Origin of the sequence: Bradyrhizobium jicamae (assembly GCF_018130695.1) — a bacterium.
In the GTDB taxonomy this organism is placed as follows: Bacteria; Pseudomonadota; Alphaproteobacteria; order Rhizobiales; family Xanthobacteraceae; genus Bradyrhizobium; species Bradyrhizobium jicamae_B.
Genome location: NZ_JAFCJX010000001.1, coordinates 1 through 230,686, shown reverse-complemented (window position 1 = coordinate 230,686; position 230,686 = coordinate 1). Strand labels below are relative to the sequence as shown.

Here is a 230,686-nt window from a genome sequence, read left to right as displayed (position 1 = left end):
GCGATTCGTGAAGCAGCGGAGCCAATTTTTGCCCGCGCGACCCTGTGGGTCCTGGTCGCTTTTCTCGTATCATTGGTTGCGCTGATGTTCCTGACGCGGCTCGACCGCGTCGTTGCCAGCGTCGGCGGCAAGATCGTTCCGCTCGATCAGATCAACGTGCTCCAGTCGCTCGATCCGGCCATCATCAAGACGATCGATGTGCGCGAAGGTGAGCAGGTTCAGGCCGGCCAGCTGCTTGCAACGCTCGATTCGACCTTCGCTTCGGCTGATGTCACTCAATATAAGCAGCAAGTCGCGAGCCTCGAGGCGCAGGTCATCCGCGACAAGGCCGAGCTCAGCAATTCGCCGCTGGTTTTTCCCGAGCGTCCCGATGCGGAATTCCGCAACTACGCGGCGCTGCAGAAGGCCCTTTACCAGCAGCGCAAGGCGCAATACGCCGCCCAGGTCGCGAGCTTCGATTCCAAGATCAGCCAGACCGAGGCGACGATCCAGAAATTGCAGAAAGATGACGAGCGCTATGCGCAGCGCGATGACGTTCTGCAGAAGATCGAATCGATGCGCTCGACGCTGGCCGACAGCGGCAGTGGGTCCAAGCTCAACCTCTACATTTCGCAGGATGCGCGTCTCGAACTGTTGCGGACGATGGACAACACGCACAACAGTCTCGTCGAGGCGCAGCACCAGCTCGATTCCCTCAAGGCCGATCGCAAGGCGTTCACCGAACAGTGGAATGCGCAGCTCAGCCAGGATCTGGTGACCACCCAGAATTCGCTCGATACGGCCAAGGCTTCGTTCGACAAGGCGCTGAAGCACCAGGATCTCGTGCGCCTGACGGCCGACGAGCCATCGGTGGTCTTGACGCTCGCGAAACTGTCGGTGGGTTCGGTGCTCAAGCAAGGCGACCCCTTCATCACCCTGATGCCGCTGAAGACCCGCCTCGATGCAGAAATCAAGATCGCGTCGCGCGACGTCGGCTTCGTCAGGCCCGGCGATCGCTGCACGCTGAAGGTCGACGCCTTCAATTTCGCCGAGCACGGCACTGCGGAAGGCAAGATCCGCTGGATCAGCGAAGGCGCCTTTACGGTCGACGACAACGGCCAGCCCGTGGACGCCTACTACAAGGGGCGCTGTTCGGTGGAGCAAATGGCTTTTCGGGATGTGCCGGCGAATTTCCGCCTGATCCCGGGCATGACGCTGACCGGTGACGTCCATGTCGGCACGCGCTCGGTCGCGATGTATGTCATCGGTGACATGTTGAAGGGCCTCGGCCAGGCCATGCGCGAAGCTCAATGAGCGCGGGCATGAGCATGCGCAAGCCCCGACTGCTGAGACGGATGAAGCCATGGACCGCGCTTGGCCCTGAGGCGATCGCCCAGCGTGCCGCCGCTGCCCATGAACGCGGCGCCTATATGGAGGCGTTCGAGGCATGGCGCCATGCGGCCGATGGCGGCTCCGCGGAGGCGGCCTTCCAGATCGGTCAGCTCTACGTGCGCTCGCAAGGGGTTGTGCGTTCGATTCCGGATGCCTTCGCCTGGTACGAGAGGGCGGCCGAAGCAGGTCACGTAGACGCGCAGCTTCAATTGGGCATGATTCTGCTCGACGGAGTGACAGCGGGGGTGAGCGGCAACGAGGTATGGCGCCAGGCTGTCGAGGCTAAGGCAAGTGAGCAGGGCTCGATTGCGAGTGTGGTGTTTCCGCGGGGGGTGTCAGTCGAGAAGGCACCGGAGCGCGGCTTTGCGTGGGTCGCGAAGGCGGCTTCCACTGGCAAGCCGGACGCGCAAGTGGTGCTCGCGGATATGCTGCGGTACGGGCGCGGCTGCGCGCAGGATTTTGCAGCGGCGCGGGAATGGTACGAGAAGGCGGCCGCGCAGAATTTCGCTGGTGGTGAGTTCGGCCTCGGCGATATCTACTTCCAGGGCCTTGGCGTGCCCAAGGATGCCGAGGCCGCCGCGGGCTGGTACCGCAAGGCGGTTGAGAAGGACCATGTCCGCGCCAAGGTGGCGCTCGCCTTCCTTCATCTGAGCGGTTCGGGTGTCGCTCAAGACGCGGCCGAAGCGGCGCGGCTGTTCGCGGAGGCCGCCCGGCACGAGGACGTGATCGCGCTCTACAATATCGGCTTGCTGCAGCTCCGTGGCGAGGGCCTGCCCAAATCCGCAGACAAGGCCGAGACCGCGCTGCGCAAGGCGGCGCGGCGGGGCCATTTGCCTTCGATCCTGACGCTCGGCGAGTTCTACTCCAAGGGCGTCGCCGTCGAGCCTGATCTGCGCGAGGCCGCGTATTGGTATCTCCAGGCCGCCGAGCGCGGCGATGTTCCGGCGCAGTTCTTCACCGGGCGTTTCTTTGCGACCGGCCAGGGCGTGGCGCCGAGCGTGCGCCAGGCTGCGAACTGGTTCCTGCGCGCCGCCGAGAGCGGGCATCCGACCGCGGCCTACAATGTTGCGATCTTCTATCTGAATGGCACCGGCGTCGCCCAGGACATCGCGGCCGCGCTCAAATGGTTCGAGTTCGCCGCCAACGCCGGCATCCCGGCCGCACAAGTCCAGCTCGGTCAGCTCTATTCGGCGGGCCACGGCGTGGACCGCGATCACGCCGTGGCCGAGCAATGGCTGGACAAGGCTGCAAGCGGCGGCGATCCCGAGGCCGGGGTCGCCTACGCGATGTTTCTGCTGCAAGCCGACAAGAGCGCAGCGAAAGTCTCGCGCGCAATGGAACTGCTGACCCAGGCGGCCGAAGCCGGACACGCGGCCGCGAGCCTCCAGCTCGGCCATCTCTACGCCGGGCGCTTCGGCGGAACGCCGGCCTGGCCGCTCGCCGCAAGATGGTATGCGACCGCCGCTAACGCGGGCCTGCCCGACGCCATGCTGGCTCTCGGCCAGCTCCATCTCGATCCGGCCACCGGGATCGCCGACGCCAAGGCGGCGGCCGGCTGGTTCGAGAAGGCCGCGCAGATTGGACTGCCGCCCGCCCAGTTTCAGCTCGGCGTCATGTACTGCACTGGCGCCGGCGTCGAGATGAACCTGGAGAAGGGCGTGTTCTGGTACGAAGCCGCAGCAGGGCAGGGCCATCTGCTGGGCCAGTTCAACCTCGCCGTCATGCTGTCAAAGGGACAGGGCTGCAAGCAGGACGCGCAGAAGGCGTTCCAATGGTTCGAGCAGGCGGCCGAGCAAGGGATGGCGGCGGCGCAGCTGACCGTCGGCGACGCGCTTCATGCGGGCAACGGCGTGACGCAGGATATCGAGGCGGCGCGTGCGTGGTATGAGAAGGCTGCGGCGCAGGGCAATGAAGTGGCGCGGCAACGATTGAGTTCGACTGCAGCTCCGAAAAGTAGTGTTGCGAATAGCTGACGCGGCAACGTGATTTTGCAGCTTACAAGGCGCTGGATGAATCTTGGGCGAGCCGATGCAAGTTCGAGCAGTTCAAATCCGTTTTCTGAGCAGAATTAACTTTGGCTTTCATATCTGTGACAGCGACGTTGCGCTAAAGTACAGTGTGAGAAATAACACCCATAATCGATCAATCACCGTGTGAAGATGGCTGACTTCCTGTCAAAGCTCGCCCGCGACGCCGGGCAAAAAGAGCCAATCGCCAAGCGCGCCAGCGTCAGTAAAGTTCAAGTCAAAGGCAATGCGAAGCTGGCCAAGCCGAACGGCGAGATCCCGAACATGACGGAGCCGTCTGAGCAACCGGTGGCGCCCGAGAAGCCGGTCGAGGACTTGTTGGCGATCAAGCGCTACCTTGAGGCGCTGGGGCTTTTCGACGAGGCATTTTATTCAGCGACATATCCTGACGTCGTGGCAGTCGGTGTGAATCCGTTCGAGCATTTCTTTCTCTATGGCTTCAAGGAGGGAAGAAAGCCGAATTCCATCTTTGACCCGATGTGGTACGTCACGACGTATCCGGATGTTCAGGAAGCCGACATTCAGCCGCTCCTGCATTATGCGAGATACGGTGAGTCCGAAGGCCGTCGCCCGAGTCCGTATTTCCAGCCGGCATGGTATCGAGAGAAATACGCGATTCCGAGCAGCGACAGTCCGCTCGGTCATTACCTGAAAAACCGGGTCGGTCCCTTCAGCCCGATTCCCGAATTCGACGCGCAATACTATCTGCAGACCTACCAGGACGTCGCTGCAGCGAGCGTTGATCCGTTCGAGCACTTCATCTTTCACGGCTACAAGGAAGGCCGCAATCCGTCCGGGGAATTCGATACCAAGTTCTACATCCAGCGCTATTTCAAGGGAAAGACCGACCAGAATCCGCTGCTGCACTACATGGAGCATCGGCACGAGGACGGGATTTATCCGTCGCCGCCGGAGAACGAGGCGACGATTCCGGCCGAGATCAAGCGCTTCACCAAGCCGAGCGCATTGTTCGAGGAGCTACGGCCGTTGCCGGCGAGCGCCAAGTCGCGCGCGAAAGTGCTGGCCTACTACCTGACCCAGTTTCACGCCTTTCCCGAGAACGACAAATGGTGGGGCACCGGCTTCACCGAATGGACCAACATCGCGCGCGGTGTTCCGCGCTTCAAGGATCACTACCAGCCGCGCATTCCGCGCGACCTCGGCTTCTATTCGCTGGCCGATGTCGGGACGATGCGCAAGCAGGCCAAGCTCGCGAAGGCCGCCGGCGTCTACGGCTTCGTGTTCTATTATTACTGGTTCAACGGCAAGCGCCTGCTGGAGAAGCCGCTCGAGCAGTTCCTGAAGACGCGCGACATCGACATGCCGTTCTGCCTGATGTGGGCGAACGAGAACTGGACGCGACGCTGGGACGGCATGGAAGGCGAGGTCCTGATCTCGCAGGACTACCTGTCCGAAGACGATGAGCGGATGCTCGGCGAGTACAACCGTCACTTCAAGGACCGGCGCTACATTCGCATCCAGGGCCGGCCGCTGCTGATGATCTATCGGCCGCGCCTGATTCCCGACACCGCCAACGTCATCGCGCGCTGGCGTGCGATCTTCAAGACGAAGTTCAACGAGGATCCGATCATCATCATGAGCCAGAGCTTTGATGATTTCGATCCCGGCCCCAACGGCATGGACGGCGCGATCGAATTCCCGCCGCACAAGCTCACCAAATTCGTGCCGCGGGTGAACTCCGAGGCCAAGATCCTTGACGACACCTTTGCGGGCCAGATCTACAGCTACGATGCCGTTGCCAAATATTCGCTGGAAGAGCCGCGCCCGAATTTCCCGCTGATCAAGACCGTGGTGCCGAGCTGGGACAATGACGCCCGCCGGCAGGGGTCTGGTCTGGTCATCCAGGGCTCGACGCCGCAGAAGTACGAGACCTGGCTGTCGCAACTGGTCGAGCAGGCGCAGAAGCACACTTTCTTCGGCGAGCCCTTCGTCTGCGTCAACGCGTGGAACGAGTGGTGCGAAGGCGCCTATCTCGAGCCCGACCTGCATTTCGGCTCGGCCTATCTCAACGCCACCGCGCGCGCCGCGACCGGCCTGTCGCGCGATTTGTCGTCGCCGAAGATTCTCCTGGTCGGCCATGATGCATTCCCGAGCGGCGCGCAACATCTGCTGCTCAACATCGGCAAGACCCTGCGCAGCGCCTTCAACATCGAGGTCGAGTATCTCCTGCTCGCAGGCGGTGCGATGGAGGGCGACTACCGCGCGGTCGCGCCGCTCACCGTGCTGAAGCAGGCCTCCGAGCTGCCGCCGGCATTGCAGCATTTCCGCGAAAAGGGTTTCACCTCGGCGATCGTCAACACCACGGCGAGCGGCCGTGCGGCGAAATTCCTGTCCGAGATGGGTTTCCGCACCATCTCGCTGGTGCACGAGCTGCCGCGGATCCTGCGCGAGAAGAACCTCGAGGATATCGCACAGATGGCGATCGGCAGCGCCCAGCGCGTCGTGTTCGCCTCCGAATTCGTGCGCGACAAGCTGGTCGAGGCGCTCGAGCTCGACGCCGCCGACGAGCGCTTCCTGATCCGCGCCCAGGGCAGCTACAAGCAGATCGAGCCTGCGCCGGCGGAAGCCGCGGCTCTGCGCAAGGAATTCGATATCGGGCCCTCGGACAAGATGGTGCTCGGTGTCGGCTATGCCGATCTGCGCAAGGGGTTTGACCTGTTCCTGCAGGTCTGGAAGCTGGTCCGCCAGAACCATCCGAGCGTCCATTTCTTCTGGGCTGGCGGCATCGATCCGGGCCTCAAGGAATGGCTCGGGCCGGAGATCGAGCGCGCCGAGGCGACCGGGCGCTTCCATCTCGCGGGCTTCCGCTCCGACATGCAGGCGCTGTATTCAGCCTGTGACGTCTACGCGCTGACCTCGCGCGAGGACCCGTTCCCGACGGTGGCGCTGGAAGCGCTCAGCGTCGGCGTGCCCGTGGTCGCCTTCGAGGATTCCGGCGGTATCCCCGGCTTCCTGGCCAGGGAGAATGTCGGCTTGGTCGTCCCTTATTGCGACGTGCCGGCGATGGCGCACGCGGTCGGCAATTTCTTGCGCCGACCGCCGTCCGAGACTGAGCAGGCGCGGATGACCGAGATCATCGAGACCAATTTCGCGTTCGCCGACTATGTGCGCGACCTGCTGCGGCTCGCCGTGCCGGCGCTGCCGACCATCTCGGTCGCGGTGCCGAACTACAATTACGCGCACTGCCTGCCGGAGCGGCTCTACACCATCTTCGACCAGAACCACCCGGTCGAGGAGGTCATCGTGCTCGACGACTGCTCTTCCGATGACTCGATCAACGTCATCATGAAGCTCGCCGACGAGCGCCAGCGCGATCTCTCGCTCGTCATCAACGAGCAGAATTCCGGCTCGGTGTTCGCGCAGTGGACCAAGGCGGCCGAGATGGCCAAAGGCGAGTTCCTGTGGATCGCCGAGGCCGACGATCTCTCCGAGCCGAGCTTCCTCACCAGCCTGCTCACGCTGATGAAGGGCGATCCCGACATCGCCTTCGGCTTCACCGACTCCAAGTCGATCGACGCCGACGGCGCCCATGTCTATGCGAGCTACAAGCCTTATTTCGCCTCGATCGAGCCCGGCGCGCTGTCGCGCACCGAGGTGTTCGCGGGCAGCGAGTTCGTGACGCGCTTCCTCAGCGTCAAGAACACCATCCTCAACGTGTCCTCCGTGCTGTGGCGCCGCGAGGCGTTGCTGCGCGCGCTTGAAGCCTGCCGCGCCGATCTTAGGGATTTGCGCATGGCCGGCGACTGGCGCATCTATCTGGAGGCGCTCGCCGCCCCAGGCGCCAAGATCGCCTATGTCGCCGACCCCCTCAACGTGCACCGCCGCCACGCCGCCAGCGTGACGCACTCGCTGAAGGCCCAAAAGCACATCGCGGAGATCGACAGCATGCACCGCGTCGCCCGCCAGCGCTTCGGCCTCGGCAGCAAGGACACCGCCTCACAGGCGGCGTATATCGAGGAAGTCACGGCGCAGCTGCTCGGCGCGCCGCTGGAAGTTGACAAGGCGAAGCGGGGGACCGCGAAGACGGCCGTTAAGGCTGGGACGAAAGCTTGAGGGCTGAGGAATAACTGGTAGGGATCGGGGTTGTAAATGTTTGTACCTTCTGCTGTTTCGCTTCTGAACGCACTTAATGTCGACCGTTCGACCTTCGAGAAGGGTGGGACCGTAGAAGTTCCGGTTGGCCTGCTGAAGCTTTTGCTGCAAATCGGCTTGGCTGCTGCCGACTTTGACGAGGATAGCTACCTGAGAGAAAATCCTGATGTGGCGAAAGCCTTGGGCAATGGTGAAATAGAGAGTGCGCACGTGCACTACATTGGCTTTGGCTACTTTGAGGGACGGCAAGGTGGAGGTCCCGAAGTTGATGAAAAATGGTACCTGAACAAGTATCCAGATATTGCCGCCGCTTTGCGCGAGGGCAAGATCAAGTCGGGCAAGCAGCACTTTCATCTGATTGGTGCAGCGGAGGGCCGCAGTCCAAATATTGATCAAGAAGAGAATGCTGCTCAATGGAAGAAGGCGCTGCGTTCTTAAGATGGCGGGAGCCTTTGATCGCGGTATCTGAGTATTTCTCTCCGTATGCCTATTTGTCACGATAAGCCTCCCAAAGAAGGCGCACTAACGAAACGAGGAAAAGTCAAACCACCCGATGTTCAAGGCGCTCCGGTCGAGATAACTCGTCCCAACGCGCATCTTTGCTGGCGGGCGGGGAGACTTGGAGGCATAGATTTTGCGCAAGGCGACGGCTTCTTCTTCGATGGATGATATGGATATCCCGCGTCCAGACGAATGTTGCGCAAGGTCAATTAGGAACATGCGATGACCCTACTAAGCTGGGATAACGACAAGAAGGAAATTCTGGATCGGCTCAGGTCGCGCTGTGCCGTGAAGATCTGCGCTAAGACGCTGAATGAGGTCCAGTTCACAGAAGGCTGGATCGAGCACCATCTAAAAATATTTGGCCCTGAAGGCGTGATGATTGCCGATAATGGATCAACCGATGAGCAGGTTCTGAAAATCTATGACCGGTGGAAGAATGATGTACTGATTTTTCAGTTTGGGGGGCCCCATAATCAGCTACATTGTCATCCTCGATTCAAAGAGCTTTTCGACGCCATCGCGGAGACCAGCGTCAGATTCGCGTTCATCGACATTGATGAGCGCCTCGTTCGAATCTCATCCGATTCTTGGTCTGCTGATCCAACCGTTGCGGAAACGATCGCTCAAGCGCCAGCTGAATGCATTGTCCCAACCGCCTGGTTGGTAAACAAGATGCGATCAATGAACAGCTTCTATATTCGAGACCAGAAGGGGGCACTGGGCGTCGTCGAAAATTTGCGCATGGGCAAGCCGTTTTTTCCTGGTCAACTGGTCGGACGGCATTGTGAGATACACAACTTTCAGTACCATAATAGATTGGAGTTCGACGCCTCTGCGGGGCAGGATCTTTTTCTGTTGCATTTTACTCAGTTCCCCGAGCGGCGGATCATGACTAATCGAAACAAATTGATCAGTCGGGGGATTGTATCCCAAGATATGTCGAACGAAGAAATATTGGCGATGAGTTTGGAAAAGTTCTCAGATCAAACTTTTCTTCCGCTCATCGACGAGATTCGATGGATGAAAGCATTGATCGACGATGGGTCGGCTTCTGTCGATGAGTCGGACATGATCCGACTTATGGACGATGGAACATTGTTCTTCTCGGATGCCAAGGCTAGGTCGGTCTTCCAAGACCGACGCAATGATTTCCCAGCCTTTTTTCAGCGAGCGATGACAGGCACCTGAGGGCTCACGGTCCAATAGAAACTCTTACGCTCATGACTCGTTTGTTCGTTTGCTTGCAATAACTACCCTCGAGAAGGCTGTCGCCTCCAACGAAGAATAGTTCTGCGCTTTTCCCAACTTCGTCGAAATTGATGTCAGCAGAACTCAAGTCGACGAGAGAGGGAAAGTTGATTCGCAACTCGCCAGCGTTGCATTGTTTGGACCACGATGGTGTTGCGGGTAGCAACAGCTTTGGTTTGCTCCAGTCGGTCAAATTATTGCTTGTCATGTAATAGACGCCAGGAGGAGATGCTCCTTCCGGCGCTAGAGTAACTGCAAGAAATCTCCCCCCATGTCGTACTATTGATCCCATAACGCCAGAGAGCCTCTGGATCGGCAGGCACTCGAATCGCCCAGTCAAGTGTGCGTTGAAGCCTTTTCCATCCCAGCCTCGCCACTTTGATGCTGCCCCGATGTCATCCGTTCGCATTAGGCAGGTACCCAGATGATTGCCACCTAAGCCAATCATCTCAGCGGCAAGATAGAAATATCCGTCACGATGAACTATGTTTGAACTATTCGAATATCCATATCTGGCGCCCTGAGTTGCAGCTAGGGGCAGTTCTCCGGCGGCTAACACGTGCTGCTCAATCAAATGAAATGACTGACCATCGTCGTCGGACTCTGCGAGAGTTAAAGCATTAGTCCAACACTTTAGATACTCGCGAAACTTGCATTTGCCTTCATGGGTTTGTCCCCAATATTCATTGTGGACGACGGCCATAATTCGGTGGCGCTGATTGTCTCTCCATAATGCCGTAATCCATCCGCGATCATTAAAATTGCGTTCGTCATCGCTTCTTGCGCCTACGAACGCCGAGCGGCAGTGTCTCTGGAAAACGCCATCCTTGATGTAAAATGGTAGGTTGTTGAAGTGAGGCGCGAAGCCGATCTCCTGTCCATCTCCTCTGCGAAACACTCGCAGAGGTCCATCGGGAATGTCATCTGTGTTGCACCCTGACGTCGCCTCGAAACGAATTTGTGGAGTGCCGACGACATCAATGGATATGTCGTCCTCCGCGAAAGCGCGCCCGTTGTTGGCGATCAGGGCCAATACAAATAATGTACCGGCTCGCGCAATTACGAACTTGAGCAGCCCTTCCCAGGCCGAATGTCGGATGGGTTTCATAGTGTCGTCCGTTGTGTTGCGATCCTCATAGAGGGAATCGCCCCGTATTACGGCAAAAGTTGGCATCATTAGGCCGCCGGTCCGTTCGGTGCAGATTGCAAGAATGGGTTACGGTCTTTGGATCAGCGAGATGCGATCGAGATTTTCAACGTTGCCCCAACTGATCGGAATGGACTCTACGATCTCCATACCCGCTTCATCACAAAATGATTTGAACAATTCTTCAGTCATGTGATTGCGAGCATGCGTATTCTTGGCATAGTTCGTGCCAGGTGCACTGAGGTTGGAATGATGGTAGAGGGCCATTCCGCCTGACCGCAGGATCCGATGCGTGTCCTTGATGTACGATTGAACGACGTCGGGAGCAAAATGTACCATCGCGTCGTAGCAGAAAATGGCTGATATGCTGACTGCAGCAATGGGTTCGAAATTGTATCCGTTGTTCAGGATAAAGTGCAGTTCTGGGAAGTGGCCGAGTCGATTTCTGCAGGCGTCGATGTTTTCTTGATGGATATCCATCAGTGTAAGCGTGCCACATTGGTTCGCAATTTGCTCGGAATGCCGTCCGTGGCCAGCGGCTAATTCAATGACATTGTCCAGCGGGAGTTCTTTAAACAGCCGTAGGAAGATTGTGCCGTTTCCCCAGAAGAGGTGTGTCCATCTCTCGGCATCAGCGTAGTATGGAGATTCCTTCCAAGCAGACGCGACGTGCTTAACCGATTTCTCGATAGTCATGAAATTTTCACTCCCTCAGACATATTTTTATCAATTGTAACAATTTATGGTTGAAGCCGCTAGTGGCGAGCCTCTTCCACTGAAAGCATCTGAGTCAGTGCTTGTGCCTGCACGCACAGTTCCTCGAGAAACGAGGAACAATGGTGGAGCAACGTGGCCTCTCCGACGTCCTCAATCCGTCAAAATGAATTTGTGCAATGCGACTGAAGAATTGCCTCTGCAGTCTCTTTTTTCGGAAGCGGAAGGAAGAACGATAGGTCGCCGGCTGTTGCAATTTCCCGACCTATTTCTCGGACGCAGTGATAGTCGGGGCGTGAACTGAAGTCGTGGATGCCAATAATCGCGGTTGGATTGCAATGCAGGACAATCTGGGCGAAGCAAGCGACCCTGAAACGGCCGTCAACGAGATATAAATCAGCCTCGGCGCTATGGGGCACGTCCCAGATCGTCGAATGATAGTTCGACCAGCGAGATCTTGTGGAGCTATCCGTGGGAAATCCCCAGTCGCCGATTGGACCAATGTCGATAAACATCAGTTCGGGCTTTGCCTGGCTGGATGTGCACGCCGAGGCAACCTTATCGAGCCACTCCTGAGAAGAGTCGATCGAGCGTATCGAGTTCTTTACATACTTTGACGCAGCGACAGTGCTTCCGCCTGTTCCAAATTCGACGTAATCGCTGCTGTTTTTTACGAATGATAAGAAAAGGTCCGTTTCCTCTCCTGACATCCTTGGTAGCATTGTCGCCTCCCGTATTAGATTGCGTCAGGAAAGAGCACGCTCATTGGCGTCCGATACTCTCGTATTTGAACCCCAGCGCCCGCACATCCTCCGGCCGATAGATATTCCGCAAGTCCACGATCACCGACCCGGCCATCGTCGCCTTGATCCGTTCCAGATCCAGTGCACGGAATTGCCGCCATTCCGTGACGATCACCAGTGCGTCCGCGCCGCGGGCGCAGGTGTAGGGGTCGTCGCAATATTCGATGCCGGAAATCTCCTTCTTCGCCTGTTCCATGCCGACGGGGTCGTGGGCCTTCACCTTGGCGCCGAAGTCGAGCAGGCCGGAGATCAGCGGGATCGAGGGGGCCTCGCGCATGTCGTCGGTGTCGGGCTTGAAGGTGAGGCCGAGCACGGCGATGGTCTTGCCCCTGATGTCGCCGCCGAGCGCATTGGCGACCTTGCGCGACATCGCGCGCTTGCGGTTGTCGTTGGCGGTCAGCGTCGCCTCGACGATGCGCAGCTGCACGCCGTAATCAAGCGCGGTTTTTGACAGCGCGCGGGTGTCCTTCGGGAAGCAGGAGCCGCCATAGCCGGCGCCGGCGTGCAGGAATTTTGTGCCGATGCGGTTGTCGAGGCCGATGCCGCGCGCGATCTCCTGCACATTGGCGCCGACCTGCTCGGCGAGATCGGCCATCTCGTTGATGAAGGTGATCTTGGTCGCCAGGAACGCGTTGGCGGCGTATTTGATCAGCTCAGCAGTGCGCCGGCTGGTGTAGAGGATCGGCGCCTGGTTGAGATAGAGCGGGCGATAGATGTCGCCCATCACCTTTTTGGCGCGCTCGTCGTCGGTACCGACGACGATGCGGTCCGGATGCTGGAAGTCGCGGATCGCCGCGCCCTCGCGCAGGAATTCCGGATTGGACGCAACGGCGACGTCGGCCGCCGGATTGGTCTCGCGCACGATGCGCTCGACCTCGTCGCCGGTGCCGACCGGCACCGTCGATTTTGTCACGATGACGGTGAAGCCGTTCAGATGCGAGGCGATCTCTTTGGCCGCGGCATGCACGTAGCTCAGATCCGCGTGGCCGTCGCCGCGGCGGGAGGGCGTGCCGACCGCGATGAACACGGCGTCGGCGTCGGCGACGTCAGACAGGTCGGTCGCGAATTTCAGCCGGCCCGCGTTCATGCCGGTCTTCACGAGCTGATCGAGGTCCGGCTCGTAGATCGGTATCTTGCACTGCTTGAGCGCTGTGATCTTGTCCGCATCCTTGTCGATGCAGGTCACGTCATGGCCGAAATCGGCAAAACAGGCTCCGGACACCAGGCCGACATAGCCGGCCCCAATCATCGCAATGCGCATACTGCCTCAGATCCCGTTTGTTGATCGGTTCATAGCCATGTCATGGAGGCTTCAGGTGGCCCAAGCCCGCCGCCCGCCTGCGCCATTTCTACTTTGCATGGGGTTGTTTTCGCATTTTTTTGAGTCGTCGCCGCAGCAACGCCTGAAAGCCGTCGCGACGCGGCCTTTCATTTGCTCAGCCCGACGCGGCTCGCCGTGTAGCCGCGCTCCAGGATCGCGTTCCACCAGGGCTGCTGGTCGACATACCAGCGCACAGTCTTTTCGATGCCGGTCTCAAAATTCTCCTCGGCGCGCCAGCCGAGGTCGTTTTCGAGTTTTGTCGCGTCGATGGCGTAGCGGCGGTCGTGGCCGGGGCGGTCGGTGACGAAGGAGATCAACTTGCGGCGTGGGCCGGCGGCGCTCGGCGCGATCCCGTCCAGGAGGTCGCAGATGCTCTCCACCACGTGAAGATTGGTGCGCTCGTTGCGGCCGCCGACATTGTAGGTCTCGCCGATCTGCCCGCGTTCCAGCACCAGGGTCAGCGCCTTGGCGTGGTCCTCGACATAGAGCCAGTCGCGGATGTTCTGGCCGTCGCCATAGACGGGCAGCGGCTCGCCGGCGAGCCCCTTGATGATCATGTGCGGGATCAGCTTTTCCGGGAAGTGATAGGGGCCGTAATTGTTGGAGCAGTTGGTCACCAGCGTCGGCAACTCATAGGTCTCGCGCCAGGCGCGGACCAGATGGTCCGATGACGCCTTGCTGGCCGAATAGGGCGAGTTCGGCGCATAGGCCGTGGTCTCCGTGAACAGCCCCGCCTCGCCGAGTGAGCCGAACACCTCGTCGGTCGAGATGTGCAGGAAGCGGAACTGGTTGCGCTTCTCGGGTGAGAGCGTGCGCCAGTGGCGGAGTGCCTCCTGCAGGATGGTGAAGGTGCCGACGATGTTGGTCTGGATGAACTCGCCGGGGCCGTCGATCGAACGGTCGACATGGCTCTCGGCGGCGAGATTCATCACGGCGTCGGGCTGATATTTCTCGAACAGCCGGTGCAGGGTCTGCGCTTCGCAGATGCACTGCTTCTCGAAGGTGTAGTTGAGGTTCTCGGTCGCGCCGGGCAGCGAGGCGAGGTTGGCCGCGTAGGTCAGCTTGTCGATATTGACGACGCGGGCATGGGTGTCGCGCAGCAGATGGCGCACCACGGCGGAGCCGATGAAGCCGGCGCCGCCGGTCACGAAGATGGTCGAGCCCTTGAAGCGCATGATCTGTTGTCTCCGCAAGCCGCGCGATTATTTCTTGAACGAACGATAGACCGACATCAGATATTCGCCATAGCTGCTCTTGGCGGTCTTCTCCGCCACCCTGGCGAAGGCGTCCAGCGAAATATAGCCCTGGCGCAGCGCGATTTCCTCGGGGCAGGCGATGCGCAGCCCCTGGCGCTGCTCCAGGATCTGCACGAAATGGCTGGCCTCGACCAGCGAGGAATGCGTGCCGGTGTCGAGCCATGCAAAGCCGCGGCCGAGCACCTCGACATAGAGATCGCCGCGCTCCATGTAGGCCTTGTTGACGTCGGTGATCTCGATCTCGCCGCGCGCCGACGGCTTGATGCCGGCCGCGATCTCGACCACGTCGTTGTCGTAGAAATAGAGGCCGGTGACCGCGACGTTGGATTTCGGCTGCTTCGGCTTCTCCTCGATCGAGATCGCGCGGCCAGTGCCGTCGAGTTCCACCACACCATATTGCTCCGGCGTGTTCACGACGTAGCCGAACACGGTGGCGCCTTTCCTGCGCACCGAGGCGGCGGACAGCATGCTCGGCAGGCCATGGCCGTAGAAAATGTTATCACCTAACACAAGCGCGACCGAGTCCTGCCCGATGAAGTCGCGCCCGACGATGAAGGCGTCGGCAAGGCCGCGCGGGGTTTCCTGCGTCGCGTAGGAGAAGCGCAGGCCGATCTCGGCCCCGTCGCCCAGCAGGCGCTGGAACAGCGGCTTGTCCTGCGGCGTCGAAATGACCAGAATATCGCGGATTCCGCCCAGCATCAGCGTCGACAGCGGATAGTAGATCATCGGCTTGTCGAAGACGGGCAGGAGCTGCTTGGAAACAACCGTCGTCACCGGGTAAAGGCGCGAGCCTGTCCCGCCAGCAAGAATAATGCCCTTCATGGCCCCTCACGATTTACTATCAAAAAACATAACATATGGTGTGCGCTGCACAAGTTTGTTATGGATGCAGAGTTAACATTGCAGCCCGGCAAAAATTCCGAGCATCGTCAAATGAACGTCATCAAGACCGAGCTTCCTGAAGTCCTCATCATCGAACCGAAAATGTTCGGTGACCAGCGTGGTTTCTTCCTCGAAACCTACCAGTTCCCCCGCTACGCCGAGCACGGCATCGCGCGTCCCTTCGTGCAGGATAACATGTCCCGCTCGAGTTTTGGCGTGCTGCGGGGCCTGCATCTGCAAAATCCGGTCACACAGGGCAAACTCGTCACCGCATTGCGGGGACGTGTGCTCGATGTTGCGGTCGATGTCCGCGTCGGCAGCCCGAATTTCGGCAAGCATGTCGCGGTCGAGCTGACCGAGGAGAACCGCCGGCAGCTGTGGGTGCCGCGCGGCTTCGCCCACGGCTTCGTGGTGCTCTCGGAGAGCGCCGACTTCTTCTACAAATGCGATGATTTCTACAGCCCTAAGGACGAACTCTCGATCCGCTGGGACGATCCCGCGATCGGGATCAAGTGGGGTGTCGACAAGCCGCAATTGTCCGCCAAGGATGCGGACGCGCCACTCCTGGCTGACGCCAAGAACCTTCCGATCTATGGGCAAATCTGATGCGGATATTGTTGACGGGAACCGACGGGCAGGTTGGCGGCGCGCTCCGGCCGTTGTTGGCGGGCCACGGCACGATCATCGCGCCGTCAGTCGCTGAATTCGATCTTTCCAAGCCCGACGCGCTCGCCGGCCGGCTCGATGACTTCAAGCCGGATCTCATCATCAACCCGGCCGCCTACACCGCCGTCGACCGCGCCGAGGACGAGCGTGAGCTCGCCTTTCTCATCAATGCCAAGGCGCCGGAGGCCATCGCGCAATGGGCCGCCAGCCGCCGCGTGCCGCTGGTCCATTTCTCGACCGATTACGTTTTCAACGGCTCGGGCGACAAGCCCTGGCGCGAGGACAGTCCGACAGGGCCGCTCTCGGTCTATGGTGCGAGCAAGCTTGCCGGAGATGTCGCGATTGCGGCAGCGAAAGGGCCACATCTCATTGCGCGCACGTCATGGGTCTACGCCGCCACGGGCGCCAACTTCCTGCGCACCATCGCGCGTCTGGCCGGTGAGCGCAAAGAGCTGCGCATCGTTGCCGACCAGATCGGCGCCCCGACGACGGCGCGAGCAATCGCGGCCGCGATCACCGGCATCGTCGTGCCGAACCTCGCGAACCTGAACGATCTCTTTGCGCGCAAGGGCGGGGTGGTCAATCTGGTCTGCGCCGGTGAGACGAGCTGGCACGGCTTTGCCAGTGCGATCGTCGACGGGTTGAGATCACGCGGTCTTGCGTTGGCCGTCGAAACGGTCGTTCCGATCGCGACGGCCGATTTTCCGACCAAGGCGGTTCGTCCAGGCAATTCGCGACTCGACCTTTCGCGCTTGAAGGCAGACTTTGGCATCGCGACACCCGCCTGGCAGGACGCGCTGGCCCGCGAGCTTGATGCGGTCAAGCCGCTGCTGGCCTGATTTGTTGTCAGGCGCGTCTTGACGCGACTACTCAAGCGCCAGCAGCCACTCGGTGAGAGGCCCGAGCTTGTGCTCAGGACTGGTTGCATATTTCGGGATGCCGGGAGCGGGGGCGCGGGATTCGCGCGGGGTCTCCCGATAGGTTTGAGCGTAGGCCCGATTGAACGTCGAGATGCTGCCGAAGCCCACACCGTAAGCGACGGGGGCGATCCGGTGATTCCGGACACTGGGATCCTTGATCTCTCTGCGGGCGACTTCCAGCCGCCGCGCCCGGATGTAGGCGGCAACACCTCCCAAGGGAGCAAACAGCCTGTAGAGAGAGCTTCGCGATAGACCGAAGACGCTCGCCAATTTGGCCGCCGTCAGGTCGTTCGTACGTAGATTCGTGTCGATGTAGGAGCGAATTGTCTCCAGCGACTGAAGCCCTCCGTCGGTTTCGGAACCTGCGAACCATTCTGCGCTGACGATCATGTCGCCGACCAGTTGCGCAAGTCCGTTGGCGACGGCGTCAAGAGCGGCTGCGCCATTTCGCTGCACTTCCTGGATGAGTGTTTGAAGTGCCCCAGCCACGATATTGGCTGCCGGCGTTCCGGCGAAACTACGCCCATGCACGGCAGGCCCCGAGCTCAAAACACGCGCCAGCTTCGAGCGCGGCAACCACAACGTGATTTCGGATATGCCCGGAGTTCCGTAGATGAGCTGTGCAACCTTATCGAGTTCGATGATGGATATGGTTCTAGCGGCAATCACATTGTTCAAGTTTTGATTTTCGATTTTGGTTGTTCCGGCGAGCATCAAACGAACGGCAATGCCGTCAATGACGCGGCCATCTATGAGCTGCGGCTCAACTGCAAGATGTGTCGCGCCATGATGCGCCAAGCTCAGCGCAGCGTGCTGCCCCAGCCAAAAATGAACCTCATCGTTGCCTCGTAGCCTTGCAGGCCCGACAAAACGAAAAATGGGAGCCAGCATCCACTGCCAAGCAGCAGGATCCGAGCCAGAGTTGATGTGGTGGTATTTTAACACCGAAAATGATGCCAGATTTATTCAAATTGTTTCAAATATATCGCAAATTGTCCCAATGGCAATTGACAGGATTGCTGTGGTTCCGTGAAAGAAGCTATGGAACTAAACATTGATAACACTTTGTTAACATATTGTGTGAGGGGTTCATGGCCAACACAACTGAAACGTTCAATTACGCCTACTCGCTCAGCCTCGATACCAATGGGAACTACACTCTGGTCGACGCGAACCCGGCTTCGTCGGGCGTCAATCCCGTTGCGAACGGAGTGGAGCTTAAGGATTCCGACGGAGGCACGCTCAGTTCCGGTGACAAGCTCAAGGTCTCTAGCATCGATTCGGGAAATCTGGGAAGCACTGGCAAGTACGAGTTTGTCGGCACTGCTGACGTCGGTAGTGGCCAAAACAAAATCAGCGGCCTCATTATTGAGGACAAGAATGGAAACTATTTTTTCCTGACTGATAAGTCCTACGGCGGGAACACCAATGGTACCAACGGCCAGTTGAATCACGTCGACACGACCAGCACCACCTCGCTTTGCTTCCTGCCGGGAACGATGATCCGGACTCCGGACGGCGAGGTCGCCGTCCAGACGCTGAAGCCCGGTCATCAGGTCTTGACTCACGACGGACGCGTCGCTGTCGTCGACTGGCTGGGTATCCAGACGATCTCGCTCGTGTTTGCGGACAAGCTGCGGGTGTTGCCCATCTGCGTCAAGGCGGGCGCGATTGCTGAAAACGTCCCGTCACGAGATCTCTTCGTCTCGCCGGATCACGCCCTTCTCGTCGGCGGCGTGCTGATCCAGGCCGGCGCGCTCGTCAACGGCACCTCCATCGTCCGTCACACCGATATGCCTTCCACCTTCACTTACTATCACGTCGAAGTGGAAGATCATTCGCTGGTGCTGGCTGACAACATGCCGGCGGAGACGTTCGTCGACAACGTCGATCGTCTGCACTTCGACAATTGGGCCGAGCATCAGGCGCTCTATCCCGAAGGAAAGAACGTTTCCGAGCTGCCTTATCCGCGGGCAAAATCCCATCGGCAGGTGCCGGTGAGCATCAGGGTCATGCTCGCTGAGCGCGCGCATGCGATTGGAGCTGCCGTGGCGTCCGCCTCGGTTGCTTGATCGCTACCTCGTTGAAGAATTAAGCGGCGCCCACCAAATGGGCGCCGCTTTTTTTGGGGTGCTTTGCTGCTGATTTTTATCGATGAGGTGAGCTAGGTCGCGCTGAGTGGAGGCAGGCCGCGGGTCACCAGGTATAGACCGTCCAACGATGGCGTCGATGAAGCCAATAGCTGTGAGGCCGATCCGGGAGCGGCCCATGATATCCAGCGTACAATCCGGGGCAGCCGTAGTAGGCATAATAAGGATCAGGCCCGGGACAAGAAATCCCGTTGATACGGTAGGGCGTGCCGTGGCTGGGCGAAGCGGCGAACAGCAGAAGTCCCAGCGTCGTCCAAATTGCCGACAGCTTCAACATAGCTCGAACCTCCATTGTGGCCTCGCCGGTATTCTGAAGCATTCAATTATCGCGATCAACAAATAGGTAGAAGCGGTCGGTGACTTCTGCGTGCCTATCGGGTCGCGACCGCTGATTTTCCGACCACGGCGGGATCTGCCCGGGCAACTTGCGTCTAGACTGTCGCGTTTTAGAACTGACTTCGGCATCACGACTCCCGCCTGGCGAGATGTTGCTCGTCCATGAACTCGACGAGTTCGTCGCAAGTCTCCCAGTCGCGGCAGGCCGCTGAGCCTCTGCCACCAGAAGAAGCGCGGCCGAGGAAGGTCGCCCCTTCAGAAGCCCGGCGGCAAGTGCCTCGCCCGCGGGCGTTGATTGAATCTGGCGGAGCGGTCTCCGGGCGGCCACGCCAGTGCGCCATACGGCAAGCCGTCGCGCGACAATTGCGGATTGTAGCTGGGGTCGTTGACCAGAGCGTCTCTCCAGCGCGCACGGAAGCGGTCGAGCTCTCGCTCGAAATTGCCTCTTCGGTCAGCACGGGCATCGTCTCCGCGGCTCACCCTCTCTCCATGGATGAGCCGCGCGTGCGGCGTAAACACGATGCGTTTGCCGGCTTCGCGCAACTTCAGGCAATAATCAACGTCATTGAACGCGACCGCGAAGCTCGTTTCGTCCATCCCGCCCACGCTCAGATAGTCCGCTCGTCGCGTCAAAAGGCACGCGGCCGTCACAGCGTTACATTCGTGAGCGACATGAAGCAGATCGAGATAACCGGAATCTTCGGCCAATCGATCCCTGAAAGCGTGCATTGCCATGAAATTCATGCCCAACACCACGCCACCATGCTGCACCACGCCGCTCGGCCAGGTCAGGAGTGCGCCGACTGCGCCGACGTCGGGCTCGGCCAGCCTGGTCAGCATCTCCTCGAGCCAGCGATCATCCGTCGCTTCGATGTCGTTGTTCAGAAGGCAAAGGATATCCGTCTCCAGCATTGCCGCGGCGCGATTGTTGAGCCGCGCAAAGTTGAAGGGGCCTTCGACCCGCAGCGTCGCGATGCCTTGCTCGGCAATGTCGGAGAGATAGCTCAGCGTGTCGGGATCAGAGCTGTCGTTATCGACGACGAGGATCTGCGCGTCGCTGCGCTCGACGGCAGGCGCGATGCTATCGAGGCAGGTCCGCAGCAAGGGCAGGCGATCGCGGGTCGGAATGACGATGGTGATCTGCGCGCGACGCGGTATTCGTTGAACATGAACCGCCGGAAACATGTCGCCGGCTCCCGGCACGACGTCGGATGCGACATACCGCGCATGAAGGTGCGACCGCGTGGCGGCGGCGAGCTCGGTCGTGGCAACCTCCAGGTCAAGTCCATGCAGCGTCGCGAGAGCCCCGGGGAGGTGAAGCACATTCGCGCCGTGGGGGCCAGTCTCGTCGAAAACGGCGTTGAAGAGACGGTAGAGATTCTCCGGACGTCTTCTCAGTGCAGCCTCTGCCGTGCGCCGGCGCAGGGCGAACAGGTGCGCGCAATAGCCTTGCTCGAGCATTCGTTCATAGTCGAACGCGGGGAATGCCAGCGGCCAAAGCTCACCGTCGGCTGTCAGGAGATCGAGATCGCCATAAAGCGCAATTGCGTCCGAATGCTCCTCGAACGCTGCACCGATCCGCGCCAGCGCGTCGGGTGACAGCGCGGTGCCGGCCATCGCAACCAGGACGCTGTCGGCGTCAGTCGCCTCCCTCAGGAATTCCTCGACCGCATCCCCATCGATCGTAAACGGATCGCATTCAATGACGGCGGCCGACCACTCTTGATGGCTCTGCGCTTCAAGCGATGCCAGGGTACGGCCGGCGCCTTCGTGGCCAATCACGATGACGGCCAACCGATGTTGACCCGGCGGTACCTCGGGCAACGGAAAACGCTCTCGCCAGGCTGCATAGTCGGCGAACGGAAGCGACGATGGGATGAGCCGATCATAGAGCTCACCGCGCAATCGTTCAGACTCAGCCTCGCCGAAGCTCGCGATCGTCGCTGCCAGTCCGTCAGGGAAGGCAACGAAGTCCGTGGCAGCCGGGAGAGATTCACCGGTATCCCGGCGTAGCGTCACGCGATGGGGGCGGCCGTCCGCAAAGCGCTCAGGGAGGTGGAAGTCGAACGCACGAACGCTGCGTTCAGCTTGCTCGCCATCGGCCTCGATCCGGGTCCAGACGCCCGCACGAAACTGGATGACGGTATCTCCATCGACGGAGGCTTCGAGGCCGACCTCGGCCGTCGTGTCGAGCCAGCCACTGAAGCGAAGGCCGCCAAGCCAGCGCAGATGCGCGGTCGGGCGATTGTCGGCGAGCAGTCTGTCTGTCGCCGACAGATCGATTGGACGGCCGACCGGCGTCCCCAAATTGGCGAGGCGAGCTTCTAACAGATGCGCAGCTGACAGCGCCGCCGCAGGGAGATCGAGGACAAAGCCATAACAACCGTCACCTCGGCCATCCTCTGCAAGCCTGGGCACGAACGCGTCCGCGTGGCGAGTTGCGACGACCAGCCCGTCCAGCAATATCTCCACCGTGAAACGCCGTTCAGGCTCCGCAGGATCGCGTGCGAAGCCGGTAATCGTGCCGTCGGCCGCGAGAGCAAGATCGCTACTGGCGGGGGCATCGTCGGCTTGTGAACGTGGCTTGAATCTGAGCCGTTTATTGCGCGCCACGGTCATGCCCCGATCCATTGTGCAATAGCGGCAGAGAATGCGTCAGCGTCCGCTTCGCTCGCTATGGCGAGGTCGCCGTCGCGCGGTGGGACGAGCCCGTTGGTCCAGTCGCGATAGGCAACCGGTCGCGCCATCTGTCGCACCGACTCCACGACCGGGTGGCCAAACAGCGGCTTTTCAAAATCCGTAACGATCCAGCCTGGATTGTGAAGCGTCAACGCCTCGATCGTCTCGTCGGTCGTCACGGCTCCTGTCACAAATACACCAGGAAACGACATCAGCTTGCCATCGTCCACAGTCTCGCCAGCCACCACGATGGGGACTTCAAGACCGGCATTGTTGAACTTGAGAGCAAGCGCGCGAATGGCTTGCCAGCTCGCCACGGAGGCCGCAGCCGGTACGATGGCCAACGACCGAGGTGCGTCGGCAGCGGGAGGTGGCAGATCGATCGGGGCGATCGTCCAGGGGCGAAGTTCGATCTGCAGCTCCGGCCTTCGAGCCAGCGCAAAGCTGCGGGCGGCTTCGCTCGGCGCGAGCAGGCGGTCCACGATATCCGCGTGCTCCAGGGAGCTTTCGGTGGAGATCCAGCAGTCGACCTTGATGTCCAGATTCCGGGCAAGGTCGATCAGGGTCGGCGACAGCTCGACATCGATCTGCTCCAGATGGGTGATGTTCAGCCGGGCGAGCTCAAGCGCGGCCTTGATGTTACTCTCCGCCGTATCAAAGCTCAGCAGGATCGACTGCGGCGCTTCACCATCGGCGGCGACGAGCCGAAGATGGTTACCTTCCGGCAGCAGAAATATGGCACGCCGTCCGACTTGCTCGAGCTGGGCAGCTCGCGCCTTTGCCAAGGCGAGCGAAACTCCACGGCCAGCCGTAATCAAGACCTGCGGTTTCTCGGCGCGCGGCAACGCTTGCTCGATTGCCGCGCGCGCCGGACGCAGCGGATCGCGCGCCTCAAAGGCGCGGCACTCGTTCCGATAGGCTGGAAAGCGATGTTCGAGCACACCGAGATTGCGGAGCACAAGCGACCGCTTCTCCGTCCGGAACGAGCGCGAGCCATGGTGGCCGACATAGACCGAGGAAGCGCAGACATTGCGGAAGCCATGTGCGCGCGCGCGCAGACACAGATCCACGTCCTCGAGATAGCCGCGCGCGAAGCTTTCCGAGAGGCCGCCGAGACGGTCGAGACATTCGCGCTTGATGAAGAGGCAGAAGCCAATTCCGCTCGGCATCTCGATGATCACGCCGTCGTTGGTTCGGGCCGCCGCGCGGTCGAGGGCGATGATCTCGTCGTAGGCCGGAAGCGGATTGACGCTGTTCGGCGACGGGAAGGAGAAGAACTCGCCATTGTTCGACAACGGGGTCACGGTCCCGATGTCGGGGGCGGAATGCGCAATAGCGGCGAGGCGCTCAACGAAGCCGGGAGGCACCACCGTATCCGCATTGAGCAGGACAACATCGCCTTCGTCGACATGTTCGAGCGCCCGGTTGACGGCGCCCACGAAGCCCAGATTGACGGGATTGACCAGAAGTTCGATCTGTCCGTCCAAGGCGAGCTCGCGGACGTAATGCCGCAACTCCGGCTCCGGGCTCGCGTCGTCAATGACCAGGACGTTGAAGGGCTGCGACTGAACCCCGCCTGGCATGGTTGAGGCCGATGCCTTGATGAGGCTTTCGAGGCACGCGCGGGTCGCATCATGGTCGCCGTAAACGGGTACAATCACCGTCGGCAGCTGCGCCGCGACCGAAGACTCTGACGACCGCGGTCTTCGGTCCAGGGGCGAGATCGTGTTCGGCTTCATTCGAACTGCGAGGACGGTCTCGCCGTCGCGCTCCAGCGTCAATTGTTGTGGGGCGGAGGACAGGGGGCGGCGGATGCGAAAGGTGGTAGCCTGAACGTCGTCACCCGCCAAAGGATGAAGGGCGTTCGGCCCCAGGAAGCTGGTCAGGGTGCCGTCATCGCTCGCGAGACGCGCCTCGATGCGCGCACCTCCGGCCCACGCCACCCAACCGCTGACATATCCGTCGAACACCGCGAAGGCCGCCCAGGCTTGCTCTCCCGTCTCCCGAAGGGCGGCAATGGCCGTTCGCAATGTGGCCGGATGACGATCGTGGGCAAGCAACGCTTTGGCTGCAGCGCGCCGATCGTCGGGCTCGCCCCAGGCCACTATTCGTCGCAACGCACCGATATCGTGTGGGGCAATGCCGATCGCCCGGGTGAGATCCGCCAGGGCGGCGTCCCGACGGCCAAGGCGCCACGCCGCTTCGGCCCGCAGCACGAAACAGTGAGCTTGCGCCGGCGGTTCGATGCGGCAGCGGCGATCGGCATAGGCGTGCGCAGCGACAAAATCGTCCGCCACAAGAGACCTTGCAGCGAGACGCTCCAGTGCCAGATGATGCGGCTGCCTGACCAGCATCGCCGTGTCGAACATGCGAACCCCAATTCCTGACGCGTCGCACGATCAGGCTAGAGCATGATCCGGAAAAGTGTGAAGCGGCTTTCCCTCGCGACAAACGCCGAAGGCGTTTGCGCGGAGATCATGCTCAAACAAAGAGCTAAAGCGCAATGATGATTCAACCCAATCTCATCGCGGTTGAGGTGACGCCGGACACTGAGCCGATTTTTTAGCTGCTGGCAACGCCCATTGGCGTCGCCTGTCAGGTGGCGTCCTGCCGCGCGCGGCTGCGGAAAACCCTGACCCGGCCCGACGTCGCCGGCTGTTTGACCGCCTTGACCGGCTCCAGCGTGCGGGCCGGTTCCTCGATCGTTTTGCTCTCGGTATCGATGCGCAGCCCGACAAGCGGCTCGCGCCCGCTCGGACCGGACAGCACGACACGGCGACCGACCGCCCGCAGCGTCGGGGCATTCAGGAAAACAGCTTCGGCAACGAACTCGAGGTCGTCACGTCCGGTCATTTCCAGGACCACGTTGGTAATTGGCAGCGCCCGACCGCGCGTACCTGCGAACGTCCCCAAGGGGACCATCTTCCCGCTGCCAGCCTGGGCGTTGGCGAACTGGACGCCATAGCGAATATCGAGACCGGCCGGCCGATCCGGCCATTCCAGGGCGATGCCTTCGATCCGCGAAGGGGTCGCTGGCCCGGCGATCCAGTCGTTGGGGCCGACAAACACGTCGCCGATCCCCGCGACATGGCCCAGGACCCTGAACCCGAAGCTGGATGCGGAAGCAGCCTGGCCCTGGGGCGACGAAGCAAATTGCGGCGACGAAGCAAACTGGGGCGACGAAGAAAATTGCGGCGATGGGGCATAGGCCGCCGCGGATCTTCCGAGCGACGGAGGGGTGCCGTGCTGGATCGGCTCGATCCGAACGTTAGCTGCCCGGGATCCGCCCGGGCGCATCGGGAGCACCTGCACCTGAAGCGTCGCCGGGGCCTCCACACGAACCACCAGGCGGGAATTCGGCTGCCAAAGCACCGCCTCGTCGGCATCCGGATGCAGCACCAGCTCGATCCGCCGCTCATCGCCGGGTTCCGGGTTGACGACGACCCGCGGCGGCGCGGAGATGTCCTCGGCGCTGACGTAATTGACAAAAAACAGGCCTCGGTCCAGTTGCACTGTCTTCTGCTGGTCCGGTCCCGTACGGCTATTCATCCGTGTCCCCAACGATCGATTGGCTCCCAGCCGGTGGCTGGGTCTGGTCGCAAAATGTTAATCGGCTTTACCATCAACCGACTTAGCACAGGCTGTAACTTTTGCCGTGAGAAATGTTTGTTATAGTGAAGGTCGGGCAGAGAAAAAATCCGGAAGAGGCGATTTGAGCACAGGTGCGGAACAGCGACGAACTGCACCATCTCACGATATGATTGCGCAATGAAACTGTTGTTTGTTCATAATAATTTTCCGGCCCAATACCGCAATCTGGCGAGCGCACTGGCCCGCGAGCCCGGTGTCGAGATGGTTGCGATCGGCGCCGGCTCGGCCCAGCCGATGCCGTCGGTCAGACTGCTGAAATATGCGCTTGCGAATGCCGATGTTTCGGGCACCCATCCGTTCGCACGACGCTTCGATCTGGAATGCCGGCGGGCAGAGCAGGTGCTCTACAGCCTCTCCAGCCTGGCCGCATCCGGCTTCAAGCCGGACGTCATTCTCGCCCATCCCGGTTGGGGCGAGACGCTGCCGCTGCGCATGATGTTTCCGCGTGCCAAGCTGATCGTCTATTGCGAGTTCTTTTACGGCGCGGAGGGGCGCGATCTCGGCTTCGATCCCGAGTTCCCGGAGCCTGGTCTCGATGGCCACATCGGTCTTCAGCTCAAGAACGCGACGACGCTGCTGGCGCTGGCCGATTGCGATCTCGGCATTTCGCCGACCCGCTGGCAGCACTCGACCTTTCCGACGCATTATCAGAGCAAGATCGAAATCGTCCATGAGGGCGTCGACACCGATCTGGTGCGGCCCGATCCGCAGGCGCGTCTGCAATTGCCCAATGGCCGTCTGCTCACCCGTGCCGATGAAGTCATCACCTTCGTCGCGCGCAATCTGGAGCCGTTGCGCGGCTACCACGTCTTCATGCGGGCGCTTCCGGAAATCCTGGCCCGGAGGCCGAACGCGCAGGTCGTCATCATCGGCAATGACGGGCTGTCGTACGGTCTTGCGCCGCCGCCGAACACCAGCTGGAAGTCGGTTTTCCTCAAGGAAGTCGCGAGCCGGCTTGATCTGAGGCGCGTCCACTTTCTGGGCCGGGTGCCGCATCGAACATTCCTGGATGCTCTCCAGGTCTCGTCCGCACATGTCTACCTGACCTATCCGTTCGTGCTGTCGTGGTCGATGCTGGAGGCCATGAGCGCCGGTTGTCTGGTGATCGGCTCCGAAACGACGCCGGTCCAGGAAGTGATCCGCCCCGACCACAACGGGCTCCTCGTACCGTTCTTCGCGATCGATGAACTGGTGGAACGGGTCGTCGAGGTGCTGCAAGGCCCCGCCAGATTCCAGGGCATACGGGAGGCCGCGCGCCAGCACGTGGTCGAGCATTACGACGCAGCGCGGGTCTGTGTGCCGCGCATGCGCAGCCTGCTGGGAGACGAACCCCCCGACCCATCGCCGGCGCGGGGATACTGGCCGGGGTTTTCGCCACCGGTCTCCAACGAACGTCGCAGTCCATCGGCCCCGAGGAAGGCGAATACGCAAGCCGCCGCGCGCAAGGCGCCAAAGGCCAAGAGCATAAAGGCCGAGAGCAAACGCGTCGCCGCGCGCGCTGGAAAATAGCCTTCCCGCAACGGTGTGGCCCTTTGACAATAGATTTGGGCCATTGGGCGTGTTAATAACGTGAATTGTCTGGTTTGCCGCCTGTGGCGAGGGGATTTATGCCTGTTTCAAGCCCGCGATTGATTGCGCTGCTCCTGCTTGGCAGCGTCTTTGCCATCCCCGGATACGCTCGCGCGGCTGATGCCTCGTTGCCTCGTCGGGAAGCCCGAGTCGCGGAGACGGTCGAGGCGGTCGCGCCTCGCTACACCCCGCGCCGGCACTGGGGATGCTCCGACAAATACTCTTGCGCTCCCCTGTACGGCGCCTACGGGCCTTACGGCGGCGTCGGCTATTGGGGCGCGTATACGGGATGGTATCGCTGACGCGATACGCACGCCGCGCGTGGATTGACGGCTTGCTCGCTTGACGAGGACAGCGTCCATGCTGAAGGCGTTGCTGTCCCGCCTGGATCGGCGGGCACGCTTACCCAAGGGTGTCAGGCTGTACGCCGTCGGCGACATCCACGGATGCTCCGATCTGCTGACCACCGCGTTTGGATTGATCGACGAGGATCTGGCGCGGACGAAGCCTGGGCGCGTTATCCAGGTGTTCCTGGGGGACTATGTCGACCGTGGTCCGAATACGCGGCGAACGCTGGATCTGCTGATCGGCCGGGGACAGGTTCATGAAACCGTCTTCATCAAGGGCAATCACGAGGCGCTGCTGATGGATCTTCTGGCGGACCCGTCGCGGTTGCCGGAGTGGCTGCAGCTTGGTGGTGCGGCGACCCTGATGTCCTACGGCGTTGAAACTTCTCCTCACCAGGCCGCGACCGATCCGGTCTCGGTCAGGCAGGCCTTTCTTGCCGCCTTGCCGCAGTCGCACATCGCGTTTCTGCGGGCACTCGTTCCGTCCTACAGCTGCGGCGATTTTTTCTTCGCGCATGCCGGCGCCAAGCCCGGCATCCCGCTGGATCAGCAAAGTGAAGAAGACCTGATGTGGATCCGGGAGCCGTTTCTCAGCAGCGACGAGGATTTTGGCAAAGTCGTCGTCCATGGCCACACACCGGTGCGAGAGCCGGAAATCAGGAACCATCGTGTGAACATCGATACCGGCGCCTATGCGACGGGGTGCCTCACGGTTCTGGCAATCGAGGATTATCGTCTCGACTTCCATTTCACGGGAGTGAGATAGCGTTGCCGAATGTCGCCGGAAGATCGGCCAATGTTGTCGTGCGCGACCTGCGCATGATCATGCTGCGCGCGGTGTCCTGCATCGCCCTGGTCGTGCTGTCGGTGGCTGCGATCATCCATATTTGGCTGGCTCTCGCCGCACAGTCTGTTTTGCCGTTGCCCAGCTATGGATCCGCGCTGTTTGCCATGTCAGCTGTGCTTGATCCCTCAATCGAGGTTGATCGCACCGTCTCGGCCGCGTCCGCGGCTCTGGCCGCGACCGATCGGACGTCCGCGCCGCCCGGCGCCGAGAATGCACAAAACCTTCTGCGCATCGCGTACGCCCAGCGGTTGATTGCCCGCTCGCTCGAACGGCGTCCGCTGCAACCCCGACTGTGGCTGAGCCGTGCCTCGCTGCTTGGTCGCGCCGATCCCGACGACCCCAAGCAAGCCGACAACCTCAAGATGGTCTACTACACATCGCCGGCCGCCAGTGATCTGACGATCGAGCGGCTGCGTGCAGGATTAAATCTTCGCAGCGTCTCCGATCCTGAACTAAATCAGCTGTTGAAGACGGATGTCGCAGCGCAATTGTTGCAACATTCCCAAAATCGTGCCGTGCTCGTCGATCTCTACCGCGCGGCTTCACCGAATGGACAGGCTTTCCTCGCCCGCGCGGTCGCCGAGCTGGATCCGGCCTTCGCGTCTCAGTTGAGATGATGAACTCACCCGAGCCGCATCTGCGGCATGATCCGGAAAAGTGTGAAGCGGTTTTCCGAGAAAGATCAAATCAAGCGCGATGACGATTTAATCCAATCTCATCGCGCTTCAGTGCGCCTCGCGGGACTTCAGTTGCGGCATCGACCGCTGCAAGGCCTCATTCTGGGACGCGAGGAGGACTGCCATCCGGCGCAGCTTGTCGTTCTCGTCGATCAGCAAGGCGATCGATTTGGCGATTCTTTCGTTGGCCTGTCGCACGTGATCTTCACGCCGAGCGGACAGATCGACCGGGAAAGAGCTCTTGCTTTTCATGACCTGCTCCGCAGCAACAACTTTCACAATCTAGGCCGATTCCGCAAAGTTGGTTGCCCAACTCAAGATCATCACTTGCACAAATTCGCGATAGATCGATGAATTTTGATGCATCTATCCGAAGCGGATTAGCGTAGCAATACTGCGGAAGCGCCGGAAGATTAACATTTGTGAACTGTGGCCGTTCGGTCCGAAGTTGCCGGCTTTTCCGTGCGATCCGGTTCTCAACGAGCGCACGCGCTGGGCCGCCACACTCACCATGCAAATCGGTTTGGTTGCCGATTCCGTCATTCCCCGACATCTGAAACGGGGAGATCACCGATTATCGCATGCGGTTTGTCTCACATTGCGATTGTGCGTAGAATGAGAGGATGGGGGAACGCATTGAAAGGGTGGAAGGCGGGCAACTTCAAAAATCCGTCAAGGAGATCGCCGAGGCGCACCCGGAGGTCGAATTTGCGCTGGTCCTGGCGCGGACGATCGACTCGATAACCTCGGATCCGGAGCAGCTTCGCGGCGCCGTCTACGAACTGGCCCGCCAGAAGCTGGCGCAGCTCGCGCATGAAGACCCGGTCGAGAAGGCGCGCCTGATGAAGGCGCTCGAAGTCGCGATCGCAGGCGTCGAATCCCATTCGAAGAGCGAGATCGTCCACAGGTTTTCAGTGCCTTCGACCTCAGGCTTGCTGTCGCCGCCACCACAGCACGACACGCAGGCGTCCTCCCGGATCGCATACCAGCCGCCCGGCGACCTGTTCGATCCGCCGGCGGCAGGGCGCAATATTGACTTGCCCCTGTTGCGGTGGACTCGGCCAAGTTGGTTCTCGACCGGGCTGCGCTATTGCGCGGTGCTGGTGTTCTTTGCGGTGATCATCGGCATCATCGTCGTGCAGCGGCATGGCATCGCGCTCTCGACCATGCGCGCCACATTTTCCCATCTGTTCTCGTCACCAGCATCTCAGGCACCGAAGCCGGTGGCCGTCGCTCAACCCATACCGCCGCCGCCCACGATCGCTGTCCAGCCGAAGAGAGCATTGCCGACGGCTTACGGCGTCTATGCCGAGAGCGGAGGCAAATTGCAGGAGCTCGACGCGCTGCAGGGACGCGCGCCAGATCCGCGCGTTGCGATTTCGGCCGCGATCACCAAGCCAAGCCAAACGGTGCTGTCCGACGGCCATCCGAAGTTTATCGTGTTTCGGAGAGAAACCGGAGGCGCTGCCGACACGGCCGAGGTGCGTGTCATCGCACGCGTGAAGCAGGCAACGACGTTCGATCCAAGCGGCAAGCCGGTTACGGCGCCGAGCGAGGATGTGTGGGTGATCCGCAATATCTCGATTCCCTATCGGACCGCTCCGCTCAAGGAGGATCCTCAGATGTATGAAATCGAGGCGCGCGATCCGGACCAGGCCTTGCCCGCTGGACGGTACGCCCTGGTGCTGAAGGGGCTGGCCTATGATTTCGCGATCGATGGCCCGGTTACCGACAAGCGGCATTGCCTGGAGCGGCTGACGGCCGCGAACGGCGTGTTCTACTCCGAGTGCCAGGGACGTTAGGAACGGAAAGCGCGGAGCCGATCGCGAGCGTCTGGTTCGATGTCCGGTGCATATCCGTTCGGGATCCAAGACACGCGTTGCCGATCCGGTTGCGGTCGTGAAGGGGGCGGCAAACGACCAGAGCGCTTCAGCGGCTTGATATCCGTATAATTACGGTGCGACGAATTGCGGATCAATTTCGCCGTACCCCGGTAACAATAACGCCCAATTCACGCCGCGCCGCATTGCCCGTTCATCCCGATCGCGCTATGTGAAATCATTCTGATTTTAACAAAGTCTTTAACATTGGGGGTTTCATGCCAGTTACAGACGCCAAATTGACGGCCATCTCCCCGGACACGGGAACGGCCGGTGATTTCGAAACCAGTGCGAACGCGCTGACCTTCTCCGGCACCTACACGGCGACCGGAAACGGCAACCAGCACATCTACGTCTACATCAACGGCAGCAACGTCGGCGAAGCGGTCCTCGACAACGCGCACAAGACCTGGACATTCGACTATAGCGGCACTTCGTTGCCGGCCGGCGCCTACACGATCACGCTCGCCAGCAGCCCAAACAATGCGAACACGGTCTATTCCCACGGTACCCAGGGCATCGAAATCGATGCGGTCTGCTTCATGGCCGGGACGATGATCCGCACGCCCGATGGCGAGCGGCTCGTCGAGGATCTCAAGCGAGGCGATCTGGTTGTGACGGTCGATGGTTCGCACCGGCCGATTTCATGGGTCGGAAAGCAAACCGTTGCCATGCGTTTCGCCGACAAGCAGCGCGTCGGACCGATCCGCATCCTCGCCGGCGCGCTCGGCGACAACGTGCCGAGCCGGGATTTGGTGGTCTCGCCGTGCCATGCCCTGTATGTCGACGGGATCCTGATCCAGGCCGGCGCCCTGGTGAACGGCACATCGATCGTTCGCGAGTCCGGCGTCCCCGACGTTTTCACCTACTACCACGTCGAGCTCGAGAGCCACGATCTGATTCTCTCGGAAAACACGCCGAGCGAAACCTTCGTCGACAACATCGATCGGATGGCGTTCGACAACTGGGCGGAGCATGAGATGCTCTATCCCGATGGTCAGCAGATCGTCGAGCTCGCGTATCCGCGCGCGAAATCGCTTCGCCAGGTCCCTCGCCGGATTCGCGCGCTGCTCGAAGCCAGAGCTGCGCAGATCATCCAGCCGGCGAGTCAGGTCGCATAGCTCATTGCCAGCTTCACTCGTCTAAGGCCCCGGCGAGCTCGCCGGGGCTTTTTGTTTGGGCCGAACCTCGGCCTCGCAAGACCGCGGTTGCGCGAACGGTGTGTTCTACTCCGCGTGTCAGGGACGTTAAGAAGGGAAAGCGTGGAGGCGTCGGCCGCGCCTGAGGTCCTAAAGCGCGATGAGATTAGGTCGAATCGTCATCGCGCTTTAGGTCTTTGTTTGAGCATGATCTTTTCGGAAAACCGCTTCACACTTTTCCGGATCATGCTCTAGGTATATCCGTTCGGATTGCTGCTCTGCCAGCGCCAGTGGTCGGCGCACATCGTCTCGAGCGACCGGGTTGCCTTCCAGCCGAGCAGTTTCGATGCGTAGTCGGTCGCGGCATAGTAGGCGTCGATGTCACCCGGCCGACGCGGCCTGATATCGTAGGGAACCGGTCGCCCGCTCGCAGCCTCGAAGGCACGGACGACGTCGAGCACGCTGTTGCCCGCACCGGTGCCGAGATTGACCGCGAAGCATTGCGGCGTATCGAGCAGCTTGAGCGCGGACACATGGCCCGCCGCCAGATCCATCACGTGGATATAGTCGCGCACGCCGGTGCCGTCGGGCGTGTCGTAATCGTTACCCCAGACGTTGAGGCGGCCGCGCCGTCCGATTGCGACCTGGGCGACGAATGGGACGAGATTGTTGGGAACACCCTTGGGATCTTCGCCGATCAACCCGCTTTCATGCGCGCCGACGGGGTTGAAATACCGCAGGATTGCGATCGCCCAGCTGTTGTCGCTGACGTGCAGGTCGCGCAGCATCTCCTCGATCATCAGCTTGGTGCGGCCGTAAGGATTGACCGCCCTGAGCGGGTGCTCCTCGGTATAGGGCAGGAACTGCGGCGTGCCATACACGGTCGCCGACGAACTGAACACGATCTTGCGCACGCCGGTGGCGCGCATCGCGCGCAGCAGTCGATGCGATCCGATCACATTCTGGTCGTAATAGTCGAGCGGATCGGCGACGGAGTCCTGGACGGATTTCAGGCCGGCGAAGTGCATCACGGCGGTGCAGCCATATTGCGCCAAGGTTTTTTCCAGCGCGTCCTGGTCGCGGATGTCACCTTCGACGACGGATAATTTCTTTCCGGAGATCGTCTGAATCCGTTCCAGCGCGTGCGGGCTGCTGTTGGAAAAGTTATCGAAGACGACGACGTCCTCGCCGGCCGACAATAGCGCGACGCAAGCGTGCGAGCCGATATAGCCGGCGCCTCCGGTGACCAAAATCATGCGATGTCTCTGCTTTTTTTACTGCGAGAATGTTCGTACGACTATTGTACCCGCGGCGATCAGGATTTCTCAATGCCGACGACGCCGTATCGTTAAACGGCGGACGCCTGGCATGTTCTGAAATGATCGGCCTGTTCTTGTAGAATTAAACGGCACGATACAACGTGCGATGGCTAGCCATTCAGCATCTCGGCAGCTTGCGACGCTGAATCGGCGGTTCGCCAGGTCCGCATGCAGGCACGATGACAACCAGGTGACGCGTCGTCGCGGGAAACGTTCAACCCGCCGACTGCTCCGCACGGGCCCTCAGGCGCTCTATCTTGCCGCGCAAATACAGCAGGACAAGACGGCCAGTCGCGATCCCGCACGTGCCGCCTGCTGCCTTGACGATCGCGTCGATCAGGCGGCCGTGCCGGTCCGGCGTCAGCAGTTGCATGGCCTCCAGCATGAACGCGCTGCCGACGACAAACAGTACGATCAGCAATGTGCGTCTCGGATAACCCAGCACGAAGGCCAGCCCCATCGTAGCAAAGGCTACGAAGCGTTCGAGCTGGGCGCCGGCCAGTGACGGGCGGTCCTGGATCGGGGACAGCGTGACACACGCGATCAGCAAAAGCGCGAGCCAGCCTGCAATCACACCGAGTGTCCGAATTCTCGAATCAATCAACAAAAGGTCTTCCCGGGTCATTGTGCGATGCACGCGCTCCCTCGGGCTTAGCGCAATCCGCGCGCCAGCGACAATGGAAATGGCAGTCAAAGGTTAACTTAGCAGATCGTTTCGACTGGCGCGCCGGCTCCAGCCAATGGGTTCCATCGTACCTCCCCGGGGCGGCGGGGGTGCCTCAAGGGGATCCCGGTACTTGAACCAACCTCGTCGGGAACGAACCTGCAGACGCTTGCGCGCGTCTCAGGGATGGTGCACCTGACCAAAAAGTAACATTGCCCCTGGGGCTCCGTTCATGGCCCGTTCACGCCGGAAAGCCTCATCTTGATGCCGGATATCTTGCTGCCCACCCTCGGAGGCCAAAGTGCGTCTGCTCGTCGTTGAGGATGATCCGGACCTGAACCGTCAGCTCACCACCGCGCTGACGGACGCCGGCTATGTGGTCGATCGTGCGTTCGACGGCGAGGAGGGGCACTTCCTTGGCGATAGCGAGCCCTACGACGCCGTGGTCCTCGACATCGGCCTGCCGAAGATGGACGGCATCTCGGTGCTGGAGGCGTGGCGGCGCAACAAGCGCGTGATGCCGGTCCTGATCCTGACCGCGCGCGACCGCTGGAGCGACAAGGTGCAGGGTTTTGACGCCGGCGCCGACGACTATGTCGCCAAGCCGTTTCATCTCGAGGAGGTGCTGGCGCGGATCCGCGCGCTGCTGCGCCGTTCGACCGGTCATGCCCAATCCGAGCTGAGCTGCGGCCCTGTCACCCTCGACACCCGCACCGGCCGCGTCAGCGTGTCAGGCAACCCGATCAAGATGACCTCGCACGAGTACCGGCTGCTCGCCTATCTCATGCACCATACCGGCCGCGTGGTGTCGCGCACCGAGCTCGTCGAGCATCTCTACGACCAGGACTTCGACCGCGACTCCAACACCATCGAGGTGTTCGTCGGCCGCATCCGCAAGAAGCTGGACGTCGACATCATCCAGACCGTGCGCGGCCTCGGCTATCTCCTGACCCCGCCGCCAACGCCGGGAAGCTGAGGCGGGCGCGGTTGCGCGCGCGAGCGACTTCCTCTTTGATCTATTCATGATCGTATCAGACAATCCACATCCGCCCCGCCACGCGCGCGGGGTGGCTATTTTCGCGGCTAGGCGCTGATGCGCGGAACCTCGCTCGCCACCCGCCTGTTCGTGTCGGCGACCGCATGGGTCGTGGTGATCCTCCTGATCACCGGCGTCATCCTGTCGTCGGTCTATCGCGACGCGACCGAGCGCGCCTTCGATCGCCGGCTCAATCTCTATCTGCGCACGCTGATTGCCGAAGTGGCCACGCCCGACGAGCCGCCGGACCGTCAGTTCCAGTCGCTCGGCGAGCCCTTGTTCGAGCTGCCGCTGTCCGGCTGGTACTGGCAGATCACGCGCACCGACACTGAGAAGGGCGAGACCCGCGCCTCGCGCTCGCTCTGGGACAAGAAGCTGCCCAAGCTCGAGGAGCAGGGCGCCGAGCTGACTGCCGCCGGAGTGCGCCTCGGTTATGTCGACGGGCCGGAGGGTCAGAGCCTGCGCATGGTGGAGCGGCCGGTCGATCTCGGCGCCGACGGCAAATATTTGGTCAGCGTCGCCGGCGACGCCACCGAGATCTTCGACGAGACGCGCAGCTTCGACTACTACCTCGGCGGCACCTTCTCGGCGCTCGGCATCGTGCTGCTGCTGACCACGATCTTCCAGGTCCGCTTCGGTCTCGCACCATTGAAGCGCATTTCCGATGCGATCGCCGATATCCGCTCCGGCAGGGCCGAGCGGCTGGAAGGACAGTTTCCGGTCGAGATCGCGCCGCTCGCGCGCGAGACCAATGCGCTGATCGATGCCAACCGTGAGATCGTCGAGCGCTCGCGCACCCATGTCGGCAATCTCGCCCACGCGATCAAGACGCCGCTCTCGGTGATCGTCAACGAGGCGAGCGCGCACGCCGCCGATCCCTTTGCCAGCAAGGTGCTGGAGCAAGCCGATGTGATGCGCAACCAGGTTGCCCATCATCTGGAGCGCGCGCGGATCGCCGCCCGCGCCACCATCGTCAGCACCATCACCGACGTCGCGCCCGTCATCGACGGCTTGCGGCGGACCATGGAGAAGATCCATCGCGACCGCGCGATCGCCATCACGGCGAAGACCGATCCGGCGGCCAAGTTTCGCGGCGAGCGCCAGGACATCGAGGAGATGGTCGGCAATCTCGTCGACAACGCCTGCAAATGGGCGGCCTCGCAGGTCTTCATCGAGGCGATCGTCGAGCAGCCGACCGAAGCGGGCGCGGGGCCGCGGCTGCGCATCGTGGTCGATGACGACGGTCGCGGCCTGTCGGCCGCCGAGCGCGCCCAGGTCTCGCGCCGTGGCCAGCGGCTCGACGAGTCGAAGCCGGGTTCGGGCCTCGGCCTGTCGATCGTGACCGATCTGGCCGGTCTCTATGGCGGCAATCTCTCGCTGCGTAACGCGCCGATCGGCGGCCTGCGCGCCGAGCTGGTGCTGCCGGGCGTGTAGGATGCGGGCAGCTTGCTGCGGATCTCCGTAGCGGTACCGTCATTATTCCTAAACGACTTCTTAACGCGCACGCTCCTATGATTTGCGGTGGGCGCGCCACAGCCGTCCGCGCGACACAAAGCATCACAACCGGGCGAATGAGCCAGACACCGACCGAGCGGCTGAGGGATTATCTCGCGCAGCTTCCGCCGCAATCGCAGGCGCTGCTGATGCGGGAGTTCGAGCGCGCCGTCGAGCGTGGCCAGGACGTCGCGGTCGCCAATCTCGTGCTCGACCAGCTGCGCAAGATCGTCCGCAGCGCCGTCGAAGAGGATGAGGATCTGCGCCCGCGCACCGACGATCCGGCGCGGCTGTTGTTCCGTCCGCTCGAGCCGTTCCTTGCCGAAAGCAATTTCCCGACCCGGCCGGGCCAGCTTCGCCGCACCTCGCTGCTGCCGATCTGGCAATGGTTGTCGCGCGACGGCGCGCCCGAGGCGGCCCGCGAATTCGAGGCGGGGCTGGCGAATGCGCGGGATGGCGGCTCGGTGGAGCCGATCGTGCGCAAGTTCCAGCTCGCGGCCGCGGAGGCCATCGTCAAGGTGGCCGGGCCGGCGGGCGACGATCGCCAGCGGGGGCTCTCCCGTGTCGGTCCGCCCAATGTGGTCGAGGACTTGCTGCCGATCGGGTCGGTGCTGCGGGCACGTGAGGCGCTGGATGCGCTGGGAAGCCGGCTTCCGGCCCATATCCGCAGCTTCGGTGACGCCCAGATCGAGTCGGTCAAGGAAGCCCTCAAGGTCCCGTCGCTGCAGACGCCGCAAATGCTGCCGTTCGCGCTGTCGCTGATCGCGCAGCGGCTGGCTGCGCCGTGGCAGATCATCCGCATCGCCGTGAAGATGGCGGCCTCCGATGACGAGCTGCGCGTTGCGGCTACTCCGTTCGGCGTCGCCGTCACCATCGCGCTGCATGATCTGACCTTCGTCGCCGCCTGCCTGCGCACCGATATCCGCCGCGGCCATTTCGAGTATGTCGGCGAACAGCTCAAGACCCTGCATGACGGTGTGCGTGGCCTGCGCACCGAGCTCGATCTGCGCAACGACTCCACCTGGGGCCGGCAACTCTCGTCGATCCGCGCCGACACCTCCAACACGCTGCAATCCGAGATCGACAGCGTGCCGGGCCGGGTGCGTCGCATCCTGCGTCAGCGCGCCGACAAGGACATTTCGGCGAGCTCGATGGTCGACATGTCGGAGGTCGAGGACACCGTCGCCTTGATCGATTTCGTCGCGGTCTGCCGCACCTATGCCAGCGAGCTCGCCATCAACGAAGTGACGTTGCGGACCTATTCCGACCTGCAGCATTACGTCGAGCACTCGACCGAGGCCCTGGTGCAGGCGCTGCGCGGCGGCGACCTGAAGGCGCGGGCCTACCGGCAGCAGCAGGCCAAGGCCGCGATCCGGTTCTGCGAGGTCCTGTTCGGCTCCGACTACGCCTCGCTGATGAGCCGGGCGGCCGAGAATGCCGTGATAGGCGAGCGCAAGGCATCCCGCGCCGGCTGATTATTCCCGTAAATCCGCGGCCGAAGGTCCTGCTGCGATCCGGATAATGTCAATTGCCGGGCTCGCCGCCGGTGGTGTAAAGCGACGCATCGGTGCCATCCAGGACGGCGCCGTTCCACCCGGGAACCGCTTGATGACGCTGTGGTTTGTCTTCGCCTTGATGACGGTCGCGGCGGTCTTTGCGGTGCTTTGGCCGCTCAGCCGCAGCCGGCCTTCGGGGACGGGCGGCAGCGAGACCGTCGTCTACAAGGACCAGCTTGCCGAGATCGACCGCGATCTCGCCTCCGGCATTATCGCAGCCGCCGAGGCCGATGCGGCAAGGGTCGAGATCAGCCGCCGCCTGCTGGCCGCAGCCGACGAGGGACAGCGCGAGGCCGCGCCCCAGGCCAATCTGAAACTGCGCCGCGTGGCGGCGATACTGGCCCTGATTGGCCTGCCGCTGGTGGCGGCGACGCTCTATCTCAGGCTCGGCGCGCCCCAGCTTGGAGACTTCCCGCTGGCCGGCCGCAGCCTGGTCGCCGATGCCAGTCAGCCGCTGGTCAACCTGGTCGCGCAGGTCGAGGCGCATCTGGAGAAGAACCCGACCGACGGTCGTGGCTGGACCGTCCTGGCGCCGGTGCTGTCGCGGCTCGGCCGCTACGACGACGCAGTCCGCGCCTATCGCAACGCCATCAACTATGCCGGCGACAGCGCCGAGCGCCGCGCCGATCTCGGCGAAGCCCTGATGGGGACCGCCGGCGGCGTCGTGACGGCGGACGCCAAGGCCGAATTCGAGCGCGCAATTGCGCTGAATGCCGACGACCCCAAGGGCAACTATTTCCTGGGATTGGCGGCCGAGCAGGACGGCCGCAAGACCGATGCCGCCGCGATCTGGCAGGCGATGCTGGCAAAGGCACCGGCGGATGCGCCGTGGCGGCCGCTGGTGCAGGCAGCACTGGTGCGGGTCGGCGGCGTTGCCGCGCCGGCGCTACCCGACAGCGCGATGGCCGCGGCCAAGGACATGAACGACACCGACCGCTCGGCGATGATCCGCGGGATGGTCGATCGGCTGGCGACGCGGCTTAAGCAGAATGGCGACGACGTCGAGGGGTGGTTGCGGCTGGTGCGCGCCTATCTGGTGATGGGTGAGCGCGACAAGGCGATGAGCGCGCTGAGCGACGCGCGGCAAGCTGTCGCCAATGACGCGGAACGCTTGCGCCAGCTCAATGAAGGGCTGAAGAATCTCGGGCTGGATGGATAGCGCATGATCCGGAAAAGTGTGAAGCGGTTTTCCCTCGCGACAAACGCGGAACGCGTTTGCGCGGAGATCATGCGCAAACAAAATGCATGGCGCTGAAGGGATTGTCATGCGTAAGGGTAGACGATGACACGTAAGCAACGGCGGCTCACATTGATCTGCGGCGCGCTTGCCGTGCTCGCGATTGCGGCCGGGCTGGTGCTGAACGCGCTGCGCGATTCCATCGTGTTCTTCTCCACGCCCTCGATGGTGGCCGAGAAGCATATCGGTCCCGGCAAGCGCTTTCGTCTCGGCGGCCTGGTACAGCCGGGCTCGCTCAAGCGTGGCGAAAATCTCGCCGTGAGCTTCAGCGTCGCCGATGGCAGCGCGACGTTGCCGGTGGCCTATACCGGCATCCTGCCGGACCTGTTCCGCGAAGGGCAGGGCGTCGTCGCCGAAGGCGCGCTCGATGCATCCGGCACGTTCCGCGCCGACAACGTTCTTGCAAAACATGACGAGACCTACATGCCGAAGGAGGTCGCCGACGCCTTGAAGAAGCAGGGGCACTGGAAGGATGATTACGGCGCCAAGCCGAGCGCATCGGCTGCACCTCAGCCGGCGCAGGGGACGATGCGATGATCGCGGAAGCCGGACATTACGCGTTGGTGCTGGCGCTTGGGTTGGCGCTGATCCAGTCGACCGTGCCGCTGCTCGGCGCCCGCTGGCGCGATGCCGCGCTGATGAACGTGGCGCGCTCGACGGCGTTGGCGCAGCTGCTGTTCGTGGCGATGTCGTTCATCGCACTGGTGACGCTGCATGTGACCTCGGACTTCTCGGTGGTCAATGTCTACGAGAACTCCCATTCGCTGAAGCCGCTGATCTACAAGATCACCGGCGTATGGGGGAATCATGAAGGCTCGATGCTGCTGTGGGTCTCGATCCTTGCGCTGTTCGGCGGTCTCGTTGCGGCCTTCGGCAACAATCTGCCGCTGTCGCTGCGGGCGCATGTGCTGGCGGTGCAGGCCTGGGTCGCCGGCGCCTTCTATCTCTTCATCCTGATGACCTCGAACCCGTTCCTGCGGATCGCCAATCCGCCGATCGAGGGGCGCGACCTCAACCCGATCCTGCAGGACATCGGCCTCGCCGTGCATCCGCCGATGCTCTATCTCGGCTATGTCGGCTTCTCGATCTCGTTCTCCTTCGCGGTGGCCGCACTGCTCGAGGGACGGATCGATGCCGCCTGGGCGCGCTGGGTGCGGCCGTGGACGCTGATGGCGTGGATCTTCCTGACGCTCGGCATCGCGATGGGCTCCTACTGGGCCTATTACGAGCTCGGTTGGGGCGGCTGGTGGTTCTGGGACCCGGTCGAGAACGCGTCGCTGATGCCGTGGCTCGCCGGCACGGCGCTGCTGCACTCCGCGCTGGTGATGGAGAAGCGCAACGCGCTGAAGGTCTGGACCATCCTGCTGTCGATCCTGACCTTCTCGCTGTCGCTGCTCGGCACTTTCCTGGTGCGCTCGGGCGTGCTGACCTCGGTGCACGCGTTTGCGACCGATCCGGCGCGCGGCGTGTTCATCCTGTTGATCCTCTGCGTCTTCATCGGCGGCAGCCTGTCGCTGTTCGCCTGGCGGGCCTCGGCGCTGAAGCAGGGCGGGCTGTTCGCGCCGATCTCGCGTGAGGGCGCGCTCGTGCTCAACAATCTGTTCCTGACGGTGGCCTGCGCGACGGTGCTGACCGGCACGCTCTATCCGATGGCCTATGAGGTGCTGAGCAGCGACAAGATCTCGGTCGGCGCGCCGTTCTTCCAACTGACCTTTGGCCCGGTGTTCGTCGCGCTGCTGCTCGCGGTGCCGTTCGGGCCGCTGCTGGCCTGGAAGCGCGGCGACCTGCTCGGCGCGACCCAGCGCCTGCTCGCGGCCGGTATCGCGGCGCTGATTGCGATCGCGCTGGTCTGGGCCTGGACTTATGGCGGTGCGACGCTGGCGCCGCTGGCGATTGGGCTTGCTGTGTTCGTTGTGATGGGCGCGCTCTGCGATGTCGCCGAACGCATCGGCCTGTTCCGCATGCCGCTGTCGATCTCGCTGCGCCGGGCGCGCGGGCTGCCGCGCGCGGCCTGGGGCACCATGTTCGCGCATGCCGGCCTCGGCATCGCGCTGATCGGCATCGTCTGCGAGACCACCGGGAACACCGAATATATCGGCGCGATGCGGCCGGGCGATGTCGTGCCGATCGCAGGCTATCAGCTCAAGCTCGACGGCCTGACGCCGCGGCCGGGACCGAACTTCAGCGAGACCATCGCGCAGTTCATCGTCAAACGTGACGGCGCGACCGTGAGCACCATGACGCCGTCCAAGCGCAGCTTTGCGACGCGGGGCATGTCGACGACCGAAGCCGCGCTGCTGACCCGCGGCGCGAGCCAGCTTTACATCTCGCTCGGTGACGCCACGGCGGATGGCGCCATCGCGGTGCGGATCTATCACAAGCCGCTGGTGCTGCTGATCTGGTGGGGGCCGGTGCTGATGGCCTTTGGCGGCCTGCTGTCGCTGTCCGACCGGCGCCTGCGGGTCGGCGCGCCCAAGCCCGCCAAGGCGCCGCGCGCGCTGCAGCCGGCCGAGTGACGCCGATGAGGTTCCTTCGTGCTGCCATCGTAGTGCTCGGCCTGCTGGCGATGGCGATGCCGGCCCATGCCGTGCAGCCCGATGAGATCATGGCCGACCCCGCCAAGGAGGCGAGGGCGCGCGAGCTCTCCAAGGAGCTGCGCTGCATGGTCTGCCAGAACCAGTCGATCGACGATTCCGAGGCGCCGCTGGCGCGCGACCTGCGCCTGCTGGTCCGCGAACGGATTGCCGCCGGCGACAGCAACGGCCAGGTGATCGACTTCCTGGTCGCGCGTTACGGCGAGTTCGTGCTGCTGAAGCCGCGCTTCACGCCGCACACATTGCTCCTCTGGCTGGTCGCGCCGCTGGCGCTGATCCTGGGCGGCATCGCGCTCTGGCGCCGGAGCCGCCGGCGCGTGGTCGCGGGCAAGCAGGACGTGCCGCCGCCGTTGACGCCGGAGGAGGAAGCCAAGCTGAAGCGCTTGATGGCGGCGGAGCCTTCTCCGGAGAAATACTGACTGCGTCAGTCGCAACGAGCGTGAATTGCTCGGGTTGCATTTGTGGAACCCACAAGCAGCGACGTCATCGCATGAGACTTTCGCGATGCCAGCGAATTCTCCGATCGTTTTAAGATGAAGGTAATTTGCTTCACGCATCTGTCGATCGACGACAGGAGCTGAAGCGTGACTGGCATTTTCGACGTTCAAGGATTTGGTGCACTCTCCGAGTGGAATGGTCAGTTCTCCAGCAGCTCCGCGAACCAGGCATTTCAAACCATCGCCTCGCTCGGATCGAATTCGATCGAGCTCAGCGCGCGGATCTGGACGCAAACCGGAACCGGCAACACGGTGTTCGCCGATGCCGGCAAGACCGAGAGTGACGCGAGCCTGTTGAAAGGCTTTCTGGCCGCGGAAGCCGCGGGCCTCTCCGTCGTCTTCCGGCCGATGCTCTCGTCGCTCGATGGAACCCGAGTCTCCAGCCTTGCGCCGTCGGACGTCGCGAGCTTCTTTGCGTCCTACAAGGCCGAGATCGTTCATCTCGCCACCATCGCGCAGGAGGGCGGCGTCGCGACGTTTGCGATCGGCAACGAGATGAGCAGCCTGTCCGGCGTGCAATATCGCGCCTACTGGACCGACATCATCTCGGCGGTGCGCGAGGTCTATCACGGCGAACTGACCTATTCGGCCGCGACCGACGAGGCCGCCAAGGTCGGATTCTGGGATGAACTCGACGTCATCGGCGTCAACACCTATCCGCCGCTGACCTCGAGCACGACGCCGACCGTGGATGATCTGATTCACGCCTGGAACGAAGTTCCGATGAATCCGTACTACGCGGCCGCCTTCAACTACAAATCGCCGGTCGACTTCCTGCATTCACTGTCGGAGCAGTATGGCAAACAGGTTCTGATGACCGAGGTCGGCTATCGCAGCGTCGACGGCACCGCGATCTCACCGGCCTCATGGAACACCAGCGGCACGCCGAACACGACGGCGCAGGCCGATGCGTACAACGCCTTCTTCCAGGTCTGGACCGCGCAGGGCGGCAACTGGCTGAAGGGCGTCGAGCTCTGGCAGTGGGATCTGAGCAACCAATATTCCAGCACGGGCTATTCCGTGATGGGCAAGCCGGCCGCAACGATCGTCTCCCAGTATTTTCACGGAGGCGGAGCGACGCCGAACCTGAACGTCATCGGATCGGCCGTCGGTGACGTCATCGATCTCGGTCGCGGCAACGACACCATCACCACCGGGCTCGGCAATGACGTGATCCACGGCGGTGCTGGGAACGACGTCATCGTCGCAGGTCCCGCGACCATCAGCCCGTTGACGTCGACGACCGTGACGCTCACCGGCTACGGCTCCGTGGTCAACGGCGTCGGCGCGCAGGTGCGGGTGCTGGTGAACGGTCAGGTGGTCTCCGGAACGTTCGAGTTCAAGCCGGCGACCGATCCGTCCGGCTACCAGACATTCACGGTCACCTTCGCCAATCCGGTCACGATCAACAGCCTCGACATCGAGCTGGTGAACTCCGCCTCGGGCCGCGCGCTGCATCTCAAGGATATCTCGGTCAACGGCGTCGCAGTGATGCCGACGGACACGACCAACGCCAGCTCGCCCAATTCGTTCGACCTCTATGTCCGCACCATCCATCTCGACGCGACCAGCCATCAGGATTGGTTCTACGGTTCGGGAACTGATAACGATCTGATCTATGGCGGTGCCGGCAACGACACGATCGACGGCGGCGCCGGAACCGATACCGCGGTCTATTCGGGCAAGGCCTCCGACTACGACATCAGCCTGTCGGGCAATGTCGTCACCATCACCGACAAGGTGACCGGCCGCGACGGCACCGATCACCTGACCAATGTCGAATTCCTGAAGTTTTCCGACAAGACTGTTAGCACCAGCCTGCTGACCAGCAATGCCACCGCGAGCGATGCGGCATCCCTGCAATTGTCGGGACTGCAGGCCGACCAGACCATTCGGCACGCCGACGGCTCACGCGACGTGTATATCTCCGGCATCACCGGCAAGGCCTACGCGTCGCAGCACAGCGTCGTCGACGCCTTCGGCCACAGCATGCTGATCGAGCAATTCCGCGCCGATGGCTCGCTGCTCCTGAAGCAGGGGGTCGATACCGCGGGGGTGCGCACGGTCGACCAGTTCGACGGCGCCGGCCATCTCTCGCAGGAAACCATCACGCAGACGGACGGCTCTTATGCGCAAGCAAACTACGCGTCGGATGGTCTGACGTTGACGCTGGAGACGTTCCGTCATGCCGACGGCTCGCGGGACATCTTCACCTTTGGTATATCAGGCAAGGACTACACCTCGCAGCACGTCCTGAACGATGCCTCAGGTCACAGCGTGCTGATCGAGCAGTTCCGCGCGGATGACTCGCTGTTCGTCCGGCAGACCGTCGACGCCGCCGGGACCAAGACCCTCGATCAGTTCGATGCGGCCGGACATCTGGCGCAGGAGACGGTGACGAAGAGTGATGGCAGCTACGTGCAGTCGAGCTACGATGCCGACGGCGACCTGACGACGCAAACTGTGCGTCACGTTGACGGCAGCCGGACCGTCGATACGTTTGGCATCACCGGGCAGAGCTATTCCGCGCGACACGATGTGCTGGATTCGTCGGGGCACCGGTTGGCGACGACCTTCGACAACAACGACGGCTCACACACGATGTCGGCCGGCGCATCGGGCGTCACGCTGACCTCGACCGCGGGCAACGACTTCATGACCAGCGCCGGCGGCGACACCTTCGTCTTCAAGCAGGCCTCCGGCCAGGATGTGATCAACAATTTCCACGTTGGCGAGGGCGCGGGCCACGACACGTTGCAGATCGATTCATCGATCGTCGCCGACATCGCGCAGCTCAACATTCATGTCGTTGGCCACGACACGATCATCGATCTCGGTCATGGTGCCTCGATCACGCTCACCGGCGTCGTCACGCCGCTGACGCCGCACGATCTGCTGATTGTGTAGACTGTCACGCAACGCGCGAATTGTTCCGGCTGGCTAGCGCTGCATCTCGCGCAGTTGCGCTGCCGCGAGCGGATCAGTAACATCTTGAAATGATCTGGAAAGGTGGTTCCGGTGACGGAACTGGTGATGTGCTGATCTTGCGAGGTTTCATTGGACGGTTCGGCTGCCGCGCGACAGGACGGTGAGCATGTGGGGACGCCGTGGTGGGCGCGCGTTCTTCGCTGTCCGGGCTGCGGATCGTCGCTGCGTGGCTTGAGCGCACAGCCGGCCTGTTCCAGCACCGATTGCGAGTACCACACCGCTGGATTTCCCTGCGTCGATGACCAGCTCGTGCTGATCGATTTTGCGTCGAGCATCTTCGATCGAACAATGTATCAAGCCGACAACGGCTCGGTGATGCCGCGCGACGTATCGCGCCGCTCGCTCGGCTCTCGCCTGCATGCGCTTGGTTTCGGCCGGAACCCGGTTGCCGGGGCGAACTGTCAGCGCTTCATCGATCTGCTCAAGCAGGAGTCGCGAAAGCCCGTGGTGCTCGTGATCGGTGGTGCTACCGTCGGTTCCGGCGCGGAAGCGCTCTATGCGGATGACGGCATCGAATTGATCGGAACCGATGTCTACGCGTCTGCGCACACCACGCTGGTCGCGGACGCCCACAGTTTGCCGTTCGAGGATGGTGTGTTCGACGGCGTCTGGGTTCAGGCCGTGCTCGAACACGTGCTGGAGCCTGCGACCGTGGTGAGCGAAATCCATCGCGTCCTGCGCCGCAACGGGGTGGTCTATGCGGAAACGCCGTTCATGCAGCAGGTGCACGAGCGTGCCTACGACTTCTCGCGCTTCACGCAGAGCGGTCATCGCTGGCTGTTCCGGCGCTTCTCCGAGATCGGCGCCGGACCGGTTGGCGGCCCCGGCGTTGCCTTGCTGTGGTCGATCCGCTACTTCGCTCGCGCGCTGGGCGCAGGCGACAAGCTGTCACGGCTGATCTCGCTGCCGTTCTTCTGGCTCCGCTTCTTCGATTCACTCGCGCGCGGGCGCGCGGTGTCCGATGCCGCCAGCGGCCACTACTTCCTCGGGCGCCGCGCCGAGCAGGCGATCCCGCCGCAGGCGATGCCGAAATATTATGAGCGGCAGGGCGCGAAGCCGGTGCGGCAATGGTCAGGTAAGGCCCTTGATCTTCTTGCACGGCGTCGCTGACGTCGACGAGATCTGGACAATGCCGATGAAGGTCTTTGCGAGCGCAAGGTCCTTGCGCGTCAGGAATCGCAGCGTGGCCCGCGGATAGGCGTCGCAGAACTGCGATAGCGTCCCCGCCGTGGCGGCAATGCTATCCTGCTTGGGCACGACGGCGATGCCGCCATCCTTGAGGATGTAGGCATCCTTGACATTCGACATGACGCTCGCCGCCGCGCAGATCTTGAACAGGTCGTTATAGGCCTGTGGCGGCAAGGTCAGGTCGCCACCGAGACTGCCGAGCAGATATTCCCGGCTCCGGCGGCAATTGTCGGCGTCCGCGTGCGCCGCCTGGGTCGCAAGCAGGAGCAGCAGCGCGGCGATGACGCCCCTCATGCGGCGGTCGCGCTGACCCGTCCGGCACGGCCGCCGGCATAGGGCAGTCCATAAGTCGCGGCGGCGCAACGCTCCCACGAGAGTTCTTGCGCGTGGGCGAAGGCGCCGGCGGCGAGCGCCTTGCGGCGATCGTAATCCGCTGTCAGCAGCGTGATGGCGCGCGCGATGCTGTCGATGTCGGGCGGAACGAGCAGGCCTGCTTCCTGATCGGGGACGGCGTCGGGCACGCCGCCCACGGCTGTGGCGATGCTGGGCAGTCGGCCGGCGCCGGCCTCGAGATAGACCAGGCCAAAGCCTTCGACGCGGCCGGATGAATCCGGCAAGCCGGTCAGGCAGAACAGATCGGCCGCGCCATAGATGTCGCGGATCTCCTCGTTCGAGCGCGAGCCGAGCAGGCGCACGTCGCAATCGACGCCGCCGGCGAGCTGGCGCAGCTGCTTGACGTACTCGGCTTCGCCGTCGGGCCCGATTACAAGCCACGTCACCCGCTTGCGCAGATGATCGGGCAGGCGGGCCAGCGCCTGCAGCGTGAGATGATGGCCCTTGCGTCGGGTGATCCGCGCGACGGTGACGATCACGATCTGATCGCGGGCCAGATGATGCTCGGCGCGGACCTCGGCGCGCGTCCGCCGCTCGCCGAACCAGAAGTCGGAGACGCCGAGCAGGATGGCCTCGGTATGTGCGGCCGGCTGTGCGAAGCGCTCGCGAAACAAATTCTCGGTGAAGTGACTATTGGCGACGACCTCGGTGCGCGGACCGAACACACCCGCGCCGCGCACGGCGAGGCGCTTGAGCCGGGTCTGCGCCTCGTTGATCTCGGTGCCGTGCACCGTCATCACCACGCGCGCCGGCGTGTCCCATCGGCAAAGCGCGGCCGGGATGAAAAAGGGCCAGTCGGCGGCATGGACCACGTGATAATGATTTCGACGCACCTCGCGGCGGGCAATCATGATCTTCTGCGGCAGATGCCGCATCGAATGCAAGCCGCCGGGAAAGCGGACGACGTTGAAGGGCAGGCGGGCATCGTCTTCCGAGCGCGACCGCCCGTAGTCGGGCGCGACCATCGTCACCTCGGCGCCGAGCCGCGACGCCGCGGCGGCGATCTCGCAGGCGTAAGTGCCGATCCCGCCCATCACGGGCGTGAACTCGCTGGTCAGGATCAGGATGTTCATCGCGGGAAGGCTAGAGAGCGGCTGACGCGACGGCAGGGTGTCGGGCATCCTGGATCTCCTGATGGAAGCGGAACACGCGGGCGAGTTGGGTCGCAGGCGTGAAGGGCTCGATCACCTCGGCAACATCCAATGGATCCATCCGCCGCGTTGCGATCGCCTCGCGGACCTCGAGGAAACGCTGCACCAAAGCCTCGGCCATCTCCTCCCGCGTGCCTTCGCGCGGTACCAGGAATCCGCTGACACCGGGATCGATCACGGCCTCGAGTTGGGGCAGATGCGTGGCGACAACGGGACGTCCGACGCCGAGCGTCTCCAGCACGCAGCGTGGCATGCCCTCGAACTCGGAGGTGAGGATACCGGCATGGGCGCTGGCCAAGGTCGCTGCCATTCCCGCGGCATCCTTGAAGCCGTGCCTGACGGTGATGTCCTCGATCGCGGCAAACTCCTTGAAGCGATGCGGATCGCTGGTGCCGATATAGTCGAACTGGATCGGGCTGCCCGCGCGCTCGCGGAGGCGCGCGATCGTGGTGAACATCAGCGCGGGATCCTTGAATTCATCGAGCCGGCCAGCGAACACGATCCGGAACGGAGACACGCCCTTCGGGAAAGATTGCGGGCGGAAGATGTCGGTGTTGACCCATGTCCACAGCGTATCGATCTTGTCGCTGTTGCGCGGATAGGTCTTCTGCAGCCGCTCCGTGATGTGCGGATTGACGCAGAGGAATTTCTCGCTCATCGCCACCGCAAAGCGCTCGCCGGTGTTGTGGACAAAGGAGTATTTGCGCAGCAGCGAATCCATCTTCAGCTTCGGCGCACCTTCGCCATGCAGCATCTGGACGAAGGGCAGCCGCAGCACGGTCGGGAGCCAGGAGAATTCCACACGCCGCAGGTCGATGCTGCATCCGCGCCCGCGCGTCAGCTTCGCAATCGTCCCGAAATGACGAAGCAGCGCCATGAAGAACTGGCCGGTCAGGGACGAGCGGATCGTCCGCGCGGCTTCGCGCGCCTGCTCATCGGTGTATTGCAGGATCGGCAGGAAATCGAACGTGCGTCCCCTGAAGGTCAGCTTGTGGATCTCGCCGAGCGCCAGGTCGCCGGCGGCATCGATGCCGATGAACAGGATGTCGGTGTCGTGCGGATGGAAGGTGATGAAATCGCGCAGATAGGTTTCGAGCCCGCCGACCTTCTGGCTGCGCGGGTCGAATGGATGCATCAAGCAGATCTGGTAGCGGCGCGGTCGCGGTGTCGCGTTTCGCGCACGCAGGGCCAGTGTCAAAGTCGAGGTCATGCTGCCTTCCTTACGCGAGCGTTGACAATTTGCGGGAGTGTGCGGGCGAGCAGGCCGGGCACGACGGCCATGCAACTGATGTAGCGCGGCCCAAGACGGCGCGGATTGCTGAGCATCCGCCAGGCCCATTCCAGTCCCACCTTTTGCGTGATCGTCGGCGCGCGGGTTTGCGTCCCCGCGATGAAGTCGAGCGCGGCGCCGATGCACAGCATGCCGGTGCCGTCGAGCTCATCGACGCAACGCTCCGCGAAGACTTCCTGCCGCGGCGCGCCGAGCGCGACGAAGCAGAGATTGGCGCCGGACGCGCGAATGCGTTCGATCGCGAGATCGGCTTCCTCGGAGTAGGGATCGAACTTCGGACCCGGCGCGAAATAACCGGCAATCTTCAATCCGTGGAACCGCTCCGCCAGACGTCGCGCCGTCGTCGCGAGCGTCGCGTCATTGGAACCGAGCAGGAAGATCGACAACCCATTCTTTCCTGCTTCCTCGCACAGTGGTTCAACGAGATCGGCACCCGTCGTGCGCTCAATAGGCGCGCCGACCAGATGACTTAGAATGACGATGGGAAACCCGTCGGCGGTCACAAATCGCGCGCGTCGATAGGCGGAACGGAAGTCTTGGCGATGCTGCAACTGGACAACGTGATCGAGATTCAGTGTGCAGACACTGAAGCTGTCGCCTTGTCGCGCGGCTGACACAATTGAACTGACGGCAGAAGAGAGTGAAGGAACATTGATGGTGATGCCATCAACGTTGAGTTCCGGCGTAGTGTTAGTCTGGACTTCAGGCATGTCGATCTCCGGATGACGGGATCGCCGAGATGTGCATTCACGGAAAACATCGACATGCTCATTGCTTGTACTTGGGAACGTGCGTCGTCAAAAAGTTTGTGTCTCGGCGCAGCGTCATGAAATCGATCTATTGCGTCGCAACGATGGCGATGTCGATGCGTCGATCGCATCAACACGCACGAATGCATTCACTCAATGGAGAGCTGCCATGCAGATGATATCGCGACGCAACGCGCTTGCTGTTCTCGCGAGCACGCCGTTCGCTTTGCAGGCAAGAGAGTCACAATCAGCGCCATCGCAGAGTCTCGCTGCCGTCGCCGCGCAACACGGACTCATATTTGGCGCCGCCGCAGGCCCCGTGATCGACAAGGATCTTGCGTATCGGGAACTCTACACATCGCAGACACGAATCATCACGACCGACGTTGCGATGAAAATGGGCACGATCGCGCCACAACCCGGAGCGAAGCGATATGAGAGTGCGGATCGATTGCTGCAATTCTGTGCAAGCAATCGCATCGCGATGCGCGGTCATTGCCTGATCTGGAACGAGTGGGTTCCGCAGTGGGTGAAGAGCATGAGCACCGACGAACGCAAGGCGTTCTTTGACTCCTATATCGAGGAAGTCGTCGCACGTTATGCCGGAAAGTTGCAGTCGTGGGACATCGTCAATGAGCCGTTCTGGCCCGGGCACAAGGCGCCGGGCGGATATCGACTCGGACCGTGGTACGACACGTTCGGAACCGGCTACATCCGCCGCGCCTTCGAGCGCGCCGCGATCGTCGACAAGAAAACCAAGTTTGTCCTGAATGAGGCGCAGACCGAACGTGACGACGATGTCGGTCTCGCGGTGCGCGCAGGTTTGCTGCGCCTGGTCGATGAGCTGAAGCAGGCCGGTGTTCCCTTGAGCGCAGTCGGACTGCAGAGTCACTTGCAGCCGCGCTATCCCCATGATCCCGGCCGCTTCTCCGAGTTCCTGCATCAGCTTGCTGCGTTTGGCGTGGATATCTATCTCACCGAGTTCGACGTGCGCGACGATACGTTCCCGGACGATATCGCGCAGCGTGACGCCATGATCGCGGAGACGGCCGAGAAATATCTGGTGACGGCGCTGAAGGTGCCGGCGGTCAAGGTGGTGATCGCCTGGGAGCTGTCCGACAACTATTCCTTCTATACAGACGCCGCGAAGAAGAAGGATCCGCTGGCACAACGCCTGCCGCGTCCGCTGCCCTATGACTCCAACATGCAGAAGAAGCCGCTGTGGTTTGCCATGGCGCGCGCGTTCGAGACGGCGCGGAAGTCGGCGTAGCCGGTCTCGGCGATCACGCTCCGGAATGTTGCGGTCGGGCGCGCAGCAGCCGAAGCAGCAGAGGGGCATACAGCAGTGCCAGCGCCACCACATAAACGGTGGCGCCGGCGACGATGTGCCCGGCAAGCATCACGCCGTTGGTTGCTTCAGGGAAGTACTGCAGCAGCGCGGCCATCGCGAGCGTCGCGCAGGCGATCCGGACCAGGTGCACGACCGGCAGGGTCAGCCCGAACAGCGAAAAGCCGATCGAGAAACACACGATGGCTGCGGTGAGGGCCGACGCCACGGTGGCGCCGGCAGCGCCGGCGAGTCCCCAATAGTGCACGCCGATCGCGCTGAGGATGACGGTCGTGACGGCGTCGATGGCCGAGATCGCCATCATCCAGCGTGTGCGGCTGTGCAGCAGGAACACCTGATCACCGAAATGGGCGCGCAGATTCCGGATCGCGCCGGCCAGCGTCGATAGCGGCAGGATGGCGAGCGTCGCCTGCTGGAACGGCTGGGCGATCAGGAGATGCACGATCTCGGTGCGCAGCATGAAAATGCCGGTCAGGCTCGGCGCGAGGATGGCAACCAGCAGCGCAGTGTTGTCGGCGAGCTGGCGCATTGCGGCCTGGCTTCCCGCGACCTCCATCCGCTTGACGGCAAGCGGGAAGGCCGCGGCCGTCACCAGCATGGCAGCCACGGCCGCCGCGCGCTGACCGAGACCGTAGCCGACGGCGAACAGACCGGCTGCTGCGACGCCCGAGAGCTCGTTGACGACGAAACGGGAGGCGTTGAGGCCGACCCAGCCGAGCGCGCCGCCGATGATCAGGGGAACGCCATAGTGCAGGGCATGCCGCACGATCTTGCGGTCGATCGGCCAGATGGCGCTGCTGCGCGGGATGCTCGGCAGAACGACCAGGGCCGCGGTGAGCTGTGCGACGGCATAACCGGTGAGCGGCCATTCGGCGGCGCGGCCGAACAGCTTGATCAGGAGCAGTCCGAGCAGGAAGCCGACGGCTGGCCCCAGCACCTGCTGGATCGAATAGACCCCGATCTGGTGCTGCGCCCGCGCGCGCTCGCTGATGTACAGATTGAACGAACGCGTGACGACATAGCCGATCGCGGCGAGGATCACCGCCGTGCTGACCCCCGGCGCGATGACGAAATGCAGCAGGAAGGCGATCGCGACGGCCTGCAGGATGACCGAGAGCAGCAGCACGGCATTCTCGGTGCGATAGAATCGTGGGGCCTGGTCGTCGTCCTGGTAACGGCCGGAGAAACGCAGCGCATATTGCGACCACCAGGCCAGCAGGCCGATCTGCAGCAATTCATGCGTGGCGGTCACCAGCGTGATGATGCCGAGCGTGTGATCGTCGACGACATGCGTCCAGACGATCATCGCCAGCAGCTGGAACAGCGGGCCGACGAACTGGGCGGGCAGATAGAGCAGGGTGTGGCGGAGCAGCATCGGTCAGGCTCCCAACCATCGTGCCAGCCGAGCGGGCGCGCATCGGCGGAGGCACCACAAGGCGCCGATGCTCAGCGTCGCCGTGACGCTGCAGGTGACGACAAAGCTCGCGACGGGGCCGTACTGGCGCAAGGCAGCGTGATCGCGCAGGGCCATGACGATGAAGATGTGCCAGAGATAGATGAAGTAGCTCCCTGAGCCGATGGCGGCCATCGCCGGCAGCCGTGCTTGTGACGACCATAGCAGCAGGCACAACAAGCCGGCGTAGAGGAAGTAGGCAACGGAATCGTAGGCGGCGGCGTCACCGATGCCGAGGACACGGACCGTGGCGTACAGAAGAAAGGCGACGGCGGTCGCGCCGACGAGCAACGTGACGGTCCTGCGGTCGATCGAAGGACGATACATGGCGGTGAGAGCACCGAGTGCGACAAAGCTGAACCAGAAGGGGATGTCGCGCATCCGCGTTTCCTCGATCAGGGGGTCGGAGAAGCCGAGACGCGCCATTGCCGGGTCGAGATAGGCGCCGGTGGCCAGGCCAAACCCGATCGCGAGGATGAGGAGCAAGGTGAGGCGTTGATCCTGCCCTTCGGCATCGGGGCGTTGGCCGGAGAAGATCAGCCACAACACGATCGTGCAGCCGAGGTAGACGAAGACATAGTAATAGACGAACACGTAGGCGAGGCCGAACCGCGCGAGCGTGGCGATCAAGCGGTGGTCCATCGCAGGGTTATGGGCGGCCATGTAGACGTAGGCGGCGGCGAAAGCGATGGTGTAGGGGATCAGCGCCGCCGTGAGTCGCTTTGCGAGGGGGACGCGGCCGGCTTTTGCGGTCAGATATCCCGATGCGAACAGGAAGATCGGAACGCAGGGCCGCAAGGCGGCGTCGATCGACTTGCTCCAGGCCGCGTCGAGCGGTTGCGGAAGCGCGTGGATTCCGATCACCATCAGGATGGCGATCCCGCGCATCGTATCGAAGACCGTATCGCGCGAAGCCACCGGTGTCGCGACGTCCCGCGCCGGAACCGATACGCTGCGTGTTTCCGCCAAAATAGTCATCGCAGCGCCTCCTGGCGCGCCAGCGGCGATGCGACGGCGGGCCGCGCGAAGCGTCGATCATAGGCCTCGGTTAGCGCACGACGCAGCGGCGTCTCGAACCAGCGCAGTGAAGCGACGCTCGCGGCTGCCAGCACGACGACGGCGAGCGGAGCCAGGATCAGCTTGCCGGCGCTGGCATCAAGGTGAAGCAGGCGCGCACCAAAGCTGATGACGACGGTCGCGACGGGGATGTGCAGCATGTAGCAGGAATAGGTCAACGGTGACCAGCGATCGAGGTGCAACGTGGACACCAACGTCGCGCGGCCGCTGCAATCCGCCTGGATGGCGAGGAGCGCAACAGCGTAGACCGCGGCAAGTGCGCCCATCGGCGACAGCAGCCAGCCGAACGCCATGAAGGCGATCAAGGCAACGACGAGCGCGCCAGGGATGGCCGGCGCCTGCGCGAGGCGGTCGCGATAGAGGTGGCAGGCGACGCCGAGCGCGAAGGCGGGTACGGCGCGGAAGGCGCCGCCCTGGTTTATCCAGTCGGCCCAGGGAGTTGTTCCTGCCAAGGCGGCCCAAACGCTGTTGGCCGTCGCGGCTGCGATCACCAATGTCAGGATCCAATGCCGTCGAGAAACGGCGACGACGGCCATGATCGGAAACAACAGATAGCAGAACATCTCCGCCGACAGCGACCAACTCGGGAAGTTGAAGGTGAGGCGGGCACCATCGAAGGCGTGGAGCAGCAGAAGCTGCGCCGGGAGATCGGAGAACGGATAGCGCGCCGGATTGTCACCGCTGGCGACGCCGAGATGTGCGACCAGCGCAATCATCACATAGAAGGTGAGCGTCGCAAGGTGCAGCGGATAAATCCGCGCCAGCCGTCGCCACAGGAAGCGGCCGACCGCGGCCGGGCTCTCGACGCGCCCAAGATACTGGCTGGCGATGACGTAGCCGGAGACCACGAAGAACAGGTCGACGAACAGGTTGAAGTGCCAGACGTGACTGACCAGGAAACAGCCGACCACAAGCTCCTTGAAGTAGTCAGCATAGTGCAGCACCACGACCGCCGACGCGGCGATGATCCGCAAGGCATCGAGATGCTTCATTTCATTGTTGGCCGTCGGCACGAAAGCGGTTCCTTCTGAGCTGAAGCGTCAGGCCGCAAGCCGGGCGATCAGGCCGATCACCGCGTCGCGGTCGCCGCGGGCGAGCGCATTCCAGCGCTGCAGGTTCGCCGCGGCGAGTGCCGCATACCGTGCACGCCAATCGCCGGTTGCAAGCATTGCCGCGACCTGCGTCGCGCCGACCGCGGGGTCGGCCGTGTCGATGAAGATGCCGGACTGGCCGAGCACCTCATGGAAGATGGGCGCGTCGGGCGCGACCACGGGCAGGCCCGCGTACTGCGCTTCGAGCAGGGGCAGGCCGAGGCCTTCGTCATGAGACGTGCAGACGAACAGGTCGGCGCGATTGAGCAGCTCCTTGACGCGCTCGGTCGGCTGGTAGCCGTGCAGCGTCACGCCGGCGGCGCTGCTGAGCCGATCCCAATCATCGCCCCAACCGCGACGCCCCACGATGTCGAGCGTCGCATCGGGATAGAGATGCGCGCGCAGTGCGCTGAGCAAGCTGAGGGCGGCCAGGAAATTCTTGCGCGGTTCGACGGTGCCGAGCCCGACCAGGCGCAGCGGGTTCGGCTCGCCACTGCGCGCCAGCCGCGCATTGGCGGAGAGGCCAAACACATTGCGGACCGGCGGCCGGTAGAGCGTGATCTCCGCGTCGGGGCGGCAATGGGCGGAGAGTTTTCGCCTGGTGTCGTTCGAATTGGCGAGGAAGCGCGGGTAATGACGGAGCGCGAGCTTGAACGGCCCGGCCATGTAGAGCCGTGCGCGGCGATTGAGCTCGGCGGGGCGCGTCACCAGAAAATCGTCGTGGATGTAGGGCAGCACGCGGGACGCGAACGGCCGCAGCAAAGGGCTCGGCGGAAAGCCCGGGCACAGCAGGATCGAGGAGGAGGTGGCAAGCCGCATCGGCAGCCCCAGCGTCTGGGTCGTGACCATCTGACGCGTGCCGGTTGCGGTCACCGGCACGATGTCGAGCGGCGCCAGCGCATCTGCCGAGAACAGCTCGAGCGTGATCCGTTCGAGGCCGGTGACGTGGCGCCCAAGATGGGTGTTGTCGACATAGATGGTCATATCAAAGTCCTTGTCCGGCGACCTGTGCCGGAAGAGATGGACGACGATCGCGCGAGATCGCTCTTGCACCGGCGGTGGACGGTGTTCGCGGCAGCAGCAGCGAGATCAGGATGATGAATTGTGCAAGCTGGATGTTCTTCGAGGAGAAGCTCACGGAGCTTGCAGCGATGGCGAGCATCAGCAGCAGGACGGCCCAGACCGCGCGATCGGAGCGGCGCACGATCTCGATGAAGAAGCAGGCAAGGCCGGCGGTCAGCAAGGCGGTGTGGATCAATCCGAACTGCACGATGCTGGAGATCCAGAAGTTCTCGATGCCGTAGTTCAGCCCGAGCTGGGTCTGCAGGGCGTTGACCCGTACCGGGTTCGGCCCGAGCAGGAGCTCGCGCATGTCGAAATGCGAGAGCAAGTCGATGGTCGCGAATCGTGCCAGCGCGCTGCCCTTGTCGGAAGAGAAGCGCAGCAGCATCTTGTCGAAGATGCCGAGATAGAGTGCGGCGAAGATCACTGCGGCCGCCGCGAACAGGACGCAGATCGCGCCGGCAGCGGCCAGCAGCGGAATCCGCTTGCCTCGCAACAGCTGCCAGATCTCGAAAGCCGCGGCGAGCGCGATCACGGCGAGCACGGTGACGAGCGCGGTGCGACCGCCGAACGCCATCAGCGAGGCCAGGCTGAAGCCGATCAATGGCAGGCGCACGAGAATCGGTGGGCACAGCGCCGGCCGCAGGATCAGCGCCATCACATAGGCGCCGATCACGCCCGACGCGGTGAGGGGATGGCCGAGCAGCGCCGAGGATCGCCATTCGCCGACGACGATGATGTCGCCGAGCGTCAGCGGAATCAGGCGATGCCCGGAGAAATACTCGTAATAGCCGAGCACGATGTTGACGAAGATCGCGGCATGGATCGCCCAGACCAATGGCCGGCGTCGCGTCGGCGACATCTGCCAGATTGCAAGGCAGAGCAGGACCGGAAGCAGGAAGGTGTCGATGATGACCGTGAAGGGCCGCTCCAGCACGAACATCTGGACCAGCAGCAGCAACCAGCAGATCAGATAGGGCACCAGCAGCGAGGCCTGCGAGAACATCCTGTCGATCTCGCCGACCGGGCCGCGGCTGCGGAGCAGCAGCAGGCCGAAGGCCAGCAGCGTGAAATAGGTGGTGGGGTGCAGCTTCTCGAGGAAATTGCCGCCGGCGGTCAGATAGTGGATTTTCCAGTTGGTCAGCATGCCCGCCGACAGCGTGAACGTCGCGATGACGGCGAGCAGCAGGAATCCGGCCGCAGCCCATTCGATCACCCAGTCGGCCTTCGCCGTGCGCATTTGTTCTGCGCGCGGTGCAGTTCGATAGACGGGTGCAAGCGGTGCGCCCGTGATCGCGCGGTGCACGGTCACTGCGCGGCTCCCTGTCGGAGCGGCGCGGTGCCGTAAGGCTTCAGATAGGCCGAGCTGCGATAGTAATCGTAGAATTGCAGCCTGGAGAGGTCGACGCGCGTCAGCACGGTGCCGAGGATGCGATCGCGCACGGGCGCGAGCAGATCGATGGCGTGGGTCAGGACCTCGCGCGGGGTCTGATCCCAGGCACAGGCGAGCACGATGCGGTCGGCGAGCTCCGCCAGCGCCCGGCCGTCGACCAGCGGCACCAGCGGCGGGGAATCGACGATGATCAGCTCAAAGCGATGGCGGAAGTGATCGAGGATATCGACGATCTGATCCGAGAACATCAGCTCCGTGATCAGTTCTGCGTGCTTGATCTGCGTCGACGGCAGAATGGACAGCCCGGTGCCCTCATCGGTCAGGATCGCCTGCTCGGGCGTGCAGCGGCCCATCGCGATGTCCATCAGCCCGGCTGCCGCATGTGGCGCCAATGACCGCGTCAGCTGCGGATTGCGCAGATCGCCGTCGATCAGGAGCGTGCGGATGCCGAGGGTGGCCAGCGACTGCGCGAGGTTGATGGCGAATGTGGTCTTGCCCTCGCTGTCGAGCGCTGATGAGACCAGCACGACCTTGATCGGCTGCACGCGGATGGCGCGCTGAAGCGCCAGGCGCACCGCGCGGATCGCCTCGGCAAAGAAGGTGCCGGGTGCCTCGATCGCGTAGCGGGTCAAGGGCGGCTGCAACGCCGGCGGCAGCAGGCCCGCGGTGCGCGGATCGTAACGGTCGAGCTGGTCGCGGCCCCGCCGCGCCATCGCGGCGAGCTCGCCCGAGCTAATCAGGGGAACGGCGGCAAGCGAAGGCACGCCGGAAATCGCCTCGGCCTGCTCCAGCGTCTTGATCCGTCCGTCGAGATAATCGACCAGGAACGCCAGCACGCTGCCCATGCCGAGGCCGAGCATGACGGCAAGGCCGAGGATCAGCGGCTTCTTGGGCCAGGACGGACTGATCGGAATGCCGGCCTTGGTGACGACACGGGAGTCCGGCATCTCCAGACTTTCTTGCGCTGTCGTCTCCTTCGACCGCGCGAGGTAGGATTCATAAAGGGTGCGGTTGGCCTCGGCCTCGCGCTGCAGCTCGTGCAGGCGGACCTGGGCCTGGCCGGAGGTGCTGGAGACGCCCTGCAGCTCGTCGAGGCTCTTGCTGAGCGAGGCCTCGCGGGAGCGCGCGACGTCGTAGTCGTGCTGCGTGCTGTCGACGATGCGCCGGATTTCCTCGTTGATCAGCCGCTGGGTATCTTTCAATTGCGCGCGGACATTGGCGACGAGGGGATGCCGCGCGCCGTATTTGCTCGACAGGTCCGCCTCGTTCTTGGCGATGTCGGCATATTGCGTGCGCAGCTTGGTGATCATGTCGGAGGAGATCGCCGCGTTGATCCCGCCGGGATCGCCGCCGGATTTTGCAATTTGCTGCACCTGGTCGTATTTCGCGCGGGCTTCGGCGGTCGCGGCGCGGGCTGCGATCAGCTTGCCGTTGAGGTCGGTGATCTGCTGGTCGTTGACCGTGACGCCCTGCGAGACCGTCAGATTGTTGGCGGCGCGAAAGTCCTCGACCGCCTTTTCCGAGGTCACCACGCGCGCCTTGAGGTCGCCGATCTGGCCGTTGAGCCAGTTGGCGGCAATCCGCGTCGCATCGAATTTGGCGCGAACCTGCTCCTCGAAATAGGCGTCGGCGATGGCATTGGCGATGTTCGCCGCCTTCGTGGGTGAGCGTGAGCTGACATTGATATCCACCAGGAACGTGGTTCCCTGGCGGGTCACCTTGAGCCGCTTCAACAGAATATCCATCGACCGGGCGCGCGCGGCGTCTTCGGGGCTGGCGCCGTCTTCCGGTCCGCTGGACGCGAACAGCCGCTTGATCGGGTCGAGAATGCTGGGTGTCGGCGTGAATTCCTCGTCGTCGGTCAGCTTGAGCCGCTTGATCACGCGATCGAGCAGCGCGATCGACTGGATCAGCAGCGTCTGGCTCTCGATGGTGGCATCGTCCGTGCCGAAATTCGACAGCACCGCCTGGTTGCTGGTGTCAACCACGCTGGCGCGGCGCGGGTCGACCAGCACCGTCGATGTTGCCGTATATAATGTCGTGGCGAACAGCACATAGGTCAGCGCCAGCGCGCCGAGCACGGCGGCGGGCAGCAGCACCAGCCGGTAGCGGCGGCGCAGGATGCGGGCCATCTCGCGCAAATCGACGGTCGGCTGCTGCCAGCTCGCGGCCGTCGGACGGACGGGCTCTTCAGGCCCCTGGAGGGTAATCTGCTCAGAACTGCGCTGTAACATTCATTCCCACCAGATGCTTGTCGTAGCTGAAGGTCGCCACGTCGCTGCTGCGCGCGGTGAAGCGATAGTAGGCGGAGACCGCGGCAAAACGGTTGATCAGGTATTTGACGCGCGCATCCGAGGTGATGACGCGATCGTTTCGAAGCTGACCGAAGAAGCGGTCCTTTTCGTAGCCGCCGGAGACCGACAGGATGACGTTGCGGCGCAGCTCATAGTCGAAGCCGAGCTGCAGCGCGTTCGCCAGCACGCCGGTGGCGCTGGTCTCGGACGTCTGTGTCACCAGCTGCTCGGCGTTGAAATGGATGTCGAGCAGGCGGGTCGGCCGCCAGGTGAGGCGGGCGCGGTAGGATGGACCCTCGACCGTGCCGATCGTGGGATCGACAAACGTCTGCTGCACATAGCCAAAGCCGAATTCGCCGCTGATGAGGTTGCTGAGCCCGATGGTCATGCCGGTGAGCGCGCGGTAGCCTTGCGAATCCAGCGTCGCGCCGGGAAGGCCGCGGATGTTGCGCTCATTGCCCTCGGCGCCGGCAAACCAGCCGAGCGTCGAGGAGATTGCATAGTCGATCCGGCTATGCAGCGAGTAGATCTGGCCGTCGCGGGCGTCCTGATTGATGACGGTGCCGTCCTGGGCGCGGGTCGAGCCGTAATCATAGGAATCGGTGCGCATCCCGATCGATGTCGTGAGGCGGTTGAACTCCTTGCGCAGCGTGACGTCGCCGGAGAGCAGATTATAAGGTGTCGGTGCGATCGCGTTCGACGGCGAGCTCAGCGTGCCGACTCCTTCATTGAGATGGGCGATCTGAAAGCTGGTCAGCACTTGCATGTCGTGTGCCAGATCGATCCATCCAGAGCCCTTGAGGCTCGCATTGGTCTGGTTGAGGCTGGAGTGCTGGCTGTAGAGTGTCTGTTGCGTGTCGAGCTTCAGGTCCATGCCATGGCGTTCCCACAGCGTGTGGGCGCGAAGCGTCGGCTCGATGACGGCGGCGACGTCGGACTGTTTTGATGTGTTCGACGAGAACACGTTGCTGTCATAGAAGCCGCCGGAGATCAGCGCCGGATTGAACATCCAGGAGCCGTAGCGGATTCCGACCGGTTCATAGCCGGGTTGCTGGCGGTTCTTGACGGGCGTGTCCTCGGGCGGAACTTCCTCCTGCGTGTCGGGATCGTCGAGCTTGGGAAGCGATGACGGCTCGAAGATGCGTTGCGTGTTCCACGGTGCCGACACTTCATCACTCCACGGAATCGCTTGCGCGTTCGCCGACGAGCCGAGCCCAAGGACGATCGCGGCTGCCGCCGGCGCCGGTGCGAGCATCGCTCGCAGGCGCGCCAGGGAGTTGATCGGTCGCGGACTCAAAGTGTCGCGTCCGGTCGTCGGCATGCTTGCGAGTACGAACGAACGTCCCATCACTCAACCCTTGCCAAGATTTTTTCGAAGCGATTGATGAAACTGCATGCGTGAGCGCACAGAAAATCATCGCCGTCTGCTCGCGAGGTTGGCAAACCGCGCGGCAGCTCCGAAGATCATTCGCGGAGCATTGCTTCGATCAGGCAGACTGTTCCCCGACGCTTAACGCGCGCGCCGCGAAAAAGTTTCTGCACCGCAAAATAATGCTCATCGCAAAGAGACGACATGATGGCAGTGCAAGTCACGGCGACGGTGTGCCGTGACTTAAGCGTTGCCATCGAGCAGCAATACGCTGCTCGCACGCGCCGCGTCAGAAGTAGCGTTCCGGAATCCGGATGTTGTCGCCGGGATAGACCAGGACCGGTGCGTCGAGTGCGTAGATTTCCTCGACACCGGAACCTGAGCGGCGCAGGAACACCTTGTTCTCATTGGCGCGATAGGTGAAGCCGCCGGCGCTCGCGACGGCATCCATGACGGTGAGGCCAAGGCGGTACGGATATTCGCCGCTCTTCTTCACCTCACCCAAGATGTAGTAGTTACGGTACTGCGCGATCTCGACATTCACGCGCGGATCGCGGACGATTCCCTTGGCCAGCGCCGAGGTGATCGCGCGCTCGAGCTGCTTTGTGGTCAGACCGGCGGCGCGCACGTGCCCGGCGAGCGGAACGGAGACTTGCCCCGCGCTGTCGATCTCGTATTCGCCGGTGATGTCAGGCTCTCCGTAAACTTTGAGACGGATTCGATCGTTCGATCCCAGGATGTATTTGTCGCTTGCCTGCGCTTGCGGCGAGGCTTGCGCGTGCGCAGGCCGCGACGGTCCTGCGATCAGCACGAAAGCCAGAACGAGAGTGAAGGCGCATAGCGCCGAACGAACGGTGCGCACAATGTGCTGCATGGCTGCATCCCCAAGAAGCTCTGCGAGTAACAGCCTTCGATGATAGCGAAGCAATCAAGGCGAAAGAATGTGATCGCAGGTTCCGTCTGCTGCAGTTCCGTTAACATAGGATATTCAGAGGACGAGAATGCTCGTGCCTTCGATTGCGATGCAGGTGAGCGTTCCGGTTCGCCATGCAGCGGTGTCGATGTTGATGCGGTTGTGACGGATGTCGGGATGCGGCACCGGTGTGTGACCATGCACGATGCATTTGCCGTGATCCTGTGCAGAGTCGAGGAACTCGTTGCGGATCCAGATCAGGTCGGCGGGATCCTGTTGTTCGAGCGGGACGTTGGGACGAATCCCGGCATGCACGAACAGAAAATCGCCACAGGTGTAACTATAGCGCAGGCATTGCAGGAACAGCTCGTGCGTGCGTGGGAAAAGATTGAGAAAAATTTGTTGTACGTCGATGTCGGTGTCGTGGAGGGAAGGGCGAACGCCGTACGACTCCAATGTCTGCAAGCCGCCGAGCCGTTCCCAATGTTCGAGCACCGAGGCGTCGACAAGGAAGTGTTCCAGGAAGGCTTCGTGATTGCCGCGCAGGCACACTGCATGGTTTTGCACCAGGCGAACGGTGAGGAGATCGATCACCGCGCTTGAGTCGGGACCGCGGTCGATGTAGTCGCCGAGATAGACCTCTGCGACATAATGAGTGGGCCGCCGCGCAATGTCCTCGTCGATTCGCGCGATCGTTTCCGCAAGCAGATCCGCCCGGCCGTGGATGTCGCCGATCGCGTAGATGCGCGTGTGCGGCGGGGTTGCGGCGCGCGATGTGTGTGGGCGTCTGGCGAATAGCCGCGTCATCGACGCCTCAGACCATGGAACTGTCGATCGGTCAATCGCGGTCGATGTCGCGCAAGCGACACGTGCCCTCGCGCATTCTAGAAGAACGCCACCTTGATCAGCAGGATGATCACGATCCAGGCAATCGCGTTCGCCAACAGAATGCGGTTCCGCAACTTGCGATCGAGCGGTTCGCAATGCTCGTGCGCCGGGCAGTGCTGGGCAATCATCGGCGCCTCCCTGATATTTTCCGATTCGATCGGCTTCTTGGTCTTGGCCGTTTCAACGCGCGCAATCATCGATTTGTGACGCTTCAACAGAAATTGCTTTCGTAGAAAAGTTAACGACGGCGATTTAGAGTTCCGTGAATCGGATTGATCAAAACATCAGCGCGACGCTAACGCGTCTTTCGCAGGTCATATTCAACATCAGAATTGAAATCGCGAAATGGTTCCGCTGATTGTAAATATGCATGGCTGCATCCAGCCAAGCGCAGCGCAATCGTTGTGCAGTTCGCTTAAGCGTCTCACGGCCAAGCGATTTCTTTGCAGCGCACAAGTCGTGATGTGATGCGCTGCAAAAGTGTTCGCGAGAATTCCGATCTCTTGCCCCATTTCGTTCAAAGAGTTCGGAAAGTTTCCACGCTCTGTATCGCGTTGTGTTTGCATTCGGCGTTCGAGCGAGATGCTCGCACGCTTTCGAATCGAATGCGACCGTGACATCCATCAGGTTCCAGCAGGGAGCGCAGAGAGACATGACTGCCATCGCCACCGCCCGGCTAGACCAGGATAATGTCAGATCGCTCCGCAGGGAGCGGCACTACATTTCGATGAGACCCGTGGAGTGCGGCGCCGCCGGCGTGTACGGCACGCCGCGAAGTCGTCATGTGCGGAGAGTCCGGCGGGTCGAGCCCGCAGCATCGATCACCAAGCGGCTGTTCGATATCGTTGCCGGCACGGCAGCGTTGCTGTTCCTGCTGCCGCTGCTCCTCACCGTCGCCATCCTGATCAAGACGACGTCGCGCGGGCCGGTGCTGTTTCATCAATATCGATACGGCTATCGCAACCGTCGGTTCAAGATCTACAAGTTCCGGTCGATGCGGACCGATGCTGGCGATGCGAAGGGCGTGACGCAGACCGTCAAGGGTGACACGCGGGTCACCTGGATCGGAAAGATCATCCGCAAGACCAGCATCGACGAGCTCCCGCAACTGATCAACGTGATCAAGGGCGACATGTCCCTGGTCGGGCCGCGCCCGCATGTTCCGGGAATGCTCGCGGCCGAGCTGCCCTATGAGGATCTCGTGCCCTATTACTTTCAGCGCCACACGGCGCGGCCGGGCATCACGGGCCTGGCGCAGGTCAACGGCTGCAGGGGCAGCACGGTCGAGGCCGGCCGCGCGATCTCGCGGATCGACTACGACCTCGTCTATATCGAGCAGTGGACGCTGTGGATGGACATCGTGATCATCGCGCGCACCGTCCGCCGCGAATTCCTGTCCGGCAGCGGCTTCTGATCCCCGACATCAGGCGATTCGCAAAACGAGGGTGGCAACGCCGTTGCGATCGCCGCCCTTTAAACTCTTGCCGACTTCAGATGACACGCAAACGGGGATGACGCGATGGGCGCGACGCAACAGGCCAAGGATCTTCTGAAGGAAGTCTTTCCGTCGATCTGGCTGCACTGGCATTTCATGCATCGCCCGAAGTCGGCGGAGCGCGAGCTGTCCTATCTCGGCAGGATCGTGCCGGCGGATGCGGTGACCGTCGATGTCGGTGCCAATTGCGGCCTCTACACGCGCCAGCTGGCGCGGCTGTCGCGGCAGGTTCATGCCTTTGAGCCGTCGCAGGAGATGGCGCGATTGCTGCGGCGGACGTCGGCGGCGAATGTCAGCATCCACGAGGTCGCCCTGTCGGATCATGATGGCGATGCGGATCTGTTCATTCCGCAGGATGACAGGGGATCGGTGTTCGGCCTGGCATCGCTCGAGCCGCGCCTGGGTTCGGGCGCAAGCGCCGTTGCGACCACGCATGTGCCGATCGCCCGGCTGGACGCGGTGATCGATCAGGACGTGGCCTTTGTAAAGGTCGACGTCGAAGGGCACGAGCTGAATGTGCTGCATGGTGGCGTGGAGTTGCTCGAACGCTGCCAGCCGGTGTTCCTGGTCGAGGCCGAGGACCGCCATCGGGAGGAGGCGACCGGCCGCGTCTTCGACTTCTTCCGCGACAGGGCGTATCGCGGCTTCTTCCTCAGGGGTGACGAGGTGGTCCCGGTGGAGCAGTTCGACGTCGCGCGCCTGCAGGACCCCGAGGCGCTGGAATCCGACGGCGGTCGCAAGAGCGGCCGGTTCTACGTGAACAATTTCTTCTTCTTCCCCAAGCATCTCGACGGGGAATCGCTGCTCGCCAACTAGGCTGACCGCGACCTGAACTTGATGAAGAGGGCGCCCGATCCGGTGCGCGGGAGTCCTTTTGGGCGCCGCCCATAGGGGCCTACTTTCGGCTGATTGGAGCCGTTTTCGTTCCATCTAACAGATTGATTCGCCTGCGCTATTCTGCCGCATCTGTTTATAGCTCTATTACAAAAGTTTAATTCCCCCGCCAGCGCGCTGTAAGGCGCAAATCCCCATCTTCCCCTCATCAGGTGCCGCCCCCGCACCGACGATTCTGGCCCTTGGAGAAAACAAGAAATGACCGACCGTCCGACCGACCTGTCTTCCTTCCCGTCCTATCAGCCGCCGAAGCGCTCGCTGTTCTCGGCCCGCAAATTCGCGCTGATGGCCTCTGTCGTCGCCGGCCTCGGCGCCGCCGTCTTCGGCCTCAGCCCGCAGCACAATCCCGCCGACCTCCTGACCAGCCCCGCTTATGCGCAGGTCAACACCGAGGTTCGCAAGGTTGCGCAGCCGGTCGGCTTTGCCGACATCGTCGAGCGGGTGAAGCCCTCGGTGATCTCCGTGAAGGTCAACATCAACGAGAAGGTCGCCAAGGACGATAGTGGCAACAGCGAGGACTCGCCGTTCCAGCCGGGTTCGCCAATGGAGCGCTTCTTCCGCCGCTTCGGCGGTCCGGATGGGCTGCCTCCCGGCCTGCGCGGCAATCCGCGCGGCGGCGGCCGCGCCATCACCGGCCAGGGTTCCGGCTTCTTCATCTCGGCTGACGGCTATGCTGTGACCAACAACCACGTGGTCGACGGCGCCGACAAGGTCGAGGTGACGACCGACGACGGCAAGACCTTCTCGGCCAAGGTGATCGGCACCGATCCGCGTACTGATCTCGCCTTGATCAAGGTCGAGGGCGGTTCGAACTTCTCCTATGCCAAGCTCTCCGACACCAAGCCGCGGATCGGCGACTGGGTGCTGGCGGTCGGCAATCCCTTTGGCCTCGGCGGCACTGTGACCGCCGGTATCGTCTCGGCGTCCGGCCGCGACATCGGCAACGGCCCGTATGACGACTTCATCCAGATCGACGCGCCCGTGAACAAGGGCAACTCGGGTGGTCCGGCATTCGACGTGTCGGGCGAGGTGATGGGCGTCAACACCGCGATCTACTCGCCGTCCGGCGGCAGCGTCGGCATCGCGTTCTCGATCCCCGCCGCGACCGTGAAGAGCGTCGTTGCCCAGCTCAAGGATAAGGGCGCGGTCAGCCGTGGCTGGATCGGCGTCCAGATCCAGCCGGTGACCTCTGACATCGCTGACAGCCTCGGCATGAAGAAGGCTGAAGGCGCGCTGGTTGCGGAACCGCAGGCCAATGGCCCCGCGGCCAAGGCCGGCATCGAGTCCGGCGACGTCATCACCGCCGTCAACGGCGAACCGGTGAAGGACGCACGCGAGCTCGCCCGCACCATCGGCGGCCTGGCGCCCGGCAATGCGGTGAAGCTGAACGTGCTGCACAAGGGCCAGGACAAGACGGTCAACATCACGCTCGGCCAGCTGCCGAACACGATGGAAGCCAAGGCTGATACCGACAACAGCGACAAGGGCAGTGCGAACCGCGGCACCGACGTGCCGAAGCTCGGCCTCACCGTTGCGCCCGCCAACAGCGTGGCCGGCGCCGGCAAGGACGGCGTGGTCGTGACCGAAGTCGATCCGAAGAGCGCCGCCGCCGAGCGGGGCTTCAAGGAAGGCGACGTGATCCTCGAGGTTGCCGGCAAGAGCGTCGGCACCGCCGGCGAGGTGCGCGAGGCGATCAACGCGGCGCGCAACGACAACAAGAACAGCGTGCTGATGCGCGTGAAGAGCGGCGGTTCGTCGCGCTTCGTGGCAGTGCCGCTGGCCAAGGGCTAAATATGAGTTGGGAAGTGTCGCCGGCATCAGTCGCCCCCGCCGACGGCGCTTTCCGGGGGGCGGGCGCTTCGCTCGCTCCCTTTGGTACCTTTCGATGGAATACGCCCCCCTCCGTCGGAAGGCCTAGGGGCGGTGAGGTCCCCCAGCCTCACCGCCCGCTTTTTTCACTCCCTCCGCATGATCCGGAAAAGTGGAAGCCGGTTTTCCGAAGAGATCATGCGGCAGCAAAAAGTATGCCTGAAAGCGCGGTCGTCTTGCATGTGCAGGGCGGCCGCGCCATGGTGAGAGAAGGCCTTTTCCCGTGACCGCAACCGCTCCGCAAATGCGCATTTTGATCATCGAAGATGACCGCGAATCCGCCGACTACCTCGTCAAGGCGTTCCGTGAAGTCGGCTATATCGCCGATCTCGCCAGCGACGGCGAAGAGGGTCTGTCGATGGCCGACAGCGGCGATTACGACGTGCTGGTGGTCGACCGCATGCTGCCGAAGCGCGATGGCCTGTCGCTGATCGGCAGCCTGCGCGACAAGGGCAACCGTACGCCGGTGCTGATCCTGTCCGCGCTCGGCCAGGTCGATGACCGCATCAAGGGCCTGCGTGCCGGCGGCGACGACTATTTGCCGAAGCCGTATTCCTTCGCCGAGTTGCTCGCCCGCGTCGAGGTGCTGTCGCGCCGCAATGTCGGCCCGGCCGAGGAGACCACCTACAAGGTCGGCGATCTCGAGCTCGACCGCCTGTCGCACCGCGTCGCCCGCGGCAAGGACGAGCTGATCTTGCAGCCCCGCGAATTCCGCTTGCTCGAATATCTGATGAAGCACGCCGGCCAGGTGGTGACACGCACCATGCTGCTCGAGAACGTCTGGGACTATCACTTCGATCCGCAGACCAACGTCATCGACGTGCACATCTCGCGGCTGCGCTCCAAGATCGACAAGGGCTTTGAGCGGCCCTTGCTGCACACCATCCGTGGCGCGGGGTACATGATCAGGGATGGGATCCGCTAGGTGTGTTAGCTAGCTAAGCCCGGGCATGCGGGCCAATTCAGCCTGCTGACATAGACTTTGTTCGTCGGCCTTGTTTGGTTGTACGCTGCCGCGCACGTTTTCTGCCGCTCGCAATCTTCACGATCATCTTCCGGGTCTTTGTCGGCGCCTTTCTCGCAAATTTGGTCGGCTTGGGAATTACCAGGTCGTCCAATGATATCCCCAACACTCTTGCGATTGCGGCGAGGGTCTGCACATCGCCCGTCTTTGCTCCGTTCTCGATCTCGGAAATAAAGCCCTGAGCGACACCAACAGATTTCGACAATGCCTCCTGGGTTATGCCGCGATGCTTGCGCCAGAATGCGAGCGGGGTCTTGGCATCAAGTAGCAGGTTTGCCTCTTCGCTGGTCAACAGCGTCTCGGTACCCCTCTCGATTTCCGCGATGATTTGGTTGGCGCGCGCTGCATCCGCGGCATCTTCATCGTGTCGAGCAGCCGTCAGAGAGTCATACTCGGAGCGGGACAAAATCACGATATCTTCGCCCTGTGGCGTTTTTGTCATGACGGGCATAGCCACTCCTATTCGTAAATCCCACCGCGAGGACCGACATCCAATACGGTAATAGTCGTCTCGGTCTCGGTGAAGAGCACCCGAAAGCTCGCAATGCGGAGACGTTTTGCGCTGCTGCCTGAGAGCTGAATCACATTGTTGGCCAGTGTTTCGGGCGTCGCGGCGTACTGGTCGATCTTCGCGCGGATTTGCTTCGCACGGTTCTTATGTGCCTGAAGGCTCCGAAGAGCCGCCTTGGTATAGAGGACCGTCTTCACGAGCTTCAATATATCTCATTGAGATAATATCTTCAATCTCATATAGAGATATATTTGCTGGCGGTTAGGGCTTTTCACGCTCGACTGGTCATCCGCTTCATGAACGCTTTGTCACTTCTGGCGTTTCGGCGCCCTATGGTAAGAAGGCTCAATATGACTGGTGGGATAATTCGTGACGGCATTCGGTAAACTGATCCGCACCACGGCGTTTCGCCTGACGCTGGTCTATCTGTTGCTGTTCGCGCTGTTTGCCGCCTCGCTGCTGGTCTATTTCGCCTGGAATACGCGGCGCCTGATCACCGAGCAGATCACCTCGACGGTGAATGTCGAGGTCGGCGAGATCACCGCCATCTATGATCGCCGTGGCCTGCACGGCCTTTACAACACCATGGGAAACCGGGCGCTGCGGCCGGGCGCGAACCTGTATCTCCTCACCACACCGACCGGGCAGGCGATCGCCGGCAATGTCGATTCGCTGTCGCCGGGTGTGATGGCGAGATCCGGCTGGTCCGAGATCGCCTATCGCAGGCTCGATGACCAGGGCAACGTGGACCATCGCGCGCTGGTGCGCGTCACCCAGATGACGAACGGCTTCCGCCTGCTGGTCGGGCGGGACCTCGAGGAGCGACGACGGCTGTTCGGCATCGTCGCCAAGGCGGCGCAATGGTCGATCCTGGTGGTCGTCGTGCTCGGTATCGGCGGCGGCATCTTCGTCGCACGGCGGGTGCTGCGCCGGATCGATGCCATGACCGGCACCACCCAGCGCATCATGGCGGGCGATCTCTCCGGCCGCCTGCCGGTCGGCCGCAGCGGCGACGAACTCGATCGCCTGGCCGAAAACCTCAACGCCATGCTGGAGCGGATCGAGGCGCTGATGACGGGGCTGAAGGAAGTCTCCGACAACATCGCGCATGATCTGAAGACGCCGCTGACGCGGCTGCGCAACCGCGCCGAGGAGGCGCTGGCGCGTTCGGGCAGCGAGGCCGATTACCGCGCGGCGCTGGAGCGCACCATCGAGGAATCCGACGGCTTGATCCGCACCTTCAACGCGCTCTTGATGATCGCCCGCGCGGAGTCAGGGCAGGCGCGGGGCAATATGGACAATTTCGATGCGGCCGATGTCGCCAACGGCATCCATGAGCTTTACGAGCCGCTTGCCGAGGACGACGGCATGACGCTGCGTGTGAAGACGTCGCCGACGCCGGTGCATGGCAACCGCGAACTGATCAGCCAGGCGCTCGCCAACCTCGTCGAGAACGCGATCAAATACGGCAAGCCTGATTCCGCCGTGCAGCCGCTCAACGCCGGCGCAAGGGAAATCCTGATCGAGGCGCGCCGCGAGGGCGACCAGATCCTGCTCAGCGTCACCGACCATGGCCCCGGCATTCCCGTGAGCGACCGCAAGCACGCGGTGGAGCGCTTCGTGCGGCTGGAAGCGAGCCGGACCTTACCCGGTTCCGGCCTTGGCCTGAGCCTCGCCTCGGCGGTCGCGACGCTCCACAACGGTGAGCTGCGGCTCGGCGATGCGCATCCGGGGCTGGTTGCGACGCTGGTGCTGCCGGCGCGGGCCGGCGGCAGTGACAGGCTTGCGGCTCAAACGCAGGATGTGCCACAGAAGGCGGCATGAATGCCGCCGCGCCGGGAAACGCGGATCGACATCGTCTGGCCGCGCGATTCGTGGACGGACCGCATGTCGCCGCTTCCAATTCCGCCGAACAACGCCTGACCGACTGGCTTGCCGAGCTCGAGCCGGCGCAATCGGCTGCGCTCACTGAGTTGCTCGCGCTGCCGCGGGCGCGGGACATCCTGCTTGGGATATTCGCGTTCTCGCCCTATCTGCTGGAGCTCGCCCGCGCCGATGCGACCCGGCTGATCCGGATACTGTCGTGCGACCCGGAGTCGCACCTCCCGGCGTTGATCGAGGACACCTCGCGCGCGGTATTCGCTGCCGGCAGCGAGGCCGACGTGATGCATCTGCTCCGTCGCCTGAAGGCGGAGGCGGCGCTGTTGATCGCGCTCTGCGACATCGGCGGCGTCTGGCCGGTGATGCAGGTGACGGCGGCGCTGACTGATCTGGCGGTCTCCTCGGTGCAGGCGGCGCTACGCTTCCAGCTGCGGCAGGAGATGGCGCGCGGGCGCATGATCGCACCCGCTCCCGAGCATCCCGAGCAGGGCTCCGGCCTGATCGTGCTGGCGATGGGCAAGATGGGGGCGGGCGAGCTGAACTATTCCAGCGACATCGACCTGATCGTGTTCTTCGATCGCGACGCCAACTCGCTTGCCGAGGATATCGAGCCGCAGCCGTTCTTCGTCCGCGTCACCCAGGCGATGGCGCGGATGCTGCAGCAGCGCTCGGGCGAGGGCTACGTGTTCCGCGTCGATCTGCGGCTGCGGCCTGATCCGGCCTCGACCCAGGTCGCGATCTCGACCGATGCGGCCTTGCACTACTACGAGCGCGAAGGCCGCACCTGGGAACGCGCGGCGATGATTAAGGCGCGGCCCTGCGCCGGCGACGTGCGCGCGGGCGAAGCGCTGGTCGCCGAGCTCGCGCCGTTTGTCTGGCGCAAGCATCTGGATTTCGCCGCGCTCGCCGACGTTCACGACATGAAGCGGCAGATGCAGACCTATCGCGGCCAGACCGAGACCTCGGTCGAAGGCCACAACGTCAAGGTCGGCCGCGGCGGCATCCGCGAGATCGAGTTCTTCGCCCAGACCCAGCAGCTGATTGCCGGCGGCCGCCATCCGGAGTTGCGCGTGCGCCCGACGCTGGATGCGCTCAATGTGCTTGCCAGCAGCAACTGGATCACCCACCAGGCGCGCGACGAGCTGACGACGGCCTATGAATTCCTGCGCCGCGTCGAGCACCGCCTGCAGATGATCGCCGACGAGCAGACGCATTCGCTGCCCGAGGAGACTGAGGCGGTCGAGCGTTTTGCGCACTTCTTCGGCTATGACAGCCGCGAGGCGTTCGCCAGGGATCTGCTCGGTCATCTCAACGTCGTGCAAGGGCATTACGGCAAGTTGTTCGAAGGCGACGATCCGACCGGTACGGCGAAGCTGCCGAAAGTCGATTATGGCGCCGGCGCCGAAGACCAGCGCCTGCTCGAACATCTTGCCAGTCTCGGCTTCAAGAAGCCGATCGCAGTGGCCGGCACCGTGCAGCAATGGATCGAGGGCGACTACCGCGCGCTGCGTATCGAGGCGACGCGCGCTGCGTTCCTGGAATTCATCCCCGACCTGATCGACGGATTGGCGCGCGCCGAAGAGCCTGACGATGCGGTCGTGGCGTTCGACCGTTTCCTCGGCGCGGTCCAACGGGGCGGGCGGCTGATCTCGCTGCTCAGCCAGAACCGCGACCTGGTCGCGCTGGTGGCGCTGATCCTTGGCGCGGCGCCGCGGCTCGGCGACATGCTGGCGCGGCAGCCGCAGATCATGGACGGCCTGATCGATCCGCGCTTCTTCGGCGCGATGCCGGACAAGAAGGAATTATCGGAGCGGCTCGCGGCCACGCTGCAGGATGCCGTCTCGTATGAAGACTTCCTGGATCGCCTGCGCCAGTTCGGCCAGGAGAGCCTGTTCCTGATCGGCACGCGCATCCTCTCCGGCACGGTCTCGGCGCAGCAGGCGAGCGTCGCCTTTGCCGACGTCGCCGAAGGTATCGTGCACACCGTGCACGGCCTCGTCACCGACCAGTTCGCCGCGCAGTATGGGCGCATCAAGGGGCAACAGACCGCGATCCTCGCCATGGGCCGGCTCGGCAGCCGCGAGATGACGGCGTCCTCCGACCTCGACCTGATCCTGCTCTACGATCACGACCAAGAGCAGCCGGATTCCGACGGTGAGCGCTCGCTGCACGGCGCGCAATATTTCGCCCGCTTCACCCAGCGCCTGATCAGCGCCTTCACCACGCGGACCAATTACGGCGTGCTGTACGAGGTCGACATGCGGCTGCGCCCGTCAGGCCGCGCCGGTCCGGTCGCCTCGCGCGTCGATTCCTTCGCCGACTACCAGGAGCGCGACGCCTGGACCTGGGAGCACATGGCACTGACCCGCGCCCGCGTCATCTCGGCTTCGCCCGAGTTCACCGCCCGGATCGAGGCGATCGTCCGCAGCGTGCTGACCCGTCCGCGCGATGCCGCCAGCACCGCGACCGACGTCGCCGACATGCGCCGCGCCATTGCGCAGGAAAAGGGCGAGGACGACGTCTGGGACCTCAAGCTCGCCGCCGGTGGCCTCATCGACATCGACTTCGTCGCACAATATCTGCAGCTCGCGCACGCTGCCGAGAAGCCTGACATCCTCAGCGTCTCGACGCTGCAGGTGCTCGACAACGCGGCGAAGCTCGGCGTGCTCGGACAATCCGAGGCCGAGATCCTGCGCTCGGCGGCGCGGCTCTATCACGACCTGACGCAAATCCTGCGGCTCTGCGTCAGCGGCAAGTTCAATCCGGAGACCGCCGGCGAGGATCTGCGCCGGGTGATGGCACGGGCCGGAGACACGCCGGATTTCTCCGCGCTCGAGGCCCGCTTGCGCGAGACGCAGGGCGAGGTGCGGCGGGTGTTCAACGCGATTGTGGGCGACGGTTAATTGCGGTGCCGCGGTGCCGTAGGGTCGGCAAAGCGAAGCGTGCCCACCATCACGAGCACACCGAGAATGGTGGGCACGGCGCAAGAGCGCCTTTGCCCACCCTACAGACTTCCCGAGACGCTCACGCGTTCTTCAGCTTCTCCAGCGCATCGCGCACGAAGGGATCGAGGCCGGTGCCGCCGGCGTCGAGATGGGCGAAGATCGACTTGCGCATCCGCGGATCCCAGAACTTCCAGATGTGCTCGGAAATCCCCTTCACGGCCCGGTCATGGCCCTGGCTCTGGAAGAACTTTCCGATCTGGTTCGCCATGTAGACCAGTTTGTCAGGCGACGACATAGACGGCCTCCTTCGCGGTCACGGTGGCCGTGATGCGTTCCGCATGCGTGAAAACTTCAAATCCGTCGGCGCGGGCGATCGCGGCGAGCGTGATGCCGGCGGCGTCCGCCATCCGCACCGCAAGCGCAGTTGGCGCCGAGACCGCGACCATCAGCGGTGCGCCGATCGCAGCGGTCTTTTGCACCATCTCGACCGAGACGCGGCTGGTCAGCAGCACCATGCCTTCGCTGGTCGCGATGTCGTCGCGGGCGAGCGCGCCGGCGAGTTTGTCGAGCGCATTGTGGCGGCCGACATCTTCGCGCAGTGCGACGATGCCGCGGCCTGGCATCCAGAACGCAGCGGCGTGCACCGCGCGGGTCTGGTGATTGATCTCCTGCCGCGGCGCGACGGACGCAATGGCCGTCATGATCTCGCGCGGCGAGAAGCAGCGCCCCCTCGGCACCACCGCGGCCGGCTTGACCGCCTCGGCAATCGACTCGATCCCGCAGATGCCGCAGCCGGTCGGGCCGGCAATATGCCGCCGCCGCTCGCTGATCTGCTCGGCCTTGTCAGCCTTCAGCCACATCCGAAGCTCGATGCCGTCGTCGAGCTCGACGATGTCAAGCGTCTCAATCTCGTCGGCCGACTGCACGATGCCTTCGCTCAGGCTGAAGCCGATCGCGAAGTCGCTGAGGTCCTCAGGCGTGCCCATCATCACGGCGTAGGTGCCGCCATTATAGGTCAACGCCAGCGCCGTCTCCTCGGGGATCAGGCGCGCGCCGTCCGTGAGGCTGCCGTCGCGCCAGACTTTCCGATCGGCCTTGAAGACGGGATCGCGCATGTTCACTCCGCGGCCTCCACGATCGGCGCGATGCGGCGGGAGTGGCGAGCCTGCTCGTCATAGGCCTTCTGCCAGTCGCTCGGGCCGTTCGACGGCGAGATCTGCACGGCCGTGACCTTGTACTCCGGACAATTGGTCGCCCAGTCCGAGAAGTCGGTCGTGATCACGTTGGCCTGCGTGTCCGGGTGGTGGAAGGTGGTGTAGACCACGCCCGGTGCCACGCGGTCGGTGATCTCCGCGCGCAGCGTGGTCTCGCCGGCGCGGCTCTGCAACCGCACCCAATCGCCGTCGCGCACACCGCGCTGCTCAGCGTCATGCGGATGGATTTCGAGGCGATCCTCGCTGTGCCAGACCACGTTCTCGGTGCGTCGTGTCTGCGCGCCGACATTGTATTGGCTGAGGATGCGGCCGGTCGTGAGCAGCAGCGGATAGCGCGGGCCGGTGCGTTCGTCGGTGGCGACATATTCGGTGATGATGAACTTGCCCTTGCCGCGGACGAAGCCGCCGATATGCATCACCGGCGTGCCCTCGGGTGCCTTCTCGTTGCAGGGCCACTGCACCGAGCCGAGCTCGTCGAGCCTGGCATAGGAGACCCCGGCGAAGGTCGGCGTCAGTGCCGCGATCTCGTCCATGATCTCGGAGGGGTGATTGTACTTCATCTCAAAACCCATCGCCCTGGCGAGGCCGATGGTGACCTCCCAGTCGGCGAGGCCATTCTTCGGCGTCATCACCTTGCGGACGCGCTGAATACGGCGTTCGGCGTTGGTGAAGGTGCCGTCCTTCTCCAGGAAGCTCGAGCCCGGCAGGAACACGTGCGCGTAGTTCGCGGTCTCGTTCAGGAAGAGATCGTGAACGATCACGCATTCCATCGCCGACAGCGCCGCGACCACATGCTTGGTGTTGGGATCGGACTGCAGGATGTCTTCGCCCTGCACGTAGAGGCCCATGAAGGTGCCTTCGATCGCGGCGTCGAACATGTTGGGGATGCGCAAGCCCGGCTCGGGGTTGAGCTTGACGTTCCACATCGCCTCGAACTGGTCGCGCACCGCATCGCCGGAGATGTGGCGATAGCCCGGCAGCTCGTGCGGGAACGAGCCCATGTCGCACGAACCCTGCACGTTGTTCTGGCCGCGCAGCGGGTTCACGCCGACGCCGGGCCGGCCGATATTGCCCGTTGCCATCGCCAGGTTGGCGATCGCGATGACCGTGGTCGAGCCCTGGCTGTGCTCGGTGACGCCGAGCCCGTAATAGATCGCGCCATTGCCGCCGGTGGCGTAGGTCCATGCCGCCTCGCGCAGATCCTTCGGATCGACGCCGGTCATGATCGCGGTGGCTTCCGGGCTGTTCCTGGGATCGGCGACGAACGCCGCCCATTCCTCGAACTCGCTCCAGTCGCAGCGCTCGCGCACGAAGCTCTCGTTGACGAGGCCCTCGGTGACGATGACATGGGCAAGCGCGGTCAGCACGGCGACGTTGGTGCCGGGCATCAGCGGCAGATGCAGCGCCTTCATATGCGGCCCTTCCACCATCTCGGTGCGGCGCGGATCGACCACGATCAGCTTTGCGCCTTGCCGCAGCCGCTTCTTCAGGCGGGAAGCGAACACCGGGTGAGCTGACGCCGGATTGGCGCCGATGATCAGCACGACATCGGTCTCTTCGACCGAATCGAAGTCCTGGGTACCCGCGGAGGTGCCGAAAGTCTGCGACAGGCCGTAGCCGGTCGGCGAATGGCAGACGCGGGCGCAGGTGTCGACATTGTTGTTGCCGAAGCCGCCGCGGATCAGCTTCTGCACCAGATAGGTTTCTTCGTTGGTGCAGCGGGAGGAGGTGATGCCGCCGACCGCGTCGCGGCCATACCTCTGCTGGATACCCTTGAATTTCGCCGCGGCGAAATTGAACGCCTCGTCCCAGGACACTTCCTGCCAGGGATCCTCGATCCGCTCACGGATCATCGGCTTCAGGATACGCTCCTTGTGGGTGGTGTAGCCCCAGGCGAAACGGCCCTTGACGCAGGAATGGCCGCGATTGGCCTTGCCGTCTTTCCACGGCACCATGCGCACCACTTCCTCGCCGCGCATCTCGGCCTTGAAGGTGCAGCCGACACCGCAATAGGCGCAGGTGGTGATCACCGAATGCTCGGGCTGACCAATCTCGATCACGGACTTTTCCGTCAGCGTTGCGGTCGGGCAGGCCTGCACGCAGGCGCCGCAGGAGACGCATTCGGAGCCGAGGAAGCTTTCGCTCATGCCGGGTGAGACGCGGCTGTCGAAGCCGCGGCCGGAGATCGTCAGCGCGAAGGTGCCTTGCACCTCCTCGCAGGCACGGACGCAGCGCGAGCAGACGATGCACTTCGAGGGATCATAGGTGAAGTACGGATTTGATTCGTCCTTCGGCATCCATGAATCGTTGTCGCAGCCATGCGACTTGGCGAAGACGTGGTTCTCGCCTTCATAGCCGTAACGGACATCGCGCAGGCCGACCGCGCCCGCCATGTCCTGCAGCTCGCAGTCGCCATTGGCCGCGCATGTCAGGCAGTCCAGCGGATGGTCGGAGATGTACAGCTCCATCACGCCCTTGCGCAGCTTCTTCAGCCGCTCGTTCTGGGTGTGCACGACGAGGCCGTTCATCACGGGCGTGGTGCAGGAGGCCGGCGTGCCGGCGCGGCCTTCGATCTCGACCAGGCAGAGCCGGCAGGAGCCGAAGGCGTCGACCATGTCGGTCGCACAGAGTTTCGGGATCTGCGTGCCGGCCTCCATCGCCGCGCGCATGATCGAGGTGCCCTCGGGCACCGTGACGCTCTGCCCGTCGATGGTCAGCGTGACCATGCTCTCGGATTTGGATTTGGGGGTGCCGAAATCGATTTCCTGGATCAGCGACATCGTGATCTCCTTTATTCCGCGGCCTGAAGCGTGGCCGGTGCGGGACCTAGATCTCTGCCGAAATCTTCCCGGAAATGTTTCAATGCGCTCATCACGGGGTAGGGCGTGAAGCCGCCCAGCGCGCAGAGCGAGCCGAACTTCATGGTGTTGCAGAGGTCCTCGACCACGGCGAGATTCTCGCTGACGCGCTCGCCGCGGATGATCTTGTCGATGGTCTCGACGCCGCGGGTCGATCCGATCCGGCACGGCGTGCACTTGCCGCAGGATTCGACCGCGCAGAACTCCATCGCGAAGCGCGCCTGCTTGCGCATATCGACGCTGTCGTCGAACACGACGATGCCGCCATGGCCGATCAGGCCGTCGCGCGCCGCGAACGCCTCATAGTCAAACGGCGTGTCGAACAGCGCGCGAGGGAAATAGGCGCCGAGCGGACCGCCGACCTGCACGGCGCGCACCGGGCGGCCCGACAACGTGCCGCCGCCGATGTCGTCGATGAGCTCACCGAGCGTGACGCCGAACGCGATCTCGAACAGGCCGCCATATTTGATGTTGCCGGCGAGCTGGATGGGCATCGTGCCGCGCGAGCGGCCCATGCCGAAATCCGCATAGGCCTTGGCGCCGTTGTCGAGGATGAAGGGGATCGCCGCAAACGACAGCACGTTGTTGATCACGGTCGGCTTACCGAACAGGCCCTTGTGCGCCGGCAGCGGCGGCTTTGCCCGGACGATGCCGCGGCGGCCTTCAAGGCTTTCCAGCAGCGAGGTCTCTTCGCCGCAGACATAGGCGCCGGCGCCGACCCGCACTTCGAGATCGAAGGAATGCGTGGAGCCGCCGATGCGGTGGCCGAGGAAGCCCGCGCGATTGGCCGCCGCGATCGCAGCGTTCATCGCCTCGACGGCGTGCGGATATTCGGACCGGATGTAGATATAGCCCTTGGTCGCACCGACGGTGATACCTGCGATGGTCATGCCCTCGATCACGACGAAGGGATCACCTTCCATGATCATGCGGTCGGCGAAGGTGCCGCTGTCGCCTTCGTCGGCGTTGCAGACGATGTACTTCCGGTCGGCCTGTGCCTGCGCCACCGTCTTCCACTTGATGCCGGTCGGGAAGCCCGCGCCGCCGCGGCCGCGCAGGCCCGACGTGGTGACGTCGGTCAGGATCTGGTCGGACGTGAGCGTCAGCGCGCGCTCCAGGCCCTTGTAGCCGCCATGGGCGCGATAGTCCTCGACCGAGCGCGGGTCGACCACGCCGCAGCGGGCGAAGGTGAGGCGGGTCTGCCGCTTCAGCCAGGGAATCTCGTCCGCGACGCCAAGCCGCAGGGCATGCGGACCGTCACTGACCATCGCATCAAGCAAAGATGGGACGTCAGCGGCGCTCACCGGGCCGAACGCAACGCGCCCCCTGGCGGTCGCCACCTCGACCATCGGCTCCAGCCAGCAAAGGCCGCGCGAGCCATTTCTGACGATCTCGATCGACAGTCCACGCTGTCCTGCGGTCTGCTCGACTGCGGCAACGACCTCATCGGCGCCGACGGCGATCGCGGCAGCGTCGCGGGGAACGTAAATCTTCATCATCGCTGCGCCTCCGCAACCAGCGCATCGAGGCGCTTTTCATCGAGCCGTCCGACGATACGGCCGTCGAGCATCGCCGACGGCGCGGTGGCGCAGAGGCCGAGGCAGTAGATCGGCTCCAGCGTGACGCGATCGTCCGCAGTGGTGTTTCCAAGGGAAATGCCGAGCCTGGCTTCGGCGCGCGCGGCGAGCGCATCGCCGCCGGCGGCCTGGCAGGCTTCGGCGCGGCACAGCTTCAGCACGTGGCGGCCCGCCGGTTCTTTCCGGAAATCGTGATAGAAGGTGAACACGCCATGCACCTCGGCGCGGGACAGATTGAGCGCGGATGCGACCATCGGGATGGCGGGCTCGGGCACATAGCCGAAAGCTTCCTGCAGCGCGTGCAGGATCACCAGCGTGGCGCCTTCGAGCTTGGCATGTTCGGCGATGATCTCGGCGCCGCGCGTCTCGTTCCAGGGTTCGTAAACCGATGTCATCCGCGTTCTCAAATCAGGGGTTTTCGAGTCTCTTCCACATGCGTTGGAATCCTTCCAAACATCAATAAAGCTGTCTCATGCGGCGATTGCGAAATGCGATCAATTTGGCGGTGAAATCGATCGATTTGCGTTTAGAATGGTGGCCGGGAATCATGGCTTCCGGCGCAAATCGAGGCGTTGGGGAACGGGCCGCAGCCGTGGTATTCGTGACGGTGTTAAGACATTGTTTGGGACGGGGACTAGCTCTTGATCGACAAGCTTGAACTTCTGCTGGCGCTGGCCAAGGAGCGGCATTTCGGACGCGCGGCCGAGGCCTGCGGCGTGACCCAGCCGACCATGTCGACCAGCCTCAAGCAGCTCGAGGAAATCCTCGGCGTCATGCTGGTGCAGCGCGGCTCCCGCTTCCAGGGCTTCACGCCGGAGGGCGAGCGCACGCTGGACTGGGCGCGCCGCATCGTCGGCGACGCGCGGGCGATGAAGCAGGAGATCAATAGCCTCAAGGACAAGCTGTCCGGCGAGATCCGGATCGCCGCGATCCCGACCGTGCTCGGCATGGTCGCCGCACTGACCACGCCATTCCGCGCGCGCTATCCGGATGTGCGCTTCCGCATCCAGTCCTGCACCTCGGCCGACGTGCTGGGCCTGCTCGAAAATCTCGAGGTCGATGCCGGGCTGACCTATATCGAGAACGAGCCGATCGGCAAGGTGCGCACCATCCCGCTCTACAATGAGAGCTATCGTTTGCTGACGTCGCCGGACGGCATGTTCGGTGACCGCAAGCAGGTGACGTGGAAGGAAGTCGGCCAGGTGCCGCTCTGCCTGCTGACACCTGATATGCAGAACCGCCGCATCATCGACCGCGCGCTGACTTCGGTCGGCGCGGAGGCGACGCCGACGCTGACCTCGAATTCGCTGCTCGTGCTGTACACCCATGTGAAGACCGGCCGCTGGGCGAGCGTGATGCCGGCGAAGCTGGCGGAGACGCTCGGGCTCGCCGACGCCGTCCGCAGCATTCCGATCGTGGACCCCGTGGTGAACTACAGCATCGGCATGGTGATCCCGCAGCGCGACCCGATGACGCCGCTGATCGCGGCCCTGGTGCAGGTCGCGCGCGAGGTCGCGCCGACGCTGGAAACTCAGTAGCTTGCCCTCATCAACTTGAGCCGCGGATAGAGCTTGTCGATGGCCGCCATGTCAGTGCGCATCTGCGCGATGATCCAGTCCCTGATGTCGGCGACCACCGGCCGCACCGAGCGGTCGGGCGGATAGACCAGCTCACACAGCCGCCGCGTCGTGGTCAGCTTTTCCGAGGCCGGCACCAGTGCGCCCGTCAGCAGCCAGTGCGCTGCGACCGTCAGCCAGCCGAGCGCGATGCCCTGGCCGAGCAGGGCGGCCTGCACGACCACCGCATAATCGGAGAAGCTCAGCGACTTCGCCGCGCCCAATCGCTTGGTGAGAAATGTGCGATACTCCGCCGCCCAATCACCCGGCGTCTCCGCCAGGCGGATGATGGTGTTGGGCTCGCTTGCACCATCCGCGCCATCGGCATCGCGATAGGCGGGCGTGCAGATCGGCACCATCACCTCCTTCATGACCAGTGCGCCATTCTGTTCGGGATCGAAGCGATCGCGAAAGCGCATGCCGAGATCGACATTGTCGACGGGGCCGCGCAACGGGCCCGAGATCAGCTGGAAGCGCAGATCGACGGTCGGAAACTGGCGCTGCAGCTTGTCGATCCGCGGCATCAGCCAATGCGTGGTGAAGGCCGACGACACCGACAGCGTCACCGTCTCGGTGCCCTTGCGCCGGCGGTCGATCTCGATCAGCCCACTCTCGATGCTGCGAAAGCCGTCGGAGACGCGGCGATAGAGGATCTCGCCTTCCTCGGTCAGCACCGCGCCGCCGGCCGTGCGGTCGAACAGGCGGACGCCGAGATAATCCTCGAATTGCCCGAGCATGCGGCTCACCGCAGGCTGCGTGACATTCAGCTCCGCGGCCGCGGCCGTGAAGCTGCCGTTGCGCGCGGCGGCGTCGAAGACGAACAAAGCGTGGCTCGAGGGCAGCATCCGGCGGAGCTCAGACATAACTTCAGCTTATGCCTCCGGTGAGAATTTGGCAATTGCCGGTGTTCGGCAAGTCTGTTTGCATTGACGGAATGGCCTGCACACAAGGGCAGGTTGTTTAATCCGGCGCAGCGGGGGCTACCATCAGGCTAGTCCGATCTACCCGGATCATAAGACGAGATCATGCCGGTTCACAGGTCAACCCGCGTCAGGCGGGTGGCCCCGATCCTGCGCATCGCAGCGCGGATCGGCAACATGACGGGGTCGGTGATTGGACAAGGGCGGAGAGAGCGTCGACATCAGGTCCGCGAGCAAGCATTACGATGCTGTCCGCGCCCTCGATAATGTCACGCTGAATGTCGCGCCGCGCGAGTTCGTCTCGCTGCTCGGCCCGTCCGGTTCCGGCAAGACCACGCTGCTCGGCATCCTCGGCGGCTTCATCCAGCCATCCTCCGGCTCGGTCCATTTCGGCGACCGCGACGTCACCCTCCTGCCGCCGCACAAGCGCGACATCGGCGTCGTGTTCCAGAACTACGCGTTGTTCCCGCATATGAGCGTCGGCGAGAACGTCGCCTTTCCCCTGCGCGCGCGGCGGCTGCCGAAGGCGGACTGGCCGAAGAAGGTGAACGCAGCGCTCGCCATGGTCGGGCTTGCCGGCTACGAGTCGCGCGGCATCTCGCAGCTCTCGGGTGGCCAGCGTCAGCGCGTCGCGCTGGCGCGCGCCATGATCTTCGAGCCGCGGCTGATCCTGATGGACGAGCCGCTGTCGGCGCTCGACAAGCAATTGCGCGAGGCGATGCAGATCGAGCTCCGTGAGTTGCACCGGCGGATCGGCGCCACCATCATCTACGTCACGCATGACCAGCGCGAAGCACTGACCATGAGCGATCGTGTTGCGATCCTCAAGGACGGCAAGCTCGTGCAGATCGACGCGCCGCAGCGGCTGCACGATCACCCCGCCGACGCCTTCGTGGCGAGTTTCATCGGCGAGGCGAGCCTGTTGCCGGTCCATCCCGTCGACAGCTGCAGCGTTGCACTTGGTTCGTCGATCCTGCGCAGCACGCGCCGCATCCCGGACGGCGACGGTTTGATGCTCGCCGTGCACAGCGAGAAGCTCCTGATCGATGACGGCAAGGGCGATGCGGCGCGCAACCGCTTGACCGGCAAAGTCACCGACATCGTCTACCAGGGCGAGAGCCTGCGCGTGTTCCTGCAATTGCCCGACGGCACCGCCTTGAGCCTGCGCCAGCCGAGCCATTACGAGGCTGCGCGCCGCATTCCGCCCGTCGGCGGCGACCTCACCGTCACGCTGCATCCTGAAGACACCATCGTCGTGCCGAAGGCGCGTCAATGACCAGCAAGCAAAGCCAAGAAAAGAGATGACCATGTCCTACGATAGCTTCAAGGTTCTCACATTCGACGTCGTCGGCACCCTGATTGATTTCGAGGCCGGCGTGCTCGAAGGCGTGCGCCGGATCGGCGGCCCGCGGACGGCAGCGCTGAGCGACGATCAGATCTTCGCCTCCTACAAGCGCGGCCGCGATGCCCATCCTGAGCGCTCCAGCGAGGTGATGTTCAATGTCTACCGCTATCTCGCGCGCGAGCTCGATTTGCCGTCGGATGACGGCGCCTGCGACGCGTTCCAGCTTGCGGTGCTGCGCTGGCAGCCGTTCGCTGATTCCGTCGAGGCCTTGAAACGTCTGCGTACCAAATTCCGCCTGGTCGCCATGACCAATGCCGACCGCGTCGCGCTGTCGGCCTATGCGCATGCGCTGGGCAATCCCTTCCACGACACCATCTGCGCCGACGATACTGGCTGCGCAAAACCCAATCCGGAGTTCTTCGCCTTCAACAAGGGACGGCAATCGGCGTTCGGCTACAAGCAGTCCGACATCCTGCATGTCGCGCAGAGCCAGCACCACGACATCGGCATCGCGCGCAAGCTCGGCTACAAGGTGTGCTGGATCGAGCGGCGCCAGGGCATGAAGGGATTTGGCGGCACGCCTGAAGTGCCGGAGCTGACCAAGCCCGATTTCCATTTCGCCACGATGAAGGCATTTGCCGACGCGGCGGTCGGAAGCTAGCAGGCGCGGCGATGGCACAGGCCTTCACCCCGATGACACCGGTGCCTTCGTTATGGGCTGCGACGGCTGATCCGTTGCCGGCCTTTCCGAAGCTGTCCGGTGCGCGGCAGGCCGACGTCGTCATCATCGGCGCCGGCTACACCGGTCTGTCAGCCGCGTATCACTTGGCCAAAAGCGGGCTCGCACCTGTTGTGCTCGAGGCCAACCAGCCCGGCTGGGGCGCGAGCGGCCGCAACGGCGGCGTCATCACCGCAAAGTTCCGGCTGTCGTTCCGCGAGATCGATGCCGTGCATGGTCGGGCGATGGCGCGGCGGATGTACGAGATCGCGCATGAATCGGTCGACATGGTCGAGGAGCTGGTGTCCGAATTCGACATTACCAGCGCGCGGCTGACGCGGACCGGCCAGGTCAAGGCGGCGCATAATGATACGACGCTGAAGGCCGCGATCGACGAAGCCGCCTGGATGTCGCGCGAGATGCGCGACACCGAGGTCAGGATTCTCGATCCGCACCAGGTGCGCGATGAGACGGGCTCGTCGATCTTCGTTGGCGGCGTGCTTAATCCCGGCTCCGGCGGCATCCATCCGCTGAACTATCTGCGTGGACTCGCCAAGGGCGTCGCGGCGCGCGGCGTGCCGATCTTTCAGGAGAGCCCGGTTGTTTCGTTGCGTCGTGACGGCGACGGTGTCCTCGCCGAGACGCCAGGCGGCAGCGTGCGGGCGCGCCAGGCGATCATCGCCACCAACTCCTATTCCGACCTGACGTCGGCCACCGCGCGCGTGCAGCGAACGCTGGTGCCGTTCCGCAGCGCATTGATCGCAACCGAAAAGCTGTCGCCCAATCTCGCCGGCAGCTTGATGCCGACCGGTCGGAGCTACACCGAGACCAAGCGCATGATGCGCTGGTTCCGTAAGGTCGACGACCGCGTCGTCTTCGGCGGCCGCGGCGCGTTCGGCAAACAGGATTCGGAGAGCGCGTTCGAAGCGCTGCGCAAGGCGATGGTCGGCATCTTTCCGGAGCTTGCGGATGTTCCGCTGGAGTTCAAATGGTCCGGCCTCGTCGCGATGACGCTCGACTCCGTGCCGCATGTCGGCCGGCTCGATGACCGCACGCTCTACTCGGTCGGCTACAACGGCGCGGGCGTTGCGATGTCGAGCCTGATGGGGCGCTATCTCGCAGACCTCGTGCGCGGCGAGTCCGTCAATCTCGGCCTGCTCGCGGCGCGCCGTCTCAAGACCATTCCATTCTATGCGTTCCGCGAACCGGCCGTCCGCGCGGTGGCCGGCTGGTATCAGTTTCTGGATGCGGTCGAGCGCTAGCTCGGCCGTCAACACGAGAGGGGATTGGACATGACGATTGCTTCTTCATATCTCAGCCGCCGCGCGCTGCTTGCCGCGGCCACGATCCTGACCAGCATGCCGGCCTATGCGGCGGAGCAGATCACCTTCGTGTCGCAGGGCGGCGCCTATCAGAAAGCGCAGACCGTTGCGATCCTCGATCCGTCCGCGAAAAAACTCGGCATTACCATCAACCAGGACAGCATCCCCGACGCATGGCCGGCAGTGAAGTCGCAGGTCGCGAGCGGCAAGCCGACCTGGGATGTGGTCGACGTCCCGACCGGCTATTGCCTGCGCGGTGGCGAGCAGGGCCTGTTCGAGAAGCTGGATTTCTCCAAGCTGCCGAATGGGGCCGCGATGCCGGAGGCCTATCGCTCGGCCTACTCGGTCGCGTATGAGTTCTATTCCAGCGTCCTCGCCTACAGCCAGAAGAAGTTCCCATCCGGAGCGCCGGCGAGCTGGGCCGACTTCTGGGACGTCAAGAAATTCCCCGGCCGCCGCGCGCTGCGCAACCACCCGATCGCAACGCTCGAAGCCGCGCTGATGGCCGACGGCGTTGCGCCGGACAAGCTCTATCCGCTCGACGTCGATCGTGCCTTCAAGAAGCTCGAGGAGATCAAGCCCAACATCACGGTGTGGTGGACCTCGGGCGCGCAGTCGGCGCAACTGCTCAATGACGGCGAGGTCGACATGGTGATGGCCTGGAACGGCCGTGTCAGCGCGCTGATCAACGAGGGCGCAAAGGTGTCCTTCACCTTCAACCAGGGCATTCTGCAGAGCACCTCGCTGTGCATCCTCAAGGACGCGCCAAATCTTTCGACAGCCGTGAAGTTCCTCAATGAGGCCGTCGATCCCGTGCATCAGGCCAATCTGCCGCTGCATATCGACTACGGCCCGGCCAACCCGAAGGCGTTCGACACCGGCGTGATCAAGCCGGAGCGCGCAGCGCAATTGCCGAGCGCGCCCGATAACGCCGCCAAGCAGGCGCTGATGTCCTATGCGTGGTGGTCGTCGCCGGCGGGCGAGGCGGCCGAGAAGCGCTGGGTCTCGTTCATGCAGAAGTGACGTGAGGGATCACCCGCCGTGACCGGTTCAGCCCCAGACATCTCGCTCAGGCATCAGCGCCGCGAACAGCTGACGATGCTGGCGCTGGCGCTGCCGGCGCTGCTGGTGATCCTGCTGCTGATCGTGCTGCCGGTCGGCTGGCTGGCCTGGCAGTCGATCTGGCACAACGGCTTCACCTTTGAGAACTACCGCCGCATCTTCAGCGAGGATATCTATTGGCGCAGCTTTGCGCTGACCTTCGAGATCAGCCTTGCGGTGACGCTGCTCGCGCTGCTGCTCGGCTATCCCATCGCCTATGCCGCCAGCATCGCGCCGCGCGGCTGGAACATCGTGATCCTGGCGCTGGTGGTGCTGCCGTTCTGGACCAGCGTGCTGGTGCGCGCCTATGCCTGGCTGGCGCTGCTGCAGCGGACCGGCGTGATCAACCAGTTGCTGCGGCAGCTCGGCCTGATCGACGAGCCGCTGGCGCTGGTGCACAACACCTTCGGCACGGTGGTGGCGACGCTGCACATCCTGCTGCCCTTCATGGTGCTGCCGCTCTATGCCACCATGCAGAAGATTCCGCGTGATCTCTTGCAGGCCGGCGCCAGCCTCGGGGCAGGGCCGGTGCTGACCTTCTGGCGGGTGTTCCTGCCGCTGTCGCTGCCGGGCGTGCTGGCTGGCTGCACGCTGGTGTTCGTGCTGGCGCTCGGCTTCTACATCACGCCGGAGCTGCTCGGCGGCGGCCGCACCGTGATGGTCTCGATGCTGGTGAGCCGCAATGTCGAGCTCTACGACCAGTGGGGCGCGGCGAGCGCGGTCGGCGTCGTGCTGCTCGCGGCGGTGGCGGCGATCTTCTTCGCCGTCAGCCGGTTCATTCCGCTCGATCGCGTGCTGGGGCAAAAATGACGACGTCCCGCCCAACCCGCATCGCCTTCGTCGTGTTCTGCACGCTGGTGCTGCTCTATCTGATCCTGCCGATCCTGATCATCGCGCCGATGTCGTTCTCCTCCGCGCGCTTCCTGACCTTCCCGCCGCCGTCGCTGTCGCTGCGCTGGTACCAGGAGTATGTCGGCAACGCCGCCTGGATGCAGGCGACGCGGGTCACGCTGACGGTCGCCTTCCTCACCGTCGCGATCGCAACCCCACTCGGCGTCGCCGCAGCCTATGCCATCAGTCAGTCGAGCTGGCGGATCATGCGCGTCATCCACATGACGCTGCTGCTGCCGCTGGTGGTGCCGATCATCATCACCGCGGTCGGCATCTTCTTCGTCTACGCCAAGGTCGGCCTTGTCGCGTCGATGACCGGGCTCGTGCTTGCCAATGTCATGCTCGGTCTGCCCTATGTCATCATCTCCGTCGTCGCCGGGCTGCAGAGCTTCGACCCGGCGCAGGAGATGGTGGCACGCAGCCTCGGCATGAATCGGCTGCGCAGCTTCTTTGCGGTGACGCTGCCGCAGATCAAGGCGAGCGTGGTCGCCGGCGGCATCTTCGCCTTCATCTCGGCGATGGACGAGACCATCGTCGCGCTGTTCATCTCCGGCGGCCAGTATCAGCCGCTGACCAAGCGCATGTTCACCGCGCTGCGCGACGAGATCGATCCGACCATCGCGGCGATCTCGACCTTGATGACGGCGGCGTCCTTCCTGCTGGTGCTGATCGCGACCACGCGGCGCAAAACGTAGGCTGGGCAAAGGCGCGTTTGCGCCGTGCCCACCTTTTGCGGCGCGCTCGTGAGGGTGGGCACGCTTCGCTTTGCCCACCCTACAATTCCTTTCCGGATCATGCTCTACGCGGCCAGTTTCTCCTGCTGCTTGCGCGGGTCGCGGGGCAGGGTGACGCGGACGACGGTGCCGACGCCAAGCTTCGAACGCAGCTTCATCGAGCCGCCGTGGAGGTTGGTGAGCGAGCGGGCGATCGCAAGGCCAAGGCCCGAGCCCTGATAGGTCTTCGTGAGCTGGCTCTCGACCTGCTCGAACGGCTTGCCCAAACGCCGCAGCGATTCCGAGGCGATGCCAATGCCACTGTCGGCGATCAGCAGCACGATGGAGTCGTTGACCAGCTGGCCGCGCACCAGCACGCGGCCATTGTCGGGCGTGAACTTCACCGCATTCGACAGCAAATTGACGATGATCTGCTTCACCGCGCGGCGGTCGGCGACCACCGAGATCGTGCTCTCGATTTCCGACTCCACCGACAGCCCCTTGTCCTCGGCGCGGCCGGAGACGACGCGCAGGGATTCGGCGAGGATGCTGGAGAGGTCGAGTGGCTCCATGTCGAACTTCATGCGGCCGGCCTCGATCTTCGACATGTCGAGGATGTCGTTGATCACCTCGAGCAGGTATTTCCCCGAGGTCAGGATGTCGTGGCAGTACTCGGCGTATTTGTCCGAGCCGAGCGTGCCGAACAGGCCGCTGCCCATGATCTCGGAGAAGCCGATGATGGCGTTGAGCGGGGTGCGCAGCTCGTGGCTCATATTGGCGAGGAACTTCGACTTCGCGGCGTTGGCCTCCTCGGCGCGGGTCTTCTCCTTGGAGTATTTGTCCGCGAGGTCGGCGAGCTCGTCGGCCTGCCGCTCCAGCTCGCCCTGCGAGCGCTTCAAATCGATCACCGAGGCGCGCAGCCGCAGATCGTTGTCGACCAGCTTCTGCTCGTGCTCCTTGATGCGGGTGATGTCGGTGCCGACCGAGACGTAGCCGCCGTCCTTGGTGCGGCGCTCGCTGATGTGCAGCCAGCTGCCGTCGTCGAGCTGGGCCTCGAAGGTGCGCGCCCCCGGCGCCGGCACGTTGCTCTCCTGCAGGCGGGTGCGCACCTCCGGCATGCTGCCGACCTCGATCACGGTCTCGTAGGAGGTGCCGGGCGTGACGGCGGAGTCGGGCAGCTTGTGCAGGCGCTGGAAGTGCGAGTTGCACAGCACCAGGCGGTCCTCGGCATCCCACAGCACGAAGGCTTCCGGGATGGTCTCGATCGCATCGCGCAGACGGAGGTCGGCTTCGACGGTCTTCTCGGCGAGGCTCTTCTGCTCGGTGATGTCGACGGCGATGCCGATCAGATGCAGGCCGTTGTCGGCGGCGGCGTGGCTGAGCTCGCAGCGCACGCGCAGCCAGATCCAGTGGCCGTCGACGTGCTGCATCCGGAAACTCTGGTCGATGTGGTCGATCTTGCCGGAGATCAGCTGATCGGCGATGTCGAACAGGTTGATGTCGTCGGACTTCACCAGCGCGTTGACCTCGCCGAAGGTGAGCAGGTCGTTGCGGGTGTCGAGGCCGAGCAGGGTGAACATCGACTGCGACCAGAAAATTCTTCCGCGCGACAGATCCCAGTCCCACAGGCCGCAGCGGCCGCGGTTCAGCGCGGTGTCGATGCGGCCGCGCACGGCGTCGTTGATCAGGTCGCCTTCGCGGGCGCGGGTCGATTGCCAGTGGAAGGCAAAGCCGAGGATCAGCACCACGAAGCCCGTGGTCGCCGACAGCGTCACCGACAATGCGGCATCCGAGCCCCAGATCGGCTCGTTGTTCTCCTGGATCACGACGACCTGGCCGGGCAGTGACTTGACCAGCCGCGAGATCGCCAGCGCGCTGGAGCCGTTCGGCAGGATCATGTCGCTCACCACGCCCTGTTGGCCGGGCGCGGCGAGCAGCTGCGCGGTGGAGATCACGTCGAGCACGCGGTCATTGTCGCCGAGCCCGTCGATCGGCACGCGCGCCAGCACGCGGTGATCGGCGCCGGAGATGATGACGTGGCGGCCGAGCGCGATGCCCCAGGACGGAATCAGGTCGGGCAGGATCTCCTGCATTCGCTCGATGTTGCCGAGCCGCTCGCGCCGCGCCGAGGTCAGACGGTCGAGCCGCTCGGCGAGGATGTCGGACAGCGCGGCGAGGTCGCGCTTCGTCGCGTTGCGCTTCTGCCGGTTCTGGTCGATCACCTGCACGAAGGCGCCGAGGCAGATCGTGATGAGGAAGGCGATGATCAAGGTCGGCACCGCGCGCCGCAGGGCAGGCTCGGCCGTGAGAAGCCTGGTGTAGGCCGGTTTCGCGATCGACTGCGCCAATCCCTTGATCGAATCGGATTGGACACACGCGTTCGCGGCATGCGCGCGCGCCATGCTTTAGACCCCCGCCTTAAGCTTGCTTTTTACACGGTTCGGATGCGCCCCACGCAGCATTCGAATCATGATGATTTGAATCCAGATTTTCCGGACTGTCGAGAGTCAACGATTCGTTAACGCGAAATAATTCTTGTCCCGGAGAGAATCGGTCCGTTCAGAATGAGTCCGAAACAGGAACGACTCCGTAGAACTACGCGCGCGGCGGCTCGGCGTGACTGATCACGCGCTTGATGGTGGGGAACGCGCGCCGCAATTCGCGCTCGATCTCGTCCACGCTCTCGTGCACCTTGATCACGCTCATCGACGGCGCGGCGCGGCAGTGGAAGTTGACGATCTCGCCGGCATCGGTGTCGCGGACCCGCACATTGTGGACGTCGTGGATCGCCCCGCCATCGGCAAAGCGCGTCAGTGCGGCCCGGATGGCCTCGACGCGGTCGGGTGGGGCGTCGTTGCCCCATGGCGTTTCGGGCTCGAGCGGCTCGATATGGGTGTCGACCTCGACGTCCTCGCCAAAACTCTCGCGGATCGCGTGCTCGAGATCGTGGGCGATGGCGTGCGCCGCGGTCAGTTCCATCCCGCCGTCGACCTCGAGGTCGATGCCGACGATCAGCTTGTGGCCGAGATCGTGCACCGTGACGTGGTGGATGGCGAGCCCGGAATTGCGCGCGATCACCATGATGCGCTCGCGCACGCTCTCATTGTCGCGCGCGACGGGGACGGCGGTGAAGGTGAGGTCGGCATCGCCGAGCGCCTTCGTCACCGCCTCCTGTGCCCTGCGCTTGATCTCCTCGACGCGGTCGATCGGATAGGTGCGCGGCACCTTGGCGATCGCGTCGATGAAATGGGTGGGGCCGACCATGCGCACGCGCAGGCGGTCGACGCCGACCACACCCGGCACCGCCGAGATCGCAGATGTCGCCTTGTCCAGCGCGCCTTCCGGCGCGCGGTCGAGCAGGGTCTCGACCGTCTCGCGTGCCATCCGCAGGCCCAGCAGGGCGATCATGATGGCGACCACGATCGCCGCGGCGGCGTCGCCCCACCAGAAACCGAGCCCGGCCAGGATGAGGCCGACGATGACGGCACACGAGCCCATCACATCGGATGCAAAATGCAGCGCGTCGGCCGCGAGCGCCTGGCTCTTGGTTGCGCGCGCCGCACGATGCAGCGCGCGGGCGCGCCACAAATTGACGGCGATGTCGATCGCCAGCACGGCGAACGGACCCGCCGAGACCGTTGGCGGCGCGGCGCCCTCGCGCAGATGGCCATAGGCCTGCACCAGAATGCCGCCGGCCAGCACGTAGAGCAGGGCGATGATGCCGAGCGCGGAGACGCTCTCGAACTTGCCGTGGCCGTAATGATGCTCGGCATCCGCCGGCTGGTCGGAGACGCGCACCACCGCCCAGGTGATGATGGTCGCGACCAGGTCGATCGCGCTGTGCAGCGCTTCCGAGATCAGCGCCAGCGAGCCGATTGCGATGCCGACCACGAGCTTTGCCGCGGCCATGCCGCCGCTGGCGAAGATCGAGATCGCGGCAACCGATGTCTTGGTGGCGGGGGAAGGGGTATGGGAGGCAGTCATGGGCGGCGGTTTAGCAGGGCGTCCGTGAACATCAAGCGTCGATCATGAGCCGCAATCGCAACTCACTTGCAAGTGCAGCTGTCCTGCGAATTGTTCCGAATTCAGCAGATGCGGTCGGCAAGCTCATTGGTCCGTTCAGATAAAGGGGTCCATTCAGATGCAGCTTCGGTCCGTTCAGATATAGCTTCGCGATCTCGCGGCGCCTTTCGCCCGAGCCTTGCATGGTCGTCGGCCCTCGGAAGGAAGAGGGCGCAGGGAATGCCGGGTGCACGCTGCACCCGCGGTCTCGCGTGCAATGAGTAGAAAGTGGCGCACACGAGCATACAGGTTCAGCGGAGGCAATCCGACATTCCCTGCGCGATGGGCTTACGGCTTATACGTGCTCACCCCGGCGAGACCATGCTTGGTTGTCACCGTCATCCGCAAGGGGCGTTGGCCTCTCGCGAACTTGCCACCAGCATCGGGGCGGCAGATCCACACGATTTCACCGTCCGCCTCGGCGCATTCGTCTCGCGCACCTTGGCGGCCACCGCATCTCACACCGCGTTCGTGACGATCGCGAAACGCCCCTCAACGGATGAGACGGGGAGGATCATACATCAATCCGAACTTCTGTCAAGGCGAATTATTTTTGTCGCGAGGACTTGACGGGTTTTGGGCTGGCGGACTGATTTGCCCGTCGTGTCGAATGGGCAACAGTTGATCCCTGAAACTGCGGTCCGAGGCCATCGGCACCATGCGAGAGTGGGAAGGCGTCGAGGCCATGTGTCTCAACACTGCAACGATCCGCGTGGATCGATGGTGCGGTTCGACGCGACGTAGTCGATCTCTCCGCGCGTGGTACCGATATCCATCAGTTCCCTGTCGCTCAGCTCAGACAAACGGTCGCGGAGCCTTTGGCGTTGGCGCCACTCCTGTAACGTATCCCGGCATGTCCTGAGCAGGCCGCAGACGCGCGGCGACGGCGCAAGGGAGAGCCCAAATCTGATCGCCCCGTGGATCGCGTTCATCGTGGCGCTCCTCTGAAATGTTGGTTTCAACAGGGGGAGGGTGTCAGGACCCGAGAGGGTCCGCTTGATCGTTCGCTTACTTTTCCCTTACCGGCGGCTTATGCTTCGGCTACTTCTCTGGCTACCGGGGACGCGAATGTCGCCGGCGAAGCGGAGGCGGCACTGGAGGGATTAGCAACTTGCTCTATCTCTTCGAGAATTTCGCATTCGATACTGGCCGGCGCGAGTTACGTCGCGGGGCGGCCGTCATTCCGATGGCGCCGCAGGTCTTCGACCTGCTCGAATACCTGATCCGTAACCGGGATCGCGTGGTCAGCAAGGACGACCTCATTGCCGCCGTCTGGAACGGTCGCATCGTGTCCGACGCCGCGCTCACGACACGTCTGAACGCAGCTCGCGGTACGGTCAGCGATTCCGGGGAGGAGCAGCGGCTTATCAAGACGCTTCCACGCAAAGGTTTTCGTTTCGTCGGCGTCGTCCGGGAGGAGAGCCCTGCAGATGATCTGGTGAGCGATGCCAACGCGCGACAGCCGGTCTCCTCGCTAGCGCTTCCCGACAAACCGTCGGTGGCCGTTCTCCCCTTCAGCAACCTGAGCTCCGATCCGGAGCAGGATTACTTTGCGGACGGGATGGCCGAGGACATCATAACGGCGCTGTCCCGCTTCAAGGAGCTGTTCGTCATAGCCCGCCACTCGAGCTTCACCTACAAGGGGCAGGCGGTCGACGTAAAGCAGGTCGGGCGCGAACTTGGCGTGCGTTATGTCCTGGAGGGTAGCGTTCGCAAGATTTCAGATCGCGTGCGGATTACCGGACAGCTCGCTGATACGTCGTCGGGCGTGCATCTCTGGTCGGGCCGGTTCGACGGTGGGCTCGGGGACATCTTCGAATTGCAGGACCGGGTGACCGAGAGCGTCGTGGGTGCGATCGCGCCGGCGGTGGAGAGTGCCGAGATCGAGCGTGCCAAGCGCAATCCTACCGACAGCCTCGACGCCTACACCGTCTATCTGCGAGGCATGTCCAGTTTTTATCAGTTCATCTATCAGGTCATCGGCCAACAACCGTATCAAGAAGCCCTGCGCTTGTTCATCCATGCGACCGAGTTGGACCCGGACTTTGCGGCTGCCTATGGCCGCGCTGCATCCTGTTACGCGTATGGCAAGGGGGTCGGCTGGATTCCGGAAGTGGCGGATGAAGTTGCCGAGGTAACGCGGCTGACGAAGCGTGCAATCGAGTTGGGCAAGGATGACGCGATCGCGCTCGCTGCCAGCGGGTGGGCGTTGGCGGCCATCGTTCACGATCTCGACCAAGGCATCGCCTTGATCGATCGGGCGCTTGCGCTCAATCCGAATTTTGCCGAGGCGTGGCACGCCGGCGGCTGGATAAAGGATTGGCTCGGCGAGCCGTCATCGGCGATCGATTACTTTGCGCATGCCATCCGCCTGAATCCTCTCGATCCACGCTTGATGGGCATGCGCAACGGAATCGCCTATGCGCACTTCCTCCTGGGTCGCTACGATGAGGCCGCGTCGTGGGCCGCTATGGCGCTACGGGACAGCCCCGACTTTCCAGCCGCGCTACGCGTGGCTGCCGCGAGCAACGCCATGTTGGGGTGCCTGGATAGGGCTAATGCAGCGGTCGCTCGGCTGCTGCATTTGCGTCCCGGTCTGCGTCTTTCCAACATACGAGACATGGTGCCTCAGCGGCATCTCGAAGATCTTGAGCGCTACAAGGATGCATTGAGACGAGCCGGGCTGCCTGAATGACAGTCGGGCAATGGCAAGATGCTTTGATGCATCGACGGATCGACCGATCAGGGGAGGCCGTTTTTGACCGACCATCGCGTTGAAAGGCGGCTTGCGGCCATCCTTGCGGCCGATGTAGTCGGATATAGTCGCTTGACCGGCCTCGATGAGGAGGGGACCCACATCCGCCTCAAGGAGCGCCTGCGTGGGCTCGCTGACCCCAGGATCAGCGAGCATCGCGGCAAGGTCGTCAAATACACCGACGATGGCATGCTGGTCGAGTTCGCCAGCGTCGTGGACGCTGTGCGCTGCGCCATCGCAATCCAGCGCGGCATGGCAGAGCAGAACGCCATGGTGCAGCAGGCCGAGCGGATCGAATTTCGTATTGGTATCCATCTCGGAGACATCATCGTCGATGAAAACGATATCTTCGGAGACGGCGTCAATATTGCGGTGCGTCTTGAGGGAATAGCGGAGCCTGGCAGCGTCTGCATTTCAGACGACGCGCAACGTCAGATTCGCGGCAAGGTCGATATCGCCTTTGAGGATATCGGGCTGCAGAGCCTGAAGAATATTGCTGAACCAATGCGCGCGTGGCGTTTCAAGATAGATTCGGGTGTTCCCGCGGTAAGATCGGCGAAGCCACCGCTCGCGACGGCCCAGGCGCTGCCACTGCCCGACAAGCCATCCATTGCCGTGTTGCCGTTCGAGAACATGAGCGGCGACCCCGAGCAGGAGTATTTTGCCGACGGCATGGCTGAAGAAATCATCACCGCGCTATCTCGCTTCAAATCGCTGTTCGTGATCGGCCGCAACTCGAGCTTCACCTACAAGGGGCGCGCGGTCACCGTAAAGCAGGTCGGCAGAGAACTCGGCGTCCGCTATGTCCTCGAGGGAAGCGTGCGAAAAGCCGGAAGCCGAGTCCGCATTACCGGGCAGCTCGTCGAAGCGGCGACGGATCGATATTTGTGGGCCGACCATTTCGATGGTGCGCTTGAGGACGTATTCGGCCTGCAAGACCAGGTCACCGCCAAGGTCGTGGGGCTGATTGCTCCGAAACTCGAACAGGCCGAGATCGAACGATCGAGACAAAAGCCGACTGAAAAGCTGGATAGCTACGACTTCTACCTGCGCGGCATCGCGCTGGGGATAAGCCGGCGGAGGCAAGCTGAGGCGAGAGCCCTGTTCAAGGAGGCGCTTGCGCGGGACGCGGACTACGCCGCGGCATATGCCATGGCTGCATGGACATTCCTCGTGCAGCAGGTGACCGGCGGCCTGCCTCTGACCGACGACATGCGGGCAGATGCGGTTCAGTTCGCCCGGTCAGGCGCAAGAACGGCAAATTCCGACGCGTTCACATTGGCCAGATGCGGCCATGTGCTGACATACTTCGGGCACGAATACGATCGCGGATTGGCGATGGTCGAGCAGGCCGTTGCCCTCAACCCAAATCTCGCCATCGCCTGGTATTCCCGGGGCTGGGTGGCGCTGATGTGTGGTGAACCGGAGCGCGCAATCGAGAGCCTTGAGCGAATGATCAGGCTGAGCCCCTTTGACCCGCTGCGAGCGACCGCCTGGCTGGGAATCTCGTTTTCACACTTTTATCAGGAGCGTTTCGAGGAGGGATGCGCCTCGGCGGCGAAGGCATTCCAGTTCACCGCCGATACCAATATGCTCGAAGCCTATATCGCGAACGCCATCCGCGCCGGACATGTTGCCGAAGCCCACGAAGCGGCGGCGCGATTGTTGAAACTTCAGCCGGACTATCATGCGTCTCGTGGCCGACAGGCCGTTCCCTTCCGTTCAGCCGAGATGCGTGAGCGGATCGTCGTGGCCCTGCAAGCTGCGGGCTTGCCGGAGTAGGTCGTAGATGTTCGCGTCGGAACGCGGCGTGCGTTTGCGTGGAAGGACATGAGGGGTGCCCTGGCCGCTCCACATCCAAGGAGCCGCCATGCTACTTCGCGAGGAAATAGAAGTCCTCACGGCCGGGCAGCGAGCCGTAGGTGTAGGGTTCCTGGCGCCCGGCGGTCGCCTCCATCATGTCGTCGCGCACGAGGCGGAACAGCTTGTTGATCTCGACATTGGGCGTGGCGATGCGTTGCGCGAACGCCACCGCGAACAGCGAATTGCCGCCTTCGCCGTCAAGCGCGACTGGCCATGCTTGGCCGCGTAGACGACGAGCGCCGCGCCGGAGACCTTGACCTCGCTCAGCCCGCGGCTGGTCGAGCGGGTATGTCGCCTTGGCCCTTGGCTGCGCGTTGCATTGACCGCCCTGACGTCGGTCTTTGTGTCGCGTGGGTTCGTGCGGCGGCTGTTGACGTTCTCGTTCGCGCGATGTGTCAGCCGGATTGACCGGATACTGTCCATTGGATCAATAGCGCTGGCCGCAGGTTCGCGCTTTGCTATTGCTGCGACCGGCTTGCGGTTCTCCGCGCCACATTGTGCCTGGTCGAAGGAGGTGTCCATGGCGAATGCACCTCCGAACTGTCCGAGATGCGGACGCAAGATGATCGCGGTGTCGCCGTCCGAGGGCAACGGGCCGTCGATCATGCTGTGCCGCGCTTGCGACGCTCCGGATCCGCTGCAGTCCGAAGTCGTCGTGGGGTGGATCCACAGCACCCTTCGTCCGCCGGATTGATCTCGCCATCCTGCGACAAGAGAAGTCTCAAGCCATGCCCGAACAAGCCAAAGGTTGCCCGGCGTTGATCTAGGTCAAGCGCGGGGTGCTGCGCGCGCGCAGCTTGGGTTCTGGCCAAAACTGGGAGGTTCAAGTGACACGATATCGAAAATCCCTGACCGTGACCGGATTCGTCTGCTCCGCCCTGTTGTCGATCGCCTTTGTGTCGTTCGACAGCAAGCCGGCGAGCGCGGTGGTGTATTGCACCTATGTCGGCTATCCCGCAGGCTGCATCGCGAGAGCCGGCGTCGTCCTGCGGCCCCGGCCCGTCGCGCGGGCTGCGGTCCGTAACAATGTCGGCGGCAATTTGAACGGCGGCGTCAATCGCGTTGGGGTGCGGCGCTAGCTGTCTCGCAAGGGATGCGCATCGCATCTGTTCCGACCCGTTGATGATAGTTTGAGCGGACGCGCCGGAATGCGGCCGGGCACGCGAGCGGTTGCCTGCTGTGTCGATTCCGGCTACAACTTGAGAGTGTCGCGGCAGCCCGAGTCACGTGGGGGGCGCGGAGCGACAGGATGCCTGTGGTGGCGTATTTCCGCAATGTCGGCGCGGTGCTGTTCGCGCTGCTGTTGCTCGCCGACTATTTTTGCCCGCAGCTGCCGGTCGTCGAGAAGGCCGCGGTGCATCCGCCCATCATCCGGATCTTCTCGGTTGAGAATTGGCCCGAGCGGGTCGTTTTCGATACGGCCCGGGCGCCGGTTCCGTCCCCGGCAGAAGCGGGCGCGACGGTTGAAATCGCAGGAGTGCCCGATGTTGTCGCGGCGCCGGCCATCCCGGTCGAGGCTTCGCCCGCGCGCGACGCATTCGCGATGCTGCCAAAGCCGGATGTCGCGCCGCAGGTATCGGTTGGTCAGCACCGGCGTCAACACCGGCCGCCCTATCGCGCAGCTCGGCCGAGCCGGTATTATGGGCCGCCGCCGACATATCTGGCGATGCGGCACCGGCAATATGCGTTCGGGTTCTTCGAGTGGCGCTGATGCCTGACATGATGAGGGGACCACCGCGGCAACCGATGGTCCCCGGCAATTCAGCTAGTTATTGGCACAGCTGCCGCCGGCCATCCGCACCGCGGAAGTACGTGCCGGGCTGGCACACATAGCCCTGATCGTAAGAAGGATAGCGCGCGTAACCATAGGCGCCATAGGCTCCCACGGCCGCTGCTCCGACCGCGGCTGTACCCACGACGGCCCGTCGCGTCTGACGACGCGCGACGCCGGCGACGCTGACGGGAGTCAGTGGCCGGCCGACGCGGGCCCGGGCGCTGTCGACCGAGAGCGAGACGCCGCCTGGCTCGGACCAATTGACGGAGAACATCGCTGCACACGCGCAGGCAGCGATCGCAAGGACGGATTTTCTGACCATTCTCATGGGTCTCTCCTTCATGAAGAACCCCGGCACCACAACATCGCGTGCCCTGCGCGGCTTGATACAGATCAAGCATTGTTCGTGATGATCTGCCTGCGTCGCGCGGAGGGCGGATCAGGCATAATCCGCCGTCGCGTGCCGACAGAACGCGGATGACGCCAGCGCTCATCCGCTCTGCGAACTCATCTTGCAGGATGGGTGGAGCGCAGCGATACCCATCAATTGCATCCGAGTGGCGAGGTGATGGGTATCGCTTGCGCTCCACCCATCCTGCGAAGTCAGATGCAAAGTCCGAGCAGCTTGACGTGGCACTCCCTGGGCTTGGAGCGGCTGGCAGGGACCACCTCGCGCTTCACAACAACAACCGGCTCCTTGCCTTTCTTGCCTTTACCCGGCTTCGGCTCGTAATCGCCGGCGATCACCATGGCCCAGTAGGTGCGCTTGCCGCTGGCATCTTTCGCGCTCGCGATCCCGACGCGGGACGCATTGTGCAGCAGCAGGTTCTTGCGATGGCCGGAGGAATCGATCCACTGGCCGAGGGTTTTCTCGAAACTCTCGTAGCCATAGGCGATGTTCTCGGCCGCGCGCCCCGCCTTCGCCGGTGCGACCCGGGTGAAGAACGAGCCGAGCACGTCGTGGCTGAGATTGTCCTTTGCCGCCATGGCGCGAGCCTGGTCCATCGCAATGCGATCGAGCGTCGCATCGCGCACCACGCGCGGCTCGCCATGCGCGAGACGGAAGCGCGAGATCAGTTCGGCCGGCGAGTCGGCTGCCAATGCAGGCATGGCTGCCAGCAGCAGACAAAGTGCGAGGACTCCGCCAACCGCGCGCTGCATCATCGACCCTCCAAAGCGTTCGTTGCCGGGCCAACGCAATACAAGACCATCGCTCCGTGGGCAATGCGGGCTGCGTATGTCGCTGGTTTCGCGCTTTGCGTTGCGGCCAACCGGGGATAGGCTGCGGCGCGCACGAAAACCGTGCGTTCCGGAGAAGACCCCACACAAGGAGAGGCCCCGATGACGGTGATCGATTCCCAGGTCCATGCCTATGAGGCCAACAGCCCGAAGCGGCCATGGGCGACGGTGCCGAACTGGCCCGATCACGTCACCGGCGACGAGATGGTCGCGGCGATGGACAAGGTCGGCGTCGACGGCGCGATCTTCATCTCGGCGTTCTCGATGTATCGCTATGACGCGAGCTACGCGGTGGAGGTGCAGCGCGCACATCCCGGCAGGTTCGGCATCGTCAAGCCGGTGGATCCCGACAATCCTGCCGTCGCCGATGTCGTCGCGGAGTGGAAGGCGACACCGGGCACCGTCGGCATCCGCATCATGCTGCCGAAGGATGGCCGCGCGGCCGACGATCCCGGGCACGACCGGATCGCACGCGCCGCGGTGCGCCATGATTTTCCGGTCAACCTGCTGTGCTGGGACAATCTCGACGAGGGCATCGCGCTGGTCGACCGCCATCCCGGCACGCGCTTCATCATCGATCATCTCGGCCTGCTGCAGCCGCGCGTGCCGGGCGCGCCGGAAAAGCCATGGGCCGAGCTGCCGAAGGTGCTGGAGCTCGCCAAGCGCCGGAACGCGGTGATCAAGGTCAGCGGCGCCTGCACGCTGTCGCGCGAGCCGTATCCGTTTGACGACATCTGGGATCCGCTGGCGCGCGTGTTCGACGCCTGGGGTTTCGAGCGCTGCCTGTGGGGCACCGACTGGACGCGCGCGTTCGCCGTCGTCAATTACGAGCAGGCGGTCGAGCCGTTTCGTTTGACGAGCCGCCTCAGCGAGACCGAGCGCGCGATGCTGATGGGCGGTGCCTGCGCGAAGGCGTACCGGTGGACGCCGAAGAAGTAGAAGTAGGGCGGATTAGCCGTAGGCGTAATCCGCCGACCCGTGTTACGGCGAAGAATGGCGGATTACGCTAGCGCTAATCCGCCCTACGCACCTCATAGCGTCACCACGATCTTGCCGAGGTGCTGGTTGGCTTCCATATGCGCGAACGCCGCGCCGATGTCGTCGAACTTGTAGACCTTGTCGATCGGCAGCTGCAGCTTGCGCGATTCCACCGCGGGCCAGATGTCCTTGCGGACTTCGTCAAAGATCGCGCGGATCTCCTCGATGGTGCGGGTGCGGAAGGTGACGCCGATATACTGGATGCGGCGCGCGGCGTGCAGGTCGAAGTTGAAATCGCCATGGGTGCCGCCGAGCCGGCCGACATTGACGATGCGGCCCTTGACCTTGGTCGCCTTCAGATTCTGGTTGGCGACGGGACCGGAGACCTGGTCGACGATGAGATCGACGCCTTCGCCGCCGGTGGCCGCAAGCACCTGATCGACCCAGCCGGGATCCTTGGAGTCGACAGCGAGATCGGCGCCGAATTCCTTCAGGCGACCGCGGCGCATCGCATCCGTCGATGAGCCGATCACGAGCTTGGCACCTTTATGCTTGGCGATCTGCATCGCCATCAATCCGACGCCGGAGCTGGCGCCCTGGATCAGCACGGTTTGCCCTGCCTGCAGCGCGCCATTGGTGACGACCGCGTTGTGCATGGTGGCGAGCGCGACGGGCAGCGTCGCGGCCTCGTCGAAATTCATGTTGGAGGGCGCGCGGAACAGGCGGCCGTGATCGGCCAGCGTGTATTCGGCGAACGCAGCACCGCCCGAGCCCATGATCTTGTCGCCGACCTTGACGCCCTTGGCGTCAGGCCCGAGCTCGGCGACCTCGCCGGCCCATTCCATGCCGAGCACGGTGCCGACGCCGCCGGCCGCGCCATGCGCGTGGCCCTTGGTCATGCCGAGGTCGGCGCGATTCAGGCCGCAGGCGTGGACCTTGACCAGCACCTGCGTGCCCTTCGGCGAGGGCTTTGCAACGTCGGTGATGACAGGCCCGTTGGCGCCGTAGACATAGGCTTTCATGGCTCTTCTCTTTCTTCTTGCGTAGGGCGGATTAGCGAAGCGTAATCCGCCGACACGTGTCGCCGCAAAGAATGGCGGATTACGCTAACGCTAATCCGCCCTACGAATCTCGTTCGCGGTTATTCCGCGGCCTGGCGCTTACCGCCGGACAGCATCGCTTCGAACCGCTCGCGGATGATCGCCTCGGCCTCGCGGACGATGCGCGAGATCAATTCGGCGCAGGAGGGGATGTCGTGGATCAGGCCCTGCACCTGGCCGGCCGACCAGATGCCTTCGTCGGCATCTCCGGTGGCGTAGACCATCTTGCCGCGGGCGCCGGCGACGAGCTCGCGGACGTCCTCGAACTTGGCGCCTTCCTTTTCCATCGCCACCACCTTGGTCGAGATCGCGTTCTTGGCGACGCGCGAGGTGTTGCGCATGGTGCGGAAGATCAACTCGGTCTCGCGCTCGTCATTGGCGACGATCTTCTCCTTCACCAGCTGATGGATCGGGCTCTCCTTGGTGCACATGAAGCGCGTGCCCATGTTGATACCCTCCGCACCCAGCGCCAACGCGGCAACAAGTCCGCGCGCATCACCGAAGCCGCCGGAGGCGATCATCGGGATCTTCACCTTGTCGGCGGCGGCAGGAATCAAAATGAGACCGGGCGTGTCGTCCTCGCCGGGGTGACCCGCGCATTCGAAGCCGTCGATCGAGATCGCATCGGCGCCCATCCGTTCGGCGGAGAGCGCGTGACGCACGCTGGTGCATTTGTGCAGGACCTTGACGCCGTGCTTCTTGAATTCGTCGACATGCTCCTGCGGCTTGTTGCCGGCGGTCTCGACGATCTTGATGCCGCTCTCGATGATGGCCTGGCGATATTCGGCGTAGGGCGGCGGCTTGATCGCGGGCAGGATGGTGAGGTTGACGCCGAACGGCTTGTCGGTCATCTCGCGGCAGCGCGCGATCTCCTTGCGCAAATCGTCCGGCGTCGGCTGGGTCAGCGCCGTGATCATGCCGAGCGCGCCGGCATTGGCGACGGCGGCGACCAGCTCCGCGCGTCCGACCCATTGCATGCCGCCCTGCACGATCGGGTGGTCGACGCCGAACATTTCCGTGAAGCGAGTCTTGATCATTGCTGCCCTCTGTTTCCCCGCGGCGGGAGGCCCGCGCGTTTTCCTTGGATTTGACGGGCAGGATGCCGTTAGCCCCTGCAAAAGTCTATCCTGCAGGGCAGGGGTCTGAGCAACGCCAGCATGCAAAAGCAACCGCTTGTTCCGCAGTGCGAACAATTCCGCACGTGCCGCGCGCGTCAGGTCGAGGCCAACGCCGTCTGAGCGGCAATCTCATCAGCGCGCCAGCAGCGGACCGCGTGTCCGTCGGGACGCGTTTCGAGCGGTGGCACGGGCGCCCGCTGACACACGGCCGCGGCGTGGCGGCAGCGCGGCGCGAACGCGCATCCGTCCGGCGGATTGAGCGGATTGGGAAGCTCGCCTTTGGTCGTCGCCAGCGGCGTGTGGCGCAGCGGATCGGGTATCGCCGCGATCAGGGTTTGCGTATACGGGTGCGCCGGCCGCTCGAAGATCTCGCGCCAGTCGCCGGTCTCGACGATGCGGCCGAGATACATCACGGCGACCCGGTCGCTCATGTGCTCGACGACGCCGAGATCGTGGCTGACCATGATGTAGGAGAGGCCGAGCGTTTCCTTCAGCTCCAGCAGCAGATTGATAATTTGGGCGCGGATCGACACATCGAGCGCCGACACGGGTTCGTCGCAGATGACGATCCTGGGATTGAGGATCAGCGCGCGCGCAATCCCGATGCGCTGACGTTGCCCGCCCGAGAACTCATGCGGGTAGCGGCCGGCCTGTTCGGGACGCAGGCCGACCTGCTTCAGCATCACCGCAACGCGATCGTCGATCTCGCTCCTGGCCGTCACGCCATGCAGGCGCAAGGGATCCTCGAGCGTGCGGCGAACGGTCTGGCGCGGATTGAGCGAGGCGTAGGGATCCTGAAACACCATCTGAACGGTCCGGGCGAGCGTCTTCCGATCGCCGGATTGCCCGCCGGTGACGACCTGCCCATCCAGCACGATGCGGCCGCGCGTCGGCACCAGCAGGCCCAGGATCGACAGCGCGAGCGTCGACTTGCCGCAACCGGATTCGCCGACCAGGCCGAGACATTCGCCGCGCTTCAGTTCGAGATCGACGCCGTCGACCGCACGCACCAGCTGGTGGCCGCCGCCCAGCCAGCCGCCGCCGATCGGAAAATGAACCGCGAGATCCTTCACGCTGAGGATGACGTCGTCGCCGGGCCTTTTCGCGGGCTCATGCATGGTGGTGGCACCTGACCAGGCCGCCGGCATCGAGCGGGGTGATCTCCGGCGCGGTTGTCCGGCAGATGTCGGTCGCGAGCCTGCAACGCGGATTGAAGCGGCAACCGTCCGGAAAATCCGCGATCGCCGGCACGACGCCTGCGATCTCCGTCAGCCGCGTCCGGCCGAGCGCCGCGCGGCTGCCGAGCCGCGGCAGCGAGTCGACCAGGCCGCGCGTGTAGGGATGCGCGCCGGCGCGGAAGATGTCGGCCGAGCCGCGCTCCTCGACGATGCGGCCGGCATACATCACGGCGACGCGGCGGCAGACATTGGCGACCAGGCCGAGATCGTGGCTGATCATCAGGATCGCCGTGCCGCGCTCGGCGCAGAGATTGCGCATCAGCTCGATGATCTCCGCCTGCACGGTGACGTCGAGCGCGGTGGTGGGCTCGTCGGCGATCAAGAGGTCCGGGCTGCAGGCAAGCGCAATCGCGATCATGACGCGCTGGCGCATGCCGCCGGACAACTGGTGCGGATAATCCTTCACCCGCCGCTCGGGCGCGGGCACGCGGACATCGGCCAGCGCCTCGACGGCCAGCCTGTTGGCTTCGCTCCAGTCCTTGCCCTTGTGCAGCACGAACATCTCGGCGATCTGGCGGCCGACAGGGGAGACCGGATTGAGCGCCGTCATCGGCTCCTGGAAGATCATGGCGATGCGATTGCCGCGCAGCGCGCGCTGCTCGGCCGCCGACAGGTTCTGGAGTTCGCGGCCGTCGAACCGGATGGTGCCGGCGCCGATCGAGAGCGGGTGACGCAACAGGCCGATCAGGGCGAGTGCCGTGATGCTCTTGCCGCAGCCGGATTCTCCGACCAGCCCGAACGTCTCGCCGCGATCGATGCGGAATGAAACGCCCTCGGCCGCCGCAACGCGGCCGGACCGGTCGGCGAGATCGATGCGCAAATTCTCGACCTCGATCAGGGGAGGGCTCGTCATGCGCGCCGGCTCCGCGACTGCGGATCGAGGATATCGCGCAGGCCATCACCGAGCAGGTTCAGGCCGAGCACCGTCAGGAAGATCGCAAGGCCCGGAAATACCGAGAGCCACGGTGCCGTGGTGATCTGGTCGCGCGCTTCCGACAGCATGCTGCCCCAGCTCGGAAACGGCGGGCGGACGCCGAGACCGAGGAATGACAGTGCGGCTTCGGACAGGATCGCGCTGCCCATGCCGAGCGTGCCGATCACGATGATGGGGCCGAGCATGTTCGGCAAGAGCTGCGTGATCATGATCCGCAGATCGCCGTAGCCGAGCACTTTGGCCGCCTGCACATAGCCTTGTCTCTTCAGGGAGAGCGCCGAGGCCCGCGCGATCCGGCAGGTGAAGGACCAGTTGGTCAAGCCGAGCGCGATCAGCAGGCTGGTCAGCCCGGGTCCGAGCACCGCCATGATGGCCAGCGCGAAGATCAGTGAGGGGATCGCGAGCATCAGGTTGGTCAGCCCGTTGACGACATCGTCCCACCAACCGCCCCAATAGCCGGCGGTCAGGCCGAGCGCCACGCCGATCACGCTGTTGATCAGCTGCGAGACGATGCCGACCGTCAGCGAGACGCGCGCGCCGTACAGCACGCGGGAATAGATGTCGCGGCCTTGGCCGTCGGTGCCGAACCACCAGACCCAGCTCGGTGCTTCCTCCGCATTCATCAGATTGGCGTCCATCACCGGATCGGTATGCGCCAGCCAGGGCGCGAGCAGGCCGACAGAGATCGCCAGCGCAAACAACCCCCCGCCGATGATGAGACTTGATCCGAGCTTCATCGCCGCCGCTCCGCGGCATCGGCACTGCGCTCCCTCTCCCGCTTGCGGGGGAGGGTTGGGGTGGGGGTCTCTCCACGAGTCATATTGCGGAAATAGCCCCCACCCGGATCGCATCTGCGATGCGATCCGGCCTCCCCCGCAAGCGGGAGAGGCGAAGCGAGCCCGTAGATAGGCTGTCCGAATAACATACGCGATCGCCGCCGCCCCACCGCGCTCATGAGTATCTGATCCTGGGATCGATCACGCCATAGAGCAAGTCGATCGCCATGTTGATCGCGAGGAAGAACAGCACCACGACGAAGATCGAGCCCTGCACGGTCGGAATGTCGCGCTGCAGGACGCTGTCGACCAGCAGCGAGCCGATGCCGGGCCAGGAGAACAGTTTCTCGACCACGACCGCCTGTCCCATCAGCGCGCCGAATTGCAGGCCGATTGCGGTAAGGATGATGACGAGGGCGTTGCGCATCACGTGCCACTTCACGACCCTTGTCTCGCTCATGCCCTTGGAGCGCGCGGTGCGGACGAAATCCGCGGTCATGATCTCGAGCACCGCGGCGCGCGTCGTCCGCGCCAGCAGCGCCATCGGCGAGACGCCGAGCGTCACCGCCGGCAGGAGCAGATATTTCAGTCCGCCGTCGCCATAGCCAAAACTCGGCAGCCAGCCGAGCTTCAGCGCAAACAGGTACATCAAGAGCAGCCCGAGCCAGAACTTGGCCATCGACAGGCCCGACACCGCCACGACCATCGAGAGCGTGTCGGCGAGACTGCCCGGCCGAAGTGCTGCGATGAAGCCCAGGGGGACGCCGATCAGGATCGCGAATGTCATGGCGGCGAAGATCAACTGCAGCGTCGGCCACATGCGTTTGGCGAGCATGGACGTGACCGGCTCGCGCGTGCGGAACGATGTTCCCAGATCACCCATTGCGAGCTTGGAAATGTAGGCGCCGAAGCGGACGTAGATGGGATCGTCGAGGCCGAGCTGCTTCCTCATGCGCTCCATGACCTGCGCATCCGTCGCGCCGCGGCCGTCGCCGTCCATGCTCGACATGATGCTGCCGGGAACGACGCTGAACAGCACGAACACCACCAGCACGACGGCCAGCACGGTCGGAACGGCTTGCAGGAGACGACGGATCAGGAAGGCGAGCATTGCAACTGTTCCTCCCTCCCTCCATCGCTGGAGGCAGGGTGAGAGCGCGTGTCACTTGGCAGGCTACTTGGCGGGCGAGGTCTCATCGACCCAGAGGTCCTCGACGTTCTGATGGGTCAGTTCGGTTGCGTTCAGCTGAATGCCCTTGAGCCACGGCTGCACCGCCATGACCGCCTTGTTGTAGTTGAAGAACCAGACCGGCGCCTCGTCGTAGAGCAGGGCATTGGCCTTCTTCAGCAGCTGGTCGCGCTTGGCGCCGTCGTCGGTCTGGCCGGCGTCGTCGATCAGTTTGTCGAAGTCGGCATTGTTGAAGTTGGTGTAATTGCAGGCCGATGGCGGCGTCTTGGAGTAGAAGCATTTCAGCGCCGCCGCGGGATCGGGGCCCGACGCCATCGAATAGACGTAGGCCTGGAACTCGCCCTTGCGAATGACCTCGGCCAGCACAGCGGTCTCGACCTGCTTGACCTTCACCGTGATGCCGACCTTGGCCAGCATCGGGATGATCGCTTCGACGATCGGCAGGCCCCAGCTTTCATTCGAACTGGTGGTCCACTCGAATTCGAAGCCGTTGGGATAGCCGGCCTCGCTCAGCAGCTGCTTCGCCTTGGCGGGATCGTAGGCGTAGGGCTTCATCGTCTTGTCGTAGAGCGGCGAGGTCAGCGGCAACCAGCTGGTGGCACGATAAGCCTTGCCCTTGACCAGCTTGTTGATGATCAGATCGGTATCGATCGCATAATTGATCGCCTGCCGGACCCGCTTGTCGGCGAACGGCTTGAAGGAGGGATTCATCCCCATGTGACGCGTGAAGACCTCGGCGACTTCAGCGATGGTGCCCTTGAGGTTCGGGTCGGCCTGATAGGCGACATATTGCGCCGGCCCCAGCACCGAGGTGTCGATCTCCTTGTTCCGGAAGGCGACATCGCGCGCGGCGGCCTCGCCCATGACGGAGATGATGAGCCTGTCGGCATAGGGCTTGCCGGGCTTGTAGAACTTCTCCCAGCGCTCCAGCACGATCCGCGATCCCGGCACGTGCTCGACGAATTTGAAGGGCCCAAGCCCGATCGGCTTCTGGATGAAGCTCTCCTTGACGGCCTCGTCGGCGGGATAGATCGAGGTGAGCGCGTTCCAGAAATAGAAGGCGGGATCGACCTTCTCGGTCAGCGTCATCTCGAGCGTGAAGTCGTCGATCTTCTTCAGGCCAGAGATCTCCTTGGCCTGGCCCTTCTCGACCTCGGCCGCGCCCTTGATCACGCGGACGAACCGCGCGCCGGGATAGGCCTTGCTGCCGTCCATGATGCGGTTGAAGCTGAAGATGACGTCGTCGGCCGTCATCTTGCGGCCATTGTGGAAATAGGCGTCGTCGCGCAGCCTGAAGGTGTAGACCAGACCGCCGCCCGAGACGGTGGCGTCCTTGGCAAGTTCCGGAACCGGCTTGCCCTCGGCGGAATCCCAGATGTAGAGCGAGCGATGCAGGCCCTTGGCGTAGATCTCGTCCTGGGCGCGCTGCGTCGTGTGGATGTCCATGCTGGAGAAACTGGAGCCGTAGGGCGCCGTCATCCGGATCGTGCCGCCCTTGCGCGGCGTCTGGGCCTCCGCCGCGGCGGACAGCAGCAATCCAAGGCCGGCCACGATCGCGATTTTCTTGAGCATCACGTTTCTCCGATTGGGCAGGGTCGTCCAATCGGGAGTTGAGCATTCGCACCGTATCTGATGCAAGGGGGCGCCGTCCTGAATCCGCAGGCGTGCGGAGACGGTCAACGCTGTCGAGGTTGGCTCTTGCAGCGGAATCGCGGTGCAGCGGTCTCAGCCGGTGCTTTTTGTAGGGTGGGCAAAGGCGCGCTTGCGCCGTGCCCACCTTTCTTGCTGCGACAGAAGTGGTGGGCACGCTTCGCTTTGCCCTCCCTACTGGACCTATTCAAAGGCGGCGGCATCGTCAGCGGAGGGGCGGTGCAGGCCTGCCGATGACGATGCCGGTCAATCAGAGCCGAATGGCGCTACGCCACGGCGACAGGGGCGGGCGCCGGTGCGCCGGAGTCCTTCGCCGCGCTGCTCGCATTCAGCTTCTGATTGACGATCTGCACAGTGCGGTCGATCTCGGCATTGGGCACGCCGAGCTGATGCGAGATCAGCTTGACCAGCAGGTCGACGCGCTCGATGGACGGCGAGCCGCCCGCGACAGCGCGGGCCGCCGACGACGGCTTCAGCAGGCTCTCGGCCGCCTTGGCGTATTTCTCGAACGGCACCTGATCGGCCGGATCGGCGCCGAGGCGCTGGGCGACGGCGTCCACGTGGCGATAGATCGACTGCGAGAGATTGATGTCGCCGTGCACGGCGTCGCGGATCGATTGCGGCTCGGCCGGGGTGATGCAGCGGTAATTGCCGGTCAGCAGCATCGACCATTTCGCCAGCGGCACGAACATGGAGTCGAACACTTTCAGCTTCACCGGAACGTCCTGGCCGTCGAGCGTCACCGCATCGATATCGGCTTCGAGCTCGCGCAGCATCGCGTTGTGCGCCTCGTCGGCAAACGGTGCGGCCTTGAAGTTGGTGGGCAGGCCGACGTGAAGCACGTTCGCGGCCTCTTCCGGCGGACGGAAGGCCTGCGGATCGGGCGAGCAAAGCGACACCAGGCCCGGCTCGAACCGTTCCCACACCGCGGCATTGGTGTAGGCCTGCTCGAGATCCATCGTTGCCAGGGCGGGGATGCGCTTCAGATAGGGCAGCGGCGGCATGTTCATGATCGACAGGCACGGCAGCTTCGCCTCGGCGATCCCGGCCATCAGCGCCTTGATCTCTGATGTCGCGTATTGCGGTTCCTGCATCGCAAGGCCGACCAGATCGTAGCGCGACGGATCGACCTTGGCGGGTTCGACCGCGTCCAGCGTTCCGGGCAGTTCGCGCGAGAAGATCGAGCGGTGGGTCGGCTCGTCGCGCAGCTTGATGCGAACCTCGGTGCCGTCGCGATTGATCAGGTCGGCGGTCTGCTTGCGGCAAACCAGGGTCGCGTTGTGGCCGGCCATCAGGAGTTTTGTCGCCAGCAGCGAGCCGTACGAGGCGCCGAGGATCAGAACGTTACGGGGCATGCGCCCTCCCACAGATAATGCTTTTCCACGTGCACGACACCGGCGCGCAGATGCGCGTGCCTGTTTGCGACAGGAGTTGATCCGAATGTTTTGGTAGCGCGCCGTCTCTCCCGGGATCTGCAATCTCCAGGAGAGGCCGGCGGAGTGGAGACGTCCTAGGCGGCGAACACGGTGGCGGTGCCGGTCGCCTCTTCGTCGAACGCGGTCGAGATGTCGCGCATGCTGATCACGCCGATCAGGCTGTAATTGTCGATGACAGGCACGTGGCGGATGTGATGCAGGTTCATGAGATGGCGGACATGCTCGAGCGTATCGGTCGAGTTGCACGAGACCAGCTGCTGCACGGCGACGAACTGCGACACCCGCATGCCGGCGCCGGCGGCGCCGTGCTGGGCGATGGCGCGCACCACGTCGCGCTCGGTGAACATGCCGACCGCGGTGTTGCCCTCGGTGCGGACGACGTCCTTGACCACCAGCGCGCTGATATTGCTCGAGCGCATCAGCTGGGCGGCGATCGCCACGGTCTCGTTCATGCGGACCGTCGCGACGCGGGCGGTCTTCTTGCGCAGGATATCTCCGACTTGCATGGCAACCTCCTTGGTAAGCGTTGAAGCAAGTCTGGTATACATAATGCCAATTGTCAACACGCGCGATGGAGGATTCTGACAGAAAAAACCGCTTAGAATAGACAGGTTTACTGACGTATCGGCGGCGTCCACCCAAGTTGACCGAAGCCGAGGTGCGCTGGATTGGTATCTGGCATCCCTGAGATTCGAGCCAAGATGGGTGCGCTACGCCGATGAAGGGAGTCGTAATGGCCTCGGGTTGCGCACCCCGGAAGTGCGTATTACTTTGTACACATTCGCTCACACGGGAGTTCTCCATGAAGTCGACGACCTTTACGGTGCGGGTCGATACGGATGTGAAGAAACGGCTGGAGCGATTGGCCAAGAGCACCGGTCGCAGTCGTTCCTTTCTCGCCGCTGAGGCCATCAACGGGTATCTCGACGTCAATGAATGGCAGGTGGAAGGCATCAAGCGCGCCATCGCCTCACTCGATCGTGGCGAGAGGATTCCGCATGATCAGGTCAAGGATTGGGTCGCTTCCTGGGGAAGCGGGGACGAAAAACCGGCGCCCAAGAGTTCATGAATCCGATCTGGTCGCCTGAGGCTATCGCCGACCTCGCGGCGTTGCGGGCCTACATCTCGCAGGACGATCCGGCAGCGGCGCAACGCATTGCGCTTCATATCATCCGCAACGTTGAGACGTTGCTTCCCAGCAGCCCCGAAATGGGGCGGCCAGGCCGCGTTTCCGGGACGCGCGAGCTCGTGATCCCGAAGACGCCGTATATTGTGCCGTATCGCTTGGTCGGCAACACCATCCAAGTTCTGCGGGTCTTCCACGGTGCCCGCCGGTGGCCCGAGGCATTTTGAGAGACGGCACTGCCGCCGCAAAAAAGAGGCGCACCGAAGTGCGCCTCATCAAGTCCAGGGAGAGAATTTTCAGGTCACGCCGTCTTGGCGCTCGCCGCGGTGGCTTCCTCGGCGGCTGCTTCGTTGCCGAGGATGAAGCTGCGCCGCAGCGGCTTGATCACGAACAGCGCCATCAGGGCTGCCGTGGCGTTGAGCGCGACTGCGATCACGAACACCGCCTGCCAGCCATAGCTCGCGGCGATCAGGCTTGCGGCCGGCACCAGCAGCGAGGCGGTGCCCTTCGCGGTGTAGAGCATGCCGTTGTTGGTGGTGGCGAACTTCGAGCCGAAGGTGTCGCCGCAGGTGGCGGGAAACAGCGAGTAGATCTCGCCGAACACGCCGAAATACACCGCAGTCGCCAGCACGAACACGATCGGATTGTGGCCCCAGGTCGAGAGCGTCAGCAGCATCACGGCGGCGGTGCCGAACGCGATGAACATGGTGTGCTCGCGGCCGATATTGTCGGAGACCCAGCCGAAGAACGGACGGCCGAACCCGTCGAAGATGCGATCGAGCGAGATCGCAAACGTCAGCGCCGCCATCTGGAATCCGGCCAGCGACACCGGGGTGTTGGCGATCTTGTAGTCGTGGGCGATCGGGGCGATCTGCGCCGCCGTCATCAGGCCGCCGGCGGCGACCATCACGAACACCAGGTACATCACCCAGAAGATCGGGCTGCGCAGCACCTGGGGCGGCGTGAAGTCGATCTTGGTCTGCGGCAGATTGAGCTGCTTTTTCTTCGGCGGAATCGCATGGGTCGGCGGGCGGATGAAGAAGGCGAGCACGAACACGATCACGCCCTGGCCGAGACCGAAATCGAAGAACGCAGTCTGATAGCCGCTCGCGGCGATCATGCTGGCGATCGGCACCACGGTGATCGCGGCACCGGCGCCGAAGCCCGCGGCGGTCGCACCCGCAGCGAGGCCGCGGCGATCCGGAAACCATTTCAGCGCATTGCCGACGCAGGTGCCGTACACGGCGCCGGCGCCCATGCCTCCGATCACGGCTGCCGCATAGAGCAAGGTGAGGCTATCGGCGTAGGAGTTCAGCACCCAGGAGAGCGCGATCATCACGCCGCCGAACATGATCACGACGCGCGGACCATATTTGTCGACGAACCAGGCTTCGACCGGCACCAGCCAGGTCTCGGTCACGACGAAGATCGTGAAGGCGAGCTGGATCGCGGCGCGGCCCCAGTGGTTCTTGGCATCGATCGGGTCGACGAACAGCGTCCAGCCGTACTGGAGGTTCGCGATCATCGCCATGCAGATGATGCCCATGGCGAGCTGAAGCCAGCGGAAGTTGCCGGACGAAGGTGCTGCAGCAGGTGTGGCAGCTGGATTGCTGGAAACCATCAAGTCCTCCCGAAACGCGCTCTTCTCTTGTGACCGAGTGTCGCAATGTTGTGGCTTATCGTCGCAAGCCGTTCGGGTGATGCTGGTATACTTTATTCCAGTTTGCAAGGGCAACTTAAGTTGCGCCGCACCAAAAATACCCCGTTTCTTCCCGCATCGTGGGAAAGCCCACAGGGGTCCACTGCACGAAAAACCGGGCAAACGAAAAGCGCCCGGCACGAGGGCCGGGCGCTTCGCGCATGGATTGTCTTGTTTGGTATTACGCCAGTGTCGACTTCTCGACCACGACCTTGCGCCAGGGTTTCAGCACCGCGATCGCGAGCAGCGAGGCGAGGATGTTGGCGCCGGCGGCAATGATGAACACGCTGTCCCAGGTGCCCGAGGTCTGCTGCATGTAGTTCGCGATCGGGACCAGCAGCGCCGCCGTGCCCTTTGCGGTGTAGAGCAGGCCCGCATTTGTTGTCGCGAACTTGGCGCCGAACGTGTCGGTGCAGGTCGAGGGGAACAGCGAGTAGATCTCACCCCAGGCGAAGAACACGAAGCCCGACAGCAGCACGAACCAGACCGGATCGTGGCCCCAGAGGTAGAGCATCCAGATGCCGAAGCCTTCCATGCCGAAGGCGATGAACATCGTGTTCTCGCGGCCAATCATGTCGGAGATCCAGCCGAAGAACGGACGGGTCAGGCCGTTGAGCACGCGGTCGATGGTGGCCGCGAACGTCACCGCCGTCATCGTCACCGCCATCAGCGTCACCGGCACGCTGTCGACCTTCCAGTCAACCGCGATCGGCTTCAGGTTCGCCGTCACCATCAGGCCGCCGGCGCCGACGATCACGAACATGAAGTACATCAGCCAGAAGATCGGCTGGCGCAGCACTTCCGTCGGCTGATAGTTGCGCCGGGTCTGGATGACGTTGGCGTTCGCCACCACCTGCGGCACCTGTCCGGCCTTCGGCGACAGCAGGAAGAAGGCGAGCAGCACGATGATGATGCCTTGGCCGAGACCGAAATAAAGGAAGGTGGTCTGGAAGCCGGAGTCCTTGATCATCGCCTGGATCGGCGCAACCGTGAGCGCGGAACCCGCACCAAAGCCTGCCGCGGTGATGCCGGCGGCGAGACCGCGCTTGTCGGGGAACCATTTCAGCGCGTTGCCGACGCAGGTGCCGTAGACGCCGCCGGCGCCGATGCCCGCGATGATCATGCCGAGATAGTAGCCGTTGAGCGAGGTGGCCTGCGCGTTGATCGCCCAGCCGATCGCGCAGAGGATGCCGCCGATGAGGACGACGATGCGCGGGCCGTATTTGTCGACGAACCAGCCCTCGACCGGAACCAGCCAGGTCTCGAACAGGACGAAGAGGGTGAAGGCCCACTGGATCGATGCGCGATCCCATCCAAACGTCTTCTGGATGTCGGGCACGAAGAACGTCCACCCGTACTGATAGTTCGCGATCATCACCATCGCGGCGACGCCGATCGCAAGTTGTGTCCAGCGATAGGTGTCACTGACTCGTGCGGCTGCTGGGGCCGTAGTTGCCTGAACCATATCCGTCATAGCTCCTCCCAACGCGCGCTGTCATCGTTCTGTTCTAGCGCTGCGGCGGTCGCCATCTTGGTATCTGATATGCCAAGGAGCAAGCCGTCACAGGGCAAGCGCGCGCAAATGCCGCAGACGCCGAAGCGCTGCGGTTGGGAAGCTAGATCAATCGGCTGGCAAATGGCCCCGGAAAGGAGGGCCATTGGTCGAAGGTACTAGGACGCTGTGGATTTCACGGGCGATGGCGGCAGGGCCGCCAATCGCCTGGATTCTTGCGGGATTAGAGCCCGAACCGCGGCAGGTCGCCGTTGCGGTTGGAGATCGCGGCGCTCTTCATCAGCAGGCGATCGATCGAGGCCAGCAGGCGGGCGAAAACGGAAGCCGAGGGGGCGAGGGCGATAGCAGCAGTCTTGGACATCGGTGGTGCCTTTTCTTGGAACCGACAACGTGCCGGCTCATCATCTGCAGCCAATCTATGTATACCAGATGCCAAAAGCCATGCATTTGTTTGCATAGCAGCATTATCGCCTGTGCAATGCAACATAAAGGAACTGTTTTGGCATGCCAGGGAGGAAAATGGCCTAGGGATACCGGCGAGGGTGGTATTTTGTGTCCCGTTTCGAGGGGAACCCATTTTGGACGGCGGCAACTGGCTTGGGGATATCGGCCACTGGATCGTGCACCACCTGCAGGCCCCGGCGACGTTCGCCGTTCGACCGACCGTCCAAGCTGACGTCTTCCTTCACGCCGCGAATAGCGGCCGCCATCGGCGGCGAGCTCTTGGCGCATTGCCAAACAAAAAGGCCGCCGAAACCGGCGGCCTTTCGTTTTCGTTCTGAACGCGCAGCCTACTCCGCCGCCTGCTTGCGCGGCGGATCGAGCGCGCCGGAGTCGTGGATCTCGGCGACCTGGTGATCGCTGAAGCCGAGCACCTGGCGCAGGATCTCGTCGGTGTGCTCGCCGAGCAGCGGGGAGCGCGTCACTTCGCTGGCCGAGTCCGACAGCTTGATCGGGTTGCCGACCGAGATGTACTTGCCGCGAGTCGGGTGATCGACCTCGACCACGGTGCCGGTCGCGCGCAGCGACTGGTCCTCGGCGATCTCCTTCATCGACAGGATCGGGCCGCAGGGGATGTCGTCCTTGTTGAGGATCTCCATCGCCTCGAACTTCGTCTTCGTCATCGTCCACTGTTCGATGCGGGCGAAGATCTCGTTGAGGCGCGGCAGGCGGGCCGGCGGCTTGGCGTAGTTCGGATCGGTCTTCCAGGTCGGCTCGCCGATCACGTCGCAGATCTTCTCCCAGACCGGGGCCTGGGTGATGAAGTAGATGTAAGCGTTCGGATCGGTCTCCCAGCCCTTGCACTTCAGGATGCGGCCGGGCTGGCCACCGCCGGAATCGTTGCCGGCGCGCGGCACGGCATCGCCGAACGGAATGCCTTCGCCGAACTGGCTGTATTCCTTCAGCGGACCATGGGCGAGGCGCTGCTGGTCGCGCAGCTTGACGCGGGCGAGGTTGAGCACGCCGTCCTGCATCGCGGCCGTGACCTTCTGGCCCTTGCCGGAATGCGTGCGCTGATAGAGCGCGGTGACGATGCCGAGCGCGAGATGCAGGCCGGTGCCGGAATCGCCGATCTGCGCGCCGGTGACCAGCGGCAGGCCATCGCGGAAGCCGGTGGTCGAGGCGGCGCCGCCGGTGCATTGGGCTACGTTCTCATAGACCTTGCAGTCTTCGTACGGGCCGGGGCCAAAGCCCTTGATCGAGGCCACGATCATCTTCGGGTTGATCTGCTGGATCTTCTCCCAGGGGAAGCCCATGCGATCGAGCACGCCGGGACCGAAGTTCTCCACCAGCACGTCGCACTGCTTGATCAGGGCGGTCAGGACTTCCTTGCCCTTGGGGTTCTTGGTGTCGAGCGTGATCGAGCGCTTGTTGTGGTTCAGCATGGTGAAATACAGGCTGTCCACGTTCGGGATGTCCTGCAGCTGGCCGCGCGTGATGTCGCCGACACCGGGACGCTCGACCTTGATCACGTCGGCGCCGAACCAGGCCAGCAATTGCGTGCAGGTCGGTCCGGACTGGACGTGGGTGAAATCGAGAATGCGAACGCCCGTGAGCGCCTTGGTCATCATATATCTCCGTACTCTGTCTGACCCCTGCCAACCGCAGGGAAGCATGGTTGAGGGGGTGGCTTACTTTTTCTTGAGGACGCTTTGCGGATTGAGGTTGCCGATGCGGCCGCTCTCCGAGCCCGCGGCCGGATCGATCACCGCGTTGATCAGCGTCGGCTTGCCCGACGACATCGCCTCGTTGACGGCGCGCTTCAGCTCGTCCGGCGAAGTGGCGTTGACGCCGACGCCGCCGAAGGCCTCCATCATCTTGTCGTAGCGCGCGCCCTTGACGAACACGGTGGTCGCGGGATCCGCGTTGGCGTTGTTGACGTCGGTGCCGCGATAGATGCCGTCATTGTTGAAGATGACGACGCAGATCGGAAGGTTGTAGCGGCAGATCGTCTCGACCTCCATGCCGGAGAAGCCGAACGCCGAGTCGCCTTCCACCGCGAGCACGGGATGGCCGGTCTCGAGGGTTGCCGCAATCGCCTGGCCCATGCCGATGCCCATGACGCCCCAGGTGCCGACGTCGAGGCGCTTGCGCGGCCGGTACATGTCGATCACGCCGCGGGCGAGGTCGAGCGTGTTGGCGCCCTCGTTGACCAGGATCGCCTCAGGATGATCCTTGATGACGTTCTTCAGCACGCCGAGCGCGCCGTGATAGTCCATCGGCGACTTGTTGTTCATCAGCTTCGGCGCCATCTTGGCGATGTTCTCTTCGCGCTTGCTGCTGATGGCCTTGGTCCAGTCGGCGGGCGGGGCGCTCCAGCCGTTGCCCATCGCCTGGTTGAACGCGGCGACGCAGGAGCCGATGTCACCCACCACGGGGGCGACGATCTCGATGTTGGAGTCCATCTCCTTCGGCTCGATGTCGATCTGGATGAACTTCTTCGGCGTTTCGCCCCAGCTCTTGCCCTTGCCGTGCGAGAGCAGCCAGTTCAGCCGTGCGCCGATCAGCATCACGACGTCGGAATCCTTCAGCACGGTCGAGCGCGCCGCACCGGCGCACTGCGGATGGGTGTCGGGGAGCAGGCCCTTGGCCATGCTCATCGGCAGGAACGGCACGCCGCTTGTCTCGACGAACGACTTGATCTCCTCATCGGCCTGCGCGTAGGCCGCGCCCTTGCCGAGGATGATCAGCGGACGCTTTGCAGCCTTCAGCACGTCGAGCGCGCGCTTGATGGAAGCGGGCGAGGGGAGTTGCGCGGGCGCGGCGTCGATCACCTTGACCAGCGACTTCTCGCCGGCGGCAGCATCCATGACCTGGCCGAACAATTTCGCGGGCAGATCGAGATAGACGCCGCCCGGACGGCCGGAGACCGCGGCGCGGATCGCGCGGGCAAGACCGATGCCGATGTCCTGGGCGTGCAGCACGCGATAGGCCGCCTTGCACAGCGGCTTTGCGATCGCGAGCTGATCCATCTCTTCATAGTCGCCCTGCTGGAGGTCGACGACTTCGCGCTCGGAGGAGCCCGAGATCAGGATCATCGGGTAGCAATTGGTGGTGGCGTGGGCCAGCGCCGTCAGGCCGTTGAGGAAGCCGGGGGCCGACACCGTGAGGCAGACGCCGGGCTTCTTGGTCAGATAGCCGGCGATCGCGGCCGCATAACCTGCGTTCTGCTCGTGGCGGAACGAGATCACGCGGATGCCCGCGGCCTGCGCCATGCGGCCGAGATCCGTGATCGGAATACCCGGCACGTTGTAGATCGTGTTGATGCCGTTGAGCTTGAGCGCATCGATGACGAGGTGGAAACCGTCAGTGAGCTCCTGCTCGGTGCCCGGTGCTTCGGTCTTGGCGGCGGTATTCAGCATGGGCAACGTCTCCCTGATCGTTTCCTGGTTTCGGACGAGTTGTGACTCGTCTCGATGCGAGTGGACTTTGGTGGCAGTTCTCTACGTAAACAGTGTCTCTAGGTAAAAAGCTCATGGCCGTGCGCCTCGACATAGGCGGCCAGGCCGAGCGTGTGGTCGCGGGCGCGCTTTTCGGCGAGCTCGGTGTCACGCGCTTCAAGGGCTTCGATCATGCCGAGATGCTCGGGCAGCGAGGTCGCGGTGCGGTCCTTGCGTCCGATCGTGAGCTGGCGATAGCCGCGCACGTGCAACAGCAGGTCGTTGGTCAGATCGACCAGCACCGGCGATTCCGACAGCGCGATCAGCGCCTGATGGAACGCGATGTTGGCTTTCGAGTATTCCTCGACATGATCCTGCGGCAGACGGTCCGGACCGAAATCCTTGAAGAAGTCGCGCAGTGCCGTGATGTCCTTCTTGCGCGCGGTGGTGGTGATCAGGCGCGCGGCCATGCTCTCCAGCGCCGCCCAGGCGCGGATCATGTCGACGATCTCGGCCTTGGAGCGGCGGACCACGACGATGCCCCGGCGCGGCACGGTTTTGACGAAACCGTCCTGCTCGAGCATCGCGATGGCTTCGCGGATCGGGGTGCGGCTGACGCCGAGCCGTTCCGACAGCGCACGCTCGTCCAGCATCACCGGTTCCGGCGTCGCGTAGATATCCATCTTCAGAATCGCTTCTTTCAAGGCCTCGTAGGCCTTGTTCTTGAAGCTGGTCTCCGGAGCGATCCGGACGATGGCGATATCTGTGTCAGCCATGACAGGCGACGCCTTGCTTTGTTTTGGTTCGGGCACGACTCGTCTCCTTCCTCTTGGAGACGTCTTCTTAGCAGAAGAAATTACCTTAGATTTTTGGCATACCAAATACCACGATGTCAAGATGCCCTTGTTTTCGGCGATTCCGGCCAATCAAGTCCCTTGACATTTCCTTTCGTGGCATACCAAATGCCATGAAATTGTCCCAGGAGGAAGCCGATGTCAAACTCAAAAGATGCAGTCCGCAAAGTTCTCGATGCGGTCAAAGCAGACAAGCGCACGAGCCTGACGGCTCCGGAAGGTAAGATCGTGTGCGACGCCTACGGCATCCCGGTGCCGAAGGAGGGCGTGGCGAAGTCGGCGGCCGATGCGGCGCGCCTCGCCGGCGACATGGGCTTCCCGGTGGTGATGAAGATCGTCTCGCCGGACATTCTCCACAAGACCGAAGCGGGCGGCGTCATCGTCGGCGTCAAGAGTGCCGCTGAAGCCGAGAAGAGCTACGAGACGATTCTCGCCAACGCCAAGAAGTACAAGGCCGATGCCAAGATCGAAGGCATCCAGGTGCAGCAGATGCTGGGCGGCGGCACCGAGGTGATCGTAGGCTCCATCACCGACGGCTCATTCGGCAAGCTGGTCGCCTTCGGCCTCGGCGGCGTGCTGGTCGAAGTGTTGAAGGATGTCACCTTCCGCCTTGCGCCCGCCACGAAGCAGGACGCGCTGTCGATGCTCGACGGCATCCAGGCTCATGAAATGCTCAAGGGTGTGCGCGGCGGCGATCCCGTCAATCGCGAGGCGCTGTCCGACGTCATCGTCAAGGTCTCGCAGCTGGTCTCCGATTTCCCCGAGATCGTCGAGCTCGACCTCAACCCTGTGTTCGCCACCAAGGCCAATGCGATCGCCGCCGACGTCCGCATCGTCGTGGACTTCGACTACAAGCCGCGCCCGGCGCCGCGCCCGACCGAAGAGATCGTCACCGCGATGAACCGCATCATGCAGCCGAAGGCGGTTGCGGTGATCGGCGCCTCCGCGGAGGACGGCAAGATCGGCAACTCCGTGATGAAGAATCTCGTCAACGGCGGTTACAAGGGCGAGATCTATCCGATCCATCCGAAGGCCGCGGAGATCCTCGGCTACAAGGCCTACAAGAGCGTCAAGGACGTTCCCGGCGTGATCGATACCGCTGTGTTCGCGATCCCGGCAAAATTCGTCGCCGGCGCACTCGCCGAATGCGGCGAGAAGAAAATTCCGGGCGCGGTGCTGATTCCCTCGGGCTTTGCCGAAGCCGGCGCGCCGGAGCTGCAGGCCGAGATCGTCGAGGTCGGCAAGAAGTACAACGTCCGCCTGATGGGGCCGAACATCTACGGCTTCTATTATACGTGGTCGAACCTCTGCGCGACCTTCTGCACCGCCTACGACGTCAAGGGCCACGCGGCGCTGTCGTCGCAGTCCGGCGGCATCGGCATGGCGATCATCGGCTTTTCGCGCTCGGCGAAGATGGGTGTGTCGGCGATCGTCGGCCTCGGCAACAAGTCCGACATCGACGAGGACGATCTGCTCGCCTTCTTCGAGCAGGATCCCAACACCAATCTCATCGCGCAGCATTGCGAGGATCTGAAGGACGGCCGCGCCTTCGCGGAAGCCGCCAGGCGCGTCTCCAAGAAGAAGCCGGTCGTCGTCCTCAAGGCCGGCCGCACCTCGGCCGGCGCGAAGGCGGCCTCGTCGCACACCGGCGCGCTCGCCGGCAACGACAAGATCTACGAGGACGTGTTCAAGCAGTCCGGCGTGATCCGCGCACGTTCGCTTCGCCAGCTGCTCGAATTTGCCCGTGGCGTGCCGGTGCTGCCGACGCCGAAGGGCGAGAACGTGCTGATCATCACCGGTGCCGGTGGTTCGGGCGTGCTGCTGTCGGACTCCTGCGTCGACAACGGCCTGTCGCTGATGTCGATGCCGCCGGATCTCGATGCGGCCTTCCGCAAGTTCATCCCGCCGTTCGGCGCGGCCGGAAATCCTGTGGATATCACCGGTGGCGAGCCGCCGATCACCTACGTCAACACGGTCAAGCTCGGCCTGTCGGATGAGCGCATCCACTCGCTGATCCTCGGCTACTGGCACACGATCGTGACCCCGCCGATGGTGTTCGCGCGCAACATGGTCGAGGTGAAGAAGGAGATGGAGGCCAAGGGCTTCGTGAAGCCGATGGTCGCCTCGCTCGCGGGCGACGTCGAGGTCGAGGAAGCCGCCGAATATCTCTACCAGCACGGCATCCCGGCCTATGCCTATTCGACCGAGCTGCCGGTCGAGGTGCTCGGCGCCAAGTACAAGTGGGCGCGCGGCGCGGGCCTGCTCTGATCTATCAATAGTTTGCGCCGCTCCGGAACATGCTCCGGAGCGGCGTTTTCCACGATGCGGGAAAGTTTGACGGGTGGCACGCCGCTAGTTTGACAGGCTGATATGATGCAGGTCGCGATGAGGAAAGCCGTGATCCGCCGCAGGGCCGTTGAGCCGAAATCCACAGGTGAGAACGAGCCCGAGGCCCGCGACGGCGGCGTGCAGTCCGTCGACCGCGCATTATCGATCCTCACCACGCTCGCCGAGGACGACGAGGGGTATCGCCTCAGCGACCTCGCCGTCCGCACGGGATTGTCGACCTCGACCGTGCATCGTTTGCTGGCGACGCTGGAAAGTCGGCGCTTCGTCCAGTTCGACCGCACCCAATCCAAGTGGCATGTCGGCTCGCGCGCCTTCAGCGTGGGCGCGACGTTTGCGCGCCGCCGCAATTTCTCGGCCCAGGCGATTCCCTATCTGCGCAAGCTGCGCGACCTGACCCGCGAGACGGCCAATCTCGCCGTCGTCGACGACGAGTTCATCATCGTGCTGACGCGCATGGAGAGCCGCGAGATCATGCGCTCGCTGACCAAGGTCGGCGGCCGTGCCGCAATGGTCGCCTCCGGCGTCGGCAAGGCGGTGCTCGCGACCTATTCCAATGACGACGTCAGCGCCATCATCCGTCACCACGGCATGCCGCGCTTGACGGAAAAATCGATCGTGCGGCCGAGCGACCTGTTCAGGGAGCTGGAAAAGATCCGCAAGCAGGGCTACGCGCTCGACGACGAAGAGGCCTGTATGGGCCTGCGCTGTATTGCCGCAGTTGTGTACAACGACTGCGCCGAACCGCTCGCGGCGATCTCCGTCTCCGGCATGACAAGCCGCTTGACGGACGAGAGATTGCCGGAAGTCGGCCAGATCGTGCGCGAGGTCGCGCAGGAGTTGACGCTCGCACTCGGCGGGGTGATGCCGACTTCTTGTTAATACGGAACCAGGGCGTCGTCGCTGGACAGCATCAGCCGTTTTGGCTGATATGCGGCGAAACGACACAATGCGGCCAACACGCAACAACGTCCGCACGAGCCTGGAGATTGCCCTCATGTTTCGATTTCCCGCGCGCCTTGCCGGCGCAGCCGTCGCGCTGACCCTCAGTGTGGCCGCGCCTGCCTTTGCGCAGCAGCTCGAGCTCAAGGTGATGGCGCCGGCGGCGCCCGGCGGCGGCTGGGACCAGACCGCGCGCTCGATGCAGCAGGCGCTGGTCGCCTCGGGCGTGGCGCGCAGCGTGCAGGTGACCAACGTCCCCGGCGCGGGCGGCAGCGTCGGCATTGCGCAGTTCGTCAACGGCGCGAAGGGCGACGGTCATCAGCTGATGGTCAACGGCTTCGTCATGGTTGGTGCGCTCGCCATGAACAAATCGCCGGTGACGCTGGAGCAGGTGACGCCGATCGCACGCCTTACGGAAGAGATTCAGGTGATCGTCGTTCCGGCGAGCTCGCCGATCAAAACGGCGCAGGATCTTGCCGCGGCGGTCAAGGCCGACATTGCAAAAGTCACCTTCGCCGGCGGCTCGGCCGGCGGCGTCGATCACGTGATGGCGGCGCTGTTCGCCGGCGCGGTCGGCGCCGATCCGAAGAAGATCAACTACATCCCGTTCTCCGGCGGCGGCGAGTCGCTGGCGGCGATCCTCGGCGCCAAGGTCACCGCGGGCATTTCGGGGTTGAGCGAATACGAAGGCCAGATCAAGTCCGGCAAGCTGCGCGCGATCGGCATCACCTCCGAGAAGCGGATCGCGGGCAGCGACATCCCGACCTTCAAGGAGCAGGGCATCGACCTCGTGATCGCCAACTGGCGTTCGGTGGTGGCGCCACCCGGCATCACGCCGGAGCAGAAGAAGGTGCTGAGCGACGCGGTCGAGAAGATGGTGAAGTCGGATTCCTGGAAGGAAATCCTCAAGCAGAAGGGCTGGGAGGATGCCTATCTCGGTGGTGACGCCTTTGCCGACTTCCTGAAGAAGGAAACCGTGCGCGTCACCGACGTGCTGAAGTCCGTCGGCCTCGTCAAGTCATGAGCTCAGGCGATCCCGCGCAACATCAGCGGCGCGTTGATCGCGCCGGCATCGTGATCGCGGCGCTGCTCGCCGCACTCGCTGCGGTGCTGGTGTGGGACGCGCGCGGCTTGTCATCGGGTGCGATGTACGGCATGGGACCCGAGGCGATGCCGGTCGTGATCGCCTGCGGCCTCGCGCTGCTCGCGATCGGCAATTTCATCGACGCGTTGCGCGGCAATCTGCCGGCGCGCGAGAGCACCGATCCGGTGCCTGTTGTCCTGATCCTGATCGGCCTTGCGCTTTTGATCGGCATCATCGGCTTCGGCGGCGGCTTCATCCTCGCGACCTCGGCGCTGTTCGTCACGACCTCGGCCGCGTTCGGCCGCCGCGCCATCCTCGTCGACAGCATCATCGCGCTGGTGATGTCGACCCTCATCTATCTCGCGTTCGACCGCCTGTTGACGCTGAGCCTGCCCGCCGGACCGCTGGAGCGACTGCTGTGATGGACACGTTTGCGGCGCTGGCCCACGGCATGGCGGTCGCCGTCCAGCCGATGAATCTGCTGTATGCGCTGATCGGCGTGTTCCTCGGCACCGCGGTTGGCGTGCTGCCCGGCATCGGCCCGGCGCTGACGGTCGCGCTGCTGCTGCCGGTCACCTACAAGCTCGATCCCGGCGGCTCGCTGATCATGTTCGCCGGCATCTATTACGGCGGCATGTATGGCGGCTCGACCACCGCGATCCTGATCAACACGCCGGGCGAGAGCGCCTCGATGGCGACCGCGCTCGAAGGCAACAAGATGGCCAAGGCCGGCCGCGGCGGGCCGGCGCTCGCGACATCCGCGATCGGCTCCTTCGTCGCCGGCACCATCGCCACCATTGGCTTGGCGTTCCTCGCGCCATGGCTGGTCGATTTCGCGGTGCGCTTCGGCCCCGAAGACTACTTCGCGCTGATGTGCGTCGCCTTCGTCACGGTATCAGCGACCTTCGGCGACTCGCCGATCCGCGGCCTGACCAGCCTGTTCATCGGTCTGACGCTCGGCCTGGTCGGCATCGACAAGCTGACGGGGCAGGCGCGCCTCGCATTCGGCGTCCCCGAACTGCTCGATGGCGTCGAGGTGACAACGCTGGCCGTCGGCCTGTTCGCCGTGGGCGAGGCGCTCTACGTCGCCTCGCGCCGTCACCACACCGAGGAGAAGCTCGAGCCGGTGCGCGGCTCGCTGTGGATGACAAAAGAAGACTGGAAGCGGTCGTGGAAGCCTTGGCTGCGCGGCACCATGTTCGGCTTCCCGATCGGCGCGCTGCCGGCGGGCGGCGCGGAGATTCCGACCTTCCTGTCCTATTCGACCGAGAAGCGTCTGACCAAGCATCCCGAAGAGTTCGGCAAGGGCGCGATCGAAGGCGTCGCCGGACCTGAAGCTGCCAACAACGCCTCCGCCGCCGGCACGCTGGTGCCGCTGCTGACGCTCGGCCTGCCGACCTCGGCCACCGCCGCCATGATGCTCGCGGGTTTCCAGCAATATGGTCTCAATCCAGGGCCGCTGCTGTTCGCCGAGCGGCCCGATCTGGTGTGGGGCCTGATCGCGAGCCTGTTCATCGCCAACATGATGCTGCTGGTGCTGAACCTGCCGCTGGTCGGATTGTGGGTGCGGCTGCTCGCGATCCCGCAACCCTGGCTTTACGCGGGCATTCTCGTGTTCGCGACCATGGGCACCATCGCCGCAAAACCCTCGGTGGTCGAATTGTCGATGCTGGCCGGCTTCGGCGTGCTCGGCTTCCTGATGCGCCGGTTCGATTTCCCGATCGCACCCGTCGTGGTCGGCCTGATCCTCGGGCCGATCGCTGAGAGCCAGCTGCGCCGCGCACTCGCGATCAGCCTCGGCGATCCCATGACGCTGCTGCAAAGCCCGATCTCGGCGACGCTGCTCGCGGTGGCGCTGATCGCGCTGCTGGCACCGTTCGTGCTGAAGGGGCTCGGGCGGTTCAAGGCGAACGAGGACTAGCCGTCTCGTCACAGTTGTCCTCTAATGCAGGCGCACCATTGGGGAATCGCCATGCCATCCGAAATCCGCTCGCCCCGTCTCGCCGTCCTGATCGACGCCGACAACACGTCGGCCAAGATCGCGGACGGGCTGTTTGAGGAGATTGCAAAAATCGGTGAGGCCAGCGTTCGCCGCATCTATGGCGATTTCTCCAATGCGCGGTCGAAGGGCTGGGCCGATATCCTTGCCAAGCACGCCATCATCCCACAGCAGCAGTTTGCCTATACGACCGGCAAGAACGCCTCCGACATCACGCTGGTGATCGATGCGATGGACTTGCTGCATAGCGGCCGCTTCGACGGCTTCTGCCTGGTGTCGTCGGACAGCGACTTCACCCGGCTCGCGGCGCGGATCCGCGAGCACGGCATCGACGTGTTCGGGTTCGGCGAGCAGAAGACGCCGGAGAGTTTTCGGCAAGCCTGCCGCAAGTTCGTCTACACCGAGAATTTGCGCGGCGGCGTGGTGAACAATCGCGATGCCGCGTCGACGCCGCGGTCGCTGCAGCCGCCGGAGGCTGCGACGGCGATCATCAAGAACGTCATTACGCAAACGGAAAGCGAAGACGGCTGGGTCGCGCTTGGCGTGATCGGACAGCAGGTGACCAATCTGGCGTCCGATTTCGATCCGCGGACCTATGGTTCCCGCAAATTGATCGACCTCGTGCGCAAGACCAACGCCTTCGAGCTCGACCAGTCCAAGGGATCGGTGCGGATTCGCGTCAAGCCCGTGGCGGTGGCGCCGCCACCGCCGGCGCCGAAGCGGCGCTCGCGGCGGAAGCCTGCGGAAGCCAAGAGCTGATCAAGACCTGATCGCGCGCCGGACGCATGGCACGGTCTCCCATGCCGCATGATGCGCGCCGTTGGCGGATGCGTCCGATCCACTAGACTGCGCCCAACAGAAAATCAAAAGGGGAGAGCGTCATGGGCCGGAAGATCGCGATCGTCGGAGCGGGGGCCGTCGGCGGCTACGCCGGCTCGCACATGGTACAGGCGGGCGAGGATGTCACCTTCATCGATCCCTGGCCCGAGCATGTCGAGCATATGCGCAAGCACGGCCTGCGCGTCACCCACGCGATGGACGTTCCGGAATTCACCGTGCCGGTGCGCGCGCTGCACGTCACGGATGCGCAGCAACTTGCAAAGGAGAAGCCGGTCGACATCGCCTTCGTCTGCATGAAGTCGTACGACACGGCGTGGGCGACCATGCTGATCCGGCAATATCTTGCGGCGGATGGTTTTGTCGTCTCGCTGCAGAACTGCATGAACGAGGAAACGATCGCCGGCGTGGTCGGCTGGGGCAAGACGCTCGGCTGCATCGCGAGCAGCATCACGGTCAACCTGCCGGAGCCCGGCCACATCCACCGTGGCGCCGGCAAGGGCGGGGCGGCGCACACCGTGTTTCGCGCCGGCGAGGTGCACGGCCGCATCACGCCGCGCGCCGAAGAGGTGTGCCGGCTGGTCGGCTATTCCGACAGCGCCAAGGTGACCAGCAATCTCTGGGGCGAGCGTTGGTCGAAGCTCGTCGCCAACGTGATGGGCAATGGGCTGTCGGCCTGCACGGGCCTGCCGGGGAACGACGTGTTGCAGAGCGAGCCGCTGCGGCGTTTTGCGACGCGGCTCGGCAGCGAGGCGATCCGGGTCGGCCAGGCGCAGGGCTATCAACTCGAGGAGATCCTGCATTTGCCGCCGGAGACGATCGCGCGCGCAGGCGAGGGCGATACGGCCGCGATGCTGACCTGCGACGAGCAGCGCTTCAAGGATGCCAGGAAGACCTCCGGGCAGCAGCGCCCCTCGATGGGTCAGGACATCCAGAAGGGCCGGCGCACCGAGATCGAGTTCATCAACGGCCTCGTGGTGCGGGAGGGCGAGAAGCTCGGCATGGCGTGTCCGGCGAACGCCGCGCTGACCGACATCGTCAAGCGTGTCGAGACCGGTGAGCTGAAACCGGATCCGCGGCACATCACCGATCTCAGGCTCAACTGAGCGGGCTCCGCGTCATCCCTCGCCCGCGGGCGGCACCACATACAGTGTCAGTGCAAACACCGCATAGATGAGGATCAGCAGCGCGCCGACGAACCAGGCCGAGCGTCCACTCGTGGTGACGAAGCTCGCCGTCACCGTTGCAATCATCACCATGGTCACGGCGCCCGGCCAGAACTGCAGGTCCATCGGCTTGGGACCCACGACATAGCTGAGCAGCACCAGCGCCGGCGCGACGAACAGGGCGATCTGGGATGCGCTGCCGAGCGCAATGCTGACGCTCATGTCGAGCCGGTTCTTGCGTGCTGCGGCAAAGGCGACGGCAAATTCGGCGGCGGCACCGACCAGCGAGACGATGATGAAGCCGACGAAGGCCGGGCTCATGCCGAAACTTTCCGCGGCCTTCTGCACGGATTCCACGAAGATCTCGCTGACCAGCGCGACCAGCACGGTCACGGCCAGCAGCGTGCCGATGGCGAGGCCGATCGGCCAGTGCGCCTCCTTTTCGTCGCCATGACCGGCCCCTTCGAACAATTCCTTGTGGGTCCTGAGCGAGAACAACAGGCCGAGCGCGTAGGCGAGGATGAGGAGGACGGAGATGCCGATGCTGAGCTTGTGGATGATGTTTCCACCCGGCGGCAGGTGATCGAGATCGGCGACCGCCGACGGGGCGAGCAGGGCGACGGTGGCCATCAGCAACAGGCCGGACGACAGTCGCGCGCCGGCGCGGTTGTACTCCTGGACGTGGTAGCGCACGCCGCCGAGCAGCAGGCAGGCGCCGAGCATGAACATCGCATTGGTGACGATCGCGCCCGCAATGGAGGCTTTCACCAGCATGTACTGGCCGGCGTGCAGCGCCGTGATGGCGATGATCAGCTCGGTCAAATTGCCGAGCGTTGCATTGAGCAGCCCGCCCACCGCATCGCCGGTCTTGGCGGCAACCGCCTCAGTGGCGTGGCTGAGCAGCGCCGCCAGCGGCACGATGGCGACCACGGCCAGCACGAACAGCAGGGTGTGGGATTCCGGGACGGTGGCCTCGGCCACCAGTACGACGGGCACGAAGACCAGCATCCAGAGCAGAGGCGTATCCCGGATTTCCCTGAACAGAGGTTGCATGTCAGCCGTCCTTTCCATCGACGTGCTGGCGGAAAGGTCCGGCGGGCGCAGAGGGAGGACGTTGATCTAGCTCAAGGCGCGACCTTGGCCAGGCAAAGCCGCAGGCTCGACGTGCCGGCTAAGGCCTGGACGTTGAATTTCGACTGGCGACGGTCTCCAGCCCGGGATCATGGTCCTCCCAATCCTCCCATTCCACGTTGTTGTTCTCGAGATAACGGGAGACGGCGACGCCGATGGTCGGGAAGAAGTAATGCGCGCCAAGCTGCTCGAACAGGCCAAATCTCTTCAGCTTGTCCTTCACGGGATCCTTGAGCTCGGCAAAGCACAATTCGATGCCCCGCGCGTGCAACGTCCGGTCCAGTTCGGCGACCACGTCGCAGGCGGTGACGTCGACGCTCGTCACCGGCTCCGCGGCAACGACCAGCCAGCGCACCGGCGTTGGCGACGCCGCGACGGCATCCAGGACGCGCTCCCTGAAGAATTCAGCATTGGCAAAAAACAACGGCGCATCCCAGCGAAACAGGACGAGCCCGGGGATCCGGCGCGCATCGGGATATCGTGTGATGTCGTGGTAGCCTTTGACGCCGTAGGCGCGCCCCAGCACGGCGGAATGGGGGCGCCAGCCGTCCCACAGGAACTCGATAATGGCGAGCACGATCGCAAGACCTATTCCCTGGATCACGCCGAACACGGCGACACCGACAAAGCAGACGATCGCCAGCCAGAATTCCCACTGTTGAATGCGATAGATCCGCTTGAGGTCGGCAATCTCGAACAGTCCAATCGCCGCTGCGATGACGACAGCGGCCAATGCCGCGTTCGGCAAATGCTGCAGGAGATTTGGCGCGACCAGCAGAAGCAAGGCGATGGCCAGCGCGCCGATGACGCTGGTGAGTTGCGTGCGGGCGCCGGCGGCTTCCGCAACCGGGGTGCGCGAGCTGCTGCTGCTGATCGGGAAGCCCTGGAACAATCCTGCCGCGAGATTGGCGGCGCCAAGCCCGACCATTTCCTGGTTGGGGTCGGCCCGATCTCCCAATCGCGCCGCGTAGGCCCGTGACAGCACGCTCGTATCGGCAAACGACACCATCGCGATGGCGCAGCCGCCGAGCACCACCGGGACGATGTCGCCATAGGTGATCCACGGGATGGTGAAAGCCGGCAGACCCTGGGGGAGCGGACCCAGCACCTTGACGCCGTGCTCTGTCCCGAGATCGAGCGCCCCGACAATGATCGTGGCGCCAACCACCGCAATCAGAATGCCAGGCAGCTTGCTGTTCTTGAGCAGCAGGATCACGATCAACGTCGCGAACCCGATCGCGGCCGCGACCCAGTTGATCTGTCCCGCAAGGATCGCGCCGACGATCGCCCACATGTCGCGCAACGGGCCCGCGCTCTCGACGGAAAAGCCCAAGAGCTTCGGCAACTGGCTGATCAGGACGGTCAGCGCAATTCCGTTCATGTATCCGTAGCGGATCGGCTTGGAGAGCAGTTCGGTGACAAAGCCAAGGCGCGCGACACCTGCCAGGATGCAAACCATTCCCGAGACGATCGCCATCATGCCGGCCAGCGTGACGGCACGCAGGGGATCGCCGTGAGCCAGGGGAGCGATGACCCCCAGCAGAATTCCCGCCAGCGCCGAGTCCGGCCCCAGCACGAGAATGCGGCTCGGGCCGAACAACGCGTACGCCAGCAGCGGCACGATCGTGGCGTAGAGGCCATAGATGCCAGGCAAGCCCGATGCGGTCGCATAGGCAATTCCGACCGGCACCAGCATTGTCGCCAGCACGAGACCGGCAAAGACATCGCGCGGAAGCCAGGCTGCTTCATACCGACGAAGCGTTTCGAGTCCTGGCAGCCAGTGGGTCATGGGTGCTCACTCCCGCAGGCAACGTCGCACATCTGCCTGGCGTTCCTTGCCCGTCTCGGCTGCGCCGCGGCGGCGATGTCTTTGGTCGGAAGCATCGAGCTCAGCTATCGCTCGGTGACCCTTGATCAAGATCAATATTTGCCTGCGCGGTTACGTCCTGGCGAATGACTGTTTTGGTTGATTTCCGCGCCTGCCTGTAAAGCGCGGCCCGCAAACGCGCGGCTGCGAGTCCACGCACCGGCCTGAAAACGCAACGGAGGCAGCGCACGAGACGCTGCCTCCGCCGGATCAATCGGTTCGTCTTACTTCGTCGCCGGGCCGGCGTCGGCGCGGGCGTCCGGCTGCAGCTTCTCCCAGTCGAAAGCACCGCAGGTGAGCGAGACCTTCTTGTAGCCGAGGATGTTCATCGCGATCTCCTCGGTGTCACGGGCGGCGGATTCCTTGCCGTCGGTCGCGAGCTCCTGGATCGACTGCCGCAGCGAGGTGACGCGGGCCTTGTCCTCGTCGGACAGCTGAGCGGTCGGCAGCAGCTGATCGATGCCCGAAGCAAGCTGCGGGACGGTCATGCCCTGGCAGCTCTGGACCGCCTGCTGCATCACCGGCCGCGGCTGGGCCGGAATGTATCCGCCGCCAGAGGGCTGGCGAACCGGGACGGTCACGGGGACGCCCACGGGAACGGGCACACCGACCTGCACCGGCGGCAGCACCACCACGATCGGCGGCTTGCCCGGCTTCGGCGGGAACGGCCACGGCTTCGGCGGGCACTTCCACTTGTTGAGCGGGCAGACGTTGTCGATCGGCATGCCGATGATCGGCTTGGGCGTCTTCGGGGGCGGGGGCGGCGGCAGCTTCGGCGGATTCACCACCGGCGGCTTCTTCGGCCCAAGACCGACGACGCCGACGACCGGACCTTTGCCGCCCGAGGGCAGGCCCTGCGGCGGCTTGACCGGCTGGATCGGCTTGACGCCGCCGGAGACCGGCGAGGGGTGGAAGCCGTTCGGCATCGCGGAAGCCGGGACCGTTGCCGATCCGAGCGCCGCGACAGTGAACGCAACTGCTAGCAAGCTTGAAGTACGGAACATGATGATCTCCTGTTCGAGACAATGTGGGTTGAGCATCCATGAGCAGGAGAGGTCCCGTCAGGAGCAGTGCGTCGTCGCACCATTCGTCTGTGAACCTGCTTTGCCCATGCGTTCGAAAATTCCATCAGCGTTCGCGTAATATCGCCGCGCGCTGTCCGGCAACGTGAGATGCAGCACACAACGGCGCGTTCCATCGGTCGATTTCTGAAAACCGACACATTGATGAACTGCGGATGAACGATGAAGAAAAGCAGACGAACACGCGTTCAGAAGCGTGCGCCTGAACTCGCCACCGTGCTCTTGATGACGACGACGGCAACGATCGCGATCGTCGTTGCTATCCGCGGATCGCCGCGTTGGCCTGCTCGGCGGCCTTCGTCATCGCGATCTTCGCCGGCTTGGCGCCGGAGACCGCTTCATTCACGCCGATCATGAAGGTGTCCAGGATCGGCCTCGATTGCGGATGGAAGAGGATCGCCTTGGCGCGGTCGACATCGGCGTTCTGCAAATTGGTGAGCGCCGCCTCCGCGGCCTGCGCACCGAATGCCTTCTTGAAGTCGTCGCTCGACCAGGCCGACAGACGTGTCGTCGCCAGCCCCGCTGCGGCGGTGCGTAGCGAGGTCGGCCTGCTGGTCGCCCACAGCAACAGCAGGAACCCCGCCCGCTTGTTGCGCGACCTCGAATTGATGCACGCCTGCCAGTGCGACATGAAGGGCACCGACGTGCGGCCGGCGAGGTACGGAAAGGCGGCAAACACCGCCTGACCGGCCACGCTGCTCTTGGCGGGGTTGGAGATGTCGGTCGCGAAATTGCTGCTGTCGATCGCGATCGCCGTCTTGGCCTGAAGGAAGTCGTCCAGCACATGATACCATTCGTAGCTGCCGATTCCGGCCGGCCCGGCCTGGCTGAGCAGTTGGGCGTACATCTCGATGGCCGCGATGGCCTCGGGGCTGGCGAAAGCGGCCCTGTTGTCCTTGACCATGTCCGCGCCGTAGGAGAACAGGAAGCTCATGGCCGGCACGGATGAATTGCCGCCGGCCTGGGCCCGCATCGCGATCCCCGACATCTCGTTGGTCTTCATCGCCTTCGCGGTGACCAGCAGTTCGTCGAAAGTCTTGGGAACGGGAAGGTTGCTGGCTGCCAGCGCGCCGCCGTTGATGAACAGGGTCACCGCCTCCGACGTGATCGGGACGGCATAGCGCTCGCCGTCCTTCCACAACGGAAAGGCCCGGGCTGTCTTGAGCAGGTCTGTCTCATCGTACCAGGCGGGATCGGTCAGCGATTTGTCGGAGTAGTACGCGTTCAACGGCTCGACCCATCCGTTCGAGATGCCCTGGCCGTAGGTCGTGAACATGAAGACGTCGGGTGTGCTGTCGCGACGATTGAGGTGGATCGGCAGCGCGCCAAGATAGGTCGTCTCCAATCGGAAGTCGGTCGCGACATTGATGCCGGTGAGCTTGGTGAATTCGGGCAACAGCGGTGTGATCGCGTTCGACCAGGGATGGACCGCGCCCGCGAGCGTGATCGTCTGCCCTGCCGCCTGCTTCCAGTCGATTGCAGCGCTGGTGTAGCTTGCGGCGACGTCCTGCGCGAAACTCCGCCGTGGCAGCATGGCGAGAGCGGGCAAGACCGCTCCCGCCGCGCCCAACCCTTTCACGAAACTGCGTCGGCTGGCCGCCCCTGGATTGCCTGGCAATTGCCTGTCTGCAGCCATGTGGGTGCTCCTTGCGGAGCATCGATCTCCGCAACACGCGGTACCACCGTGACGTTCTGGCCCATTGCGAGAGGACCGACGGGCTTCTAAGCCGGTTCAGTCTCCGCGGTTCAGCATGCCGGTTCCGCTCGCACTTCGGACCGTGGCTATATTTCTATCATACTCGTTATATTCTGCATCGGCACCACGATACAGCCGCACGCGTCACATCGAAGCGCACGCCAATGTCAGGTCCTCTGAGCCAGTCCCGTCGGTGGTTTGCTCATCCGCTGGCGCTGGTGGTTGCGATTCTTCTAATTGTAGTTGTCGCAATCGGATCTCTCGGCTTCCGATATTGGCAGGAGCGACAAGCGTCGGATCTTTCGCTCGAGCGCGGCCGCCAGGTGCTCGAGACACTGGATCGGCTGAAAACGGTGATCAGCGACGTCGAGGCCCAACGACGCGGTTATCTGCTGACGCTCGATCCCACCTATCTCAAGGCCTACGGCGTCGCCGACGAAAGCGTGCGGCGAGATGCGCAGGAGCTGCAGGCGCTGGTCGCAAACGATCCATTGCAGAGCCATCGTGCCGGGCACCTGGCGCTGACCGTTGCGGCAAAGCTGCGCGAGATCGACGACATCGTCAGGAATGCCCGAACCAGCTCCAGCGCGGCCGCGCTTGCGATGATCCGCAGCCTCGACGAGATCAAGTCGCAGCTCGACCAGATGGTGGACCATGAGCGCTACCAGCGGGTAGATCAGGAGAGGCGCGCCGAGGCACTCGAACAGCGCAAGGCATGGTTGATCGCTGTGGGGGTCGTCATTGTTTCGTCGCTGGCGGCGGCGGCGCTGGCGCTTGCACGGCTTGAAGCGATCCGGCGGCGCAAGGCGATCGCGGAGAACGTCGCGCTTCAGGGCGATCTCCAGGCACGCGACAAGAAGATCCGCCACCTCGTCGATGCCAATATCGTCGGGATCATCATCTGGGATCTCGCAGGACATATCCTCGAGGCCAACGACCAGTTTCTCAACATGATCGGCTACAGCCGCGAGGATCTTGCCTCGGGTTGCCTGAACCGGACAGACCTGACGCCGGACGAATGGCGCGCCCGCGACCTGCGCACCGTCGAAGAGCTGAAGCAGTGGGGGACCGTCCAACCATTCGAGAAGGAGTATTTCCGGAAGGACGGCAGCCGTGTGCCGGTGCTGATGGGCGGCGTGATCTTCGAGCAGAGCCTCAATCAAGGCGTCAGTTTTGTGCTCGATCTGACCGAGCGCAAGCGGGCGGAAGAGGCACTGCGGCAGGGCGAGGAGCGCTTTCGCACCCTCGTGCATTTTTCCTTCGACGTGTATTGGGAGAGCGATACGCAACATCGCTTCACGCATCAGGAGTTTGCCGGCAGCCTTTCCGACGCGCCGGCGATGGGCTCCGAGATCGGCAAGACGCGTTGGGAAGTGCCCTACCTGGAGCCTGATGAAGAGGCCTGGCGCAAGCACCGCGAGACGCTCGACGCCCATTTGCCGTTCCGCGATTTCGAGCTGGCGCGGCTCGCCCCGGACGGCAGCAAGCGTTACGTGTCCGTCTCCGGCCTGCCGGTGTTCGACACGAGCGGACGCTTTGTCGGCTACCGCGGCGTCGGGCGGCACATCACCGAACGCCGGCGGGCCGAAGAGGCCTTGCGCGCCATGCAGGCCGAACTTGCGCACGCCAATCGTGTCACCACGATGGGACAACTGACGGCCTCGATTGCCCATGAGGTCAACCAGCCGATCGCCGCGACCGTGACCAACGCCCAGGCCGGCCTGCGCTGGCTGCGCACCCAGCCGCCCGATCTCCGCGAGGTTCGTCACTCGCTTGACCGAATCGTCGAGGACGGCACGCGCGCCGGCAACGTGATCCACGGCATCCGCGCCTTCATCAACAAGGTGCCGCCGCGCAAGGATCGGTTCGACCTCAACGAAGCCGTCCTCGAAATGGTCGCGCTGACCCGAAACGAAATGTTCAAGCATCGCATCCTGCTGCAGACCGAGCTCGCGCCCGGACTGCCTGCGGTGGGTGGCGATCGCACGCAGCTGCAGCAGGTGATCCTGAACCTGATCCTCAATGCCGTTGAAGCCATGAGCGCCACCGACGCGGGGAGGCGCGAGCTCCGGATCCACACCGAGCGTGAGGAGGCGGGCGGCGTGCTCGTCACGGTGCGTGATTCCGGCCCGGGCCTCGACCCCGCCGCGATGGAGCGGGTGTTCGAGGCGTTCTACACCACCAAGCCGAAGGGCATGGGCATGGGGCTGGCGATCTGCCGCTCGATGGTCGAAGCCCACGGCGGACGCATGTGGGCGAGCGCGAATGACGGCGGCGGCGCCGTCTTCCAATTCACGCTGCCGCCGGAACCAGGCGAGGCCGTTCTCGATCTCCGACAGGCGACGAATTGATGCAGATCAGCGCGATGGAATCGCGGATGAACGTCAGAAGCGGTGGCCGGGAAGCAGCATGGTGCTCTTGATGATGACGACGTAGACCGCAACGGTCGCGATCGACGCGAGCGTCAGCGCGATGCCATCGGCCAGTGTCATTCGCTTGAGCTCGATCGTGATGTTGCCGCTGGTCAGGTAGCGCTGCAGCCCAAACAGCAGGAAGGGAATGCCGATCAGGAAGGATTGCAGGTAGGCGGCAAGGCCGAGGCCGGCGATGATCCCGACCCAGCCCGCGATCAGGGCGGACCTCCGGCTCACGGAGCCGATCAGTGCATTGAGGATCAACCCGCCATCGAGCGGATAGATCGGCAACAAATTGGCGACGTTGATGAAGGCAAACATCTCGGCCGCCATCGCAAGGTTGAAGCTGCCGGTTTGCCGGTAGAGAGCATAGAGGCCGAGCGTCGGGATGACGCTCAGACACGGCCCCATCAGCGCGACGAAGCCGAGCCGCGCGTCGCTGCCGTAGCTCGTTCTCGGCACCGCGGCGCCACCGAAGAACGGGATCAGATAGATGGCGCGGACGCCGACGCCCGACACCCACATGGCGGCGGCGTGTCCGGCCTCGTGGATCACGATGACCACCGCAAGCAGCAATCCAGCCTTCCAGCCGAACAGGTAACAAAAGCTCAACAGGGCTGCAGCCGACAGCACCAGTCCGTGATTGGCGAACTCGGTGAGGCGGCTGGATGCGCCGGCCTCCTTTTCGCATTGCCGGCCGATCTGGCTTGCCAGCCGGCGCACGCCGATCGGATAGACGATGCGGTCGCGAAACGCGCGGACGGTCAGCTCATAGGACATCGTCAGCGCCGTGCCCGACGGCGTCGCCGTGATCATGAGCCCTGTTTCGATATCCCGGCCGCCTTCGGGCGGGATCGCCAGTTGATGCGCGACCGATCGCGCGCGGATGACGCCCTTCACTTCGTCGCGCTCGGTTTCGCGGGCGACGCCCTGTGCGCGAAGCTGGCCATTGATGGAGACGCGTGACAGCAAGAGACCGTCACCGTCGGGGATGGGCTCGGTCACGATCTCCATCGGCGGCGGCCCGTCCAGCAGCATGCGGCTGGCAGAACAGAAGCGCCATACGGCCTCGCGCGGCGCATTGACCGCAACCTCGACCGCGAAGCGCAGCCGATTGCGTCCGCGCAAGGCGTCGACGACACCCTGCACGATGTAGAAGGCGAGGTGCAGCAACTCGATCGGCAATGTCAGAAGCGAGAGCATGGGAAGCGTTCGGGTGGGACGACCAGGGATTGGCTATGTGCTGCGGTGTGTGCGGTCAAGTTTCCATCTCGAATTGCACACAAGTGGTTGATTTCATGAGATTCTTGTACCCCCTCCCATCCAGCGGGAAATAAAATCCGCTGCGTTGAGATCGCATCGCGCTGCCCTGATGATCGCCTCACGGCCAACACCTTGAGCGAGGCGCGACATGGCGAAGATGCGGGCGATCGATGCGGCGGTGCGGATCCTGGAGAAGGAGGGCGTCACGACCGCCTTCGGCGTGCCGGGGGCGGCGATCAATCCGCTGTACTCGGCGCTGAAGCTGCGCGGCTCGATCAAGCACATCCTGGCGCGTCACGTCGAAGGCGCCTCGCACATGGCCGAGGGCTACACGCGGGCCAAGGCCGGCAATATCGGCGTCTGCATCGGCACCTCGGGGCCAGCCGGCACCGACATGATCACCGGGCTCTATTCGGCGATCGCCGATTCGATTCCGATCCTCTGCATCACCGGCCAGGCGCCGCGCGCGCGGCTCTACAAGGAAGACTTCCAGGCCATCGACATCGAGTCGATCGCAAAGCCCGTGACCAAGTGGGCCGTGACGGTGCGCGAGCCCGGCCTGGTGCCGCGCGTGTTCAGCCAGGCCTTCCACATCATGCGCTCGGGTCGGCCGGGGCCGGTGCTGATCGACCTGCCGCTGGACGTGCAGCTCGCCGAGATCGAGTTCGACGACACCACCTATGCGCCGTTGCCGGTCTACAAGCCCGCGGCGACCCGCGCGCAGATCGAGAAGGCGCTGGAGATGCTGAACGCGGCGGAGAAGCCGCTGATCGTCGCCGGCGGCGGTGTCATCAACGCCGATGCGTCCGATCTGCTTGTGACCTTCGCCGAGACCGTGAACGTGCCGGTGGTGCCGACCTTGATGGGGTGGGGCGCGATCCCCGACGATCACGTGCTGATGGCCGGCATGGTCGGCCTGCAGACCAGCCACCGCTACGGCAACGCCACGATGCTGCAGTCGGATTTCGTGCTGGGCATCGGCAACCGCTGGGCCAACCGTCACACCGGCTCGATCGAGACCTACACCAAGGGCAGGAAGTTCGTCCATGTCGACATCGAGCCAACTCAGATTGGCCGTGTCTTCAATCCCGATCTCGGCATCGTCTCCGATGCCAAGGCAGCGCTCGAACTGTTCGTTTCGGTCGCCAAGGAATGGCGCAAGGCGGGCAAGCTGAAAGAGCGGCAGGCGTGGCCGGCGTCGTGCCAGGACCGCAAGCGCACCATGCTGCGCAAGAGCCATTTCGACGACATGCCGATCAAGCCGCAGCGCGTCTATGAGGAGATGACTAGGGCGTTCGGTCGCGACACCACCTATGTCAGCGTGATCGGCCTGTCGCAGATCGCCGGCGCCCAGTTCCTCGGTGTCTATCATCCGCGCAACTGGATCAATGCCGGGCAGGCCGGGCCGCTCGGCTGGACCCTGCCGGCCGCGCTCGGCGTCCGCGCGGCCGATCCCAACAAGCCAATCGTCGCGCTGTCGGGCGATTACGACTTCCAGTTCCTGATCGAGGAGCTCGCGGTCGGCGCACAGTTCAAGCTGCCCTACATCCACGTCGTCGTGAACAACTCCTATCTCGGGCTGATCCGCCAGGCGCAGCGCGGCTTCGACATGGATTATCATGTCCAGCTCTCGTTCGAGAACATCAACGCGCCTGAGCTCGGCGTCTACGGCGTCGATCACGTCGCGGTCGCCGAAGGGCTCGGCTGCAAGGCGATCCGCGTCACCGATCCGAACCACGCCGCCGCCGCGTTCGAGACCGCGCGCCAGTTGATGGCGGAATTCCAGGTGCCTGTGGTGGTCGAGTTCATCCTTGAGCGTGTCACCAACATCGCGATGGGCACCGAGATCGACAACATCGTCGAGTTCGAGGAGGTCATCGACCTGCCGCTCGACGACACGCCGACACACGCGCGCAAGCCCGGCGCGCTGCAGCCGGCCGAGTGAGGAGCCACCATGCCGAAATTTGCCGCCAATCTCACCATGCTATTCGGCGAGATGCCGTTCCTCGACCGCTTCGCCGCGGCCAAGGCCACAGGCTTCTCCGGCGTCGAATATCTGTTCCCCTATGATTTCGACAAGGCGGAGCTGCGCGAAAAGCTCGACGAGCACGGGCTGACCCAGGTGCTGCACAATCTCCCCGCAGGCAACTGGGCCGCCGGCGAGCGCGGCATCGCGATCATGCCTGATCGTGTCGACGAATTTCGCGACGGCGTGCATCGCGCAATCGACTATGCGAGGGCGTTGGATTGCCGGCAGCTCAACTGCCTGGTCGGCATCCTGCCCAATGACGCCGATGCCTTCGACACCAACGAGACGCTGATCAACAACCTCCGCTTCGCTGCGGACGCCCTGGCGCGCGAACGCATCAAGCTGCTGATCGAGCCGATCAACACGATCGACATCCCGGGCTTCTATCTGAACCGTACCGAGCAGGCGCTGCAGATCATCTCGGACGTGCGCTCGAGCAATCTGTTCGTGCAGTACGACATCTACCACATGCAGATCATGGAAGGGAATCTCGCGCGCACGCTGCAAAAGCATCTGGCGCGGATCGCCCACGTGCAACTCGCCGACAATCCCGGCCGCAACGAGCCCGGCACCGGCGAGATCAACTATCCCTTCCTGTTCCGCCATCTCGACGCGATCGGCTATCGCGGCTGGATCGGCTGCGAATACAAGCCGCGCACCACGACGGTCGAAGGCCTCGGCTGGCACGCCGCGCAGATGTTCGAAACCTGACAAGGACAAGCAACAATGATCGATATCGGTTTCATCGGCCTCGGCACCATGGGGCGTCCGATGGCGGGGCATCTGCAGGCCGCCGGCCACAAGCTCTTCCTGCATGACGTGGGGCCGGTCCCATCGGAGCTGCTCGCCGGCGGCGGCATCGTCTGCAAGTCGGGCAGGCAGGTCGCCCAGGAGGCCGATGCCGTCATCGTCATGGTGCCGGATACGCCGCATGTCGAAGCCGTGCTGTTCGGCAAGGACGGCGTCGCGGAGGGCCTGTCGAAGGGCAAGATCGTGGTCGACATGAGCTCGATCTCGCCGCTCGCGACCAAGGACTTCGCCAGGAAGATCGAAGCGCTCGGCGCCGATTATCTCGATGCGCCGGTGTCCGGCGGCGAGGTCGGCGCCAAGGCCGCAAGCCTCACCATCATGGTCGGCGGGCCCGAGCGTGCGTTCGGCACCATGAAGCCGGTGTTCGAGAAGATGGGCAAGAACGTCACCCATGTCGGCGGCAATGGCGACGGCCAGACCACCAAGGTCGCCAACCAGATCATCGTCGCGCTGACCATCGAGGCGGTCGGCGAGGCGCTGCTGTTCGCGTCGAAGGCCGGCGCCGATCCGGCGCTGGTGCGCAAGGCGCTGATGGGCGGCTTCGCCTCGTCGCGGATTCTCGAGGTGCATGGCGAGCGGATGGTGAAGCGCAATTTCGATCCGGGCTTCCGCATCGAGCTGCATCAGAAGGATCTCAACCTCGCACTCGAAGGCGCAAAGGCGCTCGGCCTGTCATTGCCGAGCACGGCGCTGGCGCAGCAATTATTCTCGTCCTGCGCAGCCCATGGCGGCAAGGCCTGGGATCACTCCGCGATGGTGCGCGCGCTGGAAATGATGGCCAACCACGAGGTCGCCGGCGGCTGAGTTGTCGTGTCCCGGACGCGGCGCGTCTTCGCGGTGCGCCGCAGAGCCGGGACCCGCGCCAAGATGGGCGCCGGAACAGCGGCGCACCACGCCGCCAAGCAGCGGCCTGCTGCGCCGCATCCGGGGCACGAGAGTTGTGGGCGTCGAAACAAATCCGTTCCATGGAACGAACAGATTTTGCGCCGCTCGGAACCGGAACATCTCCTTCACGCAGCTGTTGACGGGCATCTGTCACTTCGCTGGAGGAACATCATGAACAAGCGTCTTGCCATCTCACTTGTTGCCGCGTCGCTGTTGGCCTCGACCTCGGCGTTCGCGCAGTCGACCACCGCAGAGGGCGCCCGGAACGGTGCCGCGGCGGGCGGTGAGATCGGCGGCCCGGTCGGCGCGATGGTCGGCGGCACCGTTGGCGCCGCGGTCGGCGCGGGCCTGGAAATCCCGAACGCCGTGTTCGGCGCCGTTCCGCGGGGTGAGCGGTCGGTCGTCGTGCGCGAGCGCGTCGTGGTCGGCGAGCCGCTGCCCGACACGGTCGTGCTGCGCCCGGTCCCGAACTACACGCAGTATCGCTATGCGGTGGTCAATGATCGCCGCGTGATCGTCGAGCCGCGCACCCGCAAGATCATCAAGATCATCGATTAACGGCGCAGGCCGATTGCAATCAAATCCTCGCGGGTGTCCACCCGCGGGGATTTGTGTCTGAAGTGCACATTCCTCTCTCTTGTCCCGGGCGCACTGCGGCGCGAAGTGCCGCTGTGCAGAACCGGGACCCATTCGCGCGATGGGCCCGGCTCGGCAGCGCATCACTTCGTGCTGCGCAGCGTCCGGGGCACGAGACCGGGGAATCTAAAGCGGCTGCCGCACGCCCAGCCCATGCATGAAGCGCTCGCGGATCTGCACGGGATCGCGCCGCGTGGTGCCGGTGCCGGGCTTGTCGTCGATGCGCACGCCGATCAGCGTCGGCGCCTCCGCGGACATCGACTGCTCGATCAGCCGCTCGAAATCCTCTTCGTCCGCTGCCCATGAGCTGTTCGACAGCCCGCTCGCGAGCGCAATCGCGACGAGGTCGGTATGGCCGGCCGCGGGCGTCGGCTGGCTGCCGGTGATCTGGTAGATGCCGTTGTCCAGGACCACCATGGTGAGGTTCTTTGGTTTCAGCGTCGCGATGGTGGAGAGGCAGCCGAGCTGCATCAGCAGCGAGCCGTCGCCTTCCAGCGCAAACACGCGCCGGTTCGGCTGCGCCAGCGCCACGCCGAGGGCGATCGGGAAGGCGAGCCCCATGCTGCCGAGCATATAGAAGTTCTGCGGACGATGGCCGGCGGCCCAGAGGTCGAAATTGGTGTTGCCGATGCCGCCGACCACGGCCTCTTCGTTCTTCAGTTTTGCAACCAGACGCGACGTCAGGTCGAAGCGGTTCATCACCTTGGTGTTGCGCGCGGGGGCGTTGCTCATGGCCGATCTCACTTGTCAAAAGTCTTGCCGCCGGTCAGCAGCGGCGAGAGGATCAGCGCGACCGGCGCCTGGGTGGTGACGGCCTGCTTGATCGAGCGGTCGGCGATGAATTCGAGCTCGTCGAGCCGTGTGATGGTGTGGTGCTCCATCGCCAGCGAATCCAGCACCGGGCGCATGGTGCGGCAGACCATCGCCTGGCCATAGTTGAATTCGCCGAGCGTGCCGCGCTCGGAGACGATCATGATCAGCGGGATTTGCGAGGGTACCACCAGCGAGGCCAGCACGTTGGCGAGCGTGGCGAAGCCCGAGGTCTGCATCAGCACCGCGCCGCGCGTGCCTGCCATCCAGGCGCCGGAGACGATGCCGACGGCCTCTTCCTCGCGCGCAGTGGGGAAGGTGGTGAAATAGGGATCGGCGTGCAGGTTCTTGATCAGCGTGGTCAGCACACGGTCGGGCACGTAGGGCACCAGCCGCACCTCGTTGCGCTTCAGCGTCTGCTGCAAGATGCCGTGCCAGGTTGGGTCCTGTTCCGTGGCGGCCGCCATTCCGTACTCCCTGATCGCGCGACGCTTGAGGCCGCTTTCAGGGGCCAAAACTTGACGCGGTGTGCGGGATTGTCAACATGCCCTGATCGCAATGGGGTTTGCGCATTGCGACGATGTGAGATGGCGCGCCGGCGTGCGATACAGGGCGTAACAAAAACCTCGGGGGAAACGGCGTCGACCATGACTGTCAACAACAAGCGCGTGTTCTACGTCAAGTATCTCGCCCACGAGATCTACACCGACATCTTCAAGCGGCGGCCCGACGTCCGGCTCGACCGGCTCGAGAACGACACGCCGGAGGGGACTTTCGCTCCCATCCTCGCCGAGGCCCATGCCTACCAGATCGGCGCCGCCCGCGATGAATTGGCGCCGCACTTCCATGCTCATGCCGAGCTGTTGAAGCGCGCGCCGAACCTGCTGATCGTGTCCTCGAACGGTGCGGGCTTCGATCCCGTCGACGTCGACGCCTGCACTGCGGCCGGCGTGCTGGTGGTCAACCAGTCCGGCGGCAACGCCAATTCGGTCGCCGAGCACGCGCTTGCGATGATGCTGACCCTGTCGAAGCGGATCATCCAGTCCGACCGCAGGTTGCGTCGCGAGCGAAACGTCAATCGCAACGATTTGATCGGCAATGAGGTGGGCGAGAAAACGGTCGGGATCGTCGGCATCGGCAATGTCGGCCGCCGCATCGCCGAGCTGTGCAAGGGCCTTTTGCACATGAAGGTGATCGCTTACGACCCGTATTTGTCCGCAGAGGAGATCGCGAAGCGGGGCGCGGAGAAGGTCGAGCTCGACGATCTCATGCGCCGTTCGGATTTCGTCTCGATCTCGTGCCCGCTGTCAAAGGACAATCGCGGCATGATCGGCGCCCACCAGTTTGCGCTGATGCAGCCGCACGCCTATTTCGTCACCACCGCGCGCGGTTTCATCCACGACGAGAAGGCGCTGGAGGATGCGTTGCGCGAAAAACGCATCGCCGGCGCCGGCCTCGACGTCTGGGACAAGGAACCGCCGCCGCCGGATCATCCGCTGCTGCAGTTCGACAATGTGCTGGCGAGCCCGCACACCGCCGGCGTCACCCGCGAAGCCCGCATCAACATGGGCCGGATCGCCGCCGAGCAACTGCTTGATGCGCTCGACGGCAAGCGCCCGCCGCGCGTGATCAATCCGGAGGTGTGGCCGGTTTATGCGAAGCGGTTCGAGAAGGCGTTCGGGTTTGCGCCGAAGTAGGCTGCCTCTTCTAACGACACGCACCGGCCGTTGGCTCCCTCTCCCGCTTGCGGGGGGAGGGCGGGGTGGGGGCGTCTCCACATAAAGTCTTTGAGTGGTGAGAACCCCCACCCGCCGCGCTCCTTGAGCGCGTCGACCTCCCCCGCAAGCGGGAGAGGTGGCAGTGCGCCGCATGGCCAACGAACGGTGGAGAAAATCTCCTTCGTCTCCACCTCAATCCAAGCAACAAACCCACTGCCAAATCGGCCCCCGGCGACTGCTTTGTCGTTATTTTCCCAGAGATATCGACGACTTAGTCGAATATGGCCATTTTCCTCCTGTGCCCGGCCGATCCGGGCCGGCAAGGAAAATGTGTCATGCGACAGGTCCAGACTTTGCTCCGCACCGCCCCGGCCAGGATCGGCCGCCGGATCGCGCAGATCGTCGCGATTGCCGCTGCCAGCCTGCCGCAGGCCGGCGCTTAAAGTTCCGCCGCAACCAACCGCCACATGCGGCGGCGTTGATTTCACTCAAAGCCAATCTTCGACAGTGCTAGTATGTGAATCCCAGGCTCTGCCGGTGCAGCAGAGGGAGGGTTTCCCATGTCCCACTTTGTCGTTCACTTCATGAAGGACGTGCTCGGCGGCAACGGCCGTGAGCGCGAGATCTGCCAGGGCTCGCTCGAGATCGACGCCTCAACTGAGGGCCAGGCCACCGAGATGGCCAAGCGCAAGTTCTGCGAGCAGCAGTCGCTGTGCGACTGGTCGCTGCACGCCGACCGCATCAAGATCGAGGCGGCCGAACTGCGCGCCTGAATGAGCGGCGTCGTCTCCGACGCCGCCATTCCCAATCGTCACTCCGGCAGGATGCGCACCGCGCCCTTGGCGGCGCTGCTGGCGAATGCCGCGTAAGCCTTCAGCGCGGTCGAGACGGCGCGCTTGCGCGGCTCCGGCTTCCAGGCGGCATTGCCCTTGGCTTCCATTGCCGCGCGGCGGCGATCGAGCTCGGTCTCCGGCACGGCGAGGTTGACCTTGCGGTTCGGGATGTCGAACTCGATCAGATCGCCTTCCTCGACGAGCCCGATCAATCCGCCTTCAGCCGCTTCCGGCGAGACGTGGCCGATCGACAGGCCCGACGATCCGCCGGAGAAGCGGCCGTCGGTGATGAGTGCGCAAGCCTTGCCGAGGCCTTTCGACTTCAGATAGCTGGTCGGATACAGCATCTCCTGCATGCCCGGACCGCCGCGCGGGCCTTCATAGACCACCACGACGACGTCACCGGCCTTGACCTTGTTGGTCAGGATGGCCTCGACCGCCGCATCCTGGCTCTGGAACACGCGCGCCGGGCCGGAGAATTTCAAAATGCTCTCGTCAACCCCTGCGGTCTTCACGATGCAGCCGTCCTTGGCGAGGTTGCCGAACAGAACGGCGAGGCCGCCGTCCCTGGAATAGGCGTGCTCGAGATCGCGGATCACGCCCTTTGAGCGATCGAGATCGACGTCGTCGAAGCGGCTATCCTGGCTGAAGGCCTCCTGGGTCGGCACGCCGCCGGGCGCTGCACGATAGAAGTTGCGCACCTTGTCGCTCGACGTGCGCGCGATGTCCCAGCGGTTCAGTGCATCCGCCATGGTCGCGGCGTGCACCGTCGGGCCGTCGGTCTGGATCAGCTTGGCGCGATCGAGCTCGCCGAGGATGCCCATGATGCCGCCGGCATGATGCACGTCTTCCATGTGCACGTCCTGCACTGACGGAGCGACCTTGCACAGCACGGGGACTTTCCGCGAGAGCCGGTCGATGTCGGCCATGGTGAAATTCACCTGGCCTTCATGCGCGGCGGCGAGCAGATGCAGCACGGTGTTGGTCGAGCCGCCCATCGCGATGTCGAGCGTCATCGCGTTCTCGAACGACTTGAAGCTCGCGATCGAGCGCGGCAGCACGCTGGTATCGTCCTGCTCGTAGTAGCGGCGGGCGAGATCGACGATGAGATGGCCGGCCTCGACGAACAGGCTCTTGCGGTCGGCATGCGTCGCCAGCACCGAGCCGTTGCCGGGCAGCGCAAGACCCAAAGCTTCAGTCAGGCAGTTCATCGAATTCGCGGTGAACATGCCGGAGCAGGAGCCGCAGGTCGGACAGGCTGAACGTTCGATCACCGCGACGTCCTCGTCCGACACGTTGGAATCGGCGGCGGCGACCATCGCGTCGATCAGGTCGACCGCGCGCTTCTTGCCCTTGAGCACGATCTTGCCCGATTCCATCGGTCCGCCCGAGACGAACACGGTCGGGATGTTGAGGCGCAAGGTCGCCATCAGCATGCCGGGCGTGATCTTGTCGCAGTTGGAGATGCAGACCATGGCGTCGGCGCAATGCGCATTGACCATGTATTCGACGCTGTCGGCGATCAGCTCGCGCGAGGGCAGGCTGTAGAGCATGCCGTCATGGCCCATCGCGATGCCGTCGTCGACCGCGATGGTGTTGAACTCCTTGGCGACGCCGCCGGCCTTCTCGATCTCGCGCGCGACCAGCTGGCCGAGATTCTGCAGGTGGACGTGACCGGGAACGAATTGCGTGAAGGAATTGACCACCGCGATGATCGGCTTGCCAAAGTCCTCGTTCTTCATGCCGGTGGCGCGCCACAGGCCGCGGGCGCCCGCCATGTTGCGGCCGTGGGTGGTCGTGCGGGAGCGATAGGCGGGCATCGTAAATCCTTGGGCTATGGGCGCTTTTTGAGCAGCCCTTATGCCCGCCCGCACGGGGGGATTCAAGCGCGGAACCGGCATGGCAGGACCGCGCTGAGGCCGCCTATTTGACCTCGATCCCGGCCTCTTTCGCCACCGCCTTCCAGGCCGTGATGTCGCGCGCGTTGATGTCGCGCTGCTCCGCGCCGGGGATGAACTGGCTGGTAATTCCGAGGCCAAGCAGCTTCTCCTTGATCTCGGCATCGTCGAGTGCCGTCTTCAGCGCATCCGACAGCTTTCGCGCCACGGGATCGGGAAGGCCGGCGGGTGCGTACATCACCCAGGACAGGCTGCGGTCGAAGGACACACCCTGTTCCCGGTAGCTTGCGACATCAGGCAGGCTTGGCGAGCGCTCGCCGCACACGGCGAGTGCCTTCACCTTGCCGTCCCTGGCGAGCGGCGTGCCCGTGGCCATGTCGAGCATCGCGAGCTTGATGTGGCCGCCGAGCAGATCGTTGGCGACCTTGGCGGTGCCATTGAACGGCACGTGCTCGAGGCGGATGCCGGCCTGCTGCGACAGGATCGCGCCGCAGAAATGGCCGGTCGAGCCCATGCCCCAGCTGCCGTACTGCACCGGCTCGCTGGTCTTGGCCAGCGCGATCAGCTCCTTCAGATTGTTGGCGGGAAAATCCTTCACGGCCAGCAGCACGATCGAGGAGACGCCGATGCGGCCGATGGTGGTGAAATCCTTGATCGGATCGTAGGACAGTTTTGGATAGATCGCCGGCGCCAGCACATGCGTGGTCATGCCGCCGATGGTGATGGTGTATCCGTCCGGCGGCGAGGACGCCGCCTGCTGCGTGCCGAGCGTGCCGGCGGCGCCGGTGTGGTTCTCGATGTAGATGGTCTGGCCGAGCGTCTTGCCCATCTTGTCCGCGAGCAACCGGCCCAGCACGTCGCCGCCGCCACCGGCCGCGAAGGGCAGCAGCATGCGGATCTTGTGGGTGGGATAGTCGGCGGGCTCCTCGGCGCGCGCCGCAGTGGCGGACAACAGCGCAAGCATTGACAGCGTAACGATGCGCAGCTTCATGATCCCTCCCGCAAGATCTTCTTGGGCCTAATCCTCGAACCGAATCCTGTAGGCGTCGCCATGCCTGACCACGCGGCCCGCGGTTGGAGCGGGGAAATGGCCGGTGAGCAGATAGCTCGGCGTATCCACAAGCTCTTCGAGCAGCGCCACCCGCGTCGCAACGGCGGCGGCCGGATCGATATCGGCGGCACTCGACAGCCAGGGCGCGGCGCACTGGATCGGGTGATGGATCACGTCGCCCGACATGACAGCGTGATCGTGGCCGCCGCGCAGATGGATCTGCATGTTGCCCGCGGTGTGGCCGGGCGCCGGCGCAAAGCGCAAGCCGGCATCGCGCTCGTCGAACAGCAGGTGATCGGTCTCGACGAATTCAGCGAGGCCGGCCGCGACCACGGGCAGCACGGAATCGGCGAACGCGCCGTGATTGACCGGCCTTGCCGGGTTTGCCTTGTGGGCTGCGTCCCAATGTTCGTATTCGGCCCGCCCCATCAGATAGCGCGCGTTCGGAAAGGTCGGCACCCAGCGCCCGTCGATCAGCCGCGTGTTCCAGCCGACGTGATCGACATGCAGATGCGTGCACATCACGAAGTCGACCTGCTCCGGTGCGACGCCGAGCGCAGCCATGTTCTCCAGATAGGGCTGGTTGAGCTGGTCCCACATCGGCGTGCGCGGCCGGCTCTTGTGATTGCCGCAGCAGGTATCGACCACGGCCGACCAGCGCGGCGTGCGCACGAGATAGGAATGATGGCTGAGGATGAAGCGGCCGGTGTCCGGCTCGATATAGCGATGATCGAGCCAGCACCGGTTGGCCGCGATGACCTCGTCGGTGACATTGGCGAACAGCCATTTTTTTTCGAAGGCCAGCGAGGGGATTTCGACCAGACGGTCGATCCGCATGCTGCCGATGGCGATCTGGCGCATGTGATCAGTTCTTCAGGAGATCGCCGAACGGCACCCAGCGCGTGCCGTCGAAGCGGATCAGCTGCAGGCTGGTCATCGGCGTGACATGCTCCGGCGAGTTGCTGACCGCCGTGCCGTTGATCAGCATCGGCAGATGCACGTCCTTCAGGTTCGTCGCCTGCTTCATCACATTGGCGCGGGTCAGGTCATTGCCGGCGGCCTTCAGCACCGTCACCAGCGTCTGCGCGATGGTGTAGCCGTAGACATTGAGCCAGTCGGCCTTGTTGGCGTCGGGCAGATATTTGTCCATGAAGGCGGCCCATTGCTTGTAGCCGGCATCATCTTTCAGTGCGGGGTCCGTGGAGTCCTTCAGGTATTGGCTCGAGATCACGCCGGTGGAGTTATCCTTGCCCGCGGGCTCCAGCACGCCGCTGATCGAGGCGGAGACGTTGGAGATGATGGTCGTGGGCTTCCAGCCGATCTCCGCGATCTTGCGGATCGCCTGCGCCGCGAATTTCGGCGTCGCTGCGACCAGCACCACGTCGGCGCCGCTGTTCTTCAGCAGCAGGATCTGCGTATCGACCGTCGGCGACGTGGTCTCATAGGGCGCCCGCGCGACGATGGCTTCGGCGCTGCCGAGGCCTTCCTCCAGCGCCTTCAGGTAATCCTTGCCGAGGTCGTCATTCTGGTAGAGCACCGCGACCCTGGCATTCGCGTGACTCGCTTTGATGTATCTGGCATAGGCCAGCGCCTCGTCGCGATAGGTGGGCTGCCAGCCGACGGTCCACGGAAAGTTTTTCGGATCGTCCCACTTCGCCGCTCCTGAACCCAGGAATAGCTGCGGCACCTTCTTGTCGTTGAGATATTTGTGCACGGCGCTGTTGGTCGGGGTGCCGACGCCGCCGAAGATCAACAGTACCTCGTCGCTCTCGACCAGCCGCCGCGTCTGCTCGACGGTCTTGGGCGGACTGTAGGCGTCATCGGCAATGATCATCTGGATGCGCCGGCCGTTGACACCACCCTCTTCATTCACCTTGCGGAAATAGGCTTCGGCCGATTTCGCGATCTGTGCAAAGGCGGAGACCGGGCCGGAGAGCGGCGCGGTGGTGCCGATCCTGATCGTCTTGTCATCGGCGCCGGGATCGTATTTCGGGCTCTCGGCTTGTGCGGCGCTCGCGGCGAGCAACGGCAAAAGGATGCAAGCCGCACGGAGGCGAGGGCGAACTGAACGCGCCATGACGTCATCTCCCGAACATTGCTCTCCGCCTCTATGGACGGAGTTGAAACGCGAAACCTCGCTCACTCCCTGGCGAGCACACTGGCCGTGACGGCCGAAAAGCCAGACGAACGATCGTTCGTAAGTTGACTAGCGAACGTTCGTTAGCTAGTCAAGCCAGATGGCGACCTCCTCATTCAGTGCGGCCGAAGCTGCCGGGCTCTCCACACGCGAACGCATTCTTGCCGAGGCGCTCGGCCTGTTCGCGCAATCCGGCTATGGCGGCGCCTCGATGCGCGAGCTCGCGCGCCGCGTCGGCATCCGCGAGAGCAGCCTCTACAATCACTTCCCCGGCAAGGCCGCGATCCTCGAGGCGATCGTCAGCGAGCATGGCCCGGCGAGCTCGGCCGACCGGCTTGAGGCGCCGCGCTACAAGCAGCTTGCGCGCGAGCCCGCGGCGTTCTGCCGCCAGTTCGCGCTCGACCTGGTCGATCAATGGTCCGATCCGCGCGAGCACCAGTTCCAGAAGGTGATCACCGCCGAGCGCAACCGTGTGCCCGGCATCCGCGCCAAATTCGCCGATCATTTCTATGCGCGCGAGCAGAGCCTGATGACGGATTATTTCCGCGGCTTTGCGCTCGCGGGCCTGATCACGGCATCAGATCCGCGCGAGACGGCGCGGTTGTTCGCGGCCGGGCTCATCTACATTCGCCTCGAACATTACGTGATGGGCGCGCAACCGTCGGCGCGGCCGAAGGTGATCGAGGCGATCGAGCGCTATCTCGGCTTTTTCCTGGCGCTGATCGGCGTAAAAGAGACCAAGAAACAACAAAAGACCAAGGGAGAGACGCGTGGCAAAGCTGCCCCTGATTGATCCGGAAGCTACCAGCGGAGACATCCGCGCCTCCTTCGACCGCATGCCGGTCAAGCTCAACATCTTTCGGATGATGGCCCATGCCGAGGCCAACATGATCCCGGCGATGCGGCTCGGCAATTCGATCCTGCACAAGCAGAAGCTGTCCGCGGTCAACCGCGAGCTGTTGATCCTGCAGGCAGCCCAGCTCGAAGGCGGCGCCTATGAATGGCGCCAGCATGTGCCGATCGCGCTCGGGGTCGGCGTGACGCAAGCGCAGATCGATGCGGTCGAGCACGGCAAATATGATGACGTCTCGCTGAACGAGGCGGAGCGTGCGCTGCTCGTGTTCGGCCGCGAGGTCGTCGAGAAGGTGCGCGTCGGCGATGCGGCCTTTGCCGCCATGCGCAAGCATTTCAGCGATCAGGAGATCGTGGAATCGATCGTCGCTCTCGGCTTCTACATGATGATGGCCCGCCTCACCGAGGCGACCGAGACCGATCTCGATCCGGCCGCCGGCATGAAGGTCTATGACGGCGGCAAGGCGCGGAGTGCGTGAGATGTCGGAGAGTTCACTCGATGCCAAGCCGGAGCGCTACATTCGTCCGCCGAGCGCGGAGTCCTCAGGGACAGCGCCGGGCAGGGGGCGGCTGAAGGGGCGCCGCATCCTGATCGTCGGTGGCGGTCAGCGCGTGTTCGATGCGGCGACCGATCCGATCGGCAACGGCCGCGCCATGAGTCTCTTGTTCGCGCGCGAAGGCGCCCACGTCGCGGTCGCCGATCTCAATCGTGCCTCAGCCGAGGATACGGTCGCGCGCATCGCCGCCGAGGGCGGCCGTGCGTTTGCCGTGCAGGCCGATGTCACGCAGGAAACCGATGTGGTCCGGATGATCGACGAGGCGCACCGTGCCATGGGCGGTCTCGACGGCATGGTCCTGAACATCGGCACGTTCGGCAAGACCGGCCTCGACAATGTCAGCGCCGACGAGTGGAACAGGATCTACGACGTCAATGTCCGCGGTCCCATGCTGTGCTGCCGGGCGGCGCTGCCAAGATTCGAGAACGGCGGCTCGATTGTCTTCATCTCCTCGATCGCGGCGCTGAAGGCGGGATCGCAGATGGCGGTCTATGACTCATCGAAGGCCGCACTCGGCGGCCTGATGCGCAACATCGCGCATGCCGGCGCACGGCGTGGTATCCGCGCCAACCTGGTCTATCCCGGCCTCGTCGATACCCCGAACGGCCGCGAGGCCGGCGCCGGCCGTCCCTCGCGCGGCAAGAGCCATATCCCCTTCGGCCGCCAGGCGACCGCCTGGGAAATCGCCTATGCCGTGCTGTTCTTCATGTCGGACGAAAGCGTCTACGTCACCGCGCAGACGCTCGCGGTGGACAGCGGCTTGAGCGGGTTGTGATGGAGGACGGCAGCTCGCCGCTAACGGCTTGCGCGGGCTACCGGCTACAGTGCCGGATGAACGTGACGTTCCTGGCGTACAGGTATGTGTACGGGTCCACCTGTTCGAGCGCGTGGTGTCTCGTCACCCAGTCGCGAACCTCGGGCGCATAGGCCGACATCATCAACTGGGTCTCGCCGGGGTTGATGCTGCGGTCACCGTGATGCGCAGCATGAAACATGAAGTAGCCGCCCGGGGTGATGCAGATCTTGTTGAGGGGAACGGTCCCCAGGACCGTCGTGCACGACGACTTGCAGCGACCGTCGATCACCACGCGATCATACTCCGCATTGACGCGCGTGTACGTGTAGATGTGCGCGGCAGTGTTGCCGCCCGGGTCGTGAAGATAGTAGACCTTTTCCGCGTAGGCAGAGCTTGCCATGACCAACGTGAAGATGATGATACTGACCAAGGTTTGTATCCGGAACATGTCACTTCCCTATTGGCGAGTATCCCGCCGCTGCAGATCGCCGCTTGCGACATACCACCTTAGGATGTGGTCAGCATTCTCAAAATTCTTTGAGCAATCTCGGGAAACAAAATTCCGCATTCGCTTGGCGAGCGCAGCGATATCTTCTTTGTCCCGCATGTCGCTCCGCTCGTGCGGGCTACAGGCTGCTTCAAGTCCAGCCTGCGCTAGAGGCGATTTCGGATCAAACTTTGTCGATATCCGAGTATCAAGCAGCCGCTCAAGCCGGCTACGACCAAATGGTTCAGGATTGATAGCCAACGTTGGCTGCCGTCATAGATCGAGCCTGAATATTGCTTCCAATGCCATGGGAAGATTTTAACCGACGGCAAATGCCACTGCATTTGTTTGTTGAGCATCGCTGGTCCCAGATCGACCAGATCGGGCAAGATTGCACCGAGAAAGCAGCTGAAGATGATCCACCGCGCGTCCCTGCGCGCGAGCGTGAAAACAATTGAGACGAGGATCAGACTGAGGATGACATCCACGGCGGAAGGCAGCGGGTATTCGTGCGGAAGCCAATCGAGCGCGCCGTGCGACAGAATTCCGATGCCCAAGCCCGCGACCAGAACGGCCACGCCGCGTGCTGAATTGATCGGCCTCTTTTCAATCTGCGCCGACAGCACGGATGCGGTCGCAACACTCGCCAAGGTGTGGAAGATCACGTTCATGGGTGTGCTGCAGCCCTTGCAGGATGTCACTCATTCCGCGGCGAGGCTGGTCGGGATCGGCTGCCGACGTTTCGTGGCGCGGCCCGTTTTGCGCCCGACATGGCTCGGCCCCAACGTGGCGGCGGCCGCCTGTAGCTGCTCACGCAGCCACTGGTTTGTGGCGTCGCCATCCGCGGTGGCATGCCAGTAGAGGTAGTTGATGTGCGGGCTGATCGGGAAGGGGCAGGGGTACTGCCGTAACAGGCCCGGCTGATCCAAGAGCGATGCCGCGCTCTCCGACGCCGTCAGCAGCATGTTATTCCGCGCCACGACATGACAGGCCGTGGTGAAATTCTGGCAGTGCAGGCGAACGTTGCGCTTGATGCCGAGCCGCTGGAACTGGAAATCCTCGAACGACAGTCCGCTGCGCCGCGACGTCACGCAAACGTGTTCCATCCGCAGGTATGTCTTCTTGTCGAGCCGCCTGCGGAGGTCCGGATGGTCGCGCCGGGCGAACACCGCGATGCGCTCGGTCAGGATCTGCGCGCGATGCACCTCGGTGGAGAGCGGCAGCAGCGTGTCGATCGCGACATCGAGGGTGCCGGCGGCGAGCTCACGCTCCAGATTGTTGCGCTCGCAGCGCACGGTTGCGATCTCGACCAGCGGCGCGGCCGTGCTGATCCGGTTGACCAGCGCGCTCAGCACCGGGGCCTCCAGATTGTTGCGCAGGCCTATCACAAAGCGCTTTGGCGTCTTCGCGGGATCGAAGCGGTGGGTCTGGGTCAGCGCGGTTTCCAGCCCGTTCAAGGCCTGGCGCACCGTGGTGATGATCTGGCGTGCCAGCGGCGTCGGCGTCATCACGTGATGGCGGCGCACGAACAGAGGATCGTTGAACATCACGCGCAGCCGGCTCAGCGCATGGCTGACCGCGGGTTGCGTCAGATTGAGGCGGAAGCAGGCGCGGCTGACGCCGCCCTCCGAATAGATCGCGTCGAACACGACGAACAGGTTCAGGTCGACGTCTCGTACATGCATGGGAATGATTGGCCCGTATCCGTCGAATGCATTTGACGAATATGATTTGGGGCTTCTAAAGTCGCAAGCAAAATAATACCTGGAGGAAACGATGAGCGTGGACTCGCCATCGCGCAACCTTGCTGTCCCTGCGACGACGTCGTCCGCGCGCTCTGTCTTCGCCAAGCCCAGCCAGGAGCAGATCGTGCTCCTGATCACGATCGCGCTGCTGGTCGTGTTCGGCCTGACGCTGAACGGCTTTGCCACCGTCTCCAATCTCCTCAATCTGTTGCGGAGCATTTCGATCCTCGGCGTGCTCGGCCTCGGCATGGGGCTGATCGTGATCAGCCGCGGCATCGATCTCTCCGAAGTCGCGATCATGGCGGGCTCGTGGTCGATCGCGCTGATCGAGATGCAGAACGGCATGTCGGTATCCGCAGCCGTGCTGCTGGCGCTGGCGATCGCGGTGTTCATCGGAATCGTCAACGGCGTGATGGTGGCGTTCGTCGAGGCGCCCGCGCTGTTCGTGACGCTGGCCGCGGGCTTCGTGATCTACGGCGTGGCGTTCTGGATCGCGCCGGCCTGGGTGGTCTACGCGCCGAAGAACGCGCCGGGGCTGATGTATCTCGGCGCCGGCCGGCTGTTCGGCGTCCCGGTTCCGATCCTGGTGTTCGCGGTTTGCGCGATCGCGATGCATCTGTTCCTGTCGCGTACCTCGATCGGCCGCTTCATCTATGCGCAGGGCGACAATCCCGAGGCCGCGCGGCTCTCCGGCGTCGCGCTGCGGCCGCTGATCGTGCTCGAGCATGTGCTGGTCGCGGCGCTGGCCTGGATCGCCGGCTTCGTCTGGGTCGGCACGACGGGCAGCATGCAGATGGCGATCACGCAGGGCACCATGATCTTCGACGTCGTGCTCGTGGTCGTGATCGGCGGCATCTCGCTGATCGGCGGCCGCGGCAGCGTGTTCTCGGTCGTGGTCGGCTGCATCCTGATCGGCACGCTGCTCAACGCCTTCACCATCATGGACGTCAACACCGAGGTGCAGAACATCATCAAGGGCGTGGTGCTGCTCGCCGCCATCGTGCTCGACAATTTCCTGCATCCGCGGGACGAGGAGACCGCGCGACAGGGCGACTGATGGGAATGCGATCAATCCAAATAAAACATATCCAAGGGGAGGATCTGATGAAGACGACAAAGTTCTGGACCATGCTGCTCGCCGGCGTGACGCTGGCCGCGATGCCGTTCGCGGCGTCGGCGCAGGAGGAGGGCACCAAGACGGCCCGCGAGCTGCGTGCCGCCTACGACAAGGCGCTGCAGGGCAAGACCATCGCCTATTTGCCGATCGCGCTCGGCGTGCCGCTGTCGGACGAATGGGGCCGCGTGGTGCAGGAAGAGGCCGAATGGCGCGGCATGAAGTTCATCGTGCGCGATCCCAACAACAATCCCTCCGCGATGCAGCAGGCGCTGACCGCGCTGGTCGACCAGAAGCCCGACGTGCTGATCGTGCAGAACCCAAGCGTGACGCTCCTGATGAAGGACCTGAAGCGCGCCGAGAGCCAGGGCACGCATGTGATCCAGATCAACATGTCCTCGAACTACAAGTCCGGCGCGTTCGTCGGCGCCGACTGGCGCGAGATCGGCAAGATGCTGGCGACCGACGTGGTCAAGGAATGCGGCTCGGCCTCCGGCAAGTCGGGCAAGGTGCAGATCGTGCAGGGCGAACTGACCGCCGCCGCCAGCGTCGACCAGGTCGGCGGCATCATGGAGGTCCTCAACAAGGACTCCAACATCAAGGTGGTGTCGAACCAGGCCGCGAATTGGGACGCCAACACCGCGCTCAACGTCACCGCAACCGTGATCCAGCAGCATCCGGATCTCTGCGCCTCGATCGGCTTCTGGGGCATCATGGAATCAGGCGCGGCACAGGCGATCCGCAACGCCGGCAAGATCGACACGGTCAAGGTCTATGCGTCCGGCGAAGGCTCGCAGCTCGATTGCGACCAGGTCAACTCAGGCAATTTCTACAAATTCCTGAGCTACAAGGCGACCGAGCAGGGCCACGACCTGATGCTGGCCGCGCAGACGCTGCTGATGAACGGCGACAAGCCCGGCACCAGGAACCTCGAATACTACACGCGCCCGGTCTGGCTCGATAAGAGCAACGCCTCCGGCGCCAACTGCTTCGCGCTACCGAAGAAGAACTAACAAAAGCGCGACAGCCGGCGCGGCGCTTCCGCGCCGGCTGATTCTCACGAGCATGATCCCGGAAAGGTGGAAGCCGGTTTTCCGCAGGGATCACGCTCAACCAAGAGAGAGTGCCTTGCGATGTCGATGGCTGTCGATTCCTTTGCCGCTTCGGTGCGGCGGTTCTCACCCCGGCTCGTGCTGTCGGAACTGCTGCTGAAGCAATGGTTCGAGCCGGTGGTGCCGTTCACCGTGATGATCGGGCTGTGGGCCTATTTCGCGCTCACGATTCCCGACTACGCCTCGGTGCAGAACTCGGTCTCGCTCTTGCGGCTGTTCGCCGAATTCGGCTTCGTGGCGCTGGCAATGGGGTTCTGCCTCGTCACCGGCGGCATCGATCTGTCCGTCGGCGCGATCTTCGCGCTGTGCAATTTCGCCGCGCTGTATTTCCTGCTGGTCAAGGAATGGCCGGTCGGCGCCGTGGTGCCGGCGACGCTTGCGATCGGCGCGCTGCTCGGCAGCATCAACGGTTTCCTGATCGGCTTCCTCAAGACGCGGCCGTTCCTGACCACGCTGGTGACGCTGATCATCCTGCGCGCCTCGGTCAACCTGCTCAACACCGGCTACGCCCAGGTGTTCGCCACCAACTCGGTCGACAGCGACGCCTGGGATTACATCGGCGGCGGCAGCGTGCTCGGCATTCCCATCAATGCGGCGACGCTGTTCGTCGTGCTCCTGGTCTGCCACATCTTCCTGTCGCGCTCGCGTTATGGCTGGCATCTCACCGCGATCGGCGCCAGCCGCAAGGCGGCGCGCCATGCCGGCATCCGCGTCCGCCTGATGCTGTTCTTCACTTACGTGCTGTCAGGCACGCTGTGCGCGGCGAGCGGTATCTTCTACGCCGCACGCCAGGCCTCGACGGATTCCACCACGGGCGTCGGCTGGGAATTCCAGGCATTGACCGCCGTCGTGCTCGGCGGCGTCTCGCTCGCCGGCGGCAAGGGCACGGTGTGGCGTGCCATGATCGGCGCGCTGATCATCTTCCTTTTGATCAACGGCCTCGTCCGCATGGGCATCCCCGGCTACGTCACCTCGGCGGTGACGGGCCTGATCCTGCTCGCCGCCGTCGGCATCGACGTCAAATGGTCGAAGAACCGCGGCAAGGCGATCCAGAAGATCTACGTCAATCCGGCCTTCGTGCCGCTGGCCTCGGCGCCGTCGGTGCAGCGCGGCTCGGCCTCGCCCTATGCGCAGAACGACCGGCTGCTGAAGGCCGAGGCGATCGGCCTCGACCAGGTCGAGGGTCCCGAGGATGTCATCCTCGATCGCCAGGGCCGCGTCTATGGCTCGACCCGCGACGGCAACGTGATCCGCTTCTCCGGTCCTGACTTCGAGACCCGCGAGATCTTCGCCCATATCGGCGGCCGCCCGCTCGGCATGCAGTTCGATCGCGAGGAGAACCTGATCGTCGCGGTCGCCGGCATGGGCGTCTACGGCATCAAGCCCGATGGCACCATCTTCAAGGTCACCGACGAGACCAACCGCACCTGGTACAAGCTGAACGACGACTCCCGGCTGCGCATGGCCGACGATCTCGACATCGCGCCCGACGGCAAGATCTATTTCAGCGACTGCACCACGCGCTACGAGATGACGACCAACACCCTCGACATCCTCGAGGGCAGGCCGAACGGCCGCGTGGTCTGCTACGATCCCGCGACCAAGACGACGCGCACCGTCATCAACCACTTCTATTTCCCGAACGGGATCTGCGTCTCGCATGACGGCAAATCGATCCTGATCGCCTCGACCTCGCTGTGCAAGATCTTCCGCCACTGGATCGCCGGGCCGAACAAGGGCCGCACGGAAGTTTTGATCGACGAGCTGCCGGGCAACCCCGACAACATCAACCGCGCCTCTGACGGCACCTATTGGCTGGCGCTGGTCGGCGTCCGCACCCCGACCTTCGATCTGTCCTGTCGCAAGCCCGGTTTCCGCCTGCGCATGGTTAAGCAGGTGCCGACCGACGAGTGGCTGGCGCCCGCGCTCAACCATGGCTGCGTGCTGAAGTTCAACGAGCAGGGCGAGGCGCTGGAATCCTGGTGGGATCCGACCGGCCTGTCGCATTCGGTGCTGACCTCGATGCGCGAGCACAAGGGCTATCTCTATCTCGGCGGCCTCGAGAACAACCGCATCGGCCGCATCAAGCTCGACGGCGTCGACGACGACTGGAACGGCTACGATGCCTATTGGGGCGGCAAGAGCCGGGTGAAGGGTTAGGCGATGGGATTCTTCGATCATTTCCTGCGCGACGTCAGAAGCGTCATCGACCGCGACGGCGGCCAGAACGCGATCCCGCCGCTCGACGGTGCGCTCAGCCCGAACGACCGGCTCGATACCGCCGTGCCGATCGGCGACGCCTTGCCTGGGATCGACGATGTCATCTCCGCAGGCGACGACGCGATCTACGTCTCGGCCGGGCGTAGCGTGCTAAAACTCAGCGGCGCGGAATTTGCCACCCGTACGCTGGTCGCCGAATTCGAGGGCGACGCCGGCGGACTGGCGCTGCATCCGGATGGCCGGCTGCTGGTCTGTGTTGCGGGCAGGGGCCTTGCCGCGATCGATCCGGCCAAGCCCAATCCGCGCTGGCTCGAAACCGCCGATGGCCGATCGTTTGCGGGATTGCTGTCGGTTGTGGCGGCACCCGATGGCCGCATCTTCGCGGTCGAGGGCAGCACCGGTCGTCGCCCCAATGAATGGCGCCACGACCTGATGGAGAAGCGCACCAACGGGCGCCTCGTGATGTGCAACGCCGATCTCGGCAATCCCCAGGTGTTGCTGCGCGATCTGCCTTATCCCTATGGCGTCAGCGTCTCCGCCGACGGCAAGCAGCTCTGGCTCACCGAGAGCTGGGCGCACCGCCTGAGCCGTTTCGCGCTGTCAGCCAACGGCCTCGGCCCCGGCGAGGTGGTTGCCGCCAACATGCCCGGCTATCCGGCGCGGCTGCATCCGGATTCCCAGGGCGGTCTGCTGCTCGGCCTGTTCGCCCGCCGCACCCACCTGATCGAGTTCGTGCTCAAGGAAGACGATTTCCGCGAGGAGATGATGGCGACGATGCCGCCGGATCATTGGGTGGCGCCGGCGCTCGCGGGCGGCAGCGATTGCCTCGAGCCGATGCAGATCGGCGCGGTCAAGGCGCTCGGCATCCAGAAGCCCTGGGCGCCGCCGCGCTCCTATGGCCTGCTGGTGCATCTCGACGGCGAGGGCGAGGCGACCGACAGCCTGCACAGCCGCGCCGGCGGCCGCTTCCACGGCATCACATCGGCGTGCGCCACGCGCGATGGCGTCATCATCGCCGCGCGCGGTGCCGGGCGCCTGCTGCGCTATAGCGGAGACCTCAGATGAATGACGGCGTGATGCAGGTAGCCGAGAGCACCGGGGCCGCGCCGCGCGAGCCGGTGCTGCAGATCAAGAGCGGATCGAAGATCTATGGCGGCGTTCACGCCATCGAGGGCGTCAATTTCGATCTCTATCCCGGCGAAGTGCATGCCCTCGTCGGCGAGAACGGCGCCGGCAAGTCGACGCTGTGCAAGGCGATCGCGGGTGCGATCAAGCTGACCTCCGGCGACTATCTGCTCGACGGCAAATCAGCCAATCTCGAGCAGCCGCGCGATGCGCTCAACGCCGGCATCTGCATGGTCTATCAGGAAACCAGCCTGGTGCCGACCATGACGGCGGCGCAGAACATCGAGCTCGGCAACGAAAAGCTTTTGACGCGTTTCCGCACGCTGAACATCCAGGCCCAGCAGCTGTTGCAATCCCTCAACTTCCACGTCGATCCGGCTACTCCCGTGGCGCTGCTCGGCACCGCCAAGAAGCAGATGGTCGAGATCGCGCGCGCGATCTACAACAAGGCCCGCATCATCATCTTCGACGAGCCGACCGCGAGCCTGACGCCGGAGGAGATCGTCCACTTCTTCCATTTGGTGCGCGATCTGCGCGCCCGCGGCGTCTCCATCATCTACATCTCGCACGCGCTGGAGGAATCGCTGCAGATCGCCGACCGCATCACCGTGCTGCGCGACGGCAAGCTCGTGATCACAGCACCCGCCAAGCAGCTGACGCGCGACGCGCTGGTGCAGCACATGGTCGGCCGCGAGGTGGCGCAGGCGGTCTATGGCCGCAAGGAAAAGACCCACCAGCGCCGCGAGAAGGTGCTGACGGTCGAGAACGTCACCATGGGCATGGCGGTCAAGAACATGTCGTTCTCGGTCTATGCCGGCGAGGTCGTCGGCATCGCCGGCCTGATCGGCTCGGGCCGCACCGAGATCGCCAAGGTGATCTACGGCGCGCTGAAGCGCAATCTCGTCAATGGCGGCACCATTCGGCTCCGCGGCAAGCCGATCCGCTACCGCGTGCCGCGGCAGGCCATCAATGACGGCATCGCCTACATCACCGAGGACCGCAAGGCCAACGGCTTCTTCGAAACCATGGTGGTCGACGACAACGTCTATATCGGCAATCTCGCCACCCGCACCGGCTGGAGCTTCCTGCTGTCGAAGGCGCGGCGCAGCAAGCTCGCCAGCTACTGGGTCGATCGGCTGAAGATCAGCGCATTGCAGCGGAAAGCGCGGATCATCGAGCTGTCCGGCGGCAACCAGCAGAAGGTGGTGCTGGCGAAGACGCTGGTGCAGGATCCCTCGATCATCATCTTCGACGAGCCGACCCGCGGCGTCGACGTCGGCACCATCCCGCACATCCACGCCGAGATCCGCAGGCTTGCCGACGAGGGCAAGGCGGTGGTCGTGATCTCGTCCTATCTGCCGGAAATCCTCGCCGTCTCCGACCGCATCCTGGTCGCCCGCACCGGCCGCATCGTCGCCGAGTTCGACGCGGCCGATGCCACGCAGGACAAGATCCTGTACGCGGCGGTGCATTGAGGGCAGCGCGTAGGATGGGTGGAGCGCAGCGATACCCATCACCTTCGTGCCGCGTAGTGAGATGATGGGTATCGCTGCGCTCCACCCATCCTACGAATCTGTGCGCTCCCGCTGACATTAGACCGCTGATTTGCCCGACGGCGCAAGGCCACTAGGCAAAAATAATCCTCTTTACACGAACTTCGGAATATGCTAACAATGGCGCCGTCTCACCCGACACGAGGGGCGTTTCGCGAACGTCACGAACGTGGGTGGTGATGCGGTGGCCGCCGAGCGTGCACGGACGTGTGCATGTGAGGTGGACGGCGAAGTCGTGTGGGCCTGCCGCCCCGATGTTGGTGGCAAGTCCGTGAGAGGCCCAAAGCCGATCGCGGACGATGGTGGCACAAAAGCAGAGTCTCACCAGGGCGAGCACGTATAAGCCGTAAAACCATCGCGCAGGGAAGGCCGGGATGTCTCAGCCAAACCTGTATGCTCGTGTGCGCAACCTTCTACTCATTGCGCACGAGACCGCGGGTGCGGCGTGCACCCGGTCTTCCCTGCGCCCTCAGTTCTCTAAGGGCGCGAACGAAAAGCAAGACTCGGACAAATCATGTCGCGAGAATGTGGAGTCATACCTCAGTGTCATCGCCCGCGCATGCGGGCGATCCAGTACGCCGGGGCCCATCGGCCCAATCACAGCCGTCTCTGGAATACTGGATCACCCGCATGCGCGGGTGATGACACCATTGGGCTGTTTGACAAATGAGGCCGGGCGAACCTCATTCGTCGTCCTGGCTTTCAGCAGGGCGACGGAGGTGGGCTTGGCCCTCGCTTTTACCCCTCCAAGACCGCCAACCCGCCCTTGACAATTATTTTAAGTATAAAATAATATCCGGCATCGGCTCCCCGGGAATCCTGCGTCAAACAACCCCGGCCGCCGAATCCAACGGGAGATCGCCATGCGGATTGTTTGCATTGGGGGCGGGCCGGCCGGGCTTTATTTCGGCATCCTGATGAAGATGCTGGATCCCGCGCACCACATTTCCGTGGTCGAGCGCAACCGGCCCTACGATACCTTCGGGTTCGGCGTCGTGTTCTCGGATGCGACCATGGACAATATGCGCAAATGGGATCCGGTCACCGCTGACACCATCGAGCAGGCGTTCAACCACTGGGATGACATCGAGGTCCTGATCAAGGGCCGGCGGATGCGCACCTCCGGGCACGGCTTCGTCGGCATCGGCCGCAAGAAGCTGCTCAACATCCTGCAGGCGCGCGCCGAGGAACTCGGCGTCGAGCTGATCTTCGAGCGCGACGTCGACTCCGACCTCGATTTCCCGGACGCCGATTTGATCGTCGCCGCCGACGGGGTCAATTCGAAGATCCGCACCAAATATGCGGAAGCGTTCCAGCCGGACATGCTGATGCGGCCGAACCGCTACATCTGGCTCGGCACCAACCGCCTGTTCGACGCCTTCACCTTCGACTTCCGCAAGACCGAGCACGGCTGGTTCCAGGCCCACATCTACAAGTTCGAGGAGGGCGCCTCGACCTTCATCATCGAGACCACCGAGGAGGCCTATCTCGCGCACGGCCTCGACAAGATGGAGCAGGGCGAGTCGATCGCCTTCTGCGAGAAGATTTTCGCGGAGATTCTCGAAGGCCATTCGCTGGTCTCCAATGCCCGCCATCTGCGCGGCTCGGCCTGGCTGTCGTTCCCGCGGCTGATCTGTGGCAACTGGACCACCTATAACGGCAACAGCCATGTCGTGCTGATGGGCGATGCTGCGCACACCGCGCATTTCGCGATCGGCTCCGGCACCAAGCTGGCGCTGGAGGACGCGATCGAACTGACCAACCAGTTCAAGATTCATGGCACGTCGCGTGAAACCATTCCGGCCGTGCTGAACGCCTATGTGGAGCTGCGCCGGGTCGATGTCGCCCGCATCCAGAACGCGGCGCGCAATGCGATGGAATGGTTCGAGGTGGTCGGCCACCGCTATGCCGACACGCTGGAGCCCGAGCAGTTCATGTATTCTCTGCTGACCCGATCGCAGCGCATCAGCCACGAGAACCTCCGGCTGCGCGACAAGACCTGGCTGGAAGGCTATGAGCGCTGGTTCTCGGAGAAGAGCGGCCTGCCCGATAGCAACGAACGCTCGACGCCGCCGATGTTCACGCCATTCAGGATTCGCGGGCTGTCGCTGCAGAACCGCATCATCGTCTCGCCGATGGCGATGTATTCGGCCGAGGAGGGCGTGCCGACCGATTTCCATCTGGTGCATTTCGGCTCCCGCGCGATGGGCGGCGCCGGGTTGATGTTCACCGAGATGACCTGCGTGTCGCCGGAGGCGCGGATCACGCCCGGCTGCTGCGGCCTGTGGAATGATGCGCAGACCGCGGCATTCAAGCGCATCGTCGATTTCGTGCACGGCAATTCCGGTTGCAAGATCGGCATCCAGCTCGGCCATGCCGGCCGCAAGGGGTCGACCCGGGTGGCCTGGGAAGGCATGGACAAGGCGCTGCCCGAGCACAATTGGCCGCTGGTCTCGGCTTCTGCACTGCCGTATCTCGCCGACGGCCAGGTGCCGAAGGCGATGACGCGCGCCGACATGGACGAGGTGCGCGACCAGTTCGTGGCGTCGGCCAGGCGTGCCGCGCAGATCGGCTTCGACATCCTGGAACTGCACTGCGCCCACGGCTATCTGCTGTCGAGCTTCCTGTCGCCGCTGACCAATCTGCGCACCGACGAGTGTGGCGGCTCGATCGAGAACCGCGCGCGGTTTCCGCTGGAGGTGTTCCGCGCCGTCCGCGAAGTGTGGCCGAAGGACAAGCCGATGTCGGTGCGCCTGTCCTGTCACGACTGGACCGAGGGCGGCAACACGCCCGACGATGCGCTGGAATTCGCAAAGCTGTTCAAGGAGGCCGGCGCCGACCTGATCGACTGCTCGTCGGGCCAGGTTTCGACCGACGAACGTCCGGTCTATGGCCGGCTCTTCCAGACCCCGTTCGCGGACAAGATCCGCAACGAGGTCGGCATCGCCACCATCGCGGTCGGCGCGATCTCCGAGGCCGATCACGCCAACTCGATCATCGCGGCCGGCCGCGCCGATCTCTGCGCGATCGCGCGTCCGCATCTCGCTGATCCCGCCTGGACGCTGCATGAGGCCGCGAAGATCGGCGTCAAGTCGCTTCCCTGGCCGAAGCAGTACCGCTCGGGCAAGCCGCAATATGAGGCCAACCTCGAGCGCGCGGCCGCGGGAGTGAAGGCATGACGCAGTTCTGGCCGAATGCACATGCCCTGGTGACGGGCGCCGGCTCCGGCATCGGCGCCGCCACGGCGGTCGCGCTCGCAAAGGCTGGCGTGCGCGTCAGCGTCGCCGGCCGCCGGCTCGACGCGCTCCAAGCAGTTGCGCGTTCGCTTGGCGATCATGCCGGTGCCATCGCGTCGATCGATGTGACCGACGGGGCGGCGGTGGCTAAGGGCATCGCGGAGATCGAGGCGACGGCGGGGCCGATCGATATCCTCGTCAACAATGCCGGCAAGGCCGGCAGCGCGCCGTTCGACAAGACCGCGTCGACCCTGTGGGGTGACATGCTGGCGAGCAACCTCACCAGCGTGTTCCTGGTGACGCATGCGGTGCTGCCTGATATGGCGAAGCGCGGCCGCGGCCGCGTCATCAACGTCGCCTCGACCGCCGGCCTGACCGGCTATGCCTATGTCTCGGCCTATGTCGCCGCCAAACACGGCGTCGTCGGGTTGACGCGGTCGCTGGCACTGGAATATGCGCGGCGCGGGGTCACCGTGAATGCGGTCTGCCCCGGCTATACCGACACGCCGCTGGTGGCGGAGGCTGCGGCGAACATCGTCGCCAAGACCGGCCGCAGCGAGGACGAGGCGAAGGCCGCTTTGGCAAAGGTCAATCCGATGCAGCGGCTGGTGACCCCTGAGGAGGTCGCCGACACCGTCGTCTGGCTCGCCTCGACGGGTGCAGCATCGATCAACGGACAAGCCGTGGCGGTGGCCGGCGGCGAAGTCTTTACCGGGTAGAGGAAACCACCATGTCTGAGATGAAAGCAAAGCTTCGGCCGTTCAAAAATTATCCGGCAAAGCACTTCAAATGGTCGACCGATGACAGCGGCCGCGTCGCGACCATCACGCTGAACCGGCCCGACAAGAAGAACCCGCTGACCTTCGAGTCCTACGAGGAGCTGCGCGATCTCTTCACCGATCTCAAATACGCCTCCGATGTCCGCACGATCGTGCTGACCGGCGCCGACGGCAATTTCTGCTCGGGCGGTGACGTGTTCGAGATCATCGAACCGCTGACGCGGATGGCGATGCCGGACCTGCTCGCCTTCACCCGCATGACCGGTGAGGTCGTGCGCGCGATGCGCAAATGCCCGCAGATCATCGTGGCTGCGATCGACGGCATCTGCGCCGGCGCCGGCGCGATGCTGGCGCTGGCCTCCGACATGCGGCTCGCGACGCCACAGGCCAAGACCGCATTCCTGTTCACCCGCGTCGGTCTCGCCGGCGCCGACATGGGCGCCTGCGGCCTGTTGCCGCGCGTGATCGGGCAGGGCCATGCCGCCGATCTGCTCTACACCGGCCGCGCGATGAGCGCGGACGAAGGGTTTGCCTGGGGCTTCCACAATCGTCTCGTGCCTGCGGCCGAGCTCGCCGCGGCGGCACAAGAGCTGGCGCGCTCGCTGGCTGATGGCCCGTGGTTCGCGCATGGCGTCACCAAGACGATGTTCAACCAGGAATGGGCGATGGGCGTCGACGAGATGATCGAGTCGGAAGCGCAGGCGCAGGCGATCTGCATGGTGACCGGCGACTTCCGCCGCGCCTTCGAGGCGTTTGCCGCGAAGAAGAAGCCGCTGTTCGAGGGGAATTGAGATGAACGAGACGTTGCAACCCGAAGGCTGGGCCAAGCCGATCGGCTACGCCAATGGCGTCGCCGCACGCGGCAAGAGCATCTTCATTGCCGGCCAGATCGGCTGGAACGGGCAGTGCCAGTTTGAATCGGACGATCTCGTCGCGCAGATCAAGCAGACGCTGCAGAACATCGTCGATGTCGCAGCCGCCGGTGGTGCGGGACCTGAGCACATCGTGTCGATGACCTGGTTCCTGCTCGACCGCAAGGAATACTCCGCGCGGCTGAAGGAGATCGGTGTGGTCTATCGCGACGTGATCGGCCGGCGCTTTCCGGCCATGACCGCGATCCAGGTCTCCGGCCTGATCGAGGACCGCGCCAAGGTGGAGATTCAAGCGATTGCGGTGGTGCCGGATTAATCATGTCGGGCATTCCCGCATTAACCCTTGGGGGCGGATGGCCGCGCGGGAGGACGTCAAGGCGTTGATGCAGCTTGCGGTCGGGTGAGGGGGCGTGCGACTTTAAGCGCGAGCAATTAACCGTCCTGGTGTCAGTGGAGTAAGGACGATGAAGGCGATTATCGTCGGCGGCGGAATTGGCGGCCTCACCACCGCGCTGATGCTGCGCGCGCGCGGCATCGAATGCGAGCTGTACGAACAGGCCGACACCATCCGCGAGCTCGGCGTCGGCATCAACACGCTGCCGCATGCGATCCGCGAGCTGGCGCAGCTCGGTCTGCTCGACCGGCTCGATGAAGCGGCGATCCGCACCTACGAGCTGTTCTACCTGACGCGCCACGGCCAGCAGGTCTGGCACGAAAAGCGCGGGCTCGATGCCGGCCACGAGGTGCCGCAATTCTCGATCCACCGCGGTCGCCTACAGGGCGTGATCCATCAGGCCGTGATCGAGCGGCTCGGCCCCGACGCGATCCGCACCGGCTGCCGGCTCGGCTCGTTCACGCAGGACGAGGGCGGCGTCTCGGCTTACTTCTTCGATCGCAGCGGCGCGCATGTCCACACCGCGCGCGGCGACATCCTGATCGGCGCCGACGGCATTCATTCCAAGGTGCGCGAGACGCTGTTCCCCGCCGAGGGCGGCCCGGTCTGGAACGGGCTGATGCTGTGGCGCGGCGCGACCGACTGGCCGGTGTTTTTGACCGGACGCTCGATGATCATCGCCGGCGGATTGAATGCCAAGGCGGTGATCTATCCGATCGCGGCGGGATCGAGCCCGGCAAGCCGGCTCACCAACTGGGCGGTGCTGGTGCGGATCGGCGACGGCTCGACGCCGCCGCCGCGCCGCGAGGGTTGGTCGGTGCTCGGCCGGCGCGAGGAGATGATGCCTTACGTCGTGAGCTTCTCGATCCCGCAGGTCGATTTCGCCGGCATGATCAAGGCGACGCCGGAATTCTGGGAGTATCCCTGCTGCGACCGCGATCCGCTGCCGTACTGGTCGAGCGGCCGCGTCACGCTGCTCGGCGATGCCGCCCATCCGATGTATCCGGTCGGCTCCAATGGCGCTTCGCAGGCGATCCTCGATGCGCGCTGTCTTGCGGATGCGCTGGCGCGCGCCGAGCATCCGCGCCAGGCGCTGGTCGCCTATGAGCGGCAGCGCCTGCCGATGACTGCCGACATCGTTGCCTCCAACCGCCGCGGCGGACCGGAGGGCGTGATCGACGCCGTCGAGCAACTCGCGCCGCAGGGCTTTACCGACGTCGATACGATTTTGAACTATGAGGCGCGCGAGGCGATCGTGCGCGGCTATGCCGCCAAGGCCGGCTTTGCCGCGCGCGTGGTCGCGCGGCAGCCGTAGTTATTCGAAGAGGAGGGGAGGCCCTCTGACTAACCCTCATGGTGAGCGCGCAAGCGCCGTCTCGAACCACGAGGCCGGCTGGTGGCCACGTCCTTCGAGATGCTTGCTTCGCAAGCTCCTTAGGATGAGGGGACAGAGCGTTAGCCGGGAGGCGGCGGCAGGAAGTGGATGTTGTGCTCGGCGGCGAGCCGCACCACGTCATCCGGATTCTGCTCCCTCATGTTGTGGATCGCCCAGAACAGGTCGTAGAGCCTGCGCGTCGGCGACACCCAGAACAGCGTCTTCGCCGGCTGCTGCGACTTGTTGAAGATGCCGTGCGGCTTGCCCATCGGCAACCGGACGAGATCACCCGAGGTGGCGGATTCGTCGGCGCCGTCGAGGAAGAAGTCCAGTTTGCCTTCGAGGATGTAGAGATACTCATCTTGGTCGGGATGGATATGCGGCGGAACGAAAGTGCCCGGCGGAAAGGTCGCGTGCCAGGAGAAGGAATGTTCGGTGCGGCTCTTCGGCACATAGGTCTGGCCAAGGATGCTCCAGGAAATCCCCTGGATGCCATCATTGGCGCGGGTGATGCCGGCGATCTCGTCTTTCATGGGCGTTGTGCTCCTCTGATTGTTATTTGCTCGCGCAATGCTTACTTGCTGGTGCAATCCTTGGCGTAGCGATCGCCGTAATTCTCGAAGACTTTTTGCACGATCTCGGTCTGGAATTTGCCGTCCGGCCGCTTCGCAACCTTGGTGAGGTAAAAGTCCTGGATCGGATAGCCGTTGGTGTTGAACTTGAAGTTACCGCGCAGCGAGGTGAAGTCCGCCTTCTTCAGCGCTGCCGCGACCGCGTCCTTGTTGGAGAGATCGCCCTTGACGGCCTTCACCGCGCTGTCGATCAGCATCGCGGCGTCGTAGGCCTGCATCGCGTAGGTGCCGGGCACGATGTTGTAGGCGGCCTCGTAGGCGGTGACGAACTTTTTGGTCTGGGGATTGTCGAGGTTCGGCGCCCAGTTCGCCCCGCCGAACATGCCGACGGCGGCATCCTGTTGCGCGGGCAGGGTGGATTCGTCGACGGTGAAGGCGGACAGCACGGGCACGGTGGCGCCGGCCTGCTTGTACTGCTTGACGAGATTGACGCCCATGCCGCCCGGCATGAACGTGAACAGCGCATCCGGCTTCAGCGAGCTGATCTTGCTGAGCTCCGGCTGGAAGTCGAGCGTGTTGAGCGGCGTGTAGGATTCGTCGACGATCTCGCCCTTGTAATCGAGCTTGAAGCCGGCGACGGAGTCGCGGCCGGCCTGGTAGTTCGGCACCAGCAAATAGACGCGCTTGTAGCCGCGGTCCTGCGCGACCTTGCCGAGGATCTCGTGCACCTGGTCGTTCTGGTACGAGGTCACATAGAAAAACGGATTGCACTCCTTGCCGGCGTAGCTGGACGGGCCGGCATTCGGGCTGATCAGGAAGGTCTTGTTGTCGGTGACCGGGCGATGGATCGCCTGCAGGATGTTGGAGAAGATCGGGCCGACCACGAAGTCGACCTTGTCGCGCTCCAGGAGGCCGCGGACCTTGACCACGGCGCCGTCGGGCTTGAGCTCGTCATCGGCGTTGACGACCTCGACGTCGCGGCCGGCCATCTTGCCGCCGAGGTCCTTGATCGCCAGCGCAAAGCCGTCGCGCACCTGCTGCCCGAGCGCCGCCGCTGGCCCGGAGGTCGTGACCAGTACGCCGATCTTGATCTTCTCCTGCGCGCTCGCCGGCATCGCTGCGACGCCCAGCAAGGCCGCGACGGCCGCCAACTTCAGATGTTGTTTCATGTTGCTTCCCTAACCCCTGTCTCCGTACGCGATCGGCAGCTTATTCTGACCGTTGGCGTCGCCGCAAGCGATGTGGCGTTGCGTCAGAACGAAGCCGTCGCTCGCAGGCGGGGCGCATGCAAGCCGCGCGCCAATTGCTTGAAGCTTAAAGAAATTACCCGCGAAAAGCTCGCCGGGCGCCGGATTCCTGTTGCGGCGCGCAGAAAATTGCTTGAAGCTCAAAATGATCGATTTGCCCCTGAGGGCGCCATAACGGACGCGATAGCCGCATGAATCTCGATTCCGAAACCAAAGCCGTCGAACTGCCCGACGACCACGGCACCGAGCTGCGGCTATGGCTGCGACTGCTCACCTGCACGACGCTGATCGAGGGAGAGGTGCGCGGCCGCCTGCGCGAAAAGTTCGACGTCACGCTGCCCCGCTTCGACCTGATGGCCCAACTCGACAAGGTCGCCGACGGCATGACGCTGTCGGATCTGTCGAAGCGGATGATGGTCTCGAACGGCAACGTCACCGGCCTGGTCGAACGCCTCGTCGAATCCGGCCATGTCGACCGCCGCACCTCGGAGACCGACCGCCGCGTGCAGTTCATCCGGCTGACCAAGCTCGGCCGCGCCGAGTTCCGCAAGATGGCCGCCGAGCACGAGAAATGGATCGCCGACGTATTCGCCGACCTGTCGCCGAAGGACATCCGGGAATTGATGCGGCTGCTCGCCAAGGCCAAAGGCTCGGCGCAGCGCTCCGCTAGGGCGCGGACGGCGTAATCCCAAGGAGACGTCGATTCCGCACTTGCGGGAAATTATTTTAAGTATAAAATGATTTCCCGTAGAACGCTGCCGGGCGTGCTCGATATTGGTCTTGCTCAACGGAAGGCGAGGGCGATCGAATGTCAGGTGAATTTCCGGGGCTCGGCCCCTCAGGTCACGTCGACGATTTCTCGCGGCGCAATCTGCCGCCGCTGGAGCAATGGCCGAAGCTGCTGCTCGATCGGCCGGAGTTTCAATACCCTGAATATCTCAATGCGGCAGTCGAGCTGACCGATCGCATCGTCGAGAAGGGGCTGGGCGACAACATCGCGCTGATCGGCAATGGCCGCCAGCGCACCTACAAGGAATTGGCCGACTGGTCGAACCGCCTGGCGCATGCGCTGGTGGAGAATTACGGCGTCAAGCCCGGCCATCGCGTGCTGATCCGCTCCGGCAACAATCCGGCGCTCGTCGCCTGCTGGCTGGCAGCGACGAAGGCGGGCGCGGTCGTCGTCAACACTATGCCGATGCTGCGTGCGGGTGAGCTCACGAAGATCGTCGACAAGGCCGAGATCGCGCTGGCGCTGACCGACAGCCGCATCGCCGACGAGCTGGTCGCCTGCGCCAAGACCAGCAGATTCCTCAAGCAGGTCGTCAATTTCGACGGCACCTCGAACCACGATGCCGAGCTCGACCGGATCGCGCTGAACAAGCCGGTGAAATTCGAGGCGGTGAAGACTGGCCGCGACGACGTCGCGCTGCTCGGCTTCACCTCGGGCACGACCGGTGAGCCCAAGGCGACGATGCATTTCCACCGCGATCTGCTGATCGTCGCCGACGGCTATGCGAAGGAAGTGCTGAAGGTGACGCCGGACGACGTGTTCGTCGGCTCGCCGCCGCTCGCCTTCACCTTCGGCCTTGGTGGTCTCGCGATCTTCCCGCTGCGCTTCGGCGCCACCGCGACGCTGCTGGAGAACGCAGCGCCGCCGGAGATGATCAGGATCATCGAGACCTACAAGGCGACGATCTGCTTCACCGCGCCGACTGCCTATCGCGCGATGATGGCGGCGATGGACAACGGCGCCGATCTGTCGTCGCTGCGGATCGCGGTCTCCGCCGGCGAGACGCTGCCGGCGCCGGTGTTCGAGAACTGGACCAGGAAGACCGGCAAGCCGATCCTCGACGGCATCGGCAGCACCGAGCTGCTGCACATCTTCATCACCAACCGCGTCGGCAACGCGGTGCCGGGCACGACCGGGCAGCCGGTCGGCGGCTACGAGGCCAAGATCGTCGACGAGGACATGAAGGAGCTGCCGCCGGGCACGGTCGGCAAACTCGCGGTGCGCGGGCCGACGGGGTGCCGCTATCTCGCCGACAAGCGGCAGGCCAATTACGTGCGCGACGGCTGGAACATCACGGGCGATGCCTTCGTCAGTGACGAGAATGGCCGGCTGTCGTTCGTCGCGCGTGCCGACGACATGATCATCTCGGCCGGCTACAACATCGCGGGTCCTGAAGTGGAGGCCGCGCTGCTCGGTCACCCCGATGTCGCCGAATGTGCGGTGGTCGGGGTATCAGATGTCGAGCGCGGGCAGATCGTCTCGGCCTATGTCGTGCTGAAGCAGGGCGCGCCTCACGACGATCTCGAGGTCAAGGCGCTGCAGGATCACGTCAAGGCGACGATCGCGCCCTACAAATATCCCCGCGCGATTGCCTTCGTCGAGGCGCTGCCGAAGACCCAGACCGGCAAGATCCAGCGCTTCAAGCTGCGCGAGGCCAGCTGAAGCGCCGGGGTTGGATTAGTGCGCGGCGCCGCCGCCGGTCGCGCCCTTCGGCTTGCCGGTGAGCAGGATCGCGATCGCCGCGAGGATCAGCACGATTCCGATCACGGCAAAGGTGTCGCTGAAGCCGAGCACCAGCGCCTGGCGCTTCACGGTATTGCCGAGCGCGACCAGCGCCTGATGGTGCGCGGTGGCGGGGTCAGTGACGCCGTGCGCCTGGAAGTAGGCTGATATCTCGGCGATCCGGGCGCGCACCTCCTCGCGGCCGAGATCGACGGACTGGCCGATGATGTTGGAGTGGAACTGCTCGCGCTTGGTGACAATGGTCGCGAGCAGCGCGGTGCCGACCGCGCCGCCGAGGTTGCGCATCATGTTGGAGATGCCGGAGGCGGCGGCCGCATCCTGCGGCGCGACGCTGCCGAGGCTGACCGCCGAGAGCGGCGCCAGCATCAGCGCCTGACCGATGGCGCGGACGATGTTCGGGATGAACAGCTGGTCGCCGGAATAGTCGAGCGACATCGCGGTGTTCATGAAGGACGAGACCGCGAACAGGATCATGCCGACGAAGGCAATGAAGCGCGCATCGAAGCGCTGCATCAGCTTGGGCACTAGCGGGATCAGCAGCAGCTGCGGCAGGCCGGTCCAGGCCAGCACCTGGCCGATCTGCTCGGCATTGTAACGCTGCACCTGGCCGAGATAGGCCGGCAGCAGATAGACCGAGCCGAACAGCGCGAAGCCGACGAACACCGCCGAGATGGTGCCGAAGCCGAAGCTGCGCTGGGTCAACAGCCGAAGCCGGATCAGCGGCTTCTCGACCACGAGCTCGATCCAGACGAACAGCGACAGGCTAACGGCGGCGACGATCGCGAGCTTGACGATGAAGGGCGAGCCGAACCAGTCGTCCTTGTTGCCTTCCTCCAGCACCGCCTGCAGTGCCGAGAGGCCGATCGCCATCGTGGCGATACCGAGCCAGTCGCCTTCGCGCAGCAGCTTGAGCTGCATCGGCTGGCGTTCCAGGGTGAAGAACAGGATCGTCACCATGGCTGCGGTCGGGATCACGTTGACGAAGAAGATAGTCTGCCAGCCGTAATTCTCGGTGAGATAGCCGCCGATGGTCGGGCCGATCGCGGGCGCAAAGGTCACCGCGAGCGAGAACATCGCAAGCCCGATCGGCTGCTGCGGCTTCGGCAGCTTGGTGAAAACCAGCGTGAACGCCATCGGGATCAGCACGCCGCCGAAGAAGCCCTGCAGGCCGCGCATCGCGATCATCAAGGGCAGGTCGTTGGTGAAGGCACAGGCGACCGAGAACAGCGCGAACAGCGTGGCGTGCCCGAGCATGATGTTGCGGAAGGAGAACACGCGGCTGAGATAGTCGGTGAGAGGGATCACCACGATCTCGCCGATCAGATAGGACGTCGAAATCCAGGAGCCGTTGTCGACGCCCGTGCCGATGCCGCCCTCGATGTTGAGCAGCGAGGCGTTGGTGATCTGGATGTTCAGGATCGCCATGAAGGCGCCGATCATGGCGGCGAAGATGGCGATCCAGGTGGCGGTGCTCGCGCGGTCGGGATTCGTGGGCGCGGCCGCTACCGCGCGAGGGGAAGGGCTTGAGGCCGGGAGTACGAGATCGGACATGGCATCACCTATTTGACCGAGGCGAACGCAACTTTGGGAGAGGCGGCGGTGGGTCGCGGCGCGTCCGCCGGATGTGACTGCGTGGCGATGGTGGGGATGACCGACATGCCCGGCCGCAACTCGATGGCGGTGCTGTCGAGCGCGATCTTCACGGGAATGCGCTGCACCACCTTGGTGAAGTTACCGGTGGCATTGTCGGGCGGCAGCAGCGCGAATTCCTGGCCGCTGGCGGGCGCGAGGCTGTCGACATGGCCACGCACGGTCTGGCCCGGGAACATGTCGACGGCGATATCGACCGACTGGCCCTTGCGCACGGCGGTGAGCTGCGTCTCCTTGAAATTGGCGATCACATAGGCGCCGGTCGCCGGCACCACCGACATCAGCTGCGTGCCGGCCTGCACGAACTGGCCCGTGCGCAGCGTGCGGTTGCCGACCACGCCGTCGATCGGCGCGATGATGGTGGTGTAGCCGAGATTGAGCTCGGCCTGCTGCTGCAGGGCGTTGGCACGGGCAGATGCTGCAACGGCTTGCGCGATGTCGGCCTTGAGCAGCTCGATCTGGCGGAGTGCGGAGGCGAGATTCGCGGTGTCGCGCGCGACCGCAGCCTGCGCGCTGGCATGGCGCGACTGTGCCTGCTGCGCATTCTGCACGCTGCCGTAACCCGTCGTGGCGAGATCGGTGTAACGCTTGTTCTCCTGCTCGGCAAACGTCTGCGTCGCGCTATCGACCGCGAGCGTCGCGCGGGCGGCTTCGATCACGGATTGCTGCACGTCGAGCTGCGCGCGCTTGCTGGTAACAGCAGCGTCAGCCGCGGCGACGTCGGCCTTGGCTTGATCCAGCGCGACCTTGAAGTCGCGATCGTCGATTCGCGCCAGCACCTGGCCGGCATGGACGCGTTCATTGTCGCCGACCAGCACGTTGCTGAGATAGCCGGACACTTTCGGCGCGATCGTGGTGTTGTCGGCCTTCACATAGGCGTCGTCGGTGGAGACGAGGAAGCGGCCGACGCTCCAATAGTCCCAGCCGTACCAGCCGGCACCCGCGAGTGCCGCGATGGCGACGCCGGCGAGCAGGAGGCGGCGAAGCCTGCCGGTGGCCTTGACGGGGGTGGGGGCGACTTCCGCGGGCTGGATCAACTGCCTGGCGGTATCGGCCGGGACCTGGCTTTCGGCCTTGAAGGAGGTCTGGTGCTGGCTCATGACGGGCTCCCTGGCGTTCTATCTGTCTGACAAGGCTCGGAAATCTCTGGTTTCGCGCCTAGGTCAAATTAGGAAACTTGATATTTTCCAAAATAGAGCGCATATTGGGACTGTCAATGGAATGACAGGCATCATGTAAAAGCATGGCTTGGATGGCGTGATGGTTGCAAAGGATCAGAGACAGCCGGCAGGCGAGTTCGCGACAAGCGAGCGGCGTGGTCGTGGACGGCCGCAGCAGCGTTCCGACGAGGAGACCCGCGCCGTCATCTATGAAGCCGCGCGCCACGAGTTTGCCGCACGCGGCTTTGCCGCCGCCAACATCGCCGATGTCGCGAGCCGCGCCGGCGTGTCGACCAAGACGCTGTATCGCCTGGTCCCGAACAAGATGGAGCTGTTCGAGGGCATGGTGAACGATCGGCTGGACCGCTTCGTCTCAACCGTGAACCTCGGCGCCTGCGACGGCAGCGATATCGCGACCGCGCTGCAGAAGGCGCTCATGGTTTGTGCCGAACTCGTGCTCGATGGTGAGGTGATCGCGCTGCAGAGCATGATCTTGGCCGACAGCGACAAGTTTCCCGTCGTCGCCAAGACCTTCTACAAGAACGCCATGCAGCGCACGCTCGGCGCGTTGGCGGCCTGGCTGCGCATCCAGCAGAAGCGGGGACGGATCGCGCTCGATGACGTCGACGGCGCGGCGGGCATGCTGCTCGGCATGCTCGTGTTCCAGCCGCAGCGCGACGTGATGTATGGACACAAGCCTCCGCCGTCGCATGACGCACTCGAGGCGCGCGCCAAGGCGTGTGCGACGCTGTTCCTGAACGGATGCGCGGTCAGCAGTTGACTAGGACGCGACGTATAAATGCGCTTACTTCGCGGCCTGCGCGCCCGGGCCTTGCGCCAGTACCTGGCGGATCATCCGCGCGAGTTCGGACTTCCTGTAAGGCTTTGGCAGCAACGTCACGCCGGGATCGAGCCGGCCGTGATGGAAGATCGCATCCTCGGTGTAGCCTGACGTGAACAGCACTTTGACGGTCGGCAGCCGCACCAGCACGGCATCAGCAACCTGCCGGCCGTTCATGCCGCCGGACATGATGACGTCGGTGAACAGCAGATCGGGGACGAAGCCGTCGTCGATGATCTTCACGGCTTCAGGACCGTTGGCGGCGACGACGGCGTGATAACCGAGCTGCGCGAGCTGGGCGCTGACATAGTTCCTGACCAGCGGATCGTCCTCGACGACCAGGATCGATTCATTGCCACCGCGGGTCTCCACAAAGGCAGGCGGCTCCTCATAGGCCGTCTCGCCGGTGCTGCGCGGCAGATAGAGCTTGATGCTCGTGCCGTGGCCTTCCTCGCTGTAGATCTTGATGTGGCCGTTCGACTGCTTGACGAAGCCGTAGACCATTGAGAGCCCAAGACCCGTGCCCTTGCCGGTGTCCTTGGTGGTGAAGAACGGCTCGAACACCTTTTCCTTCAAGGTCTCGGGGATGCCGGTCCCGGTGTCGCTGACGGCAACCATGACATATTCGCCCGGCCGGGCCTCGACATTGGTCGCGGCATAGGCCTCGTCGAGGATGACGTTGCCGGTCTCGAGCATCAGCTTGCCGCCCTCGGGCATCGCGTCGCGGGCGTTGACGGCAAGGTTGAGCAGTGCGGTCGCCATGTGGTTGGGGTCGATGAAGGCCGGCCAGGCGTCGGGCTCGAGCGAGGTCTCCACCTCGATCTGCTCGCCAAGCGACGGGCGGAGCAGGCGCGCGGTGTCCTGCACCAGCGCATTGAGGTCGGCCTCGCGCGGCTGCAGCGGCTGCTGGCGCGAGAAGGCGAGCAGATGTTTGGTCACCTCGGCGCCGCGGCTTGCCGCGTCCAGGATCATGCGGGCGATCGAGGAAAGGCCGGGATCGTGCGCCACGGCATCGGCGAGGATGTCGATCAGGCCGGTGATCACGGTCAGGATGTTGTTGAAGTCGTGCGCGATGCCACCGGTGAGATGGCCGACCGCCTCCATCTTCTGCACCTGGCGCAGCTTCTGCTCGGCCTCGAGCTGCTCCTTGGCCGCCTCGACCTCGCGCGCACGCATATAGATCTCGGCTTCCATCTGCTCGGTGCGCTCGCGCAGCTCGAGCGCGATCTTGTCCTGCTCGGCGCCGCGTTGCTTGAGCTGGATGAACTCGGTGACGTCCTCGACGCGGTGGATAATGTAGCTGAGGTGGCCGTTGGCTGCGAGCACCGGCGAGTTCCGCGGGCTCCAGAAGCGCACCTCGAACCCGCCGCCTTCAGAGGTCGGTTTGCGGATGTCGTATTTCTGCACCGCCATGGTGTCGGCGCGGCGGAACTGCACGACGCGCTCCAGCGAGGCGCGCAGGTTACGGACACCGTCTGCCGCGGGATCGTCGGGATTGTCCGGAAACACCTCGAACAGCCAGCGGCCGAGAATCGCGTCACGCTCGGTCTTGGTCGCGCGCAAATAGGCTTCGCTGACAGCAACGATCCGAAAGTGGGGTGCCGTCAGCACCAGATAGAGACCGGGAGCCGCCTCGAACAGCGCCCTGAAGTCAGGCTCGGGCAGGGACGGGATGTCCAGGCGATCCTCCTCAATAGGAATCGGCCACGACAATCTGTCGCACGCGTATGGGTGGAGCGCAATGGCCCGCCCGCGCGTCCATGGGGTGTTGGTTAGCGGATACACAGGACAAGGATTAACATCCGAGATTGTTTCCAGCCGTTTACACAGCGCGGAACCGAAACCGGCGCGTGGGACCCTTGCAGTGCAGCCATCCTCGGGACGGATGGCAACGCGCGTGCCGCGCGCAGGTGAAAGAACGAAAACGCGTCACGCGCGCAATTCTGGAATCCTTCTTGGAGTCTCTCTAAGAGCCCTTCTATTAGAGGAATCCCCATCCCTCACGTAAGCGTCGACTCCAACGACACGCCGTCCGTCGCGAGGACGACGTGACAGGGATTCGTTGGACTAAGAGTTGGGGTAGGGCGCGTTGAACACTCTTCACATGTTGCGGATCGCCACGCTGGCGACCGCGTCCGCCTTGGCGATGTTGCCGCGGGCATCGTCAGCTCAAGGCACATCGTCGCCGTCTGGCGCGCAGTCGTTGCCGCCGGTCACGGTCACGCCGCCGGAAGCGCGCCGGCGTCCCGTTGCTGCGGCACCGCGCCGCACGCAGCGCGCCGCGCGGTCGGATGCACCGCGTGCACTGAGGCCGGTTGCTGCGCGCAATGTCGGCTTTGTCGAGAGTCCGCGCGGCCCGATCCAGGGGTATGTCGCCAATCGCAGTTCCACGGGAACCAAGACCAACACGCCGATCATGGAGACGCCGCAGTCGGTCTCGGTGATCGGCGCCGATCAGATCCGCGACCAGAAGCCCGGCAAGCTCGACGAGACGCTGCGTTATTCGGCGGGCGTGGCCGCCGGCACCTTCGGCGCCGACACCCGCAACGACTGGTTCCTGATCCGCGGTTTCAAGTCGGACGACGTCGGCATGTTCCTCGACGGGCTGCAGCTGTTCTACACCTCCTATGCGAGCTGGAAGCTGCTGCCGTTCAACCTCGAGCGCGTCGAGGTGCTGCGCGGTCCGTCCGCTGTGCTCTATGGCGGCTCCAGCCCGAGCGGCATCGTCAACGCCATCAGCAAGCTGCCGCCGGCCGAGCCGATCCGCTACGTCGAGACCGGCGTCAACAATTTCGGCAACGCCTATCTCGGCTTCGATTTCGGCGGTCCGGTGCCGACGGCGCCGCAGAACGGTCAGCTGTTCTACCGTGTGGTCGGCCAGGTGCAGAACGGCGGCACGCAGGTCAATTTCACGCCCGACAACAATTACTCGATCGCGCCGTCGGTGACGTGGAAGCCGGACATCGACACCACGCTGACGATCCTTGCTTCCGCCACCAAGACCGAGACGCGCGGCATCAACTTCCTGCCCTATGTCGGCACGGTGACGGATGCGCCGTTCGGCCGCATTCCGACAAAGCTGTTCGTCGGCGATCCCAGCGTCGATTCCTTCCGCCGCGAGCAGGAGATGATCGGCTACCAGTTCGAACGCAACCTCTCCGACAATGTCACGTTCCGCCAGAACGCGCGCTTCGCCCATGTCGACGTGACCTATCAGGGCCTGATCGGCAACGGCTATTCCAACATCGCGACCGGCGATCTGTCGCGCTACATGTTCTTCGCGCACAACACCGCCAACCAGGGCAATCTCGACAACCAGGTCGAATATCGCTTCGACACCGGACCGGTGAAGCACACCGCGCTGTTCGGGCTTGACATGAAGACCTACCGGATCGACGACTTCCAGGGCTTCAGCTTCGGCTGGCCGTCGATCAACGCGCTGAACCCGGTCTATACGTCGCTGCCGGGCTGGTCGGGGACGCCGTTTCGCAACTTCATCATCAGCCAGCAGCAGCTCGGCGCCTATCTGCAGGACCAGATCAAGTTCGGCAATTTCACGCTGGTGCTGAGCGGCCGCAATGACTGGGTGTCGCTGAGCCAGGATGACCGCCCGACCGGCGTCACGCAGTTGAACCGCACCGACAGCAAGTTCAGTGGCCGCGCCGGGCTGATCTACAATTTCGACAATGGCGTCGCGCCCTATGTCTCCTATGCGACGAGCTACAACCCCGTGATCGGCGTCAACGCGTCGAACCAGCTGCTGTTGCCGGAGACCGGCGAGCAGACCGAGGTCGGCGTCAAGTTCCAGCCGAACGGCTTCAACGGCCATTTCACCGCGGCCTGGTTCGACCTGAAGCGGCAGAATGCGCTGACCACCGATCCGAACAACGCGCTGCTGCAGACCCAGAACGGTGAGGTGACCTCGCGCGGCTTCGAGCTGGAGGCGGTTGCAAACGTGATGCCGGGTCTGAAGCTGATGGGAGCCTTCACGACCTATGATCTCTTCATCAGCAAGGATCTCAACCCGGCGCTGATCGGCAAGTCACCGACCAACACGCCGCACCAGGTGGGCTCGGTCTGGGGCGATTACACCTTCCAGGACGGGCCGCTGCGCGGCTTCGGCTTCGGCGGGGGCGTGCGTTACGTCGGCTCGTCCTACGCGGACACGGCCAACACGCTGCGTGTGCCTTCGGTGGTGCTCGGCGATGCCGCGATCCATTACGAATGGCAGGGTTGGCGCGCGGCGCTCAATGTCATCAACATCGCCGACACGACTTACGTCGCGAGCTGCGCCTCGGCCACCGCCTGCTTCTATGGCGACCGGCGGCGCATCACCGCCAGCCTCGGCTACAAGTGGTAAGGAGGCACGACTGAAGGCGCGCACCGTCAGGATCTGGTCGCTGGTTCATACCTGGACCAGCCTGATCTCGACCATTTTCCTGCTGCTCTTGTGCATCACCGGGCTGCCGTTGATCTTTCACCACGAGATCGACGAGGCGCTCGGCTATGCGCCGCAGCCGGAGGCCGCGGCCGGCCGTCCGCACGCGCCGTCGCAAACCATTGTGCAGGCTGCGCTCGCGGCCGATCCCGGGCGTGTGATGCAATACGTCTCCTGGGACAAGGACGAGCCGGGCATTGTCATCACCTTCACCAACACGGCGCCCGACGGCAACCCCGACGACACCACGCTGCGCGCGTTCGATGCGGTGACGACGAAGCCGCTCGGCAAGGTCGGCGTCGGCCCGATGGTGATTGTGTTGAAGCTGCATGTCGACATGTTTGCGGGCCAGCCCGGCAAGCTGTTCCTGGGCGGCATGGGTCTGCTGTTCGCGGTCGCAATCGTCTCTGGCGTGGTGCTCTATTGGCCGTTCACGCGCCGCCTGCGCTTTGCCACCATCCGCGACAAGTCCGCGCGCCGTGTGGCCTGGCTCGATTGGCACAATCTGATCGGCGTCGTCACCATCGTCTGGGCGCTGGTGGTCGGTCTCACCGGCGTGGTCAACACCTGGGCCGAGCTGATGCTGAACCAGTGGAAGGCGACCGAGCTTGCCGACATGGTCAAGCCCTATGCCGGCAAGCCGCCGCCGACGCATCTCGCCTCGCTCGACGATGTCGTGGCCCGCGCACGACAGGCCGCGCCGGGCATGGAGGTCGCCTTCGTCGCTTATCCCGGCACGCCGTTCTCCTCGTCGCATCACTATGCAGCCTTCATGCGCGGCGATACGCCGCTGACCTCGCGGCTGCTCAAGCCTGTGCTGCTCGACGGCGAAACCGCGGAGGTCTCCGACACCCGCGCGCTGCCGGCGTATCTGCAGGCGCTGTTGATCTCGCAGCCGCTGCATTTCGGCGACTACGGCGGCATGCCGCTGAAGATCATCTGGGCGCTGCTGGATGTGCTGACGATCATCGTGATCGGCAGCGGACTCTATCTCTGGTTCGCGCGGCGGCGGAAGCGGGGGCGGAATACCGTACCCAGCGAGCAGGTGGCATTGGCGCGATGACAGCCGGGAAGCATCGGCCGCGCTGGACCGCCGTGTTCGGCGCGCCCCTCATCGTCGGCGTGCTGTCGCTGGCCGGGCTGCTCTCCGCGCTGCTGGCGGGCGATTTCGGTCGCTATTTCTGCTGGATTGCGGTCGCATTGCCGGTCGCCATCGTCACGATCGTCTGGCTACGCCCCAGGTTTCGCCGGGACTGAAGCGCGCCGGGCGGCCCGCCCAAGTTGATCTGGCCGGGATTACGTGGCAATTCAAGAAGATGGCCCTCGCGAACCCGGCTCGAGATCGATGAAGGTGGTGATCCTGGCGGGCGGCCTTGGCAGCCGGATCGCCGAAGAGACGACGGTCCGGCCGAAGCCGATGATCGAGATCGGCGGCCGGCCGATTCTCTGGCACATCATGAAGATCTACAGCCATTACGGCTTCAACGACTTCATCGTCTGCCTCGGCTACAAGGGCTATCTGATCAAGGAATATTTCGCGAACTACTTTCTGCACATGTCGGACATCACGTTCGACATTGCCGGAAACGCGATGGAGGTGCATCGCCGCAGCGCCGAGCCGTGGCGCGTGACGGTGGTCGACACGGGTGACGCGACCCAGACCGGCGGGCGGATCAAGCGGGTGATGCCGTATTTGAAGGGCGACGACACGTTTGCACTGACCTATGGCGACGGTGTTGCCGATATCGATCTCAATGCGCAGCTTGCCTTCCACAAGGCGCACGGCCGTCTTGCAACGGTGACCGCGGTGCGGCCGGCAAAACGTTTTGGCGCGATCAGCATCGAGGGCGACCGCGTCGTCGCCTTCGAGGAAAAGCCCGACGGCGACGGCGGCTGGATCAATGGCGGCTTCTTCTTGCTGTCGTCGGAGATCGGCAATCTGCTGCAGGACGACGACACCGTCTGGGAGCAGGCGCCGATGCAGCAGCTTGCGCGCGACGACCAGCTGCGCGCCTTCGTGCATCGCGGCTTCTGGCATCCGATGGACACGCTGCGTGACCGCACCTTCCTCGAGGAGCAGTGGAGCAGCGGCAACGCCAAATGGAGAATTTGGTGATCGACGCCGCGTTCTGGCAGGGCCGCCGCGTTTTCCTGACCGGGCACACCGGATTCAAGGGCGGCTGGACGGCGCTGCTGCTGCATCGGCTCGGCGCCCGCGTCGCCGGATTTGCGTTGCCGCCCGATGGCGAACCGAATTTATTCTCGCTCGCGGATCTCGCCGGTGGCCTCGATCACCGCATCGGCGACCTCAGGGACATCAGCGCGGTGACATCAGCGGTCGCAGACTTGCAGCCCGAGATCATCCTGCACATGGCGGCGCAGCCGCTGGTTCGCCGGTCCTATGCCGATCCCGTCGAGACCTACGCCACCAATGTGATGGGTACGGTGCACCTGCTGGAAGCCGTGCGACGGACGCCGTCGGTCAGGGCCGTCGTCGTCGTGACGTCAGACAAGTGCTACGAGAACACCGGATCGACCGCAGGCTATCGCGAGGACGATCGCCTCGGCGGCCACGATCCCTACAGCAACAGCAAGGCCTGCACCGAGCTCGTCACCGACTCGTTCCGACGCAGCTTCTTCTCGGCGCCCGGTGCCGCAGGGATCGCGACCGTGCGCGCCGGCAATGTGATCGGCGGCGGCGACTGGGCGGTCGATCGGCTGGTGCCGGATGCGATGCGCGCGTTCGCCAAGGGCGAACCACTGGTGATCCGCAATCCCTACGCGGTGCGGCCCTGGCAGCACGTGCTGGATCCCGTGCTGGCCTATCTGGTGCTTGCCGAGCGGCTGTTGCGGGGCGAGGCCGTGGCCGAGGCTTGGAATTTCGGGCCGGCTGCCGAGAGCCATGTCCCCGTGGCTGCCGTCGCAAGCCAGTTGGCGGAATTATGGGGACAGGGCGCGAGCTGGCGCGCCGCCGCTGACGATCATCTGCACGAGGCGGCGTATCTCGCGCTCGATTGCAGCAAGGCGAAAGCGCGGCTCGGCTGGTCGCCGCTGATTTCGCTCGACGATGCGCTTGCGAAAACGGTCCAATGGTATCAATCCTTCAGAGACGGCCGGTCGATGCGCGCCGTGACGCTCGACCAGATCGAGCAGGTCATGACGGTGTCGCCGGCCCTCACTCAACAGACGCGGTGAAGCAGAATGGCCTATCAAGATGATTTCCGGTTGCTGATGATCTCGGCGATGTACGAGAACGGCGGCAACACCACGCACCGATTCCTGGACGGCCATCCGGAGCTCCACGTCTATCCCTTCGAGTCGCAACTCGGCAATGCGCGGCAGACCGACTTCCTGTCCTCGCTCTATCCGTTCAAGTACCGCTATCCGGATTTCCCGATGGGGGCGTCCGCCGGTGATTGCTACGAGCTGTTCTTCGACGAGGAGTTCAAGACGGTCGCGCGCAATCCCAACGCCAGCAAGTTCCGCAACGCGGATTTTGAGATCGACGAGAAGCTGCGCAAGAAGCTCTATATCTCGATCATCGAGAGGGAAGGAATGTCGCGCGGCAATCTCGTGGCGGCGTTCTTCGAGGCGACGTTCAAGAGCTGGCTCAACCTCAACAAGTCCGGTCGCGAGACCGCCTGTGTCGGCTACAGTCCGGTGATCGGCTTCGACGCCGATCGCATCCTCGGCGATTTCCCGAAGGGCCACGTCATCCATGTCGTCCGCAATCCCTGGTCCGGCTACGCCGACACCATCAAGCGGCCGTTCCCGCTGTCGATCGAGCGCTATTCCTGGACCTGGGCGATGATGCAGCATCACGCGCTGGTCTATGCCGGAAAATTCCCGGATCGTTTCCACATCCTGCGCTTCGAGGACCTGGTCGCCGATCGCCGCGCCACCATGGGCAAGCTCGCCGAGCAAGTGAAGATCGGCTGGGACGACAACCTGCTGGAGCCGTCGTGGAACGGCAAGACAATGGATCAGGTCTACCCGTGGGGCACGATCCGCACGCCGACCACGGAAGCGAACATCGCGACGATGAACGAACTCGACGCCAGGCAGAAGGCTGCGATCAAGTCCATCACTGCATTGGTGCTGCCGCATTTCGGCTACGACAAGCTCGCCTGACGCATAGCAGCAGTGGCGCAAATCTCCGATCAGCCGCTGGTGCTTGGACGGGCGGAACGCCGCGACATCTTCTTCCTGAAGTCGGACATCGCCCTTGCCGATCCGCTGCTGCGCTCGTTGAAGCGGTTGGCCGAGGCCGAGCTGCAAGGCCGCGTGCCGCGTCTGCGTGAACTCGCCGCGCAACTCGGTTTCGACGGTCCGGTCACGCCTCTCGCCGCCGGCAGCTTCCATGTCGTTCATGGGCTGCGGCGCGGCGAGGAAAAGTTCGTGGTCCGCAGCACGCTGCCGGGGGTGTTCACGGAAGATCGTGCGCTGCGGTTCGAGGGGCTGGTGCGGAGCTGGATGGCGCCCGTTGGGCATGCCGCGCTCGTTCCGCGAACGGAGCGTGTCCAATTTCAGGGCGATGGCGTGCCGTTCGACTTTGCCATCCTCGGGTTTGCCGAAGGCGCCGTGTTGCGCGATCTCGGCGATGCCGTGCTTGACGCGCAGCCGAACTATTTGCGGACACTCGGCGCGGCGCTCCATGCAATCCACGACGTCGAGGGGCACGGTGCCGGTTTGCTCGATTGCAAGGGCAAAGCCGAGCAACCGCCGACCGGCGTGCACGACGACTGGCGAGCTTATCAGGCGCTTCTGTTTGAGCCGCATCTGCGGACCTGCAGGGACGCCGGATTCGTCGATGCGGCCATGTCGGATCGCATCGTGCGGTTATTCGAGACCATGCAGCCCGCCTTGAGGAATCGCCCGCTGCGGCTGCTGCACGGCGACCTCGGGCCGCACAATATCTGTGTCGATCCGGTCACGCAGAAGGTGACGGCGGTGCTCGATTGGGAGGATGCGCTGATCGGCGATCCCCTGTTCGATGTCGCGATGGTCTCGAGCTTCCAGCCCGCGCGGCGGTTGCCCGCGATCCTGGAAGGATATGGGCCGCCGCGTCCGACGCACGAACAGCAGGCGCTGATAGCGTTCTATTTCCTGCGCATCGCACTGGCGAAGACGGTACACCGGCTTCGCTTCGGCATCGTCGACCGCCCGGATCGTACACCGGGTCATCACCGCATCACTCGCGGTGTCGACGAACTGAGCCGGTTGATCTGAGGCAACCATGCGCATCCTCGTCACCGGCGCGACAGGATTTTTGGGATCGTATCTGGTCGCGGACCTGCTGGCGCATGGCCACGAGGTCGGTGCGCTGATTCGGCCGGAAGCAGACGCCTGGCGCCTCAAGGATGTCCTGCCGCAGATCGTGCGGCTTGAAGGATCGTTCGACGATCTTGCCGGTATCCGCGCGGCGTTGAAGACGTTCAAGCCTGAGGCCGTCGCCCATCTCGCCTGGCGTGGCGTCGCCGGCGCCGATCGCAACAATCCTATGCAGATGCAGAACGTGGCCGACGCGGCTGCGTTCGCGGCGGCCTGCGCGGAGGAGGGCGCCACCACCTTTGTCGGCGCGGGGTCGCAGGCCGAATACGGCCCGTATCCGCGCGCGATCAGCGAGGACGATCCGGCCCGTCCGACGACGCTTTACGGGCAAGCGAAGCTGGCGGCGATGGAAGCCGTCAGGGAGATCGCCGAAGCCAAGGGCCAGAGGCTGGCGTGGTTACGGGTGTTCTCCACCTACGGCCCCAGGGATGCGGACCATTGGCTGATCCCGAGCCTGATCAGGACGCTGCGATCCGGGGAGCGCCTGCCATTGACGCGCTGCGAGCAATTGTGGGGATTCTTGCACGCGCGCGATGCGGCCGCGGGCTTCCGGCTGGCGCTGGAGCAGCCGGCGGCGCGCGGAATTTTCAATCTCGGCGCGCCCGAGGCACCGCCGCTGAGGGAGACGGTGCTGGCGCTGCGCGATCTCGTCAATCCCTCGGCCGAGCTTGGCATCGGCGATATTCCCTATCGCGACGACCAGGTCATGATATTGAAGGCTGACGTCACGAAGCTTGCCGGGCTTGGCTGGCATCCGAACATCGACCTGTTGACGGGATTGCGCGAAACGGCCGAGTGGTATGTCAAACACGCCTGATATCAACGACTTTGCCAAGCGAATCCGCGCGCATGCGCTGCGGATGGTGCATGCCGTCAACGCCTCGCACATCGGCAGCTGCCTCTCGATGGCCGACATCCTCGCGGTGCTCCACACAGAAGTGCTGCGGCTTGATCCGACCGATCCCGCAAATCCCGATCGCGATCGTTTCATCCTCAGCAAGGGACATGCGACCGCGATCCTCTATGCGGCGCTCGCGGAACGCGGCTTCTTTCCGGTCTCGGAGCTCGAGACCTATTGCCGGAATGGCTCGGCGCTGACAGGGCATGTCAGCCATGGCGTGCCCGGTGTGGAGGCCTCGACCGGCTCGCTCGGCCACGGCCTGCCGATGGCGGTCGGCATGGCCATCGGGCTGCGCGCCGACGGCCGCAAGAGTCGCGTCGTTTGCCTGCTCAGCGACGGTGAATGCGACGAGGGCTCGAACTGGGAAGCGATCCTGTTCGCGCCGCATCACAAGCTCGACAATCTCATTGCGATCGTCGATTTCAACAAGATCCAGAGCTTCGGCCGTGTCACCGAGGTGCTGAACCTCGATCCGCTCGCCGACAAATGGCGCGCCTTCGGCTGGCATGTTCTCGAACTCGACGGCCATGACATCGGCGCGCTTCGCGCCGCCTTCGCCGGCATCCCCGCGGTCGCAGGCAAGCCCACCGTGATCATCGCGCATACGGTCAAGGGGCGCGGCGTGTCCTTCATGGAAGACCGCCTGGAGTGGCACTATAAGTCGCCGAATGTCGACCAGCTTGCGCAGGCGCTGAAAGAGATCGGCGCATGAGAAATACGTTTGTCGCAACGCTGGCCGAACTCGCCGAGCGCGATCCGAACATATGGCTGCTCTGCGGCGACCTCGGCTTCTCCGTGCTGGAATCCTTTGCCGCCCAATTCCCCGATCGCTTCCTCAACATGGGCGTGGCCGAGCAGAACATGGCGGGTGTCGCGGCCGGCCTCGCGTTGACCGGCAAGACCGTGTTCATCTATTCGATCGGCAATTTCCCGACGCTGCGCTGCCTGGAGCAGCTACGCAACGACGTTTGCTATCACGGCGCCGACGTCAAAATCGTCTCGGTCGGTGCCGGTTTCGCCTACGGCAGCCAGGGCTACACCCATCACGCGATCGAGGACGTCGCCGTCATGAGCGCGCTGCCGGGCATCGAGGTGTTCGTACCCGCCGATCCGGCCGAGACGCGTAGTATCGTCAGAGCGATCGCCGCGAGCAGGCGGCCGTCCTATCTGCGCCTCAGCCGCGCCGGTGAGCCTGAGCTTTCGGGAGAGCCGTTGGCTGGCCTCCATCGGCCGCGATGGCTGCGTTCACCGCCGGCGGATGTCTGCGTCCTCGCGGCCGGTCCGATCGCCGGTGCATGTCTGGAGGCCGCGCGGCTTTTGCCCGGCAATATCAGCGTTGCAAGCGTGCCCTGCCTCAAGCCGATCGACGATGGCTTCGTTCGCAGGGTGGCCGGACAGGCGCGGCTCATCGTCACAGTGGAGGAGCACATCCTGCGCGGGGGACTGCACGCTGCCGTGTCGGCGCTTCTCGCCGGTGAGCGGTCGCGTGCGCCGGTCGTCGGTCTCGGGATTCCCGAGGCCGACAAGCTGTCGGTCGCCGGTGACCGCGACTCTCTGCTGGCATCTGCCGGGCTCGGCCCGCAGGCGATCGCGGAACGGATCGAGGCAGCCCTTCGCGCGCTGTGATCACGGGGAAGGTCGGTCCGGCGGCGCGAAATTGATCCGCTCGCGCTCGAACACCACGGGCTTGCCGCGCACCTGGCCGTGGATGGACAGGATGTACTCGCCGAGCATGCCGATGAAGAACAGCTGCACGCCGCCGAAGAAGAACAGCGCCACGATCAATGTCATGATGCCGGGTTCGGCGAGCTGTCGATAGAGCACGATGCCGATGATGAAGTTGAGCAGGGAATAGGCGACACTGAGCGCCGACAGGATGAAGCCGACGATCAGGCTGGCGCGGAGCGGGGCGGTGGTGAAGGAGACGAGCCCATTGAGGCTCTGGTCGAACAGGGCGGAGAGACGGTTCTTGGACAGTCCCTTCTTGCGCGCCCGCCAGGTGTAGGGCACGCCGATGGCGCGGCCGCCGCATTCGAAGGTCATCATGCGCATGAACGGATAACGGTCCGTAACCTGCCGCATTGACTCGACCACGCGGCGGTCGACCAGCTGGAAGTCGCCGACGCCGGGCGGAATCTCGAACTCGGAGAAGCGCGTCAGGATGCGGTAGTAGACGTCGCGCACGGTGCGCATCAGCCTGCCTTCCTCGCGGACGGCGCGGATCCCGTAGACGATCTCGTGACCGGCCTCCCACAGCTTGACGAATTGCGGCAGCAACTCCGGCGGGTCCTGCAGGTCAGCCGGCAGGAACAGCAGTACGGCATCGCCGGTGCTCGCCATCACGCCATTGAAAGTGTTCTTCAGCGGCCCGAAATTGCGGGTGTTGACGATGATCCGGACGCTGGAATCGGCCGCGGCGATCTCCTTCAGGACGGCGAGTGTGCGGTCGGTGGACGCATTGTCGCAGAAGAGATGCTCGCGCGCGTAGCCTGTAAGCTCCGTTTCAAACAGTTTCCGCACCGCCTCGTAGCAGTCGCGGACATTGTCCTCTTCATTGTAACATGGTGTAACGACGGATATTGTCTTCATCAGTCCCGCTCGACAGGATCAGCGCGTGGAAGCGTCCGACCGGTATGGAATTCGTGGTATTGCCAATCCTTCGCGACCTTCCGGCAAAGCCACTGTCGGCCAATCCACCATCGGCCAATTCCCCCATCAAGTTCAAGGTGCGGCAGCCACCTTTTTCGATCACCGGGCGGGGTGAATCGTGAGTGCGAGAGCCCAAAGGTTGATTTGCCTCGGCGTGCTGGCGATCGTCTCCGCAGCGCTCAACCTGTCGCTGAGCGCCCGCGAGGGCACGCTTGCGATGCCGCCGATCTATGACGACGCGAATTACCTGCTCGACGGCTATTTGCGGGTGCTGCGGGGAGACGCGACCTCGCTGTTCAACCTCGTGGCTTCGATCATCGCCGATCCCCCGCATGCGCCGCTCAGTACGCTGACGTCGATGCTCGGCTACTCGCTACTCGGCCCGCACGTCTGGTCGCCGTATCTTGTCAGCACCTGGATCGTGCTGGTCTTCCTCGCCAGCGTCTACTACGTCGCGCGTTCGGCGCTTGCCCCCTTGCCGAGCATCCTGCTCGCCGCCTGCACGCTGTTCATCCCGGTCGTCCAGTTCATCACTACTGAATTCCGTCCCGATTTTGGAGCTTCCGCGCTGTTTGCGCTTTCGCTCTATCTCCTGATCAGCACCGACTATGCAGGGATCAGCCTGCGGCGGGCGATCGGGATCGCTTTGGTCGCGGCCGCTGCGATCACGGCCAAGCCCAGCGTGTTCATGATCACGCTGCCGGTGACGGGGCTGGCGGCGTTGATCGGCATCCTGCGTCCCGGGCTGGTGCCACGAAAGGAGTTCTGGTCGTCCGTCCGCACGGCGCGGTTGCCCCTTGTGCTCTTTGTCATCGCGTTTGTGCCCTGCGTGATCCTGTTCAGCCCGCGCGCGGTGTCCTACGCCTACCGGATCCTGATCGTCGACCGGCACATCTGGGCGACCGAGGGTGACGCGCTCTATCACTGGACGTTCAATTCCATCGGTCGCAACGGCGGCGCGCATGCGTTGCGCGGGTTCTTCTTCGTCGGCCTGGTTGCCGTCGTGGTCGATGCCGTGCTGTCGCGGAAGACCTGGCGCGAGCCGCAGGCCTATCGCGCGCTCGCGTACTATTTCGTCGTCGTCGTGCTGTACTGCCTGATGTCGATCTCGACCGAGCAGACCTTCTTCATCAGCTCGCTGTTCTTCTTTCCATTCATCTTCGCCATGGTGCTGGCGCTGGCGCGGCTGCTGCGCCGGCTTGCCGATCAGCTGCCGAAAGCTGACGTCGCGGTGGCGATCTCCCTCGTCGTGATCACGGCGTTCGCCTCGCCGGCGGCGCGGATCAGCCAGCTCAGCCGCAATTTTCCGAATGCCGGCCGGATTCTCGATGGGATCACCGCGGTGATCGCGCGCGAAGCGGCTGGCAAGCCCGGCTGCTCGCTTCCCCAACCGGTCATCTCCATGCTGACCCCGTATCCGGTTACGCCGGAGACGACCATGCTGTTCGCCGGCTTGAACCACGGGATGGCGATCCGCGGCTACGGCCTCGCCGGCGCGCGGACGCAGGAGGAGATGGTGGAACGCGCGCTGAAGTCGGATTTCGTGCTGGCGCCCAACAAATGGGGCAGCGAGATGCACACCAATCTGCCCGGCGTTCCCTTCATCGAGGCGACCAAGGCGCGGCTCGCCGCTGATCCGACCTGGAAGATTGTGCCGATCGACGCACCGGATCCGCCGACGCTGTATGTGCGGAAGTCCTGCAGCTGAATTTCTCGCCTTTCACCTCGTGTTCGGCAGATAGCGCCAGCCTTCCTTGCCGAGGAAATCCAGCATCGCCTGCGCCGGCGGCAGCAATATCTTGTCGGCGCGGCGGATCGCGTGCCACTGACGGATCACGGGCAGTCCCTTCACCTTGAGCACCACCAGACGGCCGTCTTCCAGCTCGTGAAACACCGTGTGCTGGGAGATGAAGGCGATGCCGAGCCCGGCCATCACGGCCTGCTTGATGGTCTCGTTGCTGTCCATGGCCATGCCGATCTTCGGCGCCAGCCTCATCTTCTCGAAGTATTGCTCCATCAGCATCCGCGTGCCGGATCCGACTTCGCGGGTGATGAAAGTTTCGTTGGCAAGCTCCGACGGCTCGACATGACGGCGTCGCGACAGCCGGTGGTCGGCCGCGGCCACGATGTAGTGCGGATGCCGGCCGAGCGGGCGCATCTCGACTTCGAGATCGGCGGGCGGCGCGCCCATCACGGCGATGTCGAGATCATAGCCGCGCAGTGCGTCGCGGATATCGGCGCGATTGCCGATCCGCAGCGAGACGTCGACCTTGGGAAATTTGCGCGAGAACGCCGCGATCGCGAACGGCACGAAATATTTCGCGGTGCTGACCGCACCCATCGAGACGCGGCCGCCGCTGCGGCCGGCGATCAGATCGAGCGATTGTTCGCAATCGAGCATCGCCGCCTCGATCCGCTCGACCAGCGCCAGCACATGCGCGCCGGCGTCGGTGAGCGCCATTCCCTCGCCGGTGCGCTGGATCAGCGGCAGGCCGGCGAGCGTCTGCAGGTTGCGCAGCTGCAGCGTCACCGCAGGCTGGGTGAGGTTGAGCTGATTGGCCGCCGCGGTGATCGAGCCGGCTGCATTGACCGCTGATAGCGCGCGCAACTGGCGGATGGTGAGGTCGCGCACGAAGTTCCCGGCCATGACAATTGCCTCATAAGAAAAACTTTGGCGAGGTCTAAGATAATGAAATTTCCCTAATCCTGCAAATCGGGCGTTGATAGGGACGAACGCGACTCCGGTACGAGACGCGGTCAACGCCCCGACAGAGGGCGCCAGCGAAGGGAGCGGCCCGTGGACATTCGTCCTGCATTGCATGCCTATCTGGATTGGCCGACGCATCAGAACCCGATGCGTGCCGCCACCGTCGCTGTCATCCAGGCTCTGGCTGGCGCCGCTATCGAGCTTGCAGGAACCATCGCGGCAGGTCCGCTCGGCGGCGTCAGCGGCGAGGCTGCCGGCGTCAATCCCGACGGTGACCGTCAGCGAGACATCGATCTGGTCGCCGACCGCCTGATGCGCGATGCGCTGCGGTCGGCGCCGGTCGCGGCCGTGCTGTCGGAAGAAGCCGAACTGCCGGAAACGTTGGATGCGGACGCGCCGCTCTGTGTCGCGATCGATCCGCTCGACGGCTCCGCCAATCTCGAGAACAACATTTCCATCGGCACCATCTTCTCGATCCGGCCGAAGGGGTTTGATGTCATCTCGACCTTCTTCGAGCCCGGCACGGCGCAGATCGCCGCAGGCTGCTTCATCTTCGGGCCGCAGACGCTGCTGGTGCTCGCGCTCGACCAGTGCGTCGACTGCTTTACGCTGGATCCGAGGACGCGCGAATTCGTGCTGACTGCGCGCGACGTCCAGGTCCCCCAGGACACGCCGGAGTTCGCGATCAACGCCTCCAACCGCCGTCACTGGAGCGGCGCGGTGCGCGGCTATATCGACGAGTGCCTTGCCGGCGTCAATGGCGAGCGCGGCCAGGATTTCAACATGCGCTGGATCGGCTCGCTGGTGGCCGAGGCTTATCGCATCCTGATGCGCGGCGGCGTGTTCCTTTATCCGGCGGACGAACGCCAGGGTTATCGCGAGGGCCGGCTGCGGCTGCTCTACGAGGCGCATCCGATCGCGCTGATCATGGAGTGGGCCGGCGGTGCCGCTTCGAACGGCCGCTCGCGCATCCTTGAATTGTCGGCGCGGACGCCGCACCAGCGCGTGCCCCTGATCATGGGCTCGGCGCGCGCGGTGCGCGACGTCGAGGCCAAGCACCTGACCGTCGAGCCGTTGTTCGAAAGCAGCGATGCCCCGCTGTTCGCGCGACGCGGCCTGTTCCGCTGACAGAGACGCCTGAGAGAGAGACCCATGTCACGCCGCCATCCCATCATCTCCATCACCGGCTCTTCGGGCGCCGGCACCACGTCGGTGAAGAAGACCTTCGAGAATATCTTCCGCCGGGAGAACGTCGTCGCGGCTTATGTCGAGGGCGACGCGTTCCACCGCTACGACCGCGCCGAGATGCGACGCAAGATGGGCGAGGAGGCCGAGCGCGGCAACAAGCACTTCAGCCATTTCAGCCCCGAGACCAATCTGTTCGAGGAGCTGGAAAAGCTGTTCCGCGACTATGCCGAAACCGGCACCGGAACGACGCGGCACTATGTGCATGATGCCGAGGAGGCGCGGCTCTATGACGCCCAGCCCGGCACCTTCACCGGATGGGAGCCGCTGCCGGAGAATTCCGATCTGTTGTTCTACGAGGGCCTGCATGGTGCCGTCGTCACCGACAAGGTGAACGTCGCCCAGCATGCCGACCTCAAGATCGGCGTCGTGCCGGTCATCAATCTCGAATGGATCCAGAAGCTGCATCGTGACCGCAGCCATCGCGGCTATTCGACGGAAGCAGTGACCGACACGATCCTGCGGCGGATGCCTGACTACGTGAACTACATCTGCCCGCAATTCACCGACACCGACATCAACTTCCAGCGCGTGCCGACGGTCGACACTTCCAATCCGTTCGTCGCACGCTGGATCCCGACCCCCGATGAATCGATGGTCGTGATCCGGATGAAGAATCCGCGCGGCATCGATTTCCCGTACCTGCTGTCGATGATCCCGCACAGCTTCATGTCGCGCGCCAATTCCATCGTGGTGCACGGCGCCAAGCTCGACCTGGCGATGCAGCTCATCCTCACCCCGCTGATCCTGCAATTGATCGAACGAAAGAGGCGAACGATATGACGACCGCGCTTGCGTCCGTTGCCAGCCGACCGGAAGTCGGCCATGCCGAGATGGCCAACGCCATCCGCTTCCTCGCCATCGATGCGGTCGAGCAGGCGAAGTCAGGCCATCCCGGCATGCCCATGGGCATGGCCGACGTCGCTACGGTCCTGTTCTCGCGCTTCCTGAAGTTCGATCCCAGCGACCCCGCCTGGCCGGATCGCGACCGCTTTGTCCTGTCGGCCGGCCACGGCTCGATGCTGCTCTACGCGTTGCTGCATCTGACCGGCTACGAGGCTGTGACGCTCGACCAGCTCAGGGCGTTCCGGCAATGGGGATCGAAGACGCCGGGGCATCCCGAATATGGCCACACGCCAGGCGTCGAGACCACCACGGGGCCGCTGGGGCAGGGCATCGCGACCGCAGTCGGCATGGCGCTCGCCGAACGGCTGATGAATGCGCGGCACGGCGACGACCTCGTCGATCACTTCACCTACGTCATCGCCGGCGACGGCTGCCTGATGGAAGGCATCAGCCAGGAGGCGATCTCGCTCGCGGGTCATCTGCGGCTCAATCGCCTGATCGTTCTGTGGGACGACAACCGGATCTCGATCGATGGCGCGACGTCGCTGTCCTGCTCGGATGATCAGGTCATGCGGTTCCGTGCGAGCGGCTGGAACGTCGCCAGCATTGACGGTCACGATCCCCAGGCAATCACGGCCGCCATCAAACAGGCGAAGGCGAGCGACCGGCCGTCGCTGATCGCTTGCCGGACCATGATCGGTTACGGCGCGCCAAACCGCCAGGGCAGCGAAAAGGCGCACGGTGCGCCGCTCGGTGCGGAGGAGATCGGCAAGACCCGCACCGCGCTCGGTTGGCCGTATCCCGCATTCGAGATTCCCGACGCCGTGCTCGGCGAATGGCGCGACATCGGTGCGCGCGGCCGTGAGGCACGTCGCGCCTGGATCGAGCGATCGCGAAAAACCTGCAATGGCGGCCGCTCAGCATTTCACGACGCGCTGAACCGCAAGCTGCCCTGCACCTATGCGGAGGCGATAGCCAAGCTGAAGCAGCGCTTCGCCACGGAGCGGCCGAAGCTTGCGACCCGCCAGGCTTCGCAGCAGGTGATCGATGTAATCGCCGAAGCGCTGCCGAACCTGCTCGGCGGCTCGGCCGACCTGACGCATTCCAACCTGACACTAGCGAAGGGCCAGACACCCGTCGGCCGGAACACGCTCGACGGCAGCTACATCCATTACGGCATCCGCGAGCATGCGATGGCGGCGGCGATGAACGGCATCGCGCTGCATGGCGGCTTCATCCCCTATGGCGGGACGTTCCTGACCTTCGCAGACTACAGCCGCCCGGCGATCCGGCTCGCGGCATTGATGGGCATTCGCGTCATCCACGTGATGACGCACGACTCGATCGGTCTTGGCGAGGACGGCCCGACGCATCAGCCGGTCGAACATCTCGCCTCATTGCGCGCGATTCCGAATGTGCTGGTGTTCCGCCCCGCAGATGCCATCGAGACGGCGGAAGCCTGGGATTGCGCACTCAAGGCAGAGGGCTCGCCCTCGATTCTCTGCCTGTCACGACAAGGTCTGCCCGCGTTCCGCGACGGTGCGGCGGACAATAAGGTCGCGCTCGGCGCCTATGTGGTGGCCGAGCCGGCACACGGGCGCGACGTCACCCTGATTGCAACGGGTTCAGAGGTGGCGATCGCGCTCGATGCTGCAAAGCTGCTGGCGGAAAGCGGTGTGCACGCCGCGGTCGTCTCTGCCCCCTGTCTCGACCTGTTCCGCCAGCAGCCGCGCGACTATCGCAACCAGGTTCTCGGCACCGCGCCGCGTGTCGGCGTCGAGGCCGCTGTCGAAGGCGAGTGGGCACGCTGGCTCGGCGACGACTGCGAATTCATCGGCATGACCGGCTTTGGCGCCTCGGCTCCGGCCGACGTGCTCTATCGCGAGTTCGGTATCACGCCCTCAGCCGTCGTGGCGGCGGCGCAGCGTGTGATCCAACAATCAACCGAAAGGAGGTAACCATGGCCCGGATCACCCTGAGGCAATTGCTGGATCACGCCGCCGAGCGCGGCTACGGCGTGCCCGCGTTCAACATCAACAATATGGAGCAGGGCCTCGCCATCATGGAAGCGGCCGCGGCCTGCGATGCGCCGGTCATCATGCAGGCCTCGCGCGGTGCCCGTGCCTATACCGGCGACATCATGCTGGCCCGGATGATCGACGCGCTGGAGGAGATGTATCCGCAGATCCCGCTCTGCCTGCATCTCGATCACGGCAACGAGGAATCCACCTGCGCCAGCGCGCTGCGCTACGGCTTTACATCCGTCATGATGGACGGCTCGCTGAAGGCAGATGCCAAGACCGCAGCTGATTACGACTACAACGTCGACATCACCCGCCGCGTCGTCGATATGGCGCATTGGGTCGGCGCCTCCGTCGAAGGCGAGCTCGGCGTGCTCGGCTCGCTCGAGCATGGCGGCGGCGAGCAGGAGGATGGCCATGGCGTCGAAGGCGAGGTCAGCCACGACCAGCTGTTGACCGACCCGGACCAGGCGGTGGATTTCGTCCGCACCACCAAGGTCGACGCGCTCGCCATCGCCATGGGCACCTCGCATGGCGCCTACAAGTTCACCCGCAAGCCCGATGGCGACATCCTGGCGATGCGCGTGGTCGAGGAGATCCACACGCGGCTGCCGAACATCCACCTGGTGATGCACGGCTCGTCCTCCGTGCCGCAGCCGCTGCAGGACATCTTCAACCAGTTCGGCGGCGAGATGCCGCAGACCTGGGGCGTGCCGGTGGAGGAGATCGTCCGCGGCATCAGGCACGGCGTGCGCAAGGTCAATATCGACACCGATTGCCGTCTGGCGATGGCCGGCGCCTTCCGCAAGGTCGCGACGCAGTCGAAGAGCGAGTTCGATCCGCGCAAATTCCTCAAACCCGCGATGGACGCCTTGCGCGAGCTCTGTCGCGACCGCTTCGAGCAGTTCGGTACGGCCGGCAATGCCGGCAAGATCAAGGTCGTGCCGCTACCCGAGATGGCCAAGCGCTACCGCACCGGCGCGCTCGACCCGCAGATCGGAAACATCACCCAGGCGGCATGACGCCGCGCCAACGAAACCAAGGAGAATAACAATGAACATGCAGTCGATCACCGTCCGCGGCAAGGATCGCTACAAGTCCGGCGTGATGGAATACAAGCGCATGGGCTATTGGGAGCCGAACTACGAGCCAAAGGACACCGATGTCATCGCACTGTTCCGCGTCACGCCGCAGGATGGCGTCGATCCGACCGAAGCATGCGCTGCGGTCGCCGGTGAATCCTCGACCGCGACCTGGACGGTGGTGTGGACCGATCGCCTGACGGCAGCGGAGAAGTATCGCGCCAAGTGCTACCGCGTCGATCCTGTCCCCGGTTCGCCCGGCAGCTACTTTGCCTACATCGCCTACGACCTCGATCTGTTCGAGCCGGGCTCGATCGCCAACCTCACGGCGTCGATCATCGGCAATGTGTTCGGCTTCAAGCCGTTGAAGGCGTTGCGGCTGGAGGACATGCGGCTCCCAGTCGCCTATGTGAAGACCTTCCAGGGACCCGCGACCGGCATCGTTGTCGAGCGCGAGCGGCTCGACAAGTTCGGCCGTCCCTTGCTCGGCGCCACCGTCAAGCCGAAGCTCGGCCTGTCCGGCCGCAACTACGGCCGCGTGGTCTATGAGGCACTGAAGGGCGGGCTCGACTTCTGCAAGGACGACGAGAACATCAACTCACAGCCCTTCATGCATTGGCGCGACCGCTTCCTCTACTGCATGGAAGGCGTCAACCGCGCACAAGCGGCGACCGGCGAGGTGAAGGGCACGTATCTGAACGTCACCGCTGCGACAATGGAAGACATGTATGAGCGCGCGGAGTTCGCCAAGCAGCTCGGCTCCGTCATCATCATGATCGACCTCGTGATCGGCTACACCGCAATCCAGTCGATGGCGAAATGGGCGCGCCGCAACGACATGATCCTGCATCTTCATCGTGCCGGCCACTCGACCTATACGCGTCAGCGACTGCACGGCGTCTCGTTCCGCGTCATCGCCAAGTGGATGCGGCTGGCCGGCGTCGATCACATCCATGCCGGCACCGTGGTCGGCAAGCTCGAAGGCGATCCGGCGACCACGCGCGGCTACTACGATATCTGCCGTGAAGAGTTCAATCCGATGACGCTCGAACACGGCGTGTTCTTCGATCAGCAATGGGCCAGCCTCAACAAGCTGATGCCGGTCGCATCGGGCGGCATCCATGCCGGTCAGATGCACCAGCTGCTCGATCATCTCGGCGAGGACGTCGTGCTGCAGTTCGGCGGGGGCACGATCGGCCATCCCAAGGGAATCCAGGCCGGCGCGACCGCCAACCGTGTCGCGCTCGAGGCCATGATCCTCGCCCGCAACGAGGGGCGCGACTATGTCCACGAAGGACCGGAAATTCTCGCCAAGGCGGCGCAGACCTGCACACCGCTGCGCGATGCACTGGAGGTCTGGAAGGACGTGACGTTCAACTACGAATCCACGGACTCGCCGGACTTTGCTCCGACGGCAACACCCGCGATGTAACGGAAGCAAAAGGAGAACCGCGATGAGAGTGACCCAGGGATGCTTTTCCTTTCTTCCCGATCTGACCGATGAGCAGATCACGGCGCAGGTCCAGTTCTGCCTCGACAAGGGCTGGGCGGTGAACATCGAGTTCACCGACGACCCGCATCCCCGCAACACCTATTGGGAAATGTGGGGGCTGCCGATGTTCGACTTGCGCGACGCGGCCGGCATCATGAAGGAATTGGCGGACTGCCGCCGCGTTTACGGCGACCGCTACATCCGCTTGAGCGGATTCGATTCCTCTCATGGCTGGGAGTCGGTGCGCATTTCCTTCATCGTCAATCGGCCGAAGGAAGAACCCGGTTTCCGGCTCGAGCGGCAGGAAGTCGACGGCCGCAGCATGCGCTACACCACAAAGGCCTACGCGGTCGACCGTCCCGAAGGTGAGCGGTACGGCGCATGACCCAGGCTGCCATTCAACCGGTGCCGGATCAGCCGGCGCCGGTCAGTGCGATCGATCTGCGCAAGGAGTTCGAGGCGGTCGATATCGCCTCGGTGCTCGCGCAGCTCGACAGGGAGCTGATCGGCCTCGTCCCGGTGAAAACCCGTATTCGCGAGATCGCCTCGCTGCTTTTGGTCGAGCGCATCCGGCAGAAGATGGCGCTCGCCACCACCTTCCCGACATTGCACATGTCGTTCACCGGCAATCCCGGCACCGGCAAGACGACGGTGGCGATGCGGATGGCCGGCATCCTGCACCGGCTCGGCTTCGTGCGCCGCGGCCATGTCATCAGCGTGACGCGCGACGATCTGGTCGGGCAATATATCGGTCACACCGCGCCGAAGACCAAGGAGATCCTGAAGAAGGCGATGGGCGGCGTGCTGTTCATCGATGAGGCCTATTATCTCTACCGGCCCGAGAACGAACGCGACTACGGCCAGGAGGCGATCGAGATCCTGCTGCAGGTGATGGAATCGCAACGGGAGGATCTCGTCGTGATCCTCGCCGGCTATGGCGACCGGATGGAAAAGTTCTTCCAGAGCAATCCCGGCTTCCGCTCGCGCATCGCCCACCACATCGACTTCCCGGACTATGCGGAGAGCGAATTGATGGCGATCGCGGAACTGATGCTGACCGAGCAGAACTATCGTTTCTCGGCCGAGGCGCGCGAGGCGTTCATTCGCTACATCGCGGTGCGCAAAACCCAGCCGCTGTTCTCCAATGCGCGCTCGATCCGCAATGCGCTCGATCGTATCCGATTGCGCCAGGCCAACCGGATTGTCGCAAAGCTCGATCGCACGCTGACATGCGACGACGTGATGTCGATCGAGGCGGGCGACGTGCTGGCGAGCCGGGTGTTTGCCGAGGGGGCTGCGAAGGGGGCGTAAATGATGAGCGGGACGCTGGAGGCCATCCGTGTCGGCGGCATGCGCGATCTCATCGCCGGCGCCCGCGCGCTGATCTTCGACGTCGACGGGACGCTGGCCGAGACCGAGGAGGTGCACCGCCGCGCCTTCAACGAGGCGTTCGCGGAAGCCGGCCTCACCTGGCATTGGGATCGCGGGACCTATCGGCAATTGCTCCGCGTTGCCGGCGGCAAGGAACGCATCCGCGCCTTCGACGAACGGAATGCGATCCCGCTGCTGACCTTTGCCGAGATCGCCGTGCTGCATCGAGCCAAGACCGAACGCTACACCGCGCTGGTTGCCTCCGGCGAATGCCCGCTGCGGCCGGGTGTCGAGGCGATGCTCGCCGGCGCGCGCCGTCGTGGCCAGCGCCTGGCGATCGCGACCACCACCACACGGGACAATGTCGATGCCTTGCTCTCGGTCGCGCTGGGGCAAGACTTGGCCAGCCTGTTCGAGGTCATCGCCGCAGGCGACGACGTGCCCCGGAAGAAGCCGGCACCTGATATCTATCTCGCGGTGCTGGCGCAGTTGGGGCTCGCGCCCTCGGATTGCATCGCCATCGAGGATTCCGGCAACGGGCTCGCCTCTGCCTCGCGGGCCGGCATTCCCGTCGTGATCACCCGCAGCGCCTACTTCCCGGACGACGACTGGTCGGGAGCACTGTTGGTTGTCGATGATCTCGCCGAAATCGGGTATTAAGGTCCAATCTCGCGCCAATATGCGGCCGGCGCGGAACTTAAAAGTCAAATAATATGACTAGTCGCCGTCTCCCATCCGTGAAATAGTAGGGGTACGATCCGCCAATGGGTCGTCAAGGTGCCATGACACCGCCTGCGCGGTGCTGGTAACACGGACAATAATCTCGGGAGTTAGCGCCACATGATCCTCACAGCCTTTTCTGCGCCCTGTTCAATCCCTCACTTGATGCACGGGTAAGTTGTTGCCGGCTGGTCGAGACCGGCACAACGGGTCGCAAGACGGAGGCGGGGAGCTGGCGCAGTCATGAAGCTCCATCACAACAAGACAAAGCTGGTTGGTGACGGCGCGCTTCGGCGCGACGTTTTCAGACCAAAGCAACGGACGTGAAGAAGGCAGCCCGCATCGCGGCCTTCTCCTGCTAGACTGAACCAAAATCTCAAAAGAAGGGGAGTGAAGCATGCTCAAGTTGAAGACGACCATCATGGCGTTCGCGCTGGCAGGCCTTGCCGTCGCCGCCTCGAACAGCGGCGCGCTCGCGCAGGCCAAGGCGACCATCGGGATCGCGATGCCGACCAAATCCTCGGCGCGCTGGATCGACGACGGCAACAACATGGTCAAGGTGCTGAAGGAGCGCGGCTACAACACCGACCTGCAATATGCCGAGGACGACATCCCGAACCAGCTTTCGCAGATCGAGAACATGGTGACCAAGGGCGCCAAGGTGCTGGTGATCGCCGCGATCGACGGCACCACGCTGTCCGACGTGCTCAAGCAGGCGAAGGCAAAGGGCATCACCGTGATCGCCTATGACCGCCTGATCCGCGACACCCCGAACCTCGACTATTACGCGACCTTCGACAATTTCCAGGTCGGCGTGCTGCAGGCGCAGTCGATCGAGAAGGCGCTGGGGCTGAAGGAGGGCAAGGGCCCCTTCAACATCGAGCTGTTCGGCGGCTCGCCCGACGACAACAACGCCTATTTCTTCTACGACGGCGCGATGAGCGTGCTGAAGCCCTACATCGACAGCGGCAAGCTCGTGGTCGGCAGCGGCCAGATGGGCATGGACAAGGTCTCGACGCTCCGTTGGGACGGCGCCACCGCCCAGGCGCGCATGGACAACCTGCTGAGCGCCTTCTACGGCAAGAAGCGCGTCGATGCGGTACTGTCGCCCTATGACGGCCTGTCGATCGGCATCATCTCCTCGCTGAAGGGTGTCGGCTACGGCAGCAAGGACCAGCCGATGCCGTATGTCAGCGGCCAGGACGCCGAGGTTCCCTCGATCAAGGCGATCCTGCGCGGCGATCAATATTCGACCATCTTCAAGGACACCCGCGACCTCGCCAAGGTGACCGCCGACATGGTCGACGCCGTCTCGAACGGCAAGGAGGTCACCGTCAACGACACCAAGACCTACAACAACGGCGTCAAGGTGGTTCCGTCCTATCTGCTGAAGCCGGTCGTGGTGGACAAGACCAATTGGGAGAAAGTCCTGATTGACAGCGGCTACTACAAGAAGGCGCAATTCGACTAAGGCAAACGAGGTTCGGCGGGCGGCGGCGCCCGTCGAACCGCACTGCGCCAATCTCTTCGGCGCTGCGGGACGATGCTATGACGGCAATGCTCGAAATGCGCGGCGTCAGCAAGAGCTTTGCGGGCGTGCAGGCGCTGCGCGACGTCAATTTCACGGTAGAGAAGGGCGAGATCCACGCTCTCGTCGGCGAGAATGGCGCCGGCAAATCAACCCTGATGAAGGTGCTGAGCGGCGTCTATCCCGCCGGCAGCTATGAAGGCTCGATCGTCTATGACGGCGAGGAGCGCAAGTTCCGCGACATCAACGACACCGAAGCGCTCGGCATCATCATCATCCACCAGGAGCTGGCGCTGATTCCGCTGATGTCGATCGCGGAGAACATCTTCCTCTCGCATCCGCCCTCGCAGTTTGGCGTCATCGACCGCAACATGGTGTACCGGCGCAGCCGGGAATTGCTGGCTCAGGTCGGGCTCAAGGAATCGCCGGACACGCTGATCACCGATATGGGCGTCGGCAAGCAGCAGCTGGTCGAGATCGCCAAGGCGCTGTCGAAGAGGGTGCGCCTCCTGATCCTGGACGAGCCGACCGCGAGCCTCAACGAGGCCGACAGCGCGGCGCTGCTCGAGCGTCTCCGGACCTTCCGTGAGCAGGGCATCGCCTCGATCCTGATCTCGCACAAGCTGAACGAGGTGGCGCAGGTCGCCGACCGTATCACGGTGCTGCGCGACGGCCGCACCGTCGACAGCATCGATTGCCGGACCGAGCGGGTCGAGGAAGACCGCATCATCCGCAGCATGGTCAACCGCGATCTCGCGCACCGCTTCCCGGAGCGCAAGGCCGAGATCGGCGAGCCCGTGATGACGGTAGAGAACTGGTCGGTGCATCATCCGCTGCACACCGAGCGGCAGGTGATCAAGAATGTCGACTTCAAGGTGAGGCGCGGTGAGGTGGTCGGCATCGCCGGCCTGATGGGTGCCGGCCGCACCGAATTCGCGATGAGCCTGTTCGGCAAGGCGTGGGGCTACAATATCAACGGCCGTCTCACGCTCGAGGGCAAGGACGTCAGCCTCTCCAGCGTGCCGGCGGCGATCGACGCCGGCCTCGCCTATGTCACCGAGGACCGCAAGCAGCTCGGGCTGATCCTGGCCGACGACGTCCGCAAGAACGTGACGCTGTCGAGCCTCTATCAAGTGGCCGACCGCGGTGTGATCGACGACGTCCGCGAGCTCAAGGCCGCCAGCGACTATCGCAACCGGATGCGGATCCGCTGCTCCGACGTCTATCAGGAGACCGGCCAGCTCTCCGGCGGCAACCAGCAGAAGGTGGTGCTGTCGAAATGGCTGATGACCGATCCCACCGTGCTGATGCTGGACGAGCCGACCCGCGGCATCGATGTCGGCGCAAAATATGAGATTTACTGTATCATCAACGAGCTGGCGGAGGCCGGCAAGGGCGTCGTGGTGATCTCGTCGGAAATGCCCGAGCTGCTCGGCATCTGCGACCGGATCTGCGTCATGAATGACGGCGCCTTCGTCGGCGAGTTTGCAAGCGCCGACGCCACGCAGGAAAAGATCATGCGCGCCATTATGCGCAATGTCAGGATGTCCGGGAATGGCGCCGCGGGCGGCGACGCACGGGCGGAAGGAGCCATGCAATGACCGACAAGACGGTGTCGCTTCCCGAGGCGCCCAAGCATTCCGGCTTCATCAAGAACAACCTGCGCAATTACGGCATGCTGCTGTCGCTGCTGGCGATCATGCTGTTCTTCCAGGTCGTGACCGACGGCACGCTGCTGCAGCCGCTCAACCTCACCAACCTGGTGCTGCAGAACAGCTACATCGTGATCATGGCGCTCGGCATGCTGCTCGTCATCGTCACCGGCCATATCGATCTCTCGGTCGGGTCGGTCGCGGGCTTTGTCGGCGCGGTCGCGGCCGTGCTGATGGTGCGCTACCACGTCGACTATCCCCTGGCGTTCATCGCCTGTCTGCTGGTGGGAGCCGCGATCGGCGCGGCGCAGGGCTACTGGGTTGCCTATTTCAAGATTCCGTCCTTCATCGTCACGCTGGCGGGCATGCTTGTCTTCAAGGGACTGGCGCTCGCCTTCCTGCAGGGGCAGTCCGTGGGGCCGTTCCCGCCGACCTTCCAGAAGCTTTCGTCCGGGTTCATTCCCGAGCTGATTCCCGGTGCCGAGCAGTTGCACCCGACCTCGCTCTTGATCGGCGTGGTGCTGGCCTTCCTGCTGGTGCTGAACAGCGCCAAGAGCCGGGCACGCGAGCAGTCGCATGGCATCGAGGTCGAGCCCTATGGGTTCTTCATCGTCAAGAGCGTCGTGCTGGCGGGCGCCGTGCTCTACTTCACGTATCTGATCGCCTCGCATCGCGGCCTGCCGAACGTGCTCGTGATCATGGGCGTGCTGATCGCGCTGTATGGCTTCGTCACCAGGCGCACCGTGATTGGCCGGCACATCTATGCGGTCGGCGGCAACGCCAAGGCAGCGAGCCTGTCGGGCATCAAGACCGAGCGGCTGACCTTCTTCACCTTCGTCAACATGGGCGTGCTGGCTGCGCTCGCCGGCCTCGTGTTCGCAGCAAGGCTCAACACCGCGACGCCGAAGGCCGGCCTCGGCTTCGAGCTCGACGTCATCGCCGCCTGCTTCATCGGCGGCGCGTCGGCCTATGGCGGCGTCGGCCGGGTCGGTGGCGCCGTGGTCGGCGCCATGATCATGGGTGTGATGAACAACGGCATGTCGATCCTCGGCATCGGGATCGACTACCAGCAGGTCATCAAGGGCCTCGTCCTGCTCGGCGCCGTCTGCATCGACGTCTACAACCAGCGTAGATGACGCGGATTCAGAACCTGTACGTCAGGCTGCTCAGCACCGTCCGACCCATGCCGTAGAAGCAGTCGCCGCGTGCGAGGCACGTGGTGACATGGCGCTTGTCGGCGAGGTTGGTGGCGTTGACCTGGAAGCGCCACGGGCCGTTCTCGTAGCGGATCATCGCATCGAACAGCGTGTAGTCCGGCGTGCGGATGGTGTCGGTGCCGTCCCAGGACTGGCCGATATAGCGCACGCCGCCGCCGACGGTGACGCCGGGCAGGCCGAGCAGCGTGAGGCGATATTTCGCCCACAGCGAGGCCTGGTGCTCCGGCACGGTCTCGACATGCTTGCCGGCATTGTCGCCGCTTTCGACGCGCGCATCGAGATAGGAATAGGCGCCGATCAAATCGAGCTCCGGCGTGACACGGGTGATCACCTCGAGCTCGGCACCGCGGATCCGCACCTTGCCGGTCTGGACCGAGAGCAGCGGATTGTCGGGATCGGTCGCAAGGCGATTGCGCTCGATCGTGTCGAAGATCGCGCCATTGATGGCAGTGCCCGGCATCAGATTGTACTTGAAGCCGAGCTCGACCATCTCGCCGCGCTGCGGCGCGCAGACGCCGCTGGCACAGACGCCGCTGCCGAAGATCGGATTGAACGACTGAGCGTAGGTGACATAGGGCGTCAGCCCGAACGGCAGCTCGTACATCAATCCGGCACGGCCGGTGGTCGCCTGCAGATTCTCCGTCGGCGAGCCCTGAATATTGTTGGTGACGTAGTCGTGGCGGATGCCGACGACCGCGAGCCAGCGTCCGAGCCGCATCTGGTCCTGCGCGTAAAGGCCGAGCTGGCTCTGTCGCAGGTCGGGCTCAGCGGCCATGGTCGGCGGCGTCACGCCGGTATAGACCGGCGCGTAGAGATCGAACGGTGTCGCATCATAGCCCGAGCCGGACGAAGCGCGTTCGCCGAGCCCGCGATAGTCGACGCCGAACAGCGCCTTGTGCTGGACCGGGCCGGACACGAACTTCAATTCGGCATTGCTGTCGGACGTGAAGCTGTCCTTCACGGTGTCGCGGGCCCAGATGTAGCGCGCGACGGTTCGGCGGGCCGGATCGAGGAACGGATCCTGCGGGTTCGAATACACGTCGGGATACATGCCGTGATAGATGCCTTCGACATGGGCGTAACGCATGCTCTGGCGGATGGTCAGCGCATCGTTGAAGCGGTGCTCGAACAGGCTGGAGACCGCGGCGGTCTCGGTCTGATAGCGGTCCCAGCTCGGATCGCTGGTGAAGCGCTGCAGCGGGATGAAGCCGTTGGGGCCGGGATACAGCGTGCCCTCATGCGGCAGGAATGCGGTCGACGAGCCGGTCTTGTCCTTCTGGTAGGTCACGAGCACCGTCCAGCTCGTATTGTTGGTCGGCCGCCAGGTCAGCGACGGCGCCAGCACTATGCGATCGTCGGGAACGTAGTCGGTCTGCGAATTGCTGTCGCGGAACACGCCGACGAATCGATACAGCCACTCGCCATCCTTGGTCAGCTTGCCGGTCGAGTCGACCTGCATCTGCTTGCGGTTGAAGCTGCCATATTGCACGCCGATCTCGTTCGACGATTCCGCCTGCGGACGTTTCGAGATCAGGTTCAACAGGCCGGCGGTCGAGGTATCGCCATAGAGCACCGACGAAGGACCGCGCAGCACCTCGATGCGTTCCAGCGTGTAGGGATCGGGCCGCCATTCGTTGAACTGAAACGTGTTCACGACGCGGGTGCCGTCGAGATAGATGTTCGGATCCTGGCCGCGAATGCGCGGATAGTCGCCGCGCGAATCCGGGCCATAGGCGTCGGCGAACACGCCGGGCACGTAGCGCAGCGTCTCCTGCACGGTGCTCGCGGCCTGATCCGCCACGCGATCGGCGGTGACGACCGTGATGGATTGTGGCGTCTCGCGGAGTGGTGTGTCGGTTTTGGTGCCGGTGCCGCTCTGGTTGGCGAGATAGCCGTGCACCGGGCCGGTCGCGGTCTCCGCGCGCGTGCTTCGGCCGTTGGCGGCCGCGGCGTCGGAGGTCGTCGATGCGCGCTGCACTGTGCGTCGTGTCGCGCTCGTTGCGGCTGCCTGTCGCTTGCGCGCCGGGCGCGCGCGTGACGACGGCCTTGATGGTTGCTCCACCACGACGGGCGGCAATTCCTGCGGCGGCGATGATTGCGCATCCGCCGGAGCCACCGTCATCATCGTCGCGAGCATCGGCAACACTGCGCCGAGCGGGCGCGTGGCTCTTGTTGTTGTCATTGTCGGTCCCATCACTTTCGTGTGGGACCACTAACAAGCGTCTCCTGGGCGTTGAACCCTGCGACAGGCGCGAACGCCGCTTCAACCACCGGTTTGGAATTAGTATTTCTTTAACGAGGATGTCCTTTGCGTGCACGCGCCGTATTGTTCGCGCCTCGAGGCGTGACTTTGGAGTCGATCCAGATCCGCGAAACGCGAAGCTGCCCGCGTTCGCTCCAGTAGTTCTACGAGTCACCGATTAAGGCGGCTTTAGCGCCCGTTAAGTAATGTGCCCCGATCCAAACCCAGCGGAAATGAAAACATGCGGATCGGTCGGCTTTTTGCGGTGTCGATGCTCTCGGTGACGGCCCTGGCGGTCATCCTCGGGGCCGAGGTGCTCATCCCCCAGGCGCGCACCGTCGCCGACAAGTCCGAGGCGATCAGATCCGTCGAAGCCTTCGGCGCGGTGCTGGCAATCGGCCAGCAGGTCGCCGGCAATCGCGCGCCCTATATCTCTCCGCTGTTCCAGGACGCGCCGGCGACGCCCGCGCAGCTCGATGCCATCGCCAAGAGCGGGCGGGCCACCGAGGCCGCCTTTGCCAATGCGCAGAAGGCCGTCAGCGCGCTCAGCGACAACGCGGCGATCGTCGACGGGTTGAAACAGGCCGCCGCCAAGCTCGCCGAGGTCCGCGGCGCGTCGGATCGCGCGCTCACCGTTCCGATGGCCTCGCGCGATCAGGCCGTGGTCAAGGGTTTCCTGCCCGGCGTGGGCCAGGTGGTCGCGCTCATCGAGCCGGTGCTGAACCGCCTCGAGAACAAGGTGACGACGGCCGATGCCTCGCTCTCCGTGCTGCTGACGGTCGCGCGCACGGCGCAGGACCTGCGGATCGCGGCCGGCAGCCGTGCGGCCACCTTGTCGCCGGCGCTCAGCGCCAAGCGTCCGCTGACGGTGGCCGAATTCTCAATCATGGATCGCGCCCAGGGCCGCGTCGAGGTCGACCGCGAACGCGTCGAGGCCGGTATCGACCAGCTCGGCCATCCGCCGCGGCTCGAGAAGGCGCTGAAGGACGCGGTCGATGCCTATTTCGGCAAGGCCGTGCAGGCGGTCGAAAAGGAAATGCCGGCCGCGCGCAGCGACGGCAAGTATAGCATCAACGCCGACGAGCTCGCCAGCGCCATCGTTCCCGCCATTCAGATGTTCTTCGCCGTGCGCGATGCCGCGCTGGCGGAGGCGCTCGAGCGTGCAGGCGCCGCGCGCGATGGCGCCATGATGATGCTTGCACTTGCCGTGCTGGCCGTCGCCGCACTGCTCGGCGTGCTCGCCGGCGTCACCGTGATGCTGCGTCGTCGCGTGATCGCGCCGCTCGGTACATTGACGAATGTCGTCGGCGATCTCGCTGCCGGCCGGCACGACGTCACGATTCCCGACAGCAAGCGCGCCGACGAGATCGGATCGATGGCCGGATCGCTGCAGGTGTTCAAGGAGGCGCTGATCGCCAAGAAAGCGGCCGACGAAGCTGCTGCCGTCGAGGCCGACGCCAAGATCCAGCGCGGCCAGCGCGTCGACCAGATCACCCGCGATTTCGAGGCCATGATCGGCGACATCGTCAATGTCGTGTCCTCGGCTTCGGGCGAGCTGGAAGCTTCCGCCGGCACGCTGACCGCAACGGCCGAACGTTCGGAAGAGCTCACCACCAAGGTCGCGGCGGCATCCGAGGCCGCGTCCAGCAACGTGCAGTCGGTGGCATCGGCGACCGAGGAGATGGCGTCCTCCGTCAACGAGATCAGCCGCCAGGTGCAGGATTCCGCGCGCATCGCCGGCGAGGCCGTGCAGCAGGCGCAGCAGACCAACGACCGTGTCGGCGAACTTGCCAAGGCCGCAAATCGCATCGGCGACGTCGTCGAGCTGATCAACACCATCGCCGGCCAGACCAATCTGCTGGCGCTCAACGCCACCATCGAGGCGGCGCGCGCGGGCGAGGCCGGCCGCGGCTTTGCCGTGGTGGCCTCCGAGGTCAAGGCGCTGGCCGAGCAGACTGCGAAAGCCACCGGCGAGATCAGCCAGCAGATCAGCGGCATCCAGGCCGCGACGCAGGAATCGGTCGGCGCCATCAAGGCGATCGGCGACACCATCTCGCGGATGTCGGAGATTGCCTCCGCCGTTGCCGCTGCGGTGGAAGAGCAGGGCGCCGCGACCCAGGAAATCTCCCGCAACGTGCAGCAGGCCGCGCACGGCACCCAGCAGGTCTCGACCAACATCGCCGACGTGCAGCGTGGTGCCAGCGAGACCGGCTCGGCCTCGGCCCAGGTGCTCACCGCGGCAAGGTCGCTGTCGGGCGAGAGCAGCCGGCTGAAGCGCGAGGTCGGCCAGTTCCTCAGCTCCGTCCGGACCGCCTGATCGAACCACATCACCGTCGCAATTTCGTCATGCGCCGTATCATCGGCGCATGATGGCTCACGCCGATGATTTCGGTTATAGGCTGCGCACCGCCATGCAGGAGAGCGCGCCGTGAAACTGTCCCATGCCGATGTCACGACGATCGGAACGATTTTGGCCGAGGTCGGCCGCAACGAGATCATGCCGCGCTTCCGCCGCGTGCGGGAGATCGAGGTTCGCACCAAGACATCGGCTTTCGACCTCGTCACCGAGGCAGACGAGACTGCCGAGCGGGTGATTTCGGCCGAACTCACGCGCGCCTTTCCCGGCGCCGTCATCATCGGCGAGGAGGGCACGGCGCGCGATGCGGCGATGCTGGAGCGGATCGGACCTGCGGAGCTCGCCTTCATCATCGATCCCATCGACGGCACGCGGAACTTCGTCTCGGGCCTGCCGCTGTTCGGTACGATGATTGCTGCGACCGTTCGTGGCGAGATCGTGCTCGGTGCCATCAGGGATCATGCGTGCGCAGATACGGCATTCGCGCTGCGCGGCGAGGGCGCCTGGCTCGCGGCTGATGACGGCCGCCACTTCGATCTCAAGGTCGCGCGTCCGGCTTCTCCAAAGGACATGGAGGCTATGGTGGGTCTCAATTACTTGCCCGAGCCGCTGCGGACAACGGTCGCCCAGAATCTCTCCAGGCTCGGCATGAGCGCGTCGTTCCGATGTGCGGCTCATGAATATCGTCTCGCGGCCTCCGGCCAGTGTCACCTCCTGCTGTACAACAAGCTGATGCCCTGGGATCATGCGCCCGGCTGGCTGCTGCATCGCGAGGCCGGCGGCTTCAGCGCGCATTTCGACGGCAGCCCGTACAAGCCGGTCAACTTCACGGGCGGGCTGCTCTGCGCGCCGGACGAGGCGAACTGGCACGAAGCGCGACAGGCGCTGCTGACCGCAAAGGCCTAAGCGCTAGCGCCGGCCGACCGCGCGCCGCGCTTCTGGCCGAGGAAGCGCCGCGCCAGCTTGATGAAATTGTCGACCACCATTGAGGTCTCGTCCTCCCGGAACACGAGATAGACGTCGGCCTTAGGGGGCGCAGGGCGGATCGATCGGAACGCAATCTCGTCGGTGGTGAAGCGCGCGATCGATTGCGGCACCAGCGCCACGCCAAAGCCCGCCGCGATCAGGCTCGGCACCGACTGCGCATCGATGATCTGCTGCGAGACCCGCGGCAGGAAGCCGGCGTCGATGCAGCATTTCTGCAGGTAGCGGGCGAACTCCGAACTGTCCGGATGCAGCACGATGTGGTCCTCGGCGGCGAGATCGCCGAGCGCGACGCGCTTGCGTTTGGCGAGCGGATGCGACCGCGGCATCGCGACCACGACCTCCTCGGGCCACGCCAGTTCGCTGACCAGGCCATGCTCGGTCGGGATGCTGCGGTTGAGGCTGACATTGGTGGTGCGATCGAGCAGGGCGGCGATCTGGAGCGACGGCGCCTGCTCATGCACGGTCATCTTCACCATCGGCGCCTGCCGCCGATAGGCCGCGAGCAGATCGGCGAGGCGGGCGCGCAGGATCGATCCGGTCGCGCCGACATCGAGCGTGCCGACCAGCCCGGCGCCGACCATCTGCACTTCCTCCTCCGCCGACTTGATCTGGGCCTGGATCGCCCGCGCGCGCACCAGCAGCGCCTCGCCGGCCTTGGTCAGCTCGACACTGCGGCTGGTCCGCTGCAGCAGGCGTGTCCCGAGCGAAGCCTCGAGCGCCTGGATGTGTTGGCTCAGCGGCGGCTGCGACAGGTTCAACCGCCGCGCCGCGGCCGTGAAGCTGCGCTCCTCGGCCACCGCGGCGAAATAGCGGAGCTGACGGAGATCCATAGGGAAGCCCTCTTGATCATGTTGATCTATATATTGGACGCAAGGTCTGCCCTGGTCAACGAATAGCGGGTGGATCGTCGGCCCGGATTCGAGCTGAAAACCGGGACGCCTGCGGGCCGGAGCAGGCGAGGCGATCCACCAAAACAAGCGAAGCGACGTCAACGTCGCCAGCAAGCCGTGTGGTCTGAAGGAAATGCTCCGGCCGCGGCCCAAGGGAACGCCAACCAAGCGAGGGACACCGTGCCAAATCTCTTCAAATCACTCTTCTTCCAGGTCCTGATAGCGCTCGCGCTCGGCATCGTGCTGGGCATGGCCTATCCGGACATCGCGCTGCAGACCAAGTCGCTCGGCGACGGCTTCATCAAGCTGATCAAGATGCTGGTCCCGGTGATCGTGTTCTGCGTCGTCGTGCATGGCATCGCAGCGGCGGGCGATCTCTCCAAGGTCGGCCGCGTCGGCATCCGCGCCATCATCTATTTCGAGGTCATCACGACCATCGCGCTCGTGCTTGGCATTCTCCTGGCCTACTACTTCCAGCCCGGCGTCGGCATGAACATCGATCCGAAGTCGCTGGACGCCAAGGCGCTCTCCGGCTTCAGCCAGACCGCGGCGCAGGTCGCCGGCGGCGGCGTCTCCGAGTTCATCCTGAAGCTGATCCCCGGCACCCTCGTCGGCGCGTTCACGACCGGCGACATCCTGCAGGTGCTGATCGTCTCGATCATGTTCGGCTGTGCGGTCTCGCTGTGCGGCGAGCGGGCCAGGCCGGTGGTCGATTTCATCGAACGCGTCAGCGAGATCGTGTTCAAGATGATGAACTTCGTGGTCCGCCTCGCCCCGCTCGGCGTGTTCGGCGCGATCGCCTTCACGGTCGGCAAATACGGCATCGGCTCGCTCAAGCAGCTCGGTGGCCTCGTTGCGTTGTTCTACCTGGCGGTCATCGTGTTCGTGGTCGTCGTGCTCGGCTCGGTGATGCGGCTGTCGGGCTTCAGCCTGTTCAAGCTGCTGCGCTACCTGCGCGAGGAACTGACCATCGTGCTCGGCACCGCGGCCGGCGACAGCGTGCTGCCGCAGACCATGCGCAAGCTCGAGCAACTCGGCATCAAGCAGTCGACCGTCGGCCTCGTCATCCCGACCGGTTACTCCTTCAATCTCGATGCGTTCTCGATCTATCTGACGCTGGCCGCGGTGTTCATCGCCCAGGCCACCAATACGCCGCTCGCGCTCGGCGATCTCCTGGCCATCCTCGGGATTGCGCTCTTGACCTCGAAGGGCGCTCACGGCGTGCCGGGATCGGCGATCGTGGTGCTCGCCGCGACGCTGTCGGCGATCCCCGCCATCCCCGCGATCGGCCTGGTGCTGATCCTGTCGGTGGACTGGTTCATCGGCATTGCCCGCGCGCTCGGCAACTATATCGGGAACTGCGTGGCGACGGTTGCCGTGGCGGCCTGGGAAGGTGACATCGACCGGGCGCGCGCCCATCAGGTGCTTGACGGCGAGATCGATCCCGCCGGGCAGGGCGCGGCGCCGGATACCACTGTCCTCGAACCGGCCGCAGCGCAGCTGCAGACGTCCTGAGACGCGGCTGGCGTCCCGTCGCCGTGCGATCTAGGTTCGGCGACGGTCGCCTTCGATTCCTCACGGGGGCGCCGACAGGAGATTTTGGCAATGCTAGCGCTTCCGATTGTCCCTTTGACGAAGGCCGCCTTCGCGCCGTTCGGCGATGTCATCGAGACGGCGGATGTCAGCCCGATCGTGATCAATGACGGCTTCGCCAACCGCTTCAATGATCTCGCCAACATCGACGTCGCGACCGGCGGCGGCGACATCTGCATCAGCCTGTTCACGGGCTCGATCAGGCCGAAGCCGATCGCGCTCAAGCTGATGGAGCGTCATCCGCTCGGCAGCCAGTTGTTCATGCCGCTCAACGCGGCGCCGTGGTTCGTTGTGGTGTGCACGGATCCCCGCGTGCCCGCGAGCTACCGTGCCTTTGCCGCGTCGGGGCAGCAGGGGGTCAACTACGCGCGCAACTGCTGGCACCATCCGCTTTTGGTCGGCGTTGACGCCAGCCCGTTCCTCGTGGTGGACAGGAAGGGCGAGGGAAACAATCTCGAGGAAGTCCGGCTGGACGAGAAGGACTGGCTGCATCTTGCGCCTTCAGAGGCGCGGTGAGCTGCGGCAGCATCTTAAGAGAGGCAGAGATCATGCGATCAGCAACCTATCACGTGCCGCCGGGAGGCCTGCCCGGCCAGACCGAACTCCTGACCGATCGCGCGGTGTTCACCGAGGCCTATGTCGTGATCCCCAAGGGCGTGATCCGCGACATCTGCGCGAGCTTCCTGCCGCATTGGGACAAGGCGCGGTTCTGGGTGCTGGCGCGGCCGCTGTCGGGCTTTGCCGAAACCTTCTCGCACTACCTCGCGGAAGTCGCACCAGGTGGCGGCAGCAAATCGCCCGAGCCCGACCCTGATGCGCAGGGCGTGCTGTTCGTCGTCGGCGGCGAGCTGAGTTTGCGGATCGGCGAGACCGACCACGTGCTGCAGCCCGGCGGATTTGCCTATCTGCCGCCAGGTGTGTCCTGGAGCGTGCGCAATGCCGGCACCGGGACGGCGAATTTCCACTGGATCCGCAAGCTGTATCAGCGCGTGGCGGGCCTTGCGGTGCCAGATCCGATCGTGACCAACGAGCGCAATATCGCACCGATCCCGATGCCTGACACCGAGGGCCGCTGGGCGACGACGCGCTTCGTGGATGTGACCGACCTTCGCCACGACATGCATGTGACCATCGTCAACTTCGAGCCGGGCGGGGTGATTCCGTTCGCCGAGACCCATGTGATGGAGCACGGGCTCTATGTGCTCGAAGGCAAGGGCGTCTACCGGCTGAACCAGGATTGGGTCGAGGTGGAAGCCGGCGACTACATGTGGCTGCGCGCGTTCTGCCCGCAGGCCTGCTACGCCGGCGGCCCCGGACGCTTCCGTTATCTCCTCTACAAGGACGTCAACCGGCACATGGATTTGCGCGCGCTGCGGCCGCAGTCGGGGCGCTAGGTCTCGTTACATCCGCGCGACCACCTTCTCCGCGCATTTGACGAAGCTGCGGATGAGCGGGCTCTGCGCGTCGCGCCGCCAGCACACCGCGATCTCGATAGAGTCGGTGGCATCGCGGAGCGGCCTGAACACGATGCCGTGCGGCGCGCCGAGCCTGGCGCAGGCCGGAACAATGGCCAGTCCTTCGCCGGCAAGGACGAGGCTGAGCGCCGAATGCACCGTCTCGACCCGGCTGACGATCGGCATCACCACCTGATGCCGTCGCAGCAGGGCCGAGATCGCGGATGAGGCGGGATTTGCGTCCGGGTGGGGAAGGGCAATCAGGGGCCGGCCCTGCAATCGGCTCACGGGCACGGCGCTCAGGCGGGCGAGCGCAGAGCGGGCCGGCACCGCGAGCATCAGGCGCTGGGCGCCGACCTGCGCGATCTGGATCTCGCGGTGATGGATCGCGGGCATGCACAGCGCCACCGTGACGCTGCGGTCGAGTAATCCTGCCTCGCGGGTCGATGCGCTCAATTCCACGAATTCGAGATCGATGCCCGGCAGCGATTTGCGCAATTCCGGGACGAGCTTCGGCAGCAGGGCATTGGCGAGCACGAACATGTAGCCGACCGAGAGCCGTCCGCGCTGCCCGGCGGCGACCGCCCGCGCGGCTTCGATGCCGTCGTTGGCCAGCGCCAGCGCCTCATTGGCGCGCGACAGCAAAGCGAGGCCGGCTTCCGTCAGGTCCATGCCGCGCGTGCCGCGGCGGAACAGCGGCGCGCCGATCTCGGCCTCGAGCTTGCGGATCTGCACCGACAGCGGCGGCTGCGCCATCCGCAGCCGATCGGCGGCCTTGCCGACGCTGCGCTCTTCAGCCACGGCAACGAAATAGCGGAGACGACGAAGATCCATAGGCATACCGAAAACGTATGGGTTGCCGTTCAAAATCGTATTGGACGGCGAGTTAACATCGGCCCCATTCTTGCTGTCAATCTGTCGGTTTTGCCGACGATCTCGGGGTGAGTTCTGCCATGGGCAACGATCTTTGCTTCCTCTCCGCGACCGAGCTGCGCGCGCGCATCGCCCGCAAGGAGGTATCCCCCGTCGAGATCACGCGCGCCGTGCTCGCGCAGGCGGAGCGGCTGCAGCCCGAGCTGAACTGCTTCATCACGCTGTGTGGCGACGAGGCGCTGGCACAGGCCAAACAGGCGGAGCGGCAGATTATGGCAGGTGAGCCGGTCGGTCTGCTGCATGGCATTCCGCTGACGGTGAAGGACCTCGTCAACACCAAGGGGGTGCGCACCACCTTCGGCGCCGTGCCCTACAAGGAAAATGTGCCCGCCGCGGATGCCGTTGCGTTCGGCCGGCTGCGCGCGCAGGGCGCGATCCTGGTCGGCAAGACCACGACGCCGGAGTTCGGCACCAAATGCCTGACGGATTCGCCGCTGTTCGGCCGCACCCGCAATGCCTGGGACGCTGGCCGCTCCAGCGGCGGGTCGAGCGGCGGCGCGGCGGTGGCGGTGGCAAGCGGCATCGCGCCGCTCGCCGTCGCGACCGACGGCGGAGGCTCGACGCGCATTCCCGCGGCGTGCAATGGCGTGGTCGGCATCAAGCAGAGCAACGGCGTGATCCCGCACAGCCAGGTGGAGGACGCCTTCGGCAACCAGACCTATGTCACACCGACCACCCGCACCGTCGCAGACACCGCGCTGATGATGCAGGCAATGGCCGGAGGGGACGCTTCCGATCCCTGGTCGATCGGCGTGCCCGTGCCTGACTATATCGAGGGCGCCGCACCGCGCGGCGACCTGCGCGGCCGCAAGGTGCTGTTCTGCCTGTCGCCGCCCGGGCGTCCCGTATCGGCCGACGTCGCCGCGGCTTTCAAGGCCAGCCTCGATCGGTTGGCGGGGCTCGGCGCCGAGCTCGAGGAATTTTCGGGCGAGAGCTTTGACATCGAGCCGATCTGGCGCGCGATCAATCACACGGTCTGGCGGACCCGATTTGGCAAGCTTGCCGCCGACCACCGTGATGACTTGAGCGAGGCCTTCCTCAAGCAGCTGGCGCTCGCGACCGAGGTCAGCGGCGCCGATTACCAGCGGGCGATGTTCGATCGTACCGCGCTGTTCCGCCGGATCCAGGCGCTGCTCGCGCGCGGCGACCTGCTGGCGATGCCCACCTTGACCCGCACGGCGTTGCCGATCGAGCAGGACCTGTTCGGCACCATCGAGATCGACGGCAAGGTCTTCGACAGCGTCCGGCCGCACTGGTTTCCCTGGACCATGCTGTTCAACATGACCGGCCACCCCGCGATCACCATGCCCGCCGGCTTCGGTCGCGACGGCTTGCCGATCGGCCTGCATCTGGTCGGCCGCTTCCGGGCCGATGCGGAACTCCTGCGCGTTGCCGCACTGTTCGAGTCGGCGAGTGATCTGCTCGGCCGCTGGCCGCAGGGCGTCAGGGGCTGACGCGATGCTGCTTGGGGCTTGCATTCGCCGGCGAATGTGTTGGAACGTGCCCAAATCTGGCATCGAATCCGGGCGCGTATGAGCGTTTTCCTCCTTCGACGATTTGCAACCTTGCTGGCGACGCTGATCGGCGCCTCGCTGATCATTTTCCTGGTGTTGGACGCCTTGCCGGGCAATGCCGCGCAGATGCTGATGGGCGCCGATGCTTCGCCCGACGCGGTTCGCGCACTTTCCATCAAGCTCGGTTTGGATCAGCCGCTCAGCCTTCGCTACCTGCTCTGGCTCAAGGGCATGATGGTGGGCGATCTCGGCAACAGCTACGTCTATGGCACGCCCGTTGCCGGATTGATCGCGGAGCGGCTGGTATTGACCATCCCGCTCGCGATCATGTCGATGTCGGTCACCGTCGTGCTGGCGCTCTCCGCCGGCATCTACACGGCAGCCAATCACAATAGGCTCGGCGATGTCGGCGTGATGTCGCTGACCCAGGTCGGCATTGCGCTGCCGAATTTCTGGTTCGCGATCCTGCTGATCCTGCTGTTTGCGGTGAAGCTGCAGTGGGTGTCCGCGGGAGGGTTTGCCGGCTGGGATGACGGCATCTGGCCCGGCGTGCGGTCGCTGCTGCTGCCGGCGATCTCGCTGTCTGTGGTGCAGGCGGCGATCCTCGCACGCGTCACCCGCTCGGCCGTGCTCGAAGTGCTGCGCGAGGATTTCGTCCGCACCGCGCGCGCCAAGGGGCTCGGCAAGCGCGAGGTGCTGTGGCGACACGTGCTGCGCAACGCCATGATTCCCGTCATGACGGTGATGGGGCTGCAATTCGCCAATCTCTTGGCCGGCACCATCATCATCGAGAACGTGTTCTACTTGCCGGGTCTCGGCCGGCTGATCTTCCAGTCGATCGCCAATCGCGACCTGATCGTGGTGCGCAACTGCGTGATGCTGCTGGCGGCGATGGTCGTCATCGTCAACTTCGTGGTCGATGTGCTCTATGCCTTCATCGACCCGCGCATCAAGGTGCATCACCTGTGAGCGCGCCGATGACCGCATCCGCCGACGCTCCCACCGTCGCGACAGCACGGAAGCCTGCGACCGGCTTCTGGCGCCGTGCGCTGCGCCATCGCAGCTTCGTGCTCGGCGGCCTGCTCAGCCTGCTGGTGATCGGCGCGGCGCTGCTGTCGCTGGTGTGGACGCCGTGGTCGCCCTATGACATCGACGTCGCCTCCAAGCTCAAGCCGCCAACGGCCGCGCATTGGCTCGGCACCGATGTGCTCGGCCGCGACATCGCCTCGCTGCTGCTGGTCGGCGCACGCTCGACGATCGCGGTCGGTATCATCGCCGTCGGCATCGGCCTGACTTTCGGTGTCTGTCTCGGCCTGCTCGCCGCCGCGCGCAAGGGCTGGACCGAAGAGCTGATCATGCGGATGAGCGATTTCACCTTTGCTTTTCCGGCCGTGCTCTCCGCGATCATGCTCGCCGCGGTCGCAGGACCGGGCATGCTGACGTCGATCACGGCGATCGGCATCTTCCAGATCCCGACCTTCGTTCGCGTCACCCGCGGATCGGCCAGTGCGATCTGGGCGCGGGAGTTCGTGCTGGCGGCGCGCGCATCGGGGAAGGGGACGTTCCTCATCACCATCGAGCATGTGCTGCCCAACATTCTTTCGATCCTGATCGTGCAGGCGACGATCCAGTTCGCGCTCGCGATCCTCGCGGAAGCCGGGCTGTCCTATCTCGGGCTCGGCACTCAGCCGCCGCAGCCGTCCTGGGGCCGCATGCTGAACGACGCGCAGACGCTGCTGTTCCAGTCGCCGATGCTCGCAGTCTATCCGGGTGCTGCGATCGCGGTCGCAGTCCTCGGCCTCAATCTGCTCGGCGATGGCTTGCGCGATCTGCTCGATCCACGCTTGGCACGGGAGCGTTGATCGTGGCCACCTCATCCAACGCGCCCCTGATCGAAGTCCAGAATCTCGGCGTCCGCCTCAACACCAGCCGCGGGCCTGCGCAGGCCGTGCGTGGCGTCAGCCTTGCGCTGAAGCGCGGCGAGACGCTGGGGCTGGTTGGCGAATCCGGCTGCGGCAAGTCGGTCACGGCACTGGCGCTGATGGGCCTGCTGCCGGACAGCGCCGTGCTCACCGGCAGCATCAAGCTCGACGGGCGTGAGCTGATTGGGCTGACCGATGGCGAGTACTGCAAGCTCCGCGGCAATCGCATCAGCATGATCTTCCAGGAGCCGATGACCGCGCTCAATCCGATGCACACGATCGGGCGCCAGGTCGCCGAGCCGTTGCGGCGTCACACCGGCTGCTCGGCAGCCGATGCGCGGCGCGAAGCGATTGCCTTGCTCGACCGCGTCGGCCTGCCCGATGCGGCCAAGCGCGTCGATGCCTATCCGCATCAATTCTCCGGCGGCCAGCGCCAGCGCGTCACCATCGCGATGGCGCTGGCCTGCCAGCCCGACGTGCTGATCGCGGACGAGCCGACCACTGCGCTCGACGTCACGATCCAGGGCCAGATCCTCGATCTCATCGCCGACCTCGTCGAGGAGCGCGGCATGTCGATGATCCTGATCTCGCATGATCTCGGCGTCATCGCCGAGAACGTGCAGCGCATGATGGTGATGTATGGCGGCACCGTCGTCGAGAACGGCGAGACCGACAAGGTGTTTTCGCGGATGGGCCATCCCTACACCCAGGGCCTGTTCCGCGCACGTCCGAAGCTCGGGGCGCGCAAGGGGACGCGGCTCAAGACCATCGCAGGCACGGTGCCTGAACTCGCCGACCTGCCGTCAGGCTGCACTTTTGCTGACCGCTGTCCGCTGGTGGAGGACCGCTGTCGTGCCGCACCTCCGCCGGTGATCGATGTCGGCGGCGGCCATGGCGTGCGTTGTGTACGGACCGATGTCTCGATGGCTGCTGCTGTGGGGGCGCCGGCATGACGACATCCGACCAGCCGCTCCTCGAAGTGAGGGATCTCGTGCAGCACTACACGCTGCCGCGCGAGAGCGTGTTCAAGCCGGCGGGGCAGGTGCTGGCGCTCAACGGCGTCAGCGCGCGGGTGACGGCGGGCAAGAGCCTCGGCGTGGTCGGCGAATCCGGCTCGGGCAAATCGACCTTCGCGCGCTGCGTGATGGCGCTGGAGCGGCCGACCTCGGGCTCGGTCACGCTGCTCGGCCGCGACCTGCACGCGCTCCCCGCGGACGAGCTGCGCCGCGCCCGTCGCGATTTCCAGATGGTGTTCCAGGATCCCTATGGCTCGCTCGATCCGCGGCAGACCATCGCGCGCATCGTCGCCGAGCCCTTGACGGCGCTGGGCCGCATGGACAAGGCGTCCTTGCGCGAGCGTGTCGCCGCAGTGCTGCGGCAGGTCGGCTTGCGCGATGCAGACATGGACAAATTCCCGCATGAGTTCTCCGGCGGCCAGCGCCAGCGCATCGCCATCGCCCGCGCGCTGATCACCCAGCCGAAGCTGATCGTCGCCGACGAGCCGGTGTCGGCGCTCGACGTCTCGGTGCAGGCGCAGGTGCTGAACCTAATGCAGGATCTGCAGGACCAGTTTGGGCTGAGCTACATCCTGATCAGCCATGATCTCGCTGTCGTCGATTATCTCTGCGACGAGATCGCGGTGATGTATCTCGGACGGATCGTCGAGCAGGGCAGGCCGGAGGATCTGTTCGACCATTGCGCGCATCCCTATACGCGCGCGCTGCTGGAGGCCGTGCCGCGCGCCCGGGCCGGCGGGGTGCGGCGGCGCCGCGGCGCCCAGGCGATCGCCTCCCAATCGACCGGCGCGACAGGATGTCCGTACGCCGCGCGCTGTCCCCTGGCTGACCAGCATTGCCGTGACACCCCGCCTGCGCTACGGACGGTCGGCGAGGCGCATCTTGCCGCCTGTCACTACGCCGAAAGGGTAATGGCGCAGCCAGCCCTGGCCGCGGCGGAGAGTTAGCCTTTTGTGCGGGACTGGCCTAGGCTGGCCCGCGATACGTCCGGGAGCAAACGAATGTTGAAGAAACTGACCATTTTCGCGGTGGCGGCTGCGTTCATCGCCGCGCCGCTGCCGAGCTTTGCGCAGGCCAAGAAGGACAGCGTCGTGATGGCCATGGCGCTGGAGCCGCCGGGCCTCGATCCGACCAATGCGGCGGCGGCCGCGATCGCCGAAGTCACGCTCTACAACATTTACGAGACGCTGACCAAGATCAACGAGGACGGCTCGGTCTCGCCGCTGCTGGCCGAGAGCTGGCAGGCGTCGCCTGACCTCAAGACCTACACCTTCAAGCTCCGCAAGGGCGTCAAATTCCAGAACGGCGAGGCCTTCGATTCCGCCGCGGTGAAATTCTCCTACGACCGCAACGCGGCGGCGACCTCGACCAACAAGGACAAGAGCCTCTACCAGAGCTTCGAATCCGTCACCGCGCCTGACGCGGATACCATCGTCATCGCGCTGAAATATTCCGAGCCGAACCTGCCGTTCCTGCTTGGCCAGGCCTCCGGTTCGATCGTCGAGCCGAAGAGCGCGCCGACCAATGTGACGCAGCCGGTCGGCACCGGGCCGTATCAGCTCGGCGGCTGGGTCAAGGGCTCCTCGATCACGCTCAACAAATGGGCCGACTACCGCAACGCATCCGCGATCAAGCTCTCCAAAGTGACGATCCGCTTCATCTCCGATCCGGCAGCGCAGATTGCGGCGTTGCTGTCCGGTGACGTCGACGCGTTTCCGCGCGTCGCAACCCGCAGCGTTGCCCAGTTGAAGGCCGACCCGCGCTTCACGGTGCTGGTTGGCGGCTCCAAGGCCAAGACCATCGTCGCGATCAACGAGCGGAAAAAGCCGCTCGACGACGTCCGCGTCCGCCGCGCCATCCTCGCCGCGATCGACCGCAAGGCGATGATCGACGGCGCCGCCGACGGTTTCGGCACCCCGATCGGCAGCTTCTACACCCCGGGCTCGCTCGGATTCGTCGATACCACCGGCATCAACCCGTATGATCCGGAGAAGGCCAAGCAGCTGCTCAAGGAAGCCGGCGTCACCAATCTCGAGCTCTCGCTCAAGCTGCCGCCGCCGCCCTATGCGCGGGCGGGCGGCGAAATCCTGGCGGCGCAGCTTGCCAAGGTCGGCATCACCGCCAAGATCGAGAACGTCGAATGGGCGCAGTGGCTGTCGCAGGTGTTCGCCGGCACCGGCCCGCACAATTTCGATCTCACCATCGTCTCTCACGTCGAGCCGTTCGACCTCGTGAAGATCACCGAGTCGGACTACTATCTCGGCTACAACAACGAGGCCTTCAACACGCTCTACAAGCAGATCATGTCGACGCCGGACGAAGCCGGCCGCGCCAAGTTGCTCGGTGACGCGCAGAAGATGCTGGCGACCGATGCGGTGGCAGGCTTCCTGTACCAGCCGCAATGGCCGACGGTGATCAACAAGAAGCTGAAGGGCGTCTGGAAGGAAGTGCCGCAGTTCGAGAATGATTTCTCCGCCTGGTCCTGGGAGTAATCGCTAATCGCATCACGTGGCCTGTCACGCCAGATGGCAGGCCACGAGATGACCGTCGCTGCCCTCGCGCAATTGCGGTGCGCTCTGCTTGCAGCGCTCCTCCGCAATGGGACAGCGGGTATGGAAGTGGCAGCCTGCGGGCGGATTCATCGGGCTCGGCACGTCGCCCTTCAACCTGATACGGTCGCGCTTGGCCTTCGGGTTCGGCACCGGCACCGCCGACAGCAGCGCCTTGGTGTAGGGATGCTGCGGATTGCGGTAGAGGTCGCTCGCTTTCGCCAGCTCGACGATGCGGCCGAGATACATCACGGCGACGCGGTCGGAAATGTGCTCGACGACGGACAGATCGTGGGCGACGAACAGATAGGTCAGGTTGAGCTCGCTCTGCAGGTCCTCCAGCAGATTGATCACCTGGGCCTGGATCGAGACGTCGAGCGCCGACACCGGCTCGTCGCACACCAGAAGCTTCGGCTCCAGCGTCAGCGCCCGGGCGATCGCGATGCGCTGGCGCTGGCCGCCGGAGAATTCGTGCGGATAGCGCCGCATGTGATCGGCCTTCAGCCCGACCTTGACCAAAAGGTTCGCGACGCGGTCTTCGCGCTCGCTCGCCGATGACGTGAGGCCATGGATGACGTAGGCCTCGCCGAGGATTGCGCCGATGGTCATGCGCGGATTGAGCGAGGCGAACGGGTCCTGGAACACGAGTTGCATGTTACGCCGCATGGCGCGCAGGTCGCTGCCGCCGAGCCCGATCACGCTCTGGCCGTCGAACACGACCTCGCCGGAGGTCGGCTCGATCAGGCGCAGCACGCAGCGGCCGGTGGTGGACTTGCCGCAGCCGGATTCGCCGACCAGGCCGAGCGTCTCACCGCGGTTGACCGTGAACGACACGCCGTCGACCGCATAGACCTGGCCGACCTCGCGCGAGAGGAGACCGCCGAGCACCGGGAAATGCTTCTTCAGATTGGTGACGCGGAGCAGCGGCTCGCTCATGACGCGTCTCCCAAATGGCAGGCCATCCGATGGCCCGCAGCGATCTCGCGCAAGCGCGGCTCCCTGGTGGCGCAGATGTCCATGACGTGGCGGCAGCGCGGCGCGAAGCGGCAACCGGGTGTCGGATTGATCAGGATCGGCACCGAGCCGCCGATCGCCTCCAGCCGCGTCTTGTGCTCGGCATCGAGATCGATCCGCGGGATCGAGCGGATCAGGCCCTGCGTGTAGGGATGGCTCGGATTGCCGAACAGCTCGTCGACGGTCGCCTCCTCCACCACCTTGCCGGCATACATCACGACGACGCGCTGCGCGGTCTCTGCGACCACGCCCATGGCATGGGTGATCAGCATCACCGCCATGCCGAAGCGTTCCTTCATGTCCTGCAGGAGGTCGAGGATCTGCGCCTGGATGGTGACGTCGAGCGCGGTGGTCGGCTCGTCGGCGATCACGAGCTTGGGCCGGCAGGCCAGCGCCATGGCGATCATCACGCGCTGGCGCATGCCGCCGGAAAACTGGTGCGGATAATGATGCACGCGGCCGGCCGCATTCGGAATCTGCACCAGCTTCAGCATCTCGATGGTGCGCTCGAGCGCCTGCTTCTTCGTCACCGCCTCGTGTCGGCGCAGGCTCTCGGAAATCTGCTCGCCGATGGTCAGCACCGGATTGAGCGAGGTCATCGGCTCCTGGAAGATGAAGCCGATCTCCTTGGCCCTGATGTCGTCGAGCTGCGGGCCGGTGAGGGGGACGAGGTCGCGACCCTCGAAGATGATCTCGCCCTGGACGATGCGGCCCGGCGGCATCGCGATCAGCTTGAGGATCGACATCGCGGTGACGGTCTTGCCGCAACCGGATTCGCCGACCACGCAGAGCGTCTCGCCCTTGTTGATGCTGATATCGACGCCGTCGACGGCCTGCAGGATGCCGTCATCGGTGGTGAAGTGGGTTTTGAGGCCCTTGATCTCGAGCAAGGGCGTCATCAGATCACCTTTCGCGCATCGAGCGCGTCACGCAGGCCGTCACCGATGAAGTTGATCGCGACCACGGCGATGAAGATGGCCGCGCCGGGGAACAGCGCCCAGTGCGGGCCGATGTCGAGGAAATCCTTGGCATCGAACAGGATGCGGCCCCAGGTCGGGGTATCCGGCGGGAAGCCGAGGCCGAGGAACGACAGTGTCGACTCCGCGATGATCGCGGCCGCGACGTCGATGGTGCCGGCGATGATCACGGGACCGACCGCGTTCGGCAGGATGTGCCGTACCACCTGACGCACCGGGCTTGCGCCGAGCGCACGTGCGGCTTCGACGAATTCCTTCTCGCGCAGCGACAGGAATTGCGCGCGCACCAGACGCGCGACCGGCATCCAGCGCAGGCCGCCGATCACGAGCACGATCAGGATGAAGATGCCGCCCTCGGGGCCGAACACGGCCTTCAGCCCGTCGCGGAACAGGTAGATCAGCAGCAGCAGCAATGGCAGTTGCGGCAGCGACAGGAACAGGTCGGTCATCCACATCAGGAAGTAACCGAGCGCGCCGCGCGACATGCCGGCGACCGCGCCGATCAGCGTGCCGACCATCACGGAGACCAGCATCGCGGCGAGGCCGACCGCGAGCGAGATGCGTCCGCCATAGATCATCCGAGCCAGGATATCCTGGCCGAGATCGTCGGTGCCGAAGGGATGGGCGAGCGAGGGGCCCTGCATGCCGGCGACCACGTCGATGTCGTTGATCGAGACGCGCCAGATGAACGGACCGATCAGCACGGCCGCGATCAGGATCAGCAGCAGGAAGGCACTGACCACGGCCGGCTTGTGCCGGCGGTAGCGCCGCCAGGTCTCGCGCCAGGGCGAGTAGGCCCGCCGCTCAGCGGAAGGAGATGCGAGGGTCAAGCCAGCCATAGAGGACATCTGCGATCAGGTTGAACAGCACCACGAGACACGCGAACACGAAGGTCACGGACATGATGACGGGCGTGTCGTTGGCGAGGATGGAGGAAATCAGCAGCGAACCGATGCCGGGGATGCGGAAGATCTGTTCGGTGACGATGGCGCCGCCGAACACCGCCGGGATCTGCAGCGCCACCAGTGTGACGACGGGGATCATCGCATTGCGCATCACGTGCTTGATGATGACGATGCGCTGGCCGAGGCCCTTGGCGCGGGCCGTCGTGACGTAATCGAGCCGGATCACGTCGAGCATCGCCGAGCGGACGAAGCGGGTCATCGAGGCCGCCTGGAACAGGCCGAGCACCATGACGGGCATGATGGCCTGGCGGACCTGCGCGATCACCCAGTGGATGCCGGTTTCCTTGAGATCGGAGGTGTAGACGAAGGGCAGCCAGTCGAGCTTCACCGAGAAGATCAGGATGAACAGGATGCCCGTGAAGAAGGTCGGCAGCGAGAAGCCGATGAAGGCGAAGGTGTTGGCGATCTGGTCGAAGATCGAATAGGGCCGGGTCGCCGCATAGACGCCGACCGGGATCGCGATCAGGAGCGCCAGGATCTGCGACGAGCCGACCACGTAGAGCGTGGCCGGTAGGCGCTGCAGGATCAGCGTGTCGACGTTCATCCGGCTGACGAAGGAAAAGCCCCAGTCGCCCTGGGCCATCGCGGCGAGCCAATGCAGGTAACGAAGGTAGACGGGGTCATCGAGGCCGAACTTGGCGCGAAGTGCAGCCTGCACTTCGGGGGGCACGTTCGGATTGGTCGCAAGCTCCGAGAACGGATCGCCTGGCGCGAGCGCCAGGACGACGAACAGCACGAGCGAGATCCCGAGCAGGCTCGGGATCGCGATCATCAGGCGGCGCAGGACGTACTGACCCATGAGCGAACAATCCGCTTAAACGTTCGCGCTCACGCCTCGCGGTACCAGTCCTGGATATTGTCGAGGTCGTTGGCCCAGCCGCTGACCACCGGGCGCAGCGCGAGTGCCGTGGCGCCAACCTTGATGCGGTGCATCACCGGAATCATCACGGTGTCCTTCCACATCAGGTCGTTGCACTTGATGTAGAGGTCGGCGCGCTTGAGCGGATCGATCTCGGTTTCGGCGGCGTCGACCGCGGCGTCAAACTCCTTGTTGACCCAGCGCGGGAAGTTCTGGCCCTGCCACTTGTTCTCCTTGGTGGCGACGAAGCGCGAATGATAGCGGCGCATGTGCAGCGCCGGGTCGGGCTGCGCCATCGGGATCTGGAACATCTCGATGTCGGCATAGAACTTGGCGTAGGTGTCGGGGTTGGCGACGTCGGAGGAGAAAAACACGGAGGCGACGACCGATTTCAGCTCGACGTCGATGCCGGCCTTCTGGCAGGCCTGCTTGACGATCGCCTGGGTCTTCTGGCGCGGGCCGTTGATCGAGGTCTGGTACAAGAGCTTCAGCTTCTTGCCGTCCTTCTCGCGGATGCCGTCGCCGCCGACCTTCCAGCCGGCTTCATCCAGCAGCGCGCCCGCTTTCTCGACGCTGAACTCCCATTTGGTGTTCTTGGAGACGAACTCCTCGGGGCCGTTGAGATAGTTCGCGGTGACGCGGCCGGCGCGGCCGTAGATCGCCTTCTTGACGGATTCGCGGTCGACCAGCATCGCCAGCGCCTGCCGTACCTTCGGATCGGACAGGATCGGATGCTTGGTCTTGATCGAGGACCGCTCGCCGTCGACCTCGGTATAGGGGTCGGTGAAGTTGACGGCGATGAACTCGATGTCGCCGCCGGGCGCGTAGATGGTCTTGCCCTTGCCGCCCTTCTCGAGGCGCAGCAGCACTTCGTCCTCGACCTGCATGTTCCAGGCGTAATCGTATTCGCCGGTCTGTATGATGGCGCGTGCCGCCGAGACCGCGTCACCGCCGCCCTTCAGTTCGATCGAGTCGAAATAGGGCCGGTTCGCCATGTGGTAGTCGGGGTTGATCTCGCCACGGATCAGGTCGCCCGGCTTGAACTCGACGAATTTGTAGGGACCGGTACCGACCGGCTTCAGATTGTTCGGCGCCTCGCGCGACTTGCTGCCCTTGTACTCCGCGAACAGATGCTTCGGGATGATGCAGCCATAGGCGCCGACGAAGGCATTGGCCCAGAACGGGGTCGGGTCCTTGAACTTGATGCGGATCGAGAGGTCGTCGATCTTCTCGACCGTCAGATTGGTGTAGTTCTGGATCGAGACCGCCGCCGTCGCAGGATCGGTGGAGTATTCCCAGTTGAACACGAGATCGTCGGCCGTCAACGGTTTGCCGTCGTGCCATTTGACGCCGGGCTTCAGTTTCCAGATCACCGATTTGGCGTCGGCTGACAGGCCGCCGTTCTTGAGGGAGGGGATTTCGGCGGCGAGGATCGGGTTGAGATGGCCTTCGTCGTCCCAGCTCGCGAGCGGTTCATAGAAAATGCGCGAGCCGTCCTGGTCCTTGGTGCCGGTGGCGAAATGCGGATTGAGCAGGGTCGGACCCTGCCACCACAGCAGCTTCAGCGGACCGCCGCCGCCGCGCTTGGTCGGCTTGTAGGGGGCGGGGCTCTGCGCCATGGCAACGCCGCCGAGGGCGAGAATCTGGTTGGCCATGGGGGCGGTGAGGCCGACGGCGAGCATGCGCTTGACGAAGGCGCGGCGGTCCATGCGGCCGTCCTTCACGTCGGAAATCATCGACTTCAGATTGTTGTCCAGCATGTCGCCCCTCATTCGTTCTGCTGTGATTGCGGCGCGCCGCTTCACGCGCGGGACGCCTTGTGTCTGGCGGCAGATGGCACACGGAATGACCCCTCAGGTCAACGTCTCGCGTGTCTCACCCCCTCAGTCTTTTGGCTACTGCTTGTGCAGAACAGCGCGCGGTCGCCCACGGCTTCGGCAAATTGACGCCAAAGCTTGCTTCCGCGCGTCCCGGATTGCGAAAAATTTGTTCGTTATCCTTTGTTCTTATGCAGCTTTTCCTTATTCCACCGCAGCCCGCCCCGGACCCCGTCCGGGACGAGCCTTGTCGTCCAACCAGGCACGCCTCATGCCACCGACATATTCAACGGCGGTGCAACATTGGACGGGAGCGGGCTGACATAGGGGGTGCGGGCGGTTCTCCTCTTCAAATCCGCCTTGGCGGCGGCGATCAGCTCGGGTTCCAGCAGCGCCTTGACGCCGAGCCCGGCCATCGCCTTGGCGGCCTGCACCATCGCTTTGTGGGCGTGCGGGCTCTTGCCCTGCGCCACCACCTGCCAGGTGTGGAAGGGCGTGCCGATCGCAACCGTGGGGGCATGGACCTGCACGGTTGGCACCACCCAGCTGACGTCGCCGACGTCGGTCGAGCCGATCAGCGGATTGCGCTTGGCGTCCATCGGCACTAGGAAGTCGGCGAGCGGCCGCTCGGTCGGCTCCATCCCGATCGAGTAGTAGATCGAGGCGATGTCCTTCTCGGTCAGGGTCGCGCGGATCTTGCCGGCAAAATCCCTGTCGGCGTCGTCGAAATGCGGCGGGCCGAGATCCTCCATGATGCGATGCAGGCTCTGCTCCAGAGGCGTGTTGGGCAGGATGTTGGAGACGGCGGAGATGATCTTCATCTCGACCTGGGTCTCCGTCATCAGCGCCGCGCCCTGCGCGATCTTGTGCACGCGCTCGACCAGCTCGTTCATGCCGGGCAGGTCGCGGGCGCGGATCGAGTAGCGCACGCGGGCGTGGGCCTGAACGACGTTCGGCGCGATCCCGCCGGTGTCGAGCAGCGCGTAATGCACGCGCGCGTCGCTCGGCATGTGCTCACGCATGTAGTTGACGCCGACATTCATCAGCTCGACGGCGTCGAGTGCGCTGCGGCCGAGATGCGGCGAGGCGGCGGCATGCGAGGTGCGGCCGGTGAAGGTGAAATCGGCGCGGGTATTGGCGAGCGACGGCGTCACGCCGACTTCCCAAAAACTGTGCGGATGCCAGGTGATGGCGATGTCGGCATCGTCGAAGGCGCCACAGCGCACCATGAAGGCTTTTGCGGCGCCGCCTTCTTCCGCCGGGCAGCCATAGTAGCGGACGCGGCCGGGCACCTTGTTGGCGGCGAGCCAGTCCTTGACCGCGGTGGCCGCAAGCAGCGCGGAGGAGCCGAGCAGATTGTGGCCGCAGCCATGGCCATGGCCGCCGGATTCCACCGGCCGATGCTCGGCAACGCCGGCCTCCTGGCTGAGGCCGGGCAGGGCGTCATATTCGCCCATGAAGGCGATGACAGGTCCGCCTTCGCCCCATTCGCCCATGACAGCGGTCGGGATATTAGCGACGTTCTCGGTGATGCGAAAACCCTGATGCTTCAGCTCGGCCAGATGTTCCGCCGACGAGCGCGCCTCGGTGTAGCAGACCTCGGGCATGCCCCAGACTCGGTCGCTCAAATCAATGAAACGCGGCTTGATCGCGTCCACACCCCGCCAAACGTCGCTTCGGTTATCCATCTTGAAGTGTCCTGGTTCCTTGAAGAGAGGCCGGGGAAGCTAACAGCTTGCCATCAGCGAGGGAATGCGTTTGCGGTCTGCTCGGACGGGGCAGCATGGCTGCATTGCGTGGGATTTCATCCACTGTCGTCGTTTTGGCGAAAGCCGCGGACCCTGTCCCAGCCTCAGTGTCATCACCCGCGCACGCGGGTGATCCAGTATTCCAGAGACGGTCGTGCTTGAACCGATGCGCCGCGGCGTACTGGATCCCCGCGTTCGCGGGGATGACACTGAAACATGCGTCCGCATTCTCGCGACATGATTTGCCCGAGTTGTCCATCTCGTTCCGCCCTCTCTCGATAGCGAGGGCGCAGGGAAGACCGGGTGCACGCCGCACCCGCGGTCCCGTGCGCAATGTGCACAAAAGAAAGTGCGCGCACGAGCATACAGGTTCGGCGGAGGCATCCGGCCTTCCCTGCGCGATGGCTTTACGGCTTATACGTGCT

195 protein-coding genes (1 of these 195 cut by a window edge) are annotated in these 230,686 nt (G+C 64.0%); 110 read left to right on the top strand and 85 right to left on the bottom strand.

Features of this window, described 5'->3' with window-relative positions:
- The 5 genes from JQ604_RS00975 to JQ604_RS00955 form a co-directional block, all read left to right on the top strand.
- Positions 1-1,293 carry the 3' portion of an HlyD family type I secretion periplasmic adaptor subunit gene (locus JQ604_RS00975; RefSeq protein WP_212352112.1) on the top strand. 57 nt of this gene lie to the left of the window's left edge, so only the last 1,293 of its 1,350 coding nucleotides appear in the window; its start codon lies beyond the left edge, outside the window; its stop codon occupies positions 1,291-1,293.
- Positions 1,294-1,301: 8 nt separating this feature from the next.
- Positions 1,302-3,344 (top strand): tetratricopeptide repeat protein, encoded by a 2,043-nt coding sequence (locus JQ604_RS00970; protein WP_249157899.1) that lies wholly within the window; start codon positions 1,302-1,304, stop codon positions 3,342-3,344.
- A gap of 186 nt (positions 3,345-3,530) precedes the next feature.
- The gene (locus tag JQ604_RS00965; RefSeq protein ID WP_249157898.1) at positions 3,531-7,472 is read left to right on the top strand and encodes a glycoside hydrolase family 99-like domain-containing protein; all 3,942 of its coding nucleotides are present in this window, start codon (positions 3,531-3,533) and stop codon (positions 7,470-7,472) included.
- 36 nt (positions 7,473-7,508) lie between these two features.
- Complete coding sequence (locus JQ604_RS00960; protein ID WP_212352110.1) at positions 7,509-7,949, top strand: hypothetical protein; 441 nt, start codon at positions 7,509-7,511, stop codon at positions 7,947-7,949.
- A 285-nt stretch (positions 7,950-8,234) separates the two neighbouring features.
- Positions 8,235-9,203, top strand: coding sequence for a hypothetical protein (locus JQ604_RS00955; protein WP_212352108.1), 969 nt, complete (start codon positions 8,235-8,237; stop codon positions 9,201-9,203).
- Between the two features lie 4 nt (positions 9,204-9,207).
- Here JQ604_RS00955 and JQ604_RS00950 read toward each other — a convergent pair whose 3' ends face one another.
- The 6 genes from JQ604_RS00950 to rfbA all read right to left on the bottom strand — a co-directional run bounded on the left by JQ604_RS00950 (position 9,208) and on the right by rfbA (position 15,326).
- Positions 9,208-10,371: a hypothetical protein gene (locus tag JQ604_RS00950; protein WP_212352106.1), complete on the bottom strand. Its 1,164-nt coding sequence runs from the start codon at positions 10,369-10,371 to the stop codon at positions 9,208-9,210.
- A gap of 108 nt (positions 10,372-10,479) precedes the next feature.
- On the bottom strand, positions 10,480-11,106 hold the full coding sequence (locus JQ604_RS00945; RefSeq protein ID WP_212352104.1) for a class I SAM-dependent methyltransferase: 627 nt from the start codon (positions 11,104-11,106) through the stop codon (positions 10,480-10,482).
- Positions 11,107-11,285: 179 nt separating this feature from the next.
- Entirely contained in the window at positions 11,286-11,846 is a 561-nt protein-coding gene (locus tag JQ604_RS00940) for a hypothetical protein (RefSeq protein WP_249157897.1), read from the bottom strand.
- A 40-nt stretch (positions 11,847-11,886) separates the two neighbouring features.
- Positions 11,887-13,188, bottom strand: a complete 1,302-nt coding sequence (locus JQ604_RS00935) for a UDP-glucose dehydrogenase family protein (RefSeq protein WP_212352102.1) — start codon at positions 13,186-13,188, stop codon at positions 11,887-11,889.
- Positions 13,189-13,355: 167 nt separating this feature from the next.
- Entirely contained in the window at positions 13,356-14,423 is a 1,068-nt protein-coding gene (gene rfbB, locus JQ604_RS00930; protein WP_212352100.1) for a dTDP-glucose 4,6-dehydratase, read from the bottom strand.
- Between the two features lie 27 nt (positions 14,424-14,450).
- Positions 14,451-15,326 carry a glucose-1-phosphate thymidylyltransferase RfbA gene (gene rfbA, locus JQ604_RS00925; RefSeq protein ID WP_212352098.1) on the bottom strand — a complete coding sequence of 292 codons (876 nt, stop codon included), beginning with the start codon at positions 15,324-15,326 and terminating at the stop codon, positions 14,451-14,453.
- 111 nt (positions 15,327-15,437) lie between these two features.
- Here rfbA and rfbC point away from each other — a divergent pair, with 111 nt between their 5' ends.
- Complete coding sequence (gene rfbC / locus JQ604_RS00920; protein ID WP_212352096.1) at positions 15,438-15,992, top strand: dTDP-4-dehydrorhamnose 3,5-epimerase; 555 nt, start codon at positions 15,438-15,440, stop codon at positions 15,990-15,992.
- Positions 15,992-16,891, top strand: a complete 900-nt coding sequence (gene rfbD / locus JQ604_RS00915; RefSeq protein ID WP_212352094.1) for a dTDP-4-dehydrorhamnose reductase — start codon at positions 15,992-15,994, stop codon at positions 16,889-16,891. The genes rfbC and rfbD overlap by 1 nt, the downstream gene beginning before the upstream one ends.
- 27 nt (positions 16,892-16,918) lie before the next feature.
- On the opposite strand, the gene JQ604_RS41970 is transcribed toward rfbD, so the two are convergent.
- Positions 16,919-17,917 carry a helix-turn-helix domain-containing protein gene (locus JQ604_RS41970; protein ID WP_212352092.1) on the bottom strand — a complete coding sequence of 333 codons (999 nt, stop codon included), beginning with the start codon at positions 17,915-17,917 and terminating at the stop codon, positions 16,919-16,921.
- Positions 17,918-18,063: 146 nt separating this feature from the next.
- Between JQ604_RS41970 and JQ604_RS00905 the strand changes: the two genes are divergently transcribed.
- Complete coding sequence (locus JQ604_RS00905; RefSeq protein WP_212352090.1) at positions 18,064-19,044, top strand: Hint domain-containing protein; 981 nt, start codon at positions 18,064-18,066, stop codon at positions 19,042-19,044.
- A 669-nt stretch (positions 19,045-19,713) separates the two neighbouring features.
- On the opposite strand, the gene JQ604_RS00900 is transcribed toward JQ604_RS00905, so the two are convergent.
- From JQ604_RS00900 to JQ604_RS00890, 3 genes are all read right to left on the bottom strand, one after another.
- On the bottom strand, positions 19,714-22,077 hold the full coding sequence (locus tag JQ604_RS00900) for a glycosyltransferase family 2 protein (RefSeq protein WP_212352088.1): 2,364 nt from the start codon (positions 22,075-22,077) through the stop codon (positions 19,714-19,716).
- On the bottom strand, positions 22,074-24,506 hold the full coding sequence (locus tag JQ604_RS00895) for a glycosyltransferase family 2 protein (protein ID WP_212352085.1): 2,433 nt from the start codon (positions 24,504-24,506) through the stop codon (positions 22,074-22,076). Before JQ604_RS00895 ends, JQ604_RS00900 begins: the two co-directional genes overlap by 4 nt.
- Before the next feature lie 226 nt (positions 24,507-24,732).
- Complete coding sequence (locus tag JQ604_RS00890; RefSeq protein WP_212352083.1) at positions 24,733-25,686, bottom strand: hypothetical protein; 954 nt, start codon at positions 25,684-25,686, stop codon at positions 24,733-24,735.
- 219 nt (positions 25,687-25,905) lie between these two features.
- Here JQ604_RS00890 and JQ604_RS00885 point away from each other — a divergent pair, with 219 nt between their 5' ends.
- From JQ604_RS00885 to JQ604_RS00875, 3 genes are all read left to right on the top strand, one after another.
- Positions 25,906-27,297 (top strand): glycosyltransferase family 4 protein, encoded by a 1,392-nt coding sequence (locus JQ604_RS00885; protein WP_212352081.1) that lies wholly within the window; start codon positions 25,906-25,908, stop codon positions 27,295-27,297.
- Positions 27,298-27,717: 420 nt separating this feature from the next.
- Positions 27,718-28,470, top strand: coding sequence for a metallophosphoesterase family protein (locus tag JQ604_RS00880; RefSeq protein WP_212352079.1), 753 nt, complete (start codon positions 27,718-27,720; stop codon positions 28,468-28,470).
- 2 nt (positions 28,471-28,472) lie between these two features.
- Positions 28,473-29,168 carry a hypothetical protein gene (locus JQ604_RS00875; RefSeq protein ID WP_212352077.1) on the top strand — a complete coding sequence of 232 codons (696 nt, stop codon included), beginning with the start codon at positions 28,473-28,475 and terminating at the stop codon, positions 29,166-29,168.
- 108 nt (positions 29,169-29,276) lie between these two features.
- Here the strand turns inward: JQ604_RS00875 and JQ604_RS00870 are convergent, their stop codons facing one another.
- Complete coding sequence (locus JQ604_RS00870) at positions 29,277-29,480, bottom strand: hypothetical protein (protein ID WP_212352075.1); 204 nt, start codon at positions 29,478-29,480, stop codon at positions 29,277-29,279.
- 371 nt (positions 29,481-29,851) lie between these two features.
- Here JQ604_RS00870 and JQ604_RS00865 point away from each other — a divergent pair, with 371 nt between their 5' ends.
- Entirely contained in the window at positions 29,852-31,030 is a 1,179-nt protein-coding gene (locus JQ604_RS00865; RefSeq protein ID WP_249157896.1) for a hypothetical protein, read from the top strand.
- A gap of 296 nt (positions 31,031-31,326) precedes the next feature.
- Positions 31,327-32,229, top strand: a complete 903-nt coding sequence (locus JQ604_RS00860; RefSeq protein ID WP_212352074.1) for a Hint domain-containing protein — start codon at positions 31,327-31,329, stop codon at positions 32,227-32,229.
- A 269-nt stretch (positions 32,230-32,498) separates the two neighbouring features.
- Here JQ604_RS00860 and galE read toward each other — a convergent pair whose 3' ends face one another.
- Both galE and JQ604_RS00850 read right to left on the bottom strand, forming a co-directional pair.
- Positions 32,499-33,503: a UDP-glucose 4-epimerase GalE gene (gene galE / locus JQ604_RS00855; protein WP_212352073.1), complete on the bottom strand. Its 1,005-nt coding sequence runs from the start codon at positions 33,501-33,503 to the stop codon at positions 32,499-32,501.
- Positions 33,504-33,780: 277 nt separating this feature from the next.
- Entirely contained in the window at positions 33,781-34,191 is a 411-nt protein-coding gene (locus JQ604_RS00850; protein ID WP_249157895.1) for a hypothetical protein, read from the bottom strand.
- A gap of 340 nt (positions 34,192-34,531) precedes the next feature.
- Between JQ604_RS00850 and JQ604_RS00845 the strand changes: the two genes are divergently transcribed.
- From JQ604_RS00845 to JQ604_RS00805, 9 genes are all read left to right on the top strand, one after another.
- On the top strand, positions 34,532-35,206 hold the full coding sequence (locus tag JQ604_RS00845) for a response regulator transcription factor (protein WP_212352072.1): 675 nt from the start codon (positions 34,532-34,534) through the stop codon (positions 35,204-35,206).
- 117 nt (positions 35,207-35,323) lie between these two features.
- The gene (locus JQ604_RS00840; protein WP_212352071.1) at positions 35,324-36,700 is read left to right on the top strand and encodes a sensor histidine kinase; all 1,377 of its coding nucleotides are present in this window, start codon (positions 35,324-35,326) and stop codon (positions 36,698-36,700) included.
- A gap of 137 nt (positions 36,701-36,837) precedes the next feature.
- On the top strand, positions 36,838-38,235 hold the full coding sequence (locus tag JQ604_RS00835; RefSeq protein ID WP_212352070.1) for a hypothetical protein: 1,398 nt from the start codon (positions 36,838-36,840) through the stop codon (positions 38,233-38,235).
- Positions 38,236-38,368: 133 nt separating this feature from the next.
- A complete protein-coding gene (gene ccmI / locus JQ604_RS00830) occupies positions 38,369-39,475 on the top strand; it encodes a c-type cytochrome biogenesis protein CcmI (RefSeq protein ID WP_212352069.1) in 1,107 nt (368 codons plus the stop codon).
- 123 nt (positions 39,476-39,598) lie between these two features.
- Positions 39,599-40,090, top strand: a complete 492-nt coding sequence (ccmE, locus tag JQ604_RS00825; protein ID WP_212352068.1) for a cytochrome c maturation protein CcmE — start codon at positions 39,599-39,601, stop codon at positions 40,088-40,090.
- A complete protein-coding gene (locus JQ604_RS00820; RefSeq protein ID WP_212352067.1) occupies positions 40,087-42,069 on the top strand; it encodes a heme lyase CcmF/NrfE family subunit in 1,983 nt (660 codons plus the stop codon). Before ccmE ends, JQ604_RS00820 begins: the two co-directional genes overlap by 4 nt.
- Positions 42,070-42,074: 5 nt before the next feature.
- Complete coding sequence (locus JQ604_RS00815; RefSeq protein ID WP_212352066.1) at positions 42,075-42,566, top strand: cytochrome c-type biogenesis protein; 492 nt, start codon at positions 42,075-42,077, stop codon at positions 42,564-42,566.
- Between the two features lie 165 nt (positions 42,567-42,731).
- The gene (locus JQ604_RS41375; RefSeq protein WP_212352065.1) at positions 42,732-45,551 is read left to right on the top strand and encodes a glycoside hydrolase family 113; all 2,820 of its coding nucleotides are present in this window, start codon (positions 42,732-42,734) and stop codon (positions 45,549-45,551) included.
- 369 nt (positions 45,552-45,920) lie between these two features.
- Positions 45,921-46,742 (top strand): class I SAM-dependent methyltransferase, encoded by an 822-nt coding sequence (locus JQ604_RS00805; protein ID WP_212352064.1) that lies wholly within the window; start codon positions 45,921-45,923, stop codon positions 46,740-46,742.
- On the opposite strand, the gene JQ604_RS00800 is transcribed toward JQ604_RS00805, so the two are convergent.
- Genes JQ604_RS00800 through JQ604_RS00785 form a run of 4 tightly spaced genes read right to left on the bottom strand, consistent with a single transcriptional unit; the run spans position 46,704 to position 50,365 of the window.
- Positions 46,704-47,114, bottom strand: coding sequence for a hypothetical protein (locus tag JQ604_RS00800; protein WP_249157894.1), 411 nt, complete (start codon positions 47,112-47,114; stop codon positions 46,704-46,706). The two genes, JQ604_RS00805 and JQ604_RS00800, sit on opposite strands and share 39 nt — an antisense overlap.
- Positions 47,111-48,334, bottom strand: coding sequence for a glycosyltransferase family 4 protein (locus JQ604_RS00795; protein ID WP_249157893.1), 1,224 nt, complete (start codon positions 48,332-48,334; stop codon positions 47,111-47,113). Before JQ604_RS00795 ends, JQ604_RS00800 begins: the two co-directional genes overlap by 4 nt.
- Entirely contained in the window at positions 48,297-49,574 is a 1,278-nt protein-coding gene (locus tag JQ604_RS00790) for a glycosyltransferase (protein WP_212352063.1), read from the bottom strand. The genes JQ604_RS00795 and JQ604_RS00790 overlap by 38 nt, the downstream gene beginning before the upstream one ends.
- Entirely contained in the window at positions 49,571-50,365 is a 795-nt protein-coding gene (locus JQ604_RS00785; RefSeq protein WP_212352062.1) for a WecB/TagA/CpsF family glycosyltransferase, read from the bottom strand. Before JQ604_RS00785 ends, JQ604_RS00790 begins: the two co-directional genes overlap by 4 nt.
- Before the next feature lie 79 nt (positions 50,366-50,444).
- Between JQ604_RS00785 and JQ604_RS00780 the strand changes: the two genes are divergently transcribed.
- Positions 50,445-51,674: an endo-1,4-beta-xylanase gene (locus JQ604_RS00780; RefSeq protein WP_349631029.1), complete on the top strand. Its 1,230-nt coding sequence runs from the start codon at positions 50,445-50,447 to the stop codon at positions 51,672-51,674.
- A 13-nt stretch (positions 51,675-51,687) separates the two neighbouring features.
- Here JQ604_RS00780 and JQ604_RS00775 read toward each other — a convergent pair whose 3' ends face one another.
- The 9 genes from JQ604_RS00775 to JQ604_RS00735 all read right to left on the bottom strand — a co-directional run bounded on the left by JQ604_RS00775 (position 51,688) and on the right by JQ604_RS00735 (position 63,211).
- Positions 51,688-53,127: a lipopolysaccharide biosynthesis protein gene (locus JQ604_RS00775; protein ID WP_212352061.1), complete on the bottom strand. Its 1,440-nt coding sequence runs from the start codon at positions 53,125-53,127 to the stop codon at positions 51,688-51,690.
- Positions 53,128-53,130: 3 nt separating this feature from the next.
- Positions 53,131-54,183, bottom strand: a complete 1,053-nt coding sequence (locus JQ604_RS00770; RefSeq protein WP_249157892.1) for an acyltransferase family protein — start codon at positions 54,181-54,183, stop codon at positions 53,131-53,133.
- Positions 54,180-55,295, bottom strand: coding sequence for an acyltransferase family protein (locus JQ604_RS00765; protein ID WP_212352053.1), 1,116 nt, complete (start codon positions 55,293-55,295; stop codon positions 54,180-54,182). The genes JQ604_RS00770 and JQ604_RS00765 overlap by 4 nt, the downstream gene beginning before the upstream one ends.
- 27 nt (positions 55,296-55,322) lie before the next feature.
- A complete protein-coding gene (locus JQ604_RS00760; protein WP_212352051.1) occupies positions 55,323-56,357 on the bottom strand; it encodes a glycosyltransferase in 1,035 nt (344 codons plus the stop codon).
- A 1-nt stretch (position 56,358) separates the two neighbouring features.
- Entirely contained in the window at positions 56,359-57,675 is a 1,317-nt protein-coding gene (locus JQ604_RS00755; protein WP_212352049.1) for a VpsF family polysaccharide biosynthesis protein, read from the bottom strand.
- Between the two features lie 68 nt (positions 57,676-57,743).
- Positions 57,744-60,062 carry a polysaccharide biosynthesis tyrosine autokinase gene (locus JQ604_RS00750; protein ID WP_212352047.1) on the bottom strand — a complete coding sequence of 773 codons (2,319 nt, stop codon included), beginning with the start codon at positions 60,060-60,062 and terminating at the stop codon, positions 57,744-57,746.
- Positions 60,043-61,470, bottom strand: coding sequence for an outer membrane beta-barrel protein (locus JQ604_RS00745; protein ID WP_249157891.1), 1,428 nt, complete (start codon positions 61,468-61,470; stop codon positions 60,043-60,045). The genes JQ604_RS00750 and JQ604_RS00745 overlap by 20 nt, the downstream gene beginning before the upstream one ends.
- A 310-nt stretch (positions 61,471-61,780) precedes the next feature.
- Positions 61,781-62,365 carry a polysaccharide biosynthesis/export family protein gene (locus tag JQ604_RS00740; RefSeq protein WP_212352038.1) on the bottom strand — a complete coding sequence of 195 codons (585 nt, stop codon included), beginning with the start codon at positions 62,363-62,365 and terminating at the stop codon, positions 61,781-61,783.
- 114 nt (positions 62,366-62,479) lie between these two features.
- Positions 62,480-63,211, bottom strand: a complete 732-nt coding sequence (locus tag JQ604_RS00735) for a metallophosphoesterase (RefSeq protein ID WP_212352036.1) — start codon at positions 63,209-63,211, stop codon at positions 62,480-62,482.
- 14 nt (positions 63,212-63,225) lie between these two features.
- Between JQ604_RS00735 and JQ604_RS00730 the strand changes: the two genes are divergently transcribed.
- The 5 genes from JQ604_RS00730 to JQ604_RS00710 all read left to right on the top strand — a co-directional run bounded on the left by JQ604_RS00730 (position 63,226) and on the right by JQ604_RS00710 (position 68,475).
- Positions 63,226-63,525 (top strand): hypothetical protein, encoded by a 300-nt coding sequence (locus JQ604_RS00730; RefSeq protein ID WP_212352034.1) that lies wholly within the window; start codon positions 63,226-63,228, stop codon positions 63,523-63,525.
- A 494-nt stretch (positions 63,526-64,019) separates the two neighbouring features.
- Entirely contained in the window at positions 64,020-64,706 is a 687-nt protein-coding gene (locus tag JQ604_RS00725) for a sugar transferase (protein ID WP_433996214.1), read from the top strand.
- Positions 64,707-64,811: 105 nt separating this feature from the next.
- A complete protein-coding gene (locus JQ604_RS00720) occupies positions 64,812-65,603 on the top strand; it encodes an FkbM family methyltransferase (protein ID WP_212352030.1) in 792 nt (263 codons plus the stop codon).
- 276 nt (positions 65,604-65,879) lie between these two features.
- Positions 65,880-67,472, top strand: a complete 1,593-nt coding sequence (locus tag JQ604_RS00715) for a Do family serine endopeptidase (RefSeq protein ID WP_212352028.1) — start codon at positions 65,880-65,882, stop codon at positions 67,470-67,472.
- Positions 67,473-67,794: 322 nt separating this feature from the next.
- Positions 67,795-68,475 carry a response regulator transcription factor gene (locus JQ604_RS00710; protein WP_212352692.1) on the top strand — a complete coding sequence of 227 codons (681 nt, stop codon included), beginning with the start codon at positions 67,795-67,797 and terminating at the stop codon, positions 68,473-68,475.
- A 37-nt stretch (positions 68,476-68,512) separates the two neighbouring features.
- Here the strand turns inward: JQ604_RS00710 and JQ604_RS00705 are convergent, their stop codons facing one another.
- Together JQ604_RS00705 and JQ604_RS00700 are read right to left on the bottom strand one after the other, a co-directional pair.
- Positions 68,513-69,025: a helix-turn-helix domain-containing protein gene (locus JQ604_RS00705; RefSeq protein WP_212352026.1), complete on the bottom strand. Its 513-nt coding sequence runs from the start codon at positions 69,023-69,025 to the stop codon at positions 68,513-68,515.
- An 8-nt stretch (positions 69,026-69,033) separates the two neighbouring features.
- Complete coding sequence (locus tag JQ604_RS00700) at positions 69,034-69,282, bottom strand: type II toxin-antitoxin system RelE family toxin (RefSeq protein ID WP_212352691.1); 249 nt, start codon at positions 69,280-69,282, stop codon at positions 69,034-69,036.
- Positions 69,283-69,454: 172 nt separating this feature from the next.
- Between JQ604_RS00700 and JQ604_RS00695 the strand changes: the two genes are divergently transcribed.
- Together JQ604_RS00695 and JQ604_RS00690 are read left to right on the top strand one after the other, a co-directional pair.
- Complete coding sequence (locus JQ604_RS00695) at positions 69,455-70,909, top strand: sensor histidine kinase (protein WP_212352024.1); 1,455 nt, start codon at positions 69,455-69,457, stop codon at positions 70,907-70,909.
- Positions 70,906-73,869 (top strand): bifunctional [glutamine synthetase] adenylyltransferase/[glutamine synthetase]-adenylyl-L-tyrosine phosphorylase, encoded by a 2,964-nt coding sequence (locus JQ604_RS00690; protein WP_212352022.1) that lies wholly within the window; start codon positions 70,906-70,908, stop codon positions 73,867-73,869. Before JQ604_RS00695 ends, JQ604_RS00690 begins: the two co-directional genes overlap by 4 nt.
- A 121-nt stretch (positions 73,870-73,990) precedes the next feature.
- Here the strand turns inward: JQ604_RS00690 and JQ604_RS00685 are convergent, their stop codons facing one another.
- The 5 genes from JQ604_RS00685 to JQ604_RS00665 are packed head-to-tail and all read right to left on the bottom strand — an operon-like array spanning position 73,991 to position 79,955.
- Positions 73,991-74,206 carry a formate dehydrogenase subunit delta gene (locus JQ604_RS00685; RefSeq protein WP_212352020.1) on the bottom strand — a complete coding sequence of 72 codons (216 nt, stop codon included), beginning with the start codon at positions 74,204-74,206 and terminating at the stop codon, positions 73,991-73,993.
- Complete coding sequence (fdhD, locus tag JQ604_RS00680) at positions 74,193-75,026, bottom strand: formate dehydrogenase accessory sulfurtransferase FdhD (RefSeq protein ID WP_212352013.1); 834 nt, start codon at positions 75,024-75,026, stop codon at positions 74,193-74,195. Before fdhD ends, JQ604_RS00685 begins: the two co-directional genes overlap by 14 nt.
- Positions 75,027-75,028: 2 nt before the next feature.
- On the bottom strand, positions 75,029-77,905 hold the full coding sequence (fdhF, locus tag JQ604_RS00675) for a formate dehydrogenase subunit alpha (RefSeq protein ID WP_212352004.1): 2,877 nt from the start codon (positions 77,903-77,905) through the stop codon (positions 75,029-75,031).
- 11 nt (positions 77,906-77,916) lie between these two features.
- Positions 77,917-79,482: a formate dehydrogenase beta subunit gene (locus JQ604_RS00670; RefSeq protein ID WP_212351997.1), complete on the bottom strand. Its 1,566-nt coding sequence runs from the start codon at positions 79,480-79,482 to the stop codon at positions 77,917-77,919.
- A complete protein-coding gene (locus JQ604_RS00665; protein WP_212351988.1) occupies positions 79,479-79,955 on the bottom strand; it encodes a formate dehydrogenase subunit gamma in 477 nt (158 codons plus the stop codon). Before JQ604_RS00665 ends, JQ604_RS00670 begins: the two co-directional genes overlap by 4 nt.
- A 246-nt stretch (positions 79,956-80,201) precedes the next feature.
- On the opposite strand from JQ604_RS00665, the gene JQ604_RS00660 reads away from it, so the two are divergent.
- Positions 80,202-81,098: a LysR family transcriptional regulator gene (locus JQ604_RS00660; protein ID WP_212351986.1), complete on the top strand. Its 897-nt coding sequence runs from the start codon at positions 80,202-80,204 to the stop codon at positions 81,096-81,098.
- Here JQ604_RS00660 and JQ604_RS00655 read toward each other — a convergent pair.
- Positions 81,092-82,039: a LysR family transcriptional regulator gene (locus JQ604_RS00655; protein WP_212351984.1), complete on the bottom strand. Its 948-nt coding sequence runs from the start codon at positions 82,037-82,039 to the stop codon at positions 81,092-81,094. The genes JQ604_RS00660 and JQ604_RS00655 overlap by 7 nt on opposite strands.
- A 250-nt stretch (positions 82,040-82,289) precedes the next feature.
- Between JQ604_RS00655 and JQ604_RS00650 the strand changes: the two genes are divergently transcribed.
- The 6 genes from JQ604_RS00650 to JQ604_RS00625 all read left to right on the top strand — a co-directional run bounded on the left by JQ604_RS00650 (position 82,290) and on the right by JQ604_RS00625 (position 88,168).
- A complete protein-coding gene (locus JQ604_RS00650; protein ID WP_212351982.1) occupies positions 82,290-83,372 on the top strand; it encodes an ABC transporter ATP-binding protein in 1,083 nt (360 codons plus the stop codon).
- A gap of 31 nt (positions 83,373-83,403) precedes the next feature.
- The gene (locus tag JQ604_RS00645) at positions 83,404-84,102 is read left to right on the top strand and encodes an HAD-IA family hydrolase (RefSeq protein ID WP_212351980.1); all 699 of its coding nucleotides are present in this window, start codon (positions 83,404-83,406) and stop codon (positions 84,100-84,102) included.
- Between the two features lie 11 nt (positions 84,103-84,113).
- Entirely contained in the window at positions 84,114-85,421 is a 1,308-nt protein-coding gene (locus JQ604_RS00640; protein WP_212351978.1) for an NAD(P)/FAD-dependent oxidoreductase, read from the top strand.
- Positions 85,422-85,517: 96 nt separating this feature from the next.
- Positions 85,518-86,504, top strand: coding sequence for an ABC transporter substrate-binding protein (locus tag JQ604_RS00635; protein ID WP_249157930.1), 987 nt, complete (start codon positions 85,518-85,520; stop codon positions 86,502-86,504).
- Between the two features lie 75 nt (positions 86,505-86,579).
- A complete protein-coding gene (locus tag JQ604_RS00630; protein WP_212352689.1) occupies positions 86,580-87,392 on the top strand; it encodes an ABC transporter permease in 813 nt (270 codons plus the stop codon).
- A complete protein-coding gene (locus JQ604_RS00625) occupies positions 87,389-88,168 on the top strand; it encodes an ABC transporter permease (protein WP_212351974.1) in 780 nt (259 codons plus the stop codon). Before JQ604_RS00630 ends, JQ604_RS00625 begins: the two co-directional genes overlap by 4 nt.
- A 104-nt stretch (positions 88,169-88,272) precedes the next feature.
- Here JQ604_RS00625 and JQ604_RS00620 read toward each other — a convergent pair whose 3' ends face one another.
- The 3 genes from JQ604_RS00620 to JQ604_RS00610 form a co-directional block, all read right to left on the bottom strand.
- Entirely contained in the window at positions 88,273-90,588 is a 2,316-nt protein-coding gene (locus JQ604_RS00620; protein ID WP_212351972.1) for a sensor histidine kinase, read from the bottom strand.
- 193 nt (positions 90,589-90,781) lie between these two features.
- A complete protein-coding gene (locus JQ604_RS00615) occupies positions 90,782-92,170 on the bottom strand; it encodes a cation-efflux pump (RefSeq protein WP_212351970.1) in 1,389 nt (462 codons plus the stop codon).
- 770 nt (positions 92,171-92,940) lie between these two features.
- A complete protein-coding gene (locus JQ604_RS00610; RefSeq protein WP_212351968.1) occupies positions 92,941-93,180 on the bottom strand; it encodes a DUF1127 domain-containing protein in 240 nt (79 codons plus the stop codon).
- Between the two features lie 179 nt (positions 93,181-93,359).
- On the opposite strand from JQ604_RS00610, the gene JQ604_RS00605 reads away from it, so the two are divergent.
- Complete coding sequence (locus JQ604_RS00605; protein ID WP_212351966.1) at positions 93,360-94,943, top strand: winged helix-turn-helix domain-containing tetratricopeptide repeat protein; 1,584 nt, start codon at positions 93,360-93,362, stop codon at positions 94,941-94,943.
- A gap of 63 nt (positions 94,944-95,006) precedes the next feature.
- The gene (locus JQ604_RS00600; protein WP_212351964.1) at positions 95,007-96,785 is read left to right on the top strand and encodes an adenylate/guanylate cyclase domain-containing protein; all 1,779 of its coding nucleotides are present in this window, start codon (positions 95,007-95,009) and stop codon (positions 96,783-96,785) included.
- 91 nt (positions 96,786-96,876) lie between these two features.
- Here JQ604_RS00600 and JQ604_RS00595 read toward each other — a convergent pair whose 3' ends face one another.
- Positions 96,877-97,035, bottom strand: coding sequence for a hypothetical protein (locus JQ604_RS00595; protein ID WP_212351962.1), 159 nt, complete (start codon positions 97,033-97,035; stop codon positions 96,877-96,879).
- A gap of 351 nt (positions 97,036-97,386) precedes the next feature.
- On the opposite strand from JQ604_RS00595, the gene JQ604_RS00590 reads away from it, so the two are divergent.
- The 3 genes from JQ604_RS00590 to JQ604_RS00580 all read left to right on the top strand — a co-directional run bounded on the left by JQ604_RS00590 (position 97,387) and on the right by JQ604_RS00580 (position 98,577).
- A complete protein-coding gene (locus JQ604_RS00590; protein ID WP_212351961.1) occupies positions 97,387-97,560 on the top strand; it encodes a hypothetical protein in 174 nt (57 codons plus the stop codon).
- 133 nt (positions 97,561-97,693) lie between these two features.
- Positions 97,694-97,945 carry a hypothetical protein gene (locus JQ604_RS00585; RefSeq protein ID WP_212351959.1) on the top strand — a complete coding sequence of 84 codons (252 nt, stop codon included), beginning with the start codon at positions 97,694-97,696 and terminating at the stop codon, positions 97,943-97,945.
- A 179-nt stretch (positions 97,946-98,124) separates the two neighbouring features.
- Complete coding sequence (locus JQ604_RS00580) at positions 98,125-98,577, top strand: hypothetical protein (protein ID WP_212351957.1); 453 nt, start codon at positions 98,125-98,127, stop codon at positions 98,575-98,577.
- A 58-nt stretch (positions 98,578-98,635) separates the two neighbouring features.
- On the opposite strand, the gene JQ604_RS41370 is transcribed toward JQ604_RS00580, so the two are convergent.
- Entirely contained in the window at positions 98,636-98,968 is a 333-nt protein-coding gene (locus tag JQ604_RS41370) for a hypothetical protein (protein WP_433996213.1), read from the bottom strand.
- A gap of 275 nt (positions 98,969-99,243) precedes the next feature.
- On the bottom strand, positions 99,244-99,801 hold the full coding sequence (locus tag JQ604_RS00570; protein WP_212351956.1) for a CAP domain-containing protein: 558 nt from the start codon (positions 99,799-99,801) through the stop codon (positions 99,244-99,246).
- A gap of 180 nt (positions 99,802-99,981) precedes the next feature.
- On the opposite strand from JQ604_RS00570, the gene JQ604_RS00565 reads away from it, so the two are divergent.
- Positions 99,982-100,818, top strand: coding sequence for an amidohydrolase family protein (locus tag JQ604_RS00565; RefSeq protein WP_212351954.1), 837 nt, complete (start codon positions 99,982-99,984; stop codon positions 100,816-100,818).
- A gap of 92 nt (positions 100,819-100,910) precedes the next feature.
- Here JQ604_RS00565 and JQ604_RS00560 read toward each other — a convergent pair whose 3' ends face one another.
- The 9 genes from JQ604_RS00560 to JQ604_RS00520 form a co-directional block, all read right to left on the bottom strand.
- Positions 100,911-101,879, bottom strand: coding sequence for a zinc-binding dehydrogenase (locus JQ604_RS00560; RefSeq protein ID WP_212351952.1), 969 nt, complete (start codon positions 101,877-101,879; stop codon positions 100,911-100,913).
- A 119-nt stretch (positions 101,880-101,998) separates the two neighbouring features.
- Positions 101,999-102,994 carry an NAD(P)H-dependent flavin oxidoreductase gene (locus JQ604_RS00555; RefSeq protein WP_212351950.1) on the bottom strand — a complete coding sequence of 332 codons (996 nt, stop codon included), beginning with the start codon at positions 102,992-102,994 and terminating at the stop codon, positions 101,999-102,001.
- 176 nt (positions 102,995-103,170) lie between these two features.
- Positions 103,171-104,193: an ABC transporter ATP-binding protein gene (locus tag JQ604_RS00550; RefSeq protein ID WP_212351948.1), complete on the bottom strand. Its 1,023-nt coding sequence runs from the start codon at positions 104,191-104,193 to the stop codon at positions 103,171-103,173.
- Positions 104,186-105,166, bottom strand: a complete 981-nt coding sequence (locus JQ604_RS00545; protein WP_212351946.1) for an ABC transporter ATP-binding protein — start codon at positions 105,164-105,166, stop codon at positions 104,186-104,188. The genes JQ604_RS00550 and JQ604_RS00545 overlap by 8 nt, the downstream gene beginning before the upstream one ends.
- A complete protein-coding gene (locus JQ604_RS00540; RefSeq protein WP_212351944.1) occupies positions 105,163-105,984 on the bottom strand; it encodes an ABC transporter permease in 822 nt (273 codons plus the stop codon). The genes JQ604_RS00545 and JQ604_RS00540 overlap by 4 nt, the downstream gene beginning before the upstream one ends.
- A gap of 214 nt (positions 105,985-106,198) precedes the next feature.
- On the bottom strand, positions 106,199-107,134 hold the full coding sequence (locus tag JQ604_RS00535; protein ID WP_212351942.1) for an ABC transporter permease: 936 nt from the start codon (positions 107,132-107,134) through the stop codon (positions 106,199-106,201).
- Positions 107,135-107,197: 63 nt separating this feature from the next.
- Positions 107,198-108,784: an ABC transporter substrate-binding protein gene (locus JQ604_RS00530; RefSeq protein WP_212351940.1), complete on the bottom strand. Its 1,587-nt coding sequence runs from the start codon at positions 108,782-108,784 to the stop codon at positions 107,198-107,200.
- A gap of 344 nt (positions 108,785-109,128) precedes the next feature.
- Complete coding sequence (locus JQ604_RS00525) at positions 109,129-110,217, bottom strand: ketopantoate reductase family protein (RefSeq protein ID WP_212351938.1); 1,089 nt, start codon at positions 110,215-110,217, stop codon at positions 109,129-109,131.
- 155 nt (positions 110,218-110,372) lie between these two features.
- Positions 110,373-110,804: a CBS domain-containing protein gene (locus tag JQ604_RS00520; protein ID WP_212351936.1), complete on the bottom strand. Its 432-nt coding sequence runs from the start codon at positions 110,802-110,804 to the stop codon at positions 110,373-110,375.
- Between the two features lie 296 nt (positions 110,805-111,100).
- On the opposite strand from JQ604_RS00520, the gene JQ604_RS00515 reads away from it, so the two are divergent.
- On the top strand, positions 111,101-111,367 hold the full coding sequence (locus JQ604_RS00515) for a CopG family ribbon-helix-helix protein (RefSeq protein ID WP_212351927.1): 267 nt from the start codon (positions 111,101-111,103) through the stop codon (positions 111,365-111,367).
- Positions 111,364-111,651, top strand: a complete 288-nt coding sequence (locus JQ604_RS00510; protein WP_212351926.1) for a type II toxin-antitoxin system RelE/ParE family toxin — start codon at positions 111,364-111,366, stop codon at positions 111,649-111,651. Before JQ604_RS00515 ends, JQ604_RS00510 begins: the two co-directional genes overlap by 4 nt.
- Positions 111,652-111,725: 74 nt before the next feature.
- Here the strand turns inward: JQ604_RS00510 and oxlT (JQ604_RS00505) are convergent, their stop codons facing one another.
- The 3 genes from oxlT (JQ604_RS00505) to JQ604_RS00495 all read right to left on the bottom strand — a co-directional run bounded on the left by oxlT (JQ604_RS00505) (position 111,726) and on the right by JQ604_RS00495 (position 114,997).
- Complete coding sequence (oxlT, locus tag JQ604_RS00505) at positions 111,726-113,045, bottom strand: oxalate/formate MFS antiporter (protein WP_212351924.1); 1,320 nt, start codon at positions 113,043-113,045, stop codon at positions 111,726-111,728.
- A 259-nt stretch (positions 113,046-113,304) separates the two neighbouring features.
- Positions 113,305-114,597 (bottom strand): oxalate/formate MFS antiporter, encoded by a 1,293-nt coding sequence (oxlT, locus tag JQ604_RS00500; protein WP_212351922.1) that lies wholly within the window; start codon positions 114,595-114,597, stop codon positions 113,305-113,307.
- Between the two features lie 262 nt (positions 114,598-114,859).
- A complete protein-coding gene (locus tag JQ604_RS00495; RefSeq protein ID WP_212351920.1) occupies positions 114,860-114,997 on the bottom strand; it encodes a hypothetical protein in 138 nt (45 codons plus the stop codon).
- 217 nt (positions 114,998-115,214) lie between these two features.
- On the opposite strand from JQ604_RS00495, the gene JQ604_RS00490 reads away from it, so the two are divergent.
- Positions 115,215-115,418, top strand: a complete 204-nt coding sequence (locus JQ604_RS00490) for a hypothetical protein (protein ID WP_212351918.1) — start codon at positions 115,215-115,217, stop codon at positions 115,416-115,418.
- A 9-nt stretch (positions 115,419-115,427) separates the two neighbouring features.
- Here the strand turns inward: JQ604_RS00490 and frc are convergent, their stop codons facing one another.
- The 3 genes from frc to JQ604_RS00475 form a co-directional block, all read right to left on the bottom strand.
- The gene (gene frc / locus JQ604_RS00485) at positions 115,428-116,705 is read right to left on the bottom strand and encodes a formyl-CoA transferase (RefSeq protein WP_212351916.1); all 1,278 of its coding nucleotides are present in this window, start codon (positions 116,703-116,705) and stop codon (positions 115,428-115,430) included.
- 63 nt (positions 116,706-116,768) lie between these two features.
- Positions 116,769-118,499 carry an oxalyl-CoA decarboxylase gene (gene oxc, locus JQ604_RS00480; protein ID WP_212351914.1) on the bottom strand — a complete coding sequence of 577 codons (1,731 nt, stop codon included), beginning with the start codon at positions 118,497-118,499 and terminating at the stop codon, positions 116,769-116,771.
- 98 nt (positions 118,500-118,597) lie between these two features.
- Positions 118,598-119,293, bottom strand: coding sequence for a GntR family transcriptional regulator (locus tag JQ604_RS00475; RefSeq protein WP_212351905.1), 696 nt, complete (start codon positions 119,291-119,293; stop codon positions 118,598-118,600).
- Positions 119,294-119,509: 216 nt separating this feature from the next.
- Here JQ604_RS00475 and JQ604_RS00470 point away from each other — a divergent pair, with 216 nt between their 5' ends.
- The 7 genes from JQ604_RS00470 (at position 119,510) to JQ604_RS00440 (ending at position 127,685) form a co-directional block, all read left to right on the top strand.
- Positions 119,510-121,639 (top strand): acetate--CoA ligase family protein, encoded by a 2,130-nt coding sequence (locus JQ604_RS00470; protein WP_212351903.1) that lies wholly within the window; start codon positions 119,510-119,512, stop codon positions 121,637-121,639.
- A gap of 117 nt (positions 121,640-121,756) precedes the next feature.
- Complete coding sequence (locus JQ604_RS00465) at positions 121,757-122,599, top strand: IclR family transcriptional regulator (RefSeq protein ID WP_212351901.1); 843 nt, start codon at positions 121,757-121,759, stop codon at positions 122,597-122,599.
- Positions 122,600-122,714: 115 nt separating this feature from the next.
- Positions 122,715-123,683: a Bug family tripartite tricarboxylate transporter substrate binding protein gene (locus tag JQ604_RS00460; protein ID WP_212351899.1), complete on the top strand. Its 969-nt coding sequence runs from the start codon at positions 122,715-122,717 to the stop codon at positions 123,681-123,683.
- Positions 123,680-124,165 carry a tripartite tricarboxylate transporter TctB family protein gene (locus tag JQ604_RS00455; protein WP_212351897.1) on the top strand — a complete coding sequence of 162 codons (486 nt, stop codon included), beginning with the start codon at positions 123,680-123,682 and terminating at the stop codon, positions 124,163-124,165. The genes JQ604_RS00460 and JQ604_RS00455 overlap by 4 nt, the downstream gene beginning before the upstream one ends.
- On the top strand, positions 124,165-125,664 hold the full coding sequence (locus tag JQ604_RS00450) for a tripartite tricarboxylate transporter permease (RefSeq protein WP_212351895.1): 1,500 nt from the start codon (positions 124,165-124,167) through the stop codon (positions 125,662-125,664). The genes JQ604_RS00455 and JQ604_RS00450 overlap by 1 nt, the downstream gene beginning before the upstream one ends.
- Positions 125,665-125,715: 51 nt before the next feature.
- A complete protein-coding gene (locus JQ604_RS00445) occupies positions 125,716-126,501 on the top strand; it encodes an NYN domain-containing protein (protein WP_212351893.1) in 786 nt (261 codons plus the stop codon).
- Positions 126,502-126,623: 122 nt separating this feature from the next.
- Positions 126,624-127,685 carry a ketopantoate reductase family protein gene (locus JQ604_RS00440; RefSeq protein WP_212351891.1) on the top strand — a complete coding sequence of 354 codons (1,062 nt, stop codon included), beginning with the start codon at positions 126,624-126,626 and terminating at the stop codon, positions 127,683-127,685.
- A 12-nt stretch (positions 127,686-127,697) separates the two neighbouring features.
- On the opposite strand, the gene cax is transcribed toward JQ604_RS00440, so the two are convergent.
- The 4 genes from cax to JQ604_RS00420 all read right to left on the bottom strand — a co-directional run bounded on the left by cax (position 127,698) and on the right by JQ604_RS00420 (position 133,461).
- The gene (cax, locus tag JQ604_RS00435; RefSeq protein ID WP_212351889.1) at positions 127,698-128,798 is read right to left on the bottom strand and encodes a calcium/proton exchanger; all 1,101 of its coding nucleotides are present in this window, start codon (positions 128,796-128,798) and stop codon (positions 127,698-127,700) included.
- Between the two features lie 118 nt (positions 128,799-128,916).
- Complete coding sequence (locus JQ604_RS00430; RefSeq protein WP_212351887.1) at positions 128,917-130,665, bottom strand: SulP family inorganic anion transporter; 1,749 nt, start codon at positions 130,663-130,665, stop codon at positions 128,917-128,919.
- Between the two features lie 302 nt (positions 130,666-130,967).
- Complete coding sequence (locus JQ604_RS00425; RefSeq protein ID WP_212351885.1) at positions 130,968-131,747, bottom strand: hypothetical protein; 780 nt, start codon at positions 131,745-131,747, stop codon at positions 130,968-130,970.
- A gap of 337 nt (positions 131,748-132,084) precedes the next feature.
- Positions 132,085-133,461: an ABC transporter substrate-binding protein gene (locus JQ604_RS00420; protein ID WP_212351877.1), complete on the bottom strand. Its 1,377-nt coding sequence runs from the start codon at positions 133,459-133,461 to the stop codon at positions 132,085-132,087.
- Positions 133,462-133,685: 224 nt separating this feature from the next.
- On the opposite strand from JQ604_RS00420, the gene JQ604_RS00415 reads away from it, so the two are divergent.
- The gene (locus JQ604_RS00415; protein WP_212352688.1) at positions 133,686-135,872 is read left to right on the top strand and encodes an ATP-binding protein; all 2,187 of its coding nucleotides are present in this window, start codon (positions 133,686-133,688) and stop codon (positions 135,870-135,872) included.
- Positions 135,873-135,905: 33 nt separating this feature from the next.
- Here the strand turns inward: JQ604_RS00415 and JQ604_RS00410 are convergent, their stop codons facing one another.
- The gene (locus tag JQ604_RS00410) at positions 135,906-137,138 is read right to left on the bottom strand and encodes a metalloprotease (RefSeq protein ID WP_212351875.1); all 1,233 of its coding nucleotides are present in this window, start codon (positions 137,136-137,138) and stop codon (positions 135,906-135,908) included.
- Positions 137,139-137,346: 208 nt separating this feature from the next.
- Here JQ604_RS00410 and gcl point away from each other — a divergent pair, with 208 nt between their 5' ends.
- The 4 genes from gcl (at position 137,347) to JQ604_RS00390 (ending at position 141,480) form a co-directional block, all read left to right on the top strand.
- Positions 137,347-139,143 carry a glyoxylate carboligase gene (gcl, locus tag JQ604_RS00405; protein ID WP_212351873.1) on the top strand — a complete coding sequence of 599 codons (1,797 nt, stop codon included), beginning with the start codon at positions 137,347-137,349 and terminating at the stop codon, positions 139,141-139,143.
- Between the two features lie 9 nt (positions 139,144-139,152).
- Positions 139,153-139,938: a hydroxypyruvate isomerase gene (gene hyi, locus JQ604_RS00400; RefSeq protein WP_212351871.1), complete on the top strand. Its 786-nt coding sequence runs from the start codon at positions 139,153-139,155 to the stop codon at positions 139,936-139,938.
- 15 nt (positions 139,939-139,953) lie between these two features.
- Entirely contained in the window at positions 139,954-140,841 is an 888-nt protein-coding gene (locus JQ604_RS00395) for a 2-hydroxy-3-oxopropionate reductase (RefSeq protein WP_212351869.1), read from the top strand.
- 252 nt (positions 140,842-141,093) lie between these two features.
- Positions 141,094-141,480: a DUF1236 domain-containing protein gene (locus JQ604_RS00390; RefSeq protein ID WP_212351867.1), complete on the top strand. Its 387-nt coding sequence runs from the start codon at positions 141,094-141,096 to the stop codon at positions 141,478-141,480.
- 204 nt (positions 141,481-141,684) lie between these two features.
- Here the strand turns inward: JQ604_RS00390 and JQ604_RS00385 are convergent, their stop codons facing one another.
- Together JQ604_RS00385 and JQ604_RS00380 are read right to left on the bottom strand one after the other, a co-directional pair.
- The gene (locus JQ604_RS00385) at positions 141,685-142,290 is read right to left on the bottom strand and encodes a thiamine pyrophosphate-dependent enzyme (RefSeq protein ID WP_212351865.1); all 606 of its coding nucleotides are present in this window, start codon (positions 142,288-142,290) and stop codon (positions 141,685-141,687) included.
- Between the two features lie 8 nt (positions 142,291-142,298).
- Positions 142,299-142,835 carry a thiamine pyrophosphate-binding protein gene (locus JQ604_RS00380; protein WP_212351863.1) on the bottom strand — a complete coding sequence of 179 codons (537 nt, stop codon included), beginning with the start codon at positions 142,833-142,835 and terminating at the stop codon, positions 142,299-142,301.
- Positions 142,836-143,015: 180 nt separating this feature from the next.
- On the opposite strand from JQ604_RS00380, the gene JQ604_RS00375 reads away from it, so the two are divergent.
- Together JQ604_RS00375 and JQ604_RS00370 are read left to right on the top strand one after the other, a co-directional pair.
- The gene (locus JQ604_RS00375; RefSeq protein ID WP_212351861.1) at positions 143,016-144,065 is read left to right on the top strand and encodes a hydroxyacid dehydrogenase; all 1,050 of its coding nucleotides are present in this window, start codon (positions 143,016-143,018) and stop codon (positions 144,063-144,065) included.
- Positions 144,066-144,646: 581 nt separating this feature from the next.
- Positions 144,647-144,859 carry a hypothetical protein gene (locus JQ604_RS00370; RefSeq protein WP_212351859.1) on the top strand — a complete coding sequence of 71 codons (213 nt, stop codon included), beginning with the start codon at positions 144,647-144,649 and terminating at the stop codon, positions 144,857-144,859.
- Positions 144,860-144,897: 38 nt separating this feature from the next.
- Here JQ604_RS00370 and ilvD read toward each other — a convergent pair whose 3' ends face one another.
- From ilvD to JQ604_RS00350, 4 genes are all read right to left on the bottom strand, one after another.
- Positions 144,898-146,739 carry a dihydroxy-acid dehydratase gene (ilvD, locus tag JQ604_RS00365; RefSeq protein WP_212351857.1) on the bottom strand — a complete coding sequence of 614 codons (1,842 nt, stop codon included), beginning with the start codon at positions 146,737-146,739 and terminating at the stop codon, positions 144,898-144,900.
- Positions 146,740-146,842: 103 nt separating this feature from the next.
- Positions 146,843-147,808 carry a Bug family tripartite tricarboxylate transporter substrate binding protein gene (locus JQ604_RS00360; RefSeq protein WP_212351856.1) on the bottom strand — a complete coding sequence of 322 codons (966 nt, stop codon included), beginning with the start codon at positions 147,806-147,808 and terminating at the stop codon, positions 146,843-146,845.
- Between the two features lie 27 nt (positions 147,809-147,835).
- Entirely contained in the window at positions 147,836-148,729 is an 894-nt protein-coding gene (locus JQ604_RS00355) for an MBL fold metallo-hydrolase (RefSeq protein ID WP_212351854.1), read from the bottom strand.
- A 4-nt stretch (positions 148,730-148,733) separates the two neighbouring features.
- Positions 148,734-149,945 (bottom strand): ABC transporter substrate-binding protein, encoded by a 1,212-nt coding sequence (locus JQ604_RS00350; RefSeq protein WP_212351852.1) that lies wholly within the window; start codon positions 149,943-149,945, stop codon positions 148,734-148,736.
- 160 nt (positions 149,946-150,105) lie between these two features.
- Between JQ604_RS00350 and JQ604_RS00345 the strand changes: the two genes are divergently transcribed.
- From JQ604_RS00345 to JQ604_RS00335, 3 genes are read left to right on the top strand one after another with little or no spacing between them, the layout of a single operon-like run.
- Positions 150,106-150,798: a TetR/AcrR family transcriptional regulator gene (locus JQ604_RS00345; RefSeq protein WP_212351850.1), complete on the top strand. Its 693-nt coding sequence runs from the start codon at positions 150,106-150,108 to the stop codon at positions 150,796-150,798.
- Positions 150,776-151,336, top strand: coding sequence for a carboxymuconolactone decarboxylase family protein (locus tag JQ604_RS00340; RefSeq protein WP_212351848.1), 561 nt, complete (start codon positions 150,776-150,778; stop codon positions 151,334-151,336). The genes JQ604_RS00345 and JQ604_RS00340 overlap by 23 nt, the downstream gene beginning before the upstream one ends.
- A complete protein-coding gene (locus JQ604_RS00335) occupies positions 151,308-152,189 on the top strand; it encodes an SDR family oxidoreductase (protein ID WP_212351846.1) in 882 nt (293 codons plus the stop codon). Before JQ604_RS00340 ends, JQ604_RS00335 begins: the two co-directional genes overlap by 29 nt.
- A gap of 37 nt (positions 152,190-152,226) precedes the next feature.
- Here JQ604_RS00335 and JQ604_RS00330 read toward each other — a convergent pair whose 3' ends face one another.
- The 3 genes from JQ604_RS00330 to JQ604_RS00320 all read right to left on the bottom strand — a co-directional run bounded on the left by JQ604_RS00330 (position 152,227) and on the right by JQ604_RS00320 (position 154,382).
- Positions 152,227-152,640: a hypothetical protein gene (locus JQ604_RS00330; RefSeq protein WP_249157888.1), complete on the bottom strand. Its 414-nt coding sequence runs from the start codon at positions 152,638-152,640 to the stop codon at positions 152,227-152,229.
- A gap of 224 nt (positions 152,641-152,864) precedes the next feature.
- Entirely contained in the window at positions 152,865-153,368 is a 504-nt protein-coding gene (locus tag JQ604_RS00325) for a hypothetical protein (protein ID WP_212351842.1), read from the bottom strand.
- A 30-nt stretch (positions 153,369-153,398) separates the two neighbouring features.
- Positions 153,399-154,382 carry a LysR family transcriptional regulator gene (locus JQ604_RS00320; RefSeq protein WP_212351840.1) on the bottom strand — a complete coding sequence of 328 codons (984 nt, stop codon included), beginning with the start codon at positions 154,380-154,382 and terminating at the stop codon, positions 153,399-153,401.
- 91 nt (positions 154,383-154,473) lie between these two features.
- Between JQ604_RS00320 and JQ604_RS00315 the strand changes: the two genes are divergently transcribed.
- The 10 genes from JQ604_RS00315 to JQ604_RS00270 all read left to right on the top strand — a co-directional run bounded on the left by JQ604_RS00315 (position 154,474) and on the right by JQ604_RS00270 (position 168,162).
- Entirely contained in the window at positions 154,474-155,499 is a 1,026-nt protein-coding gene (locus JQ604_RS00315; protein WP_249157887.1) for an ABC transporter permease, read from the top strand.
- A 47-nt stretch (positions 155,500-155,546) separates the two neighbouring features.
- Positions 155,547-156,569, top strand: coding sequence for a sugar ABC transporter substrate-binding protein (locus JQ604_RS00310; RefSeq protein ID WP_212351838.1), 1,023 nt, complete (start codon positions 155,547-155,549; stop codon positions 156,567-156,569).
- Between the two features lie 120 nt (positions 156,570-156,689).
- The gene (locus tag JQ604_RS00305) at positions 156,690-158,828 is read left to right on the top strand and encodes an ABC transporter permease (protein ID WP_212351836.1); all 2,139 of its coding nucleotides are present in this window, start codon (positions 156,690-156,692) and stop codon (positions 158,826-158,828) included.
- Between the two features lie 3 nt (positions 158,829-158,831).
- On the top strand, positions 158,832-159,953 hold the full coding sequence (locus JQ604_RS00300) for an SMP-30/gluconolactonase/LRE family protein (RefSeq protein WP_212351834.1): 1,122 nt from the start codon (positions 158,832-158,834) through the stop codon (positions 159,951-159,953).
- On the top strand, positions 159,950-161,488 hold the full coding sequence (locus JQ604_RS00295) for a sugar ABC transporter ATP-binding protein (RefSeq protein WP_249157886.1): 1,539 nt from the start codon (positions 159,950-159,952) through the stop codon (positions 161,486-161,488). The genes JQ604_RS00300 and JQ604_RS00295 overlap by 4 nt, the downstream gene beginning before the upstream one ends.
- 941 nt (positions 161,489-162,429) lie before the next feature.
- On the top strand, positions 162,430-164,745 hold the full coding sequence (locus JQ604_RS00290) for a bifunctional salicylyl-CoA 5-hydroxylase/oxidoreductase (RefSeq protein WP_212351832.1): 2,316 nt from the start codon (positions 162,430-162,432) through the stop codon (positions 164,743-164,745).
- A complete protein-coding gene (locus JQ604_RS00285) occupies positions 164,742-165,521 on the top strand; it encodes an SDR family NAD(P)-dependent oxidoreductase (protein WP_212351830.1) in 780 nt (259 codons plus the stop codon). Before JQ604_RS00290 ends, JQ604_RS00285 begins: the two co-directional genes overlap by 4 nt.
- 11 nt (positions 165,522-165,532) lie before the next feature.
- Positions 165,533-166,372, top strand: a complete 840-nt coding sequence (locus tag JQ604_RS00280; RefSeq protein WP_212351828.1) for an enoyl-CoA hydratase family protein — start codon at positions 165,533-165,535, stop codon at positions 166,370-166,372.
- A gap of 1 nt (position 166,373) precedes the next feature.
- The gene (locus tag JQ604_RS00275) at positions 166,374-166,769 is read left to right on the top strand and encodes a RidA family protein (RefSeq protein WP_212351825.1); all 396 of its coding nucleotides are present in this window, start codon (positions 166,374-166,376) and stop codon (positions 166,767-166,769) included.
- Between the two features lie 148 nt (positions 166,770-166,917).
- A complete protein-coding gene (locus tag JQ604_RS00270; RefSeq protein WP_212351824.1) occupies positions 166,918-168,162 on the top strand; it encodes a flavin-dependent oxidoreductase in 1,245 nt (414 codons plus the stop codon).
- A 140-nt stretch (positions 168,163-168,302) separates the two neighbouring features.
- On the opposite strand, the gene JQ604_RS00265 is transcribed toward JQ604_RS00270, so the two are convergent.
- Both JQ604_RS00265 and JQ604_RS00260 read right to left on the bottom strand, forming a co-directional pair.
- Positions 168,303-168,755, bottom strand: a complete 453-nt coding sequence (locus JQ604_RS00265; protein WP_212351822.1) for a cupin domain-containing protein — start codon at positions 168,753-168,755, stop codon at positions 168,303-168,305.
- Between the two features lie 41 nt (positions 168,756-168,796).
- Entirely contained in the window at positions 168,797-169,963 is a 1,167-nt protein-coding gene (locus JQ604_RS00260; protein ID WP_212351820.1) for an ABC transporter substrate-binding protein, read from the bottom strand.
- Here JQ604_RS00260 and JQ604_RS00255 point away from each other — a divergent pair.
- The 3 genes from JQ604_RS00255 to JQ604_RS00245 all read left to right on the top strand — a co-directional run bounded on the left by JQ604_RS00255 (position 169,952) and on the right by JQ604_RS00245 (position 172,493).
- On the top strand, positions 169,952-170,236 hold the full coding sequence (locus tag JQ604_RS00255; protein ID WP_212351818.1) for a hypothetical protein: 285 nt from the start codon (positions 169,952-169,954) through the stop codon (positions 170,234-170,236). The genes JQ604_RS00260 and JQ604_RS00255 overlap by 12 nt on opposite strands.
- Positions 170,233-170,727, top strand: a complete 495-nt coding sequence (locus tag JQ604_RS00250; protein ID WP_212351816.1) for a MarR family winged helix-turn-helix transcriptional regulator — start codon at positions 170,233-170,235, stop codon at positions 170,725-170,727. The genes JQ604_RS00255 and JQ604_RS00250 overlap by 4 nt, the downstream gene beginning before the upstream one ends.
- Positions 170,728-170,849: 122 nt before the next feature.
- Positions 170,850-172,493 carry an AMP-binding protein gene (locus JQ604_RS00245; protein WP_212351814.1) on the top strand — a complete coding sequence of 548 codons (1,644 nt, stop codon included), beginning with the start codon at positions 170,850-170,852 and terminating at the stop codon, positions 172,491-172,493.
- A 15-nt stretch (positions 172,494-172,508) separates the two neighbouring features.
- On the opposite strand, the gene JQ604_RS00240 is transcribed toward JQ604_RS00245, so the two are convergent.
- Both JQ604_RS00240 and JQ604_RS00235 read right to left on the bottom strand, forming a co-directional pair.
- Positions 172,509-174,125, bottom strand: coding sequence for a DHA2 family efflux MFS transporter permease subunit (locus JQ604_RS00240; RefSeq protein WP_212351812.1), 1,617 nt, complete (start codon positions 174,123-174,125; stop codon positions 172,509-172,511).
- A gap of 8 nt (positions 174,126-174,133) precedes the next feature.
- A complete protein-coding gene (locus JQ604_RS00235) occupies positions 174,134-175,324 on the bottom strand; it encodes an HlyD family secretion protein (protein ID WP_212351810.1) in 1,191 nt (396 codons plus the stop codon).
- Between the two features lie 160 nt (positions 175,325-175,484).
- On the opposite strand from JQ604_RS00235, the gene JQ604_RS00230 reads away from it, so the two are divergent.
- The gene (locus tag JQ604_RS00230) at positions 175,485-176,165 is read left to right on the top strand and encodes a TetR/AcrR family transcriptional regulator (RefSeq protein ID WP_212351803.1); all 681 of its coding nucleotides are present in this window, start codon (positions 175,485-175,487) and stop codon (positions 176,163-176,165) included.
- Positions 176,166-176,189: 24 nt separating this feature from the next.
- On the opposite strand, the gene JQ604_RS00225 is transcribed toward JQ604_RS00230, so the two are convergent.
- Positions 176,190-177,938 carry an ATP-binding protein gene (locus tag JQ604_RS00225; RefSeq protein WP_249157885.1) on the bottom strand — a complete coding sequence of 583 codons (1,749 nt, stop codon included), beginning with the start codon at positions 177,936-177,938 and terminating at the stop codon, positions 176,190-176,192.
- 391 nt (positions 177,939-178,329) lie between these two features.
- On the opposite strand from JQ604_RS00225, the gene JQ604_RS00220 reads away from it, so the two are divergent.
- The 10 genes from JQ604_RS00220 (at position 178,330) to JQ604_RS00175 (ending at position 188,521) form a co-directional block, all read left to right on the top strand.
- Positions 178,330-180,585, top strand: a complete 2,256-nt coding sequence (locus JQ604_RS00220; protein ID WP_212351801.1) for a TonB-dependent siderophore receptor — start codon at positions 178,330-178,332, stop codon at positions 180,583-180,585.
- A complete protein-coding gene (locus JQ604_RS00215) occupies positions 180,539-181,726 on the top strand; it encodes a PepSY-associated TM helix domain-containing protein (RefSeq protein WP_212351800.1) in 1,188 nt (395 codons plus the stop codon). The genes JQ604_RS00220 and JQ604_RS00215 overlap by 47 nt, the downstream gene beginning before the upstream one ends.
- The gene (locus JQ604_RS00210; protein ID WP_212351798.1) at positions 181,723-181,920 is read left to right on the top strand and encodes a hypothetical protein; all 198 of its coding nucleotides are present in this window, start codon (positions 181,723-181,725) and stop codon (positions 181,918-181,920) included. The genes JQ604_RS00215 and JQ604_RS00210 overlap by 4 nt, the downstream gene beginning before the upstream one ends.
- Positions 181,921-182,008: 88 nt before the next feature.
- On the top strand, positions 182,009-182,779 hold the full coding sequence (gene rfbF / locus JQ604_RS00205) for a glucose-1-phosphate cytidylyltransferase (RefSeq protein WP_212351796.1): 771 nt from the start codon (positions 182,009-182,011) through the stop codon (positions 182,777-182,779).
- Positions 182,776-183,858 (top strand): CDP-glucose 4,6-dehydratase, encoded by a 1,083-nt coding sequence (rfbG, locus tag JQ604_RS00200; protein WP_212351794.1) that lies wholly within the window; start codon positions 182,776-182,778, stop codon positions 183,856-183,858. The genes rfbF and rfbG overlap by 4 nt, the downstream gene beginning before the upstream one ends.
- A gap of 6 nt (positions 183,859-183,864) precedes the next feature.
- Positions 183,865-184,794, top strand: a complete 930-nt coding sequence (locus tag JQ604_RS00195) for a sulfotransferase (RefSeq protein ID WP_212351793.1) — start codon at positions 183,865-183,867, stop codon at positions 184,792-184,794.
- A gap of 126 nt (positions 184,795-184,920) precedes the next feature.
- Positions 184,921-185,892 (top strand): phosphotransferase family protein, encoded by a 972-nt coding sequence (locus JQ604_RS00190; protein WP_212351791.1) that lies wholly within the window; start codon positions 184,921-184,923, stop codon positions 185,890-185,892.
- Positions 185,893-185,899: 7 nt separating this feature from the next.
- Positions 185,900-186,811, top strand: a complete 912-nt coding sequence (locus JQ604_RS00185; RefSeq protein WP_212351789.1) for an NAD-dependent epimerase/dehydratase family protein — start codon at positions 185,900-185,902, stop codon at positions 186,809-186,811.
- Positions 186,795-187,607 carry a transketolase gene (locus JQ604_RS00180; protein ID WP_212351788.1) on the top strand — a complete coding sequence of 271 codons (813 nt, stop codon included), beginning with the start codon at positions 186,795-186,797 and terminating at the stop codon, positions 187,605-187,607. Before JQ604_RS00185 ends, JQ604_RS00180 begins: the two co-directional genes overlap by 17 nt.
- Positions 187,604-188,521, top strand: coding sequence for a transketolase family protein (locus JQ604_RS00175; protein ID WP_212351786.1), 918 nt, complete (start codon positions 187,604-187,606; stop codon positions 188,519-188,521). Before JQ604_RS00180 ends, JQ604_RS00175 begins: the two co-directional genes overlap by 4 nt.
- Here JQ604_RS00175 and JQ604_RS00170 read toward each other — a convergent pair whose 3' ends face one another.
- On the bottom strand, positions 188,522-189,484 hold the full coding sequence (locus JQ604_RS00170) for a glycosyltransferase family 2 protein (protein ID WP_212351784.1): 963 nt from the start codon (positions 189,482-189,484) through the stop codon (positions 188,522-188,524). It abuts the gene before it with no gap.
- Between the two features lie 178 nt (positions 189,485-189,662).
- On the opposite strand from JQ604_RS00170, the gene JQ604_RS00165 reads away from it, so the two are divergent.
- A complete protein-coding gene (locus JQ604_RS00165; protein ID WP_212351782.1) occupies positions 189,663-191,252 on the top strand; it encodes a glycosyltransferase family 39 protein in 1,590 nt (529 codons plus the stop codon).
- Between the two features lie 12 nt (positions 191,253-191,264).
- Here JQ604_RS00165 and JQ604_RS00160 read toward each other — a convergent pair whose 3' ends face one another.
- On the bottom strand, positions 191,265-192,191 hold the full coding sequence (locus tag JQ604_RS00160) for a LysR family transcriptional regulator (protein ID WP_212351780.1): 927 nt from the start codon (positions 192,189-192,191) through the stop codon (positions 191,265-191,267).
- A gap of 207 nt (positions 192,192-192,398) precedes the next feature.
- Between JQ604_RS00160 and JQ604_RS00155 the strand changes: the two genes are divergently transcribed.
- The 11 genes from JQ604_RS00155 (at position 192,399) to mmsB (ending at position 205,344) form a co-directional block, all read left to right on the top strand.
- Complete coding sequence (locus JQ604_RS00155; RefSeq protein ID WP_249157924.1) at positions 192,399-193,379, top strand: class 1 fructose-bisphosphatase; 981 nt, start codon at positions 192,399-192,401, stop codon at positions 193,377-193,379.
- Positions 193,380-193,403: 24 nt separating this feature from the next.
- A complete protein-coding gene (locus JQ604_RS00150; protein WP_212351778.1) occupies positions 193,404-194,279 on the top strand; it encodes a phosphoribulokinase in 876 nt (291 codons plus the stop codon).
- The gene (gene tkt / locus JQ604_RS00145; RefSeq protein ID WP_212351776.1) at positions 194,276-196,300 is read left to right on the top strand and encodes a transketolase; all 2,025 of its coding nucleotides are present in this window, start codon (positions 194,276-194,278) and stop codon (positions 196,298-196,300) included. Before JQ604_RS00150 ends, tkt begins: the two co-directional genes overlap by 4 nt.
- 2 nt (positions 196,301-196,302) lie before the next feature.
- Positions 196,303-197,385: a class II fructose-bisphosphate aldolase gene (gene fba / locus JQ604_RS00140; protein ID WP_212351774.1), complete on the top strand. Its 1,083-nt coding sequence runs from the start codon at positions 196,303-196,305 to the stop codon at positions 197,383-197,385.
- 31 nt (positions 197,386-197,416) lie between these two features.
- Positions 197,417-198,877, top strand: a complete 1,461-nt coding sequence (locus JQ604_RS00135; protein WP_212351772.1) for a form I ribulose bisphosphate carboxylase large subunit — start codon at positions 197,417-197,419, stop codon at positions 198,875-198,877.
- Between the two features lie 22 nt (positions 198,878-198,899).
- Positions 198,900-199,322 (top strand): ribulose bisphosphate carboxylase small subunit, encoded by a 423-nt coding sequence (locus JQ604_RS00130; protein WP_212351770.1) that lies wholly within the window; start codon positions 198,900-198,902, stop codon positions 199,320-199,322.
- Complete coding sequence (gene cbbX / locus JQ604_RS00125; RefSeq protein WP_212351768.1) at positions 199,319-200,248, top strand: CbbX protein; 930 nt, start codon at positions 199,319-199,321, stop codon at positions 200,246-200,248. The genes JQ604_RS00130 and cbbX overlap by 4 nt, the downstream gene beginning before the upstream one ends.
- Positions 200,249-200,968 (top strand): HAD family hydrolase, encoded by a 720-nt coding sequence (locus tag JQ604_RS00120; RefSeq protein WP_433996212.1) that lies wholly within the window; start codon positions 200,249-200,251, stop codon positions 200,966-200,968. It begins immediately after the preceding gene.
- 457 nt (positions 200,969-201,425) lie between these two features.
- Entirely contained in the window at positions 201,426-202,499 is a 1,074-nt protein-coding gene (chvE, locus tag JQ604_RS00115; RefSeq protein ID WP_212351765.1) for a multiple monosaccharide ABC transporter substrate-binding protein, read from the top strand.
- Positions 202,500-202,576: 77 nt separating this feature from the next.
- Entirely contained in the window at positions 202,577-204,157 is a 1,581-nt protein-coding gene (gene mmsA / locus JQ604_RS00110) for a multiple monosaccharide ABC transporter ATP-binding protein (RefSeq protein WP_212351763.1), read from the top strand.
- Positions 204,154-205,344 carry a multiple monosaccharide ABC transporter permease gene (gene mmsB, locus JQ604_RS00105; RefSeq protein WP_212351761.1) on the top strand — a complete coding sequence of 397 codons (1,191 nt, stop codon included), beginning with the start codon at positions 204,154-204,156 and terminating at the stop codon, positions 205,342-205,344. Before mmsA ends, mmsB begins: the two co-directional genes overlap by 4 nt.
- Positions 205,345-205,351: 7 nt before the next feature.
- Here mmsB and JQ604_RS00100 read toward each other — a convergent pair whose 3' ends face one another.
- Positions 205,352-207,607 (bottom strand): TonB-dependent siderophore receptor, encoded by a 2,256-nt coding sequence (locus JQ604_RS00100; RefSeq protein WP_212351760.1) that lies wholly within the window; start codon positions 207,605-207,607, stop codon positions 205,352-205,354.
- A 301-nt stretch (positions 207,608-207,908) separates the two neighbouring features.
- Here JQ604_RS00100 and JQ604_RS00095 point away from each other — a divergent pair, with 301 nt between their 5' ends.
- Together JQ604_RS00095 and JQ604_RS00090 are read left to right on the top strand one after the other, a co-directional pair.
- Positions 207,909-209,984 carry a methyl-accepting chemotaxis protein gene (locus JQ604_RS00095; RefSeq protein WP_212351758.1) on the top strand — a complete coding sequence of 692 codons (2,076 nt, stop codon included), beginning with the start codon at positions 207,909-207,911 and terminating at the stop codon, positions 209,982-209,984.
- A gap of 111 nt (positions 209,985-210,095) precedes the next feature.
- The gene (locus JQ604_RS00090; protein WP_212351756.1) at positions 210,096-210,929 is read left to right on the top strand and encodes an inositol monophosphatase family protein; all 834 of its coding nucleotides are present in this window, start codon (positions 210,096-210,098) and stop codon (positions 210,927-210,929) included.
- On the opposite strand, the gene JQ604_RS00085 is transcribed toward JQ604_RS00090, so the two are convergent.
- Positions 210,926-211,840 carry a LysR substrate-binding domain-containing protein gene (locus JQ604_RS00085; RefSeq protein ID WP_212351754.1) on the bottom strand — a complete coding sequence of 305 codons (915 nt, stop codon included), beginning with the start codon at positions 211,838-211,840 and terminating at the stop codon, positions 210,926-210,928. The two genes, JQ604_RS00090 and JQ604_RS00085, sit on opposite strands and share 4 nt — an antisense overlap.
- Before the next feature lie 240 nt (positions 211,841-212,080).
- On the opposite strand from JQ604_RS00085, the gene dctA reads away from it, so the two are divergent.
- The 3 genes from dctA (at position 212,081) to JQ604_RS00070 (ending at position 214,887) form a co-directional block, all read left to right on the top strand.
- Positions 212,081-213,415: a C4-dicarboxylate transporter DctA gene (gene dctA, locus JQ604_RS00080; protein ID WP_212351752.1), complete on the top strand. Its 1,335-nt coding sequence runs from the start codon at positions 212,081-212,083 to the stop codon at positions 213,413-213,415.
- A 90-nt stretch (positions 213,416-213,505) separates the two neighbouring features.
- The gene (locus tag JQ604_RS00075; RefSeq protein ID WP_212351750.1) at positions 213,506-214,009 is read left to right on the top strand and encodes an ureidoglycolate lyase; all 504 of its coding nucleotides are present in this window, start codon (positions 213,506-213,508) and stop codon (positions 214,007-214,009) included.
- Positions 214,010-214,041: 32 nt separating this feature from the next.
- On the top strand, positions 214,042-214,887 hold the full coding sequence (locus JQ604_RS00070; RefSeq protein ID WP_212351748.1) for a bifunctional allantoicase/(S)-ureidoglycine aminohydrolase: 846 nt from the start codon (positions 214,042-214,044) through the stop codon (positions 214,885-214,887).
- A gap of 6 nt (positions 214,888-214,893) precedes the next feature.
- Here the strand turns inward: JQ604_RS00070 and JQ604_RS00065 are convergent, their stop codons facing one another.
- Entirely contained in the window at positions 214,894-215,781 is an 888-nt protein-coding gene (locus JQ604_RS00065; RefSeq protein ID WP_212351746.1) for a LysR family transcriptional regulator, read from the bottom strand.
- 119 nt (positions 215,782-215,900) lie between these two features.
- On the opposite strand from JQ604_RS00065, the gene JQ604_RS00060 reads away from it, so the two are divergent.
- From JQ604_RS00060 to JQ604_RS00035, 6 genes are all read left to right on the top strand, one after another.
- On the top strand, positions 215,901-217,334 hold the full coding sequence (locus tag JQ604_RS00060) for an amidase (RefSeq protein ID WP_212351744.1): 1,434 nt from the start codon (positions 215,901-215,903) through the stop codon (positions 217,332-217,334).
- Positions 217,335-217,412: 78 nt separating this feature from the next.
- Positions 217,413-218,363, top strand: coding sequence for an ABC transporter permease (locus tag JQ604_RS00055; protein WP_212351742.1), 951 nt, complete (start codon positions 217,413-217,415; stop codon positions 218,361-218,363).
- Complete coding sequence (locus tag JQ604_RS00050) at positions 218,360-219,256, top strand: ABC transporter permease (RefSeq protein WP_212351740.1); 897 nt, start codon at positions 218,360-218,362, stop codon at positions 219,254-219,256. The genes JQ604_RS00055 and JQ604_RS00050 overlap by 4 nt, the downstream gene beginning before the upstream one ends.
- 2 nt (positions 219,257-219,258) lie before the next feature.
- A complete protein-coding gene (locus tag JQ604_RS00045) occupies positions 219,259-220,269 on the top strand; it encodes an ABC transporter ATP-binding protein (protein ID WP_212351738.1) in 1,011 nt (336 codons plus the stop codon).
- Positions 220,266-221,279, top strand: coding sequence for an ABC transporter ATP-binding protein (locus JQ604_RS00040; RefSeq protein ID WP_212351737.1), 1,014 nt, complete (start codon positions 220,266-220,268; stop codon positions 221,277-221,279). The genes JQ604_RS00045 and JQ604_RS00040 overlap by 4 nt, the downstream gene beginning before the upstream one ends.
- A gap of 54 nt (positions 221,280-221,333) precedes the next feature.
- Positions 221,334-222,824: an ABC transporter substrate-binding protein gene (locus JQ604_RS00035; RefSeq protein WP_212351736.1), complete on the top strand. Its 1,491-nt coding sequence runs from the start codon at positions 221,334-221,336 to the stop codon at positions 222,822-222,824.
- A gap of 24 nt (positions 222,825-222,848) precedes the next feature.
- Here the strand turns inward: JQ604_RS00035 and JQ604_RS00030 are convergent, their stop codons facing one another.
- The 6 genes from JQ604_RS00030 to JQ604_RS00005 form a co-directional block, all read right to left on the bottom strand.
- Positions 222,849-223,817 carry an ABC transporter ATP-binding protein gene (locus JQ604_RS00030; RefSeq protein ID WP_212351735.1) on the bottom strand — a complete coding sequence of 323 codons (969 nt, stop codon included), beginning with the start codon at positions 223,815-223,817 and terminating at the stop codon, positions 222,849-222,851.
- Positions 223,814-224,794: an ABC transporter ATP-binding protein gene (locus JQ604_RS00025; protein ID WP_212351734.1), complete on the bottom strand. Its 981-nt coding sequence runs from the start codon at positions 224,792-224,794 to the stop codon at positions 223,814-223,816. Before JQ604_RS00025 ends, JQ604_RS00030 begins: the two co-directional genes overlap by 4 nt.
- Positions 224,794-225,711 (bottom strand): ABC transporter permease, encoded by a 918-nt coding sequence (locus JQ604_RS00020; protein WP_212351733.1) that lies wholly within the window; start codon positions 225,709-225,711, stop codon positions 224,794-224,796. Before JQ604_RS00020 ends, JQ604_RS00025 begins: the two co-directional genes overlap by 1 nt.
- Complete coding sequence (locus tag JQ604_RS00015; protein ID WP_212351732.1) at positions 225,677-226,636, bottom strand: ABC transporter permease; 960 nt, start codon at positions 226,634-226,636, stop codon at positions 225,677-225,679. The genes JQ604_RS00020 and JQ604_RS00015 overlap by 35 nt, the downstream gene beginning before the upstream one ends.
- A 29-nt stretch (positions 226,637-226,665) precedes the next feature.
- A complete protein-coding gene (locus tag JQ604_RS00010) occupies positions 226,666-228,456 on the bottom strand; it encodes a peptide ABC transporter substrate-binding protein (RefSeq protein WP_212351731.1) in 1,791 nt (596 codons plus the stop codon).
- 326 nt (positions 228,457-228,782) lie between these two features.
- A complete protein-coding gene (locus tag JQ604_RS00005) occupies positions 228,783-230,201 on the bottom strand; it encodes a M20 family metallopeptidase (protein ID WP_212351730.1) in 1,419 nt (472 codons plus the stop codon).
- Positions 230,202-230,686: the final 485 nt, after the last annotated feature.

Excerpts from the sequence above, each read along its gene's own strand:
- JQ604_RS00970 (WP_249157899.1), top strand. The coding sequence starts at position 1,302 with ATGAGCATGCGCAAGCCCCGACTGCTGAGACGGATGAAGCCATGGACC.
- JQ604_RS00965 (WP_249157898.1), top strand. The coding sequence starts at position 3,531 with ATGGCTGACTTCCTGTCAAAGCTCGCCCGCGACGCCGGGCAAAAAGAG.
- JQ604_RS00960 (WP_212352110.1), top strand. The coding sequence starts at position 7,509 with ATGTTTGTACCTTCTGCTGTTTCGCTTCTGAACGCACTTAATGTCGAC.
- JQ604_RS00955 (WP_212352108.1), top strand. The coding sequence starts at position 8,235 with ATGACCCTACTAAGCTGGGATAACGACAAGAAGGAAATTCTGGATCGG.
- JQ604_RS00950 (WP_212352106.1), bottom strand. The coding sequence starts at position 10,371 with ATGAAACCCATCCGACATTCGGCCTGGGAAGGGCTGCTCAAGTTCGTA.
- JQ604_RS00945 (WP_212352104.1), bottom strand. The coding sequence starts at position 11,106 with ATGACTATCGAGAAATCGGTTAAGCACGTCGCGTCTGCTTGGAAGGAA.
- JQ604_RS00940 (WP_249157897.1), bottom strand. The coding sequence starts at position 11,846 with ATGCTACCAAGGATGTCAGGAGAGGAAACGGACCTTTTCTTATCATTC.
- JQ604_RS00935 (WP_212352102.1), bottom strand. The coding sequence starts at position 13,188 with ATGCGCATTGCGATGATTGGGGCCGGCTATGTCGGCCTGGTGTCCGGA.
- rfbB (WP_212352100.1), bottom strand. The coding sequence starts at position 14,423 with ATGCGCTTCAAGGGCTCGACCATCTTCGTGACCGGCGGCGCCGGCTTC.
- rfbA (WP_212352098.1), bottom strand. The coding sequence starts at position 15,326 with ATGAAGGGCATTATTCTTGCTGGCGGGACAGGCTCGCGCCTTTACCCG.
- rfbC (WP_212352096.1), top strand. The coding sequence starts at position 15,438 with ATGAACGTCATCAAGACCGAGCTTCCTGAAGTCCTCATCATCGAACCG.
- rfbD (WP_212352094.1), top strand. The coding sequence starts at position 15,992 with ATGCGGATATTGTTGACGGGAACCGACGGGCAGGTTGGCGGCGCGCTC.
- JQ604_RS00905 (WP_212352090.1), top strand. The coding sequence starts at position 18,064 with ATGGCCAACACAACTGAAACGTTCAATTACGCCTACTCGCTCAGCCTC.
- JQ604_RS00900 (WP_212352088.1), bottom strand. The coding sequence starts at position 22,077 with ATGACCGTGGCGCGCAATAAACGGCTCAGATTCAAGCCACGTTCACAA.
- JQ604_RS00895 (WP_212352085.1), bottom strand. The coding sequence starts at position 24,506 with ATGTTCGACACGGCGATGCTGGTCAGGCAGCCGCATCATCTGGCACTG.
- JQ604_RS00890 (WP_212352083.1), bottom strand. The coding sequence starts at position 25,686 with ATGAATAGCCGTACGGGACCGGACCAGCAGAAGACAGTGCAACTGGAC.
- JQ604_RS00885 (WP_212352081.1), top strand. The coding sequence starts at position 25,906 with ATGAAACTGTTGTTTGTTCATAATAATTTTCCGGCCCAATACCGCAAT.
- JQ604_RS00880 (WP_212352079.1), top strand. The coding sequence starts at position 27,718 with ATGCTGAAGGCGTTGCTGTCCCGCCTGGATCGGCGGGCACGCTTACCC.
- JQ604_RS00870 (WP_212352075.1), bottom strand. The coding sequence starts at position 29,480 with ATGAAAAGCAAGAGCTCTTTCCCGGTCGATCTGTCCGCTCGGCGTGAA.
- JQ604_RS00865 (WP_249157896.1), top strand. The coding sequence starts at position 29,852 with ATGGGGGAACGCATTGAAAGGGTGGAAGGCGGGCAACTTCAAAAATCC.
- JQ604_RS00860 (WP_212352074.1), top strand. The coding sequence starts at position 31,327 with ATGCCAGTTACAGACGCCAAATTGACGGCCATCTCCCCGGACACGGGA.
- galE (WP_212352073.1), bottom strand. The coding sequence starts at position 33,503 with ATGATTTTGGTCACCGGAGGCGCCGGCTATATCGGCTCGCACGCTTGC.
- JQ604_RS00850 (WP_249157895.1), bottom strand. The coding sequence starts at position 34,191 with ATGACCCGGGAAGACCTTTTGTTGATTGATTCGAGAATTCGGACACTC.
- JQ604_RS00840 (WP_212352071.1), top strand. The coding sequence starts at position 35,324 with ATGCGCGGAACCTCGCTCGCCACCCGCCTGTTCGTGTCGGCGACCGCA.
- JQ604_RS00835 (WP_212352070.1), top strand. The coding sequence starts at position 36,838 with ATGAGCCAGACACCGACCGAGCGGCTGAGGGATTATCTCGCGCAGCTT.
- ccmI (WP_212352069.1), top strand. The coding sequence starts at position 38,369 with ATGACGCTGTGGTTTGTCTTCGCCTTGATGACGGTCGCGGCGGTCTTT.
- ccmE (WP_212352068.1), top strand. The coding sequence starts at position 39,599 with ATGACACGTAAGCAACGGCGGCTCACATTGATCTGCGGCGCGCTTGCC.
- JQ604_RS00820 (WP_212352067.1), top strand. The coding sequence starts at position 40,087 with ATGATCGCGGAAGCCGGACATTACGCGTTGGTGCTGGCGCTTGGGTTG.
- JQ604_RS00815 (WP_212352066.1), top strand. The coding sequence starts at position 42,075 with ATGAGGTTCCTTCGTGCTGCCATCGTAGTGCTCGGCCTGCTGGCGATG.
- JQ604_RS00805 (WP_212352064.1), top strand. The coding sequence starts at position 45,921 with ATGTATCAAGCCGACAACGGCTCGGTGATGCCGCGCGACGTATCGCGC.
- JQ604_RS00800 (WP_249157894.1), bottom strand. The coding sequence starts at position 47,114 with ATGAGGGGCGTCATCGCCGCGCTGCTGCTCCTGCTTGCGACCCAGGCG.
- JQ604_RS00795 (WP_249157893.1), bottom strand. The coding sequence starts at position 48,334 with ATGCCCGACACCCTGCCGTCGCGTCAGCCGCTCTCTAGCCTTCCCGCG.
- JQ604_RS00790 (WP_212352063.1), bottom strand. The coding sequence starts at position 49,574 with ATGACCTCGACTTTGACACTGGCCCTGCGTGCGCGAAACGCGACACCG.
- JQ604_RS00785 (WP_212352062.1), bottom strand. The coding sequence starts at position 50,365 with ATGCCTGAAGTCCAGACTAACACTACGCCGGAACTCAACGTTGATGGC.
- JQ604_RS00775 (WP_212352061.1), bottom strand. The coding sequence starts at position 53,127 with ATGCTGCTCCGCCACACCCTGCTCTATCTGCCCGCCCAGTTCGTCGGC.
- JQ604_RS00770 (WP_249157892.1), bottom strand. The coding sequence starts at position 54,183 with ATGACTATTTTGGCGGAAACACGCAGCGTATCGGTTCCGGCGCGGGAC.
- JQ604_RS00760 (WP_212352051.1), bottom strand. The coding sequence starts at position 56,357 with ATGACCATCTATGTCGACAACACCCATCTTGGGCGCCACGTCACCGGC.
- JQ604_RS00755 (WP_212352049.1), bottom strand. The coding sequence starts at position 57,675 with ATGCGCACGGCGAAGGCCGACTGGGTGATCGAATGGGCTGCGGCCGGA.
- JQ604_RS00750 (WP_212352047.1), bottom strand. The coding sequence starts at position 60,062 with ATGTTACAGCGCAGTTCTGAGCAGATTACCCTCCAGGGGCCTGAAGAG.
- JQ604_RS00745 (WP_249157891.1), bottom strand. The coding sequence starts at position 61,470 with ATGGGACGTTCGTTCGTACTCGCAAGCATGCCGACGACCGGACGCGAC.
- JQ604_RS00740 (WP_212352038.1), bottom strand. The coding sequence starts at position 62,365 with ATGCAGCACATTGTGCGCACCGTTCGTTCGGCGCTATGCGCCTTCACT.
- JQ604_RS00735 (WP_212352036.1), bottom strand. The coding sequence starts at position 63,211 with ATGACGCGGCTATTCGCCAGACGCCCACACACATCGCGCGCCGCAACC.
- JQ604_RS00730 (WP_212352034.1), top strand. The coding sequence starts at position 63,226 with ATGGAACTGTCGATCGGTCAATCGCGGTCGATGTCGCGCAAGCGACAC.
- JQ604_RS00725 (WP_433996214.1), top strand. The coding sequence starts at position 64,020 with ATGAGACCCGTGGAGTGCGGCGCCGCCGGCGTGTACGGCACGCCGCGA.
- JQ604_RS00720 (WP_212352030.1), top strand. The coding sequence starts at position 64,812 with ATGGGCGCGACGCAACAGGCCAAGGATCTTCTGAAGGAAGTCTTTCCG.
- JQ604_RS00715 (WP_212352028.1), top strand. The coding sequence starts at position 65,880 with ATGACCGACCGTCCGACCGACCTGTCTTCCTTCCCGTCCTATCAGCCG.
- JQ604_RS00710 (WP_212352692.1), top strand. The coding sequence starts at position 67,795 with ATGCGCATTTTGATCATCGAAGATGACCGCGAATCCGCCGACTACCTC.
- JQ604_RS00705 (WP_212352026.1), bottom strand. The coding sequence starts at position 69,025 with ATGCCCGTCATGACAAAAACGCCACAGGGCGAAGATATCGTGATTTTG.
- JQ604_RS00690 (WP_212352022.1), top strand. The coding sequence starts at position 70,906 with ATGAATGCCGCCGCGCCGGGAAACGCGGATCGACATCGTCTGGCCGCG.
- JQ604_RS00685 (WP_212352020.1), bottom strand. The coding sequence starts at position 74,206 with ATGTCGTCGCCTGACAAACTGGTCTACATGGCGAACCAGATCGGAAAG.
- fdhD (WP_212352013.1), bottom strand. The coding sequence starts at position 75,026 with ATGCGCGATCCCGTCTTCAAGGCCGATCGGAAAGTCTGGCGCGACGGC.
- fdhF (WP_212352004.1), bottom strand. The coding sequence starts at position 77,905 with ATGTCGCTGATCCAGGAAATCGATTTCGGCACCCCCAAATCCAAATCC.
- JQ604_RS00670 (WP_212351997.1), bottom strand. The coding sequence starts at position 79,482 with ATGATGAAGATTTACGTTCCCCGCGACGCTGCCGCGATCGCCGTCGGC.
- JQ604_RS00665 (WP_212351988.1), bottom strand. The coding sequence starts at position 79,955 with ATGACATCGGTTTACGAACCCTGGAACGAGACGCGCGGCGCCGAGATC.
- JQ604_RS00655 (WP_212351984.1), bottom strand. The coding sequence starts at position 82,039 with ATGTCTGAGCTCCGCCGGATGCTGCCCTCGAGCCACGCTTTGTTCGTC.
- JQ604_RS00645 (WP_212351980.1), top strand. The coding sequence starts at position 83,404 with ATGTCCTACGATAGCTTCAAGGTTCTCACATTCGACGTCGTCGGCACC.
- JQ604_RS00640 (WP_212351978.1), top strand. The coding sequence starts at position 84,114 with ATGGCACAGGCCTTCACCCCGATGACACCGGTGCCTTCGTTATGGGCT.
- JQ604_RS00635 (WP_249157930.1), top strand. The coding sequence starts at position 85,518 with ATGCCGGCCTATGCGGCGGAGCAGATCACCTTCGTGTCGCAGGGCGGC.
- JQ604_RS00630 (WP_212352689.1), top strand. The coding sequence starts at position 86,580 with ATGCTGGCGCTGGCGCTGCCGGCGCTGCTGGTGATCCTGCTGCTGATC.
- JQ604_RS00625 (WP_212351974.1), top strand. The coding sequence starts at position 87,389 with ATGACGACGTCCCGCCCAACCCGCATCGCCTTCGTCGTGTTCTGCACG.
- JQ604_RS00620 (WP_212351972.1), bottom strand. The coding sequence starts at position 90,588 with ATGGCGCGCGCGCATGCCGCGAACGCGTGTGTCCAATCCGATTCGATC.
- JQ604_RS00615 (WP_212351970.1), bottom strand. The coding sequence starts at position 92,170 with ATGACTGCCTCCCATACCCCTTCCCCCGCCACCAAGACATCGGTTGCC.
- JQ604_RS00610 (WP_212351968.1), bottom strand. The coding sequence starts at position 93,180 with ATGAACGCGATCCACGGGGCGATCAGATTTGGGCTCTCCCTTGCGCCG.
- JQ604_RS00590 (WP_212351961.1), top strand. The coding sequence starts at position 97,387 with ATGGCGAATGCACCTCCGAACTGTCCGAGATGCGGACGCAAGATGATC.
- JQ604_RS41370 (WP_433996213.1), bottom strand. The coding sequence starts at position 98,968 with ATGAGAATGGTCAGAAAATCCGTCCTTGCGATCGCTGCCTGCGCGTGT.
- JQ604_RS00570 (WP_212351956.1), bottom strand. The coding sequence starts at position 99,801 with ATGCAGCGCGCGGTTGGCGGAGTCCTCGCACTTTGTCTGCTGCTGGCA.
- JQ604_RS00565 (WP_212351954.1), top strand. The coding sequence starts at position 99,982 with ATGACGGTGATCGATTCCCAGGTCCATGCCTATGAGGCCAACAGCCCG.
- JQ604_RS00560 (WP_212351952.1), bottom strand. The coding sequence starts at position 101,879 with ATGAAAGCCTATGTCTACGGCGCCAACGGGCCTGTCATCACCGACGTT.
- JQ604_RS00555 (WP_212351950.1), bottom strand. The coding sequence starts at position 102,994 with ATGATCAAGACTCGCTTCACGGAAATGTTCGGCGTCGACCACCCGATC.
- JQ604_RS00550 (WP_212351948.1), bottom strand. The coding sequence starts at position 104,193 with ATGCATGAGCCCGCGAAAAGGCCCGGCGACGACGTCATCCTCAGCGTG.
- JQ604_RS00545 (WP_212351946.1), bottom strand. The coding sequence starts at position 105,166 with ATGACGAGCCCTCCCCTGATCGAGGTCGAGAATTTGCGCATCGATCTC.
- JQ604_RS00540 (WP_212351944.1), bottom strand. The coding sequence starts at position 105,984 with ATGAAGCTCGGATCAAGTCTCATCATCGGCGGGGGGTTGTTTGCGCTG.
- JQ604_RS00535 (WP_212351942.1), bottom strand. The coding sequence starts at position 107,134 with ATGCTCGCCTTCCTGATCCGTCGTCTCCTGCAAGCCGTTCCGACCGTG.
- JQ604_RS00530 (WP_212351940.1), bottom strand. The coding sequence starts at position 108,784 with ATGCTCAAGAAAATCGCGATCGTGGCCGGCCTTGGATTGCTGCTGTCC.
- JQ604_RS00525 (WP_212351938.1), bottom strand. The coding sequence starts at position 110,217 with ATGCCCCGTAACGTTCTGATCCTCGGCGCCTCGTACGGCTCGCTGCTG.
- JQ604_RS00520 (WP_212351936.1), bottom strand. The coding sequence starts at position 110,804 with ATGCAAGTCGGAGATATCCTGCGCAAGAAGACCGCCCGCGTCGCGACG.
- JQ604_RS00515 (WP_212351927.1), top strand. The coding sequence starts at position 111,101 with ATGAAGTCGACGACCTTTACGGTGCGGGTCGATACGGATGTGAAGAAA.
- JQ604_RS00510 (WP_212351926.1), top strand. The coding sequence starts at position 111,364 with ATGAATCCGATCTGGTCGCCTGAGGCTATCGCCGACCTCGCGGCGTTG.
- oxlT (WP_212351924.1), bottom strand. The coding sequence starts at position 113,045 with ATGGTTTCCAGCAATCCAGCTGCCACACCTGCTGCAGCACCTTCGTCC.
- oxlT (WP_212351922.1), bottom strand. The coding sequence starts at position 114,597 with ATGACGGATATGGTTCAGGCAACTACGGCCCCAGCAGCCGCACGAGTC.
- JQ604_RS00495 (WP_212351920.1), bottom strand. The coding sequence starts at position 114,997 with ATGTCCAAGACTGCTGCTATCGCCCTCGCCCCCTCGGCTTCCGTTTTC.
- frc (WP_212351916.1), bottom strand. The coding sequence starts at position 116,705 with ATGACCAAGGCGCTCACGGGCGTTCGCATTCTCGATTTCACCCACGTC.
- oxc (WP_212351914.1), bottom strand. The coding sequence starts at position 118,499 with ATGCTGAATACCGCCGCCAAGACCGAAGCACCGGGCACCGAGCAGGAG.
- JQ604_RS00475 (WP_212351905.1), bottom strand. The coding sequence starts at position 119,293 with ATGGCTGACACAGATATCGCCATCGTCCGGATCGCTCCGGAGACCAGC.
- JQ604_RS00470 (WP_212351903.1), top strand. The coding sequence starts at position 119,510 with ATGTCAAACTCAAAAGATGCAGTCCGCAAAGTTCTCGATGCGGTCAAA.
- JQ604_RS00465 (WP_212351901.1), top strand. The coding sequence starts at position 121,757 with ATGAGGAAAGCCGTGATCCGCCGCAGGGCCGTTGAGCCGAAATCCACA.
- JQ604_RS00460 (WP_212351899.1), top strand. The coding sequence starts at position 122,715 with ATGTTTCGATTTCCCGCGCGCCTTGCCGGCGCAGCCGTCGCGCTGACC.
- JQ604_RS00455 (WP_212351897.1), top strand. The coding sequence starts at position 123,680 with ATGAGCTCAGGCGATCCCGCGCAACATCAGCGGCGCGTTGATCGCGCC.
- JQ604_RS00450 (WP_212351895.1), top strand. The coding sequence starts at position 124,165 with ATGGACACGTTTGCGGCGCTGGCCCACGGCATGGCGGTCGCCGTCCAG.
- JQ604_RS00445 (WP_212351893.1), top strand. The coding sequence starts at position 125,716 with ATGCCATCCGAAATCCGCTCGCCCCGTCTCGCCGTCCTGATCGACGCC.
- JQ604_RS00440 (WP_212351891.1), top strand. The coding sequence starts at position 126,624 with ATGGGCCGGAAGATCGCGATCGTCGGAGCGGGGGCCGTCGGCGGCTAC.
- cax (WP_212351889.1), bottom strand. The coding sequence starts at position 128,798 with ATGCAACCTCTGTTCAGGGAAATCCGGGATACGCCTCTGCTCTGGATG.
- JQ604_RS00430 (WP_212351887.1), bottom strand. The coding sequence starts at position 130,665 with ATGACCCACTGGCTGCCAGGACTCGAAACGCTTCGTCGGTATGAAGCA.
- JQ604_RS00425 (WP_212351885.1), bottom strand. The coding sequence starts at position 131,747 with ATGTTCCGTACTTCAAGCTTGCTAGCAGTTGCGTTCACTGTCGCGGCG.
- JQ604_RS00420 (WP_212351877.1), bottom strand. The coding sequence starts at position 133,461 with ATGGCTGCAGACAGGCAATTGCCAGGCAATCCAGGGGCGGCCAGCCGA.
- JQ604_RS00415 (WP_212352688.1), top strand. The coding sequence starts at position 133,686 with ATGTCAGGTCCTCTGAGCCAGTCCCGTCGGTGGTTTGCTCATCCGCTG.
- JQ604_RS00410 (WP_212351875.1), bottom strand. The coding sequence starts at position 137,138 with ATGCTCTCGCTTCTGACATTGCCGATCGAGTTGCTGCACCTCGCCTTC.
- gcl (WP_212351873.1), top strand. The coding sequence starts at position 137,347 with ATGGCGAAGATGCGGGCGATCGATGCGGCGGTGCGGATCCTGGAGAAG.
- hyi (WP_212351871.1), top strand. The coding sequence starts at position 139,153 with ATGCCGAAATTTGCCGCCAATCTCACCATGCTATTCGGCGAGATGCCG.
- JQ604_RS00395 (WP_212351869.1), top strand. The coding sequence starts at position 139,954 with ATGATCGATATCGGTTTCATCGGCCTCGGCACCATGGGGCGTCCGATG.
- JQ604_RS00390 (WP_212351867.1), top strand. The coding sequence starts at position 141,094 with ATGAACAAGCGTCTTGCCATCTCACTTGTTGCCGCGTCGCTGTTGGCC.
- JQ604_RS00385 (WP_212351865.1), bottom strand. The coding sequence starts at position 142,290 with ATGAGCAACGCCCCCGCGCGCAACACCAAGGTGATGAACCGCTTCGAC.
- JQ604_RS00380 (WP_212351863.1), bottom strand. The coding sequence starts at position 142,835 with ATGGCGGCCGCCACGGAACAGGACCCAACCTGGCACGGCATCTTGCAG.
- JQ604_RS00375 (WP_212351861.1), top strand. The coding sequence starts at position 143,016 with ATGACTGTCAACAACAAGCGCGTGTTCTACGTCAAGTATCTCGCCCAC.
- JQ604_RS00370 (WP_212351859.1), top strand. The coding sequence starts at position 144,647 with ATGTCCCACTTTGTCGTTCACTTCATGAAGGACGTGCTCGGCGGCAAC.
- ilvD (WP_212351857.1), bottom strand. The coding sequence starts at position 146,739 with ATGCCCGCCTATCGCTCCCGCACGACCACCCACGGCCGCAACATGGCG.
- JQ604_RS00360 (WP_212351856.1), bottom strand. The coding sequence starts at position 147,808 with ATGAAGCTGCGCATCGTTACGCTGTCAATGCTTGCGCTGTTGTCCGCC.
- JQ604_RS00355 (WP_212351854.1), bottom strand. The coding sequence starts at position 148,729 with ATGCGCCAGATCGCCATCGGCAGCATGCGGATCGACCGTCTGGTCGAA.
- JQ604_RS00350 (WP_212351852.1), bottom strand. The coding sequence starts at position 149,945 with ATGGCGCGTTCAGTTCGCCCTCGCCTCCGTGCGGCTTGCATCCTTTTG.
- JQ604_RS00345 (WP_212351850.1), top strand. The coding sequence starts at position 150,106 with ATGGCGACCTCCTCATTCAGTGCGGCCGAAGCTGCCGGGCTCTCCACA.
- JQ604_RS00335 (WP_212351846.1), top strand. The coding sequence starts at position 151,308 with ATGACGGCGGCAAGGCGCGGAGTGCGTGAGATGTCGGAGAGTTCACTC.
- JQ604_RS00325 (WP_212351842.1), bottom strand. The coding sequence starts at position 153,368 with ATGAACGTGATCTTCCACACCTTGGCGAGTGTTGCGACCGCATCCGTG.
- JQ604_RS00320 (WP_212351840.1), bottom strand. The coding sequence starts at position 154,382 with ATGCATGTACGAGACGTCGACCTGAACCTGTTCGTCGTGTTCGACGCG.
- JQ604_RS00315 (WP_249157887.1), top strand. The coding sequence starts at position 154,474 with ATGAGCGTGGACTCGCCATCGCGCAACCTTGCTGTCCCTGCGACGACG.
- JQ604_RS00310 (WP_212351838.1), top strand. The coding sequence starts at position 155,547 with ATGAAGACGACAAAGTTCTGGACCATGCTGCTCGCCGGCGTGACGCTG.
- JQ604_RS00305 (WP_212351836.1), top strand. The coding sequence starts at position 156,690 with ATGTCGATGGCTGTCGATTCCTTTGCCGCTTCGGTGCGGCGGTTCTCA.
- JQ604_RS00300 (WP_212351834.1), top strand. The coding sequence starts at position 158,832 with ATGGGATTCTTCGATCATTTCCTGCGCGACGTCAGAAGCGTCATCGAC.
- JQ604_RS00295 (WP_249157886.1), top strand. The coding sequence starts at position 159,950 with ATGAATGACGGCGTGATGCAGGTAGCCGAGAGCACCGGGGCCGCGCCG.
- JQ604_RS00290 (WP_212351832.1), top strand. The coding sequence starts at position 162,430 with ATGCGGATTGTTTGCATTGGGGGCGGGCCGGCCGGGCTTTATTTCGGC.
- JQ604_RS00285 (WP_212351830.1), top strand. The coding sequence starts at position 164,742 with ATGACGCAGTTCTGGCCGAATGCACATGCCCTGGTGACGGGCGCCGGC.
- JQ604_RS00280 (WP_212351828.1), top strand. The coding sequence starts at position 165,533 with ATGTCTGAGATGAAAGCAAAGCTTCGGCCGTTCAAAAATTATCCGGCA.
- JQ604_RS00275 (WP_212351825.1), top strand. The coding sequence starts at position 166,374 with ATGAACGAGACGTTGCAACCCGAAGGCTGGGCCAAGCCGATCGGCTAC.
- JQ604_RS00270 (WP_212351824.1), top strand. The coding sequence starts at position 166,918 with ATGAAGGCGATTATCGTCGGCGGCGGAATTGGCGGCCTCACCACCGCG.
- JQ604_RS00265 (WP_212351822.1), bottom strand. The coding sequence starts at position 168,755 with ATGAAAGACGAGATCGCCGGCATCACCCGCGCCAATGATGGCATCCAG.
- JQ604_RS00255 (WP_212351818.1), top strand. The coding sequence starts at position 169,952 with ATGTTGTTTCATGTTGCTTCCCTAACCCCTGTCTCCGTACGCGATCGG.
- JQ604_RS00260 (WP_212351820.1), bottom strand. The coding sequence starts at position 169,963 with ATGAAACAACATCTGAAGTTGGCGGCCGTCGCGGCCTTGCTGGGCGTC.
- JQ604_RS00250 (WP_212351816.1), top strand. The coding sequence starts at position 170,233 with ATGAATCTCGATTCCGAAACCAAAGCCGTCGAACTGCCCGACGACCAC.
- JQ604_RS00245 (WP_212351814.1), top strand. The coding sequence starts at position 170,850 with ATGTCAGGTGAATTTCCGGGGCTCGGCCCCTCAGGTCACGTCGACGAT.
- JQ604_RS00240 (WP_212351812.1), bottom strand. The coding sequence starts at position 174,125 with ATGTCCGATCTCGTACTCCCGGCCTCAAGCCCTTCCCCTCGCGCGGTA.
- JQ604_RS00235 (WP_212351810.1), bottom strand. The coding sequence starts at position 175,324 with ATGAGCCAGCACCAGACCTCCTTCAAGGCCGAAAGCCAGGTCCCGGCC.
- JQ604_RS00230 (WP_212351803.1), top strand. The coding sequence starts at position 175,485 with ATGGTTGCAAAGGATCAGAGACAGCCGGCAGGCGAGTTCGCGACAAGC.
- JQ604_RS00220 (WP_212351801.1), top strand. The coding sequence starts at position 178,330 with ATGTTGCGGATCGCCACGCTGGCGACCGCGTCCGCCTTGGCGATGTTG.
- JQ604_RS00215 (WP_212351800.1), top strand. The coding sequence starts at position 180,539 with ATGGCGACCGGCGGCGCATCACCGCCAGCCTCGGCTACAAGTGGTAAG.
- JQ604_RS00210 (WP_212351798.1), top strand. The coding sequence starts at position 181,723 with ATGACAGCCGGGAAGCATCGGCCGCGCTGGACCGCCGTGTTCGGCGCG.
- rfbF (WP_212351796.1), top strand. The coding sequence starts at position 182,009 with ATGAAGGTGGTGATCCTGGCGGGCGGCCTTGGCAGCCGGATCGCCGAA.
- JQ604_RS00195 (WP_212351793.1), top strand. The coding sequence starts at position 183,865 with ATGGCCTATCAAGATGATTTCCGGTTGCTGATGATCTCGGCGATGTAC.
- JQ604_RS00185 (WP_212351789.1), top strand. The coding sequence starts at position 185,900 with ATGCGCATCCTCGTCACCGGCGCGACAGGATTTTTGGGATCGTATCTG.
- JQ604_RS00180 (WP_212351788.1), top strand. The coding sequence starts at position 186,795 with ATGTCAAACACGCCTGATATCAACGACTTTGCCAAGCGAATCCGCGCG.
- JQ604_RS00175 (WP_212351786.1), top strand. The coding sequence starts at position 187,604 with ATGAGAAATACGTTTGTCGCAACGCTGGCCGAACTCGCCGAGCGCGAT.
- JQ604_RS00170 (WP_212351784.1), bottom strand. The coding sequence starts at position 189,484 with ATGAAGACAATATCCGTCGTTACACCATGTTACAATGAAGAGGACAAT.
- JQ604_RS00160 (WP_212351780.1), bottom strand. The coding sequence starts at position 192,191 with ATGGCCGGGAACTTCGTGCGCGACCTCACCATCCGCCAGTTGCGCGCG.
- JQ604_RS00155 (WP_249157924.1), top strand. The coding sequence starts at position 192,399 with ATGCGTGCCGCCACCGTCGCTGTCATCCAGGCTCTGGCTGGCGCCGCT.
- JQ604_RS00150 (WP_212351778.1), top strand. The coding sequence starts at position 193,404 with ATGTCACGCCGCCATCCCATCATCTCCATCACCGGCTCTTCGGGCGCC.
- tkt (WP_212351776.1), top strand. The coding sequence starts at position 194,276 with ATGACGACCGCGCTTGCGTCCGTTGCCAGCCGACCGGAAGTCGGCCAT.
- fba (WP_212351774.1), top strand. The coding sequence starts at position 196,303 with ATGGCCCGGATCACCCTGAGGCAATTGCTGGATCACGCCGCCGAGCGC.
- JQ604_RS00135 (WP_212351772.1), top strand. The coding sequence starts at position 197,417 with ATGAACATGCAGTCGATCACCGTCCGCGGCAAGGATCGCTACAAGTCC.
- JQ604_RS00130 (WP_212351770.1), top strand. The coding sequence starts at position 198,900 with ATGAGAGTGACCCAGGGATGCTTTTCCTTTCTTCCCGATCTGACCGAT.
- cbbX (WP_212351768.1), top strand. The coding sequence starts at position 199,319 with ATGACCCAGGCTGCCATTCAACCGGTGCCGGATCAGCCGGCGCCGGTC.
- JQ604_RS00120 (WP_433996212.1), top strand. The coding sequence starts at position 200,249 with ATGATGAGCGGGACGCTGGAGGCCATCCGTGTCGGCGGCATGCGCGAT.
- chvE (WP_212351765.1), top strand. The coding sequence starts at position 201,426 with ATGCTCAAGTTGAAGACGACCATCATGGCGTTCGCGCTGGCAGGCCTT.
- mmsA (WP_212351763.1), top strand. The coding sequence starts at position 202,577 with ATGACGGCAATGCTCGAAATGCGCGGCGTCAGCAAGAGCTTTGCGGGC.
- mmsB (WP_212351761.1), top strand. The coding sequence starts at position 204,154 with ATGACCGACAAGACGGTGTCGCTTCCCGAGGCGCCCAAGCATTCCGGC.
- JQ604_RS00100 (WP_212351760.1), bottom strand. The coding sequence starts at position 207,607 with ATGACAACAACAAGAGCCACGCGCCCGCTCGGCGCAGTGTTGCCGATG.
- JQ604_RS00095 (WP_212351758.1), top strand. The coding sequence starts at position 207,909 with ATGCGGATCGGTCGGCTTTTTGCGGTGTCGATGCTCTCGGTGACGGCC.
- JQ604_RS00085 (WP_212351754.1), bottom strand. The coding sequence starts at position 211,840 with ATGGATCTCCGTCAGCTCCGCTATTTCGCCGCGGTGGCCGAGGAGCGC.
- JQ604_RS00075 (WP_212351750.1), top strand. The coding sequence starts at position 213,506 with ATGCTAGCGCTTCCGATTGTCCCTTTGACGAAGGCCGCCTTCGCGCCG.
- JQ604_RS00070 (WP_212351748.1), top strand. The coding sequence starts at position 214,042 with ATGCGATCAGCAACCTATCACGTGCCGCCGGGAGGCCTGCCCGGCCAG.
- JQ604_RS00065 (WP_212351746.1), bottom strand. The coding sequence starts at position 215,781 with ATGGATCTTCGTCGTCTCCGCTATTTCGTTGCCGTGGCTGAAGAGCGC.
- JQ604_RS00060 (WP_212351744.1), top strand. The coding sequence starts at position 215,901 with ATGGGCAACGATCTTTGCTTCCTCTCCGCGACCGAGCTGCGCGCGCGC.
- JQ604_RS00055 (WP_212351742.1), top strand. The coding sequence starts at position 217,413 with ATGAGCGTTTTCCTCCTTCGACGATTTGCAACCTTGCTGGCGACGCTG.
- JQ604_RS00040 (WP_212351737.1), top strand. The coding sequence starts at position 220,266 with ATGACGACATCCGACCAGCCGCTCCTCGAAGTGAGGGATCTCGTGCAG.
- JQ604_RS00035 (WP_212351736.1), top strand. The coding sequence starts at position 221,334 with ATGTTGAAGAAACTGACCATTTTCGCGGTGGCGGCTGCGTTCATCGCC.
- JQ604_RS00030 (WP_212351735.1), bottom strand. The coding sequence starts at position 223,817 with ATGAGCGAGCCGCTGCTCCGCGTCACCAATCTGAAGAAGCATTTCCCG.
- JQ604_RS00025 (WP_212351734.1), bottom strand. The coding sequence starts at position 224,794 with ATGACGCCCTTGCTCGAGATCAAGGGCCTCAAAACCCACTTCACCACC.
- JQ604_RS00020 (WP_212351733.1), bottom strand. The coding sequence starts at position 225,711 with ATGGCTGGCTTGACCCTCGCATCTCCTTCCGCTGAGCGGCGGGCCTAC.
- JQ604_RS00015 (WP_212351732.1), bottom strand. The coding sequence starts at position 226,636 with ATGGGTCAGTACGTCCTGCGCCGCCTGATGATCGCGATCCCGAGCCTG.
- JQ604_RS00010 (WP_212351731.1), bottom strand. The coding sequence starts at position 228,456 with ATGCTGGACAACAATCTGAAGTCGATGATTTCCGACGTGAAGGACGGC.
- JQ604_RS00005 (WP_212351730.1), bottom strand. The coding sequence starts at position 230,201 with ATGGATAACCGAAGCGACGTTTGGCGGGGTGTGGACGCGATCAAGCCG.